Source organism: Erythrobacter sp. RANMB8 (genome assembly GCF_056848235.1).
On record NZ_JBREHG010000004.1, the window covers coordinates 1 to 225,652 of the forward strand.

211 protein-coding genes and 1 other RNA gene (1 of these 212 cut by a window edge) are annotated in these 225,652 nt (G+C 65.9%); 107 read left to right on the top strand and 105 right to left on the bottom strand.

The genetic code is table 11. From position 1 onward, the window contains the following. Positions 1-462 precede the first annotated feature (462 nt). The gene (locus ACU0AG_RS07550; protein WP_482781654.1) at positions 463-1,356 is read left to right on the top strand and encodes a haloalkane dehalogenase; all 894 of its coding nucleotides are present in this window, start codon (positions 463-465) and stop codon (positions 1,354-1,356) included. Continuing rightward, the gene (locus ACU0AG_RS07555; RefSeq protein ID WP_482781655.1) at positions 1,353-3,020 is read left to right on the top strand and encodes a sulfatase; all 1,668 of its coding nucleotides are present in this window, start codon (positions 1,353-1,355) and stop codon (positions 3,018-3,020) included. Before ACU0AG_RS07550 ends, ACU0AG_RS07555 begins: the two co-directional genes overlap by 4 nt. A gap of 6 nt (positions 3,021-3,026) precedes the next feature. On the opposite strand, the gene ACU0AG_RS07560 is transcribed toward ACU0AG_RS07555, so the two are convergent. Both ACU0AG_RS07560 and ACU0AG_RS07565 read right to left on the bottom strand, forming a co-directional pair. Next, the gene (locus ACU0AG_RS07560) at positions 3,027-3,521 is read right to left on the bottom strand and encodes a hypothetical protein (RefSeq protein WP_482781656.1); all 495 of its coding nucleotides are present in this window, start codon (positions 3,519-3,521) and stop codon (positions 3,027-3,029) included. 102 nt (positions 3,522-3,623) lie between these two features. Beyond that, positions 3,624-5,105 carry a vanadium-dependent haloperoxidase gene (locus ACU0AG_RS07565; protein WP_482781657.1) on the bottom strand — a complete coding sequence of 494 codons (1,482 nt, stop codon included), beginning with the start codon at positions 5,103-5,105 and terminating at the stop codon, positions 3,624-3,626. Between the two features lie 601 nt (positions 5,106-5,706). On the opposite strand from ACU0AG_RS07565, the gene ACU0AG_RS07570 reads away from it, so the two are divergent. The 11 genes from ACU0AG_RS07570 to ACU0AG_RS07620 are packed head-to-tail and all read left to right on the top strand — an operon-like array spanning position 5,707 to position 15,653. Beyond that, entirely contained in the window at positions 5,707-7,419 is a 1,713-nt protein-coding gene (locus ACU0AG_RS07570) for a GspE/PulE family protein (protein ID WP_482781658.1), read from the top strand. Beyond that, positions 7,412-8,635 carry a type II secretion system F family protein gene (locus ACU0AG_RS07575; protein WP_482781659.1) on the top strand — a complete coding sequence of 408 codons (1,224 nt, stop codon included), beginning with the start codon at positions 7,412-7,414 and terminating at the stop codon, positions 8,633-8,635. The genes ACU0AG_RS07570 and ACU0AG_RS07575 overlap by 8 nt, the downstream gene beginning before the upstream one ends. Next, positions 8,632-9,072 (top strand): type II secretion system major pseudopilin GspG, encoded by a 441-nt coding sequence (gene gspG / locus ACU0AG_RS07580; protein WP_482781660.1) that lies wholly within the window; start codon positions 8,632-8,634, stop codon positions 9,070-9,072. Before ACU0AG_RS07575 ends, gspG begins: the two co-directional genes overlap by 4 nt. Then, positions 9,056-9,496: a GspH/FimT family pseudopilin gene (locus ACU0AG_RS07585; RefSeq protein WP_482781661.1), complete on the top strand. Its 441-nt coding sequence runs from the start codon at positions 9,056-9,058 to the stop codon at positions 9,494-9,496. Before gspG ends, ACU0AG_RS07585 begins: the two co-directional genes overlap by 17 nt. Then, positions 9,493-9,897, top strand: coding sequence for a prepilin-type N-terminal cleavage/methylation domain-containing protein (locus tag ACU0AG_RS07590; protein WP_482781662.1), 405 nt, complete (start codon positions 9,493-9,495; stop codon positions 9,895-9,897). Before ACU0AG_RS07585 ends, ACU0AG_RS07590 begins: the two co-directional genes overlap by 4 nt. Then, on the top strand, positions 9,894-10,574 hold the full coding sequence (locus ACU0AG_RS07595) for a prepilin-type N-terminal cleavage/methylation domain-containing protein (RefSeq protein WP_482781663.1): 681 nt from the start codon (positions 9,894-9,896) through the stop codon (positions 10,572-10,574). Before ACU0AG_RS07590 ends, ACU0AG_RS07595 begins: the two co-directional genes overlap by 4 nt. Then, positions 10,571-11,629: a hypothetical protein gene (locus ACU0AG_RS07600; RefSeq protein WP_482781664.1), complete on the top strand. Its 1,059-nt coding sequence runs from the start codon at positions 10,571-10,573 to the stop codon at positions 11,627-11,629. Before ACU0AG_RS07595 ends, ACU0AG_RS07600 begins: the two co-directional genes overlap by 4 nt. Then, a complete protein-coding gene (gspM, locus tag ACU0AG_RS07605; RefSeq protein ID WP_482781665.1) occupies positions 11,626-12,180 on the top strand; it encodes a type II secretion system protein GspM in 555 nt (184 codons plus the stop codon). The genes ACU0AG_RS07600 and gspM overlap by 4 nt, the downstream gene beginning before the upstream one ends. Next, a complete protein-coding gene (locus tag ACU0AG_RS07610; protein WP_482781666.1) occupies positions 12,149-12,697 on the top strand; it encodes a hypothetical protein in 549 nt (182 codons plus the stop codon). Before gspM ends, ACU0AG_RS07610 begins: the two co-directional genes overlap by 32 nt. After that, positions 12,694-14,790 carry a type II secretion system secretin GspD gene (gene gspD / locus ACU0AG_RS07615; protein WP_482781667.1) on the top strand — a complete coding sequence of 699 codons (2,097 nt, stop codon included), beginning with the start codon at positions 12,694-12,696 and terminating at the stop codon, positions 14,788-14,790. The genes ACU0AG_RS07610 and gspD overlap by 4 nt, the downstream gene beginning before the upstream one ends. A gap of 59 nt (positions 14,791-14,849) precedes the next feature. After that, the gene (locus ACU0AG_RS07620) at positions 14,850-15,653 is read left to right on the top strand and encodes a hypothetical protein (protein WP_482781668.1); all 804 of its coding nucleotides are present in this window, start codon (positions 14,850-14,852) and stop codon (positions 15,651-15,653) included. 6 nt (positions 15,654-15,659) lie between these two features. On the opposite strand, the gene ACU0AG_RS07625 is transcribed toward ACU0AG_RS07620, so the two are convergent. Further along, positions 15,660-16,346, bottom strand: coding sequence for a cell wall hydrolase (locus tag ACU0AG_RS07625; protein ID WP_482781669.1), 687 nt, complete (start codon positions 16,344-16,346; stop codon positions 15,660-15,662). Positions 16,347-16,416: 70 nt separating this feature from the next. Continuing rightward, on the bottom strand, positions 16,417-17,187 hold the full coding sequence (locus ACU0AG_RS07630) for a prepilin peptidase (protein WP_482781670.1): 771 nt from the start codon (positions 17,185-17,187) through the stop codon (positions 16,417-16,419). 227 nt (positions 17,188-17,414) lie between these two features. On the opposite strand from ACU0AG_RS07630, the gene ACU0AG_RS07635 reads away from it, so the two are divergent. Beyond that, positions 17,415-17,939 (top strand): sigma-70 family RNA polymerase sigma factor, encoded by a 525-nt coding sequence (locus tag ACU0AG_RS07635; protein ID WP_482781671.1) that lies wholly within the window; start codon positions 17,415-17,417, stop codon positions 17,937-17,939. A 3-nt stretch (positions 17,940-17,942) separates the two neighbouring features. Then, the gene (locus ACU0AG_RS07640; protein ID WP_482781672.1) at positions 17,943-18,587 is read left to right on the top strand and encodes an NrsF family protein; all 645 of its coding nucleotides are present in this window, start codon (positions 17,943-17,945) and stop codon (positions 18,585-18,587) included. Positions 18,588-18,605: 18 nt separating this feature from the next. Here ACU0AG_RS07640 and ACU0AG_RS07645 read toward each other — a convergent pair whose 3' ends face one another. The 10 genes from ACU0AG_RS07645 to ACU0AG_RS07690 form a co-directional block, all read right to left on the bottom strand. Next, the gene (locus ACU0AG_RS07645) at positions 18,606-19,256 is read right to left on the bottom strand and encodes a DUF6969 family protein (RefSeq protein ID WP_482781673.1); all 651 of its coding nucleotides are present in this window, start codon (positions 19,254-19,256) and stop codon (positions 18,606-18,608) included. Positions 19,257-19,328: 72 nt separating this feature from the next. Then, positions 19,329-19,583, bottom strand: a complete 255-nt coding sequence (locus tag ACU0AG_RS07650; protein ID WP_482781674.1) for a hypothetical protein — start codon at positions 19,581-19,583, stop codon at positions 19,329-19,331. A gap of 184 nt (positions 19,584-19,767) precedes the next feature. Further along, complete coding sequence (locus tag ACU0AG_RS07655; protein ID WP_482781675.1) at positions 19,768-20,940, bottom strand: DUF1501 domain-containing protein; 1,173 nt, start codon at positions 20,938-20,940, stop codon at positions 19,768-19,770. Positions 20,941-20,945: 5 nt separating this feature from the next. Then, positions 20,946-22,433: a DUF1800 domain-containing protein gene (locus ACU0AG_RS07660; RefSeq protein WP_482781676.1), complete on the bottom strand. Its 1,488-nt coding sequence runs from the start codon at positions 22,431-22,433 to the stop codon at positions 20,946-20,948. A 166-nt stretch (positions 22,434-22,599) separates the two neighbouring features. After that, positions 22,600-23,238, bottom strand: coding sequence for an isochorismatase family protein (locus ACU0AG_RS07665; protein WP_482781677.1), 639 nt, complete (start codon positions 23,236-23,238; stop codon positions 22,600-22,602). Further along, a complete protein-coding gene (locus tag ACU0AG_RS07670) occupies positions 23,238-24,419 on the bottom strand; it encodes a CaiB/BaiF CoA transferase family protein (protein ID WP_482781678.1) in 1,182 nt (393 codons plus the stop codon). The genes ACU0AG_RS07665 and ACU0AG_RS07670 overlap by 1 nt, the downstream gene beginning before the upstream one ends. Next, a complete protein-coding gene (locus ACU0AG_RS07675; RefSeq protein WP_482781679.1) occupies positions 24,416-26,305 on the bottom strand; it encodes a hydantoinase B/oxoprolinase family protein in 1,890 nt (629 codons plus the stop codon). Before ACU0AG_RS07675 ends, ACU0AG_RS07670 begins: the two co-directional genes overlap by 4 nt. A gap of 4 nt (positions 26,306-26,309) precedes the next feature. Next, entirely contained in the window at positions 26,310-28,367 is a 2,058-nt protein-coding gene (locus ACU0AG_RS07680; RefSeq protein ID WP_482781680.1) for a hydantoinase/oxoprolinase family protein, read from the bottom strand. A 15-nt stretch (positions 28,368-28,382) separates the two neighbouring features. Continuing rightward, positions 28,383-29,291 carry a hydroxymethylglutaryl-CoA lyase gene (locus ACU0AG_RS07685; RefSeq protein ID WP_482781681.1) on the bottom strand — a complete coding sequence of 303 codons (909 nt, stop codon included), beginning with the start codon at positions 29,289-29,291 and terminating at the stop codon, positions 28,383-28,385. A gap of 118 nt (positions 29,292-29,409) precedes the next feature. Next, complete coding sequence (locus tag ACU0AG_RS07690) at positions 29,410-30,081, bottom strand: GntR family transcriptional regulator (RefSeq protein WP_482781682.1); 672 nt, start codon at positions 30,079-30,081, stop codon at positions 29,410-29,412. Between the two features lie 377 nt (positions 30,082-30,458). On the opposite strand from ACU0AG_RS07690, the gene ACU0AG_RS07695 reads away from it, so the two are divergent. Beyond that, positions 30,459-32,993 (top strand): TonB-dependent receptor, encoded by a 2,535-nt coding sequence (locus ACU0AG_RS07695; RefSeq protein ID WP_482781683.1) that lies wholly within the window; start codon positions 30,459-30,461, stop codon positions 32,991-32,993. Between the two features lie 79 nt (positions 32,994-33,072). Here ACU0AG_RS07695 and ACU0AG_RS07700 read toward each other — a convergent pair whose 3' ends face one another. Both ACU0AG_RS07700 and ACU0AG_RS07705 read right to left on the bottom strand, forming a co-directional pair. Next, positions 33,073-33,462, bottom strand: a complete 390-nt coding sequence (locus ACU0AG_RS07700) for an ArsR/SmtB family transcription factor (RefSeq protein WP_482781684.1) — start codon at positions 33,460-33,462, stop codon at positions 33,073-33,075. Next, entirely contained in the window at positions 33,462-34,112 is a 651-nt protein-coding gene (locus ACU0AG_RS07705; protein ID WP_482781685.1) for a peroxiredoxin, read from the bottom strand. The genes ACU0AG_RS07700 and ACU0AG_RS07705 overlap by 1 nt, the downstream gene beginning before the upstream one ends. 74 nt (positions 34,113-34,186) lie before the next feature. On the opposite strand from ACU0AG_RS07705, the gene ACU0AG_RS07710 reads away from it, so the two are divergent. The 11 genes from ACU0AG_RS07710 (at position 34,187) to ACU0AG_RS07760 (ending at position 43,767) form a co-directional block, all read left to right on the top strand. Beyond that, complete coding sequence (locus ACU0AG_RS07710; RefSeq protein WP_482781686.1) at positions 34,187-35,119, top strand: MBL fold metallo-hydrolase; 933 nt, start codon at positions 34,187-34,189, stop codon at positions 35,117-35,119. Further along, positions 35,116-35,565, top strand: coding sequence for a YeeE/YedE family protein (locus ACU0AG_RS07715; protein ID WP_482781687.1), 450 nt, complete (start codon positions 35,116-35,118; stop codon positions 35,563-35,565). Before ACU0AG_RS07710 ends, ACU0AG_RS07715 begins: the two co-directional genes overlap by 4 nt. Continuing rightward, on the top strand, positions 35,562-35,981 hold the full coding sequence (locus tag ACU0AG_RS07720; protein WP_482781688.1) for a DUF6691 family protein: 420 nt from the start codon (positions 35,562-35,564) through the stop codon (positions 35,979-35,981). Before ACU0AG_RS07715 ends, ACU0AG_RS07720 begins: the two co-directional genes overlap by 4 nt. After that, the gene (locus ACU0AG_RS07725) at positions 35,981-36,400 is read left to right on the top strand and encodes a protein tyrosine phosphatase family protein (RefSeq protein WP_482781689.1); all 420 of its coding nucleotides are present in this window, start codon (positions 35,981-35,983) and stop codon (positions 36,398-36,400) included. Before ACU0AG_RS07720 ends, ACU0AG_RS07725 begins: the two co-directional genes overlap by 1 nt. Before the next feature lie 24 nt (positions 36,401-36,424). Then, positions 36,425-37,651 (top strand): NAD(P)/FAD-dependent oxidoreductase, encoded by a 1,227-nt coding sequence (locus ACU0AG_RS07730; RefSeq protein ID WP_482781690.1) that lies wholly within the window; start codon positions 36,425-36,427, stop codon positions 37,649-37,651. Between the two features lie 3 nt (positions 37,652-37,654). Next, positions 37,655-39,412, top strand: a complete 1,758-nt coding sequence (locus ACU0AG_RS07735) for a SulP family inorganic anion transporter (protein WP_482781691.1) — start codon at positions 37,655-37,657, stop codon at positions 39,410-39,412. Between the two features lie 137 nt (positions 39,413-39,549). Continuing rightward, a complete protein-coding gene (locus ACU0AG_RS07740) occupies positions 39,550-41,001 on the top strand; it encodes a cytochrome ubiquinol oxidase subunit I (protein WP_482781692.1) in 1,452 nt (483 codons plus the stop codon). After that, positions 41,001-41,996, top strand: a complete 996-nt coding sequence (gene cydB / locus ACU0AG_RS07745) for a cytochrome d ubiquinol oxidase subunit II (protein WP_482781693.1) — start codon at positions 41,001-41,003, stop codon at positions 41,994-41,996. Before ACU0AG_RS07740 ends, cydB begins: the two co-directional genes overlap by 1 nt. After that, the gene (locus tag ACU0AG_RS07750; RefSeq protein WP_482781694.1) at positions 41,996-42,130 is read left to right on the top strand and encodes a DUF2474 domain-containing protein; all 135 of its coding nucleotides are present in this window, start codon (positions 41,996-41,998) and stop codon (positions 42,128-42,130) included. Before cydB ends, ACU0AG_RS07750 begins: the two co-directional genes overlap by 1 nt. Next, positions 42,130-42,468 carry a thiol-disulfide oxidoreductase DCC family protein gene (locus ACU0AG_RS07755; RefSeq protein WP_482781861.1) on the top strand — a complete coding sequence of 113 codons (339 nt, stop codon included), beginning with the start codon at positions 42,130-42,132 and terminating at the stop codon, positions 42,466-42,468. Before ACU0AG_RS07750 ends, ACU0AG_RS07755 begins: the two co-directional genes overlap by 1 nt. 132 nt (positions 42,469-42,600) lie before the next feature. Beyond that, positions 42,601-43,767 carry an alpha-hydroxy-acid oxidizing protein gene (locus tag ACU0AG_RS07760; RefSeq protein WP_482781695.1) on the top strand — a complete coding sequence of 389 codons (1,167 nt, stop codon included), beginning with the start codon at positions 42,601-42,603 and terminating at the stop codon, positions 43,765-43,767. 279 nt (positions 43,768-44,046) lie between these two features. Here the strand turns inward: ACU0AG_RS07760 and ACU0AG_RS07765 are convergent, their stop codons facing one another. Beyond that, on the bottom strand, positions 44,047-45,498 hold the full coding sequence (locus ACU0AG_RS07765; protein ID WP_482781696.1) for an NAD-dependent succinate-semialdehyde dehydrogenase: 1,452 nt from the start codon (positions 45,496-45,498) through the stop codon (positions 44,047-44,049). 95 nt (positions 45,499-45,593) lie between these two features. On the opposite strand from ACU0AG_RS07765, the gene ald reads away from it, so the two are divergent. Further along, positions 45,594-46,682 carry an alanine dehydrogenase gene (gene ald / locus ACU0AG_RS07770; RefSeq protein WP_482781697.1) on the top strand — a complete coding sequence of 363 codons (1,089 nt, stop codon included), beginning with the start codon at positions 45,594-45,596 and terminating at the stop codon, positions 46,680-46,682. A 96-nt stretch (positions 46,683-46,778) separates the two neighbouring features. Here ald and ACU0AG_RS07775 read toward each other — a convergent pair whose 3' ends face one another. From ACU0AG_RS07775 to tsaD, 8 genes are all read right to left on the bottom strand, one after another. After that, the gene (locus ACU0AG_RS07775; RefSeq protein ID WP_482781698.1) at positions 46,779-47,789 is read right to left on the bottom strand and encodes a fumarylacetoacetate hydrolase family protein; all 1,011 of its coding nucleotides are present in this window, start codon (positions 47,787-47,789) and stop codon (positions 46,779-46,781) included. An 18-nt stretch (positions 47,790-47,807) separates the two neighbouring features. Then, complete coding sequence (maiA, locus tag ACU0AG_RS07780; RefSeq protein WP_482781862.1) at positions 47,808-48,440, bottom strand: maleylacetoacetate isomerase; 633 nt, start codon at positions 48,438-48,440, stop codon at positions 47,808-47,810. Positions 48,441-48,500: 60 nt separating this feature from the next. Further along, positions 48,501-48,857: a response regulator gene (locus ACU0AG_RS07785; protein WP_482781699.1), complete on the bottom strand. Its 357-nt coding sequence runs from the start codon at positions 48,855-48,857 to the stop codon at positions 48,501-48,503. 73 nt (positions 48,858-48,930) lie between these two features. Next, positions 48,931-49,500 carry a hypothetical protein gene (locus tag ACU0AG_RS07790; protein ID WP_482781700.1) on the bottom strand — a complete coding sequence of 190 codons (570 nt, stop codon included), beginning with the start codon at positions 49,498-49,500 and terminating at the stop codon, positions 48,931-48,933. Positions 49,501-49,589: 89 nt separating this feature from the next. Continuing rightward, positions 49,590-51,032, bottom strand: a complete 1,443-nt coding sequence (locus tag ACU0AG_RS07795) for a vWA domain-containing protein (RefSeq protein WP_482781701.1) — start codon at positions 51,030-51,032, stop codon at positions 49,590-49,592. A 554-nt stretch (positions 51,033-51,586) separates the two neighbouring features. After that, positions 51,587-53,041 carry a lipopolysaccharide biosynthesis protein gene (locus ACU0AG_RS07800; RefSeq protein ID WP_482781863.1) on the bottom strand — a complete coding sequence of 485 codons (1,455 nt, stop codon included), beginning with the start codon at positions 53,039-53,041 and terminating at the stop codon, positions 51,587-51,589. Between the two features lie 68 nt (positions 53,042-53,109). Then, positions 53,110-54,126 (bottom strand): NAD(P)H-dependent glycerol-3-phosphate dehydrogenase, encoded by a 1,017-nt coding sequence (locus ACU0AG_RS07805; protein ID WP_482781702.1) that lies wholly within the window; start codon positions 54,124-54,126, stop codon positions 53,110-53,112. Further along, positions 54,123-55,196: a tRNA (adenosine(37)-N6)-threonylcarbamoyltransferase complex transferase subunit TsaD gene (gene tsaD, locus ACU0AG_RS07810; RefSeq protein ID WP_482781703.1), complete on the bottom strand. Its 1,074-nt coding sequence runs from the start codon at positions 55,194-55,196 to the stop codon at positions 54,123-54,125. The genes ACU0AG_RS07805 and tsaD overlap by 4 nt, the downstream gene beginning before the upstream one ends. A gap of 43 nt (positions 55,197-55,239) precedes the next feature. Between tsaD and hemC the strand changes: the two genes are divergently transcribed. The 3 genes from hemC to ACU0AG_RS07825 are packed head-to-tail and all read left to right on the top strand — an operon-like array spanning position 55,240 to position 57,810. After that, positions 55,240-56,181: a hydroxymethylbilane synthase gene (gene hemC, locus ACU0AG_RS07815; RefSeq protein ID WP_482781704.1), complete on the top strand. Its 942-nt coding sequence runs from the start codon at positions 55,240-55,242 to the stop codon at positions 56,179-56,181. After that, the gene (locus ACU0AG_RS07820; protein WP_482781705.1) at positions 56,178-56,855 is read left to right on the top strand and encodes a uroporphyrinogen-III synthase; all 678 of its coding nucleotides are present in this window, start codon (positions 56,178-56,180) and stop codon (positions 56,853-56,855) included. The genes hemC and ACU0AG_RS07820 overlap by 4 nt, the downstream gene beginning before the upstream one ends. Positions 56,856-56,889: 34 nt before the next feature. Further along, the gene (locus tag ACU0AG_RS07825; RefSeq protein ID WP_482781706.1) at positions 56,890-57,810 is read left to right on the top strand and encodes a hypothetical protein; all 921 of its coding nucleotides are present in this window, start codon (positions 56,890-56,892) and stop codon (positions 57,808-57,810) included. A gap of 127 nt (positions 57,811-57,937) precedes the next feature. Here ACU0AG_RS07825 and ACU0AG_RS07830 read toward each other — a convergent pair whose 3' ends face one another. Then, positions 57,938-59,164, bottom strand: a complete 1,227-nt coding sequence (locus tag ACU0AG_RS07830; protein ID WP_482781707.1) for a UbiH/UbiF/VisC/COQ6 family ubiquinone biosynthesis hydroxylase — start codon at positions 59,162-59,164, stop codon at positions 57,938-57,940. Between the two features lie 50 nt (positions 59,165-59,214). On the opposite strand from ACU0AG_RS07830, the gene ACU0AG_RS07835 reads away from it, so the two are divergent. Further along, positions 59,215-61,302: a protein-disulfide reductase DsbD family protein gene (locus tag ACU0AG_RS07835; protein ID WP_482781708.1), complete on the top strand. Its 2,088-nt coding sequence runs from the start codon at positions 59,215-59,217 to the stop codon at positions 61,300-61,302. Here ACU0AG_RS07835 and ACU0AG_RS07840 read toward each other — a convergent pair. The 5 genes from ACU0AG_RS07840 to uvrB form a co-directional block, all read right to left on the bottom strand. After that, positions 61,256-61,840, bottom strand: coding sequence for a hypothetical protein (locus ACU0AG_RS07840; protein ID WP_482781709.1), 585 nt, complete (start codon positions 61,838-61,840; stop codon positions 61,256-61,258). The genes ACU0AG_RS07835 and ACU0AG_RS07840 overlap by 47 nt on opposite strands. After that, entirely contained in the window at positions 61,837-63,345 is a 1,509-nt protein-coding gene (locus tag ACU0AG_RS07845; protein WP_482781710.1) for a S10 family peptidase, read from the bottom strand. The genes ACU0AG_RS07840 and ACU0AG_RS07845 overlap by 4 nt, the downstream gene beginning before the upstream one ends. Positions 63,346-63,423: 78 nt before the next feature. Next, entirely contained in the window at positions 63,424-63,744 is a 321-nt protein-coding gene (locus ACU0AG_RS07850) for a HigA family addiction module antitoxin (protein ID WP_482781711.1), read from the bottom strand. After that, positions 63,719-64,000: a type II toxin-antitoxin system RelE/ParE family toxin gene (locus ACU0AG_RS07855; RefSeq protein WP_482781712.1), complete on the bottom strand. Its 282-nt coding sequence runs from the start codon at positions 63,998-64,000 to the stop codon at positions 63,719-63,721. Before ACU0AG_RS07855 ends, ACU0AG_RS07850 begins: the two co-directional genes overlap by 26 nt. A 103-nt stretch (positions 64,001-64,103) precedes the next feature. After that, complete coding sequence (gene uvrB / locus ACU0AG_RS07860; protein ID WP_482781713.1) at positions 64,104-66,326, bottom strand: excinuclease ABC subunit UvrB; 2,223 nt, start codon at positions 66,324-66,326, stop codon at positions 64,104-64,106. 106 nt (positions 66,327-66,432) lie between these two features. On the opposite strand from uvrB, the gene ACU0AG_RS07865 reads away from it, so the two are divergent. The 8 genes from ACU0AG_RS07865 to ACU0AG_RS07900 all read left to right on the top strand — a co-directional run bounded on the left by ACU0AG_RS07865 (position 66,433) and on the right by ACU0AG_RS07900 (position 73,748). Further along, a complete protein-coding gene (locus ACU0AG_RS07865) occupies positions 66,433-67,104 on the top strand; it encodes a hypothetical protein (RefSeq protein WP_482781714.1) in 672 nt (223 codons plus the stop codon). Between the two features lie 105 nt (positions 67,105-67,209). Beyond that, positions 67,210-67,743, top strand: a complete 534-nt coding sequence (locus ACU0AG_RS07870; RefSeq protein ID WP_482781715.1) for a DUF3617 domain-containing protein — start codon at positions 67,210-67,212, stop codon at positions 67,741-67,743. Positions 67,744-67,823: 80 nt separating this feature from the next. After that, positions 67,824-68,657, top strand: coding sequence for an esterase/lipase family protein (locus ACU0AG_RS07875; protein WP_482781716.1), 834 nt, complete (start codon positions 67,824-67,826; stop codon positions 68,655-68,657). A gap of 106 nt (positions 68,658-68,763) precedes the next feature. Continuing rightward, positions 68,764-70,194, top strand: a complete 1,431-nt coding sequence (locus ACU0AG_RS07880) for a circularly permuted type 2 ATP-grasp protein (RefSeq protein WP_482781717.1) — start codon at positions 68,764-68,766, stop codon at positions 70,192-70,194. A 156-nt stretch (positions 70,195-70,350) separates the two neighbouring features. Beyond that, entirely contained in the window at positions 70,351-71,295 is a 945-nt protein-coding gene (locus tag ACU0AG_RS07885) for an alpha-E domain-containing protein (protein WP_482781718.1), read from the top strand. Between the two features lie 5 nt (positions 71,296-71,300). Continuing rightward, positions 71,301-72,149, top strand: a complete 849-nt coding sequence (locus ACU0AG_RS07890) for a transglutaminase family protein (RefSeq protein WP_482781864.1) — start codon at positions 71,301-71,303, stop codon at positions 72,147-72,149. Positions 72,150-72,236: 87 nt separating this feature from the next. Continuing rightward, positions 72,237-72,983: a proteasome-type protease gene (locus ACU0AG_RS07895; protein WP_482781719.1), complete on the top strand. Its 747-nt coding sequence runs from the start codon at positions 72,237-72,239 to the stop codon at positions 72,981-72,983. Positions 72,984-73,127: 144 nt separating this feature from the next. Further along, complete coding sequence (locus tag ACU0AG_RS07900; protein WP_482781720.1) at positions 73,128-73,748, top strand: response regulator transcription factor; 621 nt, start codon at positions 73,128-73,130, stop codon at positions 73,746-73,748. Positions 73,749-73,838: 90 nt separating this feature from the next. Here ACU0AG_RS07900 and ACU0AG_RS07905 read toward each other — a convergent pair whose 3' ends face one another. From ACU0AG_RS07905 to typA, 4 genes are all read right to left on the bottom strand, one after another. Beyond that, entirely contained in the window at positions 73,839-74,597 is a 759-nt protein-coding gene (locus tag ACU0AG_RS07905; RefSeq protein WP_482781721.1) for an extensin family protein, read from the bottom strand. A gap of 125 nt (positions 74,598-74,722) precedes the next feature. Next, the gene (locus ACU0AG_RS07910) at positions 74,723-75,115 is read right to left on the bottom strand and encodes a VOC family protein (protein WP_482781722.1); all 393 of its coding nucleotides are present in this window, start codon (positions 75,113-75,115) and stop codon (positions 74,723-74,725) included. Further along, positions 75,112-76,587 carry a sodium/proline symporter PutP gene (gene putP, locus ACU0AG_RS07915; protein WP_482781723.1) on the bottom strand — a complete coding sequence of 492 codons (1,476 nt, stop codon included), beginning with the start codon at positions 76,585-76,587 and terminating at the stop codon, positions 75,112-75,114. The genes ACU0AG_RS07910 and putP overlap by 4 nt, the downstream gene beginning before the upstream one ends. A gap of 71 nt (positions 76,588-76,658) precedes the next feature. Further along, positions 76,659-78,491 carry a translational GTPase TypA gene (typA, locus tag ACU0AG_RS07920; RefSeq protein WP_482781724.1) on the bottom strand — a complete coding sequence of 611 codons (1,833 nt, stop codon included), beginning with the start codon at positions 78,489-78,491 and terminating at the stop codon, positions 76,659-76,661. A 416-nt stretch (positions 78,492-78,907) separates the two neighbouring features. Between typA and ACU0AG_RS07925 the strand changes: the two genes are divergently transcribed. Beyond that, a complete protein-coding gene (locus ACU0AG_RS07925) occupies positions 78,908-81,502 on the top strand; it encodes a TonB-dependent receptor (RefSeq protein WP_482781725.1) in 2,595 nt (864 codons plus the stop codon). A gap of 132 nt (positions 81,503-81,634) precedes the next feature. Continuing rightward, complete coding sequence (locus tag ACU0AG_RS07930) at positions 81,635-82,117, top strand: DUF805 domain-containing protein (protein WP_482781726.1); 483 nt, start codon at positions 81,635-81,637, stop codon at positions 82,115-82,117. 29 nt (positions 82,118-82,146) lie between these two features. On the opposite strand, the gene ACU0AG_RS07935 is transcribed toward ACU0AG_RS07930, so the two are convergent. Continuing rightward, positions 82,147-84,672 (bottom strand): ABC transporter permease, encoded by a 2,526-nt coding sequence (locus tag ACU0AG_RS07935; RefSeq protein ID WP_482781727.1) that lies wholly within the window; start codon positions 84,670-84,672, stop codon positions 82,147-82,149. After that, positions 84,669-85,364, bottom strand: a complete 696-nt coding sequence (locus ACU0AG_RS07940; RefSeq protein WP_482781728.1) for an ABC transporter ATP-binding protein — start codon at positions 85,362-85,364, stop codon at positions 84,669-84,671. Before ACU0AG_RS07940 ends, ACU0AG_RS07935 begins: the two co-directional genes overlap by 4 nt. A gap of 59 nt (positions 85,365-85,423) precedes the next feature. Here ACU0AG_RS07940 and ACU0AG_RS07945 point away from each other — a divergent pair, with 59 nt between their 5' ends. Further along, the gene (locus ACU0AG_RS07945; protein ID WP_482781729.1) at positions 85,424-86,140 is read left to right on the top strand and encodes an arylesterase; all 717 of its coding nucleotides are present in this window, start codon (positions 85,424-85,426) and stop codon (positions 86,138-86,140) included. A 74-nt stretch (positions 86,141-86,214) separates the two neighbouring features. Here the strand turns inward: ACU0AG_RS07945 and recF are convergent, their stop codons facing one another. Further along, entirely contained in the window at positions 86,215-87,303 is a 1,089-nt protein-coding gene (gene recF / locus ACU0AG_RS07950) for a DNA replication/repair protein RecF (RefSeq protein WP_482781730.1), read from the bottom strand. A 242-nt stretch (positions 87,304-87,545) separates the two neighbouring features. Here recF and ACU0AG_RS07955 point away from each other — a divergent pair, with 242 nt between their 5' ends. From ACU0AG_RS07955 to ACU0AG_RS07965, 3 genes are read left to right on the top strand one after another with little or no spacing between them, the layout of a single operon-like run. After that, positions 87,546-87,659: an enoyl-CoA hydratase gene (locus ACU0AG_RS07955; RefSeq protein WP_482781731.1), complete on the top strand. Its 114-nt coding sequence runs from the start codon at positions 87,546-87,548 to the stop codon at positions 87,657-87,659. 34 nt (positions 87,660-87,693) lie between these two features. After that, positions 87,694-87,807, top strand: coding sequence for an enoyl-CoA hydratase (locus tag ACU0AG_RS07960; protein ID WP_482781732.1), 114 nt, complete (start codon positions 87,694-87,696; stop codon positions 87,805-87,807). 31 nt (positions 87,808-87,838) lie between these two features. Next, the gene (locus tag ACU0AG_RS07965; protein ID WP_482781733.1) at positions 87,839-88,054 is read left to right on the top strand and encodes a PspC domain-containing protein; all 216 of its coding nucleotides are present in this window, start codon (positions 87,839-87,841) and stop codon (positions 88,052-88,054) included. Between the two features lie 126 nt (positions 88,055-88,180). On the opposite strand, the gene ACU0AG_RS07970 is transcribed toward ACU0AG_RS07965, so the two are convergent. The 5 genes from ACU0AG_RS07970 to ACU0AG_RS07990 all read right to left on the bottom strand — a co-directional run bounded on the left by ACU0AG_RS07970 (position 88,181) and on the right by ACU0AG_RS07990 (position 91,790). Beyond that, on the bottom strand, positions 88,181-88,963 hold the full coding sequence (locus ACU0AG_RS07970; protein WP_482781734.1) for an SDR family oxidoreductase: 783 nt from the start codon (positions 88,961-88,963) through the stop codon (positions 88,181-88,183). A 3-nt stretch (positions 88,964-88,966) separates the two neighbouring features. Next, the gene (locus tag ACU0AG_RS07975) at positions 88,967-89,488 is read right to left on the bottom strand and encodes an NUDIX hydrolase (protein ID WP_482781865.1); all 522 of its coding nucleotides are present in this window, start codon (positions 89,486-89,488) and stop codon (positions 88,967-88,969) included. Between the two features lie 103 nt (positions 89,489-89,591). Next, positions 89,592-90,266 carry a TPM domain-containing protein gene (locus ACU0AG_RS07980; RefSeq protein WP_482781735.1) on the bottom strand — a complete coding sequence of 225 codons (675 nt, stop codon included), beginning with the start codon at positions 90,264-90,266 and terminating at the stop codon, positions 89,592-89,594. A gap of 2 nt (positions 90,267-90,268) precedes the next feature. After that, positions 90,269-91,171, bottom strand: a complete 903-nt coding sequence (locus ACU0AG_RS07985) for a TPM domain-containing protein (RefSeq protein WP_482781736.1) — start codon at positions 91,169-91,171, stop codon at positions 90,269-90,271. Between the two features lies 1 nt (position 91,172). Beyond that, positions 91,173-91,790, bottom strand: coding sequence for a LemA family protein (locus ACU0AG_RS07990; RefSeq protein ID WP_482781737.1), 618 nt, complete (start codon positions 91,788-91,790; stop codon positions 91,173-91,175). A gap of 165 nt (positions 91,791-91,955) precedes the next feature. On the opposite strand from ACU0AG_RS07990, the gene mscL reads away from it, so the two are divergent. Together mscL and ssrA are read left to right on the top strand one after the other, a co-directional pair. Continuing rightward, the gene (gene mscL, locus ACU0AG_RS07995) at positions 91,956-92,375 is read left to right on the top strand and encodes a large conductance mechanosensitive channel protein MscL (RefSeq protein ID WP_482781738.1); all 420 of its coding nucleotides are present in this window, start codon (positions 91,956-91,958) and stop codon (positions 92,373-92,375) included. A 60-nt stretch (positions 92,376-92,435) separates the two neighbouring features. Continuing rightward, positions 92,436-92,782, top strand: a transfer-messenger RNA (tmRNA) gene (ssrA, locus tag ACU0AG_RS08000). Between the two features lie 59 nt (positions 92,783-92,841). Here the strand turns inward: ssrA and ACU0AG_RS08005 are convergent. From ACU0AG_RS08005 to ACU0AG_RS08025, 5 genes are all read right to left on the bottom strand, one after another. Beyond that, on the bottom strand, positions 92,842-93,171 hold the full coding sequence (locus ACU0AG_RS08005) for a hypothetical protein (RefSeq protein ID WP_482781739.1): 330 nt from the start codon (positions 93,169-93,171) through the stop codon (positions 92,842-92,844). After that, entirely contained in the window at positions 93,168-93,434 is a 267-nt protein-coding gene (locus ACU0AG_RS08010) for a hypothetical protein (protein WP_482781740.1), read from the bottom strand. Before ACU0AG_RS08010 ends, ACU0AG_RS08005 begins: the two co-directional genes overlap by 4 nt. Positions 93,435-93,526: 92 nt before the next feature. Further along, positions 93,527-94,774 (bottom strand): N-succinylarginine dihydrolase, encoded by a 1,248-nt coding sequence (locus ACU0AG_RS08015; protein WP_482781741.1) that lies wholly within the window; start codon positions 94,772-94,774, stop codon positions 93,527-93,529. An 89-nt stretch (positions 94,775-94,863) separates the two neighbouring features. Next, complete coding sequence (locus ACU0AG_RS08020; protein ID WP_482781742.1) at positions 94,864-95,880, bottom strand: arginine N-succinyltransferase; 1,017 nt, start codon at positions 95,878-95,880, stop codon at positions 94,864-94,866. Beyond that, a complete protein-coding gene (locus ACU0AG_RS08025) occupies positions 95,877-97,073 on the bottom strand; it encodes a hydrolase (protein WP_482781743.1) in 1,197 nt (398 codons plus the stop codon). Before ACU0AG_RS08025 ends, ACU0AG_RS08020 begins: the two co-directional genes overlap by 4 nt. A gap of 116 nt (positions 97,074-97,189) precedes the next feature. On the opposite strand from ACU0AG_RS08025, the gene ACU0AG_RS08030 reads away from it, so the two are divergent. After that, complete coding sequence (locus ACU0AG_RS08030) at positions 97,190-99,289, top strand: malate synthase G (RefSeq protein ID WP_482781744.1); 2,100 nt, start codon at positions 97,190-97,192, stop codon at positions 99,287-99,289. On the opposite strand, the gene rsmA is transcribed toward ACU0AG_RS08030, so the two are convergent. The 4 genes from rsmA to ACU0AG_RS08050 form a co-directional block, all read right to left on the bottom strand. Continuing rightward, on the bottom strand, positions 99,286-100,119 hold the full coding sequence (gene rsmA, locus ACU0AG_RS08035; RefSeq protein WP_482781745.1) for a 16S rRNA (adenine(1518)-N(6)/adenine(1519)-N(6))-dimethyltransferase RsmA: 834 nt from the start codon (positions 100,117-100,119) through the stop codon (positions 99,286-99,288). The two genes, ACU0AG_RS08030 and rsmA, sit on opposite strands and share 4 nt — an antisense overlap. A gap of 87 nt (positions 100,120-100,206) precedes the next feature. Then, positions 100,207-101,214, bottom strand: coding sequence for a 4-hydroxythreonine-4-phosphate dehydrogenase PdxA (pdxA, locus tag ACU0AG_RS08040; protein WP_482781746.1), 1,008 nt, complete (start codon positions 101,212-101,214; stop codon positions 100,207-100,209). After that, positions 101,211-102,560, bottom strand: a complete 1,350-nt coding sequence (locus tag ACU0AG_RS08045; protein ID WP_482781747.1) for a peptidylprolyl isomerase — start codon at positions 102,558-102,560, stop codon at positions 101,211-101,213. Before ACU0AG_RS08045 ends, pdxA begins: the two co-directional genes overlap by 4 nt. A 227-nt stretch (positions 102,561-102,787) precedes the next feature. Continuing rightward, the gene (locus ACU0AG_RS08050; protein ID WP_482781748.1) at positions 102,788-105,064 is read right to left on the bottom strand and encodes an LPS-assembly protein LptD; all 2,277 of its coding nucleotides are present in this window, start codon (positions 105,062-105,064) and stop codon (positions 102,788-102,790) included. A 122-nt stretch (positions 105,065-105,186) separates the two neighbouring features. On the opposite strand from ACU0AG_RS08050, the gene ACU0AG_RS08055 reads away from it, so the two are divergent. The 5 genes from ACU0AG_RS08055 to ndk all read left to right on the top strand — a co-directional run bounded on the left by ACU0AG_RS08055 (position 105,187) and on the right by ndk (position 108,376). After that, on the top strand, positions 105,187-106,647 hold the full coding sequence (locus tag ACU0AG_RS08055) for a leucyl aminopeptidase (protein ID WP_482781749.1): 1,461 nt from the start codon (positions 105,187-105,189) through the stop codon (positions 106,645-106,647). A gap of 24 nt (positions 106,648-106,671) precedes the next feature. Next, entirely contained in the window at positions 106,672-106,812 is a 141-nt protein-coding gene (locus ACU0AG_RS08060) for a DUF2256 domain-containing protein (protein ID WP_482781750.1), read from the top strand. Further along, the gene (locus ACU0AG_RS08065) at positions 106,809-107,243 is read left to right on the top strand and encodes a DNA polymerase III subunit chi (RefSeq protein WP_482781751.1); all 435 of its coding nucleotides are present in this window, start codon (positions 106,809-106,811) and stop codon (positions 107,241-107,243) included. The genes ACU0AG_RS08060 and ACU0AG_RS08065 overlap by 4 nt, the downstream gene beginning before the upstream one ends. Positions 107,244-107,309: 66 nt before the next feature. Next, a complete protein-coding gene (locus ACU0AG_RS08070) occupies positions 107,310-107,819 on the top strand; it encodes a hypothetical protein (RefSeq protein WP_482781752.1) in 510 nt (169 codons plus the stop codon). Positions 107,820-107,953: 134 nt separating this feature from the next. Continuing rightward, the gene (ndk, locus tag ACU0AG_RS08075; RefSeq protein WP_482781753.1) at positions 107,954-108,376 is read left to right on the top strand and encodes a nucleoside-diphosphate kinase; all 423 of its coding nucleotides are present in this window, start codon (positions 107,954-107,956) and stop codon (positions 108,374-108,376) included. Positions 108,377-108,523: 147 nt separating this feature from the next. On the opposite strand, the gene ACU0AG_RS08080 is transcribed toward ndk, so the two are convergent. The 3 genes from ACU0AG_RS08080 to purM form a co-directional block, all read right to left on the bottom strand. Continuing rightward, positions 108,524-109,729, bottom strand: coding sequence for a sulfotransferase family protein (locus tag ACU0AG_RS08080; RefSeq protein WP_482781754.1), 1,206 nt, complete (start codon positions 109,727-109,729; stop codon positions 108,524-108,526). Next, positions 109,729-110,688: a phosphoribosylglycinamide formyltransferase gene (purN, locus tag ACU0AG_RS08085; protein ID WP_482781755.1), complete on the bottom strand. Its 960-nt coding sequence runs from the start codon at positions 110,686-110,688 to the stop codon at positions 109,729-109,731. The genes ACU0AG_RS08080 and purN overlap by 1 nt, the downstream gene beginning before the upstream one ends. A gap of 114 nt (positions 110,689-110,802) precedes the next feature. Next, positions 110,803-111,900 carry a phosphoribosylformylglycinamidine cyclo-ligase gene (gene purM / locus ACU0AG_RS08090; protein ID WP_482781756.1) on the bottom strand — a complete coding sequence of 366 codons (1,098 nt, stop codon included), beginning with the start codon at positions 111,898-111,900 and terminating at the stop codon, positions 110,803-110,805. 68 nt (positions 111,901-111,968) lie between these two features. Here purM and ACU0AG_RS08095 point away from each other — a divergent pair, with 68 nt between their 5' ends. From ACU0AG_RS08095 to ACU0AG_RS08110, 4 genes are read left to right on the top strand one after another with little or no spacing between them, the layout of a single operon-like run. Further along, positions 111,969-113,270, top strand: coding sequence for a heavy-metal-associated domain-containing protein (locus ACU0AG_RS08095; RefSeq protein WP_482781757.1), 1,302 nt, complete (start codon positions 111,969-111,971; stop codon positions 113,268-113,270). A gap of 15 nt (positions 113,271-113,285) precedes the next feature. Further along, positions 113,286-113,957, top strand: coding sequence for an HdaA/DnaA family protein (locus tag ACU0AG_RS08100; protein ID WP_482781758.1), 672 nt, complete (start codon positions 113,286-113,288; stop codon positions 113,955-113,957). Positions 113,958-114,002: 45 nt separating this feature from the next. Then, positions 114,003-114,731 (top strand): serine O-acetyltransferase EpsC, encoded by a 729-nt coding sequence (gene epsC / locus ACU0AG_RS08105; RefSeq protein WP_482781759.1) that lies wholly within the window; start codon positions 114,003-114,005, stop codon positions 114,729-114,731. 8 nt (positions 114,732-114,739) lie between these two features. After that, entirely contained in the window at positions 114,740-115,093 is a 354-nt protein-coding gene (locus tag ACU0AG_RS08110) for a DUF2794 domain-containing protein (RefSeq protein WP_482781760.1), read from the top strand. 431 nt (positions 115,094-115,524) lie between these two features. Here ACU0AG_RS08110 and ACU0AG_RS08115 read toward each other — a convergent pair whose 3' ends face one another. Both ACU0AG_RS08115 and ACU0AG_RS08120 read right to left on the bottom strand, forming a co-directional pair. Next, positions 115,525-116,454 carry an SDR family NAD(P)-dependent oxidoreductase gene (locus ACU0AG_RS08115; RefSeq protein WP_482781761.1) on the bottom strand — a complete coding sequence of 310 codons (930 nt, stop codon included), beginning with the start codon at positions 116,452-116,454 and terminating at the stop codon, positions 115,525-115,527. A 125-nt stretch (positions 116,455-116,579) separates the two neighbouring features. Beyond that, the gene (locus ACU0AG_RS08120) at positions 116,580-117,275 is read right to left on the bottom strand and encodes an HAD-IA family hydrolase (RefSeq protein ID WP_482781762.1); all 696 of its coding nucleotides are present in this window, start codon (positions 117,273-117,275) and stop codon (positions 116,580-116,582) included. Between the two features lie 76 nt (positions 117,276-117,351). Here ACU0AG_RS08120 and glmU point away from each other — a divergent pair, with 76 nt between their 5' ends. Further along, positions 117,352-118,734 (top strand): bifunctional UDP-N-acetylglucosamine diphosphorylase/glucosamine-1-phosphate N-acetyltransferase GlmU, encoded by a 1,383-nt coding sequence (glmU, locus tag ACU0AG_RS08125; protein ID WP_482781763.1) that lies wholly within the window; start codon positions 117,352-117,354, stop codon positions 118,732-118,734. Further along, the gene (locus ACU0AG_RS08130; protein WP_482781764.1) at positions 118,731-119,006 is read left to right on the top strand and encodes an HNH endonuclease; all 276 of its coding nucleotides are present in this window, start codon (positions 118,731-118,733) and stop codon (positions 119,004-119,006) included. The genes glmU and ACU0AG_RS08130 overlap by 4 nt, the downstream gene beginning before the upstream one ends. A 4-nt stretch (positions 119,007-119,010) precedes the next feature. On the opposite strand, the gene ACU0AG_RS08135 is transcribed toward ACU0AG_RS08130, so the two are convergent. From ACU0AG_RS08135 to ACU0AG_RS08165, 7 genes are all read right to left on the bottom strand, one after another. Beyond that, positions 119,011-119,250 carry a DUF1153 domain-containing protein gene (locus ACU0AG_RS08135; protein ID WP_482781765.1) on the bottom strand — a complete coding sequence of 80 codons (240 nt, stop codon included), beginning with the start codon at positions 119,248-119,250 and terminating at the stop codon, positions 119,011-119,013. Between the two features lie 250 nt (positions 119,251-119,500). Further along, on the bottom strand, positions 119,501-121,621 hold the full coding sequence (locus ACU0AG_RS08140) for a prolyl oligopeptidase family serine peptidase (RefSeq protein WP_482781766.1): 2,121 nt from the start codon (positions 121,619-121,621) through the stop codon (positions 119,501-119,503). Between the two features lie 165 nt (positions 121,622-121,786). Next, entirely contained in the window at positions 121,787-122,044 is a 258-nt protein-coding gene (locus ACU0AG_RS08145) for an ATP synthase F1 subunit epsilon (RefSeq protein WP_349514036.1), read from the bottom strand. Between the two features lie 136 nt (positions 122,045-122,180). Next, positions 122,181-123,635: a F0F1 ATP synthase subunit beta gene (atpD, locus tag ACU0AG_RS08150; protein WP_482781767.1), complete on the bottom strand. Its 1,455-nt coding sequence runs from the start codon at positions 123,633-123,635 to the stop codon at positions 122,181-122,183. Between the two features lie 21 nt (positions 123,636-123,656). Then, positions 123,657-124,526: a F0F1 ATP synthase subunit gamma gene (locus tag ACU0AG_RS08155; RefSeq protein WP_482781768.1), complete on the bottom strand. Its 870-nt coding sequence runs from the start codon at positions 124,524-124,526 to the stop codon at positions 123,657-123,659. Positions 124,527-124,538: 12 nt separating this feature from the next. Further along, positions 124,539-126,068: a F0F1 ATP synthase subunit alpha gene (gene atpA, locus ACU0AG_RS08160; protein WP_482781769.1), complete on the bottom strand. Its 1,530-nt coding sequence runs from the start codon at positions 126,066-126,068 to the stop codon at positions 124,539-124,541. Positions 126,069-126,079: 11 nt separating this feature from the next. Continuing rightward, positions 126,080-126,634: a F0F1 ATP synthase subunit delta gene (locus tag ACU0AG_RS08165; protein WP_482781770.1), complete on the bottom strand. Its 555-nt coding sequence runs from the start codon at positions 126,632-126,634 to the stop codon at positions 126,080-126,082. A 206-nt stretch (positions 126,635-126,840) separates the two neighbouring features. Here ACU0AG_RS08165 and ACU0AG_RS08170 point away from each other — a divergent pair, with 206 nt between their 5' ends. After that, positions 126,841-127,668 carry a TauD/TfdA dioxygenase family protein gene (locus ACU0AG_RS08170; RefSeq protein WP_482781771.1) on the top strand — a complete coding sequence of 276 codons (828 nt, stop codon included), beginning with the start codon at positions 126,841-126,843 and terminating at the stop codon, positions 127,666-127,668. Between the two features lie 42 nt (positions 127,669-127,710). Here ACU0AG_RS08170 and ACU0AG_RS08175 read toward each other — a convergent pair whose 3' ends face one another. After that, a complete protein-coding gene (locus tag ACU0AG_RS08175; RefSeq protein ID WP_482781772.1) occupies positions 127,711-127,851 on the bottom strand; it encodes a hypothetical protein in 141 nt (46 codons plus the stop codon). Then, positions 127,848-129,407, bottom strand: a complete 1,560-nt coding sequence (locus ACU0AG_RS08180) for a S1 family peptidase (RefSeq protein WP_482781773.1) — start codon at positions 129,405-129,407, stop codon at positions 127,848-127,850. Before ACU0AG_RS08180 ends, ACU0AG_RS08175 begins: the two co-directional genes overlap by 4 nt. 91 nt (positions 129,408-129,498) lie before the next feature. On the opposite strand from ACU0AG_RS08180, the gene ada reads away from it, so the two are divergent. After that, positions 129,499-130,533, top strand: coding sequence for a bifunctional DNA-binding transcriptional regulator/O6-methylguanine-DNA methyltransferase Ada (gene ada, locus ACU0AG_RS08185; RefSeq protein ID WP_482781774.1), 1,035 nt, complete (start codon positions 129,499-129,501; stop codon positions 130,531-130,533). A gap of 242 nt (positions 130,534-130,775) precedes the next feature. On the opposite strand, the gene ACU0AG_RS08190 is transcribed toward ada, so the two are convergent. Genes ACU0AG_RS08190 through ACU0AG_RS08200 form a run of 3 tightly spaced genes read right to left on the bottom strand, consistent with a single transcriptional unit; the run spans position 130,776 to position 135,196 of the window. Continuing rightward, a complete protein-coding gene (locus tag ACU0AG_RS08190; RefSeq protein WP_482781775.1) occupies positions 130,776-131,411 on the bottom strand; it encodes a glutathione S-transferase family protein in 636 nt (211 codons plus the stop codon). 23 nt (positions 131,412-131,434) lie between these two features. Continuing rightward, positions 131,435-132,994 (bottom strand): cryptochrome/photolyase family protein, encoded by a 1,560-nt coding sequence (locus tag ACU0AG_RS08195; protein ID WP_482781776.1) that lies wholly within the window; start codon positions 132,992-132,994, stop codon positions 131,435-131,437. 36 nt (positions 132,995-133,030) lie between these two features. Then, positions 133,031-135,196 carry a primosomal protein N' gene (locus ACU0AG_RS08200; RefSeq protein ID WP_482781777.1) on the bottom strand — a complete coding sequence of 722 codons (2,166 nt, stop codon included), beginning with the start codon at positions 135,194-135,196 and terminating at the stop codon, positions 133,031-133,033. A gap of 56 nt (positions 135,197-135,252) precedes the next feature. Here ACU0AG_RS08200 and ACU0AG_RS08205 point away from each other — a divergent pair, with 56 nt between their 5' ends. Next, a complete protein-coding gene (locus ACU0AG_RS08205) occupies positions 135,253-135,948 on the top strand; it encodes a DUF4197 domain-containing protein (RefSeq protein WP_482781778.1) in 696 nt (231 codons plus the stop codon). Here ACU0AG_RS08205 and ACU0AG_RS08210 read toward each other — a convergent pair. Next, positions 135,945-136,604, bottom strand: a complete 660-nt coding sequence (locus ACU0AG_RS08210; protein WP_482781779.1) for a DUF2490 domain-containing protein — start codon at positions 136,602-136,604, stop codon at positions 135,945-135,947. The genes ACU0AG_RS08205 and ACU0AG_RS08210 overlap by 4 nt on opposite strands. A 59-nt stretch (positions 136,605-136,663) precedes the next feature. Here ACU0AG_RS08210 and fsa point away from each other — a divergent pair, with 59 nt between their 5' ends. From fsa to ACU0AG_RS08240, 6 genes are all read left to right on the top strand, one after another. After that, on the top strand, positions 136,664-137,317 hold the full coding sequence (fsa, locus tag ACU0AG_RS08215) for a fructose-6-phosphate aldolase (protein ID WP_482781780.1): 654 nt from the start codon (positions 136,664-136,666) through the stop codon (positions 137,315-137,317). Between the two features lie 6 nt (positions 137,318-137,323). Beyond that, positions 137,324-139,165: a cobaltochelatase subunit CobT gene (cobT, locus tag ACU0AG_RS08220; RefSeq protein ID WP_482781781.1), complete on the top strand. Its 1,842-nt coding sequence runs from the start codon at positions 137,324-137,326 to the stop codon at positions 139,163-139,165. After that, entirely contained in the window at positions 139,162-139,599 is a 438-nt protein-coding gene (locus ACU0AG_RS08225; protein ID WP_482781782.1) for a hypothetical protein, read from the top strand. Before cobT ends, ACU0AG_RS08225 begins: the two co-directional genes overlap by 4 nt. After that, positions 139,599-140,258, top strand: coding sequence for a nitroreductase (locus ACU0AG_RS08230; protein WP_482781783.1), 660 nt, complete (start codon positions 139,599-139,601; stop codon positions 140,256-140,258). Before ACU0AG_RS08225 ends, ACU0AG_RS08230 begins: the two co-directional genes overlap by 1 nt. Positions 140,259-140,392: 134 nt before the next feature. Continuing rightward, positions 140,393-141,901 carry a cysteine--tRNA ligase gene (gene cysS / locus ACU0AG_RS08235; protein WP_482781784.1) on the top strand — a complete coding sequence of 503 codons (1,509 nt, stop codon included), beginning with the start codon at positions 140,393-140,395 and terminating at the stop codon, positions 141,899-141,901. Between the two features lie 126 nt (positions 141,902-142,027). Beyond that, positions 142,028-142,966 (top strand): D-2-hydroxyacid dehydrogenase, encoded by a 939-nt coding sequence (locus ACU0AG_RS08240; RefSeq protein ID WP_482781785.1) that lies wholly within the window; start codon positions 142,028-142,030, stop codon positions 142,964-142,966. An 18-nt stretch (positions 142,967-142,984) separates the two neighbouring features. Here ACU0AG_RS08240 and ACU0AG_RS08245 read toward each other — a convergent pair whose 3' ends face one another. Both ACU0AG_RS08245 and ACU0AG_RS08250 read right to left on the bottom strand, forming a co-directional pair. Beyond that, entirely contained in the window at positions 142,985-143,401 is a 417-nt protein-coding gene (locus ACU0AG_RS08245; RefSeq protein WP_482781786.1) for a hypothetical protein, read from the bottom strand. Then, positions 143,398-143,601 carry a hypothetical protein gene (locus ACU0AG_RS08250; protein WP_482781787.1) on the bottom strand — a complete coding sequence of 68 codons (204 nt, stop codon included), beginning with the start codon at positions 143,599-143,601 and terminating at the stop codon, positions 143,398-143,400. The genes ACU0AG_RS08245 and ACU0AG_RS08250 overlap by 4 nt, the downstream gene beginning before the upstream one ends. 133 nt (positions 143,602-143,734) lie before the next feature. On the opposite strand from ACU0AG_RS08250, the gene ACU0AG_RS08255 reads away from it, so the two are divergent. The 3 genes from ACU0AG_RS08255 to ACU0AG_RS08265 are packed head-to-tail and all read left to right on the top strand — an operon-like array spanning position 143,735 to position 145,302. Continuing rightward, positions 143,735-144,415, top strand: coding sequence for a S24 family peptidase (locus ACU0AG_RS08255; protein WP_482781866.1), 681 nt, complete (start codon positions 143,735-143,737; stop codon positions 144,413-144,415). A gap of 41 nt (positions 144,416-144,456) precedes the next feature. After that, positions 144,457-145,098: an MBL fold metallo-hydrolase gene (locus tag ACU0AG_RS08260; RefSeq protein ID WP_482781867.1), complete on the top strand. Its 642-nt coding sequence runs from the start codon at positions 144,457-144,459 to the stop codon at positions 145,096-145,098. A 12-nt stretch (positions 145,099-145,110) separates the two neighbouring features. After that, a complete protein-coding gene (locus tag ACU0AG_RS08265; protein WP_482781788.1) occupies positions 145,111-145,302 on the top strand; it encodes a hypothetical protein in 192 nt (63 codons plus the stop codon). Here the strand turns inward: ACU0AG_RS08265 and ACU0AG_RS08270 are convergent. Beyond that, positions 145,299-145,694: an MAPEG family protein gene (locus tag ACU0AG_RS08270; RefSeq protein WP_482781789.1), complete on the bottom strand. Its 396-nt coding sequence runs from the start codon at positions 145,692-145,694 to the stop codon at positions 145,299-145,301. The two genes, ACU0AG_RS08265 and ACU0AG_RS08270, sit on opposite strands and share 4 nt — an antisense overlap. Before the next feature lie 225 nt (positions 145,695-145,919). On the opposite strand from ACU0AG_RS08270, the gene rpmF reads away from it, so the two are divergent. The 5 genes from rpmF to ACU0AG_RS08295 all read left to right on the top strand — a co-directional run bounded on the left by rpmF (position 145,920) and on the right by ACU0AG_RS08295 (position 149,089). Continuing rightward, positions 145,920-146,096: a 50S ribosomal protein L32 gene (gene rpmF, locus ACU0AG_RS08275; RefSeq protein ID WP_482781790.1), complete on the top strand. Its 177-nt coding sequence runs from the start codon at positions 145,920-145,922 to the stop codon at positions 146,094-146,096. 38 nt (positions 146,097-146,134) lie between these two features. After that, on the top strand, positions 146,135-147,214 hold the full coding sequence (gene plsX / locus ACU0AG_RS08280; RefSeq protein ID WP_482781791.1) for a phosphate acyltransferase PlsX: 1,080 nt from the start codon (positions 146,135-146,137) through the stop codon (positions 147,212-147,214). Next, positions 147,211-148,194 (top strand): beta-ketoacyl-ACP synthase III, encoded by a 984-nt coding sequence (locus tag ACU0AG_RS08285; protein WP_482781792.1) that lies wholly within the window; start codon positions 147,211-147,213, stop codon positions 148,192-148,194. The genes plsX and ACU0AG_RS08285 overlap by 4 nt, the downstream gene beginning before the upstream one ends. Positions 148,195-148,323: 129 nt before the next feature. Next, a complete protein-coding gene (locus ACU0AG_RS08290; protein ID WP_482781793.1) occupies positions 148,324-148,623 on the top strand; it encodes an integration host factor subunit alpha in 300 nt (99 codons plus the stop codon). A 34-nt stretch (positions 148,624-148,657) separates the two neighbouring features. Continuing rightward, positions 148,658-149,089, top strand: a complete 432-nt coding sequence (locus ACU0AG_RS08295; protein ID WP_482781794.1) for a MerR family transcriptional regulator — start codon at positions 148,658-148,660, stop codon at positions 149,087-149,089. Positions 149,090-149,091: 2 nt separating this feature from the next. Here the strand turns inward: ACU0AG_RS08295 and smc are convergent, their stop codons facing one another. The 4 genes from smc to ACU0AG_RS08315 all read right to left on the bottom strand — a co-directional run bounded on the left by smc (position 149,092) and on the right by ACU0AG_RS08315 (position 154,699). After that, positions 149,092-152,514, bottom strand: a complete 3,423-nt coding sequence (gene smc / locus ACU0AG_RS08300; protein WP_482781795.1) for a chromosome segregation protein SMC — start codon at positions 152,512-152,514, stop codon at positions 149,092-149,094. A 28-nt stretch (positions 152,515-152,542) separates the two neighbouring features. Further along, complete coding sequence (locus ACU0AG_RS08305) at positions 152,543-153,292, bottom strand: thioredoxin domain-containing protein (RefSeq protein WP_482781796.1); 750 nt, start codon at positions 153,290-153,292, stop codon at positions 152,543-152,545. A gap of 89 nt (positions 153,293-153,381) precedes the next feature. Beyond that, entirely contained in the window at positions 153,382-154,140 is a 759-nt protein-coding gene (locus ACU0AG_RS08310; RefSeq protein ID WP_482781797.1) for a DsbA family protein, read from the bottom strand. Positions 154,141-154,165: 25 nt separating this feature from the next. After that, positions 154,166-154,699 (bottom strand): DUF721 domain-containing protein, encoded by a 534-nt coding sequence (locus tag ACU0AG_RS08315; RefSeq protein WP_482781798.1) that lies wholly within the window; start codon positions 154,697-154,699, stop codon positions 154,166-154,168. Positions 154,700-154,722: 23 nt separating this feature from the next. On the opposite strand from ACU0AG_RS08315, the gene ACU0AG_RS08320 reads away from it, so the two are divergent. Further along, entirely contained in the window at positions 154,723-155,766 is a 1,044-nt protein-coding gene (locus ACU0AG_RS08320; protein WP_482781799.1) for an A/G-specific adenine glycosylase, read from the top strand. Here the strand turns inward: ACU0AG_RS08320 and ACU0AG_RS08325 are convergent. Then, entirely contained in the window at positions 155,763-155,984 is a 222-nt protein-coding gene (locus ACU0AG_RS08325; RefSeq protein ID WP_482781800.1) for a hypothetical protein, read from the bottom strand. The genes ACU0AG_RS08320 and ACU0AG_RS08325 overlap by 4 nt on opposite strands. A gap of 117 nt (positions 155,985-156,101) precedes the next feature. Here ACU0AG_RS08325 and ACU0AG_RS08330 point away from each other — a divergent pair, with 117 nt between their 5' ends. From ACU0AG_RS08330 to ACU0AG_RS08340, 3 genes are read left to right on the top strand one after another with little or no spacing between them, the layout of a single operon-like run. Then, positions 156,102-157,421 carry a serine hydrolase domain-containing protein gene (locus ACU0AG_RS08330; RefSeq protein ID WP_482781801.1) on the top strand — a complete coding sequence of 440 codons (1,320 nt, stop codon included), beginning with the start codon at positions 156,102-156,104 and terminating at the stop codon, positions 157,419-157,421. Then, positions 157,421-158,311, top strand: coding sequence for an NAD(+) diphosphatase (nudC, locus tag ACU0AG_RS08335; RefSeq protein WP_482781802.1), 891 nt, complete (start codon positions 157,421-157,423; stop codon positions 158,309-158,311). The genes ACU0AG_RS08330 and nudC overlap by 1 nt, the downstream gene beginning before the upstream one ends. After that, the gene (locus tag ACU0AG_RS08340) at positions 158,293-158,991 is read left to right on the top strand and encodes a DsbA family oxidoreductase (RefSeq protein WP_482781803.1); all 699 of its coding nucleotides are present in this window, start codon (positions 158,293-158,295) and stop codon (positions 158,989-158,991) included. The genes nudC and ACU0AG_RS08340 overlap by 19 nt, the downstream gene beginning before the upstream one ends. A gap of 59 nt (positions 158,992-159,050) precedes the next feature. Here ACU0AG_RS08340 and ACU0AG_RS08345 read toward each other — a convergent pair whose 3' ends face one another. The 5 genes from ACU0AG_RS08345 to mgtE all read right to left on the bottom strand — a co-directional run bounded on the left by ACU0AG_RS08345 (position 159,051) and on the right by mgtE (position 164,375). Then, entirely contained in the window at positions 159,051-159,695 is a 645-nt protein-coding gene (locus tag ACU0AG_RS08345) for a response regulator (RefSeq protein WP_482781804.1), read from the bottom strand. Beyond that, the gene (locus ACU0AG_RS08350) at positions 159,692-161,617 is read right to left on the bottom strand and encodes an ATP-binding protein (RefSeq protein ID WP_482781805.1); all 1,926 of its coding nucleotides are present in this window, start codon (positions 161,615-161,617) and stop codon (positions 159,692-159,694) included. The genes ACU0AG_RS08345 and ACU0AG_RS08350 overlap by 4 nt, the downstream gene beginning before the upstream one ends. Positions 161,618-161,716: 99 nt before the next feature. Next, complete coding sequence (locus ACU0AG_RS08355) at positions 161,717-162,109, bottom strand: DUF1489 family protein (RefSeq protein WP_482781806.1); 393 nt, start codon at positions 162,107-162,109, stop codon at positions 161,717-161,719. Positions 162,110-162,139: 30 nt separating this feature from the next. Then, on the bottom strand, positions 162,140-162,898 hold the full coding sequence (locus tag ACU0AG_RS08360) for a glucose 1-dehydrogenase (protein WP_482781807.1): 759 nt from the start codon (positions 162,896-162,898) through the stop codon (positions 162,140-162,142). Between the two features lie 28 nt (positions 162,899-162,926). After that, positions 162,927-164,375: a magnesium transporter gene (gene mgtE, locus ACU0AG_RS08365; protein ID WP_482781808.1), complete on the bottom strand. Its 1,449-nt coding sequence runs from the start codon at positions 164,373-164,375 to the stop codon at positions 162,927-162,929. 102 nt (positions 164,376-164,477) lie between these two features. Between mgtE and ACU0AG_RS08370 the strand changes: the two genes are divergently transcribed. From ACU0AG_RS08370 to miaB, 3 genes are all read left to right on the top strand, one after another. Further along, positions 164,478-164,939, top strand: a complete 462-nt coding sequence (locus ACU0AG_RS08370) for a peptidylprolyl isomerase (protein WP_482781809.1) — start codon at positions 164,478-164,480, stop codon at positions 164,937-164,939. Beyond that, positions 164,939-165,370, top strand: coding sequence for a hypothetical protein (locus ACU0AG_RS08375; protein ID WP_482781810.1), 432 nt, complete (start codon positions 164,939-164,941; stop codon positions 165,368-165,370). The genes ACU0AG_RS08370 and ACU0AG_RS08375 overlap by 1 nt, the downstream gene beginning before the upstream one ends. 81 nt (positions 165,371-165,451) lie before the next feature. After that, entirely contained in the window at positions 165,452-166,780 is a 1,329-nt protein-coding gene (gene miaB, locus ACU0AG_RS08380) for a tRNA (N6-isopentenyl adenosine(37)-C2)-methylthiotransferase MiaB (protein WP_482781811.1), read from the top strand. A 9-nt stretch (positions 166,781-166,789) separates the two neighbouring features. Here miaB and ACU0AG_RS08385 read toward each other — a convergent pair whose 3' ends face one another. Then, positions 166,790-167,635 (bottom strand): hypothetical protein, encoded by an 846-nt coding sequence (locus ACU0AG_RS08385; RefSeq protein WP_482781812.1) that lies wholly within the window; start codon positions 167,633-167,635, stop codon positions 166,790-166,792. Positions 167,636-167,860: 225 nt separating this feature from the next. Between ACU0AG_RS08385 and ACU0AG_RS08390 the strand changes: the two genes are divergently transcribed. The 5 genes from ACU0AG_RS08390 to ACU0AG_RS08410 all read left to right on the top strand — a co-directional run bounded on the left by ACU0AG_RS08390 (position 167,861) and on the right by ACU0AG_RS08410 (position 171,734). Continuing rightward, positions 167,861-168,904, top strand: coding sequence for a PhoH family protein (locus tag ACU0AG_RS08390; RefSeq protein ID WP_482781813.1), 1,044 nt, complete (start codon positions 167,861-167,863; stop codon positions 168,902-168,904). A 9-nt stretch (positions 168,905-168,913) separates the two neighbouring features. Further along, positions 168,914-169,321 (top strand): hypothetical protein, encoded by a 408-nt coding sequence (locus ACU0AG_RS08395; protein ID WP_482781814.1) that lies wholly within the window; start codon positions 168,914-168,916, stop codon positions 169,319-169,321. Between the two features lie 3 nt (positions 169,322-169,324). After that, positions 169,325-169,804, top strand: coding sequence for an rRNA maturation RNase YbeY (ybeY, locus tag ACU0AG_RS08400; protein WP_482781815.1), 480 nt, complete (start codon positions 169,325-169,327; stop codon positions 169,802-169,804). A 26-nt stretch (positions 169,805-169,830) separates the two neighbouring features. Next, positions 169,831-170,757 (top strand): hemolysin family protein, encoded by a 927-nt coding sequence (locus tag ACU0AG_RS08405; protein WP_482781816.1) that lies wholly within the window; start codon positions 169,831-169,833, stop codon positions 170,755-170,757. A gap of 92 nt (positions 170,758-170,849) precedes the next feature. Further along, positions 170,850-171,734, top strand: coding sequence for a LysR substrate-binding domain-containing protein (locus ACU0AG_RS08410; RefSeq protein WP_482781817.1), 885 nt, complete (start codon positions 170,850-170,852; stop codon positions 171,732-171,734). A 56-nt stretch (positions 171,735-171,790) separates the two neighbouring features. Here ACU0AG_RS08410 and ACU0AG_RS08415 read toward each other — a convergent pair whose 3' ends face one another. From ACU0AG_RS08415 to ACU0AG_RS08445, 7 genes are all read right to left on the bottom strand, one after another. Continuing rightward, positions 171,791-172,651, bottom strand: a complete 861-nt coding sequence (locus ACU0AG_RS08415) for a lysophospholipid acyltransferase family protein (RefSeq protein WP_482781818.1) — start codon at positions 172,649-172,651, stop codon at positions 171,791-171,793. Beyond that, positions 172,644-173,066 carry a Fur family transcriptional regulator gene (locus tag ACU0AG_RS08420; RefSeq protein WP_482781819.1) on the bottom strand — a complete coding sequence of 141 codons (423 nt, stop codon included), beginning with the start codon at positions 173,064-173,066 and terminating at the stop codon, positions 172,644-172,646. Before ACU0AG_RS08420 ends, ACU0AG_RS08415 begins: the two co-directional genes overlap by 8 nt. A gap of 161 nt (positions 173,067-173,227) precedes the next feature. Next, positions 173,228-173,674, bottom strand: coding sequence for a Ros/MucR family transcriptional regulator (locus tag ACU0AG_RS08425; protein WP_482781820.1), 447 nt, complete (start codon positions 173,672-173,674; stop codon positions 173,228-173,230). 115 nt (positions 173,675-173,789) lie between these two features. Next, the gene (locus ACU0AG_RS08430; RefSeq protein WP_482781821.1) at positions 173,790-174,266 is read right to left on the bottom strand and encodes a GNAT family N-acetyltransferase; all 477 of its coding nucleotides are present in this window, start codon (positions 174,264-174,266) and stop codon (positions 173,790-173,792) included. Next, entirely contained in the window at positions 174,263-174,889 is a 627-nt protein-coding gene (tsaB, locus tag ACU0AG_RS08435) for a tRNA (adenosine(37)-N6)-threonylcarbamoyltransferase complex dimerization subunit type 1 TsaB (RefSeq protein WP_482781822.1), read from the bottom strand. The genes ACU0AG_RS08430 and tsaB overlap by 4 nt, the downstream gene beginning before the upstream one ends. A gap of 51 nt (positions 174,890-174,940) precedes the next feature. Continuing rightward, complete coding sequence (locus ACU0AG_RS08440) at positions 174,941-175,549, bottom strand: malonic semialdehyde reductase (RefSeq protein ID WP_482781823.1); 609 nt, start codon at positions 175,547-175,549, stop codon at positions 174,941-174,943. Further along, positions 175,546-176,124 carry a NifU family protein gene (locus ACU0AG_RS08445; protein ID WP_482781824.1) on the bottom strand — a complete coding sequence of 193 codons (579 nt, stop codon included), beginning with the start codon at positions 176,122-176,124 and terminating at the stop codon, positions 175,546-175,548. The genes ACU0AG_RS08440 and ACU0AG_RS08445 overlap by 4 nt, the downstream gene beginning before the upstream one ends. Positions 176,125-176,243: 119 nt before the next feature. Between ACU0AG_RS08445 and ACU0AG_RS08450 the strand changes: the two genes are divergently transcribed. The 3 genes from ACU0AG_RS08450 to ACU0AG_RS08460 all read left to right on the top strand — a co-directional run bounded on the left by ACU0AG_RS08450 (position 176,244) and on the right by ACU0AG_RS08460 (position 181,770). Next, positions 176,244-179,255: a M16 family metallopeptidase gene (locus ACU0AG_RS08450; RefSeq protein WP_482781825.1), complete on the top strand. Its 3,012-nt coding sequence runs from the start codon at positions 176,244-176,246 to the stop codon at positions 179,253-179,255. 105 nt (positions 179,256-179,360) lie between these two features. Further along, positions 179,361-180,767 carry a class II 3-deoxy-7-phosphoheptulonate synthase gene (locus ACU0AG_RS08455; RefSeq protein ID WP_482781826.1) on the top strand — a complete coding sequence of 469 codons (1,407 nt, stop codon included), beginning with the start codon at positions 179,361-179,363 and terminating at the stop codon, positions 180,765-180,767. 31 nt (positions 180,768-180,798) lie between these two features. Continuing rightward, positions 180,799-181,770 carry an NAD(P)/FAD-dependent oxidoreductase gene (locus tag ACU0AG_RS08460; RefSeq protein ID WP_482781827.1) on the top strand — a complete coding sequence of 324 codons (972 nt, stop codon included), beginning with the start codon at positions 180,799-180,801 and terminating at the stop codon, positions 181,768-181,770. Here the strand turns inward: ACU0AG_RS08460 and ACU0AG_RS08465 are convergent. The 5 genes from ACU0AG_RS08465 to ACU0AG_RS08485 all read right to left on the bottom strand — a co-directional run bounded on the left by ACU0AG_RS08465 (position 181,743) and on the right by ACU0AG_RS08485 (position 186,748). Continuing rightward, entirely contained in the window at positions 181,743-182,519 is a 777-nt protein-coding gene (locus ACU0AG_RS08465) for an FkbM family methyltransferase (RefSeq protein WP_482781828.1), read from the bottom strand. The genes ACU0AG_RS08460 and ACU0AG_RS08465 overlap by 28 nt on opposite strands. Further along, the gene (locus tag ACU0AG_RS08470; RefSeq protein ID WP_482781829.1) at positions 182,516-183,685 is read right to left on the bottom strand and encodes a hypothetical protein; all 1,170 of its coding nucleotides are present in this window, start codon (positions 183,683-183,685) and stop codon (positions 182,516-182,518) included. The genes ACU0AG_RS08465 and ACU0AG_RS08470 overlap by 4 nt, the downstream gene beginning before the upstream one ends. Then, positions 183,682-184,344 (bottom strand): HAD family hydrolase, encoded by a 663-nt coding sequence (locus tag ACU0AG_RS08475; protein WP_482781830.1) that lies wholly within the window; start codon positions 184,342-184,344, stop codon positions 183,682-183,684. Before ACU0AG_RS08475 ends, ACU0AG_RS08470 begins: the two co-directional genes overlap by 4 nt. Before the next feature lie 2 nt (positions 184,345-184,346). Beyond that, a complete protein-coding gene (locus ACU0AG_RS08480; protein ID WP_482781831.1) occupies positions 184,347-185,147 on the bottom strand; it encodes a nucleotidyltransferase family protein in 801 nt (266 codons plus the stop codon). 89 nt (positions 185,148-185,236) lie between these two features. Further along, on the bottom strand, positions 185,237-186,748 hold the full coding sequence (locus ACU0AG_RS08485) for a tryptophan halogenase family protein (RefSeq protein WP_482781832.1): 1,512 nt from the start codon (positions 186,746-186,748) through the stop codon (positions 185,237-185,239). Between the two features lie 193 nt (positions 186,749-186,941). Here ACU0AG_RS08485 and ACU0AG_RS08490 point away from each other — a divergent pair, with 193 nt between their 5' ends. From ACU0AG_RS08490 to ACU0AG_RS08510, 5 genes are all read left to right on the top strand, one after another. Then, entirely contained in the window at positions 186,942-190,238 is a 3,297-nt protein-coding gene (locus tag ACU0AG_RS08490; RefSeq protein ID WP_482781833.1) for a TonB-dependent receptor, read from the top strand. Positions 190,239-190,250: 12 nt separating this feature from the next. Beyond that, complete coding sequence (locus tag ACU0AG_RS08495; RefSeq protein ID WP_482781834.1) at positions 190,251-191,228, top strand: glycoside hydrolase family 16 protein; 978 nt, start codon at positions 190,251-190,253, stop codon at positions 191,226-191,228. 22 nt (positions 191,229-191,250) lie between these two features. Continuing rightward, positions 191,251-192,330 carry a LacI family DNA-binding transcriptional regulator gene (locus ACU0AG_RS08500; RefSeq protein ID WP_482781835.1) on the top strand — a complete coding sequence of 360 codons (1,080 nt, stop codon included), beginning with the start codon at positions 191,251-191,253 and terminating at the stop codon, positions 192,328-192,330. Then, positions 192,327-193,520 (top strand): MFS transporter, encoded by a 1,194-nt coding sequence (locus ACU0AG_RS08505; RefSeq protein WP_482781836.1) that lies wholly within the window; start codon positions 192,327-192,329, stop codon positions 193,518-193,520. The genes ACU0AG_RS08500 and ACU0AG_RS08505 overlap by 4 nt, the downstream gene beginning before the upstream one ends. Before the next feature lie 92 nt (positions 193,521-193,612). Then, on the top strand, positions 193,613-196,006 hold the full coding sequence (locus ACU0AG_RS08510; RefSeq protein WP_482781837.1) for a glycoside hydrolase family 3 protein: 2,394 nt from the start codon (positions 193,613-193,615) through the stop codon (positions 196,004-196,006). On the opposite strand, the gene ACU0AG_RS08515 is transcribed toward ACU0AG_RS08510, so the two are convergent. Next, complete coding sequence (locus tag ACU0AG_RS08515; RefSeq protein WP_482781838.1) at positions 196,003-197,958, bottom strand: alkyl/aryl-sulfatase; 1,956 nt, start codon at positions 197,956-197,958, stop codon at positions 196,003-196,005. The two genes, ACU0AG_RS08510 and ACU0AG_RS08515, sit on opposite strands and share 4 nt — an antisense overlap. A gap of 202 nt (positions 197,959-198,160) precedes the next feature. Between ACU0AG_RS08515 and ACU0AG_RS08520 the strand changes: the two genes are divergently transcribed. Together ACU0AG_RS08520 and ACU0AG_RS08525 are read left to right on the top strand one after the other, a co-directional pair. After that, positions 198,161-199,330, top strand: coding sequence for a hypothetical protein (locus ACU0AG_RS08520; RefSeq protein WP_482781839.1), 1,170 nt, complete (start codon positions 198,161-198,163; stop codon positions 199,328-199,330). A 14-nt stretch (positions 199,331-199,344) separates the two neighbouring features. Further along, the gene (locus tag ACU0AG_RS08525) at positions 199,345-199,710 is read left to right on the top strand and encodes an ArsR/SmtB family transcription factor (RefSeq protein WP_482781840.1); all 366 of its coding nucleotides are present in this window, start codon (positions 199,345-199,347) and stop codon (positions 199,708-199,710) included. A gap of 25 nt (positions 199,711-199,735) precedes the next feature. Here ACU0AG_RS08525 and ACU0AG_RS08530 read toward each other — a convergent pair whose 3' ends face one another. From ACU0AG_RS08530 to ACU0AG_RS08540, 3 genes are read right to left on the bottom strand one after another with little or no spacing between them, the layout of a single operon-like run. Further along, positions 199,736-201,304, bottom strand: coding sequence for a SulP family inorganic anion transporter (locus ACU0AG_RS08530; protein WP_482781841.1), 1,569 nt, complete (start codon positions 201,302-201,304; stop codon positions 199,736-199,738). A 44-nt stretch (positions 201,305-201,348) separates the two neighbouring features. Beyond that, complete coding sequence (locus tag ACU0AG_RS08535; protein ID WP_482781842.1) at positions 201,349-202,014, bottom strand: carbonic anhydrase; 666 nt, start codon at positions 202,012-202,014, stop codon at positions 201,349-201,351. A gap of 13 nt (positions 202,015-202,027) precedes the next feature. Further along, positions 202,028-202,393: an ArsR/SmtB family transcription factor gene (locus tag ACU0AG_RS08540; protein ID WP_482781843.1), complete on the bottom strand. Its 366-nt coding sequence runs from the start codon at positions 202,391-202,393 to the stop codon at positions 202,028-202,030. A 190-nt stretch (positions 202,394-202,583) separates the two neighbouring features. On the opposite strand from ACU0AG_RS08540, the gene ACU0AG_RS08545 reads away from it, so the two are divergent. The 6 genes from ACU0AG_RS08545 to ACU0AG_RS08570 all read left to right on the top strand — a co-directional run bounded on the left by ACU0AG_RS08545 (position 202,584) and on the right by ACU0AG_RS08570 (position 213,855). Continuing rightward, positions 202,584-203,576 (top strand): hypothetical protein, encoded by a 993-nt coding sequence (locus ACU0AG_RS08545; protein WP_482781844.1) that lies wholly within the window; start codon positions 202,584-202,586, stop codon positions 203,574-203,576. Between the two features lie 39 nt (positions 203,577-203,615). After that, positions 203,616-204,101: a hypothetical protein gene (locus ACU0AG_RS08550; protein WP_482781845.1), complete on the top strand. Its 486-nt coding sequence runs from the start codon at positions 203,616-203,618 to the stop codon at positions 204,099-204,101. A gap of 71 nt (positions 204,102-204,172) precedes the next feature. Then, positions 204,173-205,222, top strand: a complete 1,050-nt coding sequence (locus tag ACU0AG_RS08555; RefSeq protein WP_482781846.1) for a hypothetical protein — start codon at positions 204,173-204,175, stop codon at positions 205,220-205,222. 65 nt (positions 205,223-205,287) lie between these two features. Further along, complete coding sequence (locus ACU0AG_RS08560; protein WP_482781847.1) at positions 205,288-210,375, top strand: hypothetical protein; 5,088 nt, start codon at positions 205,288-205,290, stop codon at positions 210,373-210,375. A gap of 45 nt (positions 210,376-210,420) precedes the next feature. Next, positions 210,421-212,490, top strand: coding sequence for a proprotein convertase P-domain-containing protein (locus ACU0AG_RS08565; RefSeq protein ID WP_482781848.1), 2,070 nt, complete (start codon positions 210,421-210,423; stop codon positions 212,488-212,490). Positions 212,491-212,595: 105 nt separating this feature from the next. After that, a complete protein-coding gene (locus ACU0AG_RS08570; RefSeq protein WP_482781849.1) occupies positions 212,596-213,855 on the top strand; it encodes a cyclic di-GMP phosphodiesterase in 1,260 nt (419 codons plus the stop codon). Positions 213,856-213,920: 65 nt separating this feature from the next. On the opposite strand, the gene ACU0AG_RS08575 is transcribed toward ACU0AG_RS08570, so the two are convergent. The 5 genes from ACU0AG_RS08575 to ACU0AG_RS08595 form a co-directional block, all read right to left on the bottom strand. Further along, on the bottom strand, positions 213,921-217,130 hold the full coding sequence (locus tag ACU0AG_RS08575; RefSeq protein WP_482781850.1) for a right-handed parallel beta-helix repeat-containing protein: 3,210 nt from the start codon (positions 217,128-217,130) through the stop codon (positions 213,921-213,923). Positions 217,131-217,235: 105 nt separating this feature from the next. After that, complete coding sequence (locus ACU0AG_RS08580; RefSeq protein ID WP_482781851.1) at positions 217,236-221,897, bottom strand: hypothetical protein; 4,662 nt, start codon at positions 221,895-221,897, stop codon at positions 217,236-217,238. A gap of 28 nt (positions 221,898-221,925) precedes the next feature. Continuing rightward, positions 221,926-222,957 carry a hypothetical protein gene (locus ACU0AG_RS08585; RefSeq protein ID WP_482781852.1) on the bottom strand — a complete coding sequence of 344 codons (1,032 nt, stop codon included), beginning with the start codon at positions 222,955-222,957 and terminating at the stop codon, positions 221,926-221,928. Positions 222,958-222,993: 36 nt separating this feature from the next. Further along, the gene (locus ACU0AG_RS08590; protein WP_482781853.1) at positions 222,994-223,461 is read right to left on the bottom strand and encodes a hypothetical protein; all 468 of its coding nucleotides are present in this window, start codon (positions 223,459-223,461) and stop codon (positions 222,994-222,996) included. A gap of 10 nt (positions 223,462-223,471) precedes the next feature. Beyond that, the gene (locus ACU0AG_RS08595) at positions 223,472-224,464 is read right to left on the bottom strand and encodes a hypothetical protein (protein ID WP_482781854.1); all 993 of its coding nucleotides are present in this window, start codon (positions 224,462-224,464) and stop codon (positions 223,472-223,474) included. 171 nt (positions 224,465-224,635) lie between these two features. Here ACU0AG_RS08595 and ACU0AG_RS08600 point away from each other — a divergent pair, with 171 nt between their 5' ends. Together ACU0AG_RS08600 and ACU0AG_RS08605 are read left to right on the top strand one after the other, a co-directional pair. Beyond that, complete coding sequence (locus ACU0AG_RS08600) at positions 224,636-225,367, top strand: haloacid dehalogenase type II (RefSeq protein WP_482781855.1); 732 nt, start codon at positions 224,636-224,638, stop codon at positions 225,365-225,367. Positions 225,368-225,643: 276 nt separating this feature from the next. Then, positions 225,644-225,652, top strand: the beginning of a protein-coding gene (locus ACU0AG_RS08605) for an efflux transporter outer membrane subunit (protein WP_482781856.1). Its footprint extends 1,380 nt past the window's final position; 9 of the gene's 1,389 nt are visible here — the first part of the coding sequence; the start codon lies at positions 225,644-225,646; its stop codon lies off the right edge, out of view.

Consider the following 225,652-nt stretch of genomic DNA (forward strand, 5'->3'; position numbering starts at 1 on the left):
CCTTTTGTCAATACGGCCTAGTCAGCGCTGCATTGTTAGAAATGGCATGTCGGCCCCTTCTGCAGATTTGCTGGCGCCCGATATCAACCTCGCACCCCAATGCATATGGAGTTGCGTGGTAAAAAGGCACTACCTCCTTGATCGCGGCGATCCTCATGGCAGCATAACTTAAGCTGAACGGCCTCCGGCAATCCTGAAGCGGTTGAAAGCGGTCTGCTCCGTCGGACTTCTATTCTCGCCAGGACTCTTCCCAATAAAACCAAGAACATTGGGGGCGGAATAGGGGGCAAAGTTTGTCAAAATTTGACACGTTAATTATACAAAACAACATGATAGAGGGCGTTTTCGAATCCCACCCTCTCCGCCACTTTCGCCCCGTAGCGCTCTCGTCAGGTTTCCAAGTCTGGTCATTGCCCCTAATGATGTCGCTGCGCCAAGCGATGTTCGGGAGAGGAAATGGCCATGCAGGTGCTGCGAACCCCTGATTCCGCTTTTGCAGGACTGCGGGATTTTCCTTTTCCGCCCAGTTATTGCGAAGTCCGCGATCCGGCGAGCGGGACGCAGTTGCGCATCCACTATATTGACGAAGGCCCGCAGGATGCGCCTGTGGTGCTGATGATGCACGGCGAGCCGACCTGGTGCTATCTTTATCGCCACATGATCGGCCCGGTGGTTGCCGCCGGCTTTCGCGTTGTAGCGCCCGATCTTGTGGGTTTCGGCAAGTCTGACAAGCCGGCCGCGAAGTCTGATTATTCCTATGCCTCGCATGTCGCATGGATGCGGCAATGGGTCGAAGCGCTCGATCTTTCGCGGATCACGCTTGCCTGTCAGGACTGGGGCTCGCTGGTCGGCCTGCGGCTGGTAGCCGAGATGCCCGACCGGTTTGCCGGCGTAGTGCTGTCGAATGGCGGCCTGCCCGAAGGCGGCCCCGCTCCGCCAGCTTTCGCGATCTGGCGCGCTTTTTCGAAGTACAGCCCGGTGTTCCCCATCGGCCGGATCATCGCCAAGGGCACAAAACGCGGGCTCTCTGCCGACGAGATTGCAGCCTATGACGCGCCGTTTCCCGATGCGCGGTACAAGGCTGGGGCGCGGATGTTTCCCGCTCTCGTGCCCTTCGCCGGAAACCCCGCCGTGCCCGACCAGAAGGCGGCATGGCAGGTTTTCGAGCAATGGAACAAGCCGTTCCTGTGTGCCTTCAGCGATGGCGATCCGATCACGCGCACGGGCGAGACGCGCTTCATCGGCCGCGTGCCCGGCACCGCGGGGCAGCCCCACCGCACGCTAAAAGGTGGTCACTTCATTCAGGAAGATGACCCGCAGGGCTTTGTCGAAGCCATTCTGGCGGTAGCGCGGTGAAGCGCTGGCACAAGGCACTGCTGGCGATGCTGGCAGGCATCGGTGTGCTGGGCCTTGCGGGCTACGCCTTTCGCACACCGCTGGCGCTGGCATTCGTGCATTGGCGCAGCGCGGTGCCGGTCGCGGCCAATCGTCCGGTGCCGTGGCAGGCAGGGCCGGCGAAAGCTCCGGTTTTGCCGGCGCAACGTCCGCCCAATATCGTCTTCATCCTGTTCGACGATCTCGGCATCAATGATCTGTCGACCTATGGCGGCGGGGTCGCCGGAGGACGGGTGAAAACCCCGAACATTGACCGGCTTGCCGCCGAAGGTGCGATCTTCACGCAGGCCTATGCCGGCAATGCCACATGTTCGCCCTCGCGCGCGCAATTGATGACCGGCCGTTATGCGACCCGCACGGGCTTCGAGTTCACACCGACGCCGCCGGGATTCCCGCGTGTGGTATCGATGGTGTCGAGCGATATCCGGCCCGATTTGCCGCCGGTTGGCTACAATGCCGAAGCCGACGCCGCCTCGCCGCCATTTGCCGAACAGGGCCTGCCGCCCGAGGAAGTGACCATCGCCGAAGTGCTCAAGGCGAGCGGATATCACACGGTGCACATCGGCAAGTGGCACCTGGGATCAAGCGGACGGTTCCACCCCATCCGGCAGGGTTTTGACGAAAGCCTCAACCTCGAAGGGATGCTGCATCTGCCCGAAGACCACCCCGATGTGGTCAATGCGCGGGTGGATTTCGATCCGATCGACCGGTTTCTCTGGGCCTCGGCCCACTATGCGACGAGCTATAATGATGGCGAGTTGTTCGCTCCGGGCGGATACCTTGCCGATTACTGGACTGACGAGAGCCTGAAGGTGATCGAGGCCAACCGCAACCGGCCGTTTTTCCTCTATCTGTCGCATTGGGGCGTGCATTCGCCGTTGCAGGCGACCCGCGCCGATTATGAGGCGGTGGGCGATATCGGCCCGCACAGTTTGCGCGTTTACGCAGCAATGGTGCGTGCGCTTGATCGCAGCGTGGGGCGGATCATGGACAAGCTCGCTGCCGAAGGGCTTGCGGACAACACACTGGTGGTGATTTCGAGCGACAATGGCGCGCCCGCAAATATCGGGATCGAGGGCCTGAACGCCCCCTATCGCGGGGGCAAGGGGACATTTTTCGAAGGCGGCATCAGAGTTCCGTTGCTGGTGCGCTGGCCCGACCGGATTGCGGCGGGGCTCAAGGTACCGGTTCCCGCCGGACAGGTGGATATCATGCCGACCCTTGCAGCAGCAGGCGGAGCGGTGCTGCCGCAGGGTGTCGCGATCGACGGGCGCAATCTGCTGCCTGCCATGACGCAGGGCGCAGGCGCTCTTGACGGCGACGTGCCGCTGTTCTGGAGCAGCGGATATTACAGGGCCGTTCGTGCAGGCGACTGGAAACTCCAGATCAACGCAAAGCAGGGCAAGGTCTGGTTGTTCAATCTCGCCGAAGATCCGACCGAGCAGCGCAATCTTGCCGCCAGCCACCCGGCGGAGCGTGCCCGGCTGGAGGCCTTGATCGAACGCCATCATCGTTCGCGAAGGGCGCCGCTCTATCCCAGCACTTTCGATATGCCGGTGATGATCGACAAGACCTTTGCCAGCCAGTTCCGGCCGGCTACCGAATTTGTCTATTGGCCGAACTGACCGCGCCTATCGTTGCGGGGAGAGTGTTTCGGCAATCTCCTGCGGCGCTTCGGTGACGAATTGCTCCATCGCGGCGAGTACGACTTCGTTGTAGTATTCCTTGCGCGCCAGCAGCGCGGCCTTTTCGGTCGCGAAGTCAGCGTGCGCCGCTTCGGCATCGGCCTTGAGCCTGCCCATTTCGGCCTCGATCGCGGCGATGCGTGGCGCATCCTTCGCCTCGCGCGCGGCGGCGAGCTGCGGGTTCAATTCATCAAACCGGTCGAGCGCCTGCATCGAGCGGGCGACGATCGGATTGAGCTTCAGCACGGTTTCTTTCGAGAAATCCGGTCGTTGCTCGCCTGTCTTGCGCCCTTCGGCGAACATTTCGGCGACGGCCTTGTCGACTTCGCTGGTCGCTTCGGCGGGGGCAGGCTGCGTTTCGGCAGCGGTTTCGGAACAGGCAACTGTGGTTGCGAGCGCCAGTCCGGCAAGGGCGAGGCGGAACGCAAGGGAGGGTTTCATCGGTCTTGTCCTGACAGGGAAGCCAAAAGGCTGCCCGGCATACGCCGGACAGCCTTCTGATGTTGATTGGCAGGGGCGGTGTGTCCCCGTCCCCTGCAGCGATCAGCGGCGCTTCTGGAACAGCGTGGCACGAGCGTACTGCACAGTCTGCACTGCCTGCCGGCTCCCGACCGTGCTGTCTGCCTGCCAATGGACGCCGTTGAAGACGCGGCTGCGACCGTTCTCGATCTCGGCCTCGCTCAGGCTGCGATAACGCACCGGCACCAGCGGACGCACGGAACCATCGACTGGGTCGGTCGATACGCCGTCATACTCCTGCGAGACGAAGGTGAACGAGGTGCGATCGGGCATGAAGCCGCGCGCTGCCTCGAACACTGCTGAACCGAACGCTGCATGGCCCGAGGTATAGGCCGGGAACGGCGGAGTCTGATGGACGTAGGTGGTGAGGTTCGCACGCGAGATGCCAAAGGGCTTCCAGGCCGGGTCAGCCGTGGTCAGCGGATCGCCGTCTTCCTCGCGGATTACGGTGACGGGGCGACCGATGTTGTAGTGATACTTGCTGTCCCACACCGCGATACCGGCATCGGCCATGCCGATATGCGCCAGCGCGAGGAAACGGGCCAGTTCAATCGGGTTACTCACCTTGCCGCGATCGGCCAGCACGACAGCGATCTGGGCGTAAAGGCGGGGCGGAACACCAAGAAGCGGGGTGCCTTCATAACCCCAGTAATTGCCGATAAACTGGGTGCGGGCGGTTCCGGTGCTGCCGGCGGTGTCGAGCGAAGCGCCGACAGCCTTCACATCGTTGTATTCCCGCCGGTAGGCTGCGGTGCCCGGAGCCGGGAAGGGCGGAGCACGGAACTGTGCGCCATTCTGCAGGGCGAAGGGCTTCACCGCACCCCAGTTGGCACCGAGCGCGATCTGGTTGGCGGCGGTTTCCGGATCGGGGCGCCACTTGAGAGCGCCGATGATGCCGCCATTGACCGGATCGCCGTTGGCGTCGGTCGTGCCGGTTGCAGTCTGGCCGCCGCCGCCGAAGTTCACTTCGCCGATCTGCGAGCCATCGTTCACGCGGGCAGCGATGATCGCGGCCGCGGCAGCCTTGCCAACGGTGCGGCCCTTGGCGAGTGCCGAGGGGCTGGCGTTGATGGCGGCGAGATCGTCAGCCAGAACCTGGGCGAGACGGGCGCTCTGGCCGCTCCACACGGCTGCCAGCACGTCGTGCGCGGCGTAGGCGATGGCGACTTCGACCGATGCGCCGCGCTGGGCGGGGGCAATCGAATTGTACGAGGTATACTTGCCGTCAAAGGCGTTGATGGCATCGAACACGGCGATCTGGGTCATGGCAAAGCCACGGGTGGTGCGCAGCGGGCCGCCGTTCTGGGCCGGTGCCTGGCCGGGGGTCGAGGCGCGCTTGTGGGTTTCGAGCATTTCCTCGTGCCACTTGAGCAGGGCGGCCTTGGCGGAACGCTGGCTGCGCTCGGCCACAGGCGACGAATTGTCGGCGTTGGCGGTGGCCGGGACAGCCGAGGCAATGGCGCCGAGCGCTGCCACGGATGCAAGAAGTGCAATGGACTTGTTCATTGAACGCAACTCCTGTTGGAAAAAAAGAGTTTCCGAGCAGCGATCAGTCAAAAGCAAAATGCAAATAGGCGAGCGGAGCGGGGCGACTAATCGCCACAAATTTCCAATCAAAACATGAATTCAGTCGGAGTCGATCTGCAAAATCTGTGCAGAATTCGATCTAGACCGGGCTTTGGACGCCTGCGTGCAAATGATTTCCCCCTGATCACCCCTCACAAATCTGCTCTGGCCTGCATCTATAGTGCTATTATCGGCGAGAGCTCTTTTGCGGTCCCCGGAAGTGCGGATGAACCTTTTGTTCATCTTCGTCAATGGACAATGTCGTTGGATTCTTGGCCTAAAATGCCGCACATTTGTAAGAATGCGCCAAAAAAACTGACCGCATATTTTCATATGTAACTAACGCGCGAGAAATTCCGAACACGTGCAGCAGGATACATCGCGGGCCTGTCATAACGGCGGTGCTGCAAACGTTTTTCTCGATCACAGTGATCGAAAAAAACTGCTGCAGCTTTTCGCAGGTGCAGCGCCTGTTGCAATGCGGCTGAGGTTGGGAGAGGATGGGTTTCGCGTCATCCGGCGCACGTTGGGGGAGGGGTTTGTGGATACCGCGATGACGGCGGCAACAGCGGAGCAAGGGGTTATCGCCGATAGCCTCGATCCGGTGTCGCGGCTGGCACAGGGACTGCTGGATCGCGGGCTGATTTCCCCCGATGCGCTGGCGCGCGCCCGCAGCATCGAGGCGGAAAGCGACGAGGATCTGCCCACTATCCTCACCCGTCTCGGCATTGTCAGCGAACAGGCGCTGGTCGCTTTGCTGGTGGAGATGACCGGCCTGCCGCTGGTGGCGGCAAACGAGTGGCCTGTCGATACCCCTGCGATATCCGCAAGCCAGGTTTCGGTGGCCTTTCTGCGCCAGCATCTCGTCTTGCCGCTGCGGCAGGAGGCGGGCGTGCTGGTGGTTGCCACTGCCGATCCGCTGCGCCCCTTCGCTGCCGAGGCGCTGGGCCAGCTGACCGGGCTGGGTGTGGCACCGCGAATTGCCGCCCGCGGCGAGATCGAGGCGGCGATTGACAGGCTCTATGGGGCGGGCCGCGCCGAAGCGGTGGCGGGCACCGACGCCGACGAGGACGATCTGGAACGCTTGCGCGATCTCGTCAGCGATGCGCCGGTGATCCGTGCGGTCAACCGCCTGATCGCCGATGCGGTCGATGCCCGCGCTTCCGACATCCATCTCGAACCCACCGATGACCGGCTGGCGGTGCGTTACCGCATCGATGGCGTGCTGGTCGATCAACCCGCGCTGCCACCGCAGATGCGCGCAGCGATTGTCAGCCGCATCAAGGTGATGGCCGAACTCAACATCGCCGAACGCCGCCTGCCGCAGGACGGGCGCTTGCGGGTGGCCGTGCGCGGGCACGAGATCGACTTGCGCGTGGCCATTGCGCCGTCGATCCACGGGCAGACGGTTGTTCTGCGTATCCTCGACAAATCGGGCATGGCGCTCGATTTCGCGGCGCTCGGCTTCACGCCCGAACTCGCGCAGCGGATGCACGAAGCCCTTGCGCGCCCGCATGGCATCATGCTCGTCACCGGACCGACCGGCAGCGGCAAGACGACGACGCTTTACGCGGCGCTCGCCAGCATCAATGCGGACACGCGCAAGATCCTGACAGTCGAGGATCCGATCGAATACCGTCTGCCGGGCATCGTGCAGACGCAGGTGAACCCTGCCATCGGGCTCGATTTCGCGGCCGCATTGCGCAGCTTTCTGCGGCAGGATCCCGATGTGATGATGGTGGGCGAGATCCGCGATCTGGAAACCGCGCAGATCGCGATTCAGGCGGCGCTGACCGGGCACGGACTGCTCTCCACGCTGCACACCAACACCGCGCCGGGGGCGATCACGCGGCTGCTGGATATGCAGGTTGAGCCGTTCCTGCTCGCCTCGACGCTCAATGCCGTGGTCGCGCAGCGGCTGGTGCGGCGGTTGTGCCCGCAATGCCGCGTGCCCCACGCGCCCGGGCCGGGGCAGCGCGCCGCGCTGGGTTGCGGCGAGGATGCAAGTTTCTGGCGCGGCGAGGGCTGCGCGCAGTGCGGCCACAGCGGGTTCAAGGGCCGGATCGCGCTGGTCGAATTCCTCGATATCGACGAGGGCATTGCCCAGCTTATCCTCGACCGGGCCGACGCGCGCGAGATTGCGCGAAAGGCGGGGCCGGGACAGCTTTACACGATGATGCAGGATGGTCTTGCCAAGGCTGCGGCCGGGCTGACCACGGTGGATGAAGTGCTGCGGGTGACGCAGGATGGCTGAGGCGATGCAGGCGTTCCGCTATCGCGGCACTGATAGTCAGGGCAAGCGCGTGGCGGGGCAGATCGATGCTGCCAATCGCGACGAGGCGGTGCGGCGGCTGCGGCAATCGGCCATCCTGCCGATCGATGTGGCTGCCGACGCCGCCGCTCCGGCGAGCACGGCAACGGTGCGCCGCACAGGCAAGACCCGGGCGGCGATCACGCGATCTGTGGGCGAATTGGCGGTGCTGCTCAACGCCGGGATCGCGCTTGAACGGGCGATGGCGCTGATGCTGGATTCGGTGGAGGACGCCCCGCTCAGGGCCGAGCTGGCGAGAATGCAGCAGGCGGTCAAGGAAGGCGCGCCGCTGTCGCGCACCATGGCCGAGCGCGCCGGACTGTTCCCGCCGATTGCCGCGGCCATGGCCGAAGCGGGCGAGGCTGACGGCAGGCTTGGCGCGGCGCTTGAGCGGCTGGCGCAGGCGCTGCAACGCGATGACGATCTGCGCGGCATGATCATCACCGCGCTGATCTATCCGGTCATTCTGGTGGTGCTCTCGATCGCGGTGATCGCGATGATGCTGCTGTTCGTGGTGCCGCAGTTCGAAAGCCTGTTTGCAGGGGCCGAAGACCGGCTTCCCGCCGCATCGGTGATGATCATGGAGGCGAGCCGCTTGCTGCGCGGCGGATGGTGGTGGATGCTGCTGGTGATGGCAGGCGGCTTTCTGGCGGTGCGGCAGGTGCTGCGCCAGCCGCAGGCTCGCGCCGCGCGGGATCGCTGGGTGCTTGGCCTGCCGCAGATCGGATCGCTGGTGCGTTCGATCGAAACGGCGCGGTTCGCCCGCACGCTGGGCGTGCTGGTTGAAGGCGGGGTGGCACTGCCTGCGGCGACGCTGCTGGCGGGCCGCTCCATCGCCAACACCCACATGGCCGCTGCCGTGCGCGAGGTGGCAGGCGGAATGAAGGAAGGCGCAGGGCTGACCGCGCCGCTCGCCGCCGCCGGGATCTTCCCCAAGAAAGCCATCGGCTTCTTCCGCACCGGCGAGGAAACGTCGGAACTGGGGCCGATGCTGATCCGGCTCGCCGATGTGCTGGACCGCGATCTGACAATTCAATTGCAGCGGCTGGTCGGCTTGCTTACTCCCGCGATCACGATCATCCTCGGCGCTGTGGTTGCAACGATCATCGCTGCCATCATGGCGGCAATCCTTGGGTTCAACGATCTGGCACTGGCATGATGATGCGACGCAAATCTCTGACGGGTAAACGCAAATCGGCAGGCTTCACCTTGCTCGAATTGCTGGTGGTGCTGGCGATCCTCGGCCTGCTGGCGGCCATCGTCGGTCCGCAGGTGGTGAAGTATCTCAGCAGCTCCAAAACCCAGACCGCCAGCGTGCAGGTGAAGAACATCGCCGCCGGGCTGGAGCTGTTCCGGCTTGATGCCGGACGCTATCCGACGCCCGAGGAAGGGCTGAACGCGCTGATGGTGCAGCCTTCGGGCGTGGCGATCTGGAACGGGCCGTACATGGGGCAGGCGAGCGGGCTGATCGACCCATGGGGCAACCCCTATCGCTTCAAGACGCCGGGCGACCATGGCGAAATCGATGTGTTCTCCTACGGTTCGGATAATGCCGCGGGCGGAACGGGCGAGGCGAAAGATGTCGGCAACTGGTAGGGGCGCGTCCTGCTCTGGCGGTTTCACGCTGATCGAGATGCTGGTGGTGCTCGCGATTGCCGGGCTGATCGCCGGGATCGCCTTTCCGCGCGCCCAGAATGCGATGACCGGCATGGAATTCCGCCGCGGGGCAGGGCAGGTGGTCGAAGGGCTGCGCACCGCCCGCGCCGAGGCGATCCGCACTGGCGAGCCGGTAACCTTCGCTCTGGCTGACCGCGCGGTGGTGATCGGCGAGGGCGCGCCTGTCGCGCTGCCGGCTTCGGTCGCGGTCACCGCGGGGCAGGATGCGCCCGTGACCTTTTACCCTGACGGGACGGCGCAGCCTGCACTCTACCGCATTGTCTCCCGTGGCGGCGGCGCGGCACGCGAGCGACGCATCACCGTGTTCGGCAGCACCGGCCATATCGCGGAATCCGGTCAGTGAGAAAGCCGGGGGGGCAACATCGCAGGCGGGGCAGGGACCGGACCGGGGACAGGGGCTTCACCCTGCCCGAAGCGCTGGTTGCCTCGGCCATCGTCGCCGCGATGCTGGGCGTGACGCTGAATGTGGTGCAGAACAATGCCCGTGCCGCGCGCATCAACGAGGAACGCCGCGCCGCGCTGCTGGTGGCGCAATCGCAGCTGGCGGTGGCGGAGGTCGCCGTGCCCGAACGCTTCGCCACCCGCGAAGGGGAAAGTGGCGGGATCGGCTGGCAATTGCGGGTCGAACCCTATCGCGGGGCGCTGTCCAGCCCGGCGCTTGACCGGATCACTGTGACAGCGGGCAAAGGCCCGTCGGGCCAGCCGCTGGTCGAGTTGACGACGCTGCGGGTGGCCGGATCATGATCGCGGCACGGCGCAGGTCTGAAGCCGGTTTCACGCTGGTCGAGCTGCTGGTCAGCCTTGCCATCGTTGCGGTGCTTGCGGCGATGGTGCTGGCCGGGGCGCAGCTCGGTTTCCAGACCGCTGCACAGGCGCGGGCGCGAGGCGTGGGCAATGCCTCGATCATCACCACCCAGACCGTGCTGCGCGACCGGATCGAGGGTCTGACGCCAAGCATCCGGTTCGAATTCACCCGCCCGATCGCCGATATCCGCGGCGAGGCGACGCGGTTCAGCTTCTTTGCCCCTGCGTCGCCTGCAGAACGTCCGGCCAGCCTGACGCGCTATCGCCTGCTGCGCAGCGAGGAGGGCGAACTGGTGTTGTTCGCGCTGGCGGATACCACCGCCGGAGTCGATCCCTATGCGCCCGGTCAGGCGGGGTGGACACCGCAAGTGCTGCTGACCAATGTCGAGCGGCTGGAGATCGCCTATTTCGGCAGCCTGCCTGGCGACGGCACCCGCGCCTGGCGCGACAGCTGGATCGAACGCGGCGCGCCGCCGCAACTGGTGCGCATCCGGGTGACCTTTTTCGAAGGCGACCGGCGGCAATGGCCCGATCTGGTCGTGCGCCCCGCGCCGACGGTGAATGCTGCCTGCACGGTCGATCCGCAGACCGGCGAATGTGCGGGGAGCGCGGCATGATCCGCACCGGCACGATCCTCGACATGGACATGACCAGTCTTGGCGCTGCCCTGCGCGAAGGCTGGGACTGGTGGACCGGCGAGCTGGCGGGGATGGTACCCGCACGCTGGCAGGGGCGCGGCAAGGGCCTTTCCGGCCCGCGCGCCGAGTTCGATGGTGATGGCACGCTGTGGCACGACGGGGCGGCGCTCGACCCGGTGGCCGAAGGGGTGCGGCGGCGGCTGATGCCCGTGATCCTGCCCCAGGGCGCGGTGATGACGCGGCGCACCATGCTGCCGCGTCTGGGGGAGCGTGATCTGGCGCGGATGGTGGCGCTGGAGCTTGATCGCCTGCTGCCGTTCCCACCCGGTAGCGCGATTGCCGCCGCCCGTCCTCTGCCCGAAGCAGGCGAGAGTGGTCAGGCCAAGGTGCCGACCATGCTTGCCGCAATGCCGGTTGCCCGCGCCGCCGCGCTGTTCGAGGCGGCACGGGGGGCGGGGATCGAACCGCTCGCCCTGATCTGGCAGAGCCCCGAGGGGGACGGGGTGACGATCGACCTGCTGCCGGCGCTGGTGGCCAGCGGACAGATCACGCCGCGCCGCGATAGCAGGCCGTTCTGGTGGGGGCTGGTGGCGGCCTTGTTCCTCGCCAATGTCGGCGTGATGATCGGGAGGGACATTGCCGCGACCAATGCTTTTGCAGACGAAGTCGCCGAGCAGGCGGCGACCGGCACCGCAGCCCGCGCAATCGCCGCCCGCATCGCCCGCGAGGCCGATCTGCGCAAGGCAATGGTGGCCGAGCGCGACAGCAATGATCCCCTGAGCCTGCTGGCGCTCACCACCGTGGCCCTGCCCGAAGGGGCATGGGTGCAGCGGTTCGTCTGGACGCCCGAAACCCTGCGGCTGACCGGATACAAGGCGCCGGGCAGCGATATCCAGTCGGCGCTGCGCCGCACGGGGCGCTTTGCCTCGCTTCAGACCAGTGTGTCAGACCCGACCGCCGAGGGCGGGGGCGGGCAGCCCTTCGATGTCAGCGCAACCCTTTCGGGCGCAAACGCAGAGGAGGAGGGCCGATGAACAGCCTGTCCGACCGCGAACGGCGGCTGATCGCCATTCTCGTGATGGTTGCAGTGATCGCGCTCGGCTGGCTGGCTATCCTCTCGCCCATCCTCGCCGGGTTCGAAGCCCGCGCAGCAGAGCGTGAACGTCTGGCTCTGGTGCAGGCCAGCAACCAGCGCCTGATCGACAATGTCGCCCGGCTGCGGCGGCAGGCCGAGGCGCAGAAGGCGGACATGGCACGCTTCCATGTGATCGCTTCGACGCCTGCGGCCGCCGCTGAACAGCTCAAGGATCGCGTAGCCGCGCTCGTCGGGGAGGCCGGCGGCGAGGTGCGCGCCTTGCAGGATATCGAAGCGGGGGAGGGGCGCATCGAATTGCGCGTCGAGGCGCGGATCGGCCCGGGCCAGCTGGCGCGTCTGCTCGAACGCCTGCAGAATGCCGAGCCGCTGCTGGTGGTGCGGTCGCTTTCGGTTTCCGCTCCTGCCGCGCTTGGCGGGGATGTCTCCACCCCGTCTTCCCGCAATCTGGATGTCAGGTTTGATGTTGCCGCTTCGCATTCCCCGGCCTGAGCGTGCCGAAGGCACGGTGCTGGCGGCCCTGCTGGCCGTGCTGCTGGCCTTGATGCTGGTGGCGCAATTCGTGCTGCCGCAAGATCGGCCTGCGGCTCCCGATGTGCCGCCTGCGGGGCTGCGCGGCGGGCCGGTGGCGATTGCGGCTGTCTCGGCCGACCCGGTGCTGGCGCGCCGTTCGATCTTCCAGCCGGTGCGCATGGGCTCCGGTGCTGCTGCAAGCGCCGCGCAAGGGCCGCTTGATGGCGCAACGCCTGCGGGCATCGTGCGGGTGCGCGGTGCGGCGCGGCTGGTGCTCCAGACCCCCGATGGCAGCAGCGTGACCCTGCGCCCCGGCCAATCCTGGCAGGGCTGGCGCCTGATCGCGATCGGCAGCGACGAGGTGCGCTTTGCCCGCGGCAGCGAGACCGTGACGCTTGGCCTTGGTGCGCCGAGCGACCCCTATTCCTATCCCGGCTACAGCGCGCCCGCCTATGATCCGCGCGCCTATCGGCCCAATCAGGCAGACGAACAATGACCAGCCCGAACACCCTGCGCCGCCTTGGCCTTGCCGCCGCGCTCGCCGCAAGCCCGCCTGCCTTCGCCCAGACCGTGCCCGACGATCCGGAGCGCGCCGCGCAGACAGTCGATGCGACCATTATCGAGGGCGAACAGCGCCCGCCGGTGGTGGCCCAGCCCGCGCCGGTGCTGGTGCGCGGCGGAGACATTGCGCTGAATTTCCCCGAAGCCGATGTGCGCGTGGTGGCAGAGGCGGTGCTCGGCGATCTGCTCGGCATGAACTACACCATCGAACCGGGCGTCTCCGGCCCGGTGACCGTCGTCACCGCCCGGCCCATTTCGCGCGCTTCGGTGATCCCGTTCCTCGAAGACAGCCTTGCCATTGGCGGGTTTGCACTGGTGCTCGACGGCGGGCGGGCGCGGATCGAGCCGATTGCGCAAGGCATCAGCGGCGGGATTGCCCAGCCCGGCACCCCCGGTTTCGGCACCGAATTGCTGCAATTGCAGTTCGTCAGCGCCGACCAGATGCGCGCCCTGATCGCGCCGATCCTGCCCAATGTCGTCTCGGTATCCGATCCCACCCGCAACATCCTGCTGCTGCGCGGCACATCGGGCCAGCGGGCGAGCGCACGCGATCTGCTCCAGCAGTTCGATGTGAACTGGCTGCGCAACATGAACTTCGCGCTGATCGTGCCCAAGCGCACCGATGCCCGTGTGATCGTGCCGGAGCTGGAGCGGCTGATCAACGCGCCCGACAGCCCCACCCGCAATCTGGTGCGCATCATCGCGATGGAGAAGCTGAACGGCATCCTCGCGATCAGCCGTCAGCGGCAATATCTCGACGATGTGAACCGCTGGATCGAAATCCTCGACCGGCAGGGGCAAAACAACGAGCCGCGCCTGTTCGTCTACAAGGTGCAGAACAGCCGCTCGCGGGATCTGGCGCGCACGCTCAACCGCGCATTCGGGCGCAGCAGCGGCAGCGAAGGCGCGGTCGAGCAGCAGCAGGCTGCCTTTGCCGATGCCGGAGCGCCCGATGGTGCGGTGCAGACGGGCGGGCGCGCCGCGCCTGCCACGCAGCAGCCTTCCTACAGCGACGGTTACGGTTACGGCGCACAGGACAGCGCGCCTGTCGCTTCCGGCGGGTCGCAGGGCAGCGATGCCGCCTTCGGCAGCCGTTCAGAACGCTCGGGCAGCTTTGGCGGCAATGGCGTGCAGATCACCAGCGACGATACCAACAACGCCATTCTCGTGTTCGGCACCCCGCGTGAATATGCGGTGATCGAAGACGCGCTGCGCAAGCTGGATGTGCCGCCGATGCAGGTGATGATCGAAGCGGCGATCACCGAAGTCAGCCTGACCGACGATCTGCGTTACGGCCTGCAGTGGAACTTCATCGAAGGCAATGAAAACGCGGTGCTGACGGATTCGACCACCGGCACCGGGCTGGTGCGCGATGTGCCGGGCTTTTCCTTCCTGTTCGGCAATTCGGGCAGCCTGACCGGTGTCCTCAATGCGCTGGAGGGCAAGACCAAGGTCAATGTCGTCTCCGCGCCCAAGCTGATGACGGTCAACAACGGCACCGCCAGCCTTCAGGTCGGCAATCAGGTGCCGGTGCTGACCCAGAATTCGACCGCGACGATCGATCCCAATGCGCCGGTGATCAACGCGATCGAATACCGCGATACCGGGGTGATCCTGAAGATCACGCCGCGGGTGAACGGCAGCGGACTGGTGCTGCTCGATATCTCGCAGGAGGTCAGCGATGTGCTGTCGGCCCGTGCATCGGGATCGGGGATCGACAGTCCGGTGATCTCCACCCGCAAGGTCAGCACCACGGTGGCGGTGCAGGATGGCGAGGTGCTGGCGCTGGGCGGGTTGATCCGCAACGTGCAAACCCGCGACAAGGCGGGCATCCCGTTCCTTTCGCAAATCCCGATCATCGGCGGGCTGTTCGGCCGTCAGGTCGAGGCGACCGACAAGATCGAACTGGTGATCCTGCTGAAACCCCGCGTGATCCGCACCATCGACGATGCCCGCGCCATCACCGAGGAACTGCGGAGCAAGATCCGCTCGCTCGAACCGTTTTCGACCACCGGAGACATTCCCTGACGCAAGCCTCGCGCCAGCGTGAGGGCGAGCGCAGGAACGGCTTTGCCCTGGTGGTCGCGGTGGCGAGCCTCGCGGTGCTTGCGCTGCTGGCGCTGACCATCATTGAAGCGACCCGCGGATCGACCCGCTCTGCCCGCGCCGAGCTTGACCGCGCGCGGCTGAATGCGGCTGCCGATGCCGGAATCGCGCTGGCGGTGCAGGGCCTCGCGCAGGGGAGCGCCGCAAGACGCTGGCGGCCCGACGGGCGGGTGCGCGAGGTGGAGTTCGCCGGGGCGACCATCACCATCCGGATCGAGGAAGAACTGGCCAAGGTGCCGATCAACAATCTCAACGACCAGCAGGTCGAGGCGCTGCTGGCCGAATTCGGGCTGCAAGGCGCCGAGCTGGAGGAGGCGCGCGATGCCTTTCTCGACTGGCGCGACGGGGATGACGAACCGCGCCTGAGGGGCAATGAGGCGGATGATTATGCCGAACTTGGCATCCGCCCGCGCAACGGCGCGCTGCGCAGCAACGGCGAACTGGCGGCGATCCCTGCCATCGGCCCGGAACTGGCGCAGCGGATGGATCCCTATGTCACCGTGTTTGCGCCTGCCAGCGGACGCTTTGCGCAGGCCAATGCCGCCCCGCTGGTGCGCCGGGTGATGGCTGATCGCCTGTTCGAAGACGGGTTTGCCGGCATTGCCGTCGCACAGGGCGGGATAGGCGAAGACGAAAGCGGGCGGGTGGACGATGGTGTCAGTGGTCGCCCGCTCAGGATCACGGCCCGCGCCAGCAATGCGGCGGGATCGGCGGCAAGGCGCAGCGTGGTGATCGAACTGACCGGCAATCCGGCCAAGCCCTATGTGGTGCGGGCGCGGGAATAGGTCTTTTCAGCGCCCGACCGGCCCGACGCTGAGGCCCCACGGGGCATATTCGCCGTTGCGGATCGCGGGGTCTGTGGCTGTCGGAGCGGGGGCAGGAGCCTGCGGGCTGGCGGCGCTCAGCGCCACGGTCACCGGCGCGCCGCTGTTGCTGCGCAGGTCTGCTCCCGGCATCCGGTAGAACACATGGGTGGCGATTTGCCGCACACGGGCGAGGCTCGGCGCCCAGTATGGGGAAACGTAAGTGGCGTGGTAATGCGTCGCCCCGCGCACGTGATCGGGCGTCTTTCCGGCCAGCACCCGCACGGCCACAGCCATTGCCCCCGCCATGGTGGCAGCCGTGCGGGGGCGGCGCAGCGATCCGTCGCAGGTGAAGGTGAACTGGCAACCGGTCCGGCGGCTCGATCCTTGCCACACGACGCCGCAGGCCGTGTCAGGATAGGCGGGGTGGGCGACGCGGTTGAGGATCACCTGCGCCACCGCTTCCTGCCCGGTAACCGGCTCTAACCCCGCTTCATAGGCAATCGCCAGCGCCAGACACTCGGCAGAGGCGACCGGGCTTTCAGCGCCAAGCGAGGGGGGAAAAAACGGCGCGGGCCTGTGCCACTGCGCCTCTTGCGCTGCCAGCGGGCCGGGCAGGCCTGCGGCCCCCGCAGCAGCGGCAGCGAGCAACAGGCGGGGCATGGCGACAGGCATCGGGCGGCGGGACTCCGGCAATGGCGGCAGCCTGAACCAGCGCGGCAACGCCGTCAATCGCCTCGCGGTGTCAGCCCCATCCCGCGACGAGGAAGATGACCCATGCCGCTGCCGCCAGCAGTGTGCCAAGCGGCAGGGTGGTGTCGCCTGCCACGGGCCTGCGGGCCAGCAGCATCGCCAATGCCGCGACCAGTCCCAGCAGGCTCGCGCCGATCACCGCGCCGATCACGCCCATCGGGCCGATCCACAGGCCGATGGCACCCAGCAGCGGCGGATCGCCATCGCCCATCCCGTCACGCCCGCGCAGCATCCGGTAACCGCGTGCCACGCCCCACAGCAAGACAAAGCCGATCACGCCGCCCGCCAGCCCCGTCCATAGCGGCAGCAGGCTCGCTTCCTGCCAGCTGCGCCACGCCAGCAGCCCCATGCCGCTCGCCGCCAGCAGACCGACCAGTGGACGCGGCAGCCACAGGTGGCGCGCATCGATCAGCGCAAGCAGCAGCAATTGCCAGCCGAGCAGCATTGCGGGGAGGGCGAGGCCGGCGGGTACCAGCAAGACCGCGGCAACCGCGATAGCGGCGCCCGCCAGCTCGCATCCGGGCGCCCACCATCCGATCGCCGCGCCGCAACGGCGGCATCGCCCGCGCAGAACCAGCCATGACAGCAGCGGAACCAGATCGCCCGCGCCGATCCTCACGCCGCAGGAATCGCAGGCCGAGCGCCCGGTCAGCACCGGGCGGTCTTCGGGCAAACGCACCAGTGCCGCGCCGATAAAGCTGCCCACCGCCGCTCCGGCCAATGCGGCAAACACTGCCAGCAGTTGGACAGGCCAGTCAGGCATGACGGCCCGAAGTCGGGGCAGGGGAGGTCGGCATGGGCCAGCGTGGTAGCCGCTGGCGGGCGGGTTTGTCATCTTTTGCGTGTCCGCGTGTAACCTCCGCGCGGTTGTTGACGAACCGCAAGGCATGCCGGTCTGTCGCCATCTTGCCCTGTCCTTGAGCGCTCTTGCGCGCCCTTGCCTGCCGCTTGGCTTGCCTTTGCCCGGCCGCAGGGTAGAGTTTTAAGCCCATGAAAGCCGATGAAGCCACGCTCGCCCGCTTGATGGTGATGTCGCAGCAGGGCGACCGGCAGGCCTATGCCACCCTGCTCGATGCCTGCCAGCGCTGGCTGCGCGGCTATTATGCGCGGCGGATTGTGCCCGCACAACTCGATGATCTTGTTCAGGAAACCCTGATCGCGCTGCACACCAAGCGCGCTTCGTGGGACCCGGCCCGCCCGTTTCTGCCATGGCTGGCAGCCATCGCGCGCTATCGCTGGGTCGATCACCTGCGCCGCCTCTACCGCGCCGCCGAATGTGAACTGGCCCCCGAAGTCGCAGGCCACGATGACGAACCGGCGATAGCGGCGCGCATCACGCTGGAACGGCTGTTCGGCATCCTGCCCGAAGCCCAGGCCAGTGCCATCGCGCTGGTCAAGATCGAGGGGCTGAGCATTGCCGAAGCCTCTGCTGCTACCGGCCAGAGCGAGGCTCTGGTCAAGGTCAATATCCACCGTGGCCTCAAAAAGCTGGCCCACATGATCGAGAAAGCCTGAACGATGGTGCGCGATAGCGACGCCCTGATTGCCGAACTGGTCGGCACGCTTGAACCGGTAAAGCCGCTGCGCTTCTCGCATGGCATGGCGATGACGCTGGCGAGTGCGGCGGTTTCGGTGCTGCTGGTTGTGGGTCTGTTCGGCTTGCGGCCCGATCTGCGCGGCGGGGTGGTCGATCCGGTGCATCTGATCGCCATCGGGCTGTATTTCGGTCTTGCACTGGCAGCGAGCGTTACGGTGGTGGTGATGAGCCGGCCTTGCGTGGGCACCGATCACAATGGCTGGACCTGGGCTGCGGCCATGGCGGCGCTGCTTCCGGCGGCGGGCCTGATCGCCGGGCTCGGCAGCGGCGGCGGGCTGCTGGAAGCTGAAAGCATCCGCCATGGCGCATCCTGTTTTGCCATCGGCGGCGCATCGTCGTTGCTGGTGTTTGCGGTGCTGGTCGCGTGGTTGCGCAAGGGCGCGCCGACTGCGCCCGACCGTGCGGGGGTGGTTGCAGGCATTGCCGCCGGAGCCTTTGGCGCTTTCGCCTTTTCGCTCCACTGTCCCGATAGCGACATTGTGCATGTCGGGGTGTGGCACAGCGGGGTGGTGCTGGCGATGGGGCTGTTCGGACGGTTGACGGTGCCTGCGCTGGTGCGCTGGTAAGGCCGCACCAAAGCGCGGTTATTCGAAGCCGAGGCTTTCGATCATGGCGTCCAGATCGATCGGGATGCTCGCAAGGACATCGTTGCCGGCCTCGTAGGCGGCGGGGCCACCGGCGGCGACCAGCATTGCCATGGCCCGGTCACGTTCGCGCAGCAAGTCTGACAATTGCGGACGATAGAGCGCCACCATCGCGGTCAGGAAGCGGTTCACCAGCGGGTCTTCGGCCGTCTCGTCGACATCGTAGCGATCGAGATGCGCGATCATGGTTTCGGCCGGATAGAGAAACTCGTCGGTCACCCAGCGGTTGGTCACGAACCAGCTGACCGGAATGCCCGAATGGTCGATCCCCAGCCCCGCGATATGGGTGACATGGGCGGGCGCATTCTCGCCCGCTTCAGGGGCGACTGTGAAGCCGGCCGGATTGTCCAGCTGCGTGCGGTGCAGGAACAGGTGGAAGTGGCCGTGCTCGGCCGGATCGCGGTCTCCCGGCGCGTGGACATGGTAATACCAGCGGGAACGGGTGCGCACATCACGCGCGTCGTTATCGGGATAGTGCTGCCAGAACCGCACCTCGCCCTGCGGCAGCACGCGCAGCATCGGTGGCACGCCTTCACGGGCCATGGTGGTGATCGTTTCGATCACGGTCAGCGCCGCTGTGTGCTGGTCCATGGTTCAGTGTGCGATTGTCGGGAAAGGGTGATCCGGCGGGCGGCACAGGCCGGCCCGCCAGACCGGAAACGCTTATTCGGCAGCAGCAGCGCAGCCGGCAGCCGCGCAGGGCTTGGCTTCGCAGCCGGTTGCGGCAGCGTCGGCTGCGGCGGCGCAAGGCTTGGCTTCGCAAGCGGCAGCAGCGCAATCGGTGGCGGCGGCTTCATCGGCAGCGGCTTCGGCAGCGGGAGCGCAGGTTGCAGCGCTGCACGCGCCCGAACAGGCGCCGGTGGCCAGCGTCAGGCCGCCCATGACAGCGAGCATGCTGGTGAGCTTGGTCTTTTTCATTCACATTTCCCCTTCTGAAATCCGGTGCGCCGATAACTGCCCCGATCCGCCGCACCCCCTGCGGACCCGGTTCCGGCAGGAATAATCCTGCACGAATTCCGTAAGGGCAGGGGTGTGATCCCTCTGCCCGCCCGCGTCAATATTGCATTGGAGGGGGGCGGTTTGCAGGTGGCGGAAACCCGGTCTAGCCGCGCAGGAAGCCGGTCAGGGGCGGTGCCGTGCGGCCGGGGAACAGCCGCGCCATGGCCCGCTGCGGATCGAGGCCCAGCTGTTCTGCCACCGCGCCTGCCAGCACGCTTTCAAGCGCGATTGTCGGCGCCAGATCGCGGCCCTCGAACAGGTTGCCTTGTGCAAGGCCCGGCCAGTCAGCGATCACCCGCCCGCCGGCCACGCCGCCGCCCATGACCAGCGCGGCGCTGGCAGTGCCGTGATCGGTGCCGCCGGTGCCGTTGATCCTTGCAGTCCGGCCGAATTCGGTCGCCAGCACAACCATCGTATTGCCCCAGGCATCGCCCATAGCGGTGCGATAGGCCGCGATCAGGGCATCAAGCTGCGCCGCCTGACGGTTGAAAGCCCCGCGCTGGTTGGCGTGGGTATCCCATCCGCCGACCTCGATCATGGCAATCCGCGCACCGTCCACCCCGCGCATCAGTGAAGCGGTCAGCTCGCCTGTCGCCCGCGCATCCCGCAGGTTGGTAAGCCCCTCATCGCCTGCCATGGCGCGTGTTTCCAGCGCGCGCGCCCACAGGCTACCCAGTTCGGCATCGCTGCCGTAAAGCTGACTGACGCGGGCGATCAGATCCTCGCTCGCGTCAGGCAGGGCCGATGGCGCGTAATTGGATACCGGCGCAATGCCGCGCAGCGCCAGCGGCACCGACTGCGCAATGGCGAGCGTGCGCGGCGGTGCTCCCGGCGCAGCTTCGTCCACCAGCCCCGCCAGCCGGTTGAGCCAGCCATCCTTGGCGGCGTAGGGCGCGGTGCCGCCGGTCTCCAGAAGGTTCTGCCCGTCGAAATGCGATCTTTCGCGGTATGCGGTTGCGGTTGCATGGACGAACAGCGCCTCGCCCGCGCCCGCCGCCTTGCCGATTTCGGCGAGCGCGGGGTGCACGGCAAAGAAACTGTCGATCCGCGGAGCACTGGCATAGTCATCCACCATGGCCCCGCGCAGGCTGGCAAAGCCGGGGTCGCCCACCGGTGCCAGCATTGCCAGACCATCTGCTGCGCCGCGCAGCAGCACGAACAGCAGGTTGCGCTTGCCTGCCCCTTGCGCCAGCGCGATGCGCGGCAGGCCAAGGCCGCCTGCCCCCAGCACCAGCGATCCGGCCAGCAGCGAGCGGCGATCGAGCATGGTCATCATCGCATTTACCTCCGCATCATTTCAGGGGAAACCAACAGCAGCGCCAGCGCCTGGCGCCCGCTTTCGGCGCGCGCCAGCTGCGTGCGGGTGGCATCACCCAACGCACCCGGAAAGGCGCTTTCGGCGCGGGCGAGCACATCCTCGACCGGCACATCGCGGGCAATCCGTTCGGCCAGTTCCACCCGCTTGAGCAGCGCATCAGGCCCGGCCCAGCTCCCCGCGACGTCATCATAACCCGCAGGTGACGGCGCCCGCCAGGGCACCTGCCCCAACTGGTTGAGCGCGCCGACGATCCGGGGGCGGTCGAAACCGCTGGTGCCGGTCAGCCGCAACACGCCCACGAACCATTCGAACGGGGTACGGAACTTGACCGGCGCGGGCGTCCACGCCTCGGGCGCTTCGATCAGAGTTCGGGTAAGGCTGGCAAGGTCGCCGTCGGTGCGCAGGAAATCCGTTTCCAGCCTCTTGACCAGAGCAGCAGGCGGCGCGTCACCGGCAAAATGGCGTGCCAGCTTGGTCGCAATAAACCGCGCCGTGGCGGGATGCACTGCCAGATCATCAAGGATCGCCATAGCCTGTGCGGCGCCGCCTTCGGGATAGCTGCGGCCCATCACCTGCCGCGCGCCCGGCTCGTGTGCGACCGCAACGAAGGCGGCTCCGCCCGGCTGTTCTTCGGCGAAGCGGCCCACGCGGCCCAGCCCCGGCACCGTCCATCCGGTGAGGGCGCGGGCAAGTTCGGTCACATCGGCCTGACTGTATCCGCCGCCCACGCCCAGCGTGTGCAGTTCGAGGATTTCGCGGGCGAGGTTTTCATTGAGGCCCCGCGGGCGTTGCTGCCCGCCACCACCGCCGAACCGGGCACGGCGTTGCTGGAACGGTGCGTTCGGGCCGAGCGACTGGAACTGGTCGAGATAGATCAGCATCGCCGGATGCAGCACCGCGGCCTTCAGCAGATCGGCAAACCGGCCAAGCACATGCGGGCGGATGGCGGTGAACTCGTGATCGCCGACCTCGAATTGCGTTCCCGGCTTGCCGACCGAGACGCTGAAATGGTTCGACCAGAAATGCACCAGCCGCTCCATCAGCGGGGCAGGGCTGGCAACCGCCACGTTGACGCGAGCGGCGATATCGGCGGCGAGCACGCCGCGCGCTTCGGCCAGCTTGGCGCGATATTCGGGTGGCAGTCCGGCGAGCGCCGCCTCGCGCGCATCGCTGCGGGACATTTCAGGGGGCATCCCCGGAGCCATCGCATCAGCCATGCCGCCGGGCATTTCTGCCACCGTCATGGCACGGGTCTGTTCGCGCAAGCCCCGCAGCAGTTCCAGCATTTCGGCAGTATTGCCGCGCGTGCTGGCACGGTTGGCAATCGGCTGCGGCGCGGGATCATAGGCTTCGATCTGGCGCAGCAGCCAGCGACGCGGATCATCGGGCGGGCTCTGTCGGGCGGCAAGGCCGTATCCGAAACGGCTGAGGGCGATACTGGCCGGGGTCATTGCTATGCCTTGTCCGCGTGTTTCGCTTGCATGGGGTCCTCGCATCTGGAGCAGCCGCCGGGATCGCCATGATAGCGCCGCGCTGGTCTGGCTGCACCACATTCAACGCATAGCGCAGCGATCCCCTTCGCGGGGCTGAACGAAATTCGAAAAAGCCGGAGAATCGCTATTTATTCGCCGCGTCCGCGATCACCGCGAGCGCCTCGGCCTCGGAGATGACTTCGGCATATTTGGCCTGAAGGTCGAACAGGTTGGCCTCGTGCGGGGCAGGGTGCCGGTCGGCGCAGGCCTCACGCACCACCAGCGGGACAAAGCCGTATTGCATCGCATCAAGCGCTGAGGCGCGCACGCAGCCGGAGGTCGAATAGCCCGTGATCAGCAGCGTATCGATCCCCTCGGCGCGGAGCGCGTCGGCAAGGCCGGTGCCGAAGAAGGCGCTGGGGTATTGCTTGGTGAACACCTGCTCGTTCGGTTCGGGCCGAAGATCATCGGGAAAAGCACCGAGCGGCGATCCTGCGATAAAGGCCTTCAGCACCGGAGCCTTGCGGTAGAACACCCCGCCGTCCGAACCGTCGGGCTTGTACTGGACATTGGTGAACACCACCGGCACGCAGGCCGCACGTGCCGCCGCCGCGAGCCGGGCATTGCAGTCACGCGCATCAGCGGCGGTTTCCATAAAGAGCGCCGACCCTTCGGTCAGATAGGCCATCACGACATCGACAATCAGCAGGGCGGGGCGGCTGCCGGGCTGGAGCCGCCCTTCATAAACCCCTGCATAATTGTCCGAGGCCGAAGGGCCGGTCATCAGATAATGCCCGCAGCTGCGAGCCGATCGAGCTCGGCCGCGTCGAGGCCCAGCCGCTCGGCGAACACCTCGGCATTGTCCTGACCGGGCGATGCGGGTGCAGGGCGGCGAATGGTGCTGGGGGTTTTCGAGAGCTTGGGGAAGGCATTCTGCATCTTGATCTTGCCCCTGTTCTGCGTCTCGACCTCGATGATTGCCTCGCGTGCGCGGAAATGCGGGTCGGCGAGCATTTCCGGTGCACGATAAACCCGGCCAGCGGGAATCGAGTATTCGGTCATCAGCGCATCGACCTCGTCGACCGTCAGCGTCCCGGTCCAGGCGTTGACCAGCGCATCCAGCTCGTCCTGATGGATGCCGCGCGCGATGTGGGTGGAATAGCGCTCGTCCTGCGCGAGTTCGGGCTGGCCCATTGCCTGACATAGGCGGGCGAAGATCGCATCGCCGTTGCCGCCGATCATGTAGCTGCCGTCCTTGCAGGTGTAGACGTTCGACGGCGCGATGCCCTTGAGCACCGAGCCCGAGCGTTCGCGGATCACGCCGTTGCGGTCATATTCGGGCACAAGGCCCTCCATCACCTGCAACACCGCTTCGTAGAGCGCGGAATCGACCACCTGGCCTTCACCCGTCTTCTCGCGGTGGTGCAGCGCGGCGAGCACCCCCATGCAGCCATAGGTGGCGCAAAGGGTGTCGCCGATCGAGATGCCCATGCGGGAGGGTGGACGGTCAGGCTCGCCGACGATGTAGCGCCAGCCGCCCATCGCCTCGCCGATCCCGCCGAAGCCGGCGCGGTCGCTGTACGGCCCGTCCTGCCCATAGCCCGACATGCGGGCGATGATCAGGCCGGGGTTGTCCTTGTGGAGTTCCGCCGGGCTCATGCCCCAGCGTTCGAGCGTGCCGGGCTTGAAGTTCTCGATCAGCACATCGGCCTCGGCAATCAGCCGTTTGGCCAGCGCCTGACCTTCGGGCACACGCAGGTTGCAGGTGACCGAGCGCTTGTTGCGCGCGATGACTTCCCACTGCACCTTCTCGTCGCCCTGACCCCAGTTGCGCATCGGATCGCCCGCGCCCGGCGGCTCGATCTTGACGACGTCCGCACCCATGTCGCCGAGCAGCTGGCCGCAGAAGGGGCCTGCCAGCAACTGGCCCATTTCGACGACCTTGATCCCTGCAAGAGCGCTCATTCCGCGGCCTCCCGCAAGGCGGTCCAGACCGGCTGGACGGGAGCGGGAAGGCCGGTCTCAGCCTCGCAATTGGCGCGCAGGGCATCGATGCCCGGGCCGTAGTCGAATAGCGGCAACTCGCCCCGGTTGGCCGCCATTTCGGCGCGTAGGGCTTCGGTGGCAGCGGTGTCCACGACGCCCTCGGCATCGGCCACAACACCATAAGCGCGTGCGCCATCCGGGGTGACAAGGCCCTGCCGGATTTCGAGGCCGACCAGTTCCGGATCGCGCGCCAACGGGTCGCCCCAGCCGCCGCCGCCCCAGGTGATGAAGTGCAGCAGATCGCCCGCCTTCACCGCGACGCTTTCAACCTTGTTGCCGACGATTTCGGTGGTGCCATCGGCGCGTTCGAGCACCTTTCTGGCGCGTGCACCGGGGTGCCCGCCATTGACCCCCCACGGCGGTACGAACCAGCGGTCGTCATGGATCGCGATCTCGCCATCGGCGAGGAAGCGGTAGGTCATGTGGATGCCATTGCCGCCGCGATGCAGCCCCGCGCCGCCGCTGTCGGGGGCGGTCGAGTAGCGCTCGATCCGCAGCGGGAAGTAGCGCTCGAGGAACTCGTTGGGGACATTGGTGAAGCCCGGCCACAGCGAATGCCCGTCCGGCCCATCACCCAGCGGACGCCCCGGAATGCCGCCGAAACCGATCTGGAACAGCTGGAACCAGTCGCGGGTGCCGTCCTCGCGGCTGTCCCAGCCCGAGTAGAACAGATGGGGCGAGGAGGAGAACCCGGCGGCGTTGAGGAACTCCGGGGTCTTCTGGCCGAGCAGCCCGCCGAGGATGTCGAAGATGCGGCCCAGCGCATGGGTGCGGCCCGAGAGCGCAGCGGGGAAATGCGGCTTCAGCAGCGAGCCTGACGGAATGCGCACCTCGATCAGATCATAGAACCCGTCATTAAACAGGATCTGCGGATCGAAGACCATGATCATGTAGATGCCGAAGAACATCTTGAACATGTTTTCATTGAGGAAAAAGTTGATCGAGGCCGCCGACTGCGGGTCGGTGCCCTCGAAATCGAGGATCACCTTGTCCCCGTAGCGCCACATGGTGCAGCGGATCTTGTAGGGGCCGTAGCCCTTGCCGTCGTCGCAGATGTAGTCCTCGAAGCTGACGGGTTCTTCCGCCACCGCCATCGCCAGCAGCGCTTTCATCGCGCGGTGGTTGCGCGCCAGAAGTTCCTGCGTGGCGGAGACATAGACATCATCGCCGAAGCGGTCGGCCATTTCGACCACGCGGCGCGCGGCGACGCGGCAGCTGGCGATCAGAGCGTTGAGGTCGGCCTGGCACCAGTCCGGCTTGCGGGTCTGGTGCATCACCAGCTTCATCAGGTCTTCGTTGTATTCGCCCTTCTTCCAGATCTTCACGGGCGGGATGCGTACGCCTTCTTCGAAGATCGAGGACGCGCCGATTGGCATGGAGCCGGGCACGGAACCGCCGATGTCGCTCTGGTGGCCGAACATTGCGGTATAGGCGAGCAGGCGGCCGTCCTTGAACACCGGGAGCAGCACCAGCCAGTCGTTCGAGTGGCTGATCGCCCCGCCGCAGGAATAGGGATCGGACAGGAAGATCATGTCCCCGTCTTCGATCGTGCCCTCGTAGCTTTGCAGGAAGCCGTCGATGAAGCTGCCGAACTGGCCGACGATCATCTTGCCTGCGGGGTCGGAGATCAGCGGGAAGGCGTCGCCCTGTTCGCGGATGCCCGGCGACATGGCGGTGCGAACGAGGGTCGCGTCCATCTCGATGCGCGCATTGCGCAGCGCGTTCTCGATGATGTCGAGGGTCACCGGGTCGATCGCGACCTTGGCAAAGGGGGTGGTGTTGGGTTCGATGATGCGAGCCGGCATGGTCTTAGCCCTCCGTCTTCAAGGTGATGAGAATGTTGCCGACAGCGTCCACGGCGGCGCGGCAATCGTGTTCGACCAGCGTGGTCGAATCCATCTCGGTGATGATCGCCGGGCCTTCGATCACGTCGCCCTGACGCAGCTTGGCGCGGTCGTAGATCACGGCTGGGCGCTCTTCCCCGCCGATCCACATTACGTGATCGCGGATCTTGGCGCCCGAAGGATCACCGTCGCCCTTGGGCAGTTCGGCAGCGGGGAGGGCCGGGGCCTGCCCCTGCGCCACGGCGCGCAGGTTCACGATTTCGTGCGGGGTGTCCATGTTGAAGGTGAAGAGCCTGAGGTGCTCTTCATCGAAACGGGCGAGGATGCCTTCGATCCCGTCCTTCTGGAGAATGTCCTTCGTGATTGTCAGCGGCACCTCAAACGCCTGCCCGGCATAGCGCACGTCGATTTCGAACAACGAGGTGATCTGATCCTCGGGGATGCCGTCTGCCGCAAGCTCGCCGCGGGTCTGGGTTGCCATCTCGTCCAGCACTGCGACCAGATCGGCAATGGTGGTGTCCTTGGCGAGCCGCGAGAAGCTGCGCGCGGTTTCGGTGCGCATCCGGGTGGTGGCATCGCCGAGCGCGCAGAGCACGCCGGGGGAAACCGGCGAGATCGCGGGCCAGCTGCCCATCAGCCGCGCCACGGCATTCACATGCAGCGGGCCAGCCCCGCCAAAGCCCATCAGCGCAAATTCGCGCGGGTCGTAGCCCTGCTGGACCGAGATCATGCGCAGCGCGCCGAACATGTTTTCATTGACGATATCGATGATCCCGCGCGCGGCTTCCATCAGCGTGACGCCCAAGGCATCGGCGATGGTCTGCACCGCCGCCTTGGCACCCTCGCGGTCAAGCTTGAAGCTGCCGCCGAGGAGGTCTTCGGGCAGGTAGCCGAGCACCACATTGGCGTCGGTCACCGTGGGGAGCGTGCCGCCCTTGTTGTAAGCGACCGGGCCGGGCACCGCACCCGCGCTCTCCGGCCCGACGCGCAGCGCGCCGGTCAGCTGCGGCACGTGGGCGATCGAGCCGCCGCCTGCGCCGACCGTCTTCACATCCAATGCCGAAGCGCGCACCGACAGGTGCCCGACTTCGGTGGTGCGCTGGCGGCGCGGCTCCAAGCCCTGGATCAGCGCCACATCGGTCGAGGTGCCGCCGACATCGAGCGTCAGGATGTTTTCAAAGCCCGCATTCTTCGCCACCCACAGCGCGCCGGTAACACCGCCGGCGGGGCCGGACATGAGGATGTTGACGGGATGCTCCTCGGCCTTCTGGCTGCTCATCAGCCCGCCGTCGGAGCGCAACAGCGAGAGGCGGCCCTTCAGCCCCTCGGCCTCCAGCTTGGTGCGCAGGTTGGAAACATACTTGCTCACCACCGGACGCACCGCCGCGTTGGCGACGGTCGAGAGGGTGCGTTCGTATTCCTGCATTTCGGGCAGGACTTCGTGGGAGAGCGACACCGGAATCCCCGGCAGTTCCTCTGCCGCAATTTCCCCGATCCGCGCTTCATGCGCGCCGTTGAGGTAGGCGTTCATCAGGCTGACCGTCAGCGCCTCGATCCCGTCACCCTTCAGCTTGCGCAGGGCGGCGCGCACGGCATCTTCATCCAGCGGGGCAACCTCGCGGCCTTGGGCATCCATGCGGCCGGGCACTTCGACCGTGTGCTCCAGCCGCGCGAGCGGTTGCGGTTTGGGCCACACAATCCATGCCGCGAGGCCGCCGGGAACAAAGGAACGCGCGATCTGCATGATGTCGCGGTAGCCCTGCGTGGTGACGAGGCCGACCTTCGCGCCCTTGCCTTCCAGCACGGCGTTGGTCGCCACTGTGGTCCCGTGGAGGAAATAGCTGATGTCGGCCGCAGTGATCCCCGCCGCTGCTGTGATCGCCTTGACCCCCGTCAGGATGCCTTCGGAGGAATCATGCGGGGTCGAAGGGGTCTTGTGGCGCCAGAAGGCGCCGCTCGCCTCGTCGAACAGCAGCAGGTCGGTGAAAGTCCCGCCCACGTCCACACCCAACCTGTATGTCATGCCGTTTCCTCTTGCTTATGCAGCACGGGCGACCGCCGAGGGGAGTTCCCGCCCCAGCACACCCGCAAACCACTTGTTCGCGGCGATGGCCGCATCGAGATCGATGCCGCTTTCCACTCCGGAACGCGCCATCATATAGATCAGGTCCTCGGTCGCGATGTTGCCCGTCGCGCGCGGCGCAAAGGGGCAGCCGCCGAGGCCACCAAGCGAGGCGTCGAAGATGCGCACGCCCGCCTTGTAGGCCTCCCACGCATTGGCGATTCCGGTGCCGCGGGTGTTGTGGAAGTGGGCGCGCATCGGGATTTTGTCGCCGAGCAGTTCGCCTAGCTTGCCGAACAGTTGGCCCGCTTCCCACGGCGTCCCGACGCCAATGGTGTCGGCCAGCGCGATTTCCTCAGGCGCTTCGGCGGCGAGCTCCTCGGCGATGGCAAGGACGGTCGAATGCTTCACCTCACCTTCGAAGGGGCAGCCGAAGGCTGCGCTGATCGTGACCTGTGCGCGGATACCTTCGGCGCGGGCGAAGCGCAGCATCTCGCGGGTTTCGGCGATGCCTTCCTGAATGGTCTGGCCCTGGTTTTTCTGGCCAAAGGTGTCACTGGCCACCACCACGCAGCCGACCTGATCCACCCCGCGCGCGCCGCCTTCCCGCGTCGCGAGAGCGCGCAGCACCCCGCGTTTGTTGAGCACGAGGCCGACATAGGTGCAATCGGCACGGTCCGGCAGGCCTGCAATCACGGCCTCGGCATCGGCCATCTGCGGAACGCGGGCGGGGTGGACGAAGCTCGCCACCTCCAGCCGCCGCGCCCCGTAGCCGATCATCCGGTTGATCAGGTCGAGCTTGGTGCCGGTGGCAATGATGTCCGGCTCGTTCTGGAGCCCGTCACGCGGGCCGACTTCGACCAGTTCGATATCTCCGCCTGACATGGTGAATCGCCTGCCCCTGCTGTTCGGCCTGTCCGGATCAATTAGCCACTTTGTATACAATTGCAATCATGCGTGCTGTTGCAATCTGTGCCGGAACCGGTCGGTGGTTGCAGCGTTGTTACGGTTCGCCTGCGCTGTTTTCGTTGGCCGCCGGGCCGACCGCACGGACGAAAGTGTGAAACGCGCGGCGCAGGTGGCTGCCCATGACGGCGCGGGCCCAATCGGCATCGCGGGTGCGGAATGCGGCAATCAATTCGTCGTGGTCGCGCGCCGATTGCCGCAGGTCTTCGGGCGAATAGGTACGCGCTGTGCGCAGCACCACCGGCGCCTCCACCAGCTTGGCCAGCATCTGTCCCAGCCGCGGCGAAGCGGCTGCATCTATGATAACTTCGTGGAAGGCGCGGTTGGCATCAAGGAACCGGGCCACATCGGGTGCTGGCTGTTCGATTGCGGCTTTCAGATCGCGATTTAGCGCTTCCAGAGCGGCCATCTGCTCTCGGTTAAGGCGTCGGGCGGCGCGTTCTGCCGCGTGACATTCGAGCATCTGGCGCAGCGCGAACATCTCCTCGATATCGTCACGGCTCCAGTCGGCAACGAACAGCCGCTTGGTGTCGTTGCGCACCAGCAGCAGTTCGTCCTCCAGCCGCCGCACCGCTTCGCGTACAGGGGTGCGGCTGACGCCGGTGATCTGCGCCAGCTGGTCTTCGGTCAGCTGTTCGCCTGCCTTTACCGCGCCGCTCAGCAAATGTTCGCGGATCTTCGCATAGGCCTGTTCGGACGCGCGGCTCATGCGGCAAAAACTTGCTGGCAGGGCAGGGTGCGGGGGATGATCATGCCTTTCTGTGTGTCTTGCAGTGACTTGCCCGTGCAATCCCTGCGGCGACAACACCACACTTGGCAAGGCATGGTTGTCACAATTGCGCAAAGCACTTGACGGGGGTGTTTTGTATACAATAACGACTGCCCATCACGCAACAGGGGTGTGGGCCGTGAACTGCATCAAACCGTTTGTGCCGATTGCCGATGATGTAACCGGGACCGCTTCCGGAATCGGCCATGCTCGACACGCGACAGGTCCAGCAGCCACCTTTTTCTCTGCTCAATGAACGGGGTCCAGGCCTCGCGCGATCCTTTTTTCCCAATTGCCATTTTCAGGAGAGCCGTCCCATGAATGTCCGTCTCGTTCTTGCTTCCGGTGCGGCCCTCGGCGCGATCGCGCTCGCGACACCTGCCGTTGCGCAGGAGGTGTCCGCAAACGATCAAGTCGCGGAAGATGACAACGCAATCATCGTCACTGCCCGCCGCCAGTCCGAAAGCCTTGCCGATGTTCCCGCTGCGGTCACCGTGTTCGGAGCGGAAACCCTCGCCAAGACAGGCGTGCAGCGCGCCGACGATTTCATCCAGCTTACCCCGGGTGTTACCATCGTGACCGGCACCGCCGAGGCGGGCGATACCCAGATCAACATCCGTGGTATCAACGGCGCGCGCGATGCGGAAAGCTCGGTCGCGCTGGTGGTCGATGGCATTCTCAAAACCAACACCGCGCAGTTGAACCAGAACCAGGGCACCTTGCGGCAGGTCGAAATCCTGAAAGGGCCGCAAGGCGCGCTTTACGGGCGCAACGCCGCGGCAGGTGCGATCGTTCTGCAGACGCTCAAGCCGGGCGATCGGCTCGAAGGCGGGGCGATGGTGCGCGTGGCCGAGGACAACACCTATCTCGGCAATGCCTACATCGCGACCCCGATCGGCGACACCGCAGGGCTTGTGGTCTCGGCCAATTACTCGACCAGCGACGGGTTCTTCCGCAACCGTTTCCTCGGCAACTCGAAGACCGTTGACGATCAGGAAGTGTTCGGCATCGACGGGCGGTTGGTGATGGAGCTTGGTCCCGATACCGAGCTTGATGTGAAAGCGCGCTATGCCGACCTGCGCGGCGCTTCGATCAACTTCAACGCCAGCTTCCATTTGCCGAACTTCGCCGCTGTGGACCCGACCTTCTTCGAGGATGTGAACACCCACCCGTTTGGCTACTATTCCAACATTCGCCCCACCAACGACCAGCAGACCTTCGAGACTTCGGCCAAGGTCGAACATGATTTCGAAGGCGCGACGCTGACCGCGTGGGTGCTCTACAGCGATGTCCAGCAATCGCTGACGGCGGACGGCACCTCGGCGGACTTTGCGCGCTTCACTTTCCCCGGCGCGACCCCCGCATCGGTCGCGGCGTCGAATTCGTGCTTCGGGACGACGGCCGCCCTGACCGGCTTTCCGCAGAACCCGCCGACCTTCATCGGCGCGACTCCGGTGCCGTTCATCTTCGATCCCGCGAATGGATCGACCTTCGGCGCCTACAGCCCGACCACCTGCGACGGCACGCAGCTGCAAATCCGCAATCAGGAAGACATCAGCGGCGAAATCCGGCTGGCGTCCAACGGCGATGGCGATGTGAACTGGCAGGTCGGCGCCTATTATCTCCACATCGACCGCGAGGTTGGGGTCAGCCTCGGCGCTGATCTGGGACAAGGTGTGAGCCGCGAACTCTACAACGCCCCCGGCACCAGCAATCCGACCACCCAACTCTATCACGATGCGTTCAAGACCGATGTCTACGCGCTGTTCGCATCGGTCGATGCCGATCTTTCGGATCGCCTGAACCTGAGCGTGGCGGGTCGCTACGATATCGAGGACCGGCAGGTCGCAAGCCTCGTTCCGGCGGTGTTCGATCCGATCACCGGCGGCCCGATCAACCCCGGCCAGCAGGTGCTCAACGGTGTGGTGCAGCCGATCGCGCCGCAATCAGCCACCTTCAAGCAGTTCCAGCCCAAGATCTCGCTGCGGTACGAGCTGACCGACGACATCAATCTTTATGGCAACTGGGGTGTCGGCTTCAAATCGGGCGGCTTCAACAATCAGGGTTCGGCGGCGATCGTCGATCAGTCCTTCAACCAGTTCATCGGTACCAATGTCGATATCGACGACCAATACCGCAAGGAAGTGTCCAGCGCATTCGAAGCCGGGGTCAAAGGCACGCTGCTTGATGGGGCGGTGACCTTCGATCTGGCGGGCTATTACACCAACATCGAAGACATGCAGTTCTTCGAATTCTTTGTCGGCGGGTTCGGTCTGCTGCGCGTGGTGTCGAACATCGACGAGGTCGAGGTTTATGGCGCCGAGCTGAACCTCACGGTCGAGCCGGTCAAGGGCTGGACGCTGTTCGGTTCGGCCAACGTCACCGAAAGCGAGATCATCGAAAACGCCTCGCGCCCGGTGACGGTCGGCAACAAGTCGCCTTATACCGCCGATTACACCCTGAACTTCGGCACCCAGCTTGATCTGCCGGTGAGCAATTCGGTCGATTTCGTCACTCGCGCCGATTACCGCATCACCGGTCCGACCTGGTTCCACACGTTGCAGGACGATACCAATCCGACGCTGTTCAGCGGGTTGCTGCCGATTTCGGCGCTGCAACTGCCGGCCTTCGTGGGTGATGCCGATTATTCGGTGGCACAGCGCGATGCCTTTGGTGTGGTGGACCTGCGCATCGGGTTCGAGGGCGAACAGTGGTCGATCACGGCCTATGCCGAAAACCTCTTCAACGAGAAGTATCTCAACGAAGTGATCACTGCTGTCGAGTTCGGCGGATCGTTTATCTCGCCCGGCGCACGCCAGCGCTTCGGCGTCGAATTCGGCTACAAGTTCTAGAACACAAACAGCCCTTCGGGCGTCGCAAGAACATTGAAGCGTGCGGGGAATGCCTTTCCCGCACGCTTTTTTTCGGATGTCACGGGAGCAAGAGGCTCGTGGAAAACGCTGGCTTGCTGTTCACGACATCCGGGCGAAGTTCGCGACTCCCGATGCGGGGGGGGCGGACCGTTGGGGCAACGTCCTTCGAGGCTTGATGCATCGGTGCCAGTGCGTGAATGGCGGTGTTCACCTGCGTGATCGCGTCTTGGGAGAGCGAATAGAACACCAGCTTCGCGTGCTTGCGGGTGTCCACGAGGCCTGCCTTGCGCAAGACGCCAAGCTGCTGTGACAGCCCGGGTTGGGCGATCCCGGTCGCTGTCTCGATGTCCCCGACATTGCGTTCGCCGGTCGCGAGCGTGCCGAGGATCTTCCAGCGCAGCGGATGGGCCAGCGCCTTGAGCGCCTCGATCAAGTCATCCTCTGCCATCACGATTTTCCTTCGGTATCGCGCAGGAACCAGCCGGTGGCGTCTCCGGCGGCGAAGACTTCATCGAGATCATGGGTCGGCGGTTTAAGCAGCGCTTCGCCCTGCTGCCAGTTGGCCGGAGCCAGTGCACCATTGGCGTCGATGGCCTGAAGACCGTCGAGGATGCGCAGCATCTCCGGCACGGACCGGCCGAGATTGGCCGGATAGCAGGTCATTGCGCGGATCACGCCCTTGGGGTCGATGAAAAAGGTGGTTCGCACGGTCGCGCTGTCGTTGTCCTGCGCGGAAACCATGCCGAAGGCGCGACCGATCACGAGCGTCGGATCCTCGACAATGGGAAAGCGCACTTCAACAGCGAACCGGTCGCGGATCATGCGCAACCACGCGAAGTGCGAGAACAGACTGTCGACCGACAGCGCCATCAGCGCGCAATCGCGGGCCTCGAACGCCGCTGCCTCGCGGGCCAGAGCGACGAATTCGGTGGTGCAGACCGGGGTGAAATCGGCGGGGTGGGAGAACAGCACCAACCAGCGCCCGCGGAATGCCGAAAGGCGGATCGGGCCAATCGTGCTGCGGGCTTCGAAATCGGGCGCAAAATCGCCGATGCGCAGGCCCGCGCACGGGGGAAGGCTTTGGGTAGGCTGGCTCATGCGGCCCTCATATCACTTGACAGGAAGATTGCAATACATATACACAATTTATGAAAGCGAGTTGGAGATACGCCATGACTCAGACGGACAAGGTGCTACAGGTGGCCACCGGGCAGGTGCTTCAGGCAGCGACTGATGCGGCCTTGCGCCCCGAAATTGCGAGCTTTTTCGACCCCGCCACCTTCACGGTCACCTACGTCGTGCATGATCCCGCGACGCTGGAAGCGGCGATTGTCGATTCGGTGCTGGACTTCGATCCCAATTCGGGTCGCACCAGAACGGCCTCCGCGGATCAGGTGATTGATTATGTCAATTCGCATAATCTGAAAGTGATCTGGCTGCTGGAAACCCATGCGCACGCCGATCACTTCTCGGCCGCGCCCTATCTTCAGGAGAAGCTCGGCGGGAAGATCGCGATCGGGGCGGATATCGTCACGGTCCAGAAGGTTTTTGGCAAACTGTTCAACGCCGGCACCGAGTTCGAGCGGGATGGTTCGCAATTCGATGCGCTGTTCAAGGATGGCGACACCTTCACCATCGGCAATCTGCCGGTCACGGTGATGCATGTCCCCGGCCATACCCCGGCCTGCATCGCCTATGTCGTGGGTGAAGCGGTGTTCGTGGGTGATACCATGTTCATGCCCGATTACGGCACGGCCCGCGCCGACTTCCCCGGCGGCGATGCGCGCACGCTGTTCCGTTCGCTGCGCCGCATCCTCTCGCTGCCGCCCGAAACGCGGCTGTTCATGTGCCATGACTACCTGCCCAAGGGCCGCACCGAATATGTGTGGGAGACCACTGTCGCGGCGGAGCGTGAGGGCAACATCCATGCCCATGACGGCGTTACCGAGGACGAGTTCGTCGCCATGCGCGAGGCACGTGATGCCACGCTCGATATGCCGCGCCTGATCCTGCCTTCGGTGCAGGTCAATATGAGGGCAGGTCATCTGCCGCCGCCGGACGACAATGGCGTGACTTACCTCAAGATTCCGGTGAATGCGGTATGATGCTGCCGGGATTTCCCGAAGCCGCTCTGCTTTCCGGGCTGATCGGCGGGGTGCTGATCGGGCTTGCGGCGGCGCTGATGCTGCTGGGGGCGGGGCGCATTGCCGGTGTGTCCGGGATCGCCGCCCGCGCTTTCGGCATTGCCGACAGTTCGATGCCGCGCAGCGGTGCGTGGGCCTTTATCCTCGGGCTGCCGCTGGGGGCATGGCTTGTCACAAGCACGACTGACGCAGCCGCGCCGACGTTTGCCGGTCCGGTCACACTCGCCCTCGCAGGGGTGATCGTCGGGGTCGGAACACGCCTCGGCAGCGGTTGCACCAGCGGGCATGGCGTATGCGGGATGAGCCGCCTGTCACAACGTTCGCTGGTCGCCACTGCCACCTTCATGGTGACCGGATTTGCCACCGTCGTGATCATGAATGCTTTGGGCTTCGAGGTGCTGCCATGAGCCGCAAACTTCTGATCCCGCTTGCATCCGGCACGATTTTCGGTGCCGGGCTCAGCATCGGAGGGATGACCGATCCGGCGCGGGTGCGCGGATTTCTCGATCTGTTCGGCAACTGGGATCCGACCCTGGCCTTCGTCATGGGCGGTGCGGTGCTGGTGATGGCAGCGGCATGGGTGATGCAGCGCAGGATGCTGCGCCCCTTCTTTGCCGAGGGCTTCTCCCTGCCGGACCGTAGCGACATTACACCGCGTCTTGTCGGGGGATCGGCGATGTTCGGGATCGGCTGGGGCATTGCCGGGCTATGTCCCGGTCCCGGCTTCGCAGCTTTGGCGATCGACCCTGCGTCCGCCGCGATCTTCATTGTGGCGATGCTTGGCGGGATGCTCGTCGTGCGCTTCATGGAAGGAAATTCGTAATGGACATCCACCCCGTCGATGCAGGCTTTGCTGTCGCCGCCCAGATGCAGCCGGAAGAACTGGCGGCGCTTGCCGATCAGGGTTTTGCCGCAGTGATCTGCACCCGGCCCGATGGCGAGGAGCCTGGTCAGCCACCGCTTGATGCGATGCGCGAGGCAGCGCAGGGGGCAGGGCTCGCCTTTCACCATATCCCTGTGGCTGGGGGCCAGTTTCCTGCCGCTGCCATCGCTGCCTTTGCTGCGGTCCGGCGCGGAACGCAGGGCAAGGTGCTGGGCTATTGCCGCACCGGAACCCGTGCGGTGACGCTGGATGCGCTCGCCAACATCCGCGGCCTCAGCGCCGCAGACCGGATCGCGAATGCCAAGGCGGCCGGATACGATCTCTCGGCATTGGCCGGGCGGATGGATGACGGCTGCTGACGCGGCGCCGGGGAGGGATCGGACATGAGCACAGCAACACACAGGGTCGTCATCATCGGGGGCGGCGCTGCGGGGATCGCCACAGCCGCCTCGATGCTGAAACGTCGCCCCGGCCTCGACATCGCGATTGTCGAGCCGGCTGACACGCACTCTTACCAACCGGGCTGGACGATGGTTGGCGGCGGAGTGTTCGACGTGGCCACCACCATGCGCCCGATGGGGAGCGTGATGCCCAAGGGTGTCACCTGGGTTCGCCAGGCAGCGGCCAGTTTTCAGCCTGACAATAATCAGGTGACGCTCGCCGATGGCAGCACGCTGATTTATGAAGTGCTGGTGGTTGCGCCCGGCATCCGGCTGGCTTGGGAGAAGATTGCGGGTCTCGAAACGACGCTTGGCCGGAACGGCGTCACATCCAACTACCGCGCCGATCTTGCGCCTTATACCTGGGAGCTGGTGCAGCGCACGAAGTCGGGAAGGGCGATCTTCTCGCAGCCGCCGATGCCGATCAAATGTGCCGGCGCACCGCAGAAATCGATGTATCTCGCTTGCGATTACTGGCTGCGTGCGGGTGTGCTGGGCGACATCGCTGTCGAGTTCCGCAACGCGGGCGCGGTGCTGTTCGGCGTAGCGGACTATGTTCCGGCACTGATGGAGTATGTCGAAAAATACGGCATCCAGCTCGAACTCGGCAGCAACCTGATCGCGGTTGACGGGCCTGCCCGAACGGCGACGTTTGCGACCGCCGAGGGCGAGGAGACCGTCGCCTTCGACATGCTCCATGTCGTTCCTCCGCAGGTCGCGCCGCAGTTTCTGGCGGATAGCCCGTTGGCGGCCGCGAGCGGCTTTACCGATGTGGACCAGCACACGCTCCAGCATGTGCGATATCCGAATGTGTTCGGTCTTGGCGATGCCGGGTCGATGCCCAATGCCAAGACTGCCGCCGCTGCACGCAAGCAGGCGCCGGTGGTGGCGGTCAATGCCTTGCGCCAGCTGGACGGCAAGGGGCCGACCGCGGGCTATGACGGCTACGGATCGTGTCCCCTGACAGTCGAGCGCGGCAAGATCGTGCTGGCCGAGTTCGCCTATGGCGGCAAGCTCGCGCCGAGTTTTCCGACATGGCTGGTGGACGGGACAAAACCGGCGCGCCTGTCATGGATGCTCAAGGCGGATTTGCTCCCGTGGATCTACTGGAACGGGATGCTCAAGGGCCGCGAATGGCTCGCCGGACCGGGCGGGCTGATCGCGCAATAGACCATGCTGCAACGCTATTTCCCGATCCTCGAATGGGGGCGCAACTATGATCGCCCCGCGCTGACCAGCGATCTGATGGCGGCGGTGATCGTCACCATCATGCTGATCCCGCAGAGCCTTGCCTATGCAATGCTGGCGGGCTTGCCGCCGGTGGTGGGCCTCTATGCCTCGATCCTGCCGCTGTTCGCCTATGCCGTGTTCGGCACCAGCCGGACGCTGGCGGTTGGCCCGGTGGCGGTGGTTTCGCTGATGACAGCGAGTGCTGCCGGCGCGGTCGCGGCGCCGGGAACGGCGGAATACTGGGAAGCGGCGATCACGCTTGCGGCGCTTTCGGGCGTGATGCTGGTGGTGCTGGGGCTGCTCCGCCTCGGATTCCTCGCCAATCTGCTGTCGCATCCCGTGATCAGCGGCTTCATCTCGGCCAGCGGCGTGCTGATTGCGACAAGCCAGCTGAAGCACATTCTGGGCGTGAAGGCGGGCGGGGAGACCTGGCCGGAGATGCTTTCCGGCCTCGCAGGGTCGATCACCGCGATCAACCCGGCGACTTTGGCCATCGGCATCCCGGCAACGATCTTCCTGTTCTGGGTACGCAAGGGGTTGAAGCCCGCGCTGCAAAGGCTCGGCATGGCCCCGCGCGCAGCAGACATGACCGCGAAGGCCGGACCGGTGGTCGCGGTGGCGTTGTCGATCCTCGCGGTGATCGGCTTCGGGCTCGAGGCCCGCGGAGTCTCGATCGTCGGGTCCATTCCGCAAGGCCTGCCCCCCTTCATGCTGCCTTCCGCCGACCTCGCGTTGATCGAGGCACTGTGGGTGCCCGCGCTGCTGATTTCGGTGATCGGGTTTGTCGAGAGTGTTTCGGTCGCGCAGACCCTTGCCGCCAAGCGTCGCCAGCGGATTGCGCCGGATCAGGAGTTGATCGGCCTCGGCGCATCGAACATCGCCTCGGCGCTGTCAGGCGGCTATCCGGTCACCGGCGGCTTCGCGCGTTCGGTCGTCAACTTCGATGCCGGCGCGCAAACCCCGGCGGCAGGCGCCTTTACGGCGGTCGGAATTGCCCTGGCGAGTTTGTTCCTCACCCCGCTGCTCTACAATCTGCCCAATGCAACCCTCGCCGCGACCATAATCGTCGCCGTGCTCAGTCTCGTCGATTTCAAGACTCCGCGCCTGCTGTGGGCCTATTCCAAGGCGGACTTTGCCGCTCATGCTGCCACTATCGCCGTCACGCTGGTGGCTGGCGTGGAGATGGGTGTGATCGCCGGCGTGGGCGTTGGGCTGCTGCTCTACCTCTGGCGCGCCAGCCGGCCCCATGCCGCCATCGTCGGCCGGGTGCCTGGCACCGAGCATTTCCGCAATGTCGAACGGCATCAGGTCCTCACCCTGCCGCACCTGCTGACCATCCGCGTCGATGAAAGCCTGACCTATCTCAACGCGCGCTGGCTGGAGGAGTATGTGCTTGAGCAGGTCGCCGAGCGGCCCGCCTTGCGCCACCTCGTGCTGATGTGCAGCGCGGTCAATGCGGTCGATGCGTCCGGGCTGGAGAGCCTGGAGGCGATCAACCACCGCCTGTCCGACGGCGGCATCCGGCTGCACCTCTCGGAAGTCAAAGGTCCGGTGATGGACGGTCTCAAGCGGAGCCATTTCCTCGACGACCTGTCGGGCCGCGTGTTCCTGTCACAGGATCAGGCCTTTGCGCAGCTGGCACTCGATACCGGCGAGGTTCCCCCTTCGCCCGTTGCCGACGAGGCGCGCGGGATGATCTGATCCCCGCGCCCGTCTCCCTGTGCACCGCCGGGCCTCCCCCCCAATCAGCCCGGCGGTGCAACCCTTTGGCCTTCAAACCGTATAGATTGTGCGGGGATTGCAATTGATCACCGCAGCCATGGGATTAGCTGCCGACCATGCTTGAAAACCTCGACGCCCTGCTGCTCGCACGGATCCAGTTCGCCTTCACGGTGAGCTTCCATTTCTTCTTCCCGGCGTTTTCCATCGGGCTGGCGAGCTATCTCGCGGTGCTGGAAGGCCTGTGGCTGAAGACCGGCAAGGCGGTCTATCTCGACCTGTTCAAATACTGGCTCAAGATTTTCGCGATCGCTTTTGCGATGGGTGTCGTCTCCGGAATTGTTATGTCCTACCAGTTCGGCACCAACTGGTCGGTGTTTTCGGACAAGGCAGGGCCGGTGATCGGGCCGCTGATGGCCTATGAGGTGCTGACGGCCTTCTTCCTCGAAGCGGGTTTTCTTGGTGTCATGCTGTTCGGGATGAACAAGGTCGGCAAGAAGCTGCACTTTGCCGCGACGCTGATGGTGGCGCTGGGCACCTTCGTTTCGGCCTTCTGGATCCTCAGCGTCAACAGCTGGATGCAGACGCCGACCGGTTACGAGATCGGCGCAAATGGCCAGTTCCTTCCCGGCCCGAGCTGGTGGGACATCGTGTTCAACCCCAGCTTCCCCTACCGGCTCGTCCACACGGTAATGGCCGCCTATCTGACGACTGCCTTTGTCGTCGGAGCCGTCGGCGCCTGGCACCTGCTCAAGGACCGCGCCAATCCGCATGCGCGCACGATGTTCTCGATGGCGATGTGGATGGCGGCGATTGTCACGCCCTTGCAGATTTTCGCGGGCGACATGCATGGCCTCAACACGCTCGAACACCAGCCCGCCAAGGTCATGGCAATGGAGGGCCATTTCCAGAGCCACCCCGAAGGCGCACCGCTGATCCTGTTCGGCATCCCCGACAGCGAGGCGAAGACGGTGCGTTATGCCATCGAAATCCCCAAGGCGTCCTCGCTGATCCTCAAGCATGATCTCGACGCGCCGCTGGCAGGGCTGGACACCATTCCCGATGACGAGGAACCGCCGGTCGGCATGGTGTTCTGGTCGTTCCGCATCATGGTCGGCATCGGCTTTGCGATGCTGGGGATCGGGCTGTGGAGCCTGTGGGGCAGGGTGCGCGGGCGGCTTTACGATATGCCGTGGCTGCACCGCGCCGCCGTGCTGATGGGGCCGAGCGGTTTCGCCGCCGTGCTTGCCGGGTGGATCACCACCGAAGTCGGCCGCCAGCCCTATGTGATCTATGGCCTGCTGCGCACTGCAGATGCCGCGAGCCCGCTCGATGCTCCGGCGGTGGCGGCCTCGTTGCTGGCCTTCATTCTGGTCTATTTCACCGTGTTCGGCATCGGCGTGTGGTACATCCTGAAGCTGATGGGCAAGCCGCCGCACGCGGGCGAGTACGGCGTCAAGCGCGGCGATGTCGGCCCGATCCGCACCGCCGGGATCACTCCGGGACCGACGCAGAATCCGGGGGGCGAGGAAACCCTGCCTTCCGCCAAGCCCGAAAAGGAGCCGGTGTGATGGATCTCACCGTCATCTGGGCCTTCATCATCGCCTTTGCGGTCTTTGCCTATGTGGTGATGGACGGGTTCGACCTTGGCATCGGCATCCTGTTCCCGACCTTTGCGCCGGGACGCGAGCGGGACCGGGCGATGAATTCCATCGCGCCGGTGTGGGACGGGAACGAGACCTGGCTGGTGCTGGGCGGGGGCGGGCTGTTTGCCGCCTTCCCGCTGGCCTATGCGGTGATCCTGCCCGCAACCTATCCGCTGATCATTGCGATGCTGCTGGGCCTTGTGTTTCGCGGGGTCGCCTTCGAATACCGCTGGCGCGATCCGGCGCACCAGAAGTTCTGGGACATGGCCTTTACCGGCGGAAGCTTTGCCGCGGCGCTGGCACAGGGGATGACGCTGGGCGCGCTGTTGCAGGGGATCGAGGTGGTGGACCGCGCCTATGCCGGCAGCTGGTGGGATTGGCTCACGCCCTATACCCTGCTGACCGGCCTAGGCACTGTCGCCGGTTATGCCCTGCTGGGGAGCACCTGGCTGATCTGGAAACTTGATGGCGCGGAGCAGGATCATGCCCGCAAGCTGGCGATCCGGGCGGGCGGGGCGACGATTGCGCTGATGGGCGCAGTCAGCCTTTATAACATCGGTCTGACGCCCGAATATGCCACCCGCTGGCTGTCAGCACCCGAAATCTACTGGGTGGCGCCGGTGCCGATCGTGACGGCGGCGGTCTCGCTCTCGTTGCTGCACAGCATTCTGAAAGCGCGCAATTCCAAGCCGTTCTGGCTGTCGCTGGCACTGTTCTTCCTCGGCATGAGCGGGCTGGGGGTGACAATCTGGCCCTATGTCGTCCCGCCCGGCCTCACCATCTGGGATGCCGCCGCGCCGGAACGCAGCCAGATCTTCATGCTGGTCGGCGTTGCGCTGACGATGCCGCTGATCATCGGCTACACCGCCTGGGCTTACTGGGTGTTCCGCGGCAAGGTGGCGGACGAGGGGTATCACTGATGCTGATGCCGCCGGAGATAGAGCCCGAAAAGCCGCTCTGGCAGCGCCTCGCGTGGATGGCGGGGATCTGGGCGGCGAGCGTTGCGGTGCTGGGCGCGGTGGCTTACGTCATCCGCCTGTGGATCGCACCCTGATGGTGAAGGTCTGGTATGATGGCGCCTGCCCGCTGTGCCTGCGCGAGATCGCGCTGATGCGGCGGCTCGACCGGCGCGGGCGCATCACCTTTGTCGATGTCGCCGCCGGGAGCGATCCCTCCTGCCCGATTGACCGTGTCACGCTGCTCGCCCGTTTCCATGCCGAGGAAAACGGCGTCGTGCATTCGGGCGCGGCGGCCTTTGCCGCTATGTGGCGCGCCATTCCGCTGCTGCGCCCGCTGGGGCTGCTGGCGAGGAACGCGCTTGTGCTGCGGGTGCTGGAGGCGGCCTATGTCCGGTTCCTGCGCCTGCGCCCCCGGTTGCAACGCTTCTTCTAGCCTTTTGATGTCGCATCGCCTGAGCGGAAAACCGGTGCCCACTTTTCCGCGCGATGCTCCGGAAAACCCCTTGCCCTGACGGCCCGCTTCGGCTGATCTGACCGCCAGATACAACGGGAGAGAACAGCCGCCATGAGCAATTTCGGCGCGATGCAGAACGAAATCTACAATGCCGGATTGCGCGGCATCCTGCCCACCTTCCCGGTCGATTTCGCTACCCTCGAAAAGCGCGCGCACGAAGCGCTGGGGCCGAGCCTCACCAATTATGTCGCTGGCGGCTGCGGAGACGAGCATACGCAGGATCAGAACGCGGCGGCCTTCCACCACTGGGGCATGGTGCCGCGCATGATGGTCGATTGCAGCACCCGCGACCTGTCGATCGAACTGTTCGGCCACCGCTACCCGACCCCGCTGTTTATGGCCCCCATCGGCCTCAACGGAGAGGCCTCGCAGGACCGCCACGGCGATATGGCCGCCGCCCGTGCTTCGGCGCTGACTGGCGTGCCGTTCTGCGCCTCGACCCTCGCCAACGATCCGCTGGAGGATGTGAAGACGGCCTGCGGTGAGACGCCCGCGTGGTTCCAGCTTTACACGCCGAAGAACAAGGAACTGGCGACCAGCCTGATCCGCCGCGCAGAAAACGCCGGATACAAGGCGCTGGTGGTCACGCTCGACACCTGGGTGACGGGCTGGCGTCCGCGGGACCTGAACGCCTCGAACTTCCCGCAGCTGCGCGGCAAGGTGCTGCAGAACTACTTCACCGATCCGGTGTTCCGATCACTGCTGGCCAAGCCCCCCGAGGAAGATCCGGCCGCCGCGATCTTCACCTGGGCAGCGACCTTCGGGCAGGTGCTGACCTGGGACGACATGGCGTGGTTCAAGTCGGTGACGAAGTTGCCGATTGTGCTCAAGGGCATCTGCCACCCCGATGATGCCCGCCGCGCCGTCGATACCGGGGCGGACGCGATCTATTGCTCGAACCACGGCGGACGGCAGGCCAATGGAGGGATCGCGACCATCGACCTGCTGGAAGATGTGGTGAAGGCGGCGGGCGATGTGCCGGTGCTGTTTGACAGCGGAATCCGTTCCGGCACCGATGCTGTCAAGGCGCTGGCGCTGGGCGCAAGAGCGGTCGGCGTGGGGCGGCCTTACACCTATGGCCTCGCGCTCGGCGGGGCGGAGGGGGCAGCGTGGGTGCTGCGATCGATCCTTGCCGAAGCCGATCTGCTGATGGCGGTTAACGGCTATCCGACTCTCGCCGATGTCCGCGCTGCCGGCGCGCGGCGCACCGATCGGTGAGGTGAGGGCGGCGCAAGACCGTTAACCATATTCGATCTGTGTTTTCCACAGGATTGCTGTTAAAATCGATTGCAGAACACAGCGAATCGGGAACGCGATCGATGGCAAGACCAACTATCTGGTCCAGCGGGCCAGATCCCATGCGCCGCACTGTCTGCATTCAGGACGAACATTCGCGCCGGGCGCGTTACGGCCGGATACAGCCGATGGAGCAGCGACGCTCGCTGCTTGGCCGGATTGTCAGCCTGATCGGGTGATCCTTGCGGGTCAGGGCGGCGTTCAGCCGCCCGCCTTCGCCAGAATGACCAGCTTGGTATCGGTGAAGGCGAGATAGCCTTCCTCGCCCCCTTCCGATCCGAACCCGCTGTCACCCACCCCGCCGAACGGGGTTTCGGGTGACGAGACGATCAGCTGGTTGATCCCCACCATCCCGGCACGCAGCGCCTTGCCGAGGTAATGCGCCTCGTCGAGATCGCGCGAAAAGGCATAGGCGGCAAGGCCGTAGCGCAGCGAATTGGCGATCCGCACGGCATCCTCGATCCGCTCGAACGGCACGATCCCCGCTATGGGTCCGAACGGTTCCTCGGTCATGAAACGGCTGTCGGGCGCGGGGTTGGCGATCACGGTGGGTTCGAAGAAGAACCCGCTGCTGCCGAACGCCTTGCCGCCGGTCACCACCTCGCCGCGGTTGCCCCCTGCGTCGGCTACAACTGCCTCCATGGCGGCAATCCGGCGCCCGTGGGCGAGCGGACCCATTTCGACACTGTCATCCGCGCCCGGATCGCCGACCTTGAGCTTGCCGGCCCGTTCGGCAAATTCGGCGACGAAGCGGTCGTAGATTTCGCGTGCGACCAGAAAGCGGGTGGGCGAGACGCAGACCTGCCCCGCATTGCGGAACTTGGTCGCCGCGCACATCGCCACCGCCCGGTCGATGTCGGCGTGCTTGCTGACAATCACCGGCGCATGGCCGCCCAGCTCCGGGGTGAAGCGCTTCATGTGCTGCGCGGCGAGTGCGCCCAGTTGCTTGCCCACCGCGGTCGATCCGGTGAAGCTGACCTTGCGGGTGACGGGCGATGCGGTCAGGTGTTCGGACACCATGCCGGGATCGCCGTAGACGAGGTTCAGCACCCCCGCCGGCAGGCCTGCATCCATAAAGCATTCGACCAGCATCTGCGCCGAGGCCGGCGTGTTTTCGGCAGGCTTCAGGATCGCGCTGCACCCTGCGGCGAGCGCGCCCGCGACCTTCTTGGCGGGCAGGTGGACGGGGAAGTTCCACGGGGTCAGCAGCACGCTGGGGCCGACCGGCTCGTGGGTCACGGTCTGGGTGATGACACTGGCGCTGCGGGCCGGAATCAACCGGCCGCCGCGCCGCTTGGCCTCTTCACCGAGGAAGTCGATCAGATCGCAGGTGCCGGTGACTTCGCCGATCGCCTGTGCGCGGGGCTTGCCCATTTCGGCGGTGATGATGCTGGCGATCTCCGGCGCACGCTGGCGCAGCAGTTCGGCGGCACGGCGCAGGACCGCGTGGCGTTCTGCGCCCGGCGTGCGGCTCCAGCGGGCAAAGCCGTCTTCCGCTGCGGCGAGCGCCGCGTCGAGCTGCGCGGCGGAGGCCTTGGGGCAGTGCCCGATCACTGCGCCGGTGGCGGGATTCGCCACCTCCATCGAACCGGCTTCGCCCGCAGCGATCCATGCGCCGTTGATGAGCATTTTCACGGTGGGATAGGCGGTCACGGGCACGCTCCTTGTTTGCAATCGACCTTGCGCGTTCTTGAAATTTTATTACGCCTCCTTTAGCGATGTTTGCACGTCATCGCGAGGAGAGAATCATGCTGGTCGGCGTTCCCAAGGAAATCAAGCCGAGCGAGTTCCGCGTCGGCCTCACCCCCGAAGCGGTGCGCGAATATGTCGCCACCGGGCACCGTGTGATCGTCGAGACCGGAGCCGGTCTCGGCATCGACAAGGGCGATGACATCTATCGCAAGGCGGGCGCCGAGGTGGTCGATACCGCCGCTGAAGTCTTCGCCCGCGCCGACATGGTCGTGAAGGTGAAGGAACCGCAGCCGTCCGAATGGGTCCAGCTTCGCGAAGGGCAGATCCTGTTCACCTATCTCCACCTCGCCCCCGATCCCGATCAGGCGAAGGGGCTGATGGCCTCAGGCGTATCGGCGGTCGCCTATGAAACCGTGACCGCGCCGGGTGGCGGCCTGCCTTTGCTCGCCCCTATGAGCGAGGTGGCGGGCAGGCTCGCGATCGAGGCGGGCGCGCTGGCGCTGCGGGCCAATACCGGCGGGCGCGGCACGCTGATGGGCGGGGTGCCGGGCGTGCTCCCGGCCCGCGTGGTGATCCTGGGCGGCGGCGTGGTCGGCACGCAGGCGGCGCGCATGGCGGTGGGGCTGGGGGCGAGTGTCGAGATTTTCGACCGTTCGCTGCCCCGCCTGCGACAGCTCGACGAGATGTTCCAGGGCCGCGCCATTACCCGCTTTTCTACCGCCGGCACGATCGAGCAGGCGGTGCAGATGGCCGACGTGGTGATCGGTGCCGTCCTGATCCCCGGGGCCAGCGCGCCGCACCTTGTCACCCGTGCCATGCTGGGCGAAATGAAGCGGCGGGCGGTGCTGGTGGATGTCGCGATCGATCAGGGCGGGTGCTTTGAAACCTCGCACGCCACCACCCACGAAAACCCGACTTACGAGGTCGACGGCATCATCCACTATTGCGTTGCCAACATGCCCGGCGCGGTGCCGCTGACGAGTTCCTACGCGCTCAACAACGCCACCCTGCCGTTCGGCCTGGCGCTGGCTAACAAGGGGCTGAAGGCCTGCGAGGATGACCCGCATCTTGCCCCCGGCCTCAACGTCCATCAGGGCCGGATCGTCAACGCCGCCGTGGCGGAAAGCCTTGGCTTTGCTGCCTGAAATGTTTCACGTGAAACATCGGCAAAATGCACCGAAAAGGGGCCTAAACAGGGTCTAGAGGGGGTCTAGACGGGTCTAGACCCCTTCAGGATTGCCCTACACCGCCACCACGGTCTGTTCGATCGCGCCGAAGATCGAATGGTTGTGATCGTCGCGCATTTCGATCCGCACCGTGTCGCCTGCCTGCATGAAGGGGGTGACCGGCGCTCCGCCCGCGATTGTTTCGATCATGCGGATTTCGGCGATGCAGGAATAGCCCGCGCCGCCTTCGGCCACCGGCTTGCCCGCGCCGCCATCGGCACCCTTGTTGGAAACCGTGCCGGTGCCGATGATCGTGCCTGCCGACAGATTGCGGGTCTTGGCCGCGTGCGCCACCAGCTGTGCAAGGTTGAAGGTCGCGTCCACCCCGGCATTGGCGCGGCCGAAGGGCTGGCCGTTCAGATCCACCATCAGCGGCAGATGGATCAGCGCATCTTTCCACGCATCGCCCAACTCGTCGGGCGTCACCGCCACGGGCGAGAAGGCGCTGGCGGGCTTGGACTGGAAGAAGCCGAAGCCCTTTTCCAGCTCTGCCGGGATCAGACCGCGCAGGGACACATCATTGACCAGCATCAGCAGGCGGATGTGGCTGGCCGCATCCTCGACCGAAACGCCCATCGGCACATCGCCGGTGATGCAGGCGATCTCGCCCTCCATGTCGCAGCCCCATGCCGGATCGCCCAGCGGGATCGCTTCACGCGGGCGCAGGAAGGAATCGGAGCCGCCCTGATACATCAGCGGATCGTGATAGAAGCTGTCGGGAACCTTGGCCCCGCGCGCCTGCCGCACCAGTTCGACATGGTTGATATAGGCGCTGCCATCGGCCCATTGATAGGCACGCGGCAGGGGGGAGTGGGCCTGCCTTTCGTGAAAGCGTTCGCACGGCACGGTTTCATGTTCGACATCGCGGGCCAGCACTTCGAGTTCGGGCGCCACGCGGTCCCAGTTGTCGAGCGCGGCCTGCATCGTCGGCGCGATGTAGCCTGCGGCGCAGCAGCGGGTGAGGTCTTTCGATACGACCACCAGCATCCCGTCGCGGGTGCCGTTGTCGAGGGTGGCGAGTTTCATGCGGGTTCCTCTCCCTTGTTATGCGTCGGGTTGGTTATCGGGGTGCGCCGCGACGAAGGCGGGCAGGGCGCAGCAGGCGGCCTCGATCCGGGTCATGTGTGGCGAGCCGGACAGGTCGTAATCGAACCGCCGGGCATTGGCGAGCTGCGGGATCAGCACGATCTCGAACAGGCCGGGCGCATCGCCGTGGAGGAAATCGCCGGTTTCCAGCTGCGCCAGCCGCGCTTCGACCGGATCGAGCGTGCGCTTCAGCCAGTGGCGATACCAGATATCGATTTCGTCCTGCGAGTGGCCGAGCGGGTTTTTGAGATATTTCAGCACCGGCAGATTGTTGACCGCGTGAATCTCGGTCGCGATCCCGTAAGCGAGTTCGCGCACGGTATAGCGCGCCTCGGTGTCCTTGGGCAGGAACGCCGGATCGGGGTAGGCCTCGTCCAGCCATTCGAGCAGCGCCATCGATTGGGCGCGGTCGCGACCGTCGGCTTCGAGCATGGGGAGCGAGCCGAAGGGATTGCGCTGCGTGAAGGCCGCGTCCTTGTTCGCACCGGTGCGCAGATCGACCGGGATGTTCTCGTAGGCGAGGCCTTTGAGGCCGAGCGCGATCCGGAGGCGGTAGGAGGTCGAGGAGCGGAAGTAGCCGTAGAGTTTCATGGTGCTCATGCCCCAGCCATCGCAGGCTTGCTGCGGCGGGGCAAGAGCGGTGCGCCGGCCTTACGCAGGCGCCAGCACCCGGCTGACCGCGCCCAGCAGATCGGCGGGCGGGCAGGGCTTGGCGAGCATGGTCGCGCGCGGGAAACGCTGCGCCAGCGCGGCCGCTTCGGCACGATCGGAATGGAGGATCACCGGCACGTTGTCGTCGATCAGCTTCTGCGCCAGTTCGTAGGTCAGCCCGTCCGCCAGCTCGATATCGAGGATCGCCAGATCGGGCCTCGCCTTCTGACAGGCGAGCATCGCCGAGGAGATTCCGGCATGCGGCCCTTCGACCTCGTAGCCGGCCTCTTCAAAGGTATCGCACAGGTCGAAGGCGGCAACGAATTCGTCTTCGGCCACCAGAATGCGCAAGGCCATGCGTTGTCTCCCCGTCGTTACGACTCCCCAAGGAAGGAATGTAACACGGATTGGACGTCAGGCTTGTGCGATATTATCCATTCTTGCCGAATTTGTCGGTGAAACCGGCCTCGTCGCCTGTTGCCAGCAGTTTGGCCTGTTCGATCCACTGGTCGCGGGTGATGCGACCGGCGAAGCGGCCGAGCTGCGCGTCGATGCGGGTGACATCGGCTTCGGACCACGCGGCGATCTGCGCGAAGGACGTGACGCCGAGCTCGCCCAGCAATGCCACCAGTTTGGGGCCGATGCCCTTGATGCGCGACAGATCGTCGGCGGATGCGGGGACCGAGGCCGGAGCCGGAGCCGGAGCGGGGGCCGGGGCGGGTGCGGGGGCTTCTGCTACCGGTTCGGGCGCGGGTTCGGGCGCGGGCGCTTCGGGTTGCGGGGCGGGGGCGGCGACAGCGGGTGCGGCATCGATCAGCGCCTGATTGCGCGGGGCACGTTCTGCCCCTTCGGCCAGCACATCGCGGGCGAGCGGCGCGGCACTGTCGTCGCGGATCACCTTCGCCTTGCGCGTGGCGCGCGACAGCACCCACACCGCCACGACCAGCAGCACCAGACCCAGCACGATCAGCGGCAGATAGGACGACATTTCGGCGGACATTTCCGGGTATCTCCCAAGGGAATCGCAGGTTGCGGGCGCCCTTTAGCAGCGCCCGCCCGCTTTGCCCAATAGCCCTGCGACCTGTGCGGTCAGCCGCCCTTCATGCTGCCCGCCAGCGCATTCAGCCGCAGGAATTCCTGCCGCCAGAAATTGTCCTGCTTGCTGGCAAGCGCGCCGATATCGCCGAAGGTAAAGCCCATCATCAGCTCGTCCCCGCGCAGCACCTGTCCGAACGCGGCGACCGCAGCGGCGAAGGCGAAATCGCCGGCGGGGGCAGCGGCGGTCCTGAGCGCGGCGGAAGGCACCACCCGATCGATCAGCTTCGAGGTATCGCCCGTCGGCAGCTTGTAGCGCAGCTTGACCGTCGCGGCCTCGGCCAATTGCGCCTGCGCGGCGGCGGCGGGGGCGTCTTCATACTTGCGCGGGGCGATCCAGCCCTTGCCGCCTGCGGGGACGACTTCGTAGATCGCGGTCACCTGATGGCCCGCGCCGATTTCGCCCGCGTCGACCAGATCATTGTCGAAATCTTCCTCGCGCAAGCTGCGGTTCTCGTAACCCACAAGCCGGTACTGGCTGATCACCGCGGGGTTGAATTCGACCTGGATCTTCACATCCTTGGCGATGGTGAACAGGGTCGAGGCCATCTCCTCGCCCAGCACCTTTTTCGCTTCCAGCGCGCTGTCGATATAGGCGTAGTTGCCGTTCCCCTTGTTGGCGACCTGCTCCATCATCGCCTCGTTGTAATTGCCCTGCCCGAAGCCCAGCGTGGTCAGCGTGATGCCGGTATCGCGCTTTTTCTCGATCAGTTCGATCAGCGCCTTGGTGTTCGAGATGCCGACATTGAAATCGCCGTCGGTGGCAAGGATCACGCGGTTGACGCCGTCCTTGATGAAATTGTCCTCGGCGATGCGGTAGGCGAGTTCGATCCCGGCCCCGCCTGCGGTCGATCCGCCCGCGGCAAGACTGTCCAATGCGCGGCGGATCTTGGCGGTGTCACTGGTGGGTTCGAGCACCAGCCCCGCAGCGCCCGCATAGACCACGATCGAAACCTTGTCCTTCGGCGAAAGCTCGCCCGCCAGACCCGACAGCGCGGTCTTGACCAACGGCAGCTTGTCGGGATCGTTCATCGAGCCGGAAACATCCATCAGGAACACGAGATTGGCAGGCGGGCGTTCGGCACGGTCGATGTCATAGCCGCGCAGCCCGATCCGCATCAGATAGGTGCCGGGGTTCCACGGGCTTTTCGCCACATCGGTCGTGACAGTGAACGGCTGGCTGCGGTCTTTGGGCGCGGGATAATCATAGCGGAAATAGTTGATCATCTCCTCGGTCCGCACTGCGCCCTGTGGGGGTAGCTGGCCCTGTGTCAGGAACCGGCGGGTATTGGCATAGGCGCCGGTATCGACATCCACCGCGAAGGTGGAGACCGGCTCGGCGCTGGTGAGTTTGACGGGGGAGACCTCCTTGCCGTCATACTGTTCGCGGCCCGGATCGGTGGCGACGAACACCGGCGGAACGGAATAGCCCGGCATGGCCGCTTCGCTTCTGCGCGCAGCAGTGACCGCCAGCACCTGTGAAGGCGCATAGGCAGGCGGCGGGGGCGGAGGCGGAGGCGGAGGCGGGGGAGGAGGCGGCGGCGCGGGGACGCCTGCGGGCGGGGGAGCAGCCAGCTGTTCGGGCGCCTGTTTCGAACAGCCTGCCATCACGGCGCACACTGCCAGCGCCGCCAAAACCCGTGTCCCTCGCATCACCGTATTCTCCCCGCGTGATTGACGCAGGCGAAAATCCGGCGCGGGCGGTGAACAGCGACTGAATGCCCTAGAGCAGTTTCCGGCCATTCCGAACCGCCTTGACGGAGCCGATTTTGGCTCAGCGCCAGGAGCGACGAGCGAGCCATGCCTGAGCATAGTGAGCGAGGAGGGACGCCGCGCTGGGCCAAAATCGGCCCGCCCCGCAGGGGTCGTGACAGGCCGCTCGCTGGCTTCGTCACACCACTTGCAGGGGCAACCAGCCCCTGCTGCGCGTCGTTCCTGTCCAGCGAACGTCCTGTCACGATCAGGGCGGTTCAGAATGGCCGGAAACTGCTCTAAGCCGGCGACGAAGCGTCCCCGTCGGGCACGACATTCTTGCGGAACAGCACCTTGTCGCCATCGTCGAACCCGCGGTTCCAGATCACCCAGGCATAGGTGGCGAGCACGGCGGGGATGCCGACAATCAGCTCCATCCATTCGGGCAGCCAGGTGAAGACATAGCCCACCACCACCGCAGGCGCGGCGGCATAGACCAGCGCCCAGCGCCAGTTCGATACCGGAGCCTTGAGCAGGTGTTTGAGCAGCAGCGCCTTGATCAGAGAGGATACCGCCAGCGCCACCAGCAGCGCGCCCGCTGCGCCCGCGGCCTGAAACCCGCGGCCCAGTTCCAGATGGTCGGCCAGCCGGATGAAGATGATCGTCAGCACCGCCTGAAGCGCGATGATGCCGACCGAAATCGCCAGATTGCGCTTGCGGGCGATGTAGACCAGCACGCTTTCGGACACGACCGCCATCGAGGCGGCGACTTCGGCGGCGAGCAGGAAGGCGAGCGCCGCCGTGCCTGCGACATAATCCGGCCCCCACAGGCCCATCACCGCCTCGCCCGGCACCCCCAGCACCAGCGCGATACCCAGCTGCACCGCGATGATCCAGAAGCCCACCTGCCGCACCTGCGCGGCGATGGCTTCCATATTGCCGATCCGCAGGTTCTTGGTGATCACCGGCGACAGGATCGGCTCGAAGCTGGTTTTCAGCTTCTGCGGCAGCGAGGCGATTTGCTGCGCGGCGTAGTAGATGCCCACCGCCTGCGGCGGGGCGAACAGTCCGAGGATAAAGATATCGAGCAACCGCGTCCCGCGCTCGATCGCATCCGCGCCGACGATGGGGAAGGCCCGCGCCGACATTGCCAGCATGGCCCGGCCCTGCGGCTGCCATCCCCTGGGCAGGCCGTAAGTTCTCAGGAACGGCCACAAGGCGGTCAGCAATCCGGCATAGATCGAGGCGATGAAGGCCAGCGCCAGCCCGCTGTCGCGCGTGGCGGGGATGAAGAAGAACACGCCAGCGCCGATCGAAATCGTCCATGGTTCCACAACTGCCCGCGTGCGCACCGTGGTGGCGATGTCATAGCGATAGGCCTGCGCGGCGAGCAGGATCTCGGTCACCGCAAAGGCGGGGATGGTCGCCACCAGCCAGATATCCAGCGGGCCATTGGTGCCGTTGGGGAACATCGGTTCGGGGAAGGCCAGCAGCAGCACAGCGGCAACCGCCGAATAGGCGAGCGCCAGCAGGATGCCGTCATAGACGAGGTTGGTTTCCGCTGCCCGGTTCTCGCCCGCGCCTTCGGACAGGCGCTGCGCCAGCCCGCGCTTTTCGCCCAGCGAACACAGCAAGGCGACAATTTCGATCAGCACCAGTGCCGAAGCGAAGCGGCCAAGCGCCTCCGCGCCATAGAGGCGGGTGGCGATAACGAGGAAGGGGATGCGCGCCACCAGCCGGATGACAAAGCCCATGGTGTTGGTGCGCCCGCCCTTGGCGAGCGTGGCGAGGTCTTCGTCCGGCGTCTTGGTGGCAGGTGCGCTCACGCCTGCAAATCCTTCGCGTCGCTTTCCAGCTCGGCCCGCAGCGGGCGCGACAGCAGATCGGCGACCACGGCGCGCGCGCTCTGGCCGGCAAGAATGGCATTGACCGCCTCGACAATCGGCATGGCAATGCCGCGCTGTGCGGCGAGGTCTGCCAGCACCGGCGCGGTGTGCGCGCCTTCGGCCACGGTGCGGCGGTCGGCCATCAGATCGGCAGCCGCAGCGCCTTCGCCCAGCGCCTTGCCAAGGCTGAAATTGCGGCTGGCGGTGCTGGAACAGGTCAGCACCAGATCGCCCAGCCCGCACAGGCCCGCCAGCGTCTCGCCCTCGGCCCCCAGCGCCTCGCCGAAGCGCAGCATTTCGGCATAGCCCCTCGCGATCAGCGCGGCGCGGGCGTTCTGGCCGAGGCCCAGCCCTTCCACCACGCCGCAGGCAATCGCGAGCACGTTCTTGACCGCGCCGCCGATCTCCGCGCCGGTTACATCGTCGCTGTAATAGGGGCGGAAGGCGGGGCGGGCGATGGCGGGGGCAAGGCGTTCCCACTGTTCGCGCCCGCCGCTGCACGCCAGCGTCACGGCGGTCGGCAGGCCGGCGGCGACTTCATGCGCGAAGGTCGGGCCCGACAGCACGGCAATGGCGCTGTCCGGCGATGCCTCGCGGGCGACATCGTTCATCAACCGGCCGGTGCCGGCCTCGATCCCCTTGGAACACAGGACGAGATCGCGCGGGGGCTTGGCGAGGCCCCCCAGCACCCGTCCCAGCACCTGCGCGGGGGTGACGACCAGCACGGTTTCGATCGCGACGAAATCGGCCAGATCGCAGGTGGCGCGGATGGTCGGCGCAAGGCTGGCCGATGGCAGGTAAAGCGGGTTGCGGCTCTGGGTGTTGATCGCCTCTGCCACTTCGGGTTCATAGGCCCACAGCAACACATTGCGCCCGTCGCCCGCCAGCATCTGCGCCAGCGCCGTGCCCCATGCGCCCGCGCCGATCACACCAAGGGCCACTTCGATGGTCATGCCTTCACTCCTGCGCCGCGTGCCGCCTCTGCCGCCGGATCGAGCGGCCAGCGCGGGCGGGCCTGAAAATCGAGGGGGTCGCCGGTGAAGCCTTCACCGGCCAGCGCCAGCCGCTCTGCCCCTGCCCAGGCGATCATCGCGGCATTATCGGTGCACAGGGCCAGCGGCGGCGCGGTGAAGCGCATCGCGTGTGTGTCGGCGAAGGCTTCCAGCGCGGCGCGCACGGTCTTGTTGGCGGCGACCCCGCCTGCCACCACCAGTGCAGGGAAGGGGCCTGCGCTATCGAGCGCGCGTTCCAGCCGGTCAATCAGGCATTCGACCGCCGCCTGCTGGAAACTCGCGGCAATATCGGCGTCCGAATGCGCGCCGCTGTCCTTCGCGCGCAGCACCGCGCTTTTGAGGCCTGCGAAGGAGAAATGCGGTTCTGCCGAACCCTTCAGCGGGCGGGGCAGGGGCACGGCTTTGGGATCGCCCTGCAAGGCCAGCCGCTCCACCGCAGGGCCGCCCGGATAGCCGAGGCCCATGAGCTTGGCGGTCTTGTCGAACGCCTCGCCCAGCGCATCGTCGATGGTGGTGGCAAGGCGGCGGTATCGGCCCACGCCCTCCACGGCGAGGATCTGGCAATGCCCGCCCGACACCAGCAGCAGCAGATAGGGAAAGGCAAGGCCCGCATCGGCGAGGCGCGGGGACAGGGCGTGGCCTTCAAGGTGGTTGATCGCCAGCAGCGGCTTGTCTGCCGCCATCGCCAGCGCCTTGGCGCTCACCAGCCCGACCATCACCCCGCCGATCAGCCCCGGCCCGGCGGTGGCGGCAATCGCATCGACATCGGCAAGGCCAAGCCCTGCATCCGCCATCACCGCTTCGATCATCGGGGCAAGCCGTTCGGCATGGGCGCGGGCGGCGATTTCGGGGACGACGCCGCCATAGGGCGCGTGCTCGGCTTCCTGGCTGGCGATCCGCTGCGCCACGATCGTCCGGTCGCCGCGCACCAGCGCCACGGCGGTTTCATCGCAGCTCGATTCGATGCCCAGAACGAGCAGTGGCTCAGAGGTGTGCGTTGCCGATCCCATCCGGCTTCCATCTAGTCGCTATGACCGCTAGGGCAAGGCCAGCATGACCGAAGCATCCAATCCCGCGCCGAGATTACGTCTCGGCACCCGCAATTCCCCGCTCGCGATGGCGCAGGCCCACGAGACCCGCGACCGGCTTTGCGTCGCGCATGGCTGGGCCGAGGACGCGATCGAGATCGTCCCCGTGCTGGCAAGCGGCGACAAGGTGCTCGACCGGCCCCTGTCCGAAATCGGCGGCAAGGCGCTGTGGACCAAGGAGCTCGACCAGTGGCTCGGCGAAGGGCGGATCGACCTTTCGGTCCACTCGGCCAAGGATGTCGAGACGATCCGGCCGGCGGAATTCCACTTCGCCGCCTTCCTGCCGCGTGCGGACCGGCGCGATTGTCTGGTGGGCGCTTCGAGCATCGCCGCGATCCCCCAAGGCGCGGTGGTGGGGACGAGCGCACCGCGCCGCGCCTCGCAGCTGCTCAACCTGCGCCCCGATTGCAAGGTCGTGACCTTCCGCGGCAATGTCGCCACGCGGCTGAAGAAGCTGGCCGAGGGCGAGGCGGATGTGACCTTCCTTGCCGCCGCAGGGCTCGAACGGCTGGGGCAGAGCGAGGTTGGCGCGCCGCTCGAAAGCAGCGAATGGATTCCGGCCGCAGCGCAGGGCGTGATCGCGATCGAATGTCGCGCCGGTGATGCCGCCACCACCGCGCTGCTCGCTGCGATCGACCATGCGCCGACGCGGGCCGAACTTGAGGCGGAGCGCGCCCTGCTCGCCGAACTCGGCGGCACCTGCCATTCGCCGGTCGCGGTGCTGTGCGAGACGCGGGCGGGCGAACTCGCCATGCGCGCCGCACTGTTCAGCCCCGATGGCGCGGAACGGATCGAAGGCATGGCCAGCTTCGCGCCCGGCGATCACGCCCCGGTGCGGGCGCTGGCGGCTGATCTGCTCTCCCGCGCCACGCCCGGCATCGCCCTGCATTTCCGAAAGGGCGCATGACCCTGCGCCTTATCGCCCTGCGGCCCGAACCGGGGCTGTCAGCGACGCTGGACAAGGCCCGCGCCATGGGCCTTGCCATCGACGGGGTGGCGCTGTCAGACATCCGCGCCGTGGACTGGGATTGCCCCGATCCCGCGCAGTTCGATGGCTTGCTGATCGGCAGCGCCAATGCCTTCCTCCACGGCGGGCCGCAGCTTGCGCTGCTCAAAGGCAAGCCCGCCTATGTCGTCGGTGCGGCGACCGCCGATGCGGCGCGGGCGGCGGGGTTTGCCGTGGCGATGACCGGCAGCGGCGGGTTGCAAGGCGTGCTCGATGCGATTGCGCCGCCCGCCCGCCTGCTGCGCATCGCGGGGGAGGAGCATATCCCGCTCACCGCGCCTGCCGGGGTGTGCTTCACCGAAGTCATCGCCTATCGCGGCGTTACCCTGCCGCTCGATCCCGCTGCGCCCTTGCTGGCGGAGGGAGACGCGCTGGTGCTGCTCCATTCGGCGGCCACGGCGCGCCATTTTGCGCAGGAATGCGAAAGGCTTGCGCTCGACCTGTCGAACATCACGCTCGCCGCGCTCGGACCGCGTATCGCGGCGGCAGCAGGAGATGGCTGGCGCGCTGTCCACACCGCAGCCCGTCCCGATGAAGCCGCCTTGTTGGCAATGGCGCGCGAACTGTGCAAATAGTCGCACGCAGCAGGGTGGCAAGAAGCGGATAGGCATGGCAACACAAGCTGGCGCATCACAATATGGCAGCCGCCGCAAACCCTCCTCGGGGCGCGGGCTGTTCCTTGCCGCGCTGCTGTCCTTCGTGATTGGCGGCGCCCTGGCCGGATGGGTGGTGTGGTACAACCTCAAGGATAATCGCGCCGATGCACCGCTCGCGGCGGCCTCTGCGCCTGCCGATGCCAGCCCAGCCGCAGAGCCGGGCAGCGCCCTGCCGGGCGAGGCCGCGGCGCTGGCGGATGCGCAGCAGGCCGAACAGGCGGTGGAGCGCGTGGCCGAACAGCAGGGCGGGCTCGACCAGCGGCTGGCTGCTGCCGAACAGCGCCTGACCCAGCTCGATCTTCAGGCGCAGGCCGCCGCGGGCAATGCGGCGCGGGCGGAAAGCCTGCTGATCGCCTTTGCCACCCGCCGCGCAGTCGAACGCGGGGCCGAGCTTGGCTACCTCGCCGATCAGTTGCGCCTGCGCTTTGGCGACCAGTGGCCCAATGCGGTCGGCACGATCATCGAATTTTCGCGCAAGCCGATCCGGCTGGACGGGCTGGTGGCGCGGCTCGAAGGCTTGGGGCCGCAGCTTAACGAAAGCAGCGAGGGGCCATCATGGGCGGCGTTCCAGCGCGAGATCGGCCAGCTGTTCGTGGTGCGCCGCGAAAGCACGCCTTCGCCGCAGCCGCAACGACGGCTGGAACGGGCGCGCTGGGCGCTTGAACAGGGCCGCTATCAGGCCGCGATCGACGAGGTGAAGGGCATGCCCGGCGCCGCCAAGGCCGAGGCATGGATTGCCGATGCCGAACGCTACAAGAAGGCGATGGACGCGCTGGAAGTGATCGAAACCGCCGCCGTGCTCGACCAGCGGGGCCTGCGCGACGGGGCGGGCAATCCGGTGCGGCAGCTGAACAGCCCGCTGGTTTTACCTTAGTTTGACATACCATTTGGCGCGCAATGCGGGCGGGTGCCCACCCCGCTGCGACTAGGCGTGCCTGCGGCCCGCCAAGTCTCGCTCCCCTCCCGCTTGCGGGAGGGGTCGGGGGTGGGAATGCGACGCATCACCCCCGCAGCAATTCCGGCAGATCGCCCGAAACCCCGCGCGCTTCGTCCATGAAGAACTGCTTGAGCAGCGGCGTGCGCTGCACGGCGGCCATGCCAAGGCGCCGCACCGCGCTTGCGGTCTTGCCCGGAACGCCGAACAGGCGCGTCAGCCCGTCGGTCGCCAGCGCGACCATGAAGCTGTCGAGCCCGCGCCAGTTCTCGTAGCGCTTCAAAAGCTCCGGATCGCCCGGATCAAGGCCGAGCCGCGCCCCGTCTGCCAGCACCTCGACCAGCGCGCCGACATCGCGCAGGCCGAGGTTCAGGCCCTGTCCGGCAATCGGGTGGATGCCGTGCCCCGCATCGCCGATCAGCGCGAGGCGTTCTGCCGTGATCTTGGCCGTGTGGTGGAAGCCCAGCGGATAGGACGAACGGTGGCCGACGGTCAAAACCTTGCCCAGCACGCCGCCCATGCGCTTTTCGACCTCGGCAAGGAAAGCGCGATCGCCCAGCTTGGTGACGCCCGCCGCGTCGCTTTCCGACACGGTCCACACCAGCGAGCAGCGGTGGGTGCCGTCGGCATCGTCGTTCAGGGGCAGCAGCGCGAAGGGGCCGGCGGGGTAGAAGATTTCCCACGCGACATTGCCGTGCGGCTTTTCATGGGTGAGTCCGCAGATGATCGCGCGGTGCTGGTAATCCCACTTGGCGATGGTGATGCCTGCCGCATCGCGGGTGGGCGACTGGCGGCCTTCGGCGGCGACCATCAACCGGCCCTTGAACTTGCGCCCGTCGGCCAGCACCGCGGCAACGCCGTATTCGCTGCGCTGGCGCTCGGTGACGTTGGCCTTGGCGATCCAGTTGACGAGTGGCTCCCTGGCCGCCGCCTCGAACAGCGCGAGGCGGAGCCGGCGGTTGGGGAACATCCGCCCCAGCGTGCCGTCACCCTCGCCGGGGACGAAATCGAGCCGGCCGGGCTTGTTCTGGTCGGTGACGGCGATGGAGGCGATGTCGCAGGCGAATTGCTCCAGCCCCTCGGCAATCCCAATATTCTCGAAGAGGTGCCAGCTCGCGGTCGAGATCGCGGTGGCGCGGTCGTCGAAACCTTCGGCGGTGAGCTCTGCCGGATCGGCGCGGTCGATCACGTGGCTCGACAGGCCCTTTTTCGCCGCAGCCAGCGCCAGCGTCATGCCGACCAGCCCTCCGCCGAGGATCACCAGATCGCGGGTTTCGTCCGAGGCTTGTGTCACGCGTGTCGCTCCGATTGCGAAGTGTTGCTGCCACGCCTAGAGGGTTGGCCGTGTCCCGCGCAAGAACCTTCCCGCACCAGGTCCGTCAATTGCTTGCATGCTGGCTTGCGCTGATCGCAAGCGTGATGCTGGCGGGCGCGGCGTGGGCGCAGCAGGTGCCTGCCAAAGCACGCTATGGCGACGAGAGGATCGCGGTCGCTCTATTTGCCGATGGCGCTCCGCAAGCGGGCAAGACATGGATGCTGGCGCTGCGCTTTACCCCGAGCGCGCCCGAATGGCATGGCTACTGGTCGAACCCCGGCGATGCGGGGCAGGGGATGCGGCTGGCGCTGAACCTGCCCGCTGGCTGGGAGGCGGGGGAGCCGCTGTATCCCGTGCCCAAGCGGCTGGTGATCAGCGGGCTGATGAACCACATCTACGAAGGCGGCTATGCGGTGCTCGTGCCGGTGAGCGTGCCTGCGGGGGCCGATGTGGCAGCGGCCTCGCGGCTGACCGGCCATGTCGAATATCTCGCCTGCACCGACACAATCTGCGTGCCGCAGGATGCGCTGCTGGAGGCCAGGGCGGGGGGCGATTTTGCGCGCTGGCGGGCGGAGGTCGCGCCGCTGCTGGATGCCGGGGCGCGCTTCGCGATTGCGGGCCAGACCTTGCGCGTGGCGATCCCGCTGCCCGAAAGCGTCGCCCTGCCTGATCCGCACGTGTTTGTCGGCAACCCGCGCCTTGCCGCCTATGCCGCGCCGCAGACCTTCCGGCGGGCGGGCGATGTGCTGGTGGCCGAAATCCCGCTCGACCCCTATGGCGAGGGGAAAGCGGGCGCGCTGGGCGGCATTCTGGCCTTTGGCGACGGGATCGGCGTGCGCTTTGCTGCCGCACCCGGCGATGTCCCCACCGGCGGCGAGGTGATCGCAGGGCCGCAAGGCGCAGCCGTCCCGCCGCTGTGGACGCTGATCCTCGGCGCGCTCGCCGGCGGCCTGCTGCTCAACATCATGCCCTGCGTCTTCCCGATCCTGAGCCTGAAGGCGCTGACGCTGGCCCGCGCGGGCGAGAGCGAGGCGCGGGCGCGGGCCGAGGGGCTGGCCTATACCGCCGGCGTGGTGCTCGCCTGCGTGGCGCTGGGCGGCGTGATGCTGGCGCTGCGCGCGGCCGGGGAGCAGGTCGGCTGGGCGTTCCAGTTGCAGGAGCCGGGCGTGGTCGTCGTGCTGCTGGTGCTGGCCGCCGCGATCACCGCAAATTTCGCCGGATTGTTCGAACTGCCTGCGGTGTCGGTGAATATGGGGGGCGAGCGCACGGGGGCTTTCGCCACCGGACTGCTTGCCGCCTTCGTCGCCACGCCCTGCACCGGCCCGTTTATGGCGGCGGCCCTTGGCGCGGCACTGCTGCTGCCGACCGCGCAGGCGCTGCTGCTGTTCGCCTGCCTCGGGCTGGGGCTGGCGCTGCCGTTCCTGCTGCTGGGCTTTGTTCCCCCCTTGCGCCGGATGCTGCCCAGGCCCGGTGCGTGGATGGAGCGGTTCCGGCGGATCATGGCGATCCCGATGGGGCTGACCGCGCTGGCGCTGCTGTGGCTGACCGTGCAACTGGGCGGGCGCCCCTTCGGGCTGATCGCGCTGGTGCTGGTGGCGGGCGTGCTGCTCGGCCTGTTTGCGACCGGCAGGCTGCAACAGCGCGGCAAACTGGCGTGGCCCGCCTTCGGCCTCGTCGCTGCGCCCTTCATCGCCTTTGCCGCGATCGGCCTGCCATCGGTCTATGCGGCCAAGGTCAGCGAAGCCCGGACAAGCATCCACAATCCGCAAACCTTCTCCCGCGCCGCGCTGGCCGAGGCACGCGAGCAAGGGAGACTTGGCGGCAAGCCGGTGTTCGTGTGGTTCACCGCCGACTGGTGCGTGACCTGCAAGGTCAACGAAGCCGCCGCGATCGAGCGCGAGAGCGTGCGCGCAGCCTTCGAGGACGCGGGCGTGATCACGATGGTGGGCGACTGGACCGTGCGCGACGAGGCGATCACCGCCTTCCTGACAGAGCAGGGCGCGGCGGGCGTGCCGCTGTACCTGTGGTATGCGCCGGGAGCGTCAGCGCCCGAACAATTGCCGCAAGTGCTTACACCGGATCTGCTGGCAGAACGGGCGGCGCAGGCGGCTCGCTAACAGGCTCGGCATCCCCCCGGCACGCCTCGACCAGTTGCATCGGCAGCGGACCGGGGTTGAGCTTCACCAGCCCTGCGCCCGGGACGGTCACCGTCGCCTCGCGCTCGGGCTTCAGCGCGTCCCATCCCGGTGCGAGCGCGCTCGCTTCGCCTTGCCACACCAGCTTGTCGCCCAGCGGGGTCGCATCGACTTCGAAGCGCCCGATCCGCCCGTTGCCGATCAGCGCCAGCAGAGCGCCCGCGCCGCTATCGGCAGGGGCGTGGCGGGTGATCCGGATGCGGGCCTGCGGTGATTGCGGAGCGAGGCATTCCAGCGCCAGCAGCACCGGCTTTCCCGGCACGCCGTAAACCAGCCGCAGCGGGCTGCGACCCTGTGCCCAGATCGCGCCGGTGGTGTCGGGTGAGGGCAGGGGCGCAGACGGCCCGCCCGCCGCCTCCAGCAGCGAGACCCGCGCCACCGCCTCGTCGGTCGGCGGCGGCTTGCACCCTGTCATCACGCCCGCCAGCACCATGCCGGCAAGCAGCCCAGCCTGCCTCATCGTGCGCGGATGAAGGCGCGGATATCGGCGCTGAGCTTCGCCCGGTCCTCGTCGCGGATATACATCATGTGGCCCGCGTCGTAGTAAGCCCAGGTGATCCGGTCCTGCGGGATGCCGGTGCGCTTCAGCGAATATTCCGCGCCGAAGAACGGCGTGGCGAAATCATACCACCCTTGCGCATTGAACACCCGAAGGCCGCTGTTCTGGCGCATCGCCTTGCCGATCAGCGGGGCGATGTTGAGATAGGCGTTGCGTCCCCAGCCGCTGCCCAAAGACCAGTCCCACTGCCCGCCGACATTGCCGATCGACTGGTACTGCCGGTCGGTCTGGTAACCCAGCGTCTCGCGCGCCCACTGGTTGATCGCGGCGGTGTAGCCCGCATCGATCCCGTAGAAGCTGGGATCGGCATCGGGGGTTTCGCCCGCATTGTCGAAATCGGTGCCGGTGTAGCGCGCATCGAGCCGCCCGATGGTGAGCCCGCGATCGCGCAGCAGTTCCTTGTAGAACCGCTGGTCGGTGACGCGCAGGTTGGCCTGTTCGAGATATTCCTCCGAAAGGCCGGTGAGGCGCGACAATTCCTTGCGCACGGCGGCGCGTTCTGCGGCGGGCAGGTCCTGCCCCTTCAGCAATGCCGAGGCAAACGGCCCGATGGCGAACTGGCGCGCTTCCTCGGCAATGGCCTCGACCGAGGGGGCCTCAACCTTGCCGTGATAATACGCCGCCGCCGCCATATTCGGCAGGGTGACGACATAGGCGAGTTCATTGCCCGGCGTCGGCTCGCGCCCGGCGAAATCGAGGATGGTGGAAATCAGGATCAGCCCGTTGAGGCCGACATCGTTGTAGGTGCCGCCTTCCAGCTCATCCACCACCATCGCGGTGCGGCTGGTGCCGTAGCTTTCCCCGCCGAGATATTTGGGGCTGGACCAGCGGCCATTATCGTTGATCCAGCGCCGGATCACATCGGCCACGGCGCGGCCATCCTGCCTGAGGCCATAATATTTCTTGGGATCGGTGCCCTGCGTCAGGTGGCTGAAGCCGGTGCCGGGCGGGTCGATGAAGACGAGATCGGCAACGTCGAGCAGGCTGTCGGGGTTATCGAGCAGCGGATAGGGCGGCGCGCCGTCGTCCTTCGCGTCGGAGGGGATCGCGACGCGCTTCGGCCCGAAGGCACCCATCTGGAGCCACACCGAGCCCGAGCCCGGCCCGCCGTTGTAGATGAAGAACACCGGGCGCGAGGCGTCCACCGGGGTCTTCACATAGGAGGTGGTGACAATCACCGCCTCGGCCTTGCCGGCATCGTCCGAAAGGATCGTGTCGGCGATAGTGGCGCGATAGGCGATCCGCTGCCCGCCAAAGGTCCCGGCAAGATCGCGGGTGCGGACTTGCGGCGCAGGCGAGGCAGGCTTGGCCGCGCCTTCCGCTTTGGGCGCATCCTGCGCGGTGGTGGGCACAGCAAGGGCGAGAGCGCTGGCGGTGGCGAGCGCGGCAATGAATCGGGTTTTCATGGACGCAAGGCGTGGCAGGCTTGCGCTGGCGGTTCAAGGGGCGGGAGGAGGCTTTCCCGCCTGTCTTGCACGGCGGCGTCAGGCGGCGCGGGGTGTGATCCGGTCCAATTCACCATTCAGCGCGCGCTTGGCCGTGCGCAGTTCGCAATCGATCTGCAATCCCATAAAGAAGCCGTCCGACATGCGGAAGTAGCGCGCCAGCCGAAGATCGAGTTCACCGTCTATGCGCCGTGCTCCATCAATCACCGCCTGAAGACGCGCTGGGTCAACCGCGATGGCCTTGGCCAAGGCGGTGGTGTCCATCGCGTAAGGCTCCATGAATTCCGACCAAAGCAGTTCGCCCGCGTGCGGAATGTGCAGCCAGTCCGAGGTATCAATGGTAGTCGACGATTTCGACACCGTGTGCGTCTCCGTTTTCGAACACGAAGCATATACGCCATTGCATGTTTATGGAAACAGAATGCTGCCCTGCGCGGTCACCGGTCAGGAGATGGAGACGGTTGGACGGGGGGTTGCGCAGGTCATCGATTGACTTGACGCGGTTGAGCAAAGCCAGCTTCGCGAGCGCCCGCTGCTGGATGTCCGCAGGCAGCTTGCGACTAGCGCGGCCATGCCAGATGCGTTCGGTTTCCTTGCAGGCGAAAGAGCGGATCATGGGCTGCCTCGTTTAAATGCAGCCCCCCATTAATCGGATGGTTTTGATTCCAACAAGCACGGACTTTTAAAAAAAGTGAAAATATTCTGTTGATTTACTCGCCTCAAGGCTTCCCACCCATCTTCTTGTAGCGCGTCTTGCCATAGCGGGTCTTCCGCGTCCCCGGCTTGCCCTCGTTCGAGCGCCCCACGATAGGTGCGCGTCTTGGTTGGCCTACCGCTCCGCTACTTGAGGCCCCGTCCGGCAAACCCAGTTCATCCGCTTCCAGCCGCCGGATTTCGTCGCGCAGGCGTCCGGCTTCCTCGAACTCCAGATTGGCCGCCGCGTCACGCATGCGCTTTTCGAGGTCTTCGATGTAGCTGCGCAAGTTGTGGCCGACGAGGTTGTTGCGCTCGTCATCGCCGGTGTCGACCAGCACGCTATCCTGCGCCGCGGTGTGCGCGACGATGTCGTGGATGTTGCGCTTGATCGTCTGGGGCGTGATCCCGTGTTCCTCGTTATAGGCCTGCTGCTTGGCGCGGCGGCGGTCGGTTTCGGCGAGGGCGCGTTCCATGCTGCCGGTGATGCGGTCGGCGTAGAGGATCACGCGCCCATCGACATTGCGCGCGGCGCGGCCGATGGTCTGGATCAGCGAGGTCTCGGAGCGCAGGAAGCCTTCCTTGTCGGCGTCAAGGATGCACACGAGGCCGCATTCGGGAATGTCGAGGCCCTCGCGCAGCAGGTTGATGCCGACCAGCACGTCATAGACCCCGAGCCGCAAGTCGCGGATCAGCTCGATGCGCTCCAGCGTCTCGACGTCCGAGTGCATGTAGCGCACCCGCACGCCCGCCTCGTGCATGAATTCGGTGAGGTCTTCGGCCATGCGCTTGGTAAGGGTGGTGACCAGCGTGCGGTAGCCGAGCGCAGCGGTCGCCTTGCACTCGGTGATGCAGTCCTGCACCTGGTCCTCGACCGGGCGGATGGTAACCGGCGGGTCGATCAGGCCGGTGGGGCGGATCACCTGTTCGGCGAAGACCCCGCCGGTCTGCTCCATCTCCCAGCTTCCCGGCGTGGCGCTGACCGCAAAGGTCTGCGGGCGCATCGCGTCCCATTCGTTGAACCGTAAAGGGCGGTTGTCGATGCAGCTCGGCAGGCGGAAGCCGTATTCGGCCAGCGTCAGCTTGCGCCGGTGGTCCCCGCGCGCCATCGCGCCGATCTGCGGCACGGTCTGGTGGCTTTCATCGACGAACAGCAGGGCGTTTTCGGGGAGGTATTCGAACAGAGTCGGCGGCGGTTCGCCGGGCAGGCGGCCGGTGAGGAAGCGCGAATAGTTCTCGATCCCCGCGCAACTGCCGGTCGCTGCGATCATCTCAAGGTCGAAATGGGTGCGCTGTTCCAGCCTTTGCCGCTCCAGCAGCTTGCCTTCCGCCTCCAGTTCCTTGAGCCGCTCTTCCAGCTCGAACTTGATCGCATCGGCCGCCTGTTTCATCGTCGGGCCGGGCGTGACGTAGTGCGAATTGGCATAGACCCGCACCTTTTCGAGTGCAGCGCCCTTGGTGCCGGTGAGGGGGTCGAATTCGCTGATCGCCTCGATCTCGTCCCCGAAGAAGCTGACGCGCCACGCCATGTCTTCGTAGTGCGAGGGGAAAATCTCCAGGCTGTCCCCGCGCACCCGGAAACAGCCGCGGGTGAAGGCGGCGTCATTGCGCTTGTATTGCAGCGCGACGAGCTTGCGGATCAGCTCGCGCTGGTCGACGCTTTCCCCCACCTTGATGTCGAAGATCATCGCCGAATAGGTCTCGACCGAGCCGATACCGTAAAGGCACGAAACCGAGGCGACGATGATCACATCGTCGCGCTCCAGCAGCGCACGGGTGGCCGAGTGGCGCATCCGGTCGATCGCCTCGTTCACGCTCGATTCCTTCTCGATGTAGGTATCGGAGCGCGGGACATAGGCTTCGGGCTGGTAGTAATCGTAGTAGGAGACGAAATACTCGACCGCGTTTTCGGGGAAGAAGCTCTTGAATTCGCCGTAAAGCTGTGCGGCGAGGATCTTGTTGGGAGCAAGGATCAGCGCGGGGCGTTGCAGCGTCTCGATCACCTTGGCCATGGTGAAGGTCTTGCCGCTCCCGGTGACGCCGAGCAGCACCTGCGTCTTCTCGCCCGCCAGCGCGCCTTCCACCAGTTCGGCAATCGCGGTCGGCTGGTCGCCTGCGGGCTCATAGTCCGACACCAGCTTGAACGGGATGCCGCCCATCGACTTGTCGGGGCGGGCGGGGCGGTGCGGGACGAAATCGGCGCCCGTTTCGGGCTCGTCCAGTCCGCGGCGGATCACGAGTTCGGCCATGGGGGGCATATGCGGTGTGCAGGGCTGCTTGTGAAGGGCTGCGCGGGCAGGCAATGTGCAGTATGATGGCAGGCACACCGGCGGGTGCAAAAGGGGGCTTGGGGGAATGAGGCAGATTGGTCTGGCGCTTGCCGCTGCGGCGCTGGTGGCGGTTCCGGCCCGGGCGCAGCAGGCGCCGCCCGCACTTGGCGGCGCGACAGCCGAGGCTCTGGCACAAAGCATCGCCACACCCGGCATCGATGCGGACGAGGCGGCGGTAATCCTCAAGGCGCTGCTGGCGACCCGCAACGCGTATGGCGGCCCCGTGATCCCCGACGAAGGCAAGGCCCTGATCGAGCGGCTGTCGCAAGCATCGGCGCCGGTCGATGTCATGCTTGATGGCAAACCGCAGAAAGTGGGGCCGCTGCTGCCCGATGGCAGGCGGTTCCTGCAACTGGCGATCATCGGGGGGCCGCCGGAACTCAACCTGTGGCAATCGACCAATCCCGAAATCCGGCTGCACATGGTGCGGATCTACGCGCTGGATGTGCCGGCATCGAACAACGGGGTCAGGGCGATGGTCTATCAGGACATGATGGCGGCCTGGAGCAACAGCACTGTCGGCAATTCCTACGAGCCGCTGAGAAAGAGCATCGGCGATGCCATCCGCCTGCTCGACACCACCACGCCCGCCAACCGCAAGGCGGGACGCGCGCTGATCGTCGATGCCATGAAATGGGTCGACCAGACCACCAGCGATGCCGTGCCCGATTATCTCTACAACTGGGTTGCCGAATAAGTGCCCGTGACGGGCTGGCGCGCATTTTTCTGCCCGCGGCGCCGTGTGATAGGATATGCTGCGGATAACGGGCCTCAGGCAAACCCCGGACAGGAGAATGGCAGCATGAAGCGGATGATCATGGCAATGGCTGGCGCGGCGCTGGTGGCGGGCTGTTCGGGCGGGGGTGACGCCGATGCCGACGGCAGCGGCGATGTCAGCCTTGAAGAGGCGGCGAAGCAGGCCGAGGCCAGCGGGCTGAAGCCCGAAGCCGGGTTTTACAAGGCCACCATTACCATGACCGGCATCGAAATCCCCGGCATGCCCGCCGAAATGGAAGGCCACGGCGCGGGGATGACCACCACGACCGAATATTGCCTGACGCAGGCAGAGGTCGACAAGGGCTTCGAAGAAATGATGAAGCGCGGACAGAACGGGGAATGTTCCTATGAACGCTTCAACCTCGATGGCGGCGATCTGGATGCGGTGATGGTGTGCAAGACCCCGCAGGGCGATGCGCGGATGGAAATGACCGGCACCGCCACGCCGACAACCTCGGATTTCACCGCAACCATGGCGATGAACTTCGACGGCATGGGCGAAGGCACGATGAAATTCGCCGCAAAGCATGAACGGGTGGGCGACTGTCCGGCGAAGTAACGGGCGAAAAAGTCTGTGACGGATTTGTTACGTCCGTGACACTTCATTGAACATTCAGGCGCGATGTGCGTTTAGGGGGCATGGCCCAACCGCGCTTCGTTTCCGAACTGCCGCGTTTCTCCGCTCCGCTGGTGGCAGCGGCTGCTGCTGCGCGGGCGGAGGCGGCGCAGGCCTATGCTGCCAGCGAGCTGGCCCGCCGCGTGGCGCTGGCCCGCGAGGTCATCCCCGCAGAGCATCAGGCCGGCAAGCCGCGGCTGGTGCGGATGCTGCGCGAGGCCGACATCCTGCTCGAACCGCTGCGCCGCCCGCGCCGCAAGCTCGCCATACCGGCCAGCGCCAGTCCGCAGGCCATCCTGATCCTCCCCGGCTTCGGCACCCGCCCGGCGCGGATGCGCTATCTGGCGCGCCAGCTGGAGGCGGCCGGCCATGTCACCAAGGGGTGGGGGCTGGGCCGCAACTGGGGGCCGAAGCCCGAAACCTTCGACCATGTCGAGGCGCGCCTGCTCGATTTTCACGCCCGCGAGGGGCGCCCTGTGGTGCTGATCGGCTGGAGCCTCGGCGGCTTGTTCGCGCGCGAGCTGGCCAAGCGTCAGCCCCATGCCGTGGCCAAGGTGATCACCATGGGATCGCCCTTTTCCGGCAGCCCGCGGGCCAACAATGTCTGGCGCGCCTACCAGTTCATCACCGGTCATTCGGTCGATGCGCCGCCGGTCGAGGCCGATCTCGCCGCCAAGCCGCCGGTCGAGACTGTCGCGCTGTGGAGCGCCAATGACGGCGCCATCGCCCCGCGCTGCGCCGCGGGCCGCCCGGGCGAGCGTGACCGCGCGATTGCGGTGCGCTGCACCCACATGGGCTTTACCTATGATCCGCAGGTGGTCTCCACGCTGCTGGCGGAACTCGAAATCACCCGCTGAGCACGCTCCTGCGCGCAAAAATGTTGCGCTGCACCAAGCAAACGCTTTCCTTTTGCAAAAGCGCGGCTAACCTGCCCCTTGTTCCTAAGCTTTTTCGCGGGGGTCGATGCAGGGGCAAGGCAGCACGTTTGACGAGATGTTCGATAGCGAAGGGCGCACGCGCCCTGCCTATGCCGAATATTGCAAGTGGTATGGCGAACAGCCGCCCGAACTGATGCGCCGCAAGAACCGCGAGGCGGATGACACCTTCCGCCGCACCGGCATCACCTTCAACGTCTATGGCGAGAACGAGGCCGAGGAACGCCTGATCCCGTTCGATATGGTGCCGCGCATCATCACCGCGGCCGAATGGCGCCGCCTGTCGCGCGGGATCGAACAGCGGGTGCGGGCGCTCAACTCCTTCCTCTATGATCTTTACCACCGGCAGGAAATCGTGCGCGCGGGGCGCCTGCCCGGACGGTTTCTGCGCGGCAACGACGCGTGGCTGGCGAACATGGTCGGCTTCACGCCGCCCGGCGGGATCTACACCCATATCGTCGGCATCGATCTGGTGCGCACCGGGCCGGACGAGTTTTTCGTGCTGGAAGACAATGCCCGCACCCCGTCGGGCGTCTCCTACATGCTGGAAAACCGCGAGACGATGATGGGGATGTTCCCCGATCTGTTCAGCCGCGTGGCGGTGGAGAGCGTGTCGAACTATCCGCGCCGCCTTGCCCGGAGCCTTGCCGCCTGCGTTCCGTCCGCCTTCACCGGCGGCAAACCGACCGTGGCAGTGCTGACGCCGGGGATCTACAACTCGGCCTATTTCGAACACGCCTTCCTTGCCGACCAGATGGGGGCGGAGCTGGTCGAGGGGAGCGATCTGCGCGTCGTCGAGGGGCGCGTGCAGATGCGCACCACGCGCGGCTACAAGCCGATCGATGTGCTCTATCGCCGGGTGGACGACGATTTCCTCGATCCGCTGACTTTCAATCCCGAAAGCGCGCTGGGCGTGCCGGGGATCATGGATGTCTATCGCGCTGGCGGCATCACCATCGCCAATGCGCCGGGCACCGGCGTGGCGGACGACAAGGCGATCTACAGCTTCATGCCGGAGATCGTCGAGTTCTACACCGGCGAAAAGCCCTTGCTGCCCAACGTCCAGACCTGGCGCTGTGCGGACAAGGATAGCCTTGCCTACGTCCTCGACAATCTCGCCGAACTGGTCGTGAAGGAAGTGCACGGATCGGGCGGTTATGGCATGCTGATCGGGCCGACATCGTCGAAGCGCGAGATTGCGGCGTTCCGCGAGAAACTGCTCGCCAAGCCCGAAAACTACATCGCCCAGCCCACGCTCGCGCTGTCGACCTGCCCGATCTACACATCCAAGGGCCTCAGCCCCCGCCACCTCGACTTGAGGCCCTTCGTGCTGGTCAGTCCCGAGGGGATCGACATCACGCCGGGAGGCCTCACGCGGGTGGCGCTGAAGAAGGGTTCGCTGGTGGTCAACTCCAGTCAGGGAGGCGGCACCAAGGACACCTGGGTGCTGAAGGATTAGGATGCTGCAGACGAATCGCCTCTCGCACGTTCCCCTCCCGCTTGCCCCCGGCTCGTGGACCGGGGCAGGTATCGGGGTTAGGGGTGGGCAAGTGCCGCGTCTGTGCTTGCGGGCATGCCCACCCCCCGGCCCCCTCCCGCAAGCGGGAGGGGGAGTATGCTAGGCCGCACCGCCAACAGCCTGTTCTGGATGTTCCGTTACCTCGAACGGGCCGAGAATACCGCGCGCCTGCTCGAAGCGGCGCTGCGCATGGCGCTGACCCGCGATCTGGTGACGGCGGAGGCGGAATGGCGCTCGGTCATCGCGACGCTTGGCCTCAGCCATGCCTACGAGACCGCGCATGACGGCTATGACGGGCTGTCGGTCTGGAACTTCGTGCTGCGCGGGCCTTCCAACCCCGGCAATGTCCGCCAGATGTTCGGCGCGGTGCGCAGCAATGCGCGGGCGGCGCGGATCAACATCTCGTCCGACGTGTGGGAGGCGGTCAACGAAAACTGGATGAAGCTCGATGCGCTGCTCGCCCGGCCGGTGGGGCAGAATGCGGTGGGCGAGGTGCTGGCCGCGATCCGGCGCGCCGGTACGCAGGTGCACGGCGCCTTCGACGGATCGATCCTGCGCGACGAGGGCTATCACTTCAGCCGGGCGGGCACCTTCATCGAACGCGCCGACAGCACGGCGCGCATTCTCGACATGAAGTATTTCCTGCTGCTGCCGTCGCTGTCTTATGTCGGATCCAGCCTCGATACCGGGCAGTGGGAACAGGTGCTGCGCTCGGTCGCGGGGGCGCGGGTCTATGCCTGGCTCAATGCCGGTCAGATCGAGGCGCGCGGGATCGTCGAATTCGTGGTGCTCGACGAACGCTTCCCGCGCAGCCTTGCCTTCTGCCGCAATGCCTTGCGCGAATGCGTGGCGGCGCTGGCGCGGATGCACGGCGAGGAGGGGCGGGCGATTGCGCTGATGCGCGACTCCGACACCCGCATCAGCCATCTCAATGTCGACCAGATCTTCGAGCAGGGGCTGCACGAATTCCTCGTCGATTTCCTCGCCCGCAACGCCGCGATCAGTCAGGCGATCGCCGAAGATTACCGGTTCCTCGCATGAGCAAGCTGACTCTCTCGATCCGGCACACCACCCACTACGCCTTTGCCGAACCGGTGGTGCACGCGCTCCAGCGGCTGCGGCTCAGGCCCAAGGAAACGCAGGGTCAGCGCATCATCGACTGGCAGATGCACTTCGACAATGCCCATGCCGAGCTGGAATATGACGACCAGCATTTCAATCACGTCACCCTGATCGGGGTGAACCCCGGCGCGCGCGAGGTGACGGTGACCTGCACCGGCACGGTCGAGACCGAGGACAATGCCGGTGTGATCGGCCGCCATTCGGGGCACCTGCCCTTGTGGAGTTTCCTGCGCCAGACCCCGCTGACCCGGCCGGGCACGAAGCTGCGCGGATTGCTGCGCGAGGTTCCGGCGGTGGTGGATGGTGCGCCGCTGGATTTCCTCCATGCGCTTTCGGGCTTGATCCGCGAACGGATCGCCTATGAAACCGGCCGCACCCACGCCGCGACCACTGCCGAGGAAGCGGTCGGGCACGGTTATGGCGTGTGTCAGGACCACGCCCACATCTTCATCGGCGCGGCGCGGGCGAGCGGGATTCCGGCGCGCTATGTCAGCGGCTATCTGATGATGGACGACCGCATCGAACAGGAAGCCACCCATGCCTGGGCCGAAGCCCATGTCGAAGGGCTGGGCTGGGTCGGTTTCGATGTGTCGAATGGCATCTGCCCCGATCCGCGCTATGTCCGCGTGGCGACGGGCAGCGATTACCGCGAGGCCGCGCCGGTCACCGGCATCAGCACCGGCACTGCGGACGAGGTGCTGACCGTGGGCGTCGCGGTGGAGGCCCATCCCCCGTCGACGCAGACCCAGTCGCAGACCCAGTCCACCCAGTAACCCGTCGGCTGGCGCTACGCCCTTTGCACCCGCCCCGACTTCGGGCTAGGGCGCGGGAAAGACGGCCAGCGGAGAGAGAATTTCACAATGACCTATTGCGTTGGCATGGTGCTGGAAAAGGGGCTGGTGCTGATGAGCGACACCCGCACCAATTCGGGCGTCGACAATATCTCCACCTTCCGCAAGCTGTTCCACTGGAGCGTGCCGGGCGAACGCATGATCGCGGTGATGACGGCGGGCAACCTTGCCACCACGCAGGCGGTGATCAGCCAGCTGGAAGAACGCACGAAGGCCCCTTCCGAACGCGACAACACGCTGCTCAAAGGGCCGACCATGTTCCAGGTCGCGACCGAAATCGGGCGCCTGCTGCGCAGCACCATCGAAGAGGCGCAGCGCGTCAACGGTGACGATGGCAAGGGCCGCTTTACCGCCACCATGATCGTGGCCGGACAGATCGCGGGGATGCAGCCGCGCCTGTTCATGATCTATCCCGAAGGCAATTTCATCGAAGCGAGCTGGGACACCCCGTTCTTCCAGATCGGCGAGACCAAGTATGGCCGCCCGATCCTGATCCGCGGCTATGATCGCGGCATGAGTTTCGAAGATGCGGTGAAGCTGCTGATGGTCAGTTTCGATTCCACGCTGAAAGCCAACCTGTCGGTCGGCCTGCCGCTCGATCTGCTGGTGATCGGCAAAGACAGCTTCGCGCCGACCCACGAACACCGCGTCACGGCGGAAGATCCCTATTTCGACACGATTTCATCGGGATGGGGCAATGCACTGAAATCGGCGTTCCATTCGCTGCCACCCTACCGTTTTGCCGATAACGGGTGAATCCGTAAGGCAAAATCAAACTCCGATCTGGAGAGAATTACCTAGGTATTTTCAAGGCATTGATGCTTTCCGGATATGGTAAATCCTCCGGATTGGCGGCGCTCTTGCGTGTAACCCTGACCCAAGTGTTCCAGACACTTAGGCATGACACGCAAAGCCACTCTCCACTTCATCGATTCGTGCAGCCGCCAGCGCGCCGAACTGGCGCGGGTCGGTTTTTCCCTCGGCCACCACAGCGAGGTTTACGGCGATCTGTCCGAACTCGCGGTGCACCCGCCGCGCGAAGGGATCATCATCGCCCGCGATACGCCCGAAGAAGGCGGGGTGGACATGATCCTCGACCGGCTGGGCCGGCTGGGCATCTGGTTGCCGATGATTGCGGTCGATGTGCAGCCGCGCCCCAATCGCATCGTCGAGGCGATCAAGGCAGGGGCGCTCGATTACCTCGCCCTGCCGCTCGATCCCGAACGCTTCACCCGCTGCCTGATGCGGATCGAGAAAGAGGCCGAACAGTTCGGCGCCGCCCGCCGCCGCATGATCGAAGCGCGTGACCGCATCTCGACCCTGTCGGTGCGTGAACGCGAGGTGCTCGACTGGCTGGCCGAAGGCAGCAGCAACAAGGCCATCGCCCGCGAGCTCGACATCAGCCCGCGCACGGTGGAGATCCACCGCGCCAACATGATGACCAAACTGGGTGCGCGCCATGCGGCCGAAGCGGTGCGGCTGAAGCTGGAAGCCAAGCTGGAACCGCGGATGTCCGCGTAACCCGCGAGGCTCTGGCCCTCACCGCGATAATGGTCCAACCCCCTGGCGGCCCTGGCGCGTCCTTGTGACTGCGCCGGGGCCTCCGCATGTTCAGCGGCAGAACTTGCCGCCGCTGCCGCCGTCTTCGAGGTGGAAGTGATCTTCGTGCGCGGCGTTGTATTCCGGGCCGAGCACGGTGCCGAAACGCTTGCACGCGCTTTTCTGCACCACCCGCAAAAACTCCCGTGTCGCAGCATCGCCGCCCTGCCAGTCGCGCTTCAGCACGATCCGGCGTCCGTCAGCCAGCACGAAGCCCGAAACGTCGATCGCATCGGCGCGGGCATGGGCGGAACGCACTTCGGTGCCTGCGACATTGCGGCAATTGTAGCTGCCCATCGTCTCGATCTGCGCGACCGGACTGCCGAGCAGCTGGCGCGCGGCGCGATCAACGCCGAAGCGCGCCCAGTCGCCAAAGGCCTTGGCCGTGCCGCAGCGCACCGGCCCGAGATTGCTGACGCTGAGCGGTGCACGGTCGCCCGCCAGCGCCATCAGCTGCACTGTGCCCAGCTTGTTGCACCCCGGCGCGGCATAGCTGTCGGGCAGCGGGTTGAACCGCGCGCCGCTCGCACCGAGATCGGACAGGCAGCTGCGGTCTTCGGGACGCGGCGCAAAGCTCTGCGGGGCCGAGCTGACGCTGGTCGCCGGACGTGCCGGAGCGCGGGCGATCGGGCCCGGCAAGGATTTGCCGGCGCTGCTTGCCGCACCGGGTGCCGCGCCGCCATTACCGCCGGGGATCAGCGAGCCGCAGCCCGCCAGAGCCAGAGCACTCGCCAGCACAAAACCGGCGCGCAAGGGGATGAGTCTGTCCATGGCTACGGACTATGCCGCAGCGATAGTTAACCCATCCGGAAAGGTTTGGGTTAATGAAACCTTGCACGGTTACTCCGTAAGGTTACCCGAATGTGACCGCTGTGCCGGCACAGCCTGCGGCAAAATCATGCCGGGGTGTCGTCAACCTGTTCCCACAATTCGATTTTCACACCATCGGGATCGAGCAGCCATGCGAACTTGCCGTAACCCTCGTCGGCCTCGCCCAGAATTGCGATGCCCTTGGCCTTAAGCATGGCAACAAATCCGTCGAGGTCATCGACCCTGAGGTTGATCATGAAGCCGCCGGTGCCGGGATTGATGTAGTCGTGATCGGCGAAGTGGCTGATCAGCGAATAGGGATGGGTGCGCGGCTCGTCAGCCCAGGCCATTTGCGGGCCATACTCGCCATCGATGCCCAGCACCTCGCGATACCATGCGCGGGTCGCGGCCGGATCCTTGACGACGTAGAACACCCCGCCAAGGCCGGTCACGCGGGGTGTTGTGCTGCCGGTGCTCATGCCGCGGCAGCGTTGGCGGGGCGGCGGGTGAGGGCGCTGACGATGATGATCGCGACCAGCGCCGCGGCAAAGCCGGGGACGATCTCGTAGAGGCCGGGGCCGCCCAGCAGCGCCTTGTTCCAGCCCAGCGCGATCCAGCCTGCCACAACGCCTGCGCCGGTCACCATGCCGGCCACTGCGCCTGCACCGGTCATGCCCGGCCATGTCAGCGCCAGCAGAATCAGCGGGCCGAAAGCCGCGCCGAAGCCTGCCCATGCATTGGCGACGAGGCCCAGCACCTGGCTTTCCGGATCGGCGGCAATCACCATCCCCGCTGCCGCCACCAGCGCAACGCTCACCCGCCCGATATTCACCGCCTCGCGCTCGGACGCATTGCGGCGCAGGAACAGGCGGTAGAAATCCTCGGTCAGCGAGGAGGAGGACACCAGCAGCTGCGATGAAATCGTGCTCATGATCGCCGCCAGCAGCGCGGCGTAGAGAAATCCGGTCACGGCGGGGTGGAACAGCAGGTTGGCGAGCACGATGAAGATCGTTTCGGGATCGTCCACCACCAGCCCGTTGCGCTCGACATAGGCGCGGCCCGCCAGCCCCATGACCACCGCACCGGCGAGCGAGATCACCATCCAGCCCATGCCGATGATCCCGGCGCGACGGACATTCTCCACCCGGTCGATCGCCATGAAGCGCACGATGATGTGCGGCTGCCCGAAATAGCCCAGACCCCATGTCACCGCGCTGATCACCCCGATCAGCGTTGCCCCTTGCGTCAGGCTGAGGAAGCCTTCCTGCGGCACGGCGGCGATGCTGCCGCCCGCGCTGCCGCCGGGGCCGAACATGATCACCAGCGGCATGATCACCAGCGCGACCATCATGATCAGCCCCTGCACGAAATCGGTGAGGCTTACCGCCAGAAAGCCGCCGATCATGGTGTAGACCAGCACGATGCCCGCGGTGATGACGATGCCGAGCATGTAATCGGACAGGCCCGTATCGGGCAGCATTCCGGCAAAAGCGGTCACGAACAGCTTGCCCCCGCCGACCATGCCCGATGCGGTATAGACCGTGAAGAAGGCGACAATGATCACCGCCGACGTCACCCGCAGCACGGTGCCGCTTTCGGGAAAGCGGTTGGCGAGGAATTGCGGGATCGTCAGCGCATTGCCGATGCGTTCGGTCTGATCGCGCAGGCGCGGTGCGACCACGATCCAGTTGACCGCCGCGCCCACCGTCAGGCCGATGGCGATCCACGCCTCCACCAGCCCGCTGGCATAAAGCGCGCCGGGCAGGCCCAGCAGCAGCCAGCCCGACATGTCCGACGCGCCCGCCGAAAGCGCCGCTACCGATGGTGGAAGATTGCGCCCGGCCAGCAGGTATCCCGCGCTGTCACCGGTCGATTTGCGCCAGGCATAAAGCCCGATGGCGAGCATCAGGGCGAAATAGGCGGCAAGCGATGCGAGGGTGTAAGCATTCATGGCCGCGAGGGGTAACAACCCTCGCGCCCATTGGCCACCGCTGGCGGGGAGTTTTTCCCGTCAGCTTGGGATCAATCGTCCTTCTTGCGCTTCGCCTTCTTGCGCTCGTGCGGGCACAGCAGGGCCTTGCGCAGGCGGATCGACTGCGGCGTCACCTCGACCATTTCATCATCGTCGATATAGGCGATGGCCTGTTCGAGGCTCATGCGGCGCGGCGGGGTGAGGCGGATCGCGTCATCCTTGCCGCTGGAACGGATGTTGGTGAGCTGCTTGGCCTTGAGCGGATTGACTTCGAGATCGTCGGGCTTGGCGTTCTCGCCGATCACCATGCCTTCATAGACCTTCATCTGCGGACTGATGAACAGGGTGCCGCGCTCTTCCAGCGAGTTGAGGGCATAGGCCACCGCCTCGCCATCGCCGTTGGAGATCAGCACGCCGTTGATCCGGCCTTCGATCGGGCCCTTGTAAGCATCATACTTTTCGAACAATCGGTTCATGATCCCGGTGCCGCGCGTGTCGGACAGGAATTCGCCGTGGTAACCGATCAACCCGCGCGACGGGGCCGAGAAGGTGATGCGGGTCTTGCCGAGGCCGGACGGGCGCATTTCCACCAGATCGGCCTTGCGGCGCTGCATCTTCTCGACGACCGTGCCCGAGTGCTCGTCATCGACATCGATCACGACGGTTTCGTAAGGCTCGGTCCGCTTGCCGTTCTCTTCGCGGAACAGCACACGCGGGCGGCTGATGCCGAGTTCGAAGCCTTCGCGGCGCATGGTTTCGATCAGCACGCCGAGCTGCAATTCGCCGCGCCCGGCGACTTCGAAGCTGTCCTTGTCCTCGCTTTCGGTGACGCGGATCGCGACGTTGGTTTCCGCTTCGCGCAGCAGGCGGTCGCGGATCATGCGGCTGGTCACCTTGCTGCCCTCGCGCCCGGCCAGCGGGCTGTCATTGACCGAAAAGCGCATCGCCAGGGTCGGCGGGTCGATCGGCTGGGCGGCGATCGGATCGGTTACGCTGGGATCGCAGATGGTGTTGGCCACCGTGGCCTTTTCCAGCCCTGCGAGCGCGATGATGTCGCCCGCACGGGCGATGTCCACGGGGACGCGCTCCAGCCCGTCAAAGCTCATCAGCTTGGTGGCGCGGCCGGTTTCGATCACCTTGCCGTCCATGTCGATGGCGTGGATCGGATCGTTGACGCGGATCGTGCCCGATTGCACGCGGCCCGTCAGCACGCGGCCCATGAAGTTGTCGCGGTCAAGCAGCGTGGCGAGGAAGGCAAACTTGGCATCCGGATCAAGGCCGGGGGCGGGCACGTGCTCGATCACCTTGTTGAACAGCGGCGCGAGCGTGCCGCTGCGGGCGTCGGCATCCTCGCTGGCATAGCCTTCGCGTCCCGAAGCGTAGAGCACGGGAAAATCGAGCTGTTCGTCATTGGCATCGAGGCTGACGAACAGGTCGAACACCTCGTCGAGCACTTCCTGCGGGCGGCCATCGGGGCGGTCGATCTTGTTGACGACGACGATCGGCTTCAAACCCAGCGCCAGCGCCTTGCCGGTGACGAACTTGGTCTGCGGCATCGCGCCTTCCGCGCTGTCGACCAGCAGGATCACGCCATCGACCATGCTGAGAATGCGCTCCACCTCGGCGCCGAAGTCGGCGTGGCCGGGGGTATCGACGATGTTGATGCGCGTGGTCTGGCCGTCATGCTCCCATTCGACGCTGGTGCACTTGGCGAGAATGGTGATCCCGCGTTCCTTTTCGAGATCACCCGAATCCATCGCGCGTTCTTCCACCCGCTGGTTGTCGCGGAAGGTGCCCGACTGGCGGAACAACTGGTCGACCAGCGTGGTCTTGCCGTGGTCAACGTGGGCGATGATCGCGATATTTCGGAGGGCGGACGACATTCGGGAAACTTCCGGTGAAAAGCCGGACATGGTGGTGTCCGGGACATGGGGCAGGGGCAGCGCGCCGTGAGCGCGGAGCCTTAGGTGGTGTTCGTGGCGGATTAGCGACAGACCGCGACGCTACGGCATGGGCCGCAGGTGCGCGATGTGCTGCGTTGCAACATCGGCGCGCCGCCTAGCAGGGGCGGGGCTGCGGGGCAAGCTTCGAGGCTGTGCAGAGCGTCGCAACAAGGGTTTGCCTGTGTGACTCTTGCGCAACATTTCGCCTTCAGCGCCGGGAAAAGCGGGGGTCTGCGGCTTGTGGCTGGCGCAACACTGGCTTATCACTCGCCCTGTTCGACCACGGGAGAGACCGCATCCGAAGATGCGGGCCAGCACTGGCGCCGGGGTCGCGGGATTGTAGGAGAGGAGCTTTCATGCGTTCGACCATGACCGGCACTGCCGGCACGTACCGATTCACCCTGCTGGCAGGGGCGGCCGCTTTCGCGCTGGCTACTCCGGGCGTGGCCTTCGCCCAGGACGAAGAGCCCGAAGCGCCGGAAAGCAGCAACGTCATCATCGTCACCGCGTCCAAGCGCGAGCAGACGCTGCAGGAAACCCCGATCTCGGTGTCGGTGACCAGCGGCGAGACGCTTGAAAACGCCCAGATCCGCGACGTGCTCGATCTCCAGACCGTCACGCCCTCGCTGCGCGTCAGCCAGCTGCAGAACGCATCGGCCACCACTTTCATCATCCGCGGCTTCGGCAACGGCGACAACAACTTCGGGATCGAGCCTTCGGTCGGCGTGTTCCGTTCGCGCTCGGCTGCCGCCCTGTCCGACCTCAACATGGTCAGCCGCATCGAAGTGCTGAACGGGCCGCAATCGACCCTGTTCGGCAAGAACGCTTCGGCCGGTGTGATCTCGGTCGTCACCAAGGAGCCGCAGTATGAATTCGGCGGCATGGTCGAAGCCAGCTACGGCAATTACAACGCCTTCATCCTCAAGGGTGAAGTGACCGGCCCGATCAGCGAAAACGTCGCCTTCTCGCTCGACGGCAGCTACAACCGCCGCGATGGTTATGCCACGATCGTCAACCTCGACGAAGACCTGTCGGACCGCAACCGCTGGACCGCGCGCGGTCAGTTGCTGATCGAGCCGACGGCGGACTTCAAGATCCGCATGATCGCCGATTACGGCAAGATCGACGAAGTGTGCTGTCAGGTCTCGACCCTCGTGGCCGGCCCCAGCGCGCCCGCAGTCTTCGCCGTGGGCGGTGCGCTGGATACCGATTTCTTCAGCTACGAAACCTTCCTCAGCCAGGTGCCGCGCAACACCGTCGACAACTACGGCGGCTCGGTTCAGGCTGACTGGAGCACCGGTGCGCTGACCTTCACCTCGATCACCGCCTATCGCGAACTGAAGAACTTCCTCGATCAGGATGTCGACTTCACCAGCGCCGACGTGGTGTCCGAAACCCGCGACCAGGAGGTCAAGACCTTCACCCAGGAATTCCGGGTCACCTCGGATTTCGATGGTCCGATCAACTTCCTGCTCGGCGGTTTCTACTTCGACGAGAAGATTTCGCAGGATAGCCGCCTGACGTCCGGTGCCGATGCGCGTCCGTTCTTCAGCCTGCTGGCGGGCAACCCGAACGTGTTCAACGGCGTTGAAGCCGCGCTCGGCTTCCCGCAGGGCTCGATCTTCTCGGCCGGCCCGCTGACCGCCGAACAGTTCTCGATGTCGAACGAGGCATGGTCGGTGTTCGGCACCGTGGATTTCGAGCCGGTTGACGGCCTCGTGTTCACCGCCGGGTTCAACTACACCGACGACAGCAAGCGTTTCGCGCTTGCCCAGCAGTCGTTCGACGAGCTGTCGAACACCAACCTGGTGGATGCCTTCATCACCGGTGCGACCTTGCAGAATCCGGGCATCCCCGATGTCTTCACCCGTGCGCAGTTCCAGGCTCTGCCCGGCGCGGTGCAGCAGGGCTTGCTTGCCGTCGCAACCAACCCGTGCACTCCGACGAGCGTGGCGGGGACCTGCAACCCGCTGCTCGGCCTCACCCCGTTCCAGTTCCAGCCGCCGTTCTTGACCATTCCGAACGCGGTCGAGCCGGGCCGGACTGCGGATGACCAGTTCACCTATCTGCTGCGCGCCGCGTACCAGATCTCGAACGAAGTCAACATCTACGCCAGCTACGCCACCGGCTTCAAGGCAAGCTCGATCAACCTGTCGCGCGATAGCCGTCCGGTGTTCGGCGATTACATTCCGGGTCCGGGCCGTTCGTCGTTCGCGGCGCCTGCCTCGCCGATCACCAATGCCGGGCTGGGCGTGGCCAACCTCAATACCGGTTCGCGTTTTGCCGGACCGGAAGAAGCGGAAGTCTATGAACTGGGCCTCAAGGCGCAGTGGCCGGGCTTCGGCTTCAACCTCGCGCTGTTCGACCAGACCATTCAGGGCTTCCAGAGCTTCCTGTTCACCGGCACCGGCTTCCAGCTGAACAACGCCGGTGAGCAGTCGGTGCGCGGCTTCGAACTCGATGCCACGATCAACCCGACCGATGGTCTGGTGTTCACCTTTGCTGCGACCCATCTCGATGCGCTGTATGACAGCTTCACCGCCAGCCCGGTGGGTGACCTGTCGGGCCAGCGTCCGGGCGGCATTCCTTCGTGGAGCCTCGCTACCTCGGCGACCTACACCCACGAATTCGCCGGCAGCGGCAACAAGCTGGTGACGCGTCTCGATTATTCCCACGAAAGCAACACCGCGATCAACAACGGTCTGCCGGCCTTCAACGGACCGATCGGTGCGCGCCGCGATCCGCGGATCTTCCAGCGTGAAGTGAACCTCGTGAACGGCTCGATGATCTTCCAGATGGAAAACGGTCTGGAACTCGGCATCTGGGCGCGCAACCTGCTTGACGACCAGTACATCATCACGGTGTTCGACGGCGTTGCGCAGGCCGGCACGGTTTCGGGCTACCCGAACCAGCCGCGCACCTACGGCGCTCTGGCGCGCTTCCGCTTCTAAGCGGACGCTCCGGCAACCGGGAAAAGGGCCTCGCGCAGCAATGCGCGGGGCCTTTTTCATTTGCCTTGGCGCGGCAATTATGGTGCCTTGTGAAGGCGTTGAAAGCGCAATTGCTTGAGGGGGATCACGCACATGGAATGGATGATTTTGCCGTTCAAACGGTATGTCGATTTTGAAGGCCGATCGCGGCGCAAGGAGTTCTGGATGTTCCAGCTCCTCAATCTGCTGGTCGCACTGGTTCTCGCCGGGCCGTTTTTCGTGACCTTGATGGGGGCCAGCATTGCCAATGCCGGCGATCCGATGGCGCAGGAAGCGGCGATGGCAGCGATGTTCGAAGGTGGCGGGGGCATCCTGTCGATGGTCGGCCTGGGCATCTATGCGCTCTACGCGCTGGTCGCCTTTCTGCCTTCGATTGCGGTGACGGTGCGCCGTTTCCACGATCGCGACATGTCGGGTTGGTGGTATCTCGGTCTGACGGTGGCGGGGATCATTCCGCTGGTCGGCTTCCTCGCCAGCATCGCGCTGCTGGTGTTCATGGTTCTGCCGGGCACGCCGGGCAGCAACCGCTTTGGCGCCGATCCCAAGGACCCCTACGCCGAAGACGTTTTCGCATAGGCTTGACCCGCGGGCGCCTGCGGCGAGCCTTACAGCTCCCGCAGCGCCCGCGCCGGTTTGGCCCGCAGCAACGGCAGCGATCCGGCCAGCGCAAAGCCCAGCACCAGCGCCACGCCGAGGCCGAGCACGCCCAGCACCTGCCCCCAATCGGGCAGCCAGTCGAATTCGAACACCTGCGTGATCACGATCCACGCAAGGCCTCCGCCCAGCGCCAGCGCCACCAGTGCCAGCACGCCCGCCAGCAGGCCATATTCCGCCAGTTGCAGCAGCAGGATCTGCCGCCGGCTTGCGCCCAGCACCCGCAGCATCACCGTATCATAGGTGCGCGCCGCCCGCGCCGCTGCAATCGCGCCCATCAGCACCGCCAGCCCTGCCAGCACCGTGACCGCAGCTGCCGCCAGCGTCGCCAGGCTCACCTGCTGGAGGATATTGCGCGCCTCGACCAGAATGCCGCCCACCTCGATCACCGAGCTTGACGGCATCTCCTTCACCAGCCCCCGCAGCAGGCGCCCGCGGGCCTCGCTGTCGGCGCCTTCGGGCAGGTCGATGGTGGCCGAAAGGTTGTGCGGCGCATCGGCAATCGCATTCCGGCTGAACACCAGCAGGAAATTGAACCCCATGCTTTCCCAGTCGATCTCGCGCAGATTGGCGATCCGTGCCGTGCGCTCGACGCCGAGGATGCCGACGGTGATATAATCGCCGACCTTCAGCCCCGCCGCCTTGGCCAGTTCCGCATCGACCGACACCAGCGGTTCGCCCTTGTGGAACGGGCTCCACCATTCGCCCGCGACCACGCGGTTGCCCTGCGGGATGGTGTCGGCATAGGTCAGACCGCGCTCGCCGCGCAGGCCCCATGCGCCCTCGGGCAGTTCCTTGAGATCGGCAACGCGGATCATCTTGTCCTTCGGCCCGTAGGCCAGCACAGCGCCGCGCATGGTCGGCACGGTGCGGATTCCGGCCTTGGGAAACTCGCTCTGGATCAGTTCGAAGAAGCGCGGTTCCTTGTCGCGCGGCACGTCGAGCACGAAGTAATCGGGCGCCTCGCGCGGGACACGGCTCTGGATATTGCCGTCAATCGCGCTCTGCACGGCGGCGAGCAGCACGAAGGCGGCAAGGCCGAAGCCGAGCGCCGTCACCAGCGCGCCGGTGGGCGCTCCGGGGCGGTGGATATTGGCCAGCGCGCTGCGCAGCAAGGGATTGCGCGGGCGCGGCAGGCGGCGGGCGAGGGTCTGGATCGTCCAGCCAAGCCCCGCCAGCAGCACCAAAGCGCCGCCTGCGCCGATCAGGAACCCGCCCGACAGGCGCGGCTGCGCGGTTGTCAGCAGCGCCAGCGCACAGATCGCCGCGAGGCCGAGACCGGTGGCAATCAGCGCCCGCTTGTCGCGGGACAGCGGCACCACGCCTGATCGCATCAGCGCCATCGCCGGAAAGGTCCGGGCGCGCAGCAAGGGTGCAGCGGCAAAGGCAAAGGCGACCAGCAGACCGTAAGCCGCTGCCAGCGCCAGCGGGGCAGGGGCGATGATGAACCCGCTTTGGACCGGCAGCAGCCCTTGCAGCGCCGCGCCGAGCAGCGGGGTGATCAGCACGCCGACGATCAGCCCGGCGATGCTGCCCGCCAGCGCCGCCACGCCGATCTGCAGGGCATAGATGCGCACAATGTCGCCCGATGTGGCCCCCAGCACCTTCAGCGTCGCGATGCTGCCGCGCCGCTGGTCGAGATAGGAGGACACCCCGCCCGCAATCCCGATCCCCGCAATCACCAGCGCGGCAAGGCCGACCAGCGTCAGAAAATCGCTCATCTGTCGCACGAAGCGGTCAGCGCCGGGCGAGGCGCGGTCGCGGGTGCGGATGTCGAACCCGTCATTGGGATAGGCCTTGGTCAGCGCCTCCTCGACCGCCTCGGGATCGCGCGAGGGATCGGCAAAGGCGATGCGGTGCTTGCTCTGGTAGAGCGCGCCCGGTTGCAGCAGGCCGGCAGCGGCGGGCACATCCTGCGCCACGATCACCGTCGGGCCAAGCTGGAAGCCTTCCGACAGGCGATCCGGCTCGCCCTCGATCACGCCTGCCGCGGTCAGGGTCACGGTGCCGACGGTGAAGCTGTCACCCACCTTGATGCCAAGCCGTTCGAGCGCGCTCTGGGCGATCCACGCGTCATTGCCGGACGGCGCGCCGACCTTCCGGCCATCGGCGAGGGTCAGCGTGCCGAACATCGGCCATTTCGCGTCCACCGCCTTCAATTCGATCGGCGCAGCAGCATCGGGCGTGCTGGCCATGGCTTGCAGCCGGAACCCGCTGGAGACGGTGCCATAGGCTTCGAGCGCCTTGCGCTGGTCATCCGAAAGGTCGCGTTGCCACACCTCGACCTCCAGATCCCCGCCGAGCAGTTCCTGCCCGCTGGATGCCAATTCCTGCTCGATCGCGGCGGTCAGCGTGCCGATCGCCGCCAGTGCCGCCGTGCCGAGGAAGATGCACACCAGCAGCAGGCGCAGACCCTTGAAGCGGGCATTGAGATCGCGCCGGGCAATCGCCCATGCGGCAGACAAGGGCAGGCTCATTGCGGGTTGGCCGTGTCGGACACGATCACCCCGTCGGCCATGGTCAGCACCCGCTCGCAGCGGGCGGCCAGCGCGGCATCATGGGTGATGATCAGCAGGGTCGCGCCGGTTTCGGCGCGGCGGGCGAACAGCAGCTTGATGATCTCCTCACCGGTGGCCGCATCGAGGTTGCCGGTGGGTTCGTCGGCAAAGATCAGATCGGGGCGCGGCGCGGTGGCGCGGGCGATGGCGACGCGCTGCTGCTCGCCGCCCGAAAGCTGGGTGGGGTAATGGCCGGTGCGATGGCCGAGACCGACCGCTTCAAGCTCGGCCAGTGCGCGCGGGGCGGCTTCGGGCATTCCGGCGAGTTCCATCGGGGTGGCGACGTTTTCGGCCGCGGTCATGGTGGGCAGCAGGTGGAAGGCCTGCAACACGATCCCGATCCGGCCCCGGCGGGCAGCCGCAAGGCCATCTTCATCCAGCGCCGCGAAATCCGCGCCCGCCACGCTGAGGCTCCCGCCGCTGGCACGCTCAAGCCCCGAAAGCACCGCCATCAGCGAGCTTTTGCCCGAACCCGAAGGGCCAAGCAGCGCAACCACCTCGCCCCGCGCAATGTCGAGATCGATCCCGCGCAGGATCGTGACCGGCGCGGCATTGCTGCCGAGGGTGAGGGCAAGGTTGCGGGCGCTGATTGCGAGAGAGGGGCTTGTCACGTGGTTCCGATGGCATAGGTGAGAGAGGTCAACAAGCTACAGCTAGGGAAGGCTCGCGGATGCACAAGCGCGGTTGGTCGAAAATTGGCGTTGCCGGGGCGCTTGCGCTCGCTCTTGCGGCGTGCGGCGGGGAGGCGAATGAGGCCGTCCCTGCAAGCGAAGTGGCCGCCGATGGTGCCGCCGCGCTACGGGCGATCCCGGTGATGGGGCCGGAGCGCCGCATCCTCGCCTTCGGAGACAGCCTGTTTGCCGGTTACGGCCTCGATCCTGCACAAAGCTATCCGGCGCGGCTGGAGGCGGCCTTGCGGGCCAAGGGGGTGAACGCGCTGGTCGCCAATGCCGGGGTGTCGGGCGATACCACCGCGGCGGGGCTTCAGCGGTTGGCCTTCACGCTGGATGCACAGGCGCGAAAGCCCGATCTGTTTATCCTCGAGTTGGGTGGCAATGATCTGCTGCGCGGCCTTTCGCCGGAAGAGACGAAGGCGAACCTCGGCACAATGCTGGCCGAACTCAAGGCGCGCGATATTCCGGTGCTGCTGATGGGGATGCGCGCGCCCCCCAATTACGGGCCGGAATATCAGGCGCAGTTCGATGCGCTCTATGCCGCGCTGGCGAAAGAGTATGGCGCGGCCCTGATCCCGTTCTGGCTGGAGGATATCTACCGCGAGCCTGAGCTGTTCCAGGCCGACAAGATCCACCCCACCGCCGAAGGGATCGAGCGGCTGGTGGCATCGACGCTGGGCGAGGTCGAGGGCGCGCTGCCGCCGCCGGAATAAACCCCGTTCGCCTCGAGCGTAGTCGAGAGGCCAAGCGAAAGTGTCTCGACTGCGCTCGACACGAACGGATTGCTTTACAGCCGCTCCACATTCCCGCCGCTGACCCGCCAGATCGCCGCCTCGCCGCGGATGGCATCGAAGGGGGCAAGCTCGGTGCCGGTCATCCACACCTGCGCCGTGCCTTCGCGCAGGCGGCGGAACAATTCGGTGCGGCGCACCGGATCGAGGTGCGCGGCGACCTCGTCCAGCAGCAGCACGCTCGGCCGTCCTGCCGAGGCAAGGATGCCGTGGGCCAGCGTTATCGCGATCAGCATCGCCTTCTGTTCACCGGTGGAACATGACGCGGCAGGCTGGCGGGTGCTGGCCATGGCGACTTCGAGCTCGTCGCGCTGCGGGCCTGCGAGAGCGCGGCCCGCCGCCCGGTCTCGCGGACGGGATTTGGCGAGTTCGGCGCGCAGGGCAGTCTCGTCCACCGGGCCGCCGGGGCGGTAGGCGAGGGCTGGCCTTGCAAAGGGTTCGGGCGGCAGGGCGGACAGCTCGTCCACCAATCGTGCCACCAGCGCGGCGCGGGTGCGGGCGACGCTGGCGCCGTGATCGGCCGCCTGCGCCTCGATCGCATCAAGCCAGCGCGGATCACCGCCCTGTTCCAGCAACCTTCCGCGTTCGCGCAAGGCTGTCTCAAGCGCATTGACCCGCCGCGCATGATCGGGCGCGATGGCCAGCGCCATGCGGTCCATGAACCGCCGCCGTGCCCCAGCGCTGTCGGTGAACAGCCCGTCCATCGCCGGGGTCAGCCAGGACAGCGCCATCCATTCGGCAAGGCTCGCCGCGCTCGCCGCCGCGCCATTCACGCGCACCAGCCTGCGGCCGGGCTGCCCTGCCTCGGTATAGGTGCCGAGCCGTGCGGAGACCGTCCCTGCCTCGGTCAGGCTCGCGCCGATGGCAAAGGGCAGGGGAGCATCGCCGGGCGCCGCCTTGCGCGCCAGATCGCCGAGGTTGGCACGCCGCAGCCCGCGACCGGGGCCAAGCAGCGAGAGCGCCTCCAGCAGATTGGTCTTTCCCGCCCCGTTTTCGCCCACCAGCAGGTTGAAATGCGCGGTTTCGGCCAGCGTCGTTGCCGCATGGTTGCGGAAGTTTTCGAGGGTGATCCGGCTGAGGCCCATGGCATTGCCGCGGGTAGCGAGAGGCGCGGGATTTGGCCAGAGCGCCGCATCGGAATTCGCCGATGCCAACCCTTGGGAAATTTTACCAACCTTTCGCTTCGCTGAATGGGCTGTTTGCGCGGCGACAGCTTCGAAACGGCGGAAATCCGCCATTTTTCGAGTTTGGCACGCCCCATGCAAAGTATCCGGCATCCCCGGGATGGTCCCGGAACACAGTGAAAAACACCAAAGGAGACACACCAATGTTCGCCATCGAAACTTCGAACCGCCTGTTCGCCGCCGCTTTCTCGGTCGTGCTTTCGGCAGCTTTCTTCGCCTACGCGATCATCCCCGCCAGCCCGACCCTTGTGGCCTGATCCGGCCCGCCAACCCAACAGAAGGACCAAGACCATGTTCGGCCAAGACCACACCGCCCGTTTTGCCTCGGCTGCCTTTGCTGTCATCCTGACCGTTGCCAGCTTCGCCTACGCCATCATCCCTGCCAGCCCCGGCATGATCGCCTGATCACCAACCACCCATACGGAGTTTGACTGACATGAACGACGTGACCCGCAATTCCGGTGGCAAGCCGCCCCGCGCCGGCTTCCGCCTCGACAAGACCAACGCCAAGGTCTTTGGCGTGTGTGCCGGGATTGCCGATTACTTCGGGATCGATGCGATGCTGGTGCGGATCGGCTTTGTCGCCGGCACGCTGTTCGGCTTCGGCAGCTTTATCCTGATCTACCTCGCGATCGCCCTGATCGCGGATTGACCCCGACCCAACGGGCGGTGCGCCACCAGACGGACTTGAAGTGTCCGCAAGGGCGACCGCCCGCCGGCCGCAAGGCCGCCCCCTCGGCAGGCAATCGCGCAGCGATTTGCCGCGAGAGCAAAGACACTACATCGCGGAAATGCCGCCATCCAGCTTGAGCTCGGCGCCCGTCATGAACCGGCTTTCATCGCTCGCCAGATAGACCACCGCATTGGCGATATCGTTGGGTTCGCCCACGAATTTGAGCGGGATCTGCCGCGCCAGCTTTTCCAGCAGCACATCCTTGTCGAGCTGCGCCGAGCGCGCCGTGCCATCAAGGATCGGGGTATCCACAAAGGTCGGGTGCACGGAATTGCAGCGGATATTCATGCTCTTCTTGGCGCAGTGCAGCGCAATCGACTTCGACAGCATCCACACTGCCGCCTTGCTGGCGTTGTAGGCGGGCATGGTGTCGCTCGCGATCAGTCCCGCGATCGAGGAGATGTTGATGATCGACCCCGGCGCGTGTTCGCGCATCAGCGGCAGCGCCTTCTGGCAGCCGTGGAAAATCGAATTGACGTTGATGTCGAAGCAGCGCTGCCAGTCTTCGAAAGTGCAGGCTTCGATGTTCCCCGGAACGCCGATCCCGGCATTGTTGACCAGCACGTTCAGACCGCCGAGCTTTTCGCGGGCGGCATCAATGGCGGCTTCCCACTGCGCGGGGTCGGTCACATCATGCGCCATGCCGAAGGCGGTGCCTTCGCCCATTTCTGCGTTGATGATCGCGGCGGTTTCTTCGGCGCCCGCACCATTGATGTCGGTCGCCAGCACCCGCGCACCTTCCTGCGCCAGCCGGATGCAATGCGCCCGCCCGAGCCCCTGCGCGCCGCCGGTGACAAGGGCCATCTTGCCCGCAACTCTGCCTGCCATAAGTCAATCCTCTCCCAGGTATTCCGGTGTCAAAAGCATGGCGATGCGCACATCGACCGCGTGGCCGGCGCGCCGCCATTCGGCCACGAAGCGCGAAAGATCGCGCAGGGCCACGCGGTGGACGGTGATGTTCTCGCCCTCGGTCCCGCCGCCCTCGCTGACCCGCTCGAGGCCCGTCGCCTTGAGCAGCGTGAAGCATTCGGAGACCATGCCGGGCGAGGAATAGAATTCGCCCAGCACCCGCATCTGCCGCGCGCGGTAGCCGGTTTCCTCCTCCAGCTCGCGCATCGCGGCGGCGGTGGCGTCCTCGCCCTCGGCTCCGGCATCGTCACCCACGAGGCCCGCGGGAATTTCGAGGCTGAAGCGGCCCAGCGGCACGCGATACTGGCTGACGAGGATCACGTGGGCCGTGCCGTCGGCATCATGGTCCAGCGCGATGATCGCCGCCGCCCTGATCCCGCGCGCACGCCCGACATACTCCCAGCGTCCGCGCTGTTTGGCGGTGATGAAGCGGCCTTCCCACATGATCTGTTCGGGCAGGTCGGCGTCGCGGTCTTTGATCAAGGATCGGCTCCGTGGCGAAAGCTGGGCTCGCCCTTCGACAGGCTCAGGGGCAACGGGTCAAGAGCTAAACCTCGATCAGCCGGTCCGGCAGTTCGTTTGCATCATCTTCCCCCCGCGGGAAGTGCTGCGCGAGCACGAAGCCGACATCGCGGATGCCTGCCGCCAGCCCTTCGGCAATGGCTCCCTTGCGGATGTGGACGAGCATGTCGCCCATCGCCTCGCCCCAGACTTCGGCAGGGACAATCGCCGCGATGCTTTCGTCGGCGACGATTTCGGCGCGGTGTTCGCGCATTGACAGGTAGATCAGCACGCCGGTGTGCCCGGTGGTGCGGCCTCGCGCGCCGACCTTGAACTGGCGCACCGCCTGATCGTGCACGCGGATGGTCTTGGTGGGGGCAGGGATCAGCGCGAATTTCAGCGGCTCCCACTGCTGCACCAGCATCACGGCGAGGAATTTCAGCAGGCCCAGCGCGATCACCATGCTGGCCAGCTCCCCGCTGGTCCATTGATGGCCCCAGCTGCCCGTGACCCAGTCCCAAGTGTCGAGAAAGGGCTGGGGCATCGCTGCAAACACGCTCATCGCGGTAAAGGCCGCGCCTGCCGCCCACAGCAGGGCCACGTCGGTGTAACCGTCGGAGCGGTCAGCCAGCACGGTCACGATCTCGCCCGAGGTCTGCGCCTCGGCCGCGGTTACCGCCTCGCTCACCAGCTGGCGTCCGGCATCGTCGAGCCAGGCCATTTCTACCATCCCCCCGAGGCGCCGCCGCCACCGGAACTGCCGCCGCCAAAGCCGCCGAAACCACCGCCGCCGCCGAAACCACCGCCGCCGCCAAAGCCGCCGCCTCCGCCCCAGCCATCATCGTCGCTGCGCCCGGAGAGCGCGCCGCGCAAAATCGCGCTGCCCACTTCCCACAGGATGATGTCGCGGGCGGTATCGCCCATGTCGCGACCGCGATCGCCCCACGGGCCGGTGCCGCTGGCGCGGTATTTGCGCCGCCGGTTGCGTCCGCTCATCAGGGGCAGGACGAAGAAGAAGAACATGAAGGCGAGCCAGATCAGCACGCCGAAGGGAAAGCCGCCGTCGCTGCGGCTCTTCTGCGCCTCGGCGGCCTGCGCCGCTTCCTCGATGGCGATGGCATCCTCGGGCGCCTTGGCGAGGTGGGCGAGGATCGCCGCAACCCCGTCGGTTACACCCGCATCGAAATTGCCCTCCTTGAAGCGCGGCGTGATCACATCATTGATCACGCGCCCTGCCATGATCCCGCCGAAATATCCGTGCAGGCCATAGCCGACCTCGATCCGCAATTTGCGGTCATCGCGCGCGACCAGCAGCAGCAGCCCCATGTCGCGCTTTTCCCCGCCGATGCCCCAGTCGGAAAACAGCGCGGTGGCATAGGTTTCGATGCTGGCCCCGCCGAGGCTCGGCACAGTGGCGACGATGATCGCCCGGCCGGTCTCGGCGTTATAGGCGCGCAGCTGCGTGTCGAGCTGTGCCTCGGTCTCGGGCGAGAGGATGTCGGCCCCGTCATAGACCGGGCCATCGGGGCGGGGGGGATAATCCTGCGCCTGCGCCGTTGCTCCCAGCCCCGCAAGGCAGGCGATCAGCAGCAGGGCATGGCGCAGGAAGGCAAGGGGGCGGTTCACCTCAGTTGGTGGCCCCGCCGGTGATCGCGCTCATATCGACCTTGGGATTGGCCTTGGCCGCTTCGTCCGCCTGGAAATACTGGAGCGGCTGGGCGCCGTGCACCACGTTCGCGCCGATGCTGGAGGGGAAGGTGCGGATTTCGGTGTTATAATCCCGTGCCAGATCGTTGTAGCGCACCCGTTCGGTGTTGATCTGGTTGTTCGCCTCGTCGATCGCGACCATCAGATCGCCGAAGCGCGGCTGGCTGGCGAGCTGGGGGTAGTTTTCCACCACGGTGCGCAGCTGGCCCAGTGCCTGGGTCAACTGGTTTTGCGCATCGTTGAATTTCTTGAATTCCTCGGGGTTCGACAGGTCATCGGTGGTGATGTTGATCGATGTCGCGCGGGCGCGGGCGTCGATCACGCCTTGCAGGATGTCCTTTTCCGAAATGGCAGCGGCCTGCACCACGGCGACGAGGTTGGGGATCTTGTCCGAACGGTTCTGCAACGCGCTTTCGACATTGCCCCATTGCGCCTTGGCGGCTTCTTCCTTGGCCGGCACGGTGTTGATCCCGCAGGCGGCAAGGCTGAGCGCGGCGACGGCGGCAAAGGCGCCGCGCAGCATGGTGGTGAACTTCATCTGTGGGTCCCTCCTGAAAGCGCGGGGTCGGCCCGGCTGGCATTCTGTATTGCGGATATAGCACACCCCTTTCGCCGTTCAAGCGCACCGCGGGCAGGAAATGCCGCTTGGCAGACCGCTGCGGGAGTGCCAGAACATGGTTAACAGCAAGCAGGAGGGATCATTATGCTGTCGGAATTCAAGGCTTTCATCGCCAAGGGCAATGTCATGGACCTCGCCGTGGGTGTGATCATCGGGGCGGCGTTCGGGGCGATCGTCAAGTCGCTGACGGATGAAATCATCATGCCGGTTGTGGGGGCAATCTTCGGCAATATCGACTTTTCGGACCGCTATCTCGTGCTCTCGGGCGATGTCGCGCCGGGCACGCCGCTCGCGGCCGCGCGCGAGGCGGGGGCCAATGTGCTGGGGCTGGGCGCCTTTGTTTCGGTGGTGATCAATTTCCTGATCCTCGCCTTCATCATCTTCCTGATGGTGCGTTACGTGAACAAGGTGTCCGCGCAGTTCTCCAAGCCTGAAGAAGCCGCACCTGCCGGCCCGACCGAGGTCGAACTGCTGACCGAAATCCGCGATGCGCTGAAGAAGTAAAGTTCGGGCCAAAGGTCCGCGCCAAACGGCCCGAAGGGGCGCGCACAAACAAAGGCTCATCCACTTCACATTCAGCTTTGCCGCGCTATATGGGTCGGTGCCGGTTTCGACCGGCTATGACGATAAATTGCTGCGTGCAATAGATGCAACGGACCCGGGGGCAGTACCCGGCGGCTCCACCAGAAGCGGCGTTTCGGCGCAACTCCTGACGGGGCCGAACCAGGATCGACGTGTGTTGAAAAGCGTAGTTTTCGTCCGGGCTGAGTAACCCGTATAAGGCTCAAAACCCATAAGTGCCAACGACAACGAAGCACTTGCTCTCGCTGCGTAATGTGACGGCCTAACGGCCTGAATTTACAAAGCCCAGAGCACGGTTCGGACCGAACCGGGTAACAGAATCGGAAACCGGGCGCCCGGGGGAGCGTAGCAACAGAATCCCCCACCCTTGCCGACATTTTCGGGCAAGCTATCCGGTCAGTGCATTGATCACTGTCAGCGCGACCGCAGCCATCAGCCCCGAAGCCATCGCCATCAGCCATGATCGAGCCGCGCCTCTGATGTGGAGCGTGATTGCACCCGTCACCGAAACTGCCAGAAGCGCAGGATAGAGCCATGCCTCCCGCCGCTTGATCGCGTCGCAGGCCAGCATTTCGGGGCTGCCGTTACGCGGCAGGCATTCGCTGATCGCGAGGAACAGATAGACCAAGGCTGCAAGACCCAGCCCGATAAGCAGAGAAAACCCGAAACCTGCATGGCGCCACAGGCGGGAGCGGGGCTGCTCCGGCGATGCGATCACTCGCTGTCTTGCCCCACCGTCTCATCCCGCTGCGCCCGCAATTCGGCCACTTCCTTCTCCAGACGGATCGCGTCGAGGATTTTCGCCCCGCCAAGGAACACCGCGCCGGTGGTGGCAAGATACAGCAGCTGGCCGCCAAAGCCCGGATATTGCACGAGATAGGCGCTGCCCCGCGCTGTCGCTCCCAGCGCCAGCGCATAGATGATCAGGAACGCCTCGAACCGCGTCTTGATGATGAACAGCCGTTTGAGCTTGCCCAGCATGGCGTCTCCCGAACCCTTGCGACTTTCGGCGACCGCAGCCGCCTTGTTACAGGTGTAACACTAGGCCTGATTCGGGATTTCCTGCAAACGCGTTAACCAAGTCGTCCCAGATCGAGCGCCTCCAGCAAGGCCAGTCTTGCGGCGATAACGCTCTCGGCCAGCGTCATTGTCCCGATATCGGACGGGTCGATCTGCTCCGGCCAGTGCGTGGCAATGATGCGTTCGATCAGGTCGGCTTTGGCTTCATCCAGAAGGAAGCGCGGATCGACCGTGGCCGGATCGCACACCACCCTGAGGCGCAGGCAGGCCGGCCCGCCGCCGTTCGCCATGGATTGCTTCACATCGACCGGGATTACCTGCCGGATCGGGCCGTTCCCGGCGAGCATCGCCTGCGCCCAGCCCCACACCGCCGGGCTTTCGCGGCATTCGGTCGGCACGATCAGCGCCATTTCGCCCGAAGGCAAGGTGAGGAGCTGCGCGTTGAACAGATAGGTGCGGATCGCCTCGGCCAGCGACACCGCGGAAGACGGCACCTCGACCACCTCCAGCGCGGGGAAGGCGGCGCGGATCGCGTCGTAGGCCCCTTGGCTGTCGGCAAAGGCCTCGGCATGGGTGAACAGCACGCGCCCGTTGGCGACGGCCACCACATCATTGTGAAACGCACCTGCGGCAATCGCTTCGGGGTTCTGTTCGATGAACACGGTGCGGGCCGGATCAAGCCCGTGGGCCCTCGCGACGAGGCGGCTGGCCTGTTCGTGCTGGCGTGCGGGGAAGCGGCCGCCGGTCTTGCCATAAACGAACACCTCGACACCGGGCGCCTCGTGGCTTTCGCACAGGCGCATGTGGTTGGCCGCGCCTTCATCGCCGAAGGTCGGCGGCACGGCATCGTGGATCGCGAAGTGGTTGGCGTCACCGAACGCGATTTCCAGTTGCCGCTTGGTATCGGGCCATTCCTGCGCGCGGTGGAGCATGGTGACGAGGTTGGCGGGCGTCAGATGGCAGCGCCCGTCGGCGGTATCGGGCGCAGGGGAAACGGTGGCGGCATTGGCGGTCCACATCGAGCTGGCCGACCACGGCGCGGCGCGCAATTGCGGCGGCTCGCTCCCGTCGAGCGCGAGCGCGGCTTGCAGCGCGGTGTTGGGGCGGGGCAGGGGCAAAAGGAAGCCCTGCACGCCCAATCGCGCCAAATTGCCGCGCATCTTGGCGAGCCCCTGCAACGCCGCCGCGCGCGGGTAGGACGGATCGCCCGCATGGCTCGCGCTGGCGATATTGCCGAGGCTGAGGCCGGCGTAATTGTGGCTGGGGCCAACGATCCCGTCGAAATTGATTTCGGTGAGCATGGTCACTTCCGTTCGGTTCGAGCGAAGTCGAGAACCCCGTGGCTGGCCGTGTCTCGACTTCGCTCGACACGAACGGGTTGGGGGTGGCTTTACCGCCCCACGCTCCACACGCTGTCGCCCTCGCGCACGTCGAGCAGATCGGCGCTGGCGCTGTCGATCGCGATGCCGCCGTCTCCGTCCAGCACCCGCGCCCCGAAGCACGCCCGGAAGGTGCCGAGGCGGCCGGTGGCAAGGATCGCCTTTTCGCCCTCGGGTGCTGACACGGCGGTGACCTTCGCCGCCACGGCGTTCTTCACGCTGGTGACCAGATCGGTGTGCGCGGTCATGGTCGGGCCGCCGTCGAAGATGTCGACATAGCCATCGTGGCGGAAGCCTTCGTGCTCCAGCATCCGCATCGCGGCGCGGCCCGTGGGGTGGGGGACACCGATCACACTGCGGGCGTCATCATCCAGCATGGCGATATAGACCGGATGCTTGGGCATCAGGTCGGCGATGAACTGGTTGCCGTTGATCGCGTTGAAATAGTCCGCATCCTGAAAGCTCATCCCGAAAAAGCGGCCCGCAACCCCGTCCCAGAAGGGGGATCCGCCGCGCTCGTCGATGATCCCGCGCAGCTCTGCCAGAATGCGGTCGGCAAAGCGGGGGCGGTGCATCGCCACGAACATGTAACGCGACCGGGCGAGCAACAGGCCGAGCCCGCCGGCGCGTTCATTGGGGTGGAGGAACAGCCCGCCGACCTCGCTCGATCCTTCCAGATCGGTGACCAGGCTGAGCAGTTCGGCGCGCACCGTGCGGTCCAGTTCCTGCGAATACTGGGTCAGGGTGTTGAGGCGGTAGGAATAGAACGGCCAGCGCTGGCCGACCTTGGTCATCAGCTGGCAGGTGCCGCGCACCGCGCCTGTGCGGGCGTTTTCGAGCACCAGGACGAATTGCTCGTCGGCCAGGGTATCGTCGTCCCGCGCAAAGGCGGCCTCGGCGCGTTCCAGCTTGGCTTTCAGCGCAGCGCGATCGGGCGGCAGGTTGGTGAAGCCCCCGCCGGTCAGCTTGGCCATTTCGTAAAGCGCCTCAAGATCGGCGGGGCGGGCGGCGCGAAGGCGGAAGGTCACTGGATGGCTCCCTGAGCAAGACGCTCGATGACGCGGGCGGAAAGCGCTGCGCGTTCGGTGAGGCTGGGGACGATGAGATATTCCTGCGGCGAATGGATCGCGCCGCCGCGCACGCCCATGGTATCGACCACGGGGACACCGCAGGCGGCGATGTTGTTGCCGTCGCACACGCCGCCGGTGGATTGCCAGCGGATGTCCTGCCCCAGCTCGGCGCCGCATTGGCGTACCAGATCGAACAGTTTCTGGGCCTGCGCATCGACCTGTTTGGGCGGGCGGGTGACGCCGCCGTGGCGATGGGTGGCGACTTCGTGCGCGGCCTCAATGCTGCGCAGCAAAGCGTTGAGGTTGCTGTCAAACCCCTCCATCGCGGCGGTCGATTTGGGGCGGATGTTGAAGCGCAGCACGGCGTGGTCCGGCACGACGTTGTTGGCCGCGCCGCCTTCCAGCTTGGCCGGGTTAATGGTCAGATCAGCGCTCTCCAGCGCCTTGAGTCGCAGGATCAGATCGGCCGCGGCGACAATCGCGTTGCGCCCTTCGTGCGGATTGCGGCCGGCATGGGCGCTCCTGCCGGTGAAGGTGATCGAATAATTGCCCGTGCCCCCGCGTTCATGCGCCAGCGTGCCATCGGGCAGGGCTGCGGGTTCATAGGTCAGCGCGGCAAGCTTGTCCGCCGCAAGCTGCGCGATCAGCGCATTGCTGGCGAGCGAGCCGGTCTCCTCGTCCGAATTGATCAGCACATCATAACCCAGCGCCGCCGCATGGCCGCTCGCCTCGAAGGCTAGCAAGGCGTGGAGCATCACTGCGATCCCGCCTTTCATGTCGGCCACGCCCGGCCCGTTCAGCGTCTCGCCGTCGAGCCAGGTCTGGCGCTGGAAGGCGTGATCGGCCGGGAACACCGTGTCCATGTGCCCGGTCAGCAGGATGCGCCGGTTGGCCTGCGGGCGCACGCGCACCACCAGATGCTGGCCGTGCGGCTTGTCGAAGGCGCTGCCATCGGCGGCAATCGCGGTGACCGGCGCGGGATCGACCAGTTCGACCGTGCCGGGCAGCGCGCCGAATGCCTCTGCCAGCGCGCCCGCCTGCTCGGCCAGCCCGGCCAGATTGGCGGTGCCGGTGTTGATCGCGCTCCACGCCTGAACCTGCGCCAGAATGGCGGCGGCATCGAAATCGGCAGGGGTGACAGGCGCTTTCATACCGCCACCTCTAGCCGCGCGAGCGCGCCAGTCCAACCCGTTGCAATCCATCGTCCCCTGCGCCATAGGCGACCCGTCCTCTCCTCCCCGGGCCCTGACAACCCATGAGGACACTGATGACTGACATGACCACCCGCGCCGGTATCGCGATTGACGCTGGCCTCGCGAGCTTTCTCGAAAACGAGGTTCTGGCACCGCTGGGGCGTGATTCGGCGGCATTCTGGGAAGGCTTCGCCGCGCTGCTGGCCGCATTCGCACCGCGTAACCGCGCTCTGCTGGAAAAGCGCGAGAGCCTTCAGTCGCAGATCGACGCATGGCATAGCGAACGCGCCGGCAAGCCGCACGATGCGAACGGCTACAAGGCGTTCCTGACCGACATCGGCTACCTCGTCCCCGAACCGGGCGACTTCCTGATCGGCACGCAGAACGTCGATCCCGAAATCGCCACCATGGCCGGCCCGCAGCTGGTGGTGCCGATCCTCAACGCGCGCTTCCTGCTGAATGCGGCGAACGCGCGCTGGGGGAGCCTCTATGATGCCTTCTACGGCACCGATGCGCTCGATGCGCCGCCCGCCAAGGCCGGCGGCTATGACGCTGAGCGCGGCGCGGCGGTGATTGCGCGCGGGCGGCAGTTTCTCGATGCCACCTTCCCGCTGGCGGGCGGCGCAAGCTGGGCCGATCTGGCGGGTCGTGAAGCCATCACGCTGGCCGAACCGGCGCAAGCTGTCGGCACCACCGACAAGGGTATTCTCCTCAAAAACAACGGCCTGCATGTCGAAGTCGTATTCGATGCGAGCACGCCGGTGGGCGCGACCGACCTTGCGGGCATTGCCGACATCATGGTCGAAGCCGCGCTCACCACCATCGCCGATTGCGAGGATTCGGTCGCGGCGGTCGATGCCGGGGACAAGCTCCTGGCCTATACCAACTGGCTCGGCATCATCCGCGGTGATCTGTCGGAGAGTTTCGAGAAGGGCGGCAAGACCCTCACCCGCACGCTGGCGAGCGACAAGACCTATACCGCCCCCGACGGCACCGCCCGCACCCTCAAGGGCCGCAGCCTGATGTTCGTGCGCAATGTCGGCCACCTGATGACCAACCCCGCGATCCGTCTCGCGGATGGCTCGGAAATCCCCGAAGGCATCATGGACGCGGTCTTCACCTCGGCGATCTCCACGCTCGATGTCGAGGGCCACGGGCGCTTCGGCAACTCGGCTTGCGGTTCGATCTACATCGTGAAGCCCAAGATGCACGGGCCCGAAGAATGCAAGTTCACCAATGACCTGTTCGACGCGGTGGAAGACCTGCTTGGCCTCCCGCGCCACACGATCAAGGTCGGCGTGATGGACGAGGAACGCCGCACCAGCGCCAACCTTGCCGCCTGCATCCATGCCGTGCGTGACCGGATCGTGTTCATCAACACCGGCTTCCTCGATCGCACGGGCGATGAAATCCACACCTCGATGCGGGCAGGGCCGATGCTCCGCAAGGGCGCGATGAAGGGGAGCGACTGGCTGAAGTCCTACGAGGCGCGCAATGTCGCCATCGGGCTCAAGCATGGCCTCTCGGGCAAGGCGCAGATCGGCAAGGGCATGTGGGCCGCGCCTGATCTGATGGGGCAGATGATGGTCGAGAAGATCGGCCACTTGAAGGCCGGCGCGAACACCGCGTGGGTGCCGTCGCCCACCGCGGCGACGCTCCACGCGCTGCATTACCACCAGATCAACGTCTTCGCGGTGCAGAAGGCGCTCCCTGAACCGATGGGTCTCGACGCGCTGCTGGCGATCCCGCTGGCAGACGGCACGAACTGGTCGGAAGCTGAAATCGCCGAGGAGCTCGACAATAATTGTCAGGGCCTGCTCGGCTATGTGGTGCGCTGGGTGGATCAGGGCGTGGGCTGCTCCAAGGTGCCCGACATCAACGATGTGGGCCTGATGGAAGACCGCGCGACGCTGCGCATCTCCTCGCAGCACATCGCCAACTGGCTGCTGCACGGGGTGATCACCGAAGCGCAGGTGATGGACTCGCTCACCCGCATGGCGGCGAAGGTCGACGCGCAGAACGCGGGCGATCCGCTGTATGTGCCGCTGACAGGCAACGAGAACGGCGCGGCCTTCAGCGCGGCGAAGGACCTGATCTTCAAGGGGGTCGAGCAGCCGAGCGGCTACACCGAACCGCTGCTGCACGCGTGGCGCTTGCGCAAGAAGGCGGGCTAGCCGAGCGCCCGCGCCACGCTGACGAATTCTTCGACGCTCACCGTTTCCGCCCGCCGCGTCTCGTCGATGCCGAGGCTTGCGAGCGCCTCCAGCGCGCCCGGCACACCCTTCAAACTCTGGCGCAGCATCTTGCGGCGCTGGCCGAAGGCGGCTTCGGTGAGGCGCTCGAGGGTGCGGGCCGATACGCCTTCCGGCATGGGGGCGGGGGTCACGTGGACGATCGCGCTCATCACCTTGGGCGGCGGGGTGAAGGCGCTGCGGTGGACTTTCATCGCGAGCTTCGCCTCGGCCCGCCACTGCGCGAGAACGGCGAGGCGGCCATAGGCGTCATCCCCCGCGCTCGCCACGATCCGGTCGGCAACCTCGCGCTGGAACATCAGGGTGAGCGACTGCCACAGCGGCGGCCAGCTTTCCCCGCCCAGCCAGCGCACGAACAGCGCGGTGCCGACATTGTAAGGCAGGTTCGAGAGCACGTGGAACGGCTCAGGTCTGCCGTCTTTGGCCATCAGCGCATTGTGATCCAGCTTGAGCGCATCGCCCTCGATCACGGTCAGCTGGCCCGGAAAAGCCTCGCCCAGCTCAGCCAGCGCAGGCAGGCAGCGGCGGTCCATCTCGATCGCGGTGACCTTCGCGCCTGCACGCAGCAAGGCGCGGGTGAGGCCGCCGGGGCCGGGGCCGACTTCGAGCACCTGTTGCCCCGAAAGATCGCCCGGCAGCGCGGCAATGCGGGCGAGCAGCTGTTCATCGAGCAGGAAGTTCTGCCCCAGCGCCTTGGACGCGGCGAGGCCGTGCTTCTGGATGACTTCGCGGATGGGAGGGAGGGTCGTCATGTGCCCACCCCCAACCCCTCCCGCAAGCGGGAGGGGAGCGAGACTTGGCGGCTTTGCCGCCTAGTCGCAGCGGGGTGGGCCTGCGCCTCAGCCACGCGCTTCCGCCATTTGCGCCGCCATCACAATCGCCGCCGCCATCGCGCCGGGATCGGCCTTGCCTTGCCCCGCAATGTCGAAGGCAGTGCCGTGATCGGGCGAGGTGCGGATGATGGGAAGGCCGAGGGTGACGTTGACCCCTTCGTCAAACTCCAGCGCCTTCAGCGGGATCAGCGCCTGATCGTGATACATGCACAGCGCCGCGTCGTAGGTGGTGCGGGCGCGCGGGGTAAACAGCGCGTCGCCGGGGACCGGGCCGAAAGCGGCGATGCCTTCGGCCTGAAGCGCGGCGATGGCAGGCGCGATCACCGCTGCTTCCTCGTTCCCGAACTGCCCGCCTTCGCCTGCGTGCGGGTTGAGCGCGGCAATCGCGAGGCGGGGGCTTGCCACCCCGAAATCGCGGGAGAGGCCGGCGGCAACAATACGCGCCTTGTGCACGATCAGATCGGCCGAAAGCAGCCCCGGCACCTCGGACAGGGCGACATGGACCGTCAGCGGCACGGTGCGCAAGGAGGGCCCCGCCAGCATCATCACCGCATCGCGATAGGGCGCTCCGCAGGCGTCGGCGAGGAATTCGGTCTGGCCGGGGTAGTCCCAGCCGATCGCCGCGAGCGCGCCCTTGGCCACCGGCGCGGTCACCAGCCCCGCCGCGAGGCCGGAGAGCGCGAACTTCGTCCCCCATTGCAGCGAGGCGAGCGCGAGGCGGGCGCCCTCTGCCGAGGGGCTGCCGGGGGTCAGCGGGGCATCAAGCCCGGCCATGACCGGCAATCCGGCGGCAGCGGCAAACAGCGCCTCGGCAGGCTCTGCAATCGGGACAACCGGGCAGTCGAGCCCCATCCGTTCGGCCACCTTGCGCAGCAGTTCCGGCCCGCCGACCACAAAGGCGGGCGGGGCGCGGCGCTGCGCCTTCAGACGCGCCCACGCGCCGAGGATCACCTCCGGCCCGACGCCCGCCGGATCGCCGAGCGTGATCGCGAGAGGTGCGGCCTGCGGCGTCAATTGTATTCGATGTAGGCGTCGTTGCGCAGATCGCGCAGGTAACGCTGGGCGCGCTTGTTGACGCGCTCTTCCTCGATCTGGTCCATCACCGCCGCAAAGGTCGGCGCGCCCGCATCCTTGGGATCATCGCGCCCGCACAGCATCAGCACGCGCACGCCTTCCTGCACCCCGCCGAACGGGGGCGTGGCCTGCCCGATCTGGAGGTTGAGCAGGATCGCACGCAGCTGTTCGGGCAGGTTGGCGGCCTTGATCTGGTCGTTGGTGACGACTTCGGCCCCGATCTTCGCTGCGCCCGCATCGGCATCGGCGCAGCCGCGCAGGCCATTGAGGAAGCCGTTGAATTCGGCCACCCGCGCTTCGGCCTGGGCCTGGGTGATGCCGGGTTCGAAGCTGATCGAGATCTGCTTCAGGCTCAGCACCGCCTCGTTCGGGTCGGCCATCAGCACCTGCCGCTTGTTGATCAGGTAGATGATCGAAAAACCGCCCGGAATCTCGATCGGTCCCTGCAACTGGCCGGCCTGCATCTCGCGCACGGCAGCGGCTATCTGCGGCGGCAGCTGGCCCAGCCGCACCCAGCCCAGATCGCCGCCGACGATCGAGTGCGAGGCTTCCGAAAACTGGCGGGCATAGGCGACAAAGCTGCCGCCCTGCTGCAATTGCTGCACAATCGCCTGCGCATTGGCGAGCACGGCGGCGCGGTTTTCGGTGGTGGCCGAAAGGTAGATTTCGCCCAGCCGGTATTCATCGGTGCCGCGCGCCTCGTTCATGCGCTTGAGCACATCGTTCACTTCTTCGGCCGAGACATTGACGAAGGGCATGACCTTGCGGCGCAGCAGGTTTTCCCATGCCACTTCGCCTTCGATCTGGCGCTTCAGCGAGGCTGGGGAGGAACCGATGGAGCGCAGATATTCGTCCATCTTCTTCGGATCGCCGCCGAAATTCTGTCCGGCCAGCTGCGCATAGGTCTGTTCAACCTCTTCGCGCTTCACTTCCATCTCGTCGGCAGCGGCGGCCTGGATCTTGAGCGTTTCGTCGATCAGGTTGCGCAGCACCTGCACCCTGAGGCGCAGCATCTCGTCTTCCGGGATCGGCGCTTCCGAAGCCGAGGTGACGAGCGCCACGCGCTGGTCGATATCGGTGCCGGTGATGACGAAGCCGTTGACCACGGCAGTGGCGGTGCGGCGGTCGGGATCGGCCTTGCCGAACAGGGTGATATCTTCCGGCAGGCCGAAGGGGTTGTCAGCCGTGGGCACAGCGACAGTCTGCGCCGTTGCAGCCACCGGCGCCATCACAAGGCCGATCATGCCGGCGGCCGCCAGCGCGGTTCCGGCCCGGGTCAGGAGCATTCTGGAAAACAGCTTCACACTCACGCGTTCATTCCCGCCTTATGGTCGATCCGTTGTGCACGATCCCTCGCGCATGGCCAGCCGTTTACCTGATCCGGCTGAATGGAAGCTGAGCCTTGCCCGATCCCGAAGGCGCTGCCCGCTTTGCCCTGCGCTGCCCCTTAGCCCCAATTATCGCCCCTGCCAATTCGCAGGCGTCACCGGAACCCCAGATTGCGCGCCGGTAATTACCGGAACCCGAGGTTCCGCAGGGCGAAGAACAGCTGGAAGGCATTGCCGCGCCGGGCATCGCCCGCATCGATGAAGTCGCGCCGCCAGGTCGCGCCGAATTCGATGCAGTCGTCCTGATAGGCCACCCCCAGCCGCGTGCGGATCGGTTCGAACCCGTCGGGCAGGAACACCGGGTCTTCATCGGCGTCGGTCAGGTTGAACACCCCCGATCCGAACACCGACCACTTGCGCCCGATGGCAATGCGGGCCGCAGCGCGCAGTTCCTCGCGGTCGCGCAGGTCCTCGACTGTGGCGATATCGCGGTTGAGCCGCAGGTAGCCCACTTCGAGATAGGTGCGGCGCGAGCCGATGGTCGCGTCGATTTCGTTGCGGCGGACGGCGAAATTGTCCTTGTCGAGCCGGAAGCGGTGGGTGAGGTTGACGAGATTGCGGAACCGCACTTCGGTGCGGCCGACGAAATCGGACACCCGCTCCGACAGGCCGGTGCCATCGGGGAAGATCGGATCGCGCGGCGCTTCGAGCCGGAAGGACTGGCCGATGGTCGATTTGATCCGCCAGCCGGGGCGCTGCAATTCCCAGTCCACGCCCCAGGTCATGCGGCTGCCGTCCTCGACGCGGTCGTAACCGGGGAAGCGGTTGAGGGCGAAGAGGTTGGAATCCTCCAGATCGATGGCGCGGGCATCCTCGTTGGGCACGGCGAGGTTGCGGATCTTGGGGCTGGCGACGAATTGCACGCGCGGCTTGAACACCTGCGTTCCGCCGAAAGCCTCGCCCACGAAGGGCCATTCGATATCGAGCGCAGCGGTGGCGATCCCGCGTGTGGTCCAGCCGTCTGTGCCGCGATAGCTGAGCGTGGTGGTCGCACCGATATTGTTGGTGTTGTAGATATCGCCCCGCGCCAGCGCGGTCAGGGTGACGACCTGCCCCATGCCGGTCAGGCGCTTCATGTCCCACTGCACCCCGGCAAAGGCGCGCTGGGTGTCCTGCCCGTCGTTGCGCAGCAGGGCGAGGCTGTTGGCCTGGAACTGCACCCGCCCGCCGAGCACCGGATTGGCGAGTTTCTGGCGATAGTCGATCGCGGGCAGGGCCAGCGGCACCTGCCCCTGATCGGCGTTGAGCCGCAGCGTCTGCGTCGCCCAGCCGGCGATCGAGAGGTAGGACAGATCGGTGATGCGTTCGAGGTCGATGGTCGAACGCAGGCGGTCGTCACGGCTGAGATCGTAGCGCCGCAGGAAGGTGCGGTCGGATGCGAGGCGGATCGATCCCGTCAGGCTCCAGTCGGGCGAGAACTGGAAACGGCCATTGGCATCAAGGTAACCGCGCGGATCGCTCTGGAAGCTGTCGGCGCCGGTAAAATCGGTCAGGCGGTCGCTGAAGGTGGCATAGCCGGTGATCTGGTAGGCGCCCTTTTCGGTCAGATGCCGCCACTTCGCGCTCGCCATCGGGGCGACGTTGGAAAAGACATAGGCCCCCAGCGTCAGATCGGCATTTTCCGCCACGCGCAGGTAGTATTCGCCTGAAAGCTCCAGCCCGTTGACCTGGGTGATGCGGATATCGGGCACCAGAAAGCCGCTTTCGGCCTTGCCATCGGTGCGGATCGCAAGGCCGGGCAGGGGCAGGATGCGGGCGCCGAACAGTTCCAGCACCGCGCCTTCGAACCGCACCCGGCTTTCGGTCTGGTCGTAGATCACGCGGTCGGCGGTGACGCGCCAGCTGGGGTTTTCGGCGCAGCCTTCGGGGCTGACGACCGGGCAGGCGGTGTAGGCGGCATCGGTCAGGACCGCGTTGCCATCCGCCCCGCGTTCGGCCGAACGGGCCGCCAGCCGCCCGCCTGCGCGCAGGGCGATCAGCAGCTCGCTCATTGCCCCGGTATCGAATTCTTCCGTCAGTTCGACCTGATCGGTGAACAGCTGGTTGCCCGCCTCGTCCACCAGCCGGATGTTGCCGCTGGCGATGATCCGGCCGGATTTGCGATCCCACGTCACCTCGTCGGCGCGGACCGAGCGGTCTTCCGATCGCAGGATCACATTGCCGCGTGCGGTGACGCTGTCGGTCTGGTTGTCATAGGCGATCTCGGTCGCCTCGAAATCGATCCGGCGCGCGGCAGCGGTGGCTGATTCCTCGGGCAGGGGAACCGACTCCTGCGCGGCGAGGGCGGCGGGGGTGGCGAGCAGTGCCAGCGCAAGTGCCAGACGCGACACAGCACCCTGCGACGGCACGCGCAGGTCATGGCACACGGCTTCCCGCGATCCGTCTGGCGAGCCTCCCGACATGGCCTTGCCTATTGCACCGCTCGCGCCTAATCGCAATCGGCATTGCGCCCGCGCCCGGCGCGGTTTGTCGCAAGCGTGCGGCACCCTGCCAGCGGCCCGGCCACAGCATCTTCGGAGAACCCATGCAGATCCTTTTCACCGCCACCCCGCCTTCCGATGTCCGCCTGCACGCCCGCGTGGTCAATCAGGGTGCGGCGCTTGCCGGGATTGATGCGGCGCTGGTCGAAGGGGCGGCCGCCTCGCGCTTCACAGGCCGCGCCGGGCAGCTGTTCGAAGGCTTCTCCGGCAGCGGCGGCGCGGTGAAGCGCATTGCGCTGGCCGGCGCGGGCGAGGCTGACGGGGCCGAACGCCGGATGGATTGCGAGCGCGCGGGCGCGGCGATCACGGCCAAGTATCTGGTCTCGACCGAGCGGGCGATGGTGCTCGATCTGGGGCAGGCGGGGCTTTCGGCGGATCAGGCGGCGGCGGTGCTGCTGGGCCTGCGTCTGCGCGGCTGGCGGCACGACAAGTATCGCACCAAGCTCGCCGCCGACAAGAAGCCGAGCCTTGAGACCGTCCACGTGACCGGCGCGCCCGAAGGCACCGAGGCCGCGTGGGAGCGCGAGGCGGCGCTGGCCAAGGGCGTGGAATTCACCCGCGGCCTCGTGACCGAACCGGCCAACATCATCTACCCCGCCAGCTTCGTTGCGGCCTGCGAGGAAGCCTTCGCCGGCACCGGCGCGGAAATCACCGTGCTGGGCGAAGAGGAAATGGAAGCGCTCGGCATGGGCGCGCTGGTGGGCGTCGGCCTCGGCTCGCAGCGCGAATCCAAGCTGCTGGCGATCCGCTGGAACGGCGGTACGGCGGGTGACAAGCCGACCGTGTTCGTCGGCAAGGGCGTGACCTTCGACACCGGCGGCATCTCGCTGAAGCCGGGGCCGGGCATGGAAGACATGAAGTGGGACATGGGCGGCGCGGGCGCGGTCGCGGGTGCGATGCTGGCGCTGGTCAGCCGCAAGGCCAAGGCCAATGTGATCGGCGTGATGGGCCTCGTCGAGAACATGCCCGACGGCAAGGCGCAGCGCCCCGGCGATATCGTCACCACCATGAGCGGGCAGACGGTCGAGGTGCTCAACACCGATGCCGAAGGACGGCTGGTGCTGTGCGATGCGCTGCACTGGGCGCAGCAGCAGTATGATGCGGCGCGGATCGTCGATCTCGCCACGCTGACCGGCGCGATGATCATCAGCCTCGGCAATGAATATGGCGGGATGTTCGCCAATGACGATACGCTCGCCGCGCAGCTGACGGCGGCGGGTCAGGCGAGCGGCGACAAGCTGTGGCGGATGCCGCTGGGTGCGAATTACGACAAGCTGATCGATTCGCCGGTCGCCGACATGAAGAATATCGGCCCGCGCGAAGGTGGATCGATCACCGCGGCGCAGTTCCTCCAGCGCTTCATCAAGGACGGCACCCCCTGGGCGCACCTTGATATCGCGGGGATGGTGTGGTCGAACAAGCCCGGCCACAGCTGGGACAAGGGCGCCACGGGATACGGCGTGCGCCTGCTCGACCAGTTCGTGCGGGATGTGGTGGAAGGTTAAGGGGAGTTCTCCGTCATCCCCAAGATGCGCAAGAAAAGCGATCTGCCGACCAAGACCTGCCTTGCCTGCGGGTTGCCCTTCACGTGGCGCAAGAAGTGGGAGCGGGACTGGGACAATGTGAAATATTGTTCCGACCGCTGCCGCCGAAGTAAGCCTGCCCCATGAAATTGGACTTTTGGCAATACACCCATGACCCGCTGGAAAAGGTCGTCGCGCTGATCGCAAAGCGCACGCTCGATGCCGGGGAACGGTTGCTGGTGGTCTGTGCCGATCCCGACAAGCGCGCCGCCATTTCGCGGGCCTTGTGGCAGGCGGGGCCGGAGAGCTTCCTTGCCAATGGCGAGGCAGCCGCGCCGGGGAGCGATCGCCAGCCGGTGCTGCTGTCCGATGATCTTGCCGCACCCAACGGGGCCAGCCACCTGATCCTTGCCGACGGGCGTTACCGCGAGGCCCCCGGCTTTGCCCGCGTGTTCCTGCTGTTCCCGCCCGATCTCGCCCCCGATGCGCGGCTGGCATGGGCCGCGCAGGATGGCCGCGAGGATGTGGAGCGCAGCTACTATGCCCAGGAAGACGGGCGCTGGGTCAGGAAGCGTTGAGGGGTTGCGCCCGCATCGCCGATAGGGGATGTTCAACCCCGTAACCTTGTGATTGGGGGACGGAACATGCGCATTATCACAACTCTTGTCACCGCAACCGCCGCGCTGGCATTGGCTGCCTGCGGATCGGAAACCTCGGGCGAATTCACCACCGAAGACGGCGAGAACGCCGAATACACCATCGACCAGGAATCGGGCGAGACCAGCATGACGGTGAAGGGGCCGGACGGCACCGCCACCATGCGTTCGGGCGCATCGGTGCCGGTCGATCTTCCGCAAGGCTTCAGCCTGTTCCCGGGATCGACTGTCGTCACCAACACCGTCGTCAACCAGCCCGATGGCAAGGGCACGATGGTGATGTTCGAGGCCAAGGCCCCTGCGGACAAGGTGGTGGCCCATTACCGCGAACAGGCCAAGGCGGCGGGTTTCGAAATCCAGCTCGAAATGAACACCAACGGCACGCAGATGATCGGCGGCGAGCGCAAGGATGACGGGTCCACCCTGTCGGTCACCGCCAGCCCCGGCGAAGGCGTGACCACGGGGCAGATCATCATCGGCAGCAAGACCGGCGGCTGACGCCCGCCTTGCCCCGCCTCTGAACGGAAATTGCGCCGCGCCGATGCGGTGTTGCTGGCGCTTGCCATTTTGCAGCGCAGCATCTACGGGCGCGGCCAACATCCCCCGTAAAAGACGTTCACAGGAGCACTATCATGGCGGTCACTCGCACCTTTTCGATCATCAAGCCCGATGCCACCCGCCGCAACCTGACCGGCGCGGTCACCAAGATGCTGGAAGACGCCGGCCTGCGCGTCGTCGCTTCGAAGCGCATCCACATGACCCGCGAACAGGCCGAAGGCTTCTACGCGGTGCACTCGGAGCGTCCCTTCTTCGGTGAACTCGTCGAATTCATGATGAGCGAGCCGGTGGTGGTGCAGGTGCTCGAAGGCGAAGACGCTGTCGCCCGTAACCGCGAAGTGATGGGCGCGACCAACCCGGCCGATGCTGCCCCGGGCACGATCCGCAAGGAACTGGCGCTGTCGATCGGCGAGAACACCGTGCACGGTTCGGATTCGGAAGAAAACGCCGCGATCGAAATCGCGTTCTTCTTCAAGCCGGAAGAAATCGTCGGCTAAGTCCTTCGGACAGTGCGACAGGCAAAGGGCCGTCTCCGCAAGGGGGCGGCCCTTTTGCTTTCAGCACCCAACCCGTTCGTGTCGAGCGTAGTCGAGACATCTGCTCTGCGGCCTCTCGACTACGCTCGAGGCGAACGGTTGTGAGATTCAACCCGCCTCCGCAAACCGCGCCAGCTGTTCGGCATGGGCGTGGTGGTGGCCGGTTGCGCTGGCCGCCATCTGCCTGCGCATCGCCGCCAGCGCCTGCGGGGTCAGCGCCATCCCGAGCGCCGCATAGCAGCGCCGGATCGCGCCTTCCCAATCGGCGCCCAGTTCGTCGAAATCGAGCTGTGCGACCGGCCCCTGCCAGCCCGCCAGCGCCTCTGCCATGCGCGACTCGCGCAGGGCGATCTTGTGCCGCCAGCGCGCCTCGATCGCGGCGAGATCGCAGGTGTCGGATTGCATCGCCATCTGGTTCGCCGCGAGGCTCACAGCGCTGCGCAGCACGGCGGCATGATCGCGGTGGGCGATCACCAGCCGGGCATTTGGGAACCGGGTGAGAAGTGTGCCAAGGTCTTCGGCAAAGGCGGGCACCTTCATCACCCGCGGCCTGTCCGCCACGCCACGGGTGGCGGCATCGGTGCGCAGGATGCGGGCAAATTCGCGATAGACCGGCAGGGACCCGCGCCCCTCGCTCCACGCCGAATAGGCCGGAATGTGCCACTGCGATTCGTAGATCGAGTGGTGCAGCGCAGCGGAGAGCCACGCCAGCTCCTCCTCCACCGCGCCGGCTGCCATGGGGTGGATCGATTGCATCCACGGATTGAGCGCGCCGAGCATCGCCAGCTCCAGCGCGGCCTTCACCCGGTTCATGCCCAGCGGCGCAGGGACAGGGTGGTAGGCATCGCAATAGCGGGTGTGCGAGTGCGCCGGATCAGCCGCCAGCAGCGTGTGGATGCGGGTGGTGCCGCTGCGCATATGGCCGATGACGATGATCGGCGGGGCGAGCGGGGTTTCAGTCAATTCGGGCCGTTCGCGCCACAGCGCGCCGAATGCCAGCCGGTTCTTCACCACGCGGGACAATTGCCCCCACGCCATCGCCCGGCCCAGCGGGTTGAGATCGGCCTCTGCCAGCAGCGCGGCGCACAGCCGTTCCAGCCGCTCGCGGAAATCGGCGGTGTCTTCCTCCGCGCGCCCGCCATGCTCTGCCGCCAGTGCCTGTGCGCCATAGGGCTTGGCCGCCAGCGCCCACAGCGCCTGCGGGTCGAGATCGGGTGGAGGCAGCCAGCCGCGTTCCCATGCCTTGCCCAAAAATTCATTCGCCCGGCTCGCCAGCGGCCCGCGTGCCAGAGGGTGAGGGCGGGGTGGGGCCATCAGAATTCGTCCGCGATGTCCATGAACCGCGTCAGCCGCTTCGGCGCGACCGAGTGCCAGCTGCGCCGGAGCCACTGCGCGACCTCGTCCCAGTCCACCCCCGGGCGGTTGAGGATGATCCCCACCCACCCGCTCGCGCCGTAATAGGCGGGCTTGAAATAGATGTCGGGTTGGCTTTCGACGAGGTCGAGCAGCTCGTCCATGCCGCCGGTGCGCGCCAGCAGGGCGATGTGCTCGGTGCCGTGGTGCTGATCGGCGAAATAGGCGAAATACTTGCCCGATTTCTCTCCGCCGACGCGGAAGCCGGGGCTGCCGTGGCTCTCGCGCTCGTCGGTTCCGGGCAGGGCGAGGGCGAGTTCGCGCACCCGCGCCAGCAGCGCTGCCGGGTTTCGCCAGCGGCTGACATATTCGGCCACCGCGCGCGGATAGAGCTGGTGTTCGGCAAAGCGCACGCGGGCGGCGAGGCTTTCGGGCGTGTCGTCCGCCGCAATCGCGACCTGTGCCTGTGCCAGCACCTCGCCGGCATCGAGTTCGGGTGTCACCAGATGCACGCTCGCGCCGGCATGGCTGTCTCCGGCGGCGATGGCGCGGGCGAAGGTGTCGAGGCCCTTGTATTTGGGCAGCAGCGAAGGGTGGATGTTGAGCATCCGGCCTGCCCAGCGCCCCACAAACCCGTCCGACAGGATGCGCATGTAACCGGCGAGCACGATGTATTCCGCCCCCGCCGCCAGCACCGCCGCTTCCATCGCGGCGTCATGCGCCTCGCGGGTCATGCCCTTGTGGGGGCAGGCGAAGGTGGGCACGCCTTCGACGGCTGCGAGCGCTAGTCCCCCCGCTTGCGGGTCATTGCTGGCGACCAGCACCACCTCGTAACCGGCATTCTCCATCCGGCTGGCATAGAGCAGCGCCGCCATATTGGTGCCCGCGCCGGAAATGAGGATGGCGATGCGGGCTTTCACTTCTCCCCTCCCGCTTGCGGGAGGGGCAGGGGGTGGGAAAGCGAATGGCGCCACGTTTGCGGTAACTTGCCCACCCCTAACCCCTCCCGCAGGCGGGAGGGGGACACGGGCTTGTCACCCCGCATGCGTCGCGCTCCAGTCGCTTTTGGCCGACCATGTCTCCACAGAGCCGCGCACCGTGCAGCCCTTGTCGCCCGCCTCGATGCGGCCGACCGTGAACACGGTCTCGCCCGCTGCTTCGAGCTTCGCAGTCACTTCGGCGACGTGCGCTTCGCTCACCGCCAGCACCATGCCGACACCGCAGTTGAAGGTGCGCGCCATTTCTTCAGGCTCGATGTGCCCCTGCGCTTGCAGGAAGGCCATCAGGCGCCGCTGCGGCCACAGATCGGCATCGACGTGCGCGTGGGCGCCTTCGGGAAGAATGCGCGGGATATTCTCCAGCAGCCCGCCGCCGGTGATATGGGCGAGGGCATTGATCAGCCCTGCGCGGATCAGCGGCAGCAGGCTGGCGACGTAGATGCGGGTCGGGGCGATCAGCGCGTCGATCAGCAATTGCTCCTGATCGAACAGGGCAGGGCGGTTCATCTTCCAGCCCTTGTCCGCTGCGAGGCGCCTTACCAGCGAGTAGCCGTTGGAATGGACGCCCGATGATGCGAGGCCCAGCAGCACGTCGCCCGCCGCGACCTTGTCGCCCGTCAGTTGCTCGCCGCGCTCCACTGCGCCGACGCAGAAGCCGGCAAGGTCATAATCTCCGGCTGCATACATCCCCGGCATTTCCGCCGTCTCGCCGCCGATCAGCGCGCAGCCCGCGAGTTTGCAGCCTTCGGCGATCCCCGCGATCACGCGCTCGGCCACGCCGTTCTCCAGCTTGCCGGTGGCGAAATAATCGAGGAAGAACAGTGGCTCTGCCCCCTGCACGATCAGATCATTGACGCACATCGCGACCAGATCGATGCCCACCGTATCGTGCCGGTCATGTTCGATCGCCAGCTTCAGTTTGGTGCCCACCCCGTCATTGGCGGCAACCAGCAGCGGATCGGTATAGCCCGCCGCCTTGGGGTCGAAAAAGCCGCCGAACCCGCCCAGCTCGCTCGTCGCGCCGGGGCGCGCAGTGGCCTTCGCCAGCGGGGCGATGGCCTTCACCAGCGCGTTGCCCGCAGCGATGGAAACGCCGGCATCGGCGTAGGTATAGGAGGAGTTCTTGGTTGTCATGGATGCCCCATAGCCTTTCGCGCTTGGAATTCCACGCGCCTTTGGGCAAAGGACAAGCGATTTTCCCCATGAGCGCGTCGCAATCCCTGCCCGGCCCTGTTGCCGCCTTCTCCCGCCCCCTGCTTCGCGGCATCGGGGGCGCTGTGGTTGCGCTGGCCTTGCTGGGGGGTGCCTATGCCCTGCTGGCGCAGGTGGCGGGCGAGCGCGGGATCGCGCCCACGGCGGCCAGCGCCGATATCGAAGTGCGCGGCATCAGCGTCGATGCCAAGGGCAAAAGCGCCGAGGATGCCCGCGCCAACGGCTGGCGCGAGGCGCAGCGACTCGCATGGGCCAAGCTCAAGGGGCCGAAACTGTCCGACAGCCAGCTTGACGGGCTGGTGGCTGCCATCGTGATCGAGCGCGAGCGGCTCGGCCCGCGGCGTTACATTGCGACACTCGGCGTGATTTTTGATCGCCAGCGCGCCGGGCGCTATCTCGGCGGCACGGCGCAGCAGACCCGTTCGGCGCCGCTGCTGCTGATCCCGGTGATGGAATCGGGCGGGGCCTATATCACCTTCGAACAGCGCAACCCCTGGCAGCGCGCCTGGGCCGAGTTCAATCCGGGCACCAGCCGGATCGATTACGTGCGCCTGAGCGGGGCAGGGGGCGATTCGCTGCTGGTCAATTTCGGGCAGGCGGGCCGCCGCAGCCGCGCATGGTGGCGCTCCACGCTCGACCAGTATGGCGCGACCGATGTGGTGATGGCCTTCGCCCGGCTCGACCACCAGTTCCCCGGCGGGCCGGTCAGCGGCACGTTCACCGCTCGCTACGGCCCCGACAATCGCCCGCTCGAAACCTTCACGCTGAAGGCCGCCGGGCCGGACGAGGTTCCGGCGATGCTCGAACAGGCCGTGGCGCGGATGGATACCGCCTTTGCTGGTGCGCTTGCGGCCGGCAAGCTGCGGCCTGACCCGACCTTGCGGCTGGGCACGATGGGCGAGGCTGATCCGGCGATCCAGCGCCTGATCGAGATCGGCCGCGCGATCCGCGCCCGCGATGCCGCCGCCGCAGCCGAGGCCGCAGCGATTGCGGCGGGCAATGCGCCGCGCATCGAAGCGCAGCCTGTGACCGGTGTCGAACCGGGCGAGGCGCCGGTGCGCAGCATCACCGTGCAATTCGCCACGCCCGATGCCGCTGCCTTCGATGCATCGCTGGGCGCGGTGCGCGGCACTGGCGGGGTGCGCGGGGTGGGTGTCACCAGCACGGCCATCGGCGGCACTTCGGTGATGAGTGTCAACTATGCCGGATCGCTGGAAGAACTGGCCGCCGCGCTCGAAGCCCGCGGCTTTGCCGTGCGGCGCGGGGCCAATGCGCTCGCCATCAGCCGCTGAGGCGGGACCGGCGCGATGACAGCCACCGCTCCCTCGCAGATCGCCCTGCCTTTGGCGGCCCGCAGTGCCGATGGCGCGCGCCGGATTGTGGCGGGCAATGCCAATGCCGCCGTGATCGAGGCCTTGCAGACCCCCGCCAGCTGGCCGTTCCACGTTGCCGTGCTCACCGGACCGCCGCGTTCTGGCAAGAGCCTGCTGGCGCGCTGGGCGCAGGGGCTGGCGGGTGCAGACCGGCTCGAGGTGATCGACGATGCCGAAAAGGCGGACGAGACAGAGCTGTTCCACCGCTGGAACGCGGTGCAGCAGGGCGGATCGCGCGCCAAGGAACAGGAAGGCGGCGCGCTGCTGCTGGTCGCCAATGTCGATGAGGAAAGCGGCGGCTGGCGGATCGCGCTGCCCGATCTGGCCTCGCGCATCGGCGGTTCGCTGCAACTGGCGATCGGCGCGCCGGATGATGCCATGGCGGCAGACCTGATCCTCGCCCATGCCGAGCAGCGCGGATTGTCGCTGCCCGATGGTGCCGCCGATTACCTCGTCCCGCGCACGACCCGCAGCTTTGCCGCGATCGAGGCGCTGGTGGCGATGATCGACCGCATCTCCCTTGAACGGCAGGCGCCCGCCACCATGTCTGTCTGGCGCGCCGCGCTCGATGCCCTGCACGGGCCAGAGCAACAGCGCCTGTTCTAGCGTCCCGCGTTGCATCGCGGGCGGTTTGGTGGGAAACTATGGGCCATGTTTGACCGGCTGATCAGCTATCTGGACTCGGTGCGCGCCCGCGATCCGGCGCCGCGTTCGCGCTGGGAAATCCTGCTTTATCCCGGCGTCCTCGCGCTTGGCCTGCACCGCGTGGCGCACTGGCTGTTCGAAGCGAAGCTCTATTTCCTCGCCCGGCTGGTGAACCATTTCTCGCGGCTGCTCACCGCGATCGACATTCACCCCGGCGCGACCATCGGCAAGAACTTCTTCATCGACCACGGCTTTACCGTGATCGGCGAGACGGCGGAGATCGGCGACAATGTCACCATCTACCAATGCGTCACGCTGGGCGGCACCAATCCTGCCAACGGCAAGGGGGGCAAGCGTCACCCGACCCTGAAGGACAACGTCATCATCGGATCGGGCGCGCAGATTATCGGCCCGATCGTGGTGGGCGAACGCGCCCGTGTCGGCGCCAATGCGGTCGTCACCGACGATGTGCCCGCAGGGGCCACGATGATCGGGATCAAGGCGCGTTCGACGCTGGTTCCGGCGGAGGAATGGCTGCGCGAATTCATCCCCTACGGCACGCCCTGCGATGATCCCCCCTGCGACGATGAAGGCCGCCCGCGCCGCGATTGCGTGGAGAAGCTCGAAAACGAGGTCGCCACCTTGCGCGAGGAACTGGCGCTGATGAAGGCGATGCTGGCCGAACGTGCGCCGGTCGATGCCGAACTGCCGCGCAAGAGCGGGACCAAGGATTGAAGCCGGGGATGCAGGGTCAGGGCATGGCCGGACAGGTGGTGGCCTTTCCGGCACGCGGCGCGGAGCAGGTCGGGTTCGAGCGCGCCGAGTTGCAGCGCATCCTCGATCTTTACGGCCGCATGGTCGCCGCCGGTGAATGGCGCGACTACGCGATGGATTTCGACAAGCACGCCGCCACCTTCGCCGCCTTCCGCCGCACCGCTGAACGCCCGCAAGCGCGGCTGGAAAAGCGCCCGGCGCTCAGGGCCAAGCAGGGCATGTGGACGCTGTTCGGCGAACACGGGCAGGTGCTGAAGCGCGGGCATGATCTGGCGAATGTGCTGGCCCCGATGGAGCGGCGGCTGGTGAAGGCGGTGGAATAGGCCGCACCGTCTTACACTTCGTCATCCCGGCGAAAGCCGGGATCCAGAGCGGCAAGCGCTGCACCAAGAGGCCCTAGGCCCCAGCTTTCGCTGGGGTGACGGCAACAGCAAGACGGGCTCGATAGCGGACCGGCAGCTTTTGGCGGCCAGCCAAAGCCGACATTTCCTACACCCCGACCCACCGGTAAAACGCGCTCCGGCTCTTTCCTATCGTTGTGCGCGGCTTGAGAGGCCGCTGGATGTGCGGGCTGCGAAAACGTGCCCCGTTCCCCTGTCCGTCCGCTTGCGGGGTGCGGGTGTATGCCTATGAGATAATTGCAGTAATCGAATGCCCCACAAGCGGACAGGGTGTCACCTTTGTCACCTTCACAGCAAAAGGCCCGCCCCCTTGCGGGGACGGGCCTCGTGAATTCCGCTGCGGGAGCCCCGGATCAGCCGCGCGCGCTGGCGGGGCCGGTGCCGGTGACCTTCTGCATGGCCTTGAGGATATTGCCCGATTGCTCGCTGCCCGATTGCGGGGCCATGAGGTTGGTGAAGCTCGAAATCGCGTCCCAGTTGGCGGCGAAGCCTTCGACGGTGCGCTCGCCTTCGGGCAGCCACACGGCATCGTTCATCACCGTCCACGAGGAGTGGAATCCGCCCGCACCCGCGCCGACGATGGCGTTGGTCGGCGCGTCTTCCGACACCAGGAACAGCGCGGCAGGCACCACGTTTTCCGGCGCGAACAGCTTGAAGGCCTCTTCGGGGAACAGGTCTTCGGTCATGCGGGTGCCCGCGACCGGCGACAGGGTGTTGCAGCGCACGTTATACTTCGCGCCTTCCAGCGCCAGCGTCTTGGTGAGGCCGGCGAGACCCAGCTTGGCCGCGCCGTAGTTCGCCTGACCGAAATTGCCGAACAGGCCGGTCGAGGACGCGGTCATCAGGATGCGGCCATAGCCCTGTTCGCGCATGGTTTCCCAAGCGGCCTTGGTGGCGAAAGCCGAACCGGTGAGGTGGACCTTGACGACGAATTCGAAGTCCGCCGGTTCCATCTTGGCGAAGGTCTTGTCGCGCAGCACGCCGGCGTTGTTGATCAGGATGTGCACGCCGCCCCACTTCTGCTTGGCGTCGGCGACCATCTTTTCCATCTGTTCGTATTCGGTGACCGATGCGCCGTTGGCCATCGCCTCGCCGCCCATCGCCTCGATTTCGGCCACCACCTGTGCGGCGGCATCGGAGGTGCCGGTGCCGTCACGCGATCCGCCGAGGTCGTTGACCACGACCTTCGCGCCGCGGCGGGCGAGTTCGAGTGCGTAGGCCTTGCCGAGCCCGCCGCCAGCACCGGTGACGATGGCGACCTTGTCCTTGAAGCTGATGGTCATGCGTGTTCTCCTGTGGTTGCGACGCGGCGCGGTTTACGCCTGCGTAAACTGGATTGCGGGGCGCTGCGTGGCACTTTCGCGCAGCGCTTGCAACTGCCGAACTGACAGGGGGCGATGCCGTAGGGTCAGGTTGCGGGTTTGAGGCTCTGCAAGGCGGGAATCAGCCCGTCAAACGAATCGATCACCGCATCCGCGCCCAGCTCGTGCGGGGGGCGGTCGCAATAGCCATAGGCCGCCGCAACCACCGGCACACCGGCAGCCTTGGCGGCGCGCACATCATAGGTGGAATCGCCCAGAAACACGAAACGCCCGCCGCCCAGCGCCGCGCACGCGGCAAGGACGGGGGCAGGGTGGGGCTTGGCGAGGAACTGGCCGTCAGCGCCCTTGCCCATGGAATCGCCGCCGATCACGGTTTCGAAGGTGTCGATCAGATCAAGCTGCGAGAGGATCCGGCGCGCAAAGGCTTCGAACTTGTTGGTGACGACTGCCATGCGCACGCCCTGCGCCGCCAGCTCTGCCAGCACCTCGCGCACCCGCGGGTAGGGGGCGGTGTGGACTGCGTTGTGATCCTCGTAATAGGCCAGCATCGCCTTGTAGAGCCGCTTGAACTCGTCGTCCGGCAGCCCCCCTTGCGCCTCGACCGCGCGGGCGAGCATGATCTTGGCCCCGCCGCCGATCAGGTCCTTGCTGGTCTCCACCGACACCTCGGAAAAGCCTCCCAGCACCAGCGCATGGTTCACCGCCGCGCCGAGATCGCGGAAGGTATCGAGCAGGGTGCCGTCGAGATCAAAGCCGATGGCGTCAAAGGGGATAAGCGTCATGGCGGCCCGCGTGGCGGATGCTTCTTCAAATCGCAAGCATTTGCTGGCAGGCGCGGGTTTGCTTACAGGGGCTTTCATGACTGACACGACCACGCATTCCGCCGGCCACCCTTTCGCCGCGATCATCCTTGCCGCGGGCAAGGGCACCCGCATGAAGAGCGACACGCACAAGGTGCTGCACACAATCGCAGGCCGCCCGATGCTCGAACACCTCATGGCGAGCGTCGCGGAACTGGGGCCGCAGCGGCTGGCGGTGGTGGTCGGCGCCGGGCGCGAGCAGATCGAGAAGGCGGTGGGGACGCGGGCGGCGACCTGCCTGCAGGAACCGCAGCTCGGCACCGGCCACGCGGTGCAGCAGGCCGAAGGCGCGCTGGCGGGGTTCGCGGGCGATGTGCTGGTGCTTTATGGCGATGTGCCCTTCGTCAAGGCAACGACGATGCGGGTGATGCTGGAGCGGCTGCATGGGCCTGACGCGCCCGCTGCCGTGGTGCTGGGCTTCGAACCCGAAGATCCGCTCGCCTATGGCCGCGTGATCGCCGATGACGAAGGCCGCATCCTCAAGATGGTCGAATACAAGGACGCCGACGAAGGCGAGCGGGCCTGCCACCTGTGCAATTCCGGCCTGATCGCGGCGCGCAGCAGCGACCTGTTCGCGCTGCTCGGCCGGGTCGGCAACGACAATGCGCAGGGGGAATACTACCTGCCCGACATCGTCAACATCGCCATCGCCGACGGGCGCACCTGCGCGGTGATCGTGGCCGACAGCGCGGACGAGGTGGCGGGCATCAACAGCCGCGCCGAACTCGCCGCCGCCGAGGCGCGCTGGCAGGCCGCCCGCCGCCTCAGGGCGATGGACGAAGGCGCAACCCTGATTGCACCCGAAACGGTGTTCTTCAGCCACGACACGCAGGTGGGCCGCGATGTCACCATCGAACCAAATGTGTTTTTCGGCCCCGGCGTGACCATCGCCGACAATGTGCTGATCCGCGCCAATTCCCACATCGAAGGCGCGAAGCTGGCGAGCGGGGTCAAGGTCGGCCCGTTTGCGCGCCTGCGCCCCGGCACGGTGATGGAGGAAGGCAGCTTCGTCGGCAATTTCGTCGAGGTGAAGAACGCCGTGATGCACGCAGGCGCCAAGGCGAGCCACCTCACCTATCTCGGCGATGCCACCATCGGTGCAGGCGCGAATATCGGCGCGGGCACGATAACCTGCAATTACGACGGCTATTTCAAATACCGCACCACCATCGGCGAGCGGGCCTTCATCGGATCGAACTCGGCCCTCGTCGCGCCTGTCACCATCGGTGCCGACGCGATTGTGGCGGCAGGCAGCACCGTCAGCCGCGATGTCGCGCCGGGCGAGCTGCGCATGGTGCGCGCCGAGCAACTGGTGAAACCGGGCTGGGCCGACCGCTTCCATGACACGATGAAAAAGAAAAAGGCGGCCGAGAAGAAGTGAGCAACGATCTCGCCCCGCTCGATTGCTGGCTGTGCGACCGGCCGCTGGGCGATATCGTCCAGTGGCATCACCCTGTCCCCAAATCCAAGAAGGGCAAGGTGAAGGTGCCGATCCACCCGATCTGCCACAAGACCATCCACGCCAACTTCACCAATAACGAGCTGGCCCGGATCGGCGATGATGTGGCGGTGGTCCGCGGCCACCCTGCCATCGCCAAGTTCGTCAGCTGGATCGCGAACAAACCTGCCGACTTCGACGCGCCGACGCGGTAATCTTTTAAGCGTCCTGCCGCGCCGCCTCTCCGCCGCTGGCGATGTAATCGGCCTCCCATTGTTCGAACTCGCTGCGGCTCAACAGGTAGCGTTCGCGGGCCTCGGCAAAGCTCATGGCGCGGTCGCGCACGGCGCGCACCACCTCGTCCTTGCGCGCCTTCGACCAGTGCACCCGGTGGTTGCGGGGCAGGGCGTAGTAGCTCTTGATCGCATCGGCGATCGAAACGGTTCTGGGATAGGCCATCGTGTGCTCCTCGTCGCTTGTGCTCGTCATCGCCCCCGATGGGCCAAGTGTTGACGGGCAGACTTAACGAGGTGCTGCCGGACATGGTTAAACCGGCATTGAGGGTTCCTGCCGTGCCGCGATTGCGACGAGCCGAGCGCGAAGTGTCGGCTTGTTTTACAGGCAGTTGCGTTGCCCGCGCAGGACTAACGCAAAGAGGGGCGGCCCCGCTGCCGGAACCGCCCCTCCGTGATTGACGCGGGTGCGGGATTTACTCGCCAGCAGGCCCCATCAGGCGCTGCATCAGATAGACGAATTGCAGCGCCTGCAGCTTGGCGCGCTGGTCATTGTCGACCCCGCCCGAATGGCCGCCGGTGGTATCCTCGAAGTAATAATAGGGCTGGCCCAGTTCCTTCAGCTTCGCCGCACCCTTGCGCGCGTGCGCCGGATGGGTGCGATCGTCGGCGGTCGAGGCCCACAGGAAGGGCGAGGGATAATCCACGCCCGCCACGATCTTCTGGTAGGGCGAATAGCCGTCGATCCACGCCCGCTGTTCGGGGATGCGCGGATCGCCATATTCGCCGATCCACGAAGCCCCGCGCCCGATCAGGTGATAGCGGACCATGTCGAACAGCGGGATCTGCACGATCGCCGCGTTCAGCAGGTCGGGCCGCTGGGTGAAGAAGGTGCCGACCAGGAGGCCGCCTTGCGAGCCGCCCTGGATACCGAGATGTTTGGGGCTGGTGAAACCGCGCTTCACCAGATCCTCGCCCACCGCGATGAAATCGTCCCAGGTGCGCTGCTTGTTCTCGCGGATCGCGGTCTGGTGCCACATCGGCCCGAACTCGCCGCCGCCGCGCAGGTTGGCGAGCACATAGGCGCCGCCCTTTTCCACCCACAGCTTGCCCGTGGAGCCGAGATAACCCGGCAGGCGCGGGACCTGGAAGCCGCCGTAACCGGTCAGCAGCGTCGCGGTGGAGCCGTCCAGCTTCATCCCCTTGGGCTTGACGATGAAATAGGGGATCTTCGTCCCGTCCTTGCTGGTTGCCTGATGCTGTTCGACTTCCATGCCTGTGGGGTCGAAATAGGCGGGCGAGGTCTTGAGCACCTGCGGGTCGCCCGATCCATCGGCGTAGTAAAGCGTGGTCGGTTCAAGGAAACCGCTGACCGTGTACATGATCTGGTCGGTTTCGTCGGAAGATGCCGCGATGCCGAGCGTGGCGTTATCGGGCAGGGCGATCTGCTTGCTGACCCATTTCCCGCCTTCAAAGTTGAATTGCAGCACCTTGCCAACGACATTGTCGAGCAGGGTCACGAACAGCGAGGAACCGGTGATCGCACCGCCCTGCTTGGTCTGGCGTTCGCCCGGCGCCCACACCAGCGTCTTCTTCGCGCCGTTGGGGTTGGCCTTCCATTCTTCCAGATCCATCGCGATCAGGCTGTCGGCGGGGAAGGTCTGTCCGTCCACCGTCCAGTCCTCGTCGGTCGAGACCAGCAGGTGCCCGTCGACGATGCCGTAGGGCGCTGCCTTCTTGGGGATGTCGAGCTGCACCCATGCCCCGTCCTTTTCGACGAAGTAGAGGCTTTCGTGGAAGCTGATCCCGCGGAAGGCGGTGCGGGCGTGGATTGTGCCGGTGTTGTCACGCAGCAGGCTGGCGCCGGCCCAAACGTCGGTCGGCTCGCCGCGGAAGATTTCCTGCGCGTCCGCGATGTTCGTGCCGCGCTTCCAGACACGGCTGGTGAAGGGATATTCGCTGGTGGTCAGCGTGCCCTCGCCAAAGCTGCGGCCGACCAGCAGCGTGTCCTCGTCGATCCAGCTGATGCCTCCCTGGCTCTTCTGATCGAGCACGAAGCCGCCTTCGACGAACTGCTTGGTGGTGGTGTCGAACTCGCGCATGATGGTGGCATCCTCGCCGCCATCGGACAGCGCGATCATGCACTTGTTGAGCGCCGGCGGCAGGCAGGTCGAGCCCTGATAGACCCATTCCTTGCCCTCGGCCTTGGCGAGCGCGTCAATATCCAGCACGACTTCCCATGTCGGGTTTTCGGTGCGGTAGCTTTCCAGCGTGGTGCGGCGCAGCACGCCCTTGGGGTTCGCCTTGTCCTGCCAGAAATTGTAGAGACCATCGGGGCGGAAGCTGACGAAGGGGATGCGGTCGTTGCTGTCGAAAATCGCCAGCGCCTCGGCCTTGGCCTGTGCGTAACGCGGATCAGATTCGAAGGCGGCGAGGGTGCGCTCGTTCTCCCTGGCGACCCATTCCAGCGCCTCGGGGCTGCGGGCTTCCTCAAGCCAGATATAGGGATCCTGCTCGGGCCCGGGGATCGGGGCTTCTGCGGCGGGGGTTGCAGGCGCGCCCTGCGCGGCGGCGCCGGTGGTTGCGGTCACAGTCATTGCGAGTGCCAGTGCGAAAGTGGAGACAAGTTTCAAGCGTCCTCTCCTCAAGGGATAAGCAGGCCCGTGTTGTGCCTAGGCTGGCGTGCAATGTGAAGGGGTTCGACGCAAAAAGGGCGAGCCACTGGCCCGCCCTTGTTGGTCGTTCGTCGAATGATGCGGGGCTTACCCCTCGACGTGCTCGGCGAGCACGGTGAGGCCCTTTTCATTGACCTCGGCAAAGCCGCCGCGCACCTGAATGATTTCGGGTGCGGCATTGGCCGAAGCAAAGACTTGCACCGCGCCGTCGCGGATCGTGCTCATGAAGGGCGCATGACCCTCCAGCACGCCGAATTCGCCTTCGGTGCCGGGGACGACCACCATGTGGACGTCTTCCGAACGGACGAGCTTGGCCGGGGTGACGAGTTCGAAGTGGAGGGGCATTGTCTCTTCCTAACCCCCCTCCCGCTTGCGGGAGGGGCTGGGGGTGGGAATGGGCCGGTGGCGGCCCACCCCGCTGCGACTAGCCAGCAAGCTGGCAAGTCTCGCTCCCCTCCCGCAGGCGGGAGGGGAAAGCGGATTACGCTTCCTCAGCCATCTTCTTGGCCTTCTCGACCGCCTGGTCGATCCCGCCAACCATGTAGAAGGCCTGTTCCGGCAGATGGTCGTATTCGCCGTCCACAACCGCCTTGAAGCTCTTCACGGTGTCTTCGAGCTGCACGAAGCAGCCCGGGATGCCGGTGAAGACTTCGGCGACGTGGAACGGCTGCGACAGGAACTTCTGCAGCTTGCGCGCGCGGGCGACGATCAGCTTGTCCTCTTCCGACAGTTCATCCATCCCGAGAATGGCGATGATGTCCTGAAGCGACTTGTACTTCTGCAGCGTTTCCTGAACGCGGCGGGCGGTTTCGTAGTGCTCGGCACCGACGACGCGGGGTTCGAGCACGCGGCTGGTCGAGTCCAGCGGGTCCACCGCCGGATAGATACCGAGTTCCGAGATCGCGCGGCTGAGCGTGGTGGTCGCGTCAAGGTGCGCGAAGGAGGTCGCGGGCGCGGGGTCGGTCAAGTCGTCTGCGGGCACGTAGATCGCCTGCACCGAGGTGATCGAACCCTTGGTGGTCGAGGTGATGCGCTCCTGCAGCTTGCCCATGTCGGTCGCCAGCGTCGGCTGGTAGCCCACCGCCGAGGGAATGCGACCGAGCAGCGCCGACACTTCCGAACCGGCCTGCGTGAAGCGGAAGATGTTGTCGACGAAGAACAGCACGTCCTGGCCTTCGACGTCGCGGAAGTATTCCGCCATGGTCAGGCCCGAGAGCGCGACGCGCGCGCGGGCGCCCGGGGGCTCGTTCATCTGGCCGAACACCAGCGCCACCTTGGAGCCTTCCGAGGTCGCATTGCCATCGGCGTCCTTGGCAATAACGCCCGCGTCGAGGAATTCGTGGTAGAGGTCGTTGCCCTCGCGGGTGCGCTCACCGACGCCGGCGAACACCGACACGCCGCCGTGGCCCTTGGCGATGTTGTTGATCAGTTCCTGAATCAGCACGGTCTTGCCGACGCCCGCGCCGCCGAACAGGCCGATCTTGCCGCCCTTGGCGTAGGGGGCGAGGAGGTCGATCACCTTGATGCCGGTGACAAGGATCGCGGCTTCGGTCGACTGGTCGACGAAGGCCGGTGCCTCGGCGTGGATCGGGGCGGTGGTTTCCGCGCCGATCGGGCCGCGCTCGTCGATCGCTTCGCCGACGACGTTCATGATGCGGCCGAGGACCTTGGGGCCAACCGGCACCGAGATCTGCGCGCCGGTGTTCACGACTTCGCTGCCGCGGGTCAGGCCCTCGGTCGCGTCCATCGCGATGGTGCGCACGGTGTTCTCGCCAAGGTGCTGGGCGACTTCGAGCACCAGCGTCTTGTCGCCGTTCTTGGTTTCGAGCGCGGTGAGGATCGCGGGCAGTTCACCTTCGAACTGCACGTCGACGACGGCGCCGATGACTTGGCTGATCGTGCCGTTGGTGGTCTGGTTGAGAGCGGCGGTGGCCATGTTTCGTTCCTTAGCCTTCGATTACAGCGCTTCAGCGCCGGCGATGATTTCGATGAGTTCGGTGGTGATCGCGGCCTGGCGGCTGCGGTTGTACTGGATGGTGAGCTTCTGGATCAGCTCGCCCGCGTTGCGCGTGGCGTTGTCCATCGCGGTCATCGAGGCGCCCTGTTCCGAGGCCTCGCGCTCAAGCAGCGCGCCGAACAGCTGGGTGCGCACATAGCGCGGCAGCAGTTCTTCGAGGATTTCCTCCTCGCCCGGCTCGTACTGCACCACGGCGTCCGCGACGACCGCATCGGTCGGGGCGGGGACGGGGATCAGCTGGGTCACGGTCGGGTCCTGCGCCAGCGCCGACTTGAAGGTCGGGTAGATCAGGTGCGCGACATCGAACTTGCCGGCGTCGAACATCGCAATCAGTTCATTGGCGATGGCTTCGGCCTCGGTGAAGCCCGGGGTCTTGACCGTGCTGGTGTCGAAGCCTTCGCCGATCAGGTTCGGGAATTCACGCTTCAGCGGCGCGCGACCTTTCTTGCCGACGAGGTAGAATTCGACCTGCTTGCCAGCGGCTTGCAGCTCGCGCGCCTTGGCCTTGGCAGCCTTGACGAGGTTCGAGTTGAGACCGCCGCACAGCCCCTTGTCGGTGTTGACCACCACGAGGAGGTTGCGCTGGTCGCTACCCGTGCCGCCGAGCAGCTTCGGCGCGGCATCGCCCGAAACCTTGCTCGCGAGGCTGGCCATCACCGCGCTGAGGCGGGTGGCATAGGGCCGACCGGCCTCGGCCGCAGCCTGGGCACGGCGCAGCTTGGCCGCCGCGACCATCTGCTTGGCCTTGGTGATCTTCTGGGTCGATTTGACCGAGTTGATCCGGCCCTTGAGTTCCTTGAGTGAGGGCACGTCAGGGCGTCCTTAAGCGAACTGCTTGCCGAAAGCTTCGAGCGCGGCCTTGGTCTTGTCCGCGACTTCGCCTTCGAACTTCTTCGAGGTGCGGATTTCGGCCAGCACATCGCCGTGTTCGCGGCGCATGAATTCGAGCATCTGGGCTTCGTATTCGTTGACGCGGTTCACCGGAATGCTGTCGAGGAAGCCGTTGGTGCCGGCGTAGATCGACACGGTCTGCTCTTCGAACGGCATCGGCGAGAACTGCTTCTGCTTCAGCAGCTCGGTCAGGCGCGCACCGCGGTTCAGCAGCTTCTGCGTGGCGGCGTCGAGGTCCGAGCCGAACTGCGCGAAGGCCGCCATTTCACGGTACTGCGCGAGGTCGAGCTTCATCGAGCCCGAGACCTTCTTCATCGCCTTTGTCTGGGCGGCACCGCCGACGCGGCTGACCGAAAGGCCAACGTTAATCGCCGGACGGATGCCCTGATAGAACAGGCCGGTTTCGAGGAAGATCTGGCCATCGGTGATCGAGATCACGTTGGTCGGGATGTAGGCCGACACGTCGCCCGCCTGCGTTTCGATGATCGGCAGCGCGGTCAGCGAACCGTGGCCGTTTTCCTCGTTCATCTTCGCCGCACGCTCAAGCAGGCGGCTGTGGAGATAGAACACGTCGCCCGGATAGGCTTCGCGGCCCGGAGGACGACGCAGCAGCAGCGACATCTGGCGGTAGGCGACGGCCTGCTTGGAAAGGTCGTCGTACACGATCACGGCGTGCATGCCGTTGTCGCGGAAGAATTCGCCCATTGCGCAGCCGGTGTAGGGCGCGAGGTACTGGAGCGGGGCGGGCTCCGAAGCGGTCGCGGCGACGACGATGGAGTATTCCATCGCGCCGTTTTCTTCGAGCTGCTTGACGATCTGGGCGACGGTCGAACGCTTCTGGCCGACCGCGACATAGACGCAGTAGAGCTTCTTCTTCTCGTCGTCGCCCGCGTTGGCTTCCTTCTGGTTGATGAAGGTGTCGATCGCGACGGCGGTCTTGCCGGTCTGGCGGTCACCGATGATCAGCTCGCGCTGGCCACGGCCGACGGGCACGAGGGCGTCAATCGCCTTGAGGCCGGTCTGGACGGGCTCCGACACGGATTCGCGCGGGATGATGCCGGGCGCCTTCACTTCGACGCGCATGCGCTTGTCGGCGACGATCGGCCCCTTGCCGTCGATCGGGTTGCCGAGCGCGTCCACGACGCGGCCCAGCAGGCCCTTGCCGACCGGCACGTCGACGATGGTGCCGGTGCGCTTGACGACATCGCCTTCCTTGATCTCGCTGTCCGAGCCGAAGATCACGACGCCGACGTTATCGGCTTCGAGGTTGAGGGCCATGCCCTGCACCCCGTTGGCGAATTCCACCATCTCGCCGGCCTGCACCTGATCGAGGCCGTGGATGCGGGCGATCCCGTCACCCACCGACAGCACGGTGCCGGTTTCGCTGACTTCGGCTTCGGTGCCGAAATTGGCGATCTGGTCCTTGATGACCTTCGAGATTTCTGCGGCGCGGATTTCCATGACTTTGTCCTTTAGGCCTTCATAGCCGTGGCAAGCGAGTTGAGACGGGTGCGGATCGAGGCATCAATGCGCTGCGAACCGATGGTGACGACAAGACCGCCGAGAAGGTCGGGGTCGACCTTGGCGGACAGCATGACAGTGCGGCCTTCGCGCGCTGTCAGCTTGGTTTTGAGCGCAGCGATCTGGTCGTCGCTGAGGGGATGGGCGCTGGTGACCGTGGCGGTCACTTCGCCGCGCTGGGCCGCGGCAATCGCCTTGAACGCGGAAATGATGCCGGGCAGCTTGCCAAGACGGCGGTTGGCCGCAAGCACGCCGAGGAAGTTGGCGGTGAGGGCCGAAAGCTTCAGCTTCTTGGCCACGGCAGCCATCGCCTTGCCCTGCACATCGCGGGCAAGTTCGGGATTGGTGGTCAGCGCGGCCAGATCGCCCGATTCGGCGAGGGCCGCCCCCAGCGTATCGAGATCTTTCTCGACAGCGGTGACCTTGCCGTTCTCGCTGGCGAGATCGAACAGGGCCGAGGCATAGCGACCAGCCAGGCTAGCCTTGATACCGGCGGAAATATCCACGCGCGTGCAATCCTCTTGCGAAGCTTGAAAAGGGTAATGCTTGGGCCTTGGGAGTGGGGGATGCACGGGGGCACCCCTCAAGGTTGGCGCGCGCCTAGCAATTGATTCCCGTTCCTGCAAGCCGGTGGGCGGGATTCTCTGGACACGGATGCGTCATCGCGACAGATTGCCGCGCGAGAGGCGACAATCGCCCGGGGGAGTGGATCATGGATACAAGGCCGATGGGCCCGCGCTGCGGGGTCGAGATCGCGGGCGTTTCGCTCGCTTCATGCAGCGATGCCGAAATGGCGGCGATCAAGCAGGCGATTTACGAACACGGCGTAGCGGTGTTCCGCGATCAGGACTTCTCGCCCGAAGATCACATCGCCTTCGGCAAGCGCTGGGGCGGGATCGACCTCAACAACTATTTCCCGCTCGACCCGCGCTGGCCTGAAATCGCGCTGGTCAGCAAGGCCCCCGAACAGACCACCAATATCGGGGGCGGGTGGCACACCGATCATTCCTATGACCAGATTCCGGCGATGGGATCGGTGCTGGTGGCGCGGGTGCTGCCGCCATCGGGGGGCGACACGCTGTTTGCGCATATGGGCGCAGCCTATGACGATCTGGACGAGGAGACCAAGGCGGCGATCGAGGGGCTGCAAGCCTTCCACACCGCCGACCACATCTACCGCGAGGATGGCGCCTACTCGGGAACCGATCAGGCGGCACACCTGCGCGGCAAGGATCTTGTCACCGGCGCGGTGCATCCGGTGGTGATCCGCCATCCGGTCACGGGGCGGCGGCTGCTTTATGTCAATGGCGCGTTCACGATCAATTTCGTCGGGCAGACCCGCGAGCAGAGCCAGCCCTTGCTGTCGAAGCTGCTGGCCGCCGCCGTCGGCGACACCAACCAGTGCCGCGTGGTGTGGGAACCGGGCACGGTGGCGATCTGGGACAACCGCACCACCTGGCACTATGCGCTCAACGACTACCACGGCCATGCCCGCGAGATGCATCGCATCACCCTGACCGGAGAGGCGCTGGCGGCGTAGTAACCCGCCTAACGCTGCGCTGCTTGAGGGGTTTTTGATCGCCTAACGCTGCGCTGCTTGAGGCGCGGCGTTTTCGCGTCCGGCCTCGGAGGCCTGCCAGTCGAGGTAGCGCAAGCCCATCCGCCCGCCCAGCAGCAGGGCCAGCAGCGCCGCGGCCAGCATCAGCCAGCGCTTGCGGCTCACCGACTGGCCGCCTTGGCGGTGCAGGCATAGACCAGCCGCTCGTTCGGCCGCTCGGGCAGGGCGGCGATCAGAGCCGATTGCTGCTCGCCCAGCGTGCGGGCTGCATCGCTCACCCCGCAGGCGGGCGGCGCGTAGGCGGCGCGGGCCTCGCGCGCGGCGGCAAGGGCATCCTGTCCCAGCAGATAGCGGTCGGTGCGCAGGGTGCGGGTTGCCGGGTCATAGGTGTTGACCGCCACCGCCGCATCTTCCTGCGCGGCGAACACCCGCTGCCATTCGCCGCCCTTGCCGAGCCCGTATTGCGTGCGCCCGTTGACGCAGCCGTCGGCGGTCCAGTCGAAGGCGACATCATCGGTGCGCGCGGCGGTCACGCGGCTGCGTTCGGGCACCAGCGTGCAGATCAGCGATCCTTCGGAGGCTTGCGAGAGCGTGGCGGCGGTGCCGGGAGCGGGGCCGCCTTCGGCCTCGGCGACGGCGGCGGCGACGCGGTCCTCGATTTCGGTCAGGCCGGGGCGGGTGACCCATAGCAGGCCGGCGACAACCAGCGCCGCACCTGCGGCTCCCGCGGCAAGGCCCGCATGCTTGCGCCGCGCCGCATCGCCGCGCCACACCGCCGCCGCATAGCCGCTGCCGACCGCCGCCAGCAGCGCGATCAGCGCCAGCGCCATGCGGTTCTCGCGCTCGCCGAGCACCTCCATCTGTGCGGTCAGCAGCGCTTCCTCGCGCACTTCGCGCAAGGTCTCGGCCCGTTCGGCCAGCCGCGCACGGGCCTGCGATTGCTCCGCCTCCAGCCGCTGGCGTTCCTCGGCATTCAGCTCGTCGATCGAGCGGCAGGGGAGGGTATTGGTCACCGGCTCGACCCCGTTCTCGCGCAGGAAGGGTAGCAGTTCGCGCAAGGACACCGCGAAGTAGAACTCCGCATCCCCGCTCGCCGAATCCGCGCTGAAGGAGTTGACCCCGATCACCCGCCCGCACGGATCGAGCAGCGGCCCGCCCGAATTGCCGCGTGCGATGGGGGCGGTGTGGAGGATCGTGTCGAACTGCCGCGAAGGCCGCTCGCCCGACAGGAAGCCGCGGCTTTTCACCGGCGGCTGGGCGCGGAAGATGTCCGCAATATCAAGCCCCTGCGCCAGATCGACATTCATCGGATAACCGACCGCCGATACCTCGCCAAGATTGCTACCGACCCCGCCCGCCAGCGCCAGCGGCGGCAGGCGCAGGCTGCCTTTGGCAATCTCCAGCAGCGCCAGATCGTTGCGCGGGGAGACAGCGATCACCCGCGCAAAGGCGCCGCCCGCGCCCTCTGGCGGGACGATCCCGACGCGCAGGGTATCGTCCTGCAACGCCTCGGCGATGACATGGGCGTTGGTGACAATCCGGGTCGGGCTGACAGCAAAGCCGGTGCCGTGGCTGACCGGCGCAGGCTCGCCTGCGTCCTCGCCGATGATCACCACCCGCACCACGCCCCGCGCTGCCGCATCGACATCGCCGGGATCGGCCGCGGCAGGCACGCAAAGCAGGGCAAGGAGAAGGGCAAACGCGCGGAGAAGCCGGTTCATGGCGCGCTTATACCGCCTTTTCCGGCGTGTGCGAGATTGAACGCAAACTCCGGGGGTGCGGGGCGGGGGTTGCTGTGGCAAAATGTTTCACGTGAAACATTGGCAGAACATTTCCGACGATGCGCGCTGGCAGGCGGTGCTGGACAAGGACCGGCGGTTTGACGGGGCCTTCGTCACCGGCGTCCATTCGACCGGCATCTATTGCCGTCCCTCCTGCCCGGCGCGAGCGCCTTTGCGCAAGAACGTGCGGTTCTACCCGAACGCGAAAGAAGCGCAGGAGGCGGGGCTAAGGGATTGTAAACGCTGCTCTCCCGATGCGCAAAGCGCGGAGGAGGCCTGCGTGCTCGCCGCGATCGCCGCCATCCGCGATGAAGGTGCTATGACGCTGGAGGCGCTGGCTGCGCTGACCGGCTATGCCCCGACCCACTTCCAGCGATTGTTCAAACGCAGCACCGGCCTCACGCCCGCCGCCTATGCCAAGGCACTGCGCGAAGAGCGGCTGCGCGCCGCGCTAAGCCAAGGTCTGGGCGTGGGCGAGGCGGTGGCAAGAGCGGGCTACGCGGGGTCTAAACAGTTCTACGAAAACACCAAAGGAAGGCTCGGCATGACGGCAAGCGACTGGAGCAGGGGCGGCGCGGGCAAGCGCGTGCATTGGGCGGTGCTCGCCACATCGCTGGGGCCGATGCTGGTCGCAGCGACCGACAAGGGCGTGTGCTGCCTCGCCTTCGGAGAGGGCGAGGCCGAGTTGCAGGCGCGCTTTCCCAAGGCCCGGCTGGTGCCGGCGGGCGAGGATTTTCGCGAGCTTTTCGCGGCTGTGCTGGCGGCGGTCGAACAGCCGGGGCCGGGCTCGGCTGCGATCCCGCTCGACGTGAAAGGCACCGCCTTCCAGCAGCGCGTTTGGGACGAACTGCGCCGCATCCCGCATGGCGAGACGCGGTCGTATGGCGAGTTGGCGGCGGCACTCGGCAACCCCAAGGCGAGCCGCGCGGTCGGCGGCGCGAACGGGGCGAACAATGTCGCGGTGCTGATCCCATGTCACAGGGTGATCGCGGCGGATGGCTCGCTGGGGGGCTATGCCTATGGGCTGGAGATCAAGGCGGAGTTGTTGAGAAGGGAGGGGGCGTGAGGGGGAGTGCAAAATTGCCCATCTCGTCATCCCAGCCAAAGCTGGGACCGAGAGCCTCATCGTGCAGTACTTGCCGCCCGAGGCCCCAGCTTTGGTTGGGGTGACGGGGTCGGGACGCTTTCCCCTTATTTCGTCATTGCGAGCGCAGCGAAGCAATCCATGGCCTGACGGTTCCAATTGGCGGTGACATTTGTCCATGGATTGCCGCGTCGCTACGCTCCTCGCAATGACGAGAGGCGCGATCAATCCAGCTTCGGCGGCATCCCCGGTTCGCACTTTGCCATCGCCGCCTGATACGCGGGCCTCTCGCCGATGCGCTTCAGGTAGGCCTTGAGGTTCGGCAGGTGGTCGATCCCCATCCCGCTCATCGCGCGGCTGGTGGTGAGCTGGAAGCCCATCATGATGTCCGCCGTGGTCAGCTGCGCGCCGCCGAAATAGTCCGCCTCGCCCAGCCGCTTTTCGACGATCGCCCAGCCCTTCTGCACCCGGTCTGCCACGAAGGGCGGCAGCTCCTTTGCGCCCATGAACTGCGCCACCAGCGCCATCATGCCGTTGGTCATGAAGGTTGCGTTGGCCCAGTGGTAGTAGAACAGGTGGTCGGCAAAGTCCGGATGATCCGCGCCCGGCACCAGCGCCGTACCGGGGGCATACTTCGCCACGATATAGTCCATGATTGCCCCGCTCTCGCCCAGCACGAGGTCGCCGTCGGTGATCACCGGCGCGATGCCCATCGGGTGGAGCGCCTTGTATTCGTCGGGCGCGAGGCGGTTGTCGGTGCGGCGGGTGTAGAGCTTCAGATCGTAATCCAGCCCCAGCTCCTCGGCCAGCCAGACGATGCGTTCGGATTGCGACAGGCGCAGGTGGTGGATGGTCAGCATGGCTCTCTCCCGTGTCAGTTACGTTATGCGTTTCTGGCCCAGCCTTTGCGGGCGGGTTCGAGAGAGTCGAGGAATTTTTCGGCGCTTGTCCGATATTCGCGTTGCTTGGCCTCGCCCATCCGGTCCCATGTCGCGTAGATTCGCCCGATGCGGTGGTTGCTTTCGAGGCGGCTGCGGTTCGCGTCCATGAAGTGCCAGTAGAGCGGATTGAAGGGGCAGGCGTTCGGCCCGGTCTTCTGGGCGACCTTGTAGCGGCAGCCTCCGCAATAGTTCGACATCTTGTTGATGTAATTGCCGGACGCCGCATAGGGCTTGGTCGCCAGCCTGCCGCCATCGGCATAGAGCACCATGCCCGCGACATTGGGCAGCTCCACCCAGTCGAAGGCGTCGGCATAGACGGCGAGATACCAGTCGGCGACCTGCGCCGGATCGATCCCCGCGATCAGGCAGAAATTGCCGAGCACCATCAGGCGCTGGATGTGGTGCGCATGGGCATCTTCCCGCGTGGTGCGGATGCAATCGGCAAGGCAGCGCATGTCGGTCTGCCCCGTCCAGAAGAACTCCGGCAGCGGGCGGTGCGCGGCGAGTTCGTTGGCCTCGGCCAGCCCCGGCATCTGGTGCCAGTAGAACCCGCGCACATATTCGCGCCAGCCGATGATCTGGCGGATGAAGCCCTCGACCGAATTCAAGGGAGCGCGGCCCTCGCGGTATTCCGCCTCGGCGCGCTGGCACAACTCCAGCGGGTCCAGCAGCCCGATATTGATGCTGGTCGAAAGCATCGAATGGTAGAGGTCGTCTTGCCCATGCACCATCGCGTCCTGATAGGGGCCGAACAGCGCGAGGCGGCGGGCGAAGAAAGCATCGGCGGCTTCCAGCGCCTGTTCGCGGGTAACGGGCCAGCCGAAGGGTTCAAGATCGCCGAAATGGTCGGGGAAACGCTGGCCGACGAGCGCGATTACCTCGTGCGTGATCGCATCGGGCGCGAATTTGGGGGCGGGGGGCGCTTTCAGGCCCTCCTTCGGCGGTTCGCGGTTTTCCGCATCGAGGTTCCACACGCCGCCGACCGGCTTGTCGCCCTCCATCAGCAACCCGGTCTTGCGCCGCATTTCGCGGTAGAAATACTCCATCGTCAGATGCTTGCGACCCTCGGCGAAGGCGCGGAAATCGGCGTGCGTGGCGATGAAGCGGGTGTCGGGCAGGATCGAGACAGGGCAGGGGAAGCGGCCCTCCCATTCGCACATCGCCTGATGCACGCGCCATTCGCTGGCCTCGGTCACGCGGATTTCGGACGGGGCATGGCGTTCGACGGCGCGGGCGACTTCGCCGGTGAAGCTGTCGGTGTTTTCGGACGCGTCGAGGCGCACGTAATCGACCTGCCAGCCTTCGGCGCGAAGTTCGTCGGCGAAGTGGCGCATGGCGGCAAAGATCAGCACGATCTTCTGCTTGTGGTGCTTCACATAGGTCGCCTCGTCCCACACCTCCATCATCAGGACGCGGGTTTCGGCGGGGTCGAGGCCGTCAAGGCTGGAGATGGTGCGCGACAGCTGGTCGCCGAGGATCGGCACAAGGATAGGGCGGGTCATGCGGGGGGATACGCGGGGCACCCTGAATTGGTTTCGTCAAACGAAGGAATAGGGGTCCACATCCACCCCCACACGCACGCCGGGGGGGAAGTTCACCGCGCCGATCCAGTCGCGCAAGCATGCTTGCAGGTTGGCGCTGCGCCTGGCGTTGACCAGAAAGCGGAAGCGGTAGCGGCCGCGCAGCAGCGCCAGCGGGGCAGGTGCAGGGCCAAGGATCTGCACGTCCGGCAGCCGCGGGCGCCGGTCGCCCAGCCGCACCGCAGCCTCGCGCGCTTCCTTTTCGTCTTCGGAGGACAGGATGATCGCCGCCCAGCGTCCGAAGGGGGGCGCATTGGCATCGCGGCGCGCCTGCGTTTCGGCGGCGTAGAACCCGTCGCGGTCGCCATTCGCCAGCGCGGCGATCACGGGGGCATCGGGGTGGCGGGTCTGGATCAGCACCTCGCCCGGCTTGGCCCCGCGTCCGGCGCGGCCTGCCACCTGCGCGATCTGGCTGAAGGTGCGCTCGCCTGCGCGCAGGTCTCCGCCTTCGAGCCCGAGGTCGGCATCGACCACGCCCACCAGCGTCAGATCGGGGAAGTGGAAGCCCTTGGTCACCAGTTGCGTGCCGATGATGATGTCGATCGCCCTGGCTTCGGCCTGCGCGATGAATGCCGCTGCCCTGTCCGGGGTATTGAGCGTGTCCGAGGTCGCCACGGCCACGCGGGCCTGCGGGAACAGCTCGGCGACCTCGGCGGCGATGCGTTCCACACCGGGGCCGCAGGCGACGAGGCAATCGCTTTCCCCGCATTCGGGGCAGGCATCGGGCACCCGCGTCTCGAACCCGCAATGGTGGCACGCGAGGCGCGCCGAGAGCCGGTGTTCGACCAGCCATGCGCTGCACGAGGGGCATTTGAAGCGATGCCCGCAATTGCGGCACAGCGTCAGCGGGGCATAGCCGCGGCGGTTGAGGAACAAGAGCGATTGTTCGCCCCTGTCCAGCCGGTCGCGCAGGGCATCGATCAGCGGCCCGGCGAGCCAGCGCTGGCTGCCGGGCTTTTCCTCGGTGAGGTTGATGAGGCGCACTGCCGGCAGGCTCGCCCCGCCGAAACGGGCGGGAAGATCGAGTTTCTCGTAGACGCCCTGTGTCGCCATGTGCAGGCTTTCGAGCGCAGGCGTGGCGCTCGCCAGCACCACCGGAATGCCCTCGAACCGGGCGCGCATCACCGAGACATCGCGGGCGTTGTAGCGCACCCCGTCATCCTGCTTGAAGCTGATCTCGTGCGCTTCATCGACCACGATCAGGCCGAGGTTCGCATAGGGCAGGAACAGCGCCGAACGCGCACCGACCACCACCTGCGCCGAACCATCGGCAATCGCCCGCCAGGCCCGCCGCCGCTCGGTCGACTTCAGCGAGGAATGCCACAGCACCGGCGCCGCGCCGAAACGGGCGGAAAAGCGGGCAAGGAAGTTCTCGGTCAAGGCGATTTCGGGCAGGAGCACCAGCACCTGCCGCCCCATGCGCAGCGCCTGCGCCACGGGTTCGAAATAGGTTTCGGTCTTGCCCGATCCGGTCACCCCGTCGAGCAGGAAGGGGGCAAAGGCGCGCGCCTGCACCGCCTGCACCAGCCGCGCCGCAACTGCGCCTTGTGCCGGCGAAAGATCGGGCGGCGCGAAGCCGGGATCGGCGGGCGGGTAGGGCCGGTCGATATTGACCGTCACCGGCTCGATCACGCCCTGACCCGCAAGGCCGCGCAGCACGCCTTCTGAAACGCCCGCAATCCCCGCCAGTTCGCGCATAGTGCCCTGTTCGCCCTCCAGCGCCGCGATCGCGGCGAGGCGCTGCGCGGTCATGCGTTGGGGCGTGCTGCCCGACAGGCGGTATTCGGTCATCGTCGCTGGCCCGCCCAAGGCCCCGCCGCTCGCCAGCGCCATGCGGGCGACGCTGGCGAGCGGCGCGCAATAGTAATCCGCCGTCCACTCGATCAGCCGCCGCAAGGGAGCGGGCAAGGGCGGCACGCGCAGCACTTCGAGAATCGGCCGCAGGCGTTCAAAGGCGATGTCCTCACCCGGCAGGCGCCCCTCGTCCCACACGATGCCGGTCACCTTGCGCGGACCGAGCGGCGCGATCACCACGCTGCCCGCTGGCGCAGCCACGCCTTCGGGCAGCCGGTAATCCAGCGGGCCCAATGCAGCGTTCAGAACTAACAGGCGGATGCGGTTCATCTTGCCGCCATATGGGCACCGCCATTAGGATCGGGCAAGCTGGAGGACTGGAAAAAATGGCCGATATGCTGAACCTTGCCCCGACCCGCCGCGCACTGCTCGCCGGAGCGGCTGGCGGTGCGACCCTGTTGCTGCTGCCCGGCTGTGCCGGAACCGGCGGGTTCAGCATGGTCGAAGCGGTGCGCCGGATGCTGCTGCTCGCCAGCGAGAATGCCTTTGCGCGCCTGACCGCGCCGGGCGGTTTCTGGGATGAACAGGTCGCCCGCGTCGGCCTCAACCAGTTGCTCGGCACCCGCGGCGATGTGCTGTCGCGTATCCTGACCTCGCAGCTGTTCAAGGACCAGCTGGAAGAACGCTTCGCCGGATTCGCGATCGATGCGAGCTATCGCGCCGCGCCCGTGGTGACCGATGCGATCAGCGTGATCGGGTTCGAAAACGCGATTGATCTGGTGCGCGGCGGGCCGAGCGCCGCCAGCACCTATCTGCGCGGACAGGTAGGCACGGCGCTGCTCGATGCGATGGTGCCCGAACTGGGCGAGGCGCTGCGCCTGTCACGCGATCCGCTGGTCGGGCAGGCGCTGGGCGCGCTCACCGGGGTCGATGTCGCCGGCGTCGCGACACGCGTGGGCCGCGAGGTCGACAATGCCGTGTGGGGCGAAATCGCACGCGAGGAAGCCGCGATCCGCGCCAATCCCGGAGCCACCCGCGATCCGCTGTTGATCGGCGTTTTCGGCGGGCTGGGACGAATCTAGAAACGGTAGGTGATCGCCGCCTGCGGGATGTGGCTGGTCCGCTGCGGACGGTTGCCGCGCGGGAAGGACACCATCCAGTAGATCACCCCTACGTCAAGCCGCTCGCTCGCCTTGTGAACGAGCGCTGCCTGCAACCGCCATTGTTCGGTGGATGTGCCCTCGTTGCGCCGGCGTGACTGGACGATGCCGAGCCATTCCACCCCGGCGCTTGCCCGCCAGTTTTCCGCAATCGGCTGATTATAGGTCACGCGCTGGCGCAGGCGCAGCTCCATCCGGTCTGCGCCGTCGAAGAAGCGCTGTTCCAGCCGGGTGCGCGCCTCAATCCTTCCGCGCGTGAAGGTCGCCTGCTGGTGGGTGCGGATTTCGGTCAGTCCCGCGGTGTCGAAAAGCATGATGCCGCCGCCCAGCCGGGCGTTTTCGGCGACCCGCTGTTCCACCGTCACGCGGATGGTCTGCTGGTCATTGCCGACGTTATCGTCGCCGCGCCAGCGTTGGGTGGCGTCGAGTGTTAGCGTGGTGCCTTGCCCGATGGGACCGGTGGCAATGGCGTTCAGCCAGAATTGCGTGTCTTCTTCGCTGGCCAGCGCTTTCGACGGTTGCCAAGCCGCGATGGTGGCGGCAAGCAGCAGCGCAAACCGGATCGGCCTTCGAGTCATTCCGGACCCCTAGGCCTGCCGCTTACCGCTGGCCATCGCAAATTTTCCGGAGTGAACCCATGAAATTCTTCGTCGACACCGCCGAGATCGAACCGATCCGCGAACTTGCCGCCACCGGCCTGCTCGATGGGGTGACGACCAATCCCTCGCTGATCGCCAAGTCGGGGCGGGATTTCATGGAAGTGACCAGGGAAATCTGCGGGATCGTCGATGGGCCGGTGAGCGCCGAGGTGGTCGCATTGGATCACGCGACGATGATGAAAGAGGCCGAAGTCCTGCGCAAGATCGCCGACAATGTCTGCATCAAGGTGCCGCTCACGGTCGATGGCCTGAAGACCTGCAAGGCGTTGACCTCGGACGGCACGATGGTGAACGTCACGCTGTGCTTCTCGGCCAATCAGGCGCTGCTCGCGGCCAAGGCCGGGGCGACCTTCATCTCGCCCTTCGTCGGGCGGCATGACGATAACGGCTTTGACGGGATGGACCTGATCGAGGACATCCGCCTGATCTACGACAACTACAACTTCGCCACTGAAATCCTTGTCGCCAGCGTGCGCCACACCACCCACGTGCTGCAGGCTGCCAAGATCGGCGCCGACGTGATGACCGCGCCGCCTGCGGTGATCCATGCGCTGTTCAAGCACGTGCTGACCGACAAGGGCATCGAAGGCTTCATGGCCGACTGGGCCAAGACCGGGCAATCGATCCTCTAAAGACGCATGGCCGACCAGTCCCCGCTCGATCTGTTCAAGCAGGCGCTCACCGGCGCGAGCCGCGCGATTGCGCGCGATCCGGAGGTCGAGGTCGCGTGGAGCGCCGATGTGCCGGGCGCGGCGGGCAACCGCTTCCGCGTGCCGTTGCCAGGCCGTGATCTGCCTGCCGATCAGGTCACCGAGGCCCGCGGCTTTGCGGATTCGTTCGCGCTCAAACTGCGCCATCATGACGCCGCACTGCACGCGAAGTCTGCTCCGCCGGAACCGATTGCGCGGGCCTGCTACGACGCGATCGAGCAGGTGCGTTACGAGGCGCTGGGCGCAAACCGCTTCGGCGGGATCAAGGCCAATCTCGACGCCGCAACGGAGATGCGCACCGCTTCCGACAAGATCGTGCGGGCGCAGAATTCCTCCGAAGTCCCCTTGCAGACGGCACTCGCGCTGCTGGTGCGCGAGGCGCTGACCGGCGAGCCGGTGCCCGCGAAGGCGCAAGGCGGGATCGAGCTGGTGCGCGATTTCCTTGAGGAGAAAGTCGGCGGCGATTTTGCCGGGCTGGCCGAAAAGATCGGCGATCAGGAGGCGTTCCAGAAGCTCGCGCTCGACATGCTGCGCGAACTCGATCTGACGCGGCCCACCGATGCCCCCGACGAAAGCGACAGCGACGATGCTGACGATGACGACGCGCCCAGTGACGATGATCAGGGCGACGACGACAATCAGGGCGAAGGCGATCCGCAAAGCGCCGAAATGGCAGGCGACATGGCTGAAGGCGAGGGCGAGGGGGAGCAATCCTCCGAAACCCAGACCGATGGCGACATGTCCGAAGGCGAACCGGGCGAGGACGGCGATGGCTCCAACGCCCCCGTGCGGCCCAACCGCCCGCAGGCCGAAATCCCCGCGAGCGTCGATTACAAGGCCTTCACCACCCGTTTCGACGAGGAAGTCGCCGCCCCCGACCTGTGCGATGCGGAAGAGCTTGACCGGCTGCGCGCCTATCTCGACAGCCAGCTGACCGGCCTTCAGGGCGTGGTGACGCGCCTCGCCAACCGTTTGCAGCGCCGGCTGATGGCGCAGCAGAACCGCAGCTGGGATTTCGATCAGGAAGAGGGCGTGCTCGATGCCGCGCGCCTCGCCCGCGTGATCATCTCGCCCGGCACGGCCTTGAGTTACAAGGTCGAACGCGATGTCGAGTTCAAGGACACGATTGTCACCCTGCTGATCGACAATTCGGGCTCGATGCGCGGGCGGCCCATCAGCATCGCCGCGATCAGCGCCGACATTCTGGCGAGGACGCTCGAACGCTGCGGGGTCAAGACCGAGATCTTGGGCTTCACCACCCGCGCATGGAAGGGCGGGCAAAGCCGCGAGGCATGGCTCGCCGACGGCAAGCCGCAGAATCCGGGGCGTCTCAACGATCTCAGGCACATCATCTACAAGCAGGCCGACGAGCCGTGGCGCCGTGCGCGGCGTAACCTTGGTCTGATGATGCGCGAGGGGCTGCTGAAAGAGAACATCGACGGCGAGGCGCTGATCTGGGCGCATTCCCGCCTGCTCTACCGCCCCGAGGAACGCCGCATCCTGATGGTGATTTCCGACGGCGCGCCGGTGGACGATTCGACCCTGAGCGTGAACAGCGCCGGTTACCTTGAGGCGCACCTGCGCAGCGTGATCGAGTGGATCGAGAAGGTCTCCCCCGTGCAGCTCGTCGCCATCGGCATCGGCCACGATGTCACACGCTATTACCGGCGCGCGGTGACGATCATGGACGTGGAACAGCTCGGCGGGACGATCATGGAGCAGCTGGCCGAATTGTTCGAGGATGAGAAGGGCGTGAAGGGGCGGCGGTGAGTTTGCTCCATCAACTTCATGACGGCCTCAGTGCCGCTGGGTTCGCCGTTCGGCTCGGAGAAGACCATGTCATTTTGCTCGGCAAAAACGGCGAAAACGTCGGGGTCTCTGAAGTAGTTGGCAGTTGGGTCCATACCCAGATTTTCATTGGCGAGGATTTTGACTGTCCAGCGCTAATGTCGAGTTTGCTCCGCGCAAATGACCGAGTGCTCGGGTTTCGCTTTAGTCTGGATGGAACTGGTTACGCGTCAGCGCGATGCGAGGCGCTCGTGGATGATATGATCCAACCCCATGTTTTTCGAATGATCGAGTCGATGCTGGAAGCTGTGCCAGATTATTGGACGCTTTTTGCCAGATGTCGCGCCGAGGATCGACCAGTTACGGAAGCGGAACTCGACGCGGTCGCTGGGGATTTTGAGAGGACTTTGAACTAATGAACGTCACCGAAGCCGTCACCACCCGCCGCTCCGTCCGCCAGTTTCTCGACAAGCCGGTGCCCTATGATGTCATCCGCCGGGTGATGGACACGGCGCGCTGGGCGCCTTCGGGGTGCAACTACCAGCCGTGGGAAGCCAGCATCGTCACCGGCCAGCCGCTCAAGGATCTGCAGGCCAAGATCATTGCCGATGGCCCGCAGGCCGCCGAGTATGATTGGGCGGCGCCCGGCACCGAGGAAGCCTATAAAAAGCGTCTCGACGGGGTTTCTGCCGGCATGTTCGGCGCGATGGGGATCGCCCGCGACGATGGCGCGGGACGCATGGCGGCGATGATGAAGAACGCGGTCAGCTTCGATGCACCCGCTGTCATGTTCATCTATTTCCCGCGCCTGATGAAGGAGCCGCAGTGGTCCGATGTCGGTATGTGGCTGCAGACCGTCGCGCTGCTTCTGCGCGAGGAGGGGCTCGATTCCTGCTTTCAGGAATACATGGCGCTCTATGCCAATACGATCCGCGACTTCCTCGGCCTCGATCACGAACGCTACATGTTCTTCTGCGGCATGGCGATCGGCTACCGCGATCCCGAGGCACCGGTGAACAATTTCGAGCGCGAGCGTGTGCCGCTGGGCGAACAGGTGAAGTTCATCGGGTTCTGACACTCCCCGTCACCCCAGCGGTTGCGAAGCACAACCAAAGGTTGAACGCTGGGGCCCAGGGCGGCAGGCGCAGTGCTTGCGGCCCCAGATCCCGGCTTGCGCTGGGACGACGGAATAGGGCAAAGGCCGCGCCCATGACTGACGCGCCGCTCAAGCTGTTCAACTCGCTCACCCGTTCGCTCGAGGTGTTCGAGCCCGTCCACCCCGGCGAGGCGCGCGTCTACACCTGCGGGCCGACGGTCTATAACTATCCGCATATCGGCAACATGCGCGCCTATGTGTTTGCAGATGTGCTGGGGCGGACGCTGACGTGGAAGGGCCTGAAGCTCACCCACGTCATCAACATCACCGATGTGGGCCACCTCACCGATGATGCCGACGCGGGCGAGGACAAGATGGAGAAGATGGCTGCGGAGCGCGCGCAGTCGATCTGGGACATCGCCGAGCATTACAAGCAGGCCTATTGGGCCGATGTGCGCGCATTGAACATCCGCCAGCCCGCGCAGTGGACGGTCGCGACCGACTACGTCCCGCAGATGATCGAATTTGCGAAGGGCATCGCGGAGAAGCACTGCTACGAGCTCGAGAGCGGGCTCTATTTCGATGTCTCCACGGTCGCCGATTACGGGCGGCTGGCGCGCGCGCAGACTGAAGAAGGCGAGGGCCGCATCGAGGCAGTGGAAGGCAAGCGCAACGCCGCCGACTTCGCGATCTGGCGCAAGACCCCTGCTGGCGAAACGCGCCAGATGGAGTGGGACTCCCCGTGGGGCCGCGGCGCGCCGGGGTGGCATCTCGAATGCTCGGTGATGAGCGGCGAGGTGCTGGGCTTCCCCTTCGACATCCACACCGGCGGGATCGACCACCGCGAGATCCACCACCCCAACGAGATCGCGCAGAACCAGGCACATTGCTGCACGAATGGCCTCGACGACCCGAGGAACTCGGGTGCGCGCATCTGGATGCACAACAACTTCCTCGTCGAACGGTCGGGGAAGATGTCGAAGTCCTCGGGCGAGTTCCTGCGGCTGCAATTGCTGATCGACAAGGGCTACCACCCGCTCGCCTACCGGCTGATGTGCTTGCAGGCGCATTACCGCAGCGAGCTGGAGTTCTCGTGGGAGGGGCTCGGCGCGGCGCTGACGCGGCTCAAGCGGATAGCACAAGTGCTTGAGAAGCTCCGTACGAAGACTGCCTTTCGATTTGTCCAAAATGAGAGGTTTCATGTTGGTATTGAAGGACTTAGGTCAGCTTTGGCACCCCATGTTCGTCAGTTCTACTTGGACGATTTCGATCGATCGTTGTGTGAAGACCTTAAGACGCCGGAGGCGCTGCGCATATTCGAGGCCTCAATACAAAATCAAAAGGTCTCACTCCGCGATCGTATTCGTCTTGCCTTCATAATGGACGAAGTCTTGGGTTTCAACGTCGAGAAACTGTCTCGCAAATTACTGCGATTGCGCCCCAAAGGAGATTGCCAATACACCCTTCAGAACAACGAGGTGGAGTCGCTGATTCATGCTAGGAAGATTTTGAAAAGGTTGCGGCAGTTCGCAGCATCTGATTTGATCCGCGATCTTTTGATTGCTGATGGAGTTAACATTATGGACGGCGATCCGCTCGGCTGGGAGTGGAAGCTTCCATAATTCGTCATTGCGAGGAGCGCAGCGACGAAGCAATCCATGGACTGAACTCAAGCCCTGGCGAACCGTTGATCCATGGATTGCCGCGTCGCCTTCGGCTCCTCGCAATGACGAATTGAGGCCTTACCCATGACCATCCTAGCCATTTCCGGCCTGATCCGCCCGATGCTCGAACCGCACCTGCCGCAAGGCCTCGACGTGCGCTGGTTCATGTCGGCCGAGGAGGCGCTGGCCGCTGTCGCCGATGCGGAAATCGGCTGGTTCGACATGAACGATCAGGCGGCGATGGCAGCAACCCTGCGCGCCGCGAAAAAGCTGAAATGGCTCAATTCGATCTACGCCGGGCTCGATTTCCTGCCGATGGACGTGCTGATCGAGCGCGGGATCACCGTCACCAACGGGGCGGGGATCAACGCCATCACCATCGCCGAATATGTGGTGATGGGGATGCTCAATATCGCCAAGGGCTACCGCGAGGTGGTGCGCGCACAGGACCGGCACGAATGGCTGTTCGATTCGCCCGGCAAGCGCGAGCTCGCTGGCTCGAAGGCGCTGCTGCTTGGCTATGGCGCGATCGGCAAGTTGATCCAGCCGCGGCTCGAAGCCTTCGATGTCGAGGTCAGCGTGGTGCGCCGTTCGGGCGGGGAGGGCACCCTGCGGCCCGACGAATGGCGCGCGCGCCTGGGCGAATTCGACTGGGTGATCCTCGCTGTCCCCGCCACGCCCGAGACCGAGGGCATGATCGGCGCAGGAGAGCTGGTGGCGATGAAGAGCGATTGCGTGATCGTCAACATCGCGCGCGGCAGCGTGATCGACCAGCCTGCGCTGGTGGAGGCGCTGCAAGCCCGCGCCATCGGCGGGGCGTTCCTGGACGTGACCACGCCCGAACCGCTCCCCGCCGACCATCCGCTGTGGAGCCTCGACAATGCGCATATCTCGATGCACCTGTCGGGGCGGGCGCAATCGAAAATGTTCATCCGTTCGGGCGAGCGCTTCCTCGACAATCTGGGCAAATACCTGCGCGGCGAGCCGGTCGCTCCGGTGTTCGATCCGCGGCTGGGCTACTGACTGCCGCTGAAGGAGAGGTTAGCCCTCCTCCAGCAGCAGCAGGACTGCGGTCACCTCCAGCCGCTCCATCGCGCCGAAGCGGTGGTCAACCTTGGTGATCGTGGCATCGGCGACCAGCTGGCCGGGCAGGGTGAATTCATGATCGGGGAGGCGCTCGATCAGCTCCTCCCCGCCCGTCACGGTGTCAGCGCCGCAGAATTCCAGCACCACTTCATGGCGCGTGCCGGAAAAGGTGATCGAGGCCCAGGGCTTCTCGTCATGCGACAGCACCGTGCCTGCTCCATCGGTGAGAGCCATCAGCGCGGCGCGCACCCGGTCGGCGGTAGTGCGGCGCGGGCGGTGGGCGGCGCTGACGGGCGCGGCCTTGACCTCGATCGGGTCGAAATCGGCGAAGATGCGGGCGAAGGGATCGCGTAAGGATTGGGTCAGCATCATGCGGCCTCCTTCAGCACTTCGGCGCTGCGATCGGCATAGCCCTGCATCCATGCGCGGGTGCGCAGCTCGGTTTCGGGCCGGGGGATGCGCCCCATCCTGAGGTCGAGCACGAAGCGCGGGTCATGGGCAGCGAGGCGCCCGAATTTGGTTACGGGCATGGCGTAATCCCGCAGGAAGGTTTCGATGGTCCGAAGCAGCATGGTTTGCGTCCCTGTTGAAGCTTGCGAGGTGGCATGAGTGGTATCTGGCATCGGGCGAATCGCCTGATGTTCCTGAAATGTTCCAGTTTTTTCCGGACTTGTCTAGGAAAAATCCTTCGTGTAGGAAGTGCCCATGAAGGAAACCCAACAGAATCGCGTTGAAACGCTCTCCGGTCCGCGTGCGCGGTTGCTGGAATTGTCGCAGAGCAGGGGGGTGAGTTTGGCGGCCTTGTCCGATTTGCTCGGGCGCAATCCATCCTATCTCCAGCAATTTATTCGCAAAGGCAGCCCCCGCAAGCTGGAGGAACAGGACCGCGAGACGCTTGCCCGCTTCTTCGGGGTGGGGGAGGAGGAGTTGCGCGACGTTAAGGATATTTCCTATGCATCGCCGCGCCCAAACCGCGAATCGGGTGATTGGGTGGCGGTGCCGCGGCTCGATCTTGGTGCGTCGGCCGGCCCGGGGCGCGTCGCAGGGAGTGAGGCTGCCTTCGACACCTTCCGCTTCTCGCGCCGCTGGCTCGCCGAACAGGGCTTGGAGCGCGCGCAACTATCGGCGATCACGGTCGAGGGGGATTCGATGGAGCCGCTGCTCAACGATGGCGACGAAATCCTCGTCGATTGCGCGCCGCGCCCGTTCCGCGATGGCATCCATGTGGTGCGCCTCGGCGATACGCTGATGGTGAAACGCGTCGCCAGCATCGGGCCGGGGCGGGTGGCGCTCTTGTCGCAGAACCTCGCCTACCCGCCGGTGGAGGTTGCGGCGGAGGAGGTCGCGATCATCGGGCGGGTTGTGTGGAAGGGGGGGAAGATTTAAGTCCCGCTGTCATGACCGACACCCCCAAACCGCTCCCCCCCATGCGCGCCGCGATCATCCCTGTGACGCCGCTCCAGCAGAACTGCTCGCTGATCTGGTGCACCAAAACGATGCGCGGGGCGCTGGTCGATCCCGGCGGGGATCTCGACAAGCTGAAGGAAGGCGTCGCCAAGGCTGGCGTCACCTTGGAGAAGCTGCTCGTCACCCACGGGCACTTGGATCATTGCGGGCAGACCGGGATGCTGGCCGAGGAGCTGGGCCTTCCCATCGAAGGCCCGCACGAGGACGACCGCTTCTGGATCGACCAGCTGGACGATGACGGCCCGCGCTGGGGGATGGTGGCGAAAAGCTTCACCCCGACCCGCTGGCTCAAGCATGGCGACACGGTGACGGTCGGCGAACTCACGCTCGACGTGATCCACTGCCCCGGCCACACGCCGGGCCACGTGGTGTTCTTCCACGCTCCCAGCCGCTTCGCGATCGTCGGCGATGTGCTGTTCCAGGGGAGCATCGGCCGCACCGACTTCCCGCGCGGGAACCATCAGGATCTGATCGATTCGATCACCCAGCGCCTCTGGCCGCTTGGCGAGGACGTGATGTTCATCCCCGGCCACGGCCCGACCAGCACCTTCGGGCGCGAGCGCAAGACCAACGCCTTTGTCAGCGATTACGCGCTGAGCTGACGAGGCACTACGATGGGCAACTTCCTCTATTGGGCGCTGCGCACGTTCTTGTGGATGGTGATGGTTGTCGCAGTCTATTTCGCCATCCTGCACGCTCACGGTCGCTTGTGGCTGCAAGTTGCCATCGTTGCGGTGGTGGTTGTTATCTACAGCATGCTTGATCAGTCGCTGAGGGAAATGCGGGGGCGCCAGCGGACGCGCTAAATCACCCCCGCCGCCACCAGCGCTGCCACCACGGCGAGCCCCAGCAGCACCAGCATCGTCACCAGCGTGCCGACCATCCGGCCCCAGCCCCAGTTGCCGCCGTCCATGCCGAAGCCGTGCAGCACGCGCCCGATGAAATAGGCCGCCGCGACCAGGCTGAGCCACCAGCTGCCCTTGCCGGCCAGCTCGATTGCGCCCACCAGCACCAGCACGAAGGCGGTGTTCTCGACATAGTTCAGCTGCGCCCGCATCCGGCGTTGCAGCGCTTCGCTGCCGCCATCGCCGACGCTGATCGAGAGCGCACGCCGCACCGCGCCGATGCGGATCGACAGCCAGATATTGAGCACAGCAGCAGCGGCCGCCGCCGCGAGCGTTACAGGAAGCACGGTCATGGAAAGATCCCCTCTTTGACAGGCCGCCTTGCTAGGGCCGCCTTACGCGGGTTGCAACGCGGGAATTTTCCGCTATAGCGCGCGCCTTCCCGCCATGTCTGGCCAAGGAACGCACGCATGGGCTTGCCGCTTGTGCGCGCTGTCTCCTTGCCGTATGGGCGGCCTTCGAGAATCGCAGGCGCCTGATGGCGCATACGCTAGTTTATTTGAGGAATTGGTGCCGCCATGGCTGTCCCCAAGAGAAAAGTATCGCCTTCCCGTCGTGGCATGCGTCGTTCGCACGATGCCCTCAAGGTCGAGGCGTTCCACGAATGCCCGAACTGTGGCGAGCTGAAGCGCCCGCACAACATCTGTGGCGCTTGCGGCCACTATAACGGACGTCAGGTTGTTGCCGTCGGCTGATTGCCGATGGCCATCTCGATAAACCGGAGAACTGCACGATGAGCCTCCCGCGTATCGCTGTCGATGCGATGGGCGGGGACGAAGGTGTGCGCGTGATGATCGAAGGCGCGGCGCTGGCCCGCCGCGATCATGACAGCTTCAAGTTCCTGCTGGTGGGTGACAGCAAGCGGATCGAAGCCGCGCTGGAAAACCACCCGAACCTGCGGGCGGCCTCCGAAATCCTGCATTGCGATGATGTGGTGGGCGGTGACGAACTGCCCAGCAAGGCGATCCGCCGCGCCAAGACCACCTCGATGGGCCTTGCCGTCAATGCGGTGAAGACCGGCGCTGCCGGTGCGGCAGTCAGCGCCGGCAACACCGGCGCGCTGATGGCGATGAGCAAGCTGGCGCTGCGCACCATGCCGGGGATTGATCGTCCGGCGCTCGCCGCAATCATGCCGACCTTGCAGGCGCATGATGTGGTGATGCTCGACCTTGGCGCCAATACCGAAGCCGATGCCCGCAATCTGGTGCAATATGCGGTGATGGGCGCGGCCTATTCGCGCATCGTCAACGGCTTCGACAAGCCTGTCGTCCGTCTGCTCAATATCGGCACCGAGGAAATCAAGGGCACCGAGGAACTGCGCGATGCGGCTGCCATGCTCACCGCCGCTTCAGCCGAGGGCGGGCTGGCGCTGCAATTCGACGGCTTTGTCGAAAGCGACAAGATCAACCGCGGCGAAACCCATGTGGTGGTGACCGACGGGTTCTCCGGCAATATCGCGCTGAAAGCGATCGAGGGGTCGGCCCGCTTCGTCACCGACCTGCTGCGGCAGGCCTTCACGTCCTCGCTGCGTTCGAAGATCGGCTTTCTGGTCTCGCGCCCCGCGACCGAGCTTCTGAAGCACCATCTCGATCCCAACAACCACAATGGCGCGGTGTTCCTCGGCCTCAACGGTGTGGTGGTCAAAAGCCACGGCAGCGCCAATGCCAAGGGCGTGGCGCACGCGGTGGCGGTGACGGCGCGGCTGCTCGAAAACGAACTGACCCAGCGGATTGCGCATGATCTGTCGCAACTGGGCGAGGGCGCGCTGTCCAAGACCCGCAAAGCCGCCAAGAGCGACGAGGCACCGGCGTGACCGGGGGCGCAATCGGCTCGCGGCTGCTAGGGACAGGCTCGGCGCTGCCCCGCCGGATTGTGACCAATGCCGAACTGGCAGAGCGGGTCGATACCTCCGACGAATGGATCATCGAGCGCACCGGCATCCGCCAGCGTCACATCGCCGAGGCTGACGAGACGACCTCCAGCCTGGCGATTGCAGCAGCGCGTGCGGCGCTTGACGATGCGGGGGTGGATGCCTCCACCATCGGTCTGATCGTTCTGGCCACCGCCACGCCCGACAACACTTTCCCCGCCACTGCCACCAAGGTGCAGGATGCGCTGGGCTGCAATGGCGGCATCGCGTTCGATGTCGCGGCGGTGTGTTCCGGTTTTCTCTACGCGCTGGCGGCCGCCGACTCGCTGCTGCGCACCGGCATGGCCAAGCGCGCGCTGGTGATCGGGGCGGAGACCTTCAGCCGGATTCTCGACTGGGAGGATCGCACCACCTGCGTGCTGTTCGGCGACGGAGCAGGGGCGGTGGTGCTCGAAGCGGCAGCGCCCGATGCCACGATGGACGGGCCCGGCATCCTCGGATCGCGGCTCCATGCCGATGGCGCGCAGCACGATCTGCTCTATGTCGATGGCGGGCCTTCGACCACGCAGACCACCGGCCATGTGCGCATGAAGGGGCCGGAAGTGTTCCGCCATGCGGTCACCAATCTTTCGGGTGTTCTCAAGGAAGTGCTTGAGGATACAGGGGTTTCGGCTGACCAGATCGATTGGGTGGTGCCGCATCAGGCCAATGCCCGGATCCTTGATGCCACCGCCCGCAAGCTCGGCATATCGCCCGAAAAGGTGGTGGTGACGGTGCAGGATCATGCCAACACCTCGGCTGCCTCGGTTCCGCTGGCGCTGGATGTGGCGCGCAAGGACGGGCGGATCAAATCCGGCGATCTTGTCATGCTCGAAGCGATGGGCGGCGGCTTCACCTGGGGCGCCAGTCTGATCCGCATCTGACCCGTTGGCTGCCGCTGCCTAACGAAATTGCTGAAAAGTCTGCACTGCGTAGAGCATCGCATTGCAAATCCGCTGTAAATTCGTAATCTGAAGGTCTTCGATCGGGTCGCGCCGCGAAGGAGAATACGCATGATGCGTTCGGTAGGCACTTTGACCCGCGCAGACCTGGCAGAGACCATTAATCGCAAGATGGGCTTCAGCCGGGCGGAGTCGCTGGAAATGGTCGAGGCGATCCTCGCCAAGATGAGCGATGCGCTGGCCAGAGGTGAGAACGTGAAGATTTCGGGCTTCGGCAGCTTTGTGCTGCGCGACAAGAACGAACGGATCGGCCGCAACCCGAAGACGGGTGTGGAAGTTCCGATCACCCCGCGCCGGGTGATGACCTTCCGGGCGAGCCAACTGCTCAAAGAGCGGATCGCCAAAGGGTAACGGACCCAAGGTGTGACGGACAAGGTGGGGTTTGATGACCGGGTTCGATGACGGCAAGGACGATGGTGCGCTGCGCACCATCGGCGAAGTCAGCGATGCGCTGGGCATCAAGCCTCACGTGCTGCGGTACTGGGAAGCCCAGTTCCCGCTCTTGAAGCCGCTGAAACGCAGCGGCGGGCGACGCTATTATCGCCCCGGCGATGTCGCGCTGGTCGAAACCATCGACCGGCTGGTCAACCGCGAAGGCTACACGCTCAAGGGTGCCGAAGCGGTGCTGCGCGCTTCGGCCAAGTCCGGGCTCGACCGCCGCAAGGATGACCGCCGCAGCGGTGATCGACGTGCAGAAGCTGACGGGGCAACGGCACCGGGCGTCAGGCTGATGGTGACAGAAGGCCCCGACATGGCCGAAACCGTCGCCGCGCTGAAAGCCATCCGCGCCAGGCTTGCCGCTGCGCTTGAGACGTAACGCTACTCCGCCGCCAAGAGTGCGGCCTCTCCCAGATCGACGCTGACGAGGCGGGAAATCCCGCGCTCGGCCATTGTTACCCCGAACAGGCGGTGCATCCGACTCATCGTCACCGCGTTGTGGGTGACGATCAGGTAACGGGTCGTGGTGGTCGCGACCATCGATTCGAGCAGATCGCAGAAGCGTTCGACATTGGCGTCGTCCAATGGCGCGTCGACTTCGTCGAGCACGCAGATCGGGGCGGGGTTGGTCAGGAACAGCGCGAAAATCAGCGCGGTCGCCGTCAGCGCCTGTTCGCCACCTGACAGCAGCGAAAGCGATTGCAACCGCTTGCCCGGTGGCTGGGCATAGATTTCAAGGCCGGCTTCGAGCGGATCATCGGAATCGACCAGCGCCAGATGCGCCTGCCCGCCTTCGAACAGCCGCGTGAACAGCTCGCGGAAATGCCCGTCCACTTCCTCGAATGCGGCGCGCAGTCGCTCTCGGCCTTCGCGGTTGAGGTTGCCGATCGATCCGCGCAGCCGCGCGATCGCTTCGACCAGTTCGGCCTGTTCCTGCGCGCTGGTGCCGTGCTCGCCCTCGATCCGGGCGAGTTCATCAGCCGCCACAAGGTTGACCGGACCGATGCGCTCCCGCGCGGTGGTGAGGCGTTCAAGCTCGGCGGATTCCTCGGCGGCGGGGGCGAGGGCATCCTCGGCAAAACCGAATTTGTCGCACAGCAGCGGCGGGGGGCACTGGAACCGCTCGCCCGAAATGCGGGCCATTTCGGCGCGGCGCAATTCCTCGTTCTCGGCGCGGGCGGCGAGGCTGGCGCGGGTTTCGCGGGCCTGGGCGAGCACTTCGGTGACTTGCGCGAGGGCGGCATCGGCGCCGCGCTGGCGGGCCTCGGCCTCGCGCATCACCGCTTCGGCGGCGGCAAGTTCTGTGGCGAGCCGCTTGCGGGTCTCCTCGCCTGCCTCGATTTCGGCGGTCAGCGCGGCGGGTTTGGCGGCATGGACGGCGCGTTCCTCGGCGATTTCGGCGAGCCGCCGGGTCGTTTCGGCCATGCGCCGTTCGGCATCGGAGGATCGCGCCTGCCAGCCGGCATGGTCGGCCTGCTGCGCTGCCAACCTCTCCCGCGCCACGGCCAGCGCCTGATCCTGTGCGGCGAGTTCGGCGAGGGCCGCCTGCACCGCGGCGCGGGCAGCGGCGTTCTTCGCCTGTGCGGCTTCAAGCGCGGCGCGTTCGGCATCACGGGCGGGCAGGCGGCTGCGGGCTTCCTCGGCGGCGGTGACTTCGGCGCGGGCAGCGGCGATCTGGGCTTCGATGTCGCTGGCGCTGGCGGCGAGTTCAGCGAGGCGGGCGGCGAGGCGCTCTTTGGCGGCTTCGGCCTGATCGAGCCGCCGCAAGGCCTGCCGCTCGCTATCCATCGCGCCTGCAAGTTCGCGTTCCAGCGCGACGAGCGCGGTTTGCAGGGCAGAAAGCTCCTCACGCACAGCCTTGTCTTCGGCCTCGGCGCGGGCGGCGGCCTCGCGCAGGGGCGGGAGCGCGGCGTCAAGCTCGGCAAAGCGGTTGGCGGCTTCGAGCTGCGCGGCCTCGGCAGCGCCTTCGCCGCGGGCAACAAAGCCGTCCCAGCGGCGCAGGTGTCCGGCGCGGGTCACGAGCCATTCGCCCGGCGCAAGGGCGCGGCCATCATCGGCCTCGGCGCAATGCACCAGCGCCAGACGGGCGGCGAGTTCGGGCGGGCAGGCGGTGAGGCGGGCAAGCAGGCTGTCGGCCACGGATTTCGGGGCCTCGGCCCCCGTCCAGAACCGCCCGTCCTGCGACGCCGCGGGGGCGCCCAATGGAGATTTGCCATCCCGCCCCAGCACTGCGGCGAGCGCGCGTTCATACCCCGGCGCAACCCCGACCTTGTCGAGCGCGGTCGCCATGCCTTGCCGCCCCGCCTCGCGCTTGGCGCGGGCCTCGCGGTCGCGGGCCAGCGCAGTGTGCTCGCGCTCGATCCCGGCGAGTTCGGCGCGGGCGGCAGCGAGCGTGCTGGCGGCTTCATCGCGAGCCGTCTGCAATTCGCCCTTGCGGGCCTGCCCGGCGGCGAGCCGTTCGCGCAGGGTCACCACTGCGGCTGCGGCATCATCGGCAGCCCTGCGGGCGGCGGCGACATCGGCTTCGGGATCGCCGCTCGCCGCCAGATCGGCGCGGGCGCGGGCGATGCGGGCGGCCTCGGCCTCGATCCGGGCGAGGCGGGCCTGCGCCTGTTGCACCGCAGCTTCGGCAACGCGCCATTCTGCCTCGACCCCGGCGTGATCGGCGGTCGCCTTTGCCAGCGCGAGTTCGGCGGCGCGGCTGGCGCGTTCGCGGTCCTCCGCCTTGTCGGCAAGGGCGGGGCGGGCGGCTTCGGCGAGCGATACCGCTTCGCGGCTGGCGGCGACCTCCTGCGTCAGCCGGGCGAGCGCGGCGACGGCGGCATTGGTCAGGCGGTCGGCATCGTCGCGGTCTTCCTCCAGCCGCTTCTGCTGGCGCGCGAGATCGGCAAGGCGGGTTTCGGCGGCATCGAGCTTTTCGGCGAGCGCCGCCATGCGGTGGCCGTGGGCGCTGGCATCGTCGCGCCGGTCGGCGAGTTCGTCGCGGGCATCGGTGAGCGCCTGCGCGGCTTCGGCCTGTTCCTTCTGCGCGGCAGCGACAGCGGTCTGCGCCGTGGCAACCTGTTCTTCGGCAGCGCCCGCCGCAGCGCGGGCTTCTTTTGCGGCCGCCGCTGCCTCGCGCCAGCGGGCGAACAGCAGGCGCGCTTCGGCGGCCTGGATCTTGTGGGTGAGTTCGGTGTAGCGTTCAGCCTGCTTGGCCTGCCGCTTGAGGGTCGCGATCTGCGCGTCGAGCCCGGCCATCAGGTCTTCGAGCCGCGCCAGATTGGCTTCGGCAGCGCGCAGCTTGCTTTCGGCATCCTTGCGGCGCACGTGCAGCCCGGCGATCCCGGCGGCTTCTTCCAGCATCGCCCGGCGTTCGGCAGGCTTGGCCGCGATCACCTGCGCGATCTTGCCCTGACTGACCAGCGCAGGGCTGTGCGCGCCGGTGGCAGCATCGGCGAAGGTCAGCGCGACATCCTTGGCCCGCACATCGCGCCCGTTGACGCGGTAGGCGCTGCCTGCGCCGCGTTCGATCCGGCGGGTGACGACCAGTTCCTCGCCCGCATCATCGCTGGCGTGCAGAACCACTTCGGCAAAGTCGCGCGGCGGGCGGGTGGAGGTGCCCGCAAAAATCACGTCCTCCATCCCGCCCGAGCGCATCGACTTGGCCGAGGTTTCCCCCATGACCCAGCGGATCGCTTCGAGCAGGTTGGATTTGCCGCATCCGTTGGGGCCGACGACACCCGTCAGCCCCGGTTCGATACGCAGTTCGGCAGGCTCGACGAAGCTCTTGAATCCGCTCAGCTTGAGCCGGTGGATCTGCATGAGCCTGACGCCGCGCCCCCTTTGTGCCTCAGCGTGCGCCGGCGCGTTGCAGCAGCGGTTCGAGCTGCGGCCACTGGGTCACATCGAGCCGCTTGCCGTTGAGCAGGAAGGTCGGGGTGGCGTTGATCTTCAGCTCTTCGGACTGCTTGTTCGACGCATCGGCAATCGCCTGCACCTTGGCCGTATCGGCAAGGCAGGCGCGCGACTGGTCAGCCGAAAGTCCGCGCGCGGCGAAGAAATCGATCAACCCGGCAGCCTGCGCGATGGTGACGAAACGCTGTTCGACCGGCTGGTTGGTGGCGGCTTCGTAGATCGCCTGATTGGCCTGCACATTGGCGAAGATATCGTTGAGCGAAGCCCATGCCTGATCGGCGAGCGGCTGCATGTTTTCCTTCGCGCCGCAGCGCACCAGTGTGGCGATGGAAAGGTCGATCGGATCGCGCACCAGATTGCGCAGTTCAAAGCTGATCACACCGCTGGCGACATACTTGTCCTTCAGCGCCGGCTTGCCGGTCGCGGCAAACCCCGCGCAGGCGCCGCAGGTGTGCGAGGCATATTCGACCAGCTTGAGCGGTGCGTCGGGGTTGCCGATCATGTAGCCGCCTTCGGGCGTCACGGTGACAGTGTCGGCCCACTTGGCCCCGGCGGGCGGGGCGATGGCAGGGATCGGCTCGCCCGCCGTCACGCCGCCTTCGCTGGTGGCGGCATCATCGCAGGCGGCAAGCATCAGGGGGGCAGCAGCGCAAAGCGCCAGCTTGGCAAGGCGGGCAATCGTCATAGGTCGGGAATCCTCGATACAGGGGGCAAGAATAGCCGCGTGCGCCGCCTTGCAGCAAGGGCGGCGCTGCGGATCTGTGAAAAACCGGATCAGCCGGGCGAGCCGAGGCCCTGTTCGGGCACGGAGGTCAGCCGCGCCGAGAGCACCGGATAGAGCGCGTCCCAGCTGTGCACATCGCTCAGCAGTTTGCCATCCAGCGCAAAGCTGGGCGTGCCCTGCACGGCGAATTCGGCATAATCGGCTTCGCCATTGTCGAGCAGCTTGCGGGCGGCGGTATCGTCCATCACGCAAGCGTCAAGCTCTGCGCGGGTCTGGCCGCGGTCCACCAGCAGCTGCGTGAGGCCGAGCGCGCTGGCCGCGTTCATGCGGCTCGCCTTGTCGGCCCGCCCCCACACCGCCTGCTGGCTTTGCGGGGCATTGCGGGCCTTGCCCATCCATTCGTCTTGCGCCAGCATCAGCGCCCGATGGCGGCCCTTGAACCCTGCCGGATCGCCGCACTGGGCCAGCAGTGTCAGGGTGAGATCGAGCGCGTTGCGGATCACCGGGCGCACCTCAAGCCGCACCGTGCCGGGCATCAGCCCCGCCAGTTCCAGCGCCGGTTCGCCATTGGCCGTAAAGCTGGCGCAATGCCCGCAGGTGTAGCTGACGAATTCGATCAGCTTGGCTTCGGCATCGGGGTTGCCGATCTGGTGCCCGCGTTCGGTGCGGATGATGGTGGTCTGCCAGTTGCCGGGATTGGTTTGCGGCACGAAGCTGCTTTCCGGCCGGTCCAGCGATTGCTGCGCCGTGGCCGGGCCAGTCGCCAGCGCCAGAACGGTGGCAGCGCCGAGAAGGAGAGGCTTGATCATGTCGGCGTCTGTTCCTGTGTTCCTGTCAGGATGGTTGTTCGGTGTTGCCCAGGCTGCGGGCGAGCGATTCCAGTACGGTGCGCAATTCCGGATCGCCGATATCGCGCAAGCTGTCGCCGAGTTCCAGCGGGATCGGCTTCAGCGACGGTGGCGGCTTGGCAGGGCGGTTATCGGCAGGCGGCTGAACCGCACCTTGCCGCAGCTTGACCCGGGCAACGGCGCGATAGCCGAAGAAGCGGTTTACCCGCTCGATAATCTCGGGGATCACCTGCTGGATCAGCGGGGCGTGGGCGGGCACGACCACCAGATCGAGGATGCCTTCGGCCTTCTCGCCCGGCGGAAAGCGGATCGCCTCGGGGCTGCACACGCGGGCATGGGCGGGGCCGACAATCTCGGGCCAGCGGGTCACGACCGAGCTTTGCACAAAGCCGAAGCGGCGGAACGCGGTGCGGCCGATTTCGGGCATGAGATCGCCGATCGCCTTCGCCCCCTGTCCGCGCGGGCGGGTGTAGGGTTTTGTCTTGCCCTTGGGATCGGCTTTGCCACTATCTTTCATCATTGCCGCCATGCCATAGGCGGCGCGTGACTGCCAGTATCTCCGACATCCTGCTGGGCTGGTACGATGCCAACGCCCGCGACCTGCCGTGGCGCAATCCGCCGGGCAGCGCGATGCCCGATGATCCGGCATGGCCTTACCGCGTGTGGCTTTCCGAAGTGATGCTGCAACAGACCACCGTGGCGGCGGTGAAGCCCTATTTCGCCAAATTTACCGCAACCTGGCCGACGGTCGAGGCGCTTGCGGCTGCCGATGACGATGCGATCATGGCGGCCTGGGCGGGGCTGGGCTATTATTCGCGGGCGCGCAATCTGGTGAAGGCGGCCCGCGCCGTGGCAGAGGCGGGCGGCTTTCCCGCGACCGAGGGGGAACTGCGCAAGCTTCCCGGGCTTGGCGACTATACGGCGGCTGCGGTCGCCGCGATTGCCTTTGGCGAGCGGGCGGTGGTGGTCGATGCCAATGTCGAACGGGTGGTGGCGCGGCTCTTCGCGATCGAAGAACCGCTGCCCAAGGCGCGCAAGGCCATTCGTTCAGCGGCCGAAACGATCACGCCTGACAAGCGCGCCGGTGATTTCGCCCAGGCCATGATGGATCTGGGCGCGCATGTCTGCACCAGCCGCGCGCCGCGCTGCCTGCTGTGCCCCTTGCGTGCGGACTGCGCGGGCCACGCGGCGGGCGCGCCCGAGCGGCTCCCGGTGAAGCCTGCGAAAAAGCCCGTGCCCGAACGGCGCGGCACGGCATTCTGGATCACGCGCCGTCAAGGGCAGGAGGTGTGGCTGGTCACCCGTCCCGCCGCCGGAATGCTGGGCGGAATGCGTGCGCTTCCCGATGATGGCTGGAGCGCGCAGGCCGATGGATCGGGGGGCGCGCCTGTCGATGCGGCATGGCAGGCACTCGGCGCGGTGCGACACGGCTTTACCCATGCCACCCTGACGCTTGCGGTGTTTGGTGCCGAGACGGAGGACAACCCACCGGGCGAGGGGCAGTGGTGGCCGGTTGCGAAGATCGCCGATGCCGGCCTTGCGACCCTGTTCGCCAAGGCCGCGCAGCTGGCGCTGGCCGAGGCCTAGATCACCCCGCCGCCCAGCATCAGCCGCACCGCTGCGATCAGCAATACGACAAGGCAGAAATTGCGTCCGCCATCCTTCGACGACAGCGCGCCGAGGATGATGCCGATCACGATCACAGGGAGAGCAACCCAGTTGGCCCAGCCGAGCAGCGGAATCTGCGCCGGAATGACGATCACGAGGCTGACAAGCCCGACGAGATAGGCGAGTGCGTTCAACATGTGTCTTATATGGATAGGACACCTCGCGATTGCAAGTCTGCTATCCCGACCCCGATTGACCCCCGCGCCTGCCTGCCGCACACATTGCGCCACGCACCGACCGGAGATTCTACCCCCATGGCCTTTCGCGAATTCGATACCCCCGCTTTGTCACGCCGCGCCCTGTTTCGCGGCAGCGCGCTGCTTGCTGGCGGCGCGGCGCTTGCCACTCTGCCGTTCGGGCGGGCGCTGCTGGCGCATGATGTCGCCGAAAGCTGGCCCAATGTGGCCGCGCTGGCCAAGCGCTATGTCGATAGCCGCAAGGTCGCCAACCTGTTCCTGACCTTCGGCTGGGGGCAGCAGCCCCACGCACATACTGTTGGCGGCGGCACGCTGTCGCTGGCCAAACCGACTCCGGTCGATGAAAACTCGCTGTTCCGGATCTATTCGATGTCGAAGCCGATCACCGGCATGGCGACCATGATCCTGATTGATGAAGGCCGGCTTGGCCTTGATCAGCCGCTCCACGAAATCCTGCCCGCGTTCCGCGACATGCAGGTGCTGATCAACCCCGAAGGATCGCTTGACGATGTGGTTCCGGCCAATCGCCCGATCACCATCCGCCAGTTGCTGACGCATACGGCGGGCCTCGGCTACCAGATCATCAGCAAGGGGCCGTTACAGGCGGCCTATAACGAGCAGGGGCTGGTCGGAGGGCGGGTAAGCCGCATCCCGATCCCCGGTTTCCCGCCGGTCACCCCCGCACCGGGCCTGGCGGCCTGGGCCGACCGGCTGGCCGAACTGCCGCTGATGTATCAGCCTGCGACCAAATGGAGCTATTCCTGCTCGATCGACCTGCTCGGCCGGGTGATCGAGGTGGCGAGCGGGATGGAATTCGAGGCCTTCCTGAAGCAGCGCATCTTCGATCCTTGCGGCATGACCAGCACGTGGATGCAGGTGCCGCAAAGCGAGGCGCACCGGTTGACCGACAATTACGGCATCATCGGCGGCAATGCCTTCCCGCTCGATCCCGGCGTCAACTCGATCTATCTCGATCCGCCCGAAGTGCCCGCAGGCGGCGGCGGGCTGGTCTCCAGCCCGAAGGATTACGACCGCTTCCTGCGGATGCTGCTCGGCTATGGCAGGCTCGACGGGAAGTTCGTGATGAGCGAGGAAGCGGTGCGCACCGGCACGTCGAACCTGCTGCCCGCCAGCGTCGATACCAGCGGCAGCTGGATCGCAGGCGAAGGCCACGGCGCGGGCGGCCGGGTGAAGGACGGCAGTTTCGGCTGGGGCGGCGCGGCGGGCACGCTGGCAGCGGTGGACTTCAACCTCGGCCTGCGTTCCACCCTGTTCACCCAGTATATGCCTTCCGAGGCCTATCCGATCCGGGACGAGTTCATGGCTGCGCTCGAGGCCGATCTGGCGGCAATGCGGTCGAAGCAGAAGGCGGCCTGATGCACCATCCTGTCACTTCCGCGCCGCTTATGGCCTTTTCCGGCTCGCCGATGGACCGGGCCGACAATATCCGCGTCGATCCGGCGGCGCTCGGCAATCTGATGAACTGGCGGGCGCGGGTGATGAACCTTGATGGCCTGCTGCCCGAATTCGACGATCAGGGCCACCTGCTGTGGCACACCATCGCCGATGTCTCGCCTGATGCGGAGCTGGTGTTCCTCGGGATGCTGGACGACCGGGCGCATTTCGCCGCCGTTCCCGATCAGGGTGCAGCGGGGCCTGCGATGCCGCGCGCCTGGCAGGTGATGCAGATGCTCCAGCCCGAAGATCTGGCGATCTACGGCGGGGCGCGCAGCCTGATCGACTGGCACGCCCGCCACCGTTTCTGCGCCAATTGCGGCGCGCCGACCAAGCTGGTGAAGGGCGGCTGGCAGCGCCACTGCGATGGCTGCGGGGCGGATCACTTCCCGCGCACCGATCCTGTCACGATCATGCTGGTCGAGCATGAAGACCGCCTGCTGCTGGGCCGCCAGCCGCGCTTTCCGCCGCGGATGTATTCGGCCCTCGCCGGCTTCGTCGAACCGGGGGAGACGATCGAGGAGGCTGTCGCCCGCGAAATTCACGAGGAGGCGGGGGTGAAGGTGCGCGATGTGCGTTACATCGCCAGCCAGCCATGGCCGTTTCCCAGCCAGCTGATGATCGGCTGCACCTGCGTGGCGGATGATCCGGAGCTGACCATCGACACCACCGAGCTCGACGATGCGCGCTGGTTCACCCGCGCCGAGTTGGAAGAGGCCCGCGCCGCAGGCGAACATGGCACCGATCTCCTCTATTTCCCGCGCCCCTTCGCGATCGCGCACCACCTCATTGCATGGTGGCTCGACCGGTGATGCGGAGCCTTGCGATCGACATCTATTCCGATGTCATGTGCCCCTGGTGCCTGATCGGATACGGGCAGTTGACCAAGGCTCTGGCCGAACTGGAGGGCGAAATCGCCGCCGAGATCCGCTGGCGGCCGTTCGAACTCAACCCGCAGATGCCGCCTGAAGGTGAGGAGCAAGAGCTTCATTTGCAAAGGAAATATCGTCGCAGTGCCGAAGAGGGCGCGGCGATCCGGGGGCAGATGAAGGCGATTGCGGAAGGGGCCGGGGTGTCGCTTTCCTACGAGGGTGAGGGCGATGCTCCCCCGGCGATGATGTGGAACACCCGCGATTGCCACAAGCTGCTGGCCTTCGCGCTCGAACAGGCCGGACCCGCGGTGCAGACCGCGCTGAAACTTGCCCTGTTCCGCGCCCATTTCAACCAGCGCAAGAACCTGTCAGACCGCAGTCTTCTGCTTGATATTGCAGCACAAAACGGCCTCCACCGCGAAGCCGCCAAGGCCGCGCTGGACGATCCGGACCTTGAAGCCCGCGTCGCTGCCGAGGAGGCGCAGGCGTGGGATCTCAACATCACCGGAGTGCCCGCCATGATCGTCGAGGGCAAATTCCTGATCCCCGGAGCGCAGGCGCCGGAGGTCTATGTCAACGCCCTCAGAAGGGTGGCAGACCGCACCCGAAAGGGGGCCTAGAAGGGGTCTAGAGGGGGTCTAAACGGACCTGGAGGGGGTCTAGCCGGGCCAAAACCGGCCTAAATCTCCGTCAGCCCCAACCGCGCCGCCCGCCGCGCCGCTTCGGCCCTGTTGGAGATGCCGAGCTTGGCATAGATCGACTTGATATAGCCTGCGACCGTATGGGCGGTGAGGTTCAGTTTGTCGGCCACTTCCGAATTGCGCAGACCCCTTGCGACCAAGGACAGCACCTCGGCCTCGCGCGGGGTCAGCAGTGCGGCATCTTCGGGCACGAAGGCGGTGCTGGCGAAATGCTGCATCATCAGCCGCGCCACCGACGGCGAGAGCGCGGGATAGCCGCTGCGCAACTGGGTGAGCTGGGTCACGAACAGATCGGCCGGGCTGTCCTTCAGCAGATAGCCGTGCGCCCCGGCGGAAATCGCGGCGATGATCGAGGCATCGTCGCCCATCACGGTTGCCACCACCACCAGCGCTTCCGGATCGTGGCGGCGCAGGGCGCGCACCACATCGAGGCCCGATCCGTCGGGCAGGGCGAGGTCGATCAGGGCAAGATCATGCGTCCCTTCCCGCGCCGCAGCCAGCCCTTCGCGCAGCGAACTCGCCTCGGTGATCGCGCAGCCGGGGAAGGCCTCGCGCACGATCCCGCCCAGCCAGCGGCGGGTTTCGGCGAGGTCTTCGAGGATCAGCACGCGGGTGATGCTCATGCCACGGCCCTCGGCTCGCCGCGCGGCGGGGCGGCACTGGTCCGGCCCAGCGGCAGGCTGGCGGTGATCAGCGTGCCCGATCCGTCCGAGCGAATCGCGAAATCGCCGCCCATGCTGACGAACCGCGTGCGCATGTTGGCAAGGCCGTGGCCGGTGCCGGGCGCGGCCTGTGCGCCCTCTCGGCCCGCCAGACCCCGCCCGTCATCGCCCAGCCGCAGGCCGATCGCGCCATTATCGAAGGTGATCGCCACCTGCATCCGCCCCGCGCCCGAATGCTTGATCACATTGCTCGTCGCCTCGCGAATCGCCGAGCGCAGCGAGTGCACCTCTGGCTTGGCGAGCGTCAGCCCGGCGGGCACATCATCGTCCCAGTCGAGCGCGATGCCGTGGGGTTCCAGCCGGTCGCCCGCCTCGGCGCGCAGATCGGCCAGCAGCGCATCCAGTGGCAGATCGGCGCCTTGCGAATTGTTGATGATCTCGCGCAGGTCGGCGAGGGTGTTGCGGATCATCGCATCCTTGCGCGGCGCTTCTTCCGAATGCAGCGCCTGCATCAGCTGCGCGCCGATATTGTCGTGGATGTCGCGGGCAATCCGCAGGCGTTCCTGATTGACACCCTGATCATAGGCGCTGCGGTTCGCCTCGACATATTCGGCCAGTGTCACCAGCTGCTGCGCCAGCTCGCCGTCGCGGCGGGTGAACAGCGCCTGCCCCTTCTGCCGGTGGCGCAGCACCAGCGCAGGCGCGCCCAGCACGGCGGGCAGTTCCAGCGCCTTGCCTTCATCATCGAGCCTGACCGCGCCGAGCGCGGCATCGCCGGTGGTGATTTCGAGCGGCTGGAAAATCTCCGCTGCCAGTGCCTGCCAGGCTGCGGCGCGGCCTTCGGCGGTGGGGCGCAGCACCGATTGCACCACGCTGGCGAAGATATCGATTTCGTCCACCCGCCGCCGGCGCACGATCCGGTTCCAGACCAGATCGCGCAGCGGCAGCCAGATCAGCGCGACCAGACCAAGCGTGGTGGCGAAGGCGGCGGTGGGCGAGAAGGCCAGCACGCTGATCAGCGCCAGATCGAACAGCATCAGCGCCGCCCCCGCCAGCGCATAGAACAGCAGGCCATAGGCCCAGCGGCCCAGATCGAACAGGCGGTACCGCATCAGCCCGATGGCGATCCCGGCGTAGAACAGCAGGAACGAACCGAAGGCGATATTTTCGTCCATCAGCGCCGGCAGGCCGAAGGTCAGCGGGGTTGCCACCAGCCCGATGAAAGGCCCCGCGCCGACCAGCACCGAAAGGCCCAGCCACACGGCGATCGCGCGCTTTGCCGGATCGTCCCACCGCCGCACCGCCTGCGCAAAGGCGAGCGCGACGATCGCCAGCATCTCGAAAAAGGTGATCGCCTGGATCGCGCCGAAGCCTTCGGGCGGGCCGGCGAGGGTGAGGATCGTCCACCCGCCGAACCCGGCGAGGCTGGCGGCGATGATGCCCCGCGCAAAGGGCAGCGGCGCGGGATAGGTCGCAAACAGCGCGATGATCGCAAGCCCGAAACCTGATGCGCCGGTGACGTTGACCATGGCAGCGGCCACCAGCACACCGCGCTCCAGCGGCATGGCAATGCCCGATACCGCGCCTGCAAAGGTGAAGGCCAGTGTCATCACGCCCGACAAGGCGAACAGGCGGATCGCGCCGTCCTGCGGGCGCAGGGCGAACACCCATGCCGATACCAGCCATGCGCCAAGCCCCACCAGCCATGCCACCCAGAAGCCGGCGGGCAGATCGGCAGGGGCGCGCCAGTATGCCATCGCCCAGAACGGCGGTTGTGCCGGTTGCAGCATCAGCGTCAGCAGCGCGCCCGCCAGCAACACGCCAGCCAGCACCAGCCCCGCAAGGCGGGCCGCAGGCGTCATCAGGCGGGCGGAATTGCGCATAGGCTATCTGTGCCTCGGACGGGTGCCATGGCAACAGGATTTAGCATTGCCCGCGACGCGGCGCTTCCCCCGGAACAGGGGGAGGGGCCGGAAACCGCTTTAGACGAGGCCGAGGCGTTCCAGCTTCATCGCCAGCTTGCCGGGCAGGGCATCGCCGATATCCTCGCCCTCGGCCACATCCCTGGGGGCCTTGTCCTCTGTCAGGTAACGCCAGCCCTGATGGGCGCGCTTGGGCTGGGTGTGGACGCGGATGAGCCTGGGTTCGAGCACGATGTCCCAGCGCCCGTCCTCGGTCTTTTCAAAGCCGAGGATCGGTGAACGCGCCACGATGGCGTGGTTGATGATCCAGTAGAGCGACCCGCCGACGCATTCCTCGTGCCGGGTGGGCCGGTTGCGGGTGGTCAGCGCGATGGCTCCGCGTCCCCGATACCAGCCTTCGAGTTGCGCATAGCTCTTCGCCCCGAAGGCGATCTTGGTGAGATGGAGAGGCATGGCGCCAATGTGGGGCAATGCGCCGCGTGATCAAGCGATACTCAGCCCGCCGTCCACAATGAAGGGCGCGCCGGTGGCGAACCTGCTCTCGTCACTGGCGAGATAGACCACAAGGTGGGCGATATCGCTGGCCTCGCCCATGCGGCCGATGGGCTGGGCGATGCTGAAGGCGGCGCGGGTGGCATCGGGATCGGGCGTTCCGGCGATGACGCTTTCGACATTGGGGGTAAGGATGGTGCCCGGCTGGACGGAGTTCACCCGCACGCCGTTCTTTTCCCGCGCACAATAGAGCGCGATCGACTTGGTCAGCGTCACCACCGCGGCCTTGGCGCTGTTATAGGCGGCAAGATCGGGCGAGACCTTGTTGCCGGCCGCGGACGAGAAATTGATGATCGAACCGCCGCCACCTTTCGCCATCAGGGGGATCGCGGCCTTGCAGCCCATGAAGATCGAATCGACATCTACGCGATAGCAGCGGCGGAAATCCTCCGGCGAAATGTCGGCGATGGAGCCGAACACGGTGATCGCGGCATTGTTGACCAGCACATCGAGCCGCCCGTGGCTGGCCTCGACCTCGGCGATCACTTGCTGCCAGCGCGCCCAGTCGGTCACGTCCTGATGGAGAAACCCGCAGCCGAGTTCCGCTGCGGTGGCGCGGCCTGCGGCCTCGTCGATATCGGTGATGACGACGACCGCGCCCTCGGCCCGCAGCGCCTTGGCCGCCGCCTTGCCCAGACCCATCGCGCCGCCTGTCAGCAGCACTACCTTGCCTGCCACCCGTCCTGCCATGCTTCTCTCCCTTGTCTTCGGGAGAAAGCTAGAACGTGGCCAGTCCCATCGCCACTGCCAAACCTAGGAAGGCGAAGAAGCCCATCGAATCGGTGATCATCGTCACGAACACGCTGCTGGCGACCGCCGGATCCTGATCCAGCCGCTCGAAGATCACCGGCACCAGCACGCCCGCAAGGCCCGCAATCGCGATGTTGATGATCATGGCGAGCGCGATCACCACGCCCATCATCGGGGTGAACAGCACGCCCGCTGCAAGGCCGATCAGCACCGCGATGGTCCCGCCGTTGAGCAGCGCCACGCGAAACTCGCGCCACAGGATGCGGCGGGTGTTCGAACGGGTCAGCTGGTTGGTCGCAATCGCGCGCACCGCCACGGCCATGGTCTGCGTGCCCGCATTGCCGCCGATGCTGGCGACGATCGGCATCAGCACGGCCAGCGCCACCAGCTGTTCAATCGCGGCCCCGAAAAAGGCAATGATCGCCGATGCCACCACCGCCGTGCCGAGATTGGCTATCAGCCAGCGCACCCGCGCGGTATAGGCTTCGCGGATCGGCTCGTTGATGTCGCCTTCGCCCGCACCCGACAGCAGCAGCGCGTCCTCGCCCGCTTCCTCGGAGATGATGTGCACGATATCGTCCACCGTCATCTGCCCGACCAGACGCCCGCTTTCATCCACCACCGCGGCCGAAATCAGCGCGTATTTCTGGAACATCAGCGCGGCTTCTTCCTGATCCATCGTGACGGGGATCAGGGTCTGGTCGCGCTTCATCACATCGGTCAGGCGGACATTGCGCGGGGTGGTGAGAATCCACGAAAGCGCGCAGGTGCCGACCGGATGGTGGCGCTCGTCGATCACGAAGACTTCGAAGAAATCGTGGCTGAGATCACCGTCCTCGCGCAGGAAATCGATCAGATCGCCGACTGTGAGATGTTCGGGCACGGCCACGAAGTGCCGGCTCATCAGGCGTCCGGCGGTCTCTTCGGGATAGGCGAGCGCACTCGACACCGCCTCGCGGGTTTCCGGCTCCAGCTCGGCGATGACCGCCGCCTGATCGGCTTCGTCGAGATCCTCGATCAGCTGCACCGCATCATCGGTGTCGAGCTGTTCGGCGATGGTGGCGACCGCCTGCGCAGGCAGGGCCTCCATCAGGCTTTCGCGCACGTAATCGTTGAGCTCGGCGACCACATCGCCGGTCATCAGATCGCTGATCGCGGACGCCAGCTGCGCCCGTTCCGACCGTTCGAGCAGTTCGATCAGGTCGGCAATATCGGCGGCGTGGAGCGGCTCGACCAGATCGTAAACCGCGCCCTTGTCGCCCGCCGCCAGCGCATCGTGGACGGCGCTGACAAAGGAGGGCTTCAGCCGGTTTTCGAGGTCATGGCGTTCATCGTCGACACGGTCATCCGGGCGCACTTCCGCCTCGCCCGCATCGGCGGTCAGCAGTTCGTCCTCGATCACGCGATTGTCGGCCATGTCGGCGGTTTAGGCGGGGAGGCCGCAAAAGCAAGCGCGGGAGGGTGACAGGCGGGTTTTGGCTGCTAAAAGCGCGGGCAATTCTTTCAGGAGATACAATCAATGGCCGAAACCCTCACCTTCACGCTCGACAACGGCACCGGCGAACATGCCGATGTGGTGATCAAGCTGCGCCCCGATCTGGCCCCGCTCCATGTCGAGCGCATCACCGAACTGGCGAGCGAAGGCTTCTATGATGGCGTGATCTTCCACCGCGTGATTGGCGGCTTCATGGCGCAGGGCGGCGATCCGACCGGCACCGGCATGGGCGGCTCAGACAAGCCCGACCTTCCGGCCGAATTCAACGCCGAACCCCACGTCGAAGGCGTGTGCTCGATGGCCCGCGCGCAGAACCCGAACAGCGCCAATTCGCAGTTTTTCATCTGCCTTGATGACGCCCGCTTCCTCGACAAGCAGTACACCGTGTGGGGCCAGGTGATCAGCGGCATGGAACACGTCCACGCCATCCCCAAGGGCGAACCGCCGCGCGCGCCGGGCAAGATCGTCAAGGCGACGGTGGGGTAATGCCGCGCAAGCGCCAGCGTTCGCCCGGCGAGAAGAAGGCGCTGTCCTATGCCAAGGACCGGCGCAATTGCTATGGGGAGAACGACAAGGCATCTCGCAAGGCGATCCCCCTGCGAAAAGCCAAATCGCACCGCGCCGACCGTCGCAAGGCGGCCGGCGCGCTTGCGGCGTACGGGAGCATGAGCGAAGATGCGGCGGCGCTGACCGAAAATGCGCTGATCAAGGACATCGGCCGGATCAAGCGTTGGCAGAAGGCCCCCGACCGGGCGCTTAGTGATCATGTAGCCGCCAAACAGGCGCTCCGCGCCTACCGCGAAGGGCGCAAGCAGTGGGTTCGCATGCGTTACGAGCTGGGCGCATCTCAGGGCCACAACTCGTTCAGCTGGTCTTGGTGGGGTAGTCCAGAGGACTCGTCGTTCAAGTCCGAGTGAATCCACTGCTCGCCCAGCCGATCGAGCCGCATGCCGAGTCGATTGAACGCATCCCCGCTTGGCGCTAAAGGCGCACCCCTCATGAAACCCACCTCCGCCCCCCAGACCTACCGGGTCAAGAGCTTCGGCTGCCAGATGAACGTCTATGATGGCGAGCGCATGGGCGAGCTGCTGGCGACACGCGGCATCACGCCTGCGCCCGAGGGTGAGGAGGCCGATCTTGTCATCCTCAACACCTGCCACATCCGCGAAAAGGCCGCCGAGAAAGTCTATTCGGACATTGGCCGACTGGTGAAGGCGGGCGAGGAGGCGGGGAAGAAGCCTCTTATCGCGGTCGCAGGCTGCGTCGCGCAGGCCGAGGGCGAGGAGATCATGGCGCGTGCGCCTGCGGTCAGCATCGTGGTCGGCCCGCAGGCCTATCACCGCCTGCCGGAGATGCTCGACCGCGCCGCAAACGGCGAGCGTGCCACCGATACCGACATGCCCGCCATCGCCAAGTTCGATGCGCTCCCCGCACGCAAGAAGCGCGGCCCCACCGCCTTCCTCACCGTGCAGGAAGGCTGCGACAAGTTCTGCACCTATTGCGTGGTGCCCTATACCCGCGGCGCGGAAATCTCGCGGCCCTTTGCCCACCTTGTCGCCGAAGCGCAGCGGCTGGTCGAGACGGGAGCGAAGGAGATCACGCTGCTTGGCCAGAACGTCAACGCCTGGCGCGGAGAGGACGACAAGGGGCGCGCCGCAGGGCTGGGCGGGCTGATCCGCACGCTGGCGACGATCGACGGGCTGGAGCGCATCCGCTACACCACCAGCCACCCCAACGACATGGACGACGATCTGATCGCCGCGCATGGCGAGGTGGCGAAGCTGATGCCCTATCTGCACCTGCCCGTGCAGGCGGGGAACGACCGCATCCTCAAGGCGATGAACCGCCAGCACACGGCGGAAAGCTATCTGAAGCTGATCGAGCGCTTCCGCGCCGCGCGGCCCGATATCGCGCTGTCGGGCGATTTCATCGTCGGCTTTCCGGGCGAGACCGAAGCCGAGTTTCAGGACACGCTGAATATCGTCGACGAAGTCCGCTACGCCGCCTGCTTCAGCTTCAAATACTCCCCGCGCCCCGGCACGCCCGCCGCGACGATGGAGGGCCAGATTGCGGCAGAGGTGATGGACGACCGGCTCCAGCGCCTCCAGCAGCGCATCGGCGCGCACCAGCTTGCCTTCAATCAGGCGAGCGTCGGCAAGCGCTGCACCGTGCTGGTCGAACGCAAGGGGCGGCACGAAGGCCAGTGGCTCGGCAAGTCGCCCTGGCTCCAGAGCGTGTGGTTCGAAGCGCCCGCCGCAATCGGTGATTCTGTAGAGGTGACGCTGGCCGAGGCGGGGCCGAATTCTCTGAAGGGGCTGGTCGGCTGACGCGCCGGGCTATTTGCCCCGCAGCCCCGCCGTTTCCGCCAGCACTTCGGACGCAAAGGCCGTGCGCGGCAGCTTGTAGAGCGATTTGAGATAGGCCCTGTCATGCGCGGTCAGCTCGCGCGGCGCTGTGTCCGGTGCGGCAAAGGCCGACAGGATCGTGTGGGGCGCCTTGGCCGCGCCGGCACCGATTTCGCCGGTCGGGGCAAGCAGACGCAGCGTGACATAATCCGCTATCTGCACAGGATCGCGCCCAGCGGCCGCTGCGCTCTCGACCATCACCACGGTGGTCACCAGGTCTTCGGGGGTGCGCAGGAAGGATCGTTCCTTGGTCCAGTTCTCGCCGCTCCCGTTCAGTCCGCCCGCTGCGTCACCTTCGCCGATGCGCGGGGTCTGTTCCACGGTCTGGAACACGAAGGCCGGGCCGCTTCCGGCGAGAATGGCATCGGTCTCGCGCTCGCTCAGCCGCTTGAACAGCTTGCGGCCCTCGGCGCGGAATTGCACGATCTGGGCGCGGGGGTCGTCGGAGAAGGTGACCAGGGCATTCGCCCTGCAACCGGCGCGGCGGAGCGGCACGCCGGCGGCCCTGGCGTTGGCGATGATGCGGCGGGCGACGGCATTGCCGAAATCCTGATCTTCGGCTGCGACCACCAGACACAGGGGTGAGCGCAGCCGGGCGAGCGGACGGCGGGCATCGGGCTCTCCGGCGATGGCCGTGGCCAGCGCGAGGGGCGAGGGCGCATCTGCCGCCTGACCCTGGGTGCCGGCATCTCCCTGCGCCTCGCCCTGTCCGGCGAAGGCAGGGACGGCGGTGGCGGATGCGGCAAGGGCGGCGATCATGGTCAGGGCGTGCTTCACGGGGACGTCTCCTTCAGATGGAAAATCAACATTTTGCGGCTTAATCTCTGATGAACGATGCCCGTTCACGCTTCTCCGGACCGGCTGCGCGGGCTGCGCTGGCGATGTCAGTCCGGTGACTTTCCACCGCCGCGTTGCCGCCCCGCGCTTGCTATCCGCGCCCCCCGGCTTACCTTCGCGACTCAAGGACGAGGGATTGTCCCTTGGCCTGAGCCAAAGGAACCTATGGGCCGACGACCCTCCCGTGCCGGACATCCGGCTCTTTCGCCCGATCCCCGCGGTATTCCGGAGCCCCGGCGCGCCCGCGTTGATCTGACCTTCGAGAACCAGGCGCTGCTCGGCCCGCTGTTCGGGCAGTTCGATGCCAATCTGGTGCAGGTCGAAAACCGGCTGGGGGTCTATATCCACGCCCGCGGGCATCAGGTCGTGATCGAAGGGCCGGAAGACGATGTCGCCCGCGCCCGCGAGACCCTGAAGACCATGTATGACCGGCTGGCGCGGGGCGAGGCGCTGGATAGCGGCGCGATCGAATCGCTGATCGCCATGTCGGCCGAACCGACGCTGGAGGGGATCATTTCGGGCGAGCATGACGGCCCGCCGATCATGATCCGCACGCGCAAGAAAACCATCGTGCCGCGCTCGGCGACGCAGATCGAGTATATGCGCAGCCTCGCCAAGGACGATATCATCTTCGCGCTCGGCCCGGCGGGGACGGGTAAGACCTATATCGCGGTGGCGCAGGCGGTGAGCCAGTTGATCACAGGCAGCGTCCAGCGCCTGATCCTCTCGCGCCCGGCGGTGGAGGCAGGGGAGAAACTGGGCTTCCTGCCCGGCGACATGAAGGAGAAGGTCGATCCCTATCTGCGCCCGCTCTACGATGCCCTCAACGACTGCATGCCGCCCGAACAGGTCGAACGGCGGCTGGCCAATGGCGAGATCGAGATCGCGCCGATCGCCTTCATGCGCGGGCGCACGCTGGCCGACAGCTTCATCATCCTCGACGAAGCGCAGAACACCACGCGCGAGCAGATGAAGATGTTCCTCACCCGCTTCGGCCAGAACAGCCGCATGGTGATCTGCGGCGACCCGCGGCAGGTCGATATTCCGGGTGGGCCGAGGATGAGCGGCCTCAACGACGCGGTCGAGCGGCTGGAGGGTGTCGAAGGCTTCGGCACCATCCGCTTCAGCGCCGCCGACGTGGTGCGCCACCCGATCGTCGGCCGGATCGTCGAGGCTTATGAGGGCAAGGGCGAGGACGAGGCGACCTGATCCGGGGACATGAAGCATCCCGATAGCGATACCAGCACATGGCCACACATCTGGCTGGCCAAGTATGTTGTGCTTTACGGGCTGGTTCTGGCCTTTCTCGTTATGGCTTTCTACGAGCAGGATTACTGGTTTCTCGGTCTGTCTGCGTATCTCACCGGCGCGACAGCGTTCTTTGCCCGGCGCGCGGCGAATGAACGGATTGCGTGGGGCTGGCGTACCGGCCTTGCCGCGATAATCCTGACATGCTGGGCATTTGCGACTGTCATCGTATTCGCGATGCCGGGCGATACGAAAATCTGCTATGATCGATTGTCCAAACCTCACATATGGGCCCCGACCCTTAACATGGGTCCTGATCCCTTGTGCGATGGTATCCCATTGCGTGACGTAAAAACCGGCAGCCAGAGAGCCCGCTGAACCTTGCAACTCGATATCGACATCGAAGACTGGCCTGCGGGCGATTGGGAGGCTCTGGCGCAGCGCGCTGCTGCGGCTGCGGGCGAGGGTGAGCCTTGCCTTGCCAACCCGCGCCTGATCGCCAGCCTGCTGTTCACCACCGATGCCGAAGTCCACGCCCTCAACCGCGAATGGCGCGAGCGGGACAAGCCCACCAATGTCCTCAGCTTTCCGATGCTGGAGCGCCATGAGCTTGAAGACCTCGCCCCGGATGGCCCGCCCGAAATGCTCGGCGATATCGCGCTGGCTCACGAAACCTGCGCGCGCGAAGCGGCGGAAAAGGGCGTGACGCTGGAAGCCCACGCCACCCACCTGATTGTCCACGGGCTGCTGCACCTTGCCGGCCACGACCATGTCGATTCCGACGAACAGGCCGAAGCGATGGAAGCGCTGGAAACCCGCATACTTGCCAAACTGGGCATCGCTGACCCATATGGCGATTGAAACCAACAGGAGCTGTTTCGAAGGCCATGGCCGATTCTCCATCTTCTGCGCCTCAATCGGGAGACGCGGACAGTAGCGGCGGGCTCTGGCCTGCGTTGCGCAAGATCCTCGGCCTCGAAGGCGCGCGTTCCTTACGCGAGCAGCTTGAAGAGGCGATCGACGAGCACGAGGACGAAAACCGCGGCTCGCCATCCGACAGCACCGGCAGCGGCGGCGATCTGTCGCGGGTCGAGCGGCAGATGCTGCGCAACCTGCTGCATTTCTCCGAACACGATGCCGATGACGTGGCCGTGCCGCGCGGCGAGATCATCGCGGTCGATGCCGCGCTGAGCTGGGCCGAACTGGTCGCGGCGTTCAGCGAACACGGCCATTCGCGCATGCCGGTCTATCGCGAGACGCTGGATCAGGTGATCGGCATGATCCACATCAAGGATGTGTTCCCGTTCCTCGCCAATGGCACCCCGCCGCCGGAGGACTGGACCACGCTGATGCGCCAGCCGCTTTATGTGCCGCAGGCGCGCGGGGCGCTGGACGTGCTGGCCGACATGCGCACCCAGCGCGTGCATCTTGCAATCGTGCTCGACGAGTTTTCGGGCACCGATGGCCTCATCACCATCGAGGATCTGGTCGAGGAGATCGTCGGCGATATCGAGGACGAGCATGACGATGCCCCGCAGGCGCTGATCGTGCCGATCGGCGAGGGGATGTGGGATTGCGACGCCCGCGCCGAGCTGGAAGATATCGCCAAGCAGATCGACCCGCGCCTTGCCGAGGTGGAAGAGGCGGTCGATACGCTGGGCGGGCTGGCCTTCGTGCTGGCCGAGGCGGTGCCTGCGGTCGGCACGGTGCTGGAACATCCGAGCGGCTGGCGGATCGAGGTGACTGCGGGCGATGAAACCCACGTCACCCGCCTGCGGCTGCACCCGCCGGTGGACGCCGAAGAGGTGCAATAGTCGCAACCTCGCCACAGTGGTTGCAATTTTTCTTCGATTTTTTGCATCCGAATGGCATCTCGGGCGTATCTCTGCCACCAAGGAGAGAGATCATGCCTGCACGCCGCTTGCCCCCCCTTCGCGCACTGGAAGCCTTCATGCGCACTGTCCGCCTCGGATCGGCGCGGGCGGCGGCGGAAGAGATCGGCCTCAGCCCGTCTGCCCTGTCGCGGCGGATCAGCAATCTGGAAGAATTCGTCGGCAAGAAACTGTTCACCCGCGCGCGCCAGTCGATGCAGCTGACCGACGAGGGCCAGGCGTTCTACGAGGCGGTGAACCCGCATATGGAGGCGCTGGCGCGGGCGGTTGAAAGCCAGTCGGACAATATCGCGCTGCTGCGCCTGCGGCTGGGCGTCTTGCCGATGTTCGGCAGCCAGCGCCTGTTCCCGCGGCTCGGCGAATTGCGCAAGCGCCACCCGTTACTGCACATCGACATCGACACCGCGCCGCACCTTGAAGACCGCGTGGGCGACACGCTCGACGCCGCGATCATCCTGTCACGCGGCCCGGCGAGCGGGCTGCACGCGGTGCGGCTCGACCATAATCTTGTCCACGCCATTTGCAGCAAGGACACCGCGCGCGCCATCGGCCATGAAGTCACGCCCGAGACGATGGCCAAGCAGACCTTCCTGATCCACAACGAACTGCCCGAAAGCTTCGCCGCGTGGAAAAAGGCCAACGGGCTGGAAGCGATGACCCCGGCGGCGATCGACCATTACGATTCGGGCGCGCTGATGCTGGAGGCGGCAGCGCAGGGCCTCGGCATCGCGATCATGCACGACGATCACCTGCGCCGCGCCAATGACAACCGCCTCGTCAATCTCCCCGGCAAGCCGGTGGAGAGCCCCTATTCCTACTGGTTCGTGTGCAAGCCGGTGGCGCTGGAAAGCCGCCCGGTGCGGATCTTCCACGACTGGCTGGTGCGCGCGGGGCTTTAGTTATTGGACACCTTCGCTGGCGCGTTGTCTGCATCGCGCGTCAGCGAACGGACACATCAATCCGCCGCCTCGCTCTTCGGTTCATACCGCACCGGGGCAACCGTGTGCGCGAAGGGGCGCAGCGGCTTGCCGAGAATCTCGACCAGTGCCTCCTCGATCCGGCGGCGCGATTCCTGGCTGATCGCCTTGCGTCCGCGGAAATCCTCGGGGGAAAAGGGTTCGAGGAAATTCACCCGCAGTTTGAAGGTGCCCTTGCGTGACAGCACCCGCTTGGCGTTGTTGATCCCGCTTTCCTCGCCGATCCAGCCGATCCACTCCGCCACCGGCCCGTAATCGAGCACCACCGGCTGCACCAGCACGCCGGGCGGCGGGGGTTCGAGCACGGAGAGCATCGAGGTCTTGAACGGCAGCAGCGATTGCCCGTCGGTGGTGGTGCCTTCGGGGAAGACCGTGACCGACCAGTTATCGACCAGCGCTTCCTTCAGGGCATTGATCTGTTCGGCCACGCCCATGCGGTGTTCGCGCTTGACGAAGACCGTGCGGTTGAGGCTCGCGAGCCAGCCGACCACCGGCGCCTCGGCCAGTTCCGCCTTGGCGACGAAGGCCGTGCCGCTCGCGCCGGCCAGCGCAAGGATGTCCACCCACGAGAGGTGATTGGCGACATAGAACACGTCGCGCTTCAGATGCGTGCCGATCACCTCGACCTTCGCGCCGCACACCCGCGCGGCATAGCGCAGGAACAGCATCGGGAAGGGCGAGCCGTAGGACAGCGTGCGGTAAAGGTAGTGCAGCGGCACGAACACGATGATCAGCGCCACCAGCGCCAGTGCGCGCAGGGTCAGGCGGACCCAGCCGGCCCATGACACCGGCGTGCTTTCGCCCCGCGCCGCGGCGGCGCGCAGTTCCGCCTCAGTCATTGCGAGACAGGCGGACGCCGTAAAGCTCCATGCGGTGATCGACGAGGCGATAGCCCAGCCGCTCGGCAATCTGGCGCTGGAGCGCTTCGACTTCGGGATCGACGAATTCGACCACCTTGCCGGTCTCCACATCGATCAGGTGATCGTGATGCGCTTCGGGCACGGGTTCGTAACGCGAACGGCCATCGCCGAAATCGTGGCGGTCAAGGATGCCCGCTTCCTCGAACAGGCGGACGGTGCGGTAGACCGTGGCGATCGAGATGCGCGGATCGATCGCGGCGGCGCGGCTGTGCAGCAGTTCGACATCGGGGTGATCGTCGCTGTCGGACAGCACCTTGGCGATCACCCGGCGCTGTTCGGTGATGCGCAGGCCCTTTTCGGCGCAGAGTTGTTCGAGATCGATTTTCTGGTTCAAGGAAAGCTCCATCGCCGCTGCGGCCATCCGGAAGGGGGCGGGCCGCCCTAAAGCAAAGCAGCCTCATCCTTATAGGGACGAGGCTGCTTGCTCAAGCTGGCACGCTGCCCTCTCAACAGGGGCGGCTGTGCCGGCAATGCTGTGCGCGACCGGAGGGCGGATCAGGCCTTCTTGGTGCGGCGGGTCTTGGCGACCACGGTGCCCGGCTTGCGGCCCAGACCGATCTTCTTGGCGAGATCGCGGCGCGTTTCGGCGTAGTTGGGGGCGACCATCGGGTAATCGGCGGGCAGGCCCCAGCGCGCGCGGTAATCTTCGGGCGACATGTCGTAATTGGTGCGAAGATAACGCTTGAGCATTTTCAGCTTCTTGCCGTCTTCAAGGCAGACGATGTAATCCGGCTTCACCGAATTGCGGATCGCGACTGCCGGCTGCGGCTTGGCTTCTTCGACCACCGGGGTTTCGCCAAGATTGGCGAGCGCGGTGTAGACATTGGTGATCAGACCGGGAAGATCAGCCACCGCGACATCATTGTTGCTGACATGCGCAGCGACGATGTCGCTGGTCAGCGTGATAAGCGTTTCTTTCATTTCCATTTCCAGTTCCTGCATGAGTTCCTCTTGGCATCGTTGATCATGTGCCAGTAATTCGCCCATGCCGTATGTAAAATCTGTTTGCAACCATGCCGCATTGCGTATTCCCGCCTTTGCGGCCAGCAGTGCGAGACTAGATTGCGCGTGCGAAAGTAATCGCATCAATTCGCTCGCCATTTGCCATGCGGTAATAGTTTCGCCGCTCGCCGATCGGTTCGAAACCGAATTTGCTGTAGAGGTGGATAGCCGGGTTGCCGCGGCGCATTTCAAGGAAAATGCTGGCAATTCCGCGCGCGCGGGCTTCGGCGAACAGGCGTTCGATCAGCGCAGCGCCCACGCCGCGCCGCCGTGCGCCGGGGGTGACGGCGATCAGCAGCAGCTCTTCCTCGTCGAGCACATGGCGGGTGAGGACGAAGCCGGCGGGGCTGGGGGCCGTTACCGCATCATCCGCAATCGGCGCGCCATCGGCGTCCACCACCAGCGCATGGGTGTTGGGCATCGCCAGCGCATCGGCAATCTGGCGGCGGTTCCACGCCTCGCCATAGGCCGGATCGAAGGCGGCCTCCATCACCACCATGATCCGGTCGACGAGAGCGCTGGCAGCGGTCATGCGGGCCGGCGCTCCGCCATCGGGGTGGCATCGGCCCCGCGCCCGTAAATCGGCGCAAGGTTGGTGGTCAGCAGCTGTTCCGGCAGCAGCACGACCTGTGATGCGTCGGGCAGCAGGTCGATCACGTTCCGCTCGTCACCCAAAAGCGCGGCGAAAGCGGCGGCGCGGTTACCCGCGATCACCGCCTGCGCGCCCAGACCAAGCGCGGCCTGCGGGGCAAGCGAGCGCACCGCGCCTGTCGGGGCAGCGTCGGCAAAATCCTGCACGAACCATTCGCCATGCCCGCCGTTGACGCAGACCGTGACCGGCGCTGCGGGGTGTGCGGCCTGCGCCTGTGCGGCGATCAGGGCGAGGGTGGGGTAGCCGAGCACCTGCGCCCCCCAGGCAATCCCCAGCGCCCGCGCCGTGGCCAGCCCGATCCGCACCCCGGTGAAGCTGCCGGGGCCGAGACTGACGAGGATACGTCCGCTGCGACCCTTGTCCGGCAGGGCGGCGATCATCGGCACCAGCGCCTCGGCATGGCCGCGCCCGATCACGCGGTGATCATGCGCGATCCGTTCCGCGCCCTCGAACAGGGCGACAGAGCAGGCCTCGGAGGCGGTTTCGATGGCGAGCATCCGCATGATCCGCGCCCTGCCGCAAGGCAGAGGCGCGTGCAAGCGGCGAGATGCGCGTCAGGCGATGGTGTTGAAGGTGCCGAAGTCCGGGCGCGGCGAGCGGCCGAAGATGCTTTCTGGATCGCCATAGCCGACCGAACAGATGAAGTTCACGCGGTGGCGCGGCGCGTCGGCGAAGAACGCGGCATTGACCGCTGCCGGATCGAAGCCCGACATCGGCCCGCAATCGAGCCCAAGTGCGCGGGCAGCGAGCATCAGATAGGCGCCCTGCAAGGACGAATTGCGGAAGGCCCCTTCCTTGCGGCCTTCCTCGTCACCCTCGAACCAGCTTTTCGCGTCGGTGTGCGGGAACAGCCACGGCAGTTCCTCGTGGAAATCGATGTCGTATCCGATCACCGCGGTGACCGGGGCGGCAAGCACCTTGGCGCGGTTGCCCTCCATCACGCAGTCGGCGAGCTTCGCCTTGGCCTCGGCCGATTTGACCCACACGATCCGGGCCGGCTGCATATTGGCCGAGGTCGGGGCCATCTTCATCAGGTCCCAGATGGCGTGCAACTGTTCGTCCGACACCGGCTTGTCGAGCCAGCCGTTATAGCTGCGCGCTTCGGTAAACAGCTGCGCCAGCGCTTCGGGCGAGAGGGCGTGATCGTGGAACTGCTGCGTCATGCCGCGCGCACCTCGGTAACTTCGGGGACGTAGTGTTTGAGCAGGCCTTCGATGCCGTGCTTGAGCGTTGCGGTGCTCGACGGGCAGCCCGAGCATGAGCCTTGCAGGGTGAGGTAAACCACCCCGTCGCGGAACCCGCGATAGGCGATATCGCCGCCGTCACCGGCCACGGCGGGGCGCACGCGGGTTTCGAGCAGCTCGTTGATTGCAGCGATCACTTCGGCGTCTTCGGGGCGTTCCTCGACCACGGCTTCGTTTTCCGCCGGAACGCTGATGCCGCTCGCGGTGCCGCCTGCAAACAGCGGAGCCTGCGACACGAAATGGTCGAGCAGGATCGCGATCACCTGCGGCTTCAACGCGCTCCAGTCAGCCCCCGGCGCGGCGGTGACGCTGACGAAATCGGCGCCGAAAAACACGTTCACCACCTCGCCGGTATCGAAGATCGCCTGCGCCAGCGGGCTGGCCTCGGCGGCTTCGGGGCTGGCGAATTCGCGGGTGCCGGCATCCATCACCGCCTGACCGGGCAGGAATTTGAGAGCGGCGGGGTTCGGAGTGGTTTCGGTTTCGATGAACATGGGCCGCATTTAAGACCGATTTTGTCGGATTTCAAGCACGCAAAGCCGCTGCGCAAAGTCGAAAGCGGGCACAGCAGCATTCACTATCGCTTCAGGCTTTGCCGTCTTATAAGCGGCGCATGACGTTGCTTTCCCGCGCCAGTCGCACCCTCGTCGTCGTGCTTGCCACGGCTGTGATGCTTCAGCCGGTCGTGGCCCAGCAGACCGCGCCGCTCCCGCCGCCGCAAGCCCCTGCCGCACCGCCGGTGCCGGCCCCGCAGGCGCTCCAGACCGGGGATGTCACTCCCTGGCTCTATCGCGGCTCGGACGTTCCGGTCGATAGCAAGTGGCTGTTCGGCGAGATGCCCAACGGGCTGCGCTATGCCGTGCGCCGCAACGGCGTGCCGCCGCGGCAGGTTTCCATCCGGGTGCGGATCGATGCCGGATCGCTGCACGAGGAAGACAGCGAACAGGGCTTTGCCCACCTGCTCGAGCATCTGCTGTTCCGCGAAAGCAAGTATCTGGGGCCGGCCGAGGCGATTTCCGCATGGCAGCGGCTGGGCGCGACCTTCGGCTCGGACGCCAACGCCGAAACCAGCCCGACCCACACCGCCTACAAGCTCGACATTCCCAATATCGACGATGCCAAGCTGGGCGAGAGTTTCAAGCTGCTGTCGGGCATGATCCGCGAGCCGGTGCTGAACGATGCCAATGTCGCCGCCGAACGCCCGATCGTGCTCGCCGAAAAGCGCGAACGCGGCGGGGCGGGGCTGCGCATGGCCGATATGACGCGCCAGACCTTCTTTGCCGGGCAAAGGCTGGCGGTGCGCAACCCGATCGGCACCGAAGACACACTCAAGGCGGCCAGCGGCAAGAGCGTCAAGGCGTTCTACGACCGGTGGTACCGGCCCGAAAACACGGTGATCATTGTCGCCGGCGATGCCGATCCGATGGTGCTGGCCGGCCTTGTCGAACAGTGGTTTGGTGACTGGAAAGGCAGCGGCCAACCCGGCGTTGCGCCCGATTTCGGCGATCCGGTGGCCCCGGCAGGCGCGCAAGATGCGCCCGGCACCGGCACTCCGATCGGGGAGCTTGCGGTGGGGGTCGAACCCGATCTGCCGCGCAGCCTGACCTATGCTGTTATGCGCCCCTGGCGCCCGGTCGAGGATACGATTGTCTATAACGAAGGCCTGCTGCTGGACGCGGTGGCACAGGCGATCATCAACCGCCGGCTGGAAGCGCGCGCCCGCGGCGGCGGCAGTTTCCTTTATGCGCAGGTCCAGCAGGACGATGTCTCGCGCTCGACCGATGCGACTTTCGTGACCTTCGCGCCGCTGACCGATGACTGGCAGGCCGCGCTTGCCGATGTGCGCGCCGTGATCGCCGATGCGCTCACCAATCCGCCAACGCAGGAGGAGATCGACCGCGAGGCCGCCGAATTCGACGTGGTGTTTGCCAACGAGGTCGAACAGGAAAGCGTGCAGTCCGGATCGGACCTCGCCAACAATCTCGTCAACGCGGTGGACATCCGCGAAACGGTTGCCGCGCCGCAGGTGGTGCTCGATGTGTTCAGGGGCATGAAGCCGCGGCTGGTGCCGGACGAGGTGCTGGCACGCACCAAAGCGCTGTTCGAAGGCACGGTGACGCGCTCGGTCTATGTCACGCCCAACGCGGGCGAGGCCGATGTCGCGGCGCTCCGGCTGGCGCTGGCGAGCGAGGCGCGGGTCGATGGCAGCGCGAGGCTTGCGGCGCAGACGATCAGGTTCGACGATCTGCCGCCCGTGGGTGCGCCCGGCACAATCACCGGCCAGCGTCCGCTTGGCGTGCTCCAGATCGAACAGGTCGATTTCGCCAACGGGGTGAAGGCGCTGGTGTGGGCCAATGATGCCGAACCGGGCCGCGTCACCGTGCGGGTGCGCTTCGGTGCGGGCTACCGCGCCTTCGACAAGGACAACGCGGTCTACGCTCCGCTGGGCGAGGCGGCGCTGGTCGGATCGGGGCTTGGCGAACTGGGCCAGAACGAGATCGACCGGCTGGCCACGGGCCGCAAGCTCGGCTTCGATTTCGGCATCGACGATGCAGTGTTCACCCTGACGGCGCAGACCCGTTCGGAGGATGTCGGCGACCAGCTTTATCTGTTCGCCGCCAAGCTCGGGATGCCGCGCTGGGACAAGGATCCGGTGATCCGCGCCAAGGCGGCGGCCGAACTGGCCTATAATACCTATTCGACCAGCCCCGGCGGCATCCTCAACCGCGATCTCGAATATCTGGTGACCGGCGGCGACCAGCGCTTTGCCACACCCGATCCGGCCGCGCTGAAAGCGGCGACCCCCGAAGGCTTCCGCGCAGTTTGGGAACCGTTGCTGAAGCAGGGCCCGGTCGAAGTGCTGGTGTTCGGCGAATTCGATCAGGCCAAGGTGATCGAGCAGTTGCGCCGGACCTTCGGTGCGCTGGCGCCGCGTGATCCGATCGATCCCGACGTGGCCAAGCGCGTCCCCGGCTTCGCGCCGCTGGCCGATGCGCCGGCGGTGGTCACGCACCGCGGCGATGCCAATCAGGCCGCTGCCGTGGTCGCCTGGCCCAGCGGCGGCGGGGTCGCCAGCTTGCGCGAAAGCCGCCAGCTCGAAATCCTCACCCAGCTGTTCAACAACCGCCTGCTCGAAGCGCTGCGTGAACGCGCCGGGGCAAGCTATTCTCCGCAGGTCTTCTCCAGCTGGCCCGAAGATCTGGCGAGCGGCGGGCGCATTACCGCGCTGGCGCAGCTTGAGCCCGAATTCGTGCCGGTGTTCTTTGCCGAGGCTGACCGGATCGCGCGCGATCTGGCCGCCAACCCGCCCACCACCGACGAGCTGGCGCGGGTGACCGAACCGCTCGGCCAGCTGATCCGCCGCGCATCGACCGGCAACCAGTTCTGGCTCTATAACCTCGAAGGGGCCGCCTTCGATCCCCAGCGGGTGGCCTTGCTGCGGACCCTGCTGGCGGATTATTCGCAGACCAGCCCGCAGGTGATGCAGTTCCTCGCCGATCGCTACCTTGCCAAGGGGATACCGTTCCGGCTGGCGATCATCCCCGAAGGGCAGTCGCTGGCGCAGGCTCCGGCGGCGGGTGGCGGGGCCATGCCTGTCGCCACCGCCTTGCCCGCCGGGCGCTAGAGTGCTTTCAGTGGCCGGGAAATAATATTGTCCAAAGCGGCATTGCCGCTTTACAATTCGTGCCGCGCTCCTGTAGCGGGCGCCCCCGCGCAAGGGTTGCGCGCAATGGAATGGAAGAATGTGACCGTGCCCGAGATCTGGACCCCCGATAGCTGGAAGGCTTACGAAGCGCGCCACCTGCCGCATTACGAAGATGCCGCAGAACTGGCCGAGGCGGAAAAGACCCTGTCCTCCTATCCCCCGCTGGTGTTTGCGGGCGAGGCGCGGGCGCTGAAGGCCGATCTGGCGCAGGTCGCCAATGGCCACGGGTTCCTGCTGCAAGGCGGGGACTGCGCGGAAAGCTTTGCCGAATTCCACCCCAACAACATCCGCGACACCTTCCGCGTGCTGCTGCAGATGGCGGTGGTGATGACCTTCGCTTCGAAGCGTCCGGTGGTGAAGGTGGGGCGCATGGCGGGCCAGTTCGCCAAGCCGCGCTCCGCCCCGACCGAGACGATCGACGGTGTGACCCTGCCGAGCTATCTGGGCGACAATATCAACGGGATCGAATTCGACCCCGTCAGCCGCCGCAATGATCCGGCGCGCATGGTGAAGGCCTATTCGCAGGCGGCGGCCACGCTCAACCTGCTGCGCGCCTTTGCCGGTGGCGGCTATGCCAACCTGCGGCAGGTTCACCAGTGGACGCTCGATTTCATGGGCCGCACCCCGTGGACCGAGAAGTTCGCTGAAATGGCCGACCGGATCGGCGAGGCGCTCGATTTCATGGAGGCCTGCGGGGTCGATCCCGGCACGGTGCCGCAGCTGAAGGGCACCAGCTTCTACACCAGCCACGAAAGCCTGCTGCTGCCTTACGAACAGGCGATGACGCGGCAGGATTCGCTGACGGGCGATTGGTATGCGACGAGCGCGCATATGCTGTGGATCGGGGATCGCACGCGTTTCCCCGGCTCGGCGCACATCGAATATGCGCGCGGCATCGGCAATCCGCTCGGCATGAAGTGCGGGCCGAGCCTTGAGCCCGACGCGCTGCTGCGGCTGCTCGATGACCTCAACCCCAAGCGCGAGGCGGGGCGGATCACGCTGATCAGCCGCTATGGCCATGACAAGGTCGAAGACGGCCTGCCCAAGCTGGTGCGCGCCGTGAAGCGCGAAGGCCATCCGGTGGTGTGGAGCTGCGATCCGATGCACGGCAACGTGATCAAATCGGATAATGGCTACAAGACACGCCCGTTCGATCGCATCACCCGCGAGGTTAAGGGCTTTTTCGCGGTCCACCGCGCCGAAGGCACACATCCGGGCGGCATCCATATCGAGATGACCGGGCAGGATGTGACCGAGTGCGTCGGCGGGGCCGTGGCGATCACCGAGGAACGCCTTGGCGACCGCTACCACACCCATTGCGACCCGCGTCTCAATGCCGAACAGTCGCTCGAACTGGCGTTCCTCGTGGCGGAAATGCTCAACGAGGCGGCGGGAGAGCGTGCGCCGGAGGTCAGCGCCAACGCGGCGTGAAACCTCCGCGCGTCCCGTGCGTTGGCGCGGGATGGACGGATATAACAGCGACATTATCGTGATCGGCGGCGGCATGGCGGGGCTTTCCGCCGCCACCGCTCTGGCGCCGGGCGGGCAGAGCATCATCGTGCTCGACAAGGGGCGCGGCCCCGGCGGGCGCATGGCGGCGCGGCGGGTGGAGATTAGCGGCGAGACAGTCAGCTTCGATCACGGTGCGCAATACTTCACGGCCCGCGATCCTGCCTTCCAGCAGGCTGTTGCAGGCTGGGAAGCGGCAGGGGTTGCCGCGCGCTGGCCTGCGGCGGGCGATGATGCCTGGGTCGGCACGCCGGGCATGAACGCCTGCGTCAGAAGCTTGGCCAGCGCGCTCGATGTGCGCTGGGGCGTGCGCGCCGAACACTTGCGGCGCGATGGTGCGCTGTGGGTCATCGGGGCGGGCGAGCACAGCTTTACCGCCGCCACAGTGCTCGTTGCTGTGCCTGCCGAACAGGCCGCCGTGCTGCTGGCCGATGTCGCGCCCGGTCTCGCTGCGCTGGCGGGCGGGGTGCAGTCGGCCCCGTGCTGGGCAGTGATGGCGGGCTTTCCCGCCCCGCTTGGCCTTGCCGCCGATACCTACCGCTCGGACACCGGCCCGGTCAGCTGGGCAGCGCGCAATTCCGCCAAGCCGGGCAGAGCGGGGGCCGAAACATGGGTGATCCACGCCTCGCCAGCGCGCAGCCGCGCATTAATCGATCTGCCGAAGGAAGAGGTCGCGCAGCTTCTGCTCGCCGATTTCCTTGACGCCACTGGCGCAGCCCCGGCCACGCCGCAGCATCTTGATGCGCACCGCTGGCTTTACGCTCTGCCGCAAGCGATCGGGGGCGAGGGCGCGCGGTTCGATCCGGTTTTGCGGATCGGGATTGCCGGTGATTACCTCCACAGCCCGCGGGTCGAAGGGGCGTGGCTGTCAGGCCGGGCGCTGGCGCAGGCGGTGCTTCAGGAGCGGGTTGCCAGCACGTCGTAATGGTGCCCGCGCCCGTATTTGGCAAAGCGGGTGAAGCCGGCGGCGCGCAGCAGCGTCTCGATTGCGGCCGCGCTGGCCCAGCGGTCGTCAACCTCGTAGAAGATCGCCTGTACGCGGGCGAAGGCGACGGTCTTGGCGAGTTCGGCGATCACCACCGCTTCCAGCCCTTCGACATCGATCTTCACGAACATCGGGTGTTCGCCCGCCAGCAGCGGATCGACGAGCGGGGCGTCGATGGTGCGGATCGTCACGCCGCTGCCGCTGTTCTGCCCTTCGCGGCCTGCCAGCGTGGCGGTGCCGGTGTGATCGGCAGCGACGCTGATCGTCACTTCGCCCACGCTGTCGGCGATGGCAAGCGGATGCAGGACAGTGCGCTCAGCACCGCCATTCAGCGCGACATTGGCGGCAAGGCGCGCATGGGTCGCAGGCACCGGCTCGAAGGCGATGATCTGGCGGCAGTGCGGGTTCTGCGCGGCGATGAGTGAATAGAGCCCCTGATTGGCGCCGATATCGACAAACACGAAATCGTCGCGCTGGCCTAGCAGCAGGTCGGCGAGATCGCGGCCATAGGTGCCGAAGATGCAGTAACGGAAGGTGGTATCCTGCCAGTTGGGCACCATCAGCACGCCATAGCTTGACCGCACGGCCGCCTCGCCCCGCGCCGCCAGCACCGGCGAAAGCACCGCCGCCTTGAGCTTGCGCGCTGTCTTGACCACGCCGTAGCGCCAGAAATCCACAAAGCTGCTCACGCGGGGGTCTTTCCTTCGCAAAACGCACTGATCGCATCTGCCGCCCGCTCGGCCGAGGGGCGGTCCGACAGCGAGAAGGTCGCATCGATCAGCGCCTGTTGGGTGGGCGCATAGTCGCAATGCGAGGCGAGGGCAGCATCAATCGCATCGAGCAGCCCGTCGGCGCTGTCCAGCACCGGTCCTGCGCGCCAGTGCAGGTAGTTGGGATCATCCTGCCATGCCACGCCATGCGCGTTGAGGAACAGGCAGGGGCGGGGCTCGCGCAGAAATTCATACACTTGGCTGCTGACATCGCCGATGTAGATATCGGCGCGGTTGGTGTAGCTCATGTCGCTGCTGGCCGCGCTGCCGGTGTCGATGTGGATGCGCGGCTGGTCGCGGTATTCCGGTCCGGGCGGGGTCACACGGGCAAGGCTGGGCGGATCGACGGTCACGACCCATTTGCGCTCGAACAGCATCACATGCGGCGCGAAGATCAAGTTGTAGCGATCCTGATCGCGAAACGCCTCCAGCACTGCCGCGCCGTGCCGGAACCAGCTCGACAATTTTGGCGAGGGGTGGGGGTTGTAGATCACCGTGGGCCGCTGCGGCGCGGGAAAGCTGTCGGCAAAGCGGTTGCCCGCGCACAGATCGAACTTGGGGTAGCCAACCAGCGCGATTTGTTCCGGCGAAAGCCCCGCATCTGCCATCAGCCGGTCGCGGATCTTGGGGCCGGAGACGAGCACCAGATCGAAGCCTGCGCTTTCGCGGTTGAACCCGATGGCCCGGTCGCCGGCACCATGGCGGGTGTGGATCAGCTTCAGATTGTCGAGACCATAGCGGGTCTTGAGCAACAGTGTGGTCTTTTCCGACACCACCACCGCATCGAAGGTGCGGAAGAAATCGAGATTGTCGCGGTAGACCAGCAGCTTGGTGGCAGGGACCAGCTGTTCCAGCACGCCCGCCAGCAGTTGCGATCCGCCGCGCTTCAGCCCCAGTTGCACCAGTTCCACCCGCGCCAGCGTGGCAGGATCGGCCTGTCGCTCGATCTCGGCACGGATCGCAGGCTTCACATAGGCAAGCACGATCCGGTGCTGGCCCCGCGCTGCCAGTGCCAGCGCGATCGGCAGGGAATGGGCCAGCTGGTGCGTCTGGTCGTGGTTGAACAGGAAACAGATGCGCTTCATGCCGCGCTCCAGTCGGCCTGGCCCCAGCCTTGCTGCGGCCTTGCATGGCGGCCCACCAGCACGCCCTTGTCGGCAAAGGTCAGGATCGGCGCATCGCTGGCGTGGTCGGTATAGGCGGTGATGTGCAGGCCAGCGCGGTCAAGCCCGTCCGCCGCCAGCCATTCCTCGACACGGGCCACCTTGATGCTGCCGTAGTTGTTCTCGCCATCGATTGTGCTGAGCAGGTTGCCCGCACCATCGCGCCGGTGGCGGGTGGCGATGCACGCTTCGAAGCCGAGCGCCTGCGCCATCGCTTCGGCATAGATTTCGGGTGCGGCGGTGACCAGCACAAGGCGGGTGCCCGCGGCGCGGTCTGCCGCGATCTGCGCCAGCGCGCCGGGCTGGATGTTGCGTTCGAGCTGCCGCGCCACGAAAGCATCGATCCGCGGTTGCAGCGCAGCGCTGCGCACCACCTTGCCGACCAGCAGCGCGAGGCCGAATTGCTTGAGCGGCTTGCGCCCGTAGAGCTTCGCCTTGTAGCCCAGCATCGCCAGCACCCACAGCGGCACGCCCAGCAGCCGCAGCGGGTTGCCGCCCGCCGCCATGTGGACGAGGAAGGGCGTGAAGGTCGGTGCAAAGGTCACCGTGCGGTCGAGATCGTAAAGGGCAAGGCGCTGCACGGTCAGCCCCGCTCCGCCAGCAGGCGTTCGGCCAGCGCGTGATCTTCGGGCTTGTCGACATCCACGCCCATGCGGCCGTCGGACAGCAGCACCGGCACCGCCCGCGCGCCGAGCTTTGCGCCCGCTGCCGCCAGTGCGCCATGCAGGGTCAGGCGCTTCAGCAGGAGCTTCACCATCAGCACCGGCCCGAAATGGGCAGCAAGGCGCAGCACCGATTTGCGATCCTGTTCGACCCGCTCCCAGAACCGCAGCGCATAGGCTGCGCCGGGTCCGGTCAGGGCGAACAGGTTGGCGCCGGTGTAGGCACCGCCCCTGAACGCCAGCCAGGTCCGGCGGTTGGGGCCGACAGCCTGTTCCAGATTGCCGCGCTCGACCATCGCCACCGCCACATCGCCCGCATCGGAGCTGGCACCGGTGACAAACTCGGCCACGGTTGCGGGGGTGAGCATCACATTATCAGCAGTGGTCACCAGCACCGGCAGGCCGATGGCGGGATCGCTGACAGCGGCCAGCACCGATCCGCTGATGGTGCGGCCCGAAACCCGTGCCTCGATCCGCGCGTCATGCGCAGCCCACGCCAGCGCGGGATCGGCGAGCAGTTCGGAGGCATTCTGGGCGAGGACGATAATCCGCGCCACCTGCGGCGTATCCGCCAGCGCACGCAGCACGCGGCCCAGCATTGGCTCGCCCGCGACCGGGATCAGCGCCTTGGCCTGCAATCCGAAATGGGCGGCCACCGGATCGATACCCGGACGCTGTCCGGCCAGCACCAGCGCGGTCCAGCCGGGGGATGCGTCATTCATGGCGTGGGGCAACCTCGGGCAAGCGGGGTGGAGGACGCCGCTCTGTCATGGCCGCGCCCCGATTTGTCAAGAATCGCCCGCGCGCCGCGTTATGCGGCCATCGGTGCCGGGCAATAGCGCTTCAGGTAATCGCCATGCCCCGGCATGTGCTGCACGAGATAGCGGATGGAACGCTCCATCTCGTTGACTTCCTCGACGGTTTTCGCCGGGTCGAGCGCATCGGCCATCGCGTTGTGGCCGCCCATGCGGATGCCCTGACCCATCATCACCGCCGCCCAGCTGGTTTCGGTGAACAGCTCGTCCTCCTCGCGGAAGATCTGGCCGTTGGCGCGGAACAGTTCGACCTTTTCGGTCAGGCTGTCGGGCACCTCCATCGTGCGCACGTGGTTCCAGAAATCGGAATCGGTGCGGCTGGTGGCGTTGTAATGCAGGATCAGGAAATCGCGGATGCGGGCATATTCGCGGCCCGTCAGGCGGTTGAAGGTATCCTCCTGCACCTGTGTGATCCCGTCGAGCGACAACAGCGAGATCAGCTTGTCGATCCCGGTGTTGATGAGGTGGATCGAGGTTGATTCGAGCGGCTCCATGAAGCCCGCCGCCAGCCCCAGCGCGACGACATTCTTGTTCCAGAACTTCTTGCGGCGCCCGGTGACGAAACGCAGCCAGTTCGGCTCGGCCTGCGGCTTGCCCGCAATATTGCCGAGCAGGATGTCGAGCGCCTGCTGGTCTTCCATGAAAGCGCTGCAATAGACATGGCCGTTGCCGTTGCGGTGTTGCAGCGGCACCTGCCATTGCCAGCCGGCGCTGTGGGCCGTGGCGCGGGTGAAGGGCGGGGGTGGGCTGCCGTCCTCGCGCTGGCAGGGCAGGGCAACCGCGCGGTTGCAGGGCAGATAATTGCTCCAGTCGTCATAGCCGGTCTTGAGCGCCTGTTCGATCAGCAGGCCGCGGAAGCCCGAGCAATCGACGAACAGATCGCCATCGAACTGCCGCCCGTCATCCAGCGTCACACCGGTCACGAAGCCGCTTTCGCCATCCAGCGCGACATCGGCAATCCGGCCTTCATGGCGCACCACCCCGCGGGCCTCGGCAAACTTGCGCAGGAACATGGCGTATCGGCCCGCATCGAGGTGATAGGCATAATTGACCGGCGGCAGATCGTCGCGCTGGTAATCCTGCGTGCGCGCAAACTTGCCGAAATAGGCGGCCATGGTTTCAAGGTTGAAGACCTGGATCGGCCGCTTGTCCCCGCTTTGCGCCATGCGGTGCCAGACGTGGTGGAAGCTGATGCCGCCCATGGTGTAGCCATAGGCGCCGAAGGGGTGGATGTAGCTGTCGCCCAGCTTGCCCCAGTTTTCGAACTGGATGCCCAGTTTGAAGGTGCCGCCGACCTCGGCCAGCATTTCCGCCTCGTTGATGCCGAGTAGATCGTTGAACCCGACAAAGGGTGGAATCGTTGCCTCGCCCACGCCCACGGTGCCGATGCTTTCGGATTCGATCAGCGCGATTTCCACAGCCCGCCCGGACTTGATGCGTGACAGCGCAGCGGCTGCCATCCACCCGGCCGTTCCGCCGCCGACGATAATGATGCGTTGAATTGCCACGTTTTTTCCAATCCCTGCCGGGCCGATGCCCGCTGTTATCGCGGGTTTCTGCGGCCCCGCCAAGTGTTGCCAGAATGCAATATGAACCGCAGATTACAAGTCTTGAGAACGCTCTCAAGATGTGCTAGGAAGTGTCCGCAACACGCAATGACGGGCACGAATCTGTCATGCGGCAAGGGGAGGTTGAAAGATCATGCAATTCGCAAGCGTTGCGCCGCGTCGGCGCCTGTTCGCTCTCGGCACCGCTTCGGCGCTGGCGATTTCCGCGGCAACCGCCGCGCCGGCCATGGCGCAGGACGCCGAGGCCGAAGATCAGGCTCCGGAACAGGTGGCCGAGCCTGCGGAAGGCGACATTATCGTTACCGGCTTCCGCGCAGCCCTGTCGTCGGCACAGAACCTCAAGCGCAATGCCGACACCTTCGTTGACGTGATCACTGCCGAAGATATCGGCGCGCTACCCGACCGTTCGGTTGCCGAAGCGCTCCAGCGCGTGCCCGGCGTCAACATCGGCCGCTTCGAAAAGCCCTCTGACCCTGACCGCTTCTCGGTCGAAGGCACCGGCGTGATCGTGCGCGGTCTGCCCTTCGTGCGTTCGGAACTGAACGGGCGCGACATCTTCTCGGCCACCGGCGGCGTCGCGCTGAACTTCAACGATGTCTCGCCCGAACTGCTCGGCCGCGTCGAGGTGTTCAAGAACCTCACTGCCGACATGATCGAAGGCGGCATCGCGGGCACCGTCAACCTCGTCACCCGCAAGCCGCTCGACCGCCCCGGCACCCATCTCGCCGGCACGATCGAAGCGAACTATGGTGATTTCGCCGAGGAAACCTCGCCCGGTTTCTCGCTGACCGGTTCGACCACCTATGAAACCGATGCCGGCACGCTCGGTGTCCAGCTCGGCTATGCCAAGTCGAAGCTGATCAGCCGCACCGATGCCTCGCAGATCACCGACCCGTGCTACCGCGCCGCCACGCTTGACGGCGGGTGCTTGCGTCCGCGCCCGGTCGGCAGCGGCGGCTTCTTCGGCGATGCCAGCTTCACGCCCGACAACTTCCCGCCCGCAGGCGCGCTGGTCGTTCCCAAGGGTGCGGGCGTGCGCACCACCGATCTCGAGCGTGAGCGCGAGGCGATTTCGGCAGTCGTCCAGTACGAAAGCCCGAACCGCGATGTGCTCGTGACCTTCGAGTGGCTGCGTTCGGAAACCAGCTTCTTCACCAAGGAATTCTCGGCACTCGCACAGGTCAATGACGACCTGCTGTTCCCGGTTCCGGCGGCTGGCAGCACCTGGGAATTCGACGAAAACGGCATTTTCCAGCGCGGCGTGCTGAGCCAGCGCATCGGCGATGCCTATGCCAACCCCTTCGGTCGGGGTGGTATCCCCTTCGAAACCCTGCGGTTCGAGCGTGATACGCGCGCGATCACCGAAGATTTCTCGTTCGATATCGACTGGAACATCACCGATCGTCTGCGCGTGAACTTCGAAGCGCAGCGCATCTCGTCCGATCTGCGTCAGGATGGCGTGATCGGGACGATGAATTCCTGGGCGAACATCGCCATCGACAACACCGGGCGCACGCCGCAGGTGGAATTCCTTGCCCCTCCGGGCGCGCCGTCGGATTACTTCACTTCGGGCCGGAACACCTATTACTGGTTCCTGCTCGACAGCATCGCCCGCAACGAGGGTGAGCTGGACAGCCTCAAGCTCGATGCCGAATACGACATCAGCGACGAAGGCTTCTTCAAGAAGGTGCGCTTCGGTGCGCGCTGGTCGGATCGTGACCGTGTGACGCGCGATACCAACTTCACCACCTGGGGTAACCTTTCGGCGGTGTGGGCCGGGCGCGCAGGCTGTGCGCCGTGGAACGCCGGTCCCGGCTGTGCTGCCACCGGCGGGTTCCAGGCGGGCCGCTATTTCACCGGCCTGCCCGGTCAGGAATTCGCGATCGGCGGCGGCGCCTTCGTCGACGATTTCCCGAACTACGCCACCCAGTTCACGCCGTTTGGTGCAGGCTTCCAGCGCGGCAATGCGCCGGCGCCGCTGCCGGTCGGCACCTTCTTCTTCGGCGGGGACGATTTCCTTGGCGAATACCTGTCGGGTGCTTCGGCCACGCAGGCTCGCGAAATCAACACCTTCTCGCAGACGCCGAACCCGTTCTTCGGTGTGCGCGGGCGCGAGTTCTTCAACCCGGTCACGAATCAGGTCGAGCCGTGCGATCCGTTCTGCGCGCCTGAAATCAACCAGGTCGCCGAACAGACCCGCGCAGCCTATGCGCGGATCGATTACGGCACCGATTTCGGCAACGGCTGGAAGCTGTCGGGCAATATCGGCCTACGCTATGTCGAAACCGAAGTGGTGGCCGCCGGTCTGATCGGCTTCCCCAACCCGCAGCAGTTCGACGCGGTCATTTCGGGCGGCAACGGTGACGGCGTTGTCCAGGTTTCGGAAATCACCGCCGCCTGTGACCGCGCAGCGGGCCTGCCTTCGGACCAGTTCCCCGGCTACTGCCGCCTCTCGCCCGCTCGTCAGGCAGAATTCGCGGCTGCCCATACCGGCGAAATCCTGATCGATGACCGCGCGGTGGTGTTCGACAACTGGCTGCCGAGCTTTAACGCCTTGCTCGACACCGGCAACGGCCTGCTGTTCCGCGCCGCTGTGTCGAAGGGCATCAGCCGGCCCGATCTGGGCGATTTCCGTTCGGGCGGGGTGCTGGGTGATTTCACCGCCGCACTGCGCGACGATCAGGCACGGGCAACCGGTCCGCTGTTCGCACTTTCGACCGGCAACCGCAATCTGCGCCCGATCGAAACCTGGAACTACGATCTGTCGGTCGAATGGTATTTTGACCGGGTCGGCTCGCTGACGGTCAACGGCTTCCTCAAGGATCTCAAGGGGATCGTCGGGCCGGGCGTGGCCGTGGTCGAATTCCAGAGCCCCGAAGTGCCGGCGGTGGATGTGCTGGTCAACGGGCCGGTCAACTTCCAGGACGGCCTGCTCAAGGGGGTCGAAGTCGCCTATCAGCAGACCTATGACTTCCTGCCGGGTCTGCTGAGCGGTCTGGGCACGCAGCTGACCTACACCTATGTCGATGGCGGCGATTTCAGCAACATCGACCGTGGCGGGACGCAGGGTCCGCTTGCTGCGGGCCAGCCGCTGGCCGGGATCTCGAAGAACACCATCAACGCGACGGTGTTCTACGAAAAGGACTGGCTGTCGATGCGCGCCGCCTACAACTGGCGTTCGGCGTTCCTGATCACTCCGCGTGACGACATCTTCCCGTTCTCGCCGATCTGGGGTGAATCCACCGGCCAGCTCGATGCGTCGATTTTCGTCTCGGTGATGGACGGCCTGAAGCTCGGCGTGCAGGGCGTGAACCTGCTCGACGAAGTCACCCGCACCAGCCAGGTGATCGATTTCGACGGCACGCGGGTGGTCCGTTCGGCCTTCCGGAACGACCGTCGCTTCACCTTCCTTGCCCGCTTCGACTTCTAAGAGGGCCGGATCATGACAATGGCAGGGCTGCTGAAGGCGGGCACGCTGACAGCGGCCCTGCTGCTTTCCGGCGCGGCAAAGGCGCCGCAAGCACCGGTGACAGCGCCGCTCGAAGGGGCGGGCTGGGAACTTGTGTGGGCTGACGAGTTCGAAGGCGACAGCCTCGACCGCAGCAAGTGGACGCCCGAAGTCTCGTGCTGGGGCGGCGGCAATTTTGAACGGCAATGCTACACCGACCGGCCCGAGAATATCGCGGTCGAGGGCGGGATGCTGCTGCTGAAAGCGCGCAAGGAACGTTTCACCGGCCCTGCGCGCCCGCCCGAGATTGCCGATGACCCAAACCCCAGCGTCACCCAGTCGCACACCTCGGGCAAGGTGCGCACCATCGGCCTGCACGCCTGGCGCTATGGCCGGATCGAGGCGCGGGCGAGGGTGCCGGCGGGGCAGGGCACATGGCCGGCGGTGTGGATGATGCCGCAGGACAATGTCTATGGCAGCTGGCCGCGATCGGGCGAGATCGACATCCTCGAAGCGGTCAACATCGGGGCCAAGTGCAAGGTCTGCGAGGGCGGGAAGGGCGAGAACCGCACCATCAGCGCGCTGCATTTCGGCAATTATGCGCCGCAGAACCGCTATGTCGATGGCCGCGCCACACTGCCCGATCTGGCGCTGCCTTCGGACGATTTCCATGTCTATGCGGTCGAATGGGGCGAGGGGTTGATCCGCTTCATGGTGGATGACCGCGTGCATCTGACAGTCACCGCCGATCAGTGGCAGACAGCCTCGCCCAAGGCGAAGGGGCGGCCCGCTGCCCCCTTCGATCAGCCGTTCTACGTGATGGCCAACCTTGCGGTGGGCGGGCGTCTGTCGGAAGAAAACAACGCAAAAGGGGTTGCCGCCAGCAGTTTTCCCGCGCAATTCGCAATCGATTGGATCAGGGTCTATCGTTGCAGCAGCGATCCCGAAAGGGGTCGCGCCTGCATGAAGTAGGCGGACAGGGACGCGGGGAACAATGGCGCGGGTGCGCAAGACTGTCACGATCAGGGACGTGGCCGAGGAAGCGGGGGTTTCTCTCCAAACGGTGAGCCGGGTGGTCAACGGTGGCCCCAACGTGCGCCCGCAGCTGCGCGACAAGGTGCAGGCTGCGATCGACCGGCTCGGCTATGTTCCAAGCCTCGCGGCACAGCGGATGAGCGGGTCGCGATCCTACATCATCCTTGCCATCAATGATCGCGAACGCACGCTGGCCGACTGGCGCGAGCGGCGCGGGACGGACTGGGTCGACCAGATGCTGCTGGGCGGGATCCTGACCTGTAGCCAGCACGGCTACCGGATGATGGTGGAACTGGTTGACACCCATTCCGACCATGTCGAGCGCGAGCTGGGCGCGGCGCTTTCCGCCTTGCAGCCCGATGGCGTGATCCTCACCCCGCCGCACTCGGAAAACCGCCTGATCACCGATCTGCTGGCGGCACGGGACATTCCCTTTGCGCGGATCGGCTCTGACGCACCGGGGCCGGGCATCGCGCTGACCATGGGCGATCACGGCGCGGCGCAGCTTGCCACGCGCCGCCTGATCGAACTGGGGCACAGGCGGATCGGGATGATTGCCGGCCCTGCGCAATACAGCCTGAGCGGATGGCGCATCAATGGCTGGGAACAGGCAATGGCCGAAGCTGGTCTGCCCAGCGCCGGATTGCTGGAACGCGGCGATTTCGGATACGAATCGGGCACCCGGGCGGCGCGTGCGCTGCTCGATCGCTTCCCCGATCTCACCGCGATTATTGCCAGCAGCGACCAGATGACGCTCGCCGCGCTCGAAGTCGCGCGCGATCGCGGGCTGGATGTGCCGCGGGACCTGTCGCTGATTTCCTTCGACAACACCCCGATCGTGCGGTTTTCGCAGCCGCCGCTGACCGCGGTCGACCAGCCGATTGCCGAGACTGTCTCGGTGGCGGTCGAACAGCTGATCGCACGGGTCGATGACGGGGATGACAAGCCGGTGATCGAAGTGGCGGCAGGCCTGGTCGAACGTTCGTCGACCGCGCCCGCGCCGGTGCGCGCCGCAACCCCGGTGCCGGACGCGGTTTGAGCGCGTCTGTCCCCGCGCCAGAGCCGCAGCCGCGCTGGTTCCTTGCCCTGTTCGCACTGGCGGCGGCAGGCGGCGCGGTTGCCTATGTTCCGCTGCTGACGGTGCTCCTGCCGCAACGCATCGCCGAATTGCAGGGGGGCGAGGATGTTGCCGCGCTGTCGCAGGTGATCTTCCTCGGCGCGCTGATGGCCAGCCTTGCCAATATCGCCGTCGGGACGCTCAGCGATCGCAGTCGCATGCGGCGCCCGTGGATCATCGCCGGCCTTGTCGCCTCGAATCTGCTGCTGCTGGCCGTGGGCCGGGCTGGATCGGTGACCGAAATCATCGTGCTGGTGATGTGCTGGCAGGTGGCGCTCAACCTGATGCTTGCGCCGCTGATGGCGTGGGCGGGGGATTGTTTTCCCGACGCACAAAAGGGCGTGCTGGGCGGCGCACTGGCGCTGGCTCCGGCGCTGGGGGCCCTGGCGGGATCCTTCGTCACCTATGCCGGCATGGTCGCGCCGGACGCGCGGCTGCCGCTGGTCACGGTGCTGGTGAGCGCACTGGTGCTGCCTGCCATCATGCTGGGAAAGGACAGGGCGCAACCCGGCCTGATGCAGCCTGCCGCTGCCTTGCCCGGTCCCGGGCGTCCGCGGGACCGGGTCGTGGCGCGGATGTGGACGGCGCGGTTGCTGGTGCAGGTGGCCGAGGGCGGAATGTTCGCTTTCCTGTTGTTCTGGCTGCGATCGATCGCGCCCGAATATCCCGAAAACGGCGCGGCCAATATCTTCAGTGTCGTGCTGGTTTGCGCTGTGCCGCTTTCGTTGTTGCTGGGCCGCTGGTCAGACCAGCATGGCCGCCCGGTGCAGCCTCTGGTGATAAGTGCGCTGCTCTGCGCGGCCGGCATGCTGGTGATGGCCGCCGCGCAGACGCTGCACTGGGCGATTGCCGGCTATGTCCTGTTCGCGATCGCGGCCGCGATTTTCCTCTCGCTGCATTCGGGCCAGACCCTGCGGGTGCTGCCTGCCCCGCAGCATCGCGGGCGGGATCTGGGCCTGTTCAACCTCACCAACACCGTGCCCGGCATGGTCATGCCGTGGTTGACGGTGCTGCTGGTGCCCGCCTTTGGCTTTTCGGCGCTGTTCGTGCTGTTTGCCGCGCTTTCGCTGGCGAGCGCCGGATTGCTTGCCGCACAGCTCCGCCGGGATTGAAAACGTGCCTTGATGCTTGCCAAAAAGGGTGCGGGCAGGCATAGTTTGATAACGTTCTCAAAAAATATGCGGTCTTGGGAGGGACTGTTCCGATGGTGCAAGGATTGATCGGGCGTCTGGCGATCGGGCGGTTGGCCTGCGGCGCGGCGCTCGGAGCGCTGGTGGCCGGCTGTGCAGGCGCGCCTGAGGTGCGTTCGGGCAGTGCGGCAGCCGAAGTGGCTGCCCCGGCCAATTCGCCCGAGGCTCTGCTCGCCCGGATGAGTATGGAGCGCAAGGTCGCGCAGCTCGTCATGCCTGACATCGGCTCGATCACGCCGAAGGATGTGCGCAAGTATCGCTTCGGCACGATCCTCAATGGCGGCAATTCCGGCCCCTATGGCGATGACAAGGCCCCCGCAGCCGACTGGCTGAAGCTGGCCGACGAATACTGGGAAGCCTCCACCGCACCCCTGCCCAAGGGCGAGCCGGTGATCCCCGCAGTCTGGGCCACCGACGCGGTGCACGGCCATGCCAATGTGATCGGCGCAACGGTGTTCCCGCACAACATCGCGCTGGGGGCGACGGGCGATGCCGATCTGATCCGCCGCATTGGTGCCGCCACAGCGGTCGAGATCGAGGTGACCGGCATCGACTGGACCTTCGCGCCCACCATCGCAGTGGCGCGGGACGACCGCTGGGGTCGCACTTACGAAAGCTATTCGGAAGACCCGGCGCTGGTCAGCAAGCTGGGCGCGGCGATGGTCGAAGGCCTGCAAGGGCGTCCGGGCGAACCCGGCTTCCTCGGCGCGGGGAAGGTGGCGGCCACCGCCAAGCACTTCTTCGGCGATGGTGGCACGGCGCAGGGGGTCGATCAGGGCGATGTCAACGGCGACCTGAAGGAACTGATGGCGATTCACGCCGCGCCCTATCCGGCGGCCATCGGCGCAGGCGTTGCAAGCGTGATGGCCAGCTTCAATTCGATCAACGGCACCAAGATGCACGGCAACGCACCGCTGCTGACCGGCGAGCTGCGCGGCAATCTCGGGTTTGGCGGGCTGGTTGTCGGTGACTGGAACGGCCACGGGCAAGTGGATGGATGCACCAATGCCAATTGTCCGCAGGCGCTGCTGGCCGGGCTTGATGTGTACATGGTGCCCGAAGACTGGAAGGCGCTTCACGCCAACCTCGTGAAGCAGGTGAAAAGCGGGCGGATCCCGATGGCGCGGCTGGACGAGGCGGTGCTGCGCGTGCTGCGGCTGAAGCAGCAGCTCGGCATTTTCGATGGCGAGGTGAAGCCCTCGCAGCGGGCCCATGGCGGCAAGTGGGACCTGCTCGGTTCGCCCGAACACCGCGCCATCGCGCGCGAAGCGGTGGCGAAATCGCAGGTGCTGCTCAAGAACCACGGCGTGCTGCCGCTCAAGGCTGGTGCGCGGATCGAGGTCGCCGGCAGTGCGGCGGACAATATTCCGCAACAGGCAGGCGGCTGGTCGGTCACCTGGCAGGGCGGCGGCGATCTGACTGCGGCGGATTTCCCCGGTGCAACGTCGATCTATGCCGGGATTGCCGCAGCGGCCAAGGCCAGCGGTGGCAGCGCGGTGCTGGCCTCGGACGGCCCGTCCGCTAGCAAGCCCGATGTGGCGATCGTCGTGTTCGGCGAGGAACCCTATGCCGAATTCGTCGGCGACCGGAAGGATATGGCCTTCCGCGACGAGGAGGGGCTGGAACTGCTCAAGGCCTATCGCCAGCGCGGCGTGCCAACGGTGGCGGTGTTCCTGTCCGGTCGCCCCTTGTGGATGAACCGCGAGCTTAATGCCGCTGACGCCTTCGTTGCCGCGTGGCTGCCGGGGAGCGAAGGGGCAGGGGTGGCGGACGTGCTGTTCGGACAGCGTCCCGCGACCGGGCGCCTGTCGTTCAGCTGGCCCGCAACCTGCGAAGGCGCGCCGGTCAATTCGCCTTCGGGCGCGCTGTTTCCGCTCGGCTTCGGGCTTGATCTGACCGCGTCGGCCCGCCTCGATCCGCTCGACGAGACCTGCAACGCCCTGACGCAGGATACCGGCGCAGTGTGGTTCGCCAGCGGCAAGCTGGGGATGCAGGTGCAGGCGGTGGCCGACAATGCGCTGCTTCCCGATCTGCGCGGCGGCGGCAATGGCATCACTGCCAGCGGGATCGATCGCAAGGCGCAGGAAGACGCGCGCCGCATTGCCTTTGCTCCGGGCGCCAAGGTGACGCTGACCGGGCCGGAAAGCACCGCAGCGTGGCGCATCGCCTATCAGGTCACTGCGCGCCCCAACGCTTCTGTTACGGTGACAGCGGGCGGCAAGGCATTCGACATCACCCAGCCGATGGCTGTGGCCGAAGGCAAGGGCTGGCGCGAAATGGTGCTCTCCAGCGCGTGCCTTGGCACGGCCGGTGGCAGCCTGACCTTTGCCTCGAAGGGTGCGTTCTCGCTCCAGATCAGCGAGATCACCCGTGACGAGGCAGCGACTTCGGCGGAGTGTTCTTTCTAGGGCACGACAATGTCAAAGCCCTGCGGCACCGGATCGAGCGCGTCGATCAGGGTCTGCAGGGCAGCGGCATCGCCTTCGACCTTCAGCCCGGCGTTCTGCATCGCGCTGACCGGTTGCTTCAGGAACAGCATCGCCAGCAGCATCGCACGCGGGCCGCGGATGGTCACATCGGGTGCGGCAGGCAGGCTGCCGACGCGGCCGATCAGCACGCTGCCATTGGCTTCAAGGGTCGCCTGCTCCTTGCGATCGGTCAGATCGAGCGCCACGGCCAGCTTGCGCGCACCGAACCGTTCGGGCGCAAAGCGGGTTGCAGCAGAATCGAGCAATTCCTGCGTGGCAATCGCGGCGATCAGATCGCTGCTCTGCGCGGCAGCCATGGCCCCGCGGCCCTTGCGCAGCTCGCTTGCAGCGGCAAGGAACTGGTTGCGCCAGATCGCGCTTTCGGCCTGAAAGCCCTGCTGTTCATAGCTTTCGGCGAGCAGCGCCTTCGCCGCCTCGTCCCCCGGCGCTGCAAAGACGAGGTTTTGCAGCAGGTCCGAGGCCCAGCGGTAATCGCCTTCGGCCATGGCGTTGCGGGCAAGCGCCATGGTCCGTTCGCTGCCGCCCAGCGCTTCGATCAGACGTGTGGCCCGCGCCACCGGCGGGTGGGCGTGAAGGTTGGCCGGGACCGCATCGTACCAGCCGAGATAGAACTGGTAGATCGCCTTCGCGTTGTGGCTGGCCGTGCCGTAATAGCCATGGGTCGACCATTCCTGCGCGAGCGCTGGCGGGGCGCCGTTTTCCAGCGCCTCGGCAATCTCGTGCATCGTCTCGCCGCGGTTCATCCGGCGCACGGTCTGGTCGTGCAGCCAGCGGTAATTGTCGCGCTGGGCGGCGAGCCATGCGGTGCCTTCCGCCTTGCCGAAGATCGGCCAGCAGTGGCTGGAGATCACGACGTCGCTCTGCGGGGCATAGCGGGTCACGGCTTCATCGAGATAATGCGCCCAGGCGCGGGCGTCGCGCACCTTGGCGCCGCGCGGGGTAAGGATATTGTGAAGGGTGCAGGTGGCGATTTCGGCCGCCAGAAATGCCTTTTCGGGCGCGACGAAGACATTGAACTCGGCCGGTGCCTCGCTGCCTGAAACCATCTGGAATTCGATTCTGACGCCGTCGACATCGCGGGCATCGCCAGTGGCCGCGACAGTGGCGGTCGGTGCGATCAGGGACAGCGTGCCGCCCGAAACAGCCATGCCGATCCCACTGCCCATCTGGCCGGTCGATCCGGGATTGATGCCCGTGCCGAACTGGAACGACGCGCGCCGCATCATCGCGCCGCCGGCCATGACGTTTTCCGACGTGGCTTCTTCCATGAAGCCTTCGGGCGCGATCACCTGCGTGCGTCCCGCCGCGACCTCCGCCGGATCGACCACCCCGCGCACGCCGCCGAAATGGTCGGCATGGCTATGCGAATAGATCACTGCGCTGACCGGACGCGCGCCAAGCGTGGCGTTGACCAGTTCCATCGCCGCTCTGGCAGTCTCGACACTGGTGAGCGGGTCGATCACGATCCAGCCGGTCCGTCCGCGCACGATGGTCATGTTCGAAAGGTCGAACCCGCGCACCTGCCAGATATTGTCGGTGACCTTGTAGAGGCCGTGATGCTTCAGGTGCCGCATATGCCGCCACAGGCTGGGGTGGACCGTGGCGGGGGCAGGGCCATCGACAAAGGCATAGGCGGCAAGGTTCCAGACCGGCTTGCCGCTGGCGTCTGTGATCACCGGCTCCTTGCGCGTTGCAAGGAAGCCGCGGGTGGAGAAACCGGCGTCGCGGGTGCCTTCGGGGGGGAGCTGCGCAAGGGCGTCGGTCTGGGCAGCGCGGGTGGCCTCGCTGGCGGCGTCCTGTGCCATGACGGGTGGTGCCGCGGCGGCGACCGCAACCAACGCTGCCGCTGTGCGGAAAAGTGCTGTGTTCATCGAAAATGTCCCTCTCGTCCCGCAGCGGTGATGCCTGTGACGAGGTCGGGATTCAAGCATTCCTGCGGTTTTCGGGGCCGGGAATCGCCAATCTTCAAACTTTCAAATTATAGAACGTTTGTGAAGAAAGATTGAATTTTTCCGATTGTCCGCCCGAGTCTAGAGATCGCGCCGCGTTCCAACGACACGAAAGGTGCAAGCGATGGAAATGAGCGGACAGATGGTCGAAAGGTCGAATGATCTTGCCGGCGCTGCGGCAGTTTCGGGCCGCCGGGCGAGTGCCGGGCCTGAGCTTTCGGTCGTTTCTGCGCCCTTTGCGCTGGCACTGCCCCCCGAGCCGGCGCCAGAGGAATGGCAGGCGGCAACCGGACAGCTGCTGGAATGGCTCGGAATCAGCGCGACCCTTGTACCCTTTGCGACGCCGCGCCGTCTGGCAATTGGCGGCTGGCAGGCATCGGCGCAAAGCGCACCGGTGTTCGCGCCGTGGCACGCGTGGTCGCCGGGCGCGCTGCAATATGGCGGTTTGCCCGCGCTGCCCAAAGCGCAATGGGTGGCCAGCTATCTGCTCGATCACGGTGCAGGAGGCGGCATGCGCCAGCGCGGCGTTGATGTCATGCTGATGTCGCCCCTGCCATCGGCCTGCACCATTGAAGAGGCAGGCACTCCGCCCCAGCCTGGTCTCGCCGTACTCAGGGCAATGATTGCGGCGGCCCGCACGGAAGGACGCGAGCGGGTGGCGATCATTGTCCCGGCCCGTCAGCGCAATGCGACAGCCCGCCAGCTGATGATGGCAGGACAGGCGATGCGCGGGGAGGGGCTGATGCTGGATTTGCTGTCCATCGAGGAAGCGCTGCGTCCGCTGGCTGCCGGCGCCACCGGCTGGGACGCGATCATCGCCATGCCCGATGTGCGGGGCATCGTGTTTACTCTGCTGTCCGAGGCAACCGGCGTGCGGGGCCCCTGGCCCATGGTCTGGCACGGCGGCGCCCGCGGACAAGCCCCCCGCTGGGTGACCTGCGAGGCGGCAGGCGAGGGGCTGTCGCGCCCGGCGCTCGATGCGCCCGCATTGATACAGGCGCTCGCACTTGCGCTGCGCCATGGCGGGTGTCTGCATGCGGCACGGCGGCTGCATCAGGGTTGGGCGCGGCTGCGCGACAGCGGGGTCACGACGCCCGGCCGCGGTTCGGACGCGCCCTATGTCACGACGGTCAGTGATGCCGGGTTTGTTGACAGGCTCACCGCAGGACTGATCCCCGGCAAGCGCGAGATTCCGGCCTGGCGAGCGCTTCCGTTTGCAGAAACTGCAAATCCGGGGAGCCAAATGCGATCATTGCGCGTTGTTATATCAAATCCCCCCCTCTCCTCTCGCTAGAAAAGGTAGCTGACATGCCAAGCCGCAAGATCGTCGCCAACGAACTGGCCCATGTGCTGCGCCAGATCTCGCACCCTGATCGTATCCGCCTGCTGCTGAAACTGCAGGCGGGCGACCAGACCGTGAACGAGCTGGGCGATATTCTGGAGATTTCCCCCACGCGCGTGTCGCAGCATCTCGGCGTGCTGCGGGCGATCGCTCTGGTCGAGACGGAGACCCACGGCCAAAAGCGGGTTTACCGCCTTGCCCAGCCCGAACTGGCGCTTTGGCTGATCGAGGGGATCGACTTTATCGCTCACCGCCTCGGCCGCGCCAGCGCCACCGATATCCAGCACGCCAAGCAATTGTGGCAGGCCGAAGCGGTCGAAACGGTGATCTGATGCGGCGATGCCGCCCCTGCCGCGGTCAGGCGGCGGGGCGGGTCATCAATGCGCGGATTTCGGTCTTGCTCGGATCTTCCGAACGGCGGCCATAGCGTTCGACCAGCTCGCTCCATTCCACGATCAGCGAGCCGCCGGTGCTCTGATGCAGCTTCTCCCACGAGGAGAGCATCTCCAGGCAGGCGTGGTCGATATACTCCAGCTTCTCGACGTGGATGTGCACTTCAGAGCCGAAGGGCGAGCTTTCGAGCGCCTTGCCGAGCTGCGGGATCGAGAAGAACGTGGCCGAGCCGGTCATCCACAAATCGATCCGGTTGGTCGCTGCATCATGCTCGCGCCGGATTTCGAGGTGCGAGAAGGTGTAGACCAGCTTCAGCGTCGCCAGCACAAAGCCGAGGATCACGCCGGTCAGCAGGTCAATGGCGACAACGCCGATCAGCGTGGCGAAGTAGATTGCCAGCTCCTGCTTGCCGAATTCGGCGATCTTCCTGATCTGGGCAACATTGACCAGCTTGTAGCCGGTGTAGACGAGGATCGCGGCGAGCACCGAGGTGGGAATCTCGTTAAGAATGAACGGGAACGCCGCCACGGCCAGCAGCAACCAGGCGCCGTGCATGATTGCCGAAATCCGCGTCGTTGCCCCGGCATCGACATTGGCGGAGGAGCGAACGATCACGCCGGTCATCGGCAGCGCGCCCAGCGCGCCGCAGATCATGTTGCCGACGCCCTGCGCCCGCAGTTCCTTGTCGTAATCGGTGCGTGCGCCAATGTGCATCTTGTCCACCGCCGTAGCGCACAGCAGGGTCTCGGCACTCGCCACGAAGGCGAAGACGAGGCCGAGCGTCAGGATGTCGGGGTTGGTGAACCCGGCGAGCGCCTCCGAGGTCGGGATGTTGAGGCCGCTCGCGAGCGTTTCCGGCAATTCCACCAGAGTGATCGGCAGGGCAAAGGCAACCGCGAACACCGTGCCGACAATCACCCCGAGCAGCGGGCCGGGGATCAGCGACAGATTCTTCGGCTTGAACTGGTTCCAGAGCACAATGGTGATGATGGTGACGATCCCCGCCATGGCTGCCAGATGGTGCACCGATCCATCCGCCGGGAAGACCTTGGCGATGGCTTCGGGGATGGCAGCGATGTTGAGCAGCCCGTTGGCGCGCGGCGCATCATCCAGCATCACGTGCAGCTGCGAAGCAAAGATCAGCACCCCGATCCCCGCCAGCATCCCGTGGATCACCGAGGGGGAGATCGCCCGGAACCACTGCCCCAGCTTCAATGCGCCGGCCAGCAATTGCAGGCCGCCCGCGATCAGGCCGACCACGCCGAGCATGATCAACCCGTGTTCCTGCACCAGCTGGTAAACCAGCACCGCCATCCCCGCAGCCGGCCCGCTGACCTGCAGCGGCGATCCGGCCAGCGTGCCGACCACCAGCCCGCCGACGATCCCGGTGATCAGTCCGAGGGCAGGCGGTGCCCCCGAAGCGATCGCGATCCCCATGCACAGCGGCAGGGCGACCAGAAAGACCACGATCGACGCGAGAAAATCGCGTCCGACCACGGCTGGTGTCAGGCTTTCGGTAGACACGGGCTTCATAGGGGGAAACTCCGGAGAGGCGGGCAGGGGGATGTGTGTGCGGGTCAGCAGCCGTGGCTGTGCATCGCCGAGGAGGCGAGTTCGGCAGCATAGCGTTCCTCGACCGGAACCCAGCAGCCCGTCGTCTCGTCATAGGCGCTGACCTCGCCGGTCTTGATGTCATAGACCCAGCCATGCAGCTTGACCGCCTGCTGCGCGAGCGCGACCGCGACCGTGGGGTGGGTCTTGAGGTGCTGCAATTGCAGGATCACGTTCTGCTCCAGCAGCATGCGCATCTTGGCTTCGGGATCGAGCCCTGCGCCAATGGTTTCGACGATATCCACCGCGCCCTGCGAATAGCCGAGCCATTCGCGCACGTGCGGCAGGTTGGTCAGGCCAGCGCGGTTCATCGCGCCCTTCATCGCCCCGCATTCGGTGTGGCCGCAGACCACGATGTGCGGGATTTGCAGCGCGCCGATGGCGAATTCGATCGAAGCGGTCATGCCGCCGGTCTGGTTGGTGTGCGGCGGCACGATGTTGCCGGCGTTGCGGCAGATGAACAGCTCGCCCGGATCGGTCTGGGTGATCATTGCCGTTTCAATGCGGCTGTCGGAGCAGGTGATGAACAGCGCTTCCGGGCTCTGACCGGTGCTGAGCCGTTCGAACAGCTCCTGCTTTTCAGGGTAAACCTCGCGCTGGAACTTGATCACGCCAAGGGCAAAACGGGACATCGGGGGTTTCCTTTCAGTGGGAATTGTTGGCTTCCGGCGCGCTCCACAGCGCCCGGGCGGTGTCGATGTGATCGGCCTCTCCCAGCCGGTTGCGGATATCGACGAATTGCAGCGCGTCGACGATCCATGCGGCGAGGTGAGGGTGGGACAGGCGATAGAAATGGTTGCGACCATCGCGGCGTTCTTCGACCAGTCTCTGGGCGCGCAGCAGGGCAAGGTGCTGGGAAATACGGGTCGCGGGGAGGGACAGCGCCCCGGCAATGCCGGAGACGTCCTTTTCGCCATGGCGAAGCTCCTCGATCATCCGCAGACGATCGGGATGCGCCAGCAGCTTGAGCAGATCGGCAAGCTCGCGCGACACGATAAGCCGGCTTGGCAATATTCCCTCCCAAGTATGCAAAACTTTGCAGGTTTGCAAATGCGAAACTATGGGATTCGCGATGTGTGGTCAAGCCGCGCTGGACAGCGAGGTTGTCCAACCGCGTTGACGCTACGTAAGCTTCGCTGCCTGATTGAGAAAATGGTTTGGCTAACGGATTGCTAACCATTTTTCCGTAATTCCCCGTGGCATGAACCACGATGCACGACATAACCTCGCCTTAACCACGATTTGCGGCGCTGCTGCGCTCAGTGGCCTGCTGTTTGCTGCGCCTGCCATTGCAGGCGGCGTGACCGCGGGAACGCTGATCGAGAACACCGCGGTCGCCAGCTATGACGACGGCGCGGGTCCGCGCACGATCAATTCGAACACCGTCACCGTGCGGGTCGACGAATTGCTCGATGTGACGCTGACTTCGCTCGATCCCGGTCCGGTTACGGCGCGTCCGGGCGATGCTGTGCTGACGTTTGAGCTGACCAATCAGGGCAACGGACCCGAAGCCTTCCGCCTGACTGCCAACGCGGCGGTTGCCGGCAATGATTTCGACGTTTCTGTTCGCGCCATTGCAATCGATAGCAACAATAATGGTGTCTACGATGCCGGGATCGACGAGATTCTCGCCGTTCCGCAGACCACCGCCGTCCTGGCCGCCGATGCGACCCTGACGCTGTTCGTGCTGGTGACCGTGCCTGACGGGGTCAATGACAGCGAAACCAGCAATGTCGAACTCACCGCAGAGGCGGTCACCGGCAGCGGTGCACCCGGCACGGTGTTCGGCGGGGCAGGGGTTGATGGCGGCGATGCGATTGTCGGCACCACCAATGCCATCGCCACCGCACGCGGCGGCCTGCTGGCCGGCCTTGCGACGGTGCAACTCGTCAAATCGGTCGTGCTGCGCGATCCCTTCGGCGGAACCAGCGCTGTTCCCGGCACGGTAGCCACCTTCACCATCGTCGCCCGCGTCACCGGCAGCGGCACGATCCGCGACCTTCTCGTTACCGACGCCATTCCCGAAGGCACCACCTACGCGCCCGGCACGCTCGCGCTCGACAGCACCGCCCTGAGCGATGCGGCCGATGGCGATGCCGGGACGGCGTCCGATGCCGCCGGAATTGCCGTCACGCTCGGCGATATCACCGCCGAAGCCACCCGAACCGTTACCTTCGATGTTGTAATTGACTGATAAAAGTCTCGCACAAGTTATTGAAAAGGGTCCAAAGTCATGAAGTCGATCAACAAGGCCATGTTCGCAATCGCCGCAGCTCTCGCGCTGCCGGCGATGCCGCTTGCTGCACAGGGTAGCGCCAGCCCGATTGCCCTTACCGGCGATGTAATGGCCGAAAAGATCGTCACCGCGCCCGACGGCAGCGAAACCACCCAGCTGGTTGCGCCTTCCACCATCGTTCCCGGCGACCGGCTGATCTTCGGCACGGACTACGCCAATAACGGGGCAGAGGCGGTCAGCAACTTCACCGTCACCAACCCGCTTCCGGCTGCGGTGCGCCTTGCGCCCGATGCCGATCCGGCGCTCGACGTGTCGGTTGACGGCGGCAAGACCTGGGGCGCCATCGCCGCGCTCTCGATCACCAATTCCGACGGGACCAAGCGTCCCGCCACCCATGCGGACGTGACCCATGTCCGCTGGGTGCTGGCGAGCATCGCGCCCGGCGCCAAGGGCAGGCTCACCTATCCAGCCATCATCCGCTGATCAGCGGGAGATAACCGCCACGTCCTGCGGGCGGATCACTTGACGCGGGGCACACGCAGAGGACCACTCTCATGAAGACCACCACCCAGTTGCTGGGTGCGGTGAGCGCGTTCGCGCTCGTCGCAATGTCCAGCGCGCCTGCATGGGCCGAAGGGACCAGCGCAGGTTCTACCATCACCAACAATGTCACCGTCAGCTTCGATGTTGGCGGGATCACCCAGAACGCCGTTGCGGCAAGCGACAGCTTCATCGTCGACCGCCGGGTGAACGTGAACGTCAACTATGTCGGCACGGCCGCGACCAGCGTTTCGCCGGGCGAGGACAATGCGGCGATCGCGTTCGACGTGACCAACCTCTCGAACGACACCATCGATCTCGAACTCGCGGCAGCCCTGCGTAACGGCACGGCCGCCAACATCGACAACTTCCGCGTCTATCTCGACGCCGATGGCGACCGCGTGCTGAGCGCAGCCGAACTCGCCGCCGGTCCGATCACATTCCTCGACGAGGTGGGTGAAGACGACACGGTTGCGGTGATCGTGGTTGCCGATATCGGCCTCAACGCTGTCAACGGCGATGAATTCGACGTGACCCTGACCGCCGATGCCCATGCGGGCGGCGGTGCCGGTGCGCTGGGTGCCGAACTGGTCGGTACGGCTGGTGCCAACACCAACGGCGTCGACACCGTGCTGTTCGACGGCGCGGGCGATACCGATGCGGCCAACCAGGGCGATTTCTCCGACACCGGCGAATACGTCGTGGCCGGTGCGGTCGTGACTGTCGCCAAGACCAGCCGCGTTGTCAGCGATCCGGTGAACGGTTCGACCAACCCCAAGGCCATTCCCGGCGCGACCGTGGAATACTGCATCACCGTGTCCAACGCGGCGGGCGCTGCAACGGCAACCGACGTCAACGTGACCGACGATCTGCCGTTTGATGTCACCTATGACGCTGCCTTCGGCATCTTCGTCGATGGCAACGCATCGTGCACCAGCGGTGTCCCCGGCGGGAACTTCAGCGCCGGAACCGGCCCCACGGGCGAGGACCAGGTGCTGGGCGACCTCAGCGACATCCCGGGCGGCCAGGTCCGCTCGCTCTACTTCCAGGTCGAAATCAACTAACCGGCCGGGACAAGACTTTGCGTGTAGCCCCCTCTTTGCAGCGCGCGGCAGCGGCACTCTCGGCAGTGCTGCTGCCGTTCGTCGTGCCGCAGGAGGGGGCCAGCGCACAGTCCGATAATGGCGTATCGGTGCGCAGGATCACCAATATCGCCGAAGCCTCGTGGGAAGCTGACGGGAGGCGTCGCCGGATTGACAGCAATCCGGTGAGCTTCGACGTCAGCTCCACCCCTGCAACGCCGCCTACCCTCCGGGTCTACCGCCGTTCCCCCGGCACCGGATCGGATCTCGTCTACCGCGAACCGGCGTGCATCGTCGGCCCGAACCCGGTGCAGCAGGGCGCTGCGGGGCAGGCGCAGGCCGGAGCGGGCAATAATGCCGCAGCGGTTGCTTCCGCGCGCGTCCAGCCGACCAGCCAGCTGCGCGGCGGCGAGCCGCTGTTCTTCGAAGTCTCTGCCGCGTCCGCCAACCGCGATCCCAACGCGATCGACAGCCTGACGGTGGTGATCACCTCGGCCGATGGCGACCGCGAAACCATGACGGTTTTCGAAACCGCACCTGATAGCGGTGTGTTCGCAGGCGTTATCAATACTCTGAGAATACCTCCTCAGATTGTTTCTGAAGATTGCCGGCTTAGCGTCGGCGAAGATTCGCAGATCACAGTCTCGGTCATGAACCCCGAAACCGGGGGCGTTCTGGTTGATGTCGACGTCGATGTGCTGGTCGACCCGTTCGGCGTGGTGTTCGACAGCGAAACCGGCGCGCCGGTCGATGGAGCGCGGGTCGCGCTCGTCGATGCAGTCACCGGCGCACCTACGACTGTTTTTGCAGAAGATGGCGTAACATCATGGCCTTCAACAGTTATCTCTGGTTCGCCGATCACTGACGGGAGCGGTCGCATCGTTCCGATGGGGCCGGGCGAGTTCTGGTTTCCGCTGACGACGCAGGGCCGTTACCGGCTGGTGGTGACCCCGCCTGCGCCCTATACCGCGCCCTCTGTCGTCCCGCGCGAGGTGCTGGCGCGCCTGACCCGTCCTGACGGGCGCCCCTTTGTGATCCGCGAGGGATCGTTCGGCGATGCCTTCCTGCTCGACAATCCGATCCCCTTCGAAGTCGATATTCCGCTCGACCGGCCCAGTCTCGATCTGACGCTCGGCAAGACCGCCTCGCGGGTGAATGCCGCGCCGGGAGATGTGGTTTTCTACACCCTGACGGTGCGCAACGCCGACCCTGAGCGGGTCAAGCGGGCGGTGAGCGTGACCGACACGCCATCTGCCTGGCTGCGCCTGCGCCGCGACACGATCCGCATCAACGGCATTGCCGCGCCCGATGCCGTCACCGTCTCGCCCGATGGCCGCGTGCTGACGGTGGCGCTGGGCGATATTGATGGCGGGGCTGCGGTGCGGGTGACCTATGCCATGACCGTGCGCCCGGATGCCCCTGCGGGCCGGGTGCTGAACGATGCCGCTGTCCGCGACGGGCTTGGCCGTGTGGCACGCGCGAGCGCTGCGGTGGATCTGGTGCGCGAGGGCATTGCCGACCGCATGACCATTATTGGCCGCATCACAGCGGGCCCCTGCACGATCGACGAGGCGCAGCGCGCCGGGGTCGCCGGGGTTCGCGTGATGCTCGAAGACGGCAGCTTTGCCGTGACCGATGCCGACGGTCGTTACCATTTCGAGGGCGTCGTGCCCGGAACCCACGTGGTGCAGGTGTCGCGCATGACCCTGCCCCGGGGCGCGCAGATGGTCGATTGCCAGCGCTCTACCCGCAACGCCGGCAGCGCCTCGCAGCGCTTTGCGATCGGCCAGGGCGGAAGTCTGGTTGTTGCAGATTTTCATGTAGTTCTGGATGAAACTTCAGAAATGACTGAAGTTAAGACTGCGGTCGCCACCCAGGCGCCCGCGGCGCCCAAGGCCGAGGCTGCGACCGATTTCCTCGCGCAGGGCGATGGCGAGGACGGTTTCCTTGCTCCCGCGGTCGATGCCAACCCGCGCGCCCCCGCGATCCGCGTGGCGATCCGCCACCGCCGCGGGCAGAGCGTGCAGCTGTTTGTCGATGGCAAGCCGGTCGACCCGCTCGCCTTCGACGGCGTGCAGAACCCGCAGAAGGGCCGCTTTGCGATCAGCAACTGGCGCGGCGTGCCGCTCGTCAACGAACGCACCGTGCTCGAAGCGCGGATCGTCAACAGCTTTGGCGAGGTGACCAAGACTTTCACCCGCGAGGTGTTCTTCACCCGCGCGCCTGCCAAGGTCGAATTCCTGCCCGGCCAGTCGAAGCTGATCGCCGATGGCCGCACCCGCCCGGTGATCGCCGTGCGCCTGCTCGATCGCAACGGCCGCCCGCTGCGCGAGGGGATTTCGGGCAACTTCACGCTCAACGCGCCTTACGAAAGCGCCGAGCAGATCGATCGCCAGCAATTGAACCAGCTGACCGGCACCGCTCCGGTCGCGGCCCGCTGGGTGGTGGAAGGGACCGAAGGCATCGCCCGTATCGAACTCGCCCCCACCATGGTCAGCGGCTCGCTGCGGCTGGCCTTCGCCTTCGACGATGGCAACATCGTGCGCCGCCAGGAGCTGGAAGCGTGGATCGAGCCGGGCGATATGGAATGGACCATCATCGGCCTTGCCGAAGGCACCGTGGGCGCCCGTTCGGTGGCCGACAACATGGAGCGTGCCGGCCAGTTCGACAGCGATCTGGGCGATGATGCCCGCGTCGCTCTCTATGCCAAGGGCCGGGTGCTGGGCAAATACCTGCTGACGCTGGCCTATGACAGCGCCAAGCAGCGCGATGACCAGCGCCTGCTCGGTGCAATCGACCCGCAGGCCTATTACACCGTGTTCGGCGATGCCTCGGCCCGCCGCTTCGACGCGGCCAGCCGTGAAAAGCTCTACGTCCGGATCGAGACCGCAACCTTCTACGCGCTCTATGGCGACTTCCAGACCGCCTTCAACCAGACGCGCCTTGCCAATTACAACCGCACCGCGACCGGTGTGAAGGCCGAGGCGCGGCTGGGCGCGGTCAAGGCGCAGGGCTTTGCCGCCGAGATCGCCAGCCGGTTCCAGCGGCAGGAAATCCAGGGTCAGGGCATTTCCGGTCCCTACAGCCTCGCCAGCCGCCGCATTCTTGCCAATTCCGAACGTGTGACGTTGGAAGTGCGTGACAGGTTCCGTCCTGAACTAATTGTTTCTGTTCGTGAACTGACCCGCTTTACCGATTATGACATCGACCTGCTGGCAGGCACGATCAGCTTCGCCGCGCCGGTGCTGAGCCGTGACGAGAACCTCAACCCGCAATTCATCGTGATCGAGTTCGAAACCGACGGCAACGGCAAGGCCGAACTGAACGCCGGTGTGCGGGCTGACTGGACCAGCGGTGACGGCGCAATCCGGATCGGCGCGAGCGCGATTACCGATGCGGGCCTGACCGATGCGGCAGGCAATGCGCAGCGCACCGATCTGGGGGCGGTCGATCTCCTCGCCAAGCTGGGCGACAATACCGAAATCCGGGCCGAACTGGGTGTCAGCAGCCGTCAGGGTGAACAGGCAACCGGCTGGCTGGTCGAAGCCCAGCATCAGACCGCGAAGGTCGATCTGCTCGCCTATGCCCGCCAGATCGGCGCAGAATACGGCATCGGCCAGCAGAACCTTGCCGAGCGCGGTCGCCGCAAGCTGGGTGTCGATGGCCGGGTGCTGCTGAGCCAGGCGCTGAGCCTTGTGGGATCGGTGTGGCAGGACGAAAGCCTGATCGACGCCGCCCGTCGCCGCGCCGCGCAGGGCCAGCTGGTCCTGACCCGCCAGCGCACCGATCTGCGCATCGGCATTACCCATTTCGATGATCGTCTGGCCGATGGCAGCGCCGCCGCTTCGACCGTGCTCGAAGCGGGCGCGACCCAGCGGTTGTTCGACAACAAGCTCGAATTGTCGGCCGGCACCGCCGTGTCGCTCGGCAAGGCGGAAAGCGTCGATCTGCCGGCCCGCCACCGCCTTGGCGTGCGTTACGCAGTGACCCAGGACGTGCGGCTGGTCGGCACCTACGAACTGGCCGATGGCGAGAACATCAATGCGCGCCAGCTGCGCGGCGGGATCGAGGTTGCGCCGTGGCGCGGCGGACAGGTGGTGACCACGCTGGGGCAGGAAAGCATCGGCGAACAGGGCACCCGCAGCTTTGCCGCCTTCGGCCTGTCGCAGAGCCTGCCGGTCACCAAGTCGCTGACCATCGATGCCACCATCGACGGCAACCGCACGCTCGGCGGCGCGGCGGCCCCTGCCGGTCCCAACGCCGGCGGTGTGATCAATCCTGCGCAGCCTGTTGCCAGCGGCGGCCAACTGAGCGGCGGCCTGCTGTTCGAGGACTTCACCGCCGCCACCTTCGGCGCGGCCTGGCGCAAGGATCGCTGGAGCATCACCGCCCGCGGCGAAGTGCGCGATGGCGAGACCGCCGACCGCAAGGGCTTCACCTTCGGCGCGATCCGCCAGCTGGGCGAGGGCAGCCTCGTCGGTTCGGGCGGGACCTGGACCCGAGCCGAGGCCGCCAACGGCGCTTCGACCGAGATCATGGACGCCAGCATTGCCTTTGCCCACCGCCCCGATGCCTCGCCCCTGGCGATGCTGGGTCGGCTGGAGTTCCGCAGCGATCGCATCACTGGCGGCGTTGCGGGCGAGGCGGGCGGCGCAGGCGGGGCCGGGCGCACCGCGCTGGTGGTGGATGGCGATGCCACCGCACGCCGTCTGGTGGCGAGCCTTTCGACCAACTATAGCCCGCGCGGGGATGATGACGGGGCCGAGGTCCGTCGCCACGAGATGTCGCTGTTCCTCGGCGCGCGCCACAATTTCGACCAGTTCGAAGGCACCGAATTCTCCGGCACCAGCGTGCTGGTGGGGGCCGATGGCCGGATCGGGATCGGCGAGCGGTTCGAGCTGGGCGCCAGCGCCACGGTGCGTAGCAACCTGACCGACAATGTCACCAGTTTCGCCTATGGCCCGACCATCGGCGTGGTGCCGGCCAAGGGCATGCTGGTGACCATCGGCTACAACATCGAAGGCTTCCGCGACGGCGATTTCGGCGCGGCGCGCAACACCAACAAAGGCGTGTTCGCCGCAGTGCGCATGGCCTTCGACGCGGACAGCTTCAGCTTCCTCGGGCTGGGGAGGTAAGCCATGCGCCTTGCCAGCCTCAACAAGGTAAAGCCTTTGTTTACCATGTTTTCCTATCCGGAAGGCATGAACGGGTCAGGACAAATACCGGGGTGGCGCAAAACACTCCGCACAGGGCTGGGCGTGCTGGGCGCGGTGCTGGCAGGCAGCATGGCGACGCCGGCCGTCGCGCAGGCGGTGACGACCGTCAGCAATACCACCACCGGAACGGTCAACGGCACCACCACCTGCGCCGCGCCGCTGGTGCGCAATTTCACGGTGACCGCGAACATCGTGCTCGCCGACGTGAATATCGGTATCCTTACCACCCACACCTGGCGCGGTGACTTGCAGTTCACCCTGCAATCGCCGAACGGCACGCGGGTGCAATTGACCAACGGCGATACACAGAACGTCAGCGGCGACAATTTCAACGTGCTGCTCGATGATTCGGCCACGCAGGTCGTCAACACCGACAGCCCCACCGGCAATCACACCACGACCGCGCCGCCCTACCAGAACACCTTTCGCCCGCGAAACCTGCTTTCTGCTTTCAACGGCCAGAATGCGGCCGGGACCTGGCGGCTGGAAATCTGCGACCTTTTCCCCACCGCCGATAACGGCAGCTTCCGCCGCGCGGACCTTTATCTGACCGCGCTGCCGCCGAATTCTGCCGATCTGTCGCTGACCAAGCAACTGATCGGCTCGCCCCCGCTGTCGGGCGGCGTTGCGAACTGGCGGCTGACGGTCACCAATGCATCGAACTCGGCTGTTTCGGCGAACAGCATCACGGTCCGGGATACCCTGCCGGCGGGGTTCGCGTTCACATCCGCCAGCGGCACCGGAACATTCAATCCGGCCACAGGGATCTGGACAGTGGGCACGCTGGCACCAGGGCAGAGCGCGGCGATCACGATAACCGGCACGATTTCGGCCGCAGCCGGATCGACCGTCACCAATACAGCCGAAATCATCACCAGCAGTGCGCCGGACCCCGATTCCACAGTCAACAACGGCGCGAACGGCGAGGATGATTACGCGGTCTCCAGCTTCATCGTGCAAAGCGGACGCGCGCCCGGCATTGCGCCGGTGCTGTCTTGCCCGGCTGGCATTTCGGTGTTCGACTGGGACCGGATTTCCGGCTGGACTGCCGGATCGACGGACAACACCTATGCCTTCGCCAGCTTCGGGAATGCGCGGTTCCGGCTTACCAATGATGGTGCCTACATCAACAATGCCCAGTTTGGCGGGCAGTCACCCACCGTGTTCAATGCGCTGACCGGGGGGCTCAATTCCCCCGAGCGCAGCCTGACCATGCTGGTCGACCAGCCGAGCCAGGCAGGCCAGGTCGAGCTGGAGATAACCCTGCCGCGCAGCTTTACCGGTGTTCAGTTCAGCATTTTCGACGTCGATTTCTTTGCCGGCCAGTTTGCCGACCGGGTCACGGTGTTCGGCACCAGCGCCGGTGCAACCGTGATGCCCGTATTGACCAACGGCAACGTCAACACAGTCAGCGGCAATCAGGTCATCGGGGACGGGCTTTCCGCCGATGCCGAGCCTTTCGGCAATGTCGTGGTGACATTCAGCCAGCCGGTCGACCGGATCGTCATCCGCTATGGCAACCACACGACCGCGCCGGTCGATCCGGGCCAGCAGGCGATCGCGCTGCACGATCTGATCGTGTGCAACCCCTTTGCCGATCTGTCGGTGACCAAGGTCAGCTCGCTGATTTCCGATCCGGTCAATCTGACCACAAACCCCAAGGCGATCCCCGGCGCGCTGGTCGAATATCTGATCTCGGTCGCCAATAATGGCACCGCTGCGACCGACAACAACTCGGTGGTGGTGATCGACACCGGGCCAGCCGATGCCAAGCTGTGCCAGATCAGCCGTGCCGGCGGGCCGGTGGTGTTCACCGATCCGGGCGGATCGGGGCTGACCTACAGCTTTGCCTCGCTGGGTTCGGCGACCGACAGTCTGGAATTCTCCAACAACGACGGGGCGTCCTGGGCCTATGTCCCGGCGGCAGATGCGCAAGGGTGCGATGCAGCCGTCACCGGTTTCCGCGTCAGGCCGGGAGGCGGGCTGGCAGCCGGTCGCAGCTTCACCCTGCGGGTGCGATACATCATCGAGTAGCAGCGGATTACGGGGTTTCCCCTAGCGTTTCCCGGACCGATTCCAACACCTGCAACTCTATGCAGGAGCGGACCAATTGTTCGGCAAACGGAAGTATCCTCAGCAATGCTCAAGCGCATCGACGTTGCAGACCTCGAAATCGGCATGTTCGTGCACAAGATGGAGGGGAGCTGGTTTTCCCACCCGTTCTGGAAGGCGAAGTTCCTGATCGAGGACAGCGACCGCCTCAGAACGCTCAGATCGAGCAATCTCGATGGTGTTGTGATCGACACGTCCAAGGGCAGGGATGTGGGCGAGGCTGGCCCCCGCGATGCGCGGCCGCAGGCGCAGACCGTGCCAACCCGGCCCGAGGCCCGCCTGCGCAAGGTCGCAGCAAGGGTCGCCGGCAATGTCGATCCTGCGCCCACCCATGTCGAGGTTCATCAGGCACTCGGCATCGCGAACCGTGCACAAAAGACGATCCACAACACCTTCATCGCTGCCCGGCTTGGCAAGGCGATCAATGTCAAAGCGGTGCAGCCGGTCGTCACCGACATCATGGAATCGGTGCGGCGCAATCCGCAGGCCTTTGGCGGGCTGATGCGCTGCAAGCTCAGGAACGAGGCTGCCTACCAGCACGCGCTTTCTGTCAGCGCGCTGATGGTGGCGCTGGCACGGCAGATGAAGCTGTCATCAACCGAGGTGCACGAGGCGGGCCTTGCGGGTTTGCTGCTCGATATCGGCACCAATTACCTGCCGCAAAGTCCTGATCTGCCCGATAATGATTTTCGCAACGCCGACCCCAGGGTCTGGCAGCAGCACGTGATGCTCGGCTACCGCGCCCTGCAGAATGACGGGGCGCTGCCCGAAGCGGTGCTGGCGGCCTGTCTTGAACATCACGAGCGGGTGGACGGTGCGGGCTTCCCGCAAGGGCTGAAGCGCGGTGAGATCAGCACCATCGGTTGCATGGCTGCGGTGTGCGACACCTTCGATTTCCTGCTCACCCGCTCCCATTCCACCGAGGCGCTCGACCCGGCAGTGGCGGTGCAGCGCCTCAAGGCGATGGAAGGGGCATTCGACGAGGAAATCCTGCGTGCCTTCATCGAATCTGTCGGGCTGTACCCGGTCGGTGCCTTTGTCGAATTGCAGAGCGGCAAGATCGCCATGGTGGTCGATGAATACCGCGCCGATGCCTCGCGTCCGGTGGTGCAGGCGTTCTTCTCGTGCGAGACGGGCGAGCGGATCGTTCCCCACAGGATCGAACTGGCGCGGGCCGATGCCCATGATGCGATTACAGGGATCGCCGACCTGACGGGCCTTGAACTGCCCGACGAGGCGCAGCTGCGCGAGTTGATCTTCCTTACGGCCTACAAGCTGGCAAGCTGATCGCCGCAGCGGCGCGTGACAGGTGGATTGCGCCTGTCACCCTTTTCCGGATTGCGCTTTTGCGCTCAGTTGATCCGCGCCCGCAACCGCACCTCGAACTGTCCGGCAGGGCTCCCCCCCGGCATGGTGCCTTTGGGGTTCAGGCACACGTGGCGGACCTGCGGATCATAGCCTGCCGCAGGGGTATAGGTGCACTGCGCAAAGCCGGTTGGCGGCGCGAGGTTGTTCGAAAAGCGCAGGTCGGTCGAGGGCGTGAAGGTCAGTCCAGGACTGCCGCTGGTAAAGCCGATCACGCCGCCAAAGGCCGGCGTCGCCGCATTGTGGAACACATTGGCCTGATCAATCGAAAGCACCGCGAAAATCGAATCCGCATCGGTGCTGCCGTTGCCGGTATTGGTCACAGTTGCGGTCAGCACGATGTCATTGCCGGGCGTGGCAAAGGGATTGGCGGCGGGCGGATCGAACACTTGTGAGGCGATCTGCACAGCCAGCTGCGCGATCCCACCAGCGGTGGCCACTGCGGAAAACTCCGAAGTGATGTCCCACGCGCCGCCTGCGGTTTTGCGGGTCGTGGTGGCGGTGACACGTTCGTTGACGCTCACGGGTTCAATCGTGGTCAGGTTGCCCGAATAGCTGTGGCTCCCGCCCGGATGGACAATGTCGATCGAGCCGATGAAGCGTTCGCCTTCTCCGAAGCCGGAGGAATGGCCCGCGGCGTTGGCGAAGAAGTCGATCCGGTAACCGTTTGCTGCCGCCGGGGCATCGAGGGTGAAGTTGTATTGCAGGATGTTGGAGCCATTGGTGTTCGCGCCGGCAATGACGGGAAAGTTCAATAGGTCGTTGGGGCCCGCGTCACCGTCGCCGGGATCATTGGCGGTGACGCCGTTCTCGCCCAGATCGATCCCGATCAGGGTGTTGCCGAAGATCCGGTTGCCGACCATCGCGGCGCGGGTGTTGCCTGCCAGATAAATGCCATTGCGGCTGTTGTTGCGGATGGTGTTGCCTATCACCTGGATATTGCTGCCGCTCGATTCCAGCCGGATGCCCGAGCGGCTGGAAAAGGCGATGGTGTTGCCCTGTCCCGCTGCACTCCCGCCGATCAGGATGTTCGAATGGGATGATCCGCCGCCGAAATAGACCAGATCCTCGCCATTGCCGGACACGATCTGCGAGCTGCCGTTCGCCCCCACTCCGATGTTGTTGCCCTGGATTGTCACGCCATTGGTGGTGCTGGTCCAGAATTCCACCAGCGCGGCGCTGTATCCGCCGATGACATTGTTCAGGATCGCAATATTGCTGGCGTTGCCGCCGCCGTCGAAACTGATGGCGTCCCTTGTCGCAGTCCCCTCGTTCTGGCCATTGGCCACCGCGACATTGCCGGTCAGGTCGGTGCCGATGTAATTGCCGTTGATGGTGATGCCGGAATTCGTGCCCACGCCAAAAATGCCGCGCCGCCCGTTCCCTGCGATGACATTGCGGCCACTGGCGGTGCCATTGCCGATTGTGACATTGCTGGTGTTGACCAGAACGATGCCATGGTCGGCATTGGCAAAGGTGCCGCCGATGGTGGCGATTGGCCGGATCAGGTTGCCGGTGATGGTGATATTGCTGGAATTGTTGAGGATCTGGATCCCGTCATTGCCATTGCCGCCGATGCTGTTGCCCTGCGTCGCGGCATCCCCGCCGATGGTCACGTTGCTGACATTGTCGAGCCAGATGCCGCGAGCAAGCGCGAGTGCGATGGTGTTGCCCCTGATCGTCACGCCCGAGACCGAGCGCATGTCGATCCCGTCCTGATTGGCGGTGATGATGTTGCCCTCGGTCGCTGCGGTGCCGCCGATCAGCACGCCGGTGATGCTGCTCGCATCGAAGAATATCCCGTCGCCGCTGTTGCGCAGCAGCGCGGTCTGCGTGCGGTTGGTGCCGATGATGTTCGACTGGATGCGGATCTGGCCGTCCGACGGACTCACGCGGTCGTCGGTTTCCAGCGCGATCCCGGCAGGACCGTTGTTGCCCGAGATGAGGTTGCGGGTGATGTCGCGCCAGGTCGCGGTGCCGTTGAAGTTGTTGATTCCCCGGTCGTTGGCGATGATGCTCATGCCTGTCGGGTCAGTCCCGATGAAGTTGCCCCGGATTGCGGTGTCGCTGCTTCCGCTGGTGGTGAACACGGCAGTCGCATTGCCGGAAACCACATTGCCTTCACCGGGATTGAGGCCGCCGATCACTGTCCCTGCGCCATCGACACGCACACCCAAGCTGGTGCCCGAACCGCGTGTGCCATTGGGCAGAAGACCGATGTAGTTGCACCTGATCGCGACATTGCTGGCAAGGGGGTGCGTGTAGACTTTCGTGCTGAAGCCCGTGATCGCAAGGCCCCTGACAGTGAGATTGGCCGCTTCGAGGTGGAGCCCCGTCCCGATGGTCCCGGCAGTGAGGTGGATCCGCAGATTGTGCGGGGTGCCTGCCCACAAGTTACCGCAAGAAGAACCGGGCTGAGTGGTGCCGTCCAGCGTATCGCCCGAGCCGAGGAAGGGCGGCAGGGGGCTGGCCAGCGTAATGGTATGCGGCCCGGCCCCGGGGATGGCGAAGCTGATCGTATCGGCCTCGCCCGGAATGGCATTGGCATCGAGCACCGCCTGCCGCAGCGTTCTCGTGCCGCTGTCGGCGGTGCTGGAGACGACAAAGATCGCGCCCGTTCCGCTGCTGCTGGTCTGCGGGGTCAGAAACAGATCGGCGCGCAGGAACGTCCCGTCGTCAAGCAGGCTGAAGGTATCGCAGATTTCGAGCCGCCATGTGCCGGCACTGGTCTGACTGTTGAACACCGAGAGCGGTGCTTCGGGGATGAAGTTGTTCTGATACGGGGGCACGGCTGCGGTCGAATGGTTGCCGTCGGGATTGTCGGTGTTGACGAGCTGGGTTCCGCCATCGTTGAGCCTGACGTTGAAATTGTCGCCTGATGCTATGCCGTTGCCTGTCACAAGGGTCTGCCGCGTCCCGGCCGGTGACTGCAATGTGATGCTGATGTCGCCGCGCCATGGATGGCTTGCCAGCACCCCCAGATCGACGTCCCCGACCACGAAATTGCTCGTCACGGTGAAGTTCCGCACCAGCGGCAAAAGGCAGGTCGTCAGCGAATTGATGCCGCCGCTGGTGGTATTGCTGAAGCTGCGGGTCGATTGCCCTGCTGCCGGGGGTGCGGCCAGCGTTCCGCACATCATTGCAAGCACGCAGAAGCGGACAAGCCAGCGGGAAATGACGCGGGCAATCAGGCTCACAAGGCGTTCCCCCTGTGCCCGCCATGAAGGTGCCGTGATGAAAGCGCTGCGCCGCATACCGGTTGCAGGTATTGCCAGACGGGGTCCCAGATCATGGCTAACCGGCTACTGCGGGTTATCACGGAGGGCGGTGCCGCTGTTCGGGGCGAGCCCCAGCGTGCCCGCATCGAACTTGAACCGGATGCTAGCGAACAGGCCTTCGTCCAGCGGGCGGTCGGTGCTGAAATCGGGGTCGCGAAAACCGGCGACGTTATAGCCAAGGCTCAGCAGCGCGCCGTCTGCCACAACAAGGCTCGCCTGCGGGCCGATAGCGTAGCTGTAGCTGCCATCGGTTACGTTGGCGCGGATGCTGGTGCTGCCGCCGATGTCGAGCCATTCATTGAGGCCAAGCCGCAGATCGAGCCCGGCGAGCGCCGTGAATCCTGCCAGATCGAGCGTGCCCAGCCGATCGAGGCTGTAACGCGTGCCGAGAAACAGGCCGATCTCTGACAACTGCCTGCTGCCGCCTGTCACGCGCGGCGACCAGTTGGCAGACAGGCTGCCCACCAGCCGCCGTGCCATCGCATCGCCGGTCAGATCAAGCGCGGTGCGCCCCGCCGGGCCAAGCATCCCCGCTGCGGCACCGGTCACGCGGTCGCTGCGATATTCGATCCGGCCCAGAAGCGAGAGATCCGAGCCTTGCGGGCGGTGGGCGAGGGTGATGGCAACATCGGTGATCGCCGTTTTCGCGCCGCCGGGGGCCTCGGCCTCGGTCCACACCAGATTGCCGCCGAAGGCGCTGCCTTCGCCCAGCTGGCGGATCATGCCTAGGGTCAGCCCGCGGCGGTCGGCGAATTGGCCGTCGCGATACTCGCCGCGGCCATTGGCGGTCCAGCGGCCCGCACGCCATGTTCCGCCGAGAGTGACAGCGGTAAAATCCTCGAACAGCGTGCGATCGATTGCCAGTGGACCGCCGCTCGCAGGGGGCTGGGCGGGATTGATCACGCCGCCGGGCGAAGGCGCATTGCCCAGCGTACGGTTCCCGTCGAGCGTGGCATCGAGCGTCAGCGTGGGGGAGACGGCAATGGTCTGGGCGAGGCCGAAACCGGCAAAGCGCCCGGCAGAACCCGCATCGCCCTCGTTCCGGCCGAGCGTGGTGACCATCCGCCCGCCTTGCCAGGGCGTCACCTCGATCCCGGCGCGCAGGGTTCGTGCCCTGATGGCGGTGCTATCGGCAATCTCGTAGGTGCCGGTCAGCCGCACATCGGGCGTGACGGCATAGCGCAGGCCAAGCCGGTGGCGCGGCGGCAGGTCGAGCGATTGCGCCTGATCCAGCGCGATGCTGGTCGCCCCGCTGAGTTCCAGCCGGTTGTCGAGCAAGCGCTGCGTCGCTGCGGCCTCCAGTACCGTCGAGCGGGCGCCTTCGCCATTGGCGAGCCGGTCGTCGAAACGGGCAAGGCCGATACGGGCATCGGTCGAGGGGGATCGCCAGGCAAGCTCTGCCCGCCCGCCGCGCCGCTGCACCCCGTCGCCTGCGAGGCTCCGGTCATCAAGGGCGCTGATGGTGGCCGCAAGGCGGTCGTCGATCTGGTAACGGGCATCTGCGCCGATCATCCGGCGGCCAGTCTCGGCAAGGCTCTGCTGGCCGGTGCCGTAACCGGTGTCGATCGCACGGGCATAGGCGGTGAGGCCAAGCCTGCCGGTCTGGTGCTGCACTTCGGCCAGCCATGCCTGCGCCCTCGTTCCGCCGGTGTCGCTTACCGCGATCTCGCCGCGAAACTCGGTCGTCTCTCCCACCTTCAGACGCGCATCGGCGACGCCCAGCGTGGTGCGGTCTGCATCGCCCTGTTCGGTGATCGCGGTCGCGCCCACGCGCAAGGCGCCATCATCGCTGGTCCAGTCGGCCCGAACGCCCGCATTGATCGCGCCATCGCCGCTGCCCGCGGTCTCGTACTCGATCACCACGATTTGCGGATTGAGATCGGGGTCGCGGCTCAGCACCGGTTCGCTGAAGGTGATCGTGCCCGACAATACGTCGATCCGGTAATCGGTGAAGCGGGCAAGGCTGCGGGCGCTGACGATCACTTCGGGCCGGAACCGGTCGCGCACTTCGATGGTGACGCGTTCGGAATTGATCAGGATATCGCGGTTGCCGAGCGGATAGGGGCCGGCAAGGCCATTGCCCTGGAACTCGTCGCGCCGGAACCGGCTGCCGATGGCGGCCCCGAAGGCCTCGGCACGCACCGCGCCCAGCCGTGCCTCTGCCCGGATGCCGGTGGCGGTGCGCTGATAGCGGCCGAGCGTTGTCTCGTCGAACCCGGTCTGGAAATCGCCATAGAGCGCCAGAAAGGTCGCCGTTTCGATCCGGATATAGAGCTTTTCGCGGCTGGCGGCGTCGAAGCGGCGCTGCGAGCCATCGGCAAACACGGTGTAATAGGCCGCAGGATCGATCGCCCCGAGCAGCGGCTGGTCACCCCGCTGCTTCGCGCTGTCATAGGCGAAGGTGAGCAGGTATTTCCCCAGCACCCGCCCCTTGGCATAAAGCGCGATGCGGGCATTTTGCCCCAGATCGCTGTCGAAGGGCGTTCCGGTTTCCATATTGTCGGCCACCGAACGTGCCCCCGCCGTGGCCTCGCCTAGGCCGACGATTGTCCATTCGACCGCGCCCGGCACGACCCATGCCTCGATCTCCTGACGGCGGCGGAGATTGCCGTCGTTGAACAGGAACGCGATCCGCAGCGCGCCGCTGACCATGGTGGGTGCGAGCTCAATCCGCGCAAGGCCATCATCGCCTTCGATCACCCAGCGGGCCGAGGCCTCGCCGACACCGCTCAGCTGGCGGATCTGCTGAAGCTCGATCTGCGCGGCGCTTTCGAACGGGGCGGAAAGCAGGAATTCGCCGGAAATGCCCTCCCGCACCGGCCGTCCGCGCCGGTCGGTGATGCGCACGGTCACCACCGGACGCGTGACGCCGTCTGCCACCAGCAGCGATTGCGCCGCGACCAGCGCGACATTGGCAGGCTGCGAGGTGAAGAACACCTCGCGTTCCAGCCGCGCATTCACGCCGCCGAGCGAGTTGACGATCTCCGCCGCCAGCACGGTGCGTTCATCGGGCAGGGCGATGCCGCGCCACAGGCTGACGGCATAGCGGCCATCGGCGGAGGTAAGGGTGCCATCGAAAGTGACCGGATCGACCGGCTTGCCATCGGCATAGAGCCGGATGGTCTGGCCCGCCCGGTGGCGGAAGGCGACCTTGATCGCCGGCACGCGGGGGTTTGCATCCTCGTCGGGGGTCAGCCATCCGTCGGGCCCGTCGCCGAGCGAAAGCCAGTCAGTTTCGGGCAGAGTGGAGGCCGTGCGCAGTGTCGGCGCGTCCTGTCCGACGTCCGCCTGCATCAGATCGCGGGCAACGTTGATGCGGGGTTGGGTTCGGTCCGCTGCGTCCACGACATGGAAATCGGCCCGCGCCAGCGATCCGCCCTGCGCGATGACAAAGCGCGATCCGGGATCGCCTGCGCTGCGGGTCGATCCGGAGCAATCGACCAGCCGCGTCCCTGCGGGCAGGGTGCCGCGCACGACCTGCACCACATGGGTGCCGGGGGTGACGCCTTCCAGCCGGTAACGCCCATCGGCATCGGTGATGGCGAAGCTCCCATCCTCCATGATGACGCGCACGCCGCCGATGCCCCGGGCGGCCTCGCCCGAAGTGCACGGCCCTGAAAGCACCTGCCCGATGATCGTCATGCGCGCGGCGATCCCTTCGCGCTCGATCTCGACCATGGCATCGGCAAGGCTGTTGCGGCCCAGCGTGTCGATAAGGCGAGCGGTGGTGACCCGTCGTCCCGGCGGCGCATTGGCGGCGATAGCGGCGGCAAAGCCGATCCGGCGCTCGCTGCCCGCCGGGAGCAGGCCGGGCGCGATTTCGAGCCGCCTGCCATCGGCAGAGATGCGCACCGCGTCGCCAGCCGGGCGGCCGTCAATCGTAATGGTTCTGCCGCGCAGCCTGATGCCTGCGGGCAGATCCACCGTGACGGTGCCATCTTCCGGACCGGCCTCACCGCTATTCCTGACAACCAGCGAATAAAGCAGTGTCTCCCCCGGCTGCGCGCGCTGACGCGAGAGGCCGAGTGTCAGGCCCAGCGGGGAGGGCCCCGTTGCCGGTTCGATGATCGTCACGTTCGCGCTGACGGGCAATCCGCCCGCATTCCCTTCATCGAGCGCGATGGTGATCTGCCCGCCCTGATTTACGGCAAGGCGGCAATCGTCCGCGCCCGCGGTCTCGCCGGGCAGCGATGTGCCGATGCTGCCGACAAATCGTCCGGTGTCAGGCCCGGTCTCGAACACCACCAGCCGCACCTGACCGCCCTGCGAACTGCTTGCGAGCACCGTGAGGTTGTCGATCACCGCAGGATCGCGGTTGGCGGTCTGGGCGGTGACTTCGAAGATGATCGCCTCGCCGAGCCTGACCTCGGTTGTCGGCGCGATCGTGGCGGTGAGTGCTTGCCCGACAGATGCTTGAGCGCCAGTGGTGCATTGCGACCGGAAATAGGTGACGCTGGCGCCGCTGTCGGGCGCAAGCCGGAAGGTAGCGAGCGTGAAAGAAGCCGTCTGTACGGCAACGCTGACCCGGTTCGATTGCGTCTCTCCGGCGATCCCGCCCATGTTCCACGAAGCAAAGGCGGTGTTGTCGATGGACTGCGCTGCTGCACCATGACCCCATGCCGCGGCGGCAAGCAGGCAGAGCGCGCCCGCCATGCGCCGCGACAGGGACCGGATCACGCTGGCCATTGCACAAATGCGGTCAAGCCCGCCGGGGTCAGTTGATCGTGGCGCGGAAATAGGCGGTGCGTGCCGCGCTGGCGGCGATATCGCTCAGCGGAGCGGTGACGGTGCTGCCGCTGATCGATCCGCCGGGCGTGCCATCGGCGTTGCACTGTCCCGAACCGGCGGGCGTGCCATCGACCCGGATGCCGAAGGTTGCATCGAAGGTCAGATCGCCGGGGAGAATGTCGGTCACCACCACATCGGTTGCTGTGGCGCTCGAAGGGCCGTTGGCGACGGTGACGCAATATTCGATCAGCGCGCCGGGGATGGCTTTGGGGTTAGTGGTTCCGTTGACCGGATCGCTGATGACGCGGCTGGTCTTGGTCACATCGAGCGTGGCGGCAAACACGGTGTAGCTGCCTGCGGCAGAGAACACCCCGTCATTGGCGCTGTCATCCGCTCCGGCACCATCGGCCAGCACGGTTTCGACATTGTCGGTATCGGCCCCGGCGGTCGTGGTCAGGATTGCGCCCTGCGATCCGGCGCTCCCGCCCGAATGGGCGGTGGCGGACAGGATCACGTCGGCAACCTGGGCATTGGTCTGCGCCAGCGGAATATCGGCAACGATGAACACCCGCAGGGTTTCGTCCTCGGCGACTTCGTCGAGCAGCGTGGTGGCGGTGTCATTCACGTCGAACACGCCATTGCCGTCGTCGCGGTAGATCGTGACATTGGCGGCATCGAAATCGTCGCTGCCCGACTGGCTGGCCGCCAGCACGAGGTCGATCGTATCGTTGGACAGGTTGGTAATTTCGAAAGCGATTACCGCGTCTGCCTGGCCGGGCGAAACCTGGGTGGTGGGGTCGGAAACGCGGGTGATGACAAGATTGACCTTGCGGTCGACCGCAAAGCTGTCGGACGCAACCTCGGCGTTCTGCGCGACCCCGCCGACGCGGTAGTCGATGGTGGCGGTGTTGGTGATCGTGGTGCCCACGGTGGTGCCTTCGGCAAAGGCGGGGGCGGTCTGGAGCGCCACCAGCGCAGTGCCTGCGGCAAGAGCGGCGAAGTGTTGGCGGTGTTTCATTGTTGCGGCCTTTTGCTGGCTTGATCCGGAGGCTGGTCAGCGCACGGTGACGGGGAATTCGACCCGGCCGCTGGCGCCCGGTGCGACAACCGGGATGGTCCAGCGCATGTGGGTGATGTCGGCAGGTGTCGCAGGACGGGGATCGCCCTGGCTGTCGGGAACCGTAAGCGCGGCAATCCGCCCCCAGGTCTTGCCGCCATCGACCGACACGGTCTGCGCAGGGTCGATCTCGCCGGTCACCGCGACGCTTGGCGGCACGGGGTTGGAGACGACGAAATCCTCGACCGGCGCGCTGCCGGTGTTGGTGAAACGCGTGCCGAAGATCAGCCGGTCGCCGGGGACAACCACTTGCGGGGCGGCGCGTTCGACCACGGGTTCACCGCTGGCACCTGTGGTGACCGTCTCGCGCTCGACATAGCCTGCCAGTTCCATCGGTGGTGCGGCGCGGGCCGGGGCGGCAAGGGCGGCGATCGCCGCGATCATGGCTGCAAGGGCTAGACGCATCGGGGTCTCCTTATTCCTCGATCGACACGGCAAAGCTGACGGTGCGTGATGCCCCGCCGGGCACGGTGCCGAGGTCGAAGCTGACTGTGGCGGGTGTCGCCTCGCCCGCATCGTCGCCAGCCGCGTCGGTCAGCGGCGCGCCGTCGAGTTGCAGCGTGCCGGCGCGATATTGGGTGCGCGGGGGGATGGCATCGGTGATCCGCAGGGTATCGACATCGGCCGAACCGCTGACCAGCGCGGTGATCGAATAGGTGATGATTGCCCCGGGCACAGCGCTGCTCCCGCCGAAGGGATCGGCGACGCTCGCCGATTTGACGAGGGTGACTGTGCTGGCGCTCGCCACCAGCTGTCCGGTTGCGACTGCGGTGCCGCCGCTTGCGCCGACCACGGCATCGCCGCCGCCTTCGCCCGATCCGGCAAACAGGGTGCCCGGCGCACCGCTGCCTGTGGCTGTGCGGGCGACCAGATTGACGGCACTCTGCGCGCCGTCGGCAAGACCGGCAGGCGCGCTGACGATCACGAACACGGTCTGCGATGCTTCGGCGGGCAGGCTGGTCAGCGTGGCGGGGCCGGGCAGCACCTGATCGACGCCGGCATCATAAACCCCGTTGCCATTGCTATCGATCGCGATGGCATCAGGCACGGCATCAAAGGCATTGCCCGCGACGCTTGTGACGGCCTCCAGTGCGATGCTTTCCGGCCCGTTGCCGGTGTTGGTGACCTGGAAGGCGAGCACTGCCGTTCCGCCGGAGCGTACAGTCAATGGTCCGGAATCGAGTGAGGCAACGGTGACATCCAGCACCTCGTCGACCCGAACCTGCACCGTGTTCGAGGATGCATTGCGGATGACGCCGCCATCGTCATAGGTGGCAGTCGCGGTGTTTTCGATAATGGTTCCCGCGGGCGCGCCGGCCGCCAGCAGGGGCAGCACGGGCAACGCCGCAAGCACCAGCGCAGGCAGCGCGGTGCGTGGGTTAACGGAAAGGGCAACAGCGGTAACCATCACTGCCCGATAGGCGCACCGGGGCTACGAAGCCGGAATGGAGCGCCTATGTATTATTCCGGGGGTTGAGGCTCTGGCGCGCACCATTGCCAAGGCGCAGGGCGGGCGTCAGAGTTGCCGATCCTGCCAAGCCGGGCCAGACGCCCATTAACCCAAACGAGCGATGTTCCGATGCCTGCACCAGCCCGTCCCAAAGTTCTCGCCTTCGACGTATTCGGCACGGTGGTCGACTGGCGGAGCAGCATCGCGCGCGAATCCGCGGTGTTTCTCGACCGGATCGGCAGAAGCGATTGCGATCCGGCCACCTTCGCCGATGGTTGGCGCAGGCAATATATTGCCGCGATGATCGGGATGAAGCGTTCGGGCCGCGAATTTGTCCCGCTCGATATCCTGCACCGCGAGATGCTGGAACAGGCCCTGCGCGAACGGGATATTGATCCGGCGGCGCTCGATCCGGCACTGCTGGACGACTGGAACCGGGCATGGCACCGGCTCGATCCCTGGCCCGACGCGGTCGAGGGGCTGACGCGGCTGAAATCGGCCTTTCCGGTTGTGACCCTTTCGAACGGCAATATCGCCTTGTTGCTGGCAATGGCCCGCCATGGCGGACTGCCGTGGGATGCGATCCTCGGCGCCGAAGTCAGCCGTGCCTACAAGCCCGAGCGCGCAGCCTATCTGCGCACGGCCGAAATTCTCGGCATCGCTCCGGAAGAACTCTGTCTGGTCGCGGCCCATCACGGGGATCTTGCCGCAGCGCGGGCGTGCGGGCTTCTGACGGCCTATGTCGATCGTCCGGACGAATATGGCGGCGCGCCCGCTCCCGATGCGGCGCACGAGCAGGCGTGGGAATGGCGCGCCGACAGCCTGATCGATCTCGCCGCGCAAATGGGATGCGGTGGCTGATGCGGACCGACCAACCGCATTCGTGATCGACAAGCTATCACCGGAAACCGACGAAACGGCGTTGTGCCTGATAGGCCGCGCTGGTAGCACTTCGGAGAAGTCCGTATCGGCTTGTTCGGTATGGTGTTTTCAGGGGCGCAGCTGCGAACAAGGTCTTGCAAAAAGACGCAGCAGCAAAGGGGCGGTAATCGTGGAATTTCAGCTTTGTCAGGATTGCCGCTCGTGACGGTTGCACATGGCAGAAGGCGCGCGGGCCTTGCCATATCCCTTGCAGCAATGGCCTTG

Bases quoted from the DNA above. Each gene is read 5' to 3' on its own strand.
- ACU0AG_RS07675 (WP_482781679.1), bottom strand. From the start codon at position 26,305: ATGCCGGCTCGCATCATCGAACCCAACACCACCCCCTTTGCCAAGGTC.
- ACU0AG_RS08050 (WP_482781748.1), bottom strand. From the start codon at position 105,064: ATGTCGGGAGGCTCGCCAGACGGATCGCGGGAAGCCGTGTGCCATGAC.
- ACU0AG_RS08375 (WP_482781810.1), top strand. From the start codon at position 164,939: ATGCCGCGCAAGCGCCAGCGTTCGCCCGGCGAGAAGAAGGCGCTGTCC.
- ACU0AG_RS08345 (WP_482781804.1), bottom strand. From the start codon at position 159,695: ATGAGCATCACCCGCGTGCTGATCCTCGAAGACCTCGCCGAAACCCGC.
- ACU0AG_RS08115 (WP_482781761.1), bottom strand. From the start codon at position 116,454: ATGACCATCAGCTTCAAGGACAAGGTCGCCATCGTCACCGGTGCTGGC.
- ACU0AG_RS08550 (WP_482781845.1), top strand. From the start codon at position 203,616: ATGAAGTCGATCAACAAGGCCATGTTCGCAATCGCCGCAGCTCTCGCG.
- ACU0AG_RS07845 (WP_482781710.1), bottom strand. From the start codon at position 63,345: ATGAAAACCCGATTCATTGCCGCGCTCGCCACCGCCAGCGCTCTCGCC.
- ACU0AG_RS08060 (WP_482781750.1), top strand. From the start codon at position 106,672: ATGCGCAAGAAAAGCGATCTGCCGACCAAGACCTGCCTTGCCTGCGGG.
- ACU0AG_RS07730 (WP_482781690.1), top strand. From the start codon at position 36,425: ATGAGCACAGCAACACACAGGGTCGTCATCATCGGGGGCGGCGCTGCG.
- ACU0AG_RS07870 (WP_482781715.1), top strand. From the start codon at position 67,210: ATGAAGCGGATGATCATGGCAATGGCTGGCGCGGCGCTGGTGGCGGGC.
- ACU0AG_RS08395 (WP_482781814.1), top strand. From the start codon at position 168,914: ATGAAGCATCCCGATAGCGATACCAGCACATGGCCACACATCTGGCTG.
- ACU0AG_RS08190 (WP_482781775.1), bottom strand. From the start codon at position 131,411: ATGCTGACCATCCACCACCTGCGCCTGTCGCAATCCGAACGCATCGTC.
- ACU0AG_RS08080 (WP_482781754.1), bottom strand. From the start codon at position 109,729: ATGGCCCCACCCCGCCCTCACCCTCTGGCACGCGGGCCGCTGGCGAGC.
- ACU0AG_RS08515 (WP_482781838.1), bottom strand. From the start codon at position 197,958: ATGAACACAGCACTTTTCCGCACAGCGGCAGCGTTGGTTGCGGTCGCC.
- ACU0AG_RS07880 (WP_482781717.1), top strand. From the start codon at position 68,764: ATGCAGGGGCAAGGCAGCACGTTTGACGAGATGTTCGATAGCGAAGGG.
- ACU0AG_RS08455 (WP_482781826.1), top strand. From the start codon at position 179,361: ATGGAATGGAAGAATGTGACCGTGCCCGAGATCTGGACCCCCGATAGC.
- ACU0AG_RS08350 (WP_482781805.1), bottom strand. From the start codon at position 161,617: ATGCGCAATTCCGCCCGCCTGATGACGCCTGCGGCCCGCCTTGCGGGG.
- ACU0AG_RS07760 (WP_482781695.1), top strand. From the start codon at position 42,601: ATGAGCAATTTCGGCGCGATGCAGAACGAAATCTACAATGCCGGATTG.
- ACU0AG_RS07855 (WP_482781712.1), bottom strand. From the start codon at position 64,000: ATGATCCGCTCTTTCGCCTGCAAGGAAACCGAACGCATCTGGCATGGC.
- ACU0AG_RS08290 (WP_482781793.1), top strand. From the start codon at position 148,324: ATGATGCGTTCGGTAGGCACTTTGACCCGCGCAGACCTGGCAGAGACC.
- ACU0AG_RS07630 (WP_482781670.1), bottom strand. From the start codon at position 17,187: ATGCCTGACTGGCCTGTCCAACTGCTGGCAGTGTTTGCCGCATTGGCC.
- ACU0AG_RS07595 (WP_482781663.1), top strand. From the start codon at position 9,894: ATGATCGCGGCACGGCGCAGGTCTGAAGCCGGTTTCACGCTGGTCGAG.
- ACU0AG_RS08545 (WP_482781844.1), top strand. From the start codon at position 202,584: ATGAACCACGATGCACGACATAACCTCGCCTTAACCACGATTTGCGGC.
- ACU0AG_RS07725 (WP_482781689.1), top strand. From the start codon at position 35,981: ATGGACATCCACCCCGTCGATGCAGGCTTTGCTGTCGCCGCCCAGATG.
- ACU0AG_RS07755 (WP_482781861.1), top strand. From the start codon at position 42,130: ATGGTGAAGGTCTGGTATGATGGCGCCTGCCCGCTGTGCCTGCGCGAG.
- ACU0AG_RS07710 (WP_482781686.1), top strand. From the start codon at position 34,187: ATGACTCAGACGGACAAGGTGCTACAGGTGGCCACCGGGCAGGTGCTT.
- ACU0AG_RS08355 (WP_482781806.1), bottom strand. From the start codon at position 162,109: ATGCCTCTCCATCTCACCAAGATCGCCTTCGGGGCGAAGAGCTATGCG.
- ACU0AG_RS08270 (WP_482781789.1), bottom strand. From the start codon at position 145,694: ATGACCGTGCTTCCTGTAACGCTCGCGGCGGCGGCCGCTGCTGCTGTG.
- ACU0AG_RS08230 (WP_482781783.1), top strand. From the start codon at position 139,599: ATGAACGTCACCGAAGCCGTCACCACCCGCCGCTCCGTCCGCCAGTTT.
- ACU0AG_RS08360 (WP_482781807.1), bottom strand. From the start codon at position 162,898: ATGGCAGGACGGGTGGCAGGCAAGGTAGTGCTGCTGACAGGCGGCGCG.
- gspG (WP_482781660.1), top strand. From the start codon at position 8,632: ATGATGATGCGACGCAAATCTCTGACGGGTAAACGCAAATCGGCAGGC.
- ACU0AG_RS07975 (WP_482781865.1), bottom strand. From the start codon at position 89,488: ATGTGGGAAGGCCGCTTCATCACCGCCAAACAGCGCGGACGCTGGGAG.
- ACU0AG_RS07955 (WP_482781731.1), top strand. From the start codon at position 87,546: ATGTTCGCCATCGAAACTTCGAACCGCCTGTTCGCCGCCGCTTTCTCG.
- ACU0AG_RS08555 (WP_482781846.1), top strand. From the start codon at position 204,173: ATGAAGACCACCACCCAGTTGCTGGGTGCGGTGAGCGCGTTCGCGCTC.
- ACU0AG_RS07980 (WP_482781735.1), bottom strand. From the start codon at position 90,266: ATGGCCTGGCTCGACGATGCCGGACGCCAGCTGGTGAGCGAGGCGGTA.
- ACU0AG_RS08565 (WP_482781848.1), top strand. From the start codon at position 210,421: ATGTTTTCCTATCCGGAAGGCATGAACGGGTCAGGACAAATACCGGGG.
- ACU0AG_RS07990 (WP_482781737.1), bottom strand. From the start codon at position 91,790: ATGAAGTTCACCACCATGCTGCGCGGCGCCTTTGCCGCCGTCGCCGCG.
- ACU0AG_RS08265 (WP_482781788.1), top strand. From the start codon at position 145,111: ATGGGCAACTTCCTCTATTGGGCGCTGCGCACGTTCTTGTGGATGGTG.
- ACU0AG_RS07600 (WP_482781664.1), top strand. From the start codon at position 10,571: ATGATCCGCACCGGCACGATCCTCGACATGGACATGACCAGTCTTGGC.
- ACU0AG_RS08245 (WP_482781786.1), bottom strand. From the start codon at position 143,401: ATGATGCTGACCCAATCCTTACGCGATCCCTTCGCCCGCATCTTCGCC.
- ACU0AG_RS07660 (WP_482781676.1), bottom strand. From the start codon at position 22,433: ATGACCCCGGCCAGTATCGCCCTCAGCCGTTTCGGATACGGCCTTGCC.
- putP (WP_482781723.1), bottom strand. From the start codon at position 76,587: ATGAATGCTTACACCCTCGCATCGCTTGCCGCCTATTTCGCCCTGATG.
- ACU0AG_RS08535 (WP_482781842.1), bottom strand. From the start codon at position 202,014: ATGTCCCGTTTTGCCCTTGGCGTGATCAAGTTCCAGCGCGAGGTTTAC.
- ACU0AG_RS08595 (WP_482781854.1), bottom strand. From the start codon at position 224,464: ATGGTTACCGCTGTTGCCCTTTCCGTTAACCCACGCACCGCGCTGCCT.
- ACU0AG_RS07690 (WP_482781682.1), bottom strand. From the start codon at position 30,081: ATGAGCCGCGCGTCCGAACAGGCCTATGCGAAGATCCGCGAACATTTG.
- ACU0AG_RS07575 (WP_482781659.1), top strand. From the start codon at position 7,412: ATGGCTGAGGCGATGCAGGCGTTCCGCTATCGCGGCACTGATAGTCAG.
- smc (WP_482781795.1), bottom strand. From the start codon at position 152,514: ATGCAGATCCACCGGCTCAAGCTGAGCGGATTCAAGAGCTTCGTCGAG.
- ACU0AG_RS07875 (WP_482781716.1), top strand. From the start codon at position 67,824: ATGGCCCAACCGCGCTTCGTTTCCGAACTGCCGCGTTTCTCCGCTCCG.
- ACU0AG_RS08390 (WP_482781813.1), top strand. From the start codon at position 167,861: ATGGGCCGACGACCCTCCCGTGCCGGACATCCGGCTCTTTCGCCCGAT.
- mscL (WP_482781738.1), top strand. From the start codon at position 91,956: ATGCTGTCGGAATTCAAGGCTTTCATCGCCAAGGGCAATGTCATGGAC.
- ACU0AG_RS07820 (WP_482781705.1), top strand. From the start codon at position 56,178: ATGACCCTGCGCCTTATCGCCCTGCGGCCCGAACCGGGGCTGTCAGCG.
- cobT (WP_482781781.1), top strand. From the start codon at position 137,324: ATGGCCGACCAGTCCCCGCTCGATCTGTTCAAGCAGGCGCTCACCGGC.
- atpD (WP_482781767.1), bottom strand. From the start codon at position 123,635: ATGGCCACCGCCGCTCTCAACCAGACCACCAACGGCACGATCAGCCAA.
- ACU0AG_RS08410 (WP_482781817.1), top strand. From the start codon at position 170,850: ATGCCTGCACGCCGCTTGCCCCCCCTTCGCGCACTGGAAGCCTTCATG.
- ACU0AG_RS08120 (WP_482781762.1), bottom strand. From the start codon at position 117,275: ATGACGCTTATCCCCTTTGACGCCATCGGCTTTGATCTCGACGGCACC.
- ACU0AG_RS07790 (WP_482781700.1), bottom strand. From the start codon at position 49,500: ATGTCCGCCGAAATGTCGTCCTATCTGCCGCTGATCGTGCTGGGTCTG.
- ACU0AG_RS07785 (WP_482781699.1), bottom strand. From the start codon at position 48,857: ATGGCCTTGCGCATTCTGGTGGCCGAAGACGAATTCGTTGCCGCCTTC.
- ACU0AG_RS08510 (WP_482781837.1), top strand. From the start codon at position 193,613: ATGGTGCAAGGATTGATCGGGCGTCTGGCGATCGGGCGGTTGGCCTGC.
- gspM (WP_482781665.1), top strand. From the start codon at position 11,626: ATGAACAGCCTGTCCGACCGCGAACGGCGGCTGATCGCCATTCTCGTG.
- ACU0AG_RS08570 (WP_482781849.1), top strand. From the start codon at position 212,596: ATGCTCAAGCGCATCGACGTTGCAGACCTCGAAATCGGCATGTTCGTG.
- ald (WP_482781697.1), top strand. From the start codon at position 45,594: ATGCTGGTCGGCGTTCCCAAGGAAATCAAGCCGAGCGAGTTCCGCGTC.
- ACU0AG_RS07700 (WP_482781684.1), bottom strand. From the start codon at position 33,462: ATGGCAGAGGATGACTTGATCGAGGCGCTCAAGGCGCTGGCCCATCCG.
- ACU0AG_RS08030 (WP_482781744.1), top strand. From the start codon at position 97,190: ATGACTGACATGACCACCCGCGCCGGTATCGCGATTGACGCTGGCCTC.
- ACU0AG_RS07775 (WP_482781698.1), bottom strand. From the start codon at position 47,789: ATGAAACTCGCCACCCTCGACAACGGCACCCGCGACGGGATGCTGGTG.
- glmU (WP_482781763.1), top strand. From the start codon at position 117,352: ATGACTGACACGACCACGCATTCCGCCGGCCACCCTTTCGCCGCGATC.
- ACU0AG_RS07705 (WP_482781685.1), bottom strand. From the start codon at position 34,112: ATGAGCCAGCCTACCCAAAGCCTTCCCCCGTGCGCGGGCCTGCGCATC.
- ACU0AG_RS07650 (WP_482781674.1), bottom strand. From the start codon at position 19,583: ATGAAAAAGACCAAGCTCACCAGCATGCTCGCTGTCATGGGCGGCCTG.
- ACU0AG_RS08580 (WP_482781851.1), bottom strand. From the start codon at position 221,897: ATGGCCAGCGTGATCCGGTCCCTGTCGCGGCGCATGGCGGGCGCGCTC.
- epsC (WP_482781759.1), top strand. From the start codon at position 114,003: ATGTTTGACCGGCTGATCAGCTATCTGGACTCGGTGCGCGCCCGCGAT.
- ACU0AG_RS08260 (WP_482781867.1), top strand. From the start codon at position 144,457: ATGCGCGCCGCGATCATCCCTGTGACGCCGCTCCAGCAGAACTGCTCG.
- ACU0AG_RS07585 (WP_482781661.1), top strand. From the start codon at position 9,056: ATGTCGGCAACTGGTAGGGGCGCGTCCTGCTCTGGCGGTTTCACGCTG.
- tsaB (WP_482781822.1), bottom strand. From the start codon at position 174,889: ATGCGGATGCTCGCCATCGAAACCGCCTCCGAGGCCTGCTCTGTCGCC.
- ACU0AG_RS07905 (WP_482781721.1), bottom strand. From the start codon at position 74,597: ATGGACAGACTCATCCCCTTGCGCGCCGGTTTTGTGCTGGCGAGTGCT.
- ACU0AG_RS07655 (WP_482781675.1), bottom strand. From the start codon at position 20,940: ATGATGACCATGCTCGATCGCCGCTCGCTGCTGGCCGGATCGCTGGTG.
- ACU0AG_RS08310 (WP_482781797.1), bottom strand. From the start codon at position 154,140: ATGATCAAGCCTCTCCTTCTCGGCGCTGCCACCGTTCTGGCGCTGGCG.
- ACU0AG_RS08195 (WP_482781776.1), bottom strand. From the start codon at position 132,994: ATGACCCGCCCTATCCTTGTGCCGATCCTCGGCGACCAGCTGTCGCGC.
- ACU0AG_RS08015 (WP_482781741.1), bottom strand. From the start codon at position 94,774: ATGCTCACCGAAATCAATTTCGACGGGATCGTTGGCCCCAGCCACAAT.
- nudC (WP_482781802.1), top strand. From the start codon at position 157,421: ATGCACCATCCTGTCACTTCCGCGCCGCTTATGGCCTTTTCCGGCTCG.
- ACU0AG_RS07715 (WP_482781687.1), top strand. From the start codon at position 35,116: ATGATGCTGCCGGGATTTCCCGAAGCCGCTCTGCTTTCCGGGCTGATC.
- ACU0AG_RS07550 (WP_482781654.1), top strand. From the start codon at position 463: ATGCAGGTGCTGCGAACCCCTGATTCCGCTTTTGCAGGACTGCGGGAT.
- ACU0AG_RS07665 (WP_482781677.1), bottom strand. From the start codon at position 23,238: ATGACCGGCCCTTCGGCCTCGGACAATTATGCAGGGGTTTATGAAGGG.
- ACU0AG_RS07900 (WP_482781720.1), top strand. From the start codon at position 73,128: ATGACACGCAAAGCCACTCTCCACTTCATCGATTCGTGCAGCCGCCAG.
- ACU0AG_RS08240 (WP_482781785.1), top strand. From the start codon at position 142,028: ATGACCATCCTAGCCATTTCCGGCCTGATCCGCCCGATGCTCGAACCG.
- ACU0AG_RS08045 (WP_482781747.1), bottom strand. From the start codon at position 102,560: ATGCTCCTGACCCGGGCCGGAACCGCGCTGGCGGCCGCCGGCATGATC.
- ACU0AG_RS07945 (WP_482781729.1), top strand. From the start codon at position 85,424: ATGCACAAGCGCGGTTGGTCGAAAATTGGCGTTGCCGGGGCGCTTGCG.
- ACU0AG_RS08495 (WP_482781834.1), top strand. From the start codon at position 190,251: ATGACAATGGCAGGGCTGCTGAAGGCGGGCACGCTGACAGCGGCCCTG.
- ACU0AG_RS08100 (WP_482781758.1), top strand. From the start codon at position 113,286: ATGACAGCCACCGCTCCCTCGCAGATCGCCCTGCCTTTGGCGGCCCGC.
- atpA (WP_482781769.1), bottom strand. From the start codon at position 126,068: ATGGAAATCCGCGCCGCAGAAATCTCGAAGGTCATCAAGGACCAGATC.
- ACU0AG_RS07865 (WP_482781714.1), top strand. From the start codon at position 66,433: ATGAGGCAGATTGGTCTGGCGCTTGCCGCTGCGGCGCTGGTGGCGGTT.
- typA (WP_482781724.1), bottom strand. From the start codon at position 78,491: ATGTCGTCCGCCCTCCGAAATATCGCGATCATCGCCCACGTTGACCAC.
- ACU0AG_RS07800 (WP_482781863.1), bottom strand. From the start codon at position 53,041: ATGGGCTTTGTCATCCGGCTGGTGGCGCGCATCCCCTTCCTCGTTATC.
- ACU0AG_RS07685 (WP_482781681.1), bottom strand. From the start codon at position 29,291: ATGTCAGGCGGAGATATCGAACTGGTCGAAGTCGGCCCGCGTGACGGG.
- ACU0AG_RS07885 (WP_482781718.1), top strand. From the start codon at position 70,351: ATGCTAGGCCGCACCGCCAACAGCCTGTTCTGGATGTTCCGTTACCTC.
- ACU0AG_RS08490 (WP_482781833.1), top strand. From the start codon at position 186,942: ATGCAATTCGCAAGCGTTGCGCCGCGTCGGCGCCTGTTCGCTCTCGGC.
- ACU0AG_RS07695 (WP_482781683.1), top strand. From the start codon at position 30,459: ATGAATGTCCGTCTCGTTCTTGCTTCCGGTGCGGCCCTCGGCGCGATC.
- purM (WP_482781756.1), bottom strand. From the start codon at position 111,900: ATGACAACCAAGAACTCCTCCTATACCTACGCCGATGCCGGCGTTTCC.
- ACU0AG_RS08295 (WP_482781794.1), top strand. From the start codon at position 148,658: ATGACCGGGTTCGATGACGGCAAGGACGATGGTGCGCTGCGCACCATC.
- ACU0AG_RS08070 (WP_482781752.1), top strand. From the start codon at position 107,310: ATGCGCATTATCACAACTCTTGTCACCGCAACCGCCGCGCTGGCATTG.
- maiA (WP_482781862.1), bottom strand. From the start codon at position 48,440: ATGAAACTCTACGGCTACTTCCGCTCCTCGACCTCCTACCGCCTCCGG.
- ACU0AG_RS07625 (WP_482781669.1), bottom strand. From the start codon at position 16,346: ATGCCTGTCGCCATGCCCCGCCTGTTGCTCGCTGCCGCTGCTGCGGGG.
- ACU0AG_RS07970 (WP_482781734.1), bottom strand. From the start codon at position 88,963: ATGGCAGGCAGAGTTGCGGGCAAGATGGCCCTTGTCACCGGCGGCGCG.
- ACU0AG_RS08250 (WP_482781787.1), bottom strand. From the start codon at position 143,601: ATGCTGCTTCGGACCATCGAAACCTTCCTGCGGGATTACGCCATGCCC.
- ACU0AG_RS07735 (WP_482781691.1), top strand. From the start codon at position 37,655: ATGCTGCAACGCTATTTCCCGATCCTCGAATGGGGGCGCAACTATGAT.
- ACU0AG_RS08470 (WP_482781829.1), bottom strand. From the start codon at position 183,685: ATGAAGCGCATCTGTTTCCTGTTCAACCACGACCAGACGCACCAGCTG.
- ACU0AG_RS08460 (WP_482781827.1), top strand. From the start codon at position 180,799: ATGGACGGATATAACAGCGACATTATCGTGATCGGCGGCGGCATGGCG.
- ACU0AG_RS08305 (WP_482781796.1), bottom strand. From the start codon at position 153,292: ATGACGATTGCCCGCCTTGCCAAGCTGGCGCTTTGCGCTGCTGCCCCC.
- ACU0AG_RS08590 (WP_482781853.1), bottom strand. From the start codon at position 223,461: ATGCGTCTAGCCCTTGCAGCCATGATCGCGGCGATCGCCGCCCTTGCC.
- ACU0AG_RS08065 (WP_482781751.1), top strand. From the start codon at position 106,809: ATGAAATTGGACTTTTGGCAATACACCCATGACCCGCTGGAAAAGGTC.
- ACU0AG_RS08445 (WP_482781824.1), bottom strand. From the start codon at position 176,124: ATGTTCATCGAAACCGAAACCACTCCGAACCCCGCCGCTCTCAAATTC.
- ACU0AG_RS08095 (WP_482781757.1), top strand. From the start codon at position 111,969: ATGAGCGCGTCGCAATCCCTGCCCGGCCCTGTTGCCGCCTTCTCCCGC.
- ACU0AG_RS08180 (WP_482781773.1), bottom strand. From the start codon at position 129,407: ATGAACCGGCTTCTCCGCGCGTTTGCCCTTCTCCTTGCCCTGCTTTGC.
- ACU0AG_RS07565 (WP_482781657.1), bottom strand. From the start codon at position 5,105: ATGAACAAGTCCATTGCACTTCTTGCATCCGTGGCAGCGCTCGGCGCC.
- ACU0AG_RS08325 (WP_482781800.1), bottom strand. From the start codon at position 155,984: ATGTTGAACGCACTCGCCTATCTCGTCGGGCTTGTCAGCCTCGTGATC.
- ACU0AG_RS07795 (WP_482781701.1), bottom strand. From the start codon at position 51,032: ATGCCGGGCTATTCCGTTCCGCCGGTGTTCGTCGCCACCGATCCGGGC.
- ACU0AG_RS08370 (WP_482781809.1), top strand. From the start codon at position 164,478: ATGGCCGAAACCCTCACCTTCACGCTCGACAACGGCACCGGCGAACAT.
- ACU0AG_RS08405 (WP_482781816.1), top strand. From the start codon at position 169,831: ATGGCCGATTCTCCATCTTCTGCGCCTCAATCGGGAGACGCGGACAGT.
- recF (WP_482781730.1), bottom strand. From the start codon at position 87,303: ATGGGCCTCAGCCGGATCACCCTCGAAAACTTCCGCAACCATGCGGCA.
- ACU0AG_RS07935 (WP_482781727.1), bottom strand. From the start codon at position 84,672: ATGAGCCTGCCCTTGTCTGCCGCATGGGCGATTGCCCGGCGCGATCTC.
- rsmA (WP_482781745.1), bottom strand. From the start codon at position 100,119: ATGACGACCCTCCCTCCCATCCGCGAAGTCATCCAGAAGCACGGCCTC.
- ACU0AG_RS07720 (WP_482781688.1), top strand. From the start codon at position 35,562: ATGAGCCGCAAACTTCTGATCCCGCTTGCATCCGGCACGATTTTCGGT.
- uvrB (WP_482781713.1), bottom strand. From the start codon at position 66,326: ATGGCCGAACTCGTGATCCGCCGCGGACTGGACGAGCCCGAAACGGGC.
- plsX (WP_482781791.1), top strand. From the start codon at position 146,135: ATGAGCCTCCCGCGTATCGCTGTCGATGCGATGGGCGGGGACGAAGGT.
- ACU0AG_RS08500 (WP_482781835.1), top strand. From the start codon at position 191,251: ATGGCGCGGGTGCGCAAGACTGTCACGATCAGGGACGTGGCCGAGGAA.
- ACU0AG_RS08440 (WP_482781823.1), bottom strand. From the start codon at position 175,549: ATGACGCAGCAGTTCCACGATCACGCCCTCTCGCCCGAAGCGCTGGCG.
- ACU0AG_RS08430 (WP_482781821.1), bottom strand. From the start codon at position 174,266: ATGACCGCTGCCAGCGCTCTCGTCGACCGGATCATGGTGGTGATGGAG.
- miaB (WP_482781811.1), top strand. From the start codon at position 165,452: ATGAAACCCACCTCCGCCCCCCAGACCTACCGGGTCAAGAGCTTCGGC.
- rpmF (WP_482781790.1), top strand. From the start codon at position 145,920: ATGGCTGTCCCCAAGAGAAAAGTATCGCCTTCCCGTCGTGGCATGCGT.
- ACU0AG_RS08330 (WP_482781801.1), top strand. From the start codon at position 156,102: ATGGCCTTTCGCGAATTCGATACCCCCGCTTTGTCACGCCGCGCCCTG.
- ACU0AG_RS08315 (WP_482781798.1), bottom strand. From the start codon at position 154,699: ATGATGAAAGATAGTGGCAAAGCCGATCCCAAGGGCAAGACAAAACCC.
- ACU0AG_RS08480 (WP_482781831.1), bottom strand. From the start codon at position 185,147: ATGAATGACGCATCCCCCGGCTGGACCGCGCTGGTGCTGGCCGGACAG.
- tsaD (WP_482781703.1), bottom strand. From the start codon at position 55,196: ATGGGATCGGCAACGCACACCTCTGAGCCACTGCTCGTTCTGGGCATC.
- ACU0AG_RS08340 (WP_482781803.1), top strand. From the start codon at position 158,293: ATGGTGGCTCGACCGGTGATGCGGAGCCTTGCGATCGACATCTATTCC.
- ACU0AG_RS08525 (WP_482781840.1), top strand. From the start codon at position 199,345: ATGCCAAGCCGCAAGATCGTCGCCAACGAACTGGCCCATGTGCTGCGC.
- ACU0AG_RS08205 (WP_482781778.1), top strand. From the start codon at position 135,253: ATGGCCGATATGCTGAACCTTGCCCCGACCCGCCGCGCACTGCTCGCC.
- ACU0AG_RS08025 (WP_482781743.1), bottom strand. From the start codon at position 97,073: ATGAAAGCGCCTGTCACCCCTGCCGATTTCGATGCCGCCGCCATTCTG.
- ACU0AG_RS07895 (WP_482781719.1), top strand. From the start codon at position 72,237: ATGACCTATTGCGTTGGCATGGTGCTGGAAAAGGGGCTGGTGCTGATG.
- ACU0AG_RS08600 (WP_482781855.1), top strand. From the start codon at position 224,636: ATGCCTGCACCAGCCCGTCCCAAAGTTCTCGCCTTCGACGTATTCGGC.
- ACU0AG_RS07640 (WP_482781672.1), top strand. From the start codon at position 17,943: ATGGTGCGCGATAGCGACGCCCTGATTGCCGAACTGGTCGGCACGCTT.
- ACU0AG_RS08140 (WP_482781766.1), bottom strand. From the start codon at position 121,621: ATGACTGTGACCGCAACCACCGGCGCCGCCGCGCAGGGCGCGCCTGCA.
- ACU0AG_RS07910 (WP_482781722.1), bottom strand. From the start codon at position 75,115: ATGAGCACCGGCAGCACAACACCCCGCGTGACCGGCCTTGGCGGGGTG.
- ACU0AG_RS07805 (WP_482781702.1), bottom strand. From the start codon at position 54,126: ATGACCATCGAAGTGGCCCTTGGTGTGATCGGCGCGGGCGCATGGGGC.
- ndk (WP_482781753.1), top strand. From the start codon at position 107,954: ATGGCGGTCACTCGCACCTTTTCGATCATCAAGCCCGATGCCACCCGC.
- ACU0AG_RS07680 (WP_482781680.1), bottom strand. From the start codon at position 28,367: ATGACATACAGGTTGGGTGTGGACGTGGGCGGGACTTTCACCGACCTG.
- hemC (WP_482781704.1), top strand. From the start codon at position 55,240: ATGACCGAAGCATCCAATCCCGCGCCGAGATTACGTCTCGGCACCCGC.
- ACU0AG_RS08055 (WP_482781749.1), top strand. From the start codon at position 105,187: ATGCAGATCCTTTTCACCGCCACCCCGCCTTCCGATGTCCGCCTGCAC.
- ACU0AG_RS07930 (WP_482781726.1), top strand. From the start codon at position 81,635: ATGGAATGGATGATTTTGCCGTTCAAACGGTATGTCGATTTTGAAGGC.
- ACU0AG_RS08135 (WP_482781765.1), bottom strand. From the start codon at position 119,250: ATGGCCTATCCCAGAACCGTTTCGATCGCCGATGCGATCAAGAGCTAC.
- ACU0AG_RS07960 (WP_482781732.1), top strand. From the start codon at position 87,694: ATGTTCGGCCAAGACCACACCGCCCGTTTTGCCTCGGCTGCCTTTGCT.
- ACU0AG_RS07635 (WP_482781671.1), top strand. From the start codon at position 17,415: ATGAAAGCCGATGAAGCCACGCTCGCCCGCTTGATGGTGATGTCGCAG.
- ACU0AG_RS07750 (WP_482781694.1), top strand. From the start codon at position 41,996: ATGCTGATGCCGCCGGAGATAGAGCCCGAAAAGCCGCTCTGGCAGCGC.
- cydB (WP_482781693.1), top strand. From the start codon at position 41,001: ATGGATCTCACCGTCATCTGGGCCTTCATCATCGCCTTTGCGGTCTTT.
- ACU0AG_RS08530 (WP_482781841.1), bottom strand. From the start codon at position 201,304: ATGAAGCCCGTGTCTACCGAAAGCCTGACACCAGCCGTGGTCGGACGC.
- mgtE (WP_482781808.1), bottom strand. From the start codon at position 164,375: ATGGCCGACAATCGCGTGATCGAGGACGAACTGCTGACCGCCGATGCG.
- ACU0AG_RS08450 (WP_482781825.1), top strand. From the start codon at position 176,244: ATGACGTTGCTTTCCCGCGCCAGTCGCACCCTCGTCGTCGTGCTTGCC.
- ACU0AG_RS08415 (WP_482781818.1), bottom strand. From the start codon at position 172,651: ATGACTGAGGCGGAACTGCGCGCCGCCGCGGCGCGGGGCGAAAGCACG.
- ACU0AG_RS08210 (WP_482781779.1), bottom strand. From the start codon at position 136,604: ATGACTCGAAGGCCGATCCGGTTTGCGCTGCTGCTTGCCGCCACCATC.
- ACU0AG_RS07560 (WP_482781656.1), bottom strand. From the start codon at position 3,521: ATGAAACCCTCCCTTGCGTTCCGCCTCGCCCTTGCCGGACTGGCGCTC.
- ACU0AG_RS07965 (WP_482781733.1), top strand. From the start codon at position 87,839: ATGAACGACGTGACCCGCAATTCCGGTGGCAAGCCGCCCCGCGCCGGC.
- cysS (WP_482781784.1), top strand. From the start codon at position 140,393: ATGACTGACGCGCCGCTCAAGCTGTTCAACTCGCTCACCCGTTCGCTC.
- ACU0AG_RS08425 (WP_482781820.1), bottom strand. From the start codon at position 173,674: ATGCAGGAACTGGAAATGGAAATGAAAGAAACGCTTATCACGCTGACC.
- ACU0AG_RS07925 (WP_482781725.1), top strand. From the start codon at position 78,908: ATGCGTTCGACCATGACCGGCACTGCCGGCACGTACCGATTCACCCTG.
- gspD (WP_482781667.1), top strand. From the start codon at position 12,694: ATGACCAGCCCGAACACCCTGCGCCGCCTTGGCCTTGCCGCCGCGCTC.
- ACU0AG_RS08520 (WP_482781839.1), top strand. From the start codon at position 198,161: ATGGAAATGAGCGGACAGATGGTCGAAAGGTCGAATGATCTTGCCGGC.
- ACU0AG_RS07740 (WP_482781692.1), top strand. From the start codon at position 39,550: ATGCTTGAAAACCTCGACGCCCTGCTGCTCGCACGGATCCAGTTCGCC.
- ACU0AG_RS08010 (WP_482781740.1), bottom strand. From the start codon at position 93,434: ATGCTGGGCAAGCTCAAACGGCTGTTCATCATCAAGACGCGGTTCGAG.
- ACU0AG_RS08145 (WP_349514036.1), bottom strand. From the start codon at position 122,044: ATGCCCCTCCACTTCGAACTCGTCACCCCGGCCAAGCTCGTCCGTTCG.
- fsa (WP_482781780.1), top strand. From the start codon at position 136,664: ATGAAATTCTTCGTCGACACCGCCGAGATCGAACCGATCCGCGAACTT.
- ACU0AG_RS07670 (WP_482781678.1), bottom strand. From the start codon at position 24,419: ATGAGCGCTCTTGCAGGGATCAAGGTCGTCGAAATGGGCCAGTTGCTG.
- ACU0AG_RS07840 (WP_482781709.1), bottom strand. From the start codon at position 61,840: ATGAGGCAGGCTGGGCTGCTTGCCGGCATGGTGCTGGCGGGCGTGATG.
- ACU0AG_RS08110 (WP_482781760.1), top strand. From the start codon at position 114,740: ATGCAGGGTCAGGGCATGGCCGGACAGGTGGTGGCCTTTCCGGCACGC.
- ACU0AG_RS08170 (WP_482781771.1), top strand. From the start codon at position 126,841: ATGGATACAAGGCCGATGGGCCCGCGCTGCGGGGTCGAGATCGCGGGC.
- ACU0AG_RS08585 (WP_482781852.1), bottom strand. From the start codon at position 222,957: ATGAAACACCGCCAACACTTCGCCGCTCTTGCCGCAGGCACTGCGCTG.
- ACU0AG_RS08255 (WP_482781866.1), top strand. From the start codon at position 143,735: ATGAAGGAAACCCAACAGAATCGCGTTGAAACGCTCTCCGGTCCGCGT.
- ACU0AG_RS07825 (WP_482781706.1), top strand. From the start codon at position 56,890: ATGGCAACACAAGCTGGCGCATCACAATATGGCAGCCGCCGCAAACCC.
- ACU0AG_RS08200 (WP_482781777.1), bottom strand. From the start codon at position 135,196: ATGAACCGCATCCGCCTGTTAGTTCTGAACGCTGCATTGGGCCCGCTG.
- ACU0AG_RS07645 (WP_482781673.1), bottom strand. From the start codon at position 19,256: ATGGACCAGCACACAGCGGCGCTGACCGTGATCGAAACGATCACCACC.